The organism is Polynucleobacter sp. MWH-Loch1C5 (assembly GCF_018881775.1).
In the GTDB taxonomy this organism is placed as follows: Bacteria; Pseudomonadota; Gammaproteobacteria; order Burkholderiales; family Burkholderiaceae; genus Polynucleobacter.
Genome location: NZ_JACVPR010000001.1, coordinates 1 through 230,686 on the forward strand (window position 1 = coordinate 1; position 230,686 = coordinate 230,686).

Here is a 230,686-nt window from a genome sequence, read left to right on the forward strand (position 1 = left end):
GTGGTGGCTCTGGTGGTGGTAATACCGGCGGCGGATCTGGTGGCGGCCAAGGTGGATCAGGTTCTGGTGGTAACACTGGAGGTTCTGGTTCTGGCGGCTCCGGTGGTGGCGGTGGTGCCAACACAGGCGGTGGCGCTAATACGCAATCTGGTACTGGTCAAGGCGCCGGTGGTCCTGGTGATGGACAAGGTCCAGGCCAAGGCGCTGGTCAAGGTTTAGGCCCACAAGGTGGTGGCTCTGGTGGTGGTAATACCGGCGGCGGATCTGGTGGCGGCCAAGGTGGATCAGGTTCTGGTGGTAACACTGGAGGTTCTGGTTCTGGCTCTGGTTCATCAGGTGGCGGTTCTACCTCTGGTAGCGGGTCATCAACTGGTGGCGGTTCTACATCCGGTTCTGGTTCAACATCATCTGGTGGTTCAACTTCTGGCTCTGGTTCATCAGGTGGCGGTTCTACCTCTGGTAGCGGGTCATCAACTGGTGGCGGTTCTACATCCGGTTCTGGTTCAACATCATCTGGTGGTTCAACTTCTGGATCTAGTTCAACAGGTGGTGGTTCAACTTCTGGATCTAGTTCAACAGGTGGTGGTTCAACTTCTGGCTCTGGTTCATCAGGTGGCGGTTCTACCTCTGGTAGCGGATCATCAACAGGCGGTAGCTCAACCTCTGGTTCTGGTTCAACATCATCTGGTGGTTCAACCTCTGGATCTGGTTCATCAGGTGGCGGTTCTACCTCTGGTAGCGGGTCATCAACTGGTGGCGGTTCTACATCCGGTTCTGGTTCAACATCATCTGGTGGTTCAACTTCTGGATCTAGTTCAACAGGTGGTGGTTCAACTTCTGGATCTAGTTCAACAGGTGGTGGTTCAACTTCTGGCTCTGGTTCATCAGGTGGCGGTTCTACCTCTGGTAGCGGATCATCAACAGGCGGTAGCTCAACCTCTGGTTCTGGTTCAACATCATCTGGTGGTTCAACTTCTGGCTCTGGTTCATCAGGTGGCGGTTCTACCTCTGGTAGCGGGTCATCAACTGGTGGCGGTTCTACATCCGGTTCTGGTTCAACATCATCTGGTGGTTCAACTTCTGGATCTAGTTCAACAGGTGGTGGTTCAACATCATCTGGTGGTTCAACTTCTGGCTCTGGTTCATCAGGTGGCGGTTCTACATCCGGTTCTGGTTCAACATCATCTGGTGGTTCAACTTCTGGATCTGGTTCATCAGGTGGCGGTTCTACCTCTGGTAGCGGATCATCAACAGGCGGTAGCTCAACCTCTGGTTCTGGTTCAACATCATCTGGTGGTTCAACTTCTGGATCTAGTTCAACAGGTGGTGGTTCAACATCATCTGGTGGTTCAACTTCTGGATCTAGTTCAACAGGTGGTGGTTCAACATCATCTGGTGGTTCAACTTCTGGCTCTGGTTCATCAGGTGGCGGTTCTACCTCTGGTAGCGGGTCATCAACTGGTGGCGGTTCTACATCCGGTTCTGGTTCAACATCATCTGGTGGTTCAACCTCTGGATCTGGTTCATCAGGTGGTGGGGCTAGCCCAAGTGGCAACACATCCACACCATCTCTGACACAAGGCAGATCTGATGACAGCCGAGGGGGTGTTGCCCCATCTGAAACGGTGACGAACGATGCTCAGTTAGTTGTTCTAAGACCTGATCGACCACCGACAGTTGAGCGTGGTTATGAGATTAGATTGAAAGATGATCAAGTCAATATCCGACCCATTGATAAGATTGATCAGAATTATCAAGGTTTAGGTAATGTAATTGATCGAGTCTCAATTAGTCTCGATGGTGGTGGAACTCGAGTCGGTTATCAAGTGTCATTGCATGACGGTGGTTTGCATTTCAAACCTGATAATGCTACGTCAGCAAGTTACATTGAAGATAACCGTGCTACTGTGATTAAAGAGGGTATTAATCAGATGTATAGAAGAGTCAATGATTCTATCGATCGTATTAGGACCATCTTTATTGATTTTCAATAACTGAATCTCTCCCAGTAGACTGAATCGACCCTTATTGATTAAGGGTCGATTCATTTAGAATGAAAGAAATGTTGAAGTATCTAATCACCGTATACACGCTACTTACACTCTCTTTTTCAGCATGGGCTGCAAGAGAAGAGGTAATTCGTGTTCCTTATGATTGGAACTGGACATTAGAGACAACGATCTTCAAGCCCTATGGAGAAGGTCCATTCCCATTGGTGATCTTGAATCACGGTAAAGAATTTGGTGATGCAAGGTTGCAAAAACGCTATCGCGGTTATCCCATAGCCCGAGAATTTACTAAGCGTGGCTATATGGTTGCGATGCCCATGCGTTTAGGATTTAGTAAATCGGATGGTGTCTATAAGCAATATGGTTGTGACATGGTTAAAGATGGTTACATTCAGGCTGAATCAGTCGCACCTGCCGTTGATTTTTTTAAAAAAAGAGCTGACGTTGATCCCAATCGTGTAGTGATGATTGGTTACTCGTATGGCGGAGTCGTGAGTGTTGCTTATGCTGCCGCGTATCCGAATACAGTTAGAGGTGTGATTAGTTTTGCAGGAGGCTTTAAGAAAATTAGTGGGGGTTGTATTTGGGACATTGAACTCAGTAAAGCGTATGCTGAATTTGGTTCTAAAAATAAAACCCCACAGTTGTGGATCTATGCCAATAATGATTCATTATTTAGTCCAGCGATGGTAGAGCGTATGTATCGCTCATTTAGGCAGCCCAATATACCCACACGTGCGGTAATCCTGGATGATTTTGAAGATGATGGGCATAAACTATTTGAAGATCCTGATGGTGTTAGTCTGTGGTTACCAGAAGTAGAAAACTTTTTTAAGACGTTAAACTTACCGTTCTCAATTACTCAATGAAGGTTGTATGAAAAAAAATTATTGCCTAGTATTAGCCGCAACGTTCTTCTCAATTTCACTGCACGCCCAGTCTCTTCCTAAAGGTAGCGTGGCTGTTGTCAATGGCAAGAATTTAACGGAGGCATTGCTTGAGCAAAATGTAAAGGCCAATCTGGCTCAAGGTTTAGCAGATAGTCCTGAATTGAGAAAAGCTCTGACAGAAGAATTGGTTAATCGCGAATTATTAGCTCAAGATGCAACCAAGAAAAACCTACACAATACTGCTGATGTTCAATTACAGTTAGAGCAAGTCAGACGTAACCTATTGGCTGAATTGGCGCTCAATGAGTTTTTAAAGAATAAAACAATTACTGATGAGCAACTCAAAAAGGAATATGAGGCTCAGATCAAAGCTTTGGGGGACACCAGTAATTTGCAGCAGTATAAGATTCGTCAAATCTTAAGTCGCACGGAGGCTGATGCAAGAACGGCGATGAATCGTCTCAAAAAAGAAGCATTTGAGAAAGTGGCTCAAGAAGTTTCTATCGATAGCAGTCGTGAGCGCGGTGGAGATTTGGGTTGGGTCTTACCTAACCAAATCATTCCGGTGATCTCGAATGTGATGGTTAATCTGAATAAGGGATCCACCTCGATTGCTCCGATTCAATCGCCCAACGGTTGGCATATCATTAAAGTCGAAGATAAGCGTGCATTTAAGGTACCTAGTTTCGAGGACAGTAAAGAGCGCTTGCGCGCGAGCATGATGCAACAAATGCGTATTGAGTATGTTCAGCAATTACGCAAAGATGCCAAGATTCAACAATAGGAATGGATATGACCAAAGATACAACTAAAAATACATCTACTGAAAAGAATTCAACAGAGAGTACGGCTCAAGAGCAACCCGTCAAAGGCCGCAGTGTTTTCATAGTTGAAACAACACCCGCTGGCGTTGCAGTGCAAACAGCATTACTGACTGAGCAGAATCAGTTAATTCCAATGCCGGCTATTTTTCCTGATGTGCAATATGCCTTTGAGCAAATTGATGAGCTCAAGCGTTTGGTCTCACAAAAGTTTTCTCAAGCAGCAGCTGTTGGTGCACAAGTGATTGCACAACAAAATCAAGACACCAAACCCCAATAAATTCTGAATACTAGCGACTCACTGAGGCAGTCGCTAGTTATTCTGTTGCTCACTCATGAGCAGCAAAGCGCTGCTCCATCTCTTGACGCAAGCGATAGGCAAGCGTTTTTGTATCTAGCTCGACATCATCCCAAGTCAGACATTGGCCTTCAGAGATAGGGCGCTTGAGTTTCACATCATGCGCCAGACCTAAGGGTAGACCACCGATAGAGAGTGACTTCTTAGCGGGCAGCAATTTACCCCATACGGTATAGCCACCTTCGCCATCGAGTATTTCGCCGGCTTTGAGATCACGTTTGGCAGTTGCCACTACATCCGCTTGCCAAGTGGTGGCGGCTCCAGTAGCTTCGCCACGTAGAGCAACACTAGCGACTGACTGTCCCACTTCTAGACCAATTAAGTGCCAACGCTTATAGAGTGTGAAATAACGACCGCTTGGATCGGTGTGAGCGTTGTATTCTTCAAAACAATTTTTGATGTATTCCGTCTCCGCTTCAACAGTGACCCATACACCCATCCGAATGTCATAAGGAATAACGCGCCCATCTTTTTCTAATGAAGAGATGACTTCCACCATGCCTTTGTGTTCTAGTACACCGCCTTCTGAAATAGGACGTGTCACATAAGGAATATCGGCAATACTGGCAGGCGGATAGAGTAGGCCATTACTGGGTACAGAGAGTCCTGTAGCATTCGCTACCGCTGAACTTTCAATCGATGGTTTAGAGCCATCTAAAAAACTATTGAACATCTTCGGGTTGAGCCCACCCCGACTCGCTTGTTCTGGAGTGAGCCCATAATAGCCCCAGACGGTTTCAGGGGTAGAACGACTGAAGTGGGGTAGCCACTTATGACCACGACCGGCGGCAACAACTGGAAAACCACAGGTTCTTGCCCAATCGACCAAATCACAAATTAAAGCTGGCTGATCGCCAAAGGCGAGCGAGTAAACCACACCTGCTTCTTGAGCACGCAAGGCTAGCATGGGTCCGCAAAAAGCATCTGCCTCAACGGTTACATTGACAACATGTTTATGGTGTGCAAAAGCAGTCAGACAATGTTCAACTGCAGCAATCGGATGGCCCGTACATTCGACAATCACATCAATCTCAGGATGTTTGACTAAAGAGACCCAGTCATCTGAAATATGCGTACGCCCATCGCGCAGAGCTTCATCCAGTGTTGCAGCAGTAGTTTGCTCTCTTGGCCATCCCACCCGCACCAAATTTTGACGTGCCTGATCTGGTGAGAGATCAGCAATGCCGACCAAGTGAATCCCAGGAGTTCTTGGGATTTGCGATAGATACATCGAGCCAAATTTACCTGCGCCAATCAGGCCCACACGAATCATTTGACCATTGGCTTGACGGGCTTGAAGTTGCTGATACAAACTCATCTTGTCTTCCTTTATTGAATTTTCACCCAGTGTAATGACTTTCAAACACTTATAAAAAAACCGCTCTATCGATGAAGAGCGGTTTTTCTTTTGAATTACTACAAGACCAATTACTGAATCTTAGCCTTAGATTTCAGTTTAGCAATCATGTCATTGAATTTCGCACGCTGCCAATTTTGATCTTGGCTGAGCATTTGAATCAATTGTGGCTTGAGTTCTGCCAAAGTAGGGACCTTGGCATCACGCACATCATCGACACGGATAATATGCCAGCCAAACTGAGACTTGACTGGCTTATCAGTCATCTGACCCTTTTGTAGGGCTTGCATGGCTTTTGAGAACTCAGGCACCAGCGCTTGAGGGCTCATCCAGTCCAAGTCACCACCATTGGCACCTGATCCGGGATCTTTAGAGTTAGCCTTGGCCAAGTCTTCGAACTTCTCGCCCCCCTTGATCTTGGCAATTAAGGCTTTAGCATCGGCTTCTTTTTCAACCAAGATATGACGGACCTTATATTCACGGCCTTCAAATTGGGTCTTGATTTGGTCATAGGTTTGCTTGAGTTCTGCATCCGAGACACCATCACGCATGATGTAATCATCAAAGAGAGCGCCCACGAGCACATTGAGACGCGCCTGTTCTAATTGCTCTTGGACAGCTTCGTTGGCAATTAAACCGCGGTTGACTGCTTCTTGATTGATCAGTTCACGGGTAATCAGCATATCCCTGGCACGATCACGCATCTCAGGGCTATTGGGTTGACCAGAGCCAGCCATCAATTTATCGAGCTTTGCCTTCGGGATAGATTTGCCATTGACCACAGCGGCGTTTTGGGCATGAACCCAGCTAGTCGATAAAGCGCCAGCCAGAATCAAAGCAGTAGTAATGCGAGCCAAAGATTTCATAATGTCATCAGTTCGTTATAAAAAAGTGTGAACCCTTATTTTAAATCACCACAATCGCTAGGGCGTGGATTTCTTGTGGAATCCAAGGGGCTAGGGCATCATACACCAGCCGGTGCTGAGCCACACGACTTAAGCCCTCCAACTTGGGCGAGGCGATATAGACCCGATAATGTCCAGCGCTACCCGCACTGGTATGCCCGGCATGTAGATGGCTTTCATCATCAATTTGCAGTTCGGTCGGCGCAAGCTGAGCGCGCAGTGCGGCCTCAAAGCAAGCTAGTCTTTCTGCTGGGCTCATCATTCCTCTTGCACGATGTAGCGATTCAGCCACACCCCTTGGGCGATGATGAAGACCAACATCAGCCCCATACTGCCAAAGAGCTTGAAGTTGACCCAAGCATCTTCACTGAATTGATAGGCTACGTATAGATTCAAAAGTCCCATCACAATAAAAAAGAGGATCCAGGCGTTATTCAAGGTTTTCCATACGTAAGCATCCCAGTGGGGCTCTATGCGTATTTGAGAGCCCATCGCGATCTGAATCAGATTCTTTTTAAAGAATGCGGCGCTCACCCACAAGCCAATGGCAAAGAAGCCATACAAAATGGTCGGCTTCCATTGAATAAAGGTCTTATCCTGAAAAGCGATGGTCATACCACCAAAGACCAAAATCAGCACCAAGCTCGCCCATTGTGTGGGCTCTACTTTTTTGTATTTCAGACCCACCCAGGCAATTTGGGCGATGGTAGCGACCATCGCTACGGCTGTCGCCACATAAATATCAGCGACCTTAAAGGCCACAAAAAACAGGATGACGGGCAGTAGATCAAATAAAAATTTCATCAAAGTCTTTCGAAAGAGTAGCCTGTATTAAAACACTATTTATTGACTCACTTGGCTTTGAACTTGATGGCCGCAGAATTAATGCAATAGCGCAGACCTGTGGGGGCTGGACCATCATCAAACACATGACCCAGATGCGCATCACAGCTCTGACAGCGTACTTCAGTGCGTATCATGCCGTGACTAGTATCCCGAACTTCTTTGATCCGTTCAAGATCTAGCGCTTGGCTGTAGCTTGGCCAGCCACAGCCTGCATCGAATTTCTGCTCACTAGAAAAGAGGGGGGTGTCACAACAAACACACAGATATTCACCGGCATCCCAATGATCCCAATAGCGGCCCGAGAACGGATATTCGGTGGCGGCTTCCCGAGTGACACGATATTCGATATCACTGAGTAATTGACGATACTGGGCATCTGTTTTTTGTTTCATGATGAGCAACTCACACAAATGGGTGGGTGGTCAGCCGGTGGTGGTAAGGCGTAGTCCTTGGCACCTGACTGTTCTTCATAAGGATTTTCTAATATCTTCAATAAGCGTGCTACTTCTCTAAAGTCCTTGGCTTGGGCACGCTCAATAGCGTTCTGTGCAAGGTGATTACGCAAGACATATTTAGGGTTGATGGTTTGCATTTGGGCTAGGCGCTGATCTTGTGCCATATTTTCGAGCTCGATGCGCTTTTGATAAAGCGCTAACCACGCCAAGAGTGCCTCTGATGGCTGGGCATCATACTGCCGGCCTTCTGATAGCTCTCTAAAAAATAAGGTATAGTCCAGCCGCTCGTGATGCATGAGTTGTAATAATTGCTCAATCAATGCAAGATCTTCTGGATGTGCCGTCTGAAAACCTAATTTTTGTCGATACAAGTCTATAAAAGCACTGCGATAGGTCTTAGCGTATACATCTAGACTAGACTTGATTCGTTCTATAGCGGCTTCTTCATCAAGTTGTAATTGTTTTTTTAAAGGCAGCAGCATAGCGCTTGCTAAACAATATAAATTCCACTGCAAAATGTCGGGCTGACGATGGTAGCTATAGCGGCCCTGTTCGTCAGAATGATTGCAAATATGTTCTCGATCAAACTGATCTAAAAAGCCAAAGGGTCCATAGTCGAGCGTCAACCCCAATAGACTGGTGTTGTCCGTATTGAGTACACCATGACAAAAACCTACAGCTTGCCACTGCGCAGCGAGCTGACCAGTGCGCATCGCGATAGCCTCTAAAAGAGCTAAATAGGGATAGGGTTTTGTAGCCACCTCGGGATAATGATGAGCAATCAAATAATCTAAGGTGTTTTCTAGTTCTTTTTGCATATCGTTGTGCCCGTAATGTTCGATATGCCCGATTCTTAAAAAACTAGGGGCTACTCTGGTACACACTGCAGCGGTTTCTATGGTTTCGCGTCTAACAGGTAAATCAGAACCTACCACGGCTAAAGCACGACTGGTAGGAATACCAAGGTGATACATGGCTTCACTACAGAGAAATTCACGAATCGATGAGCGCAATACTGCACGGCCATCACCGCGCCGTGAGTAATCAGTCGGGCCTGCCCCTTTGAGTTGAACTTCATACTGCCGCCAGTCACCCAGATAAATGGCACGGCCGTCGCCTAATTGTCCTGCCCAGACCCCAAATTGATGACCGCTATAAGCCATTGCATAGGTTTGCCACTGCTTGTTCTGATAATGCGTTTGATTACCTGCCAGTAAAGATAGTAATTCTGGATGCGATAAATCGTCTTGTATACCGAGTTGCTTGGCACAATCCTTTGAAAAAGCAACGGCATACGGTGCGGGAACCGGGGTGGGAGACAGATATTGAATGAGGCCCGCGCTGGCTGCTTGTAGATGGATTGGCATAGTTTGATTTTAGAGATAAGGTCCTGTTTTTGCTCACCTAGCTGTAAACCTTGTATAAGATAGGGACTATGAAAACCATGACAGATGCCGATTTAGGCCATGAACTCGAATTAGAGTTAGAAGCGCCTTTTTTAAAACTATTAGGGGTGCGCTGTACTCAAGCGGATATCAATGGCGGATATGTGAACCTAGAATTGCGTCCCGAGCATCAAAACGCCTGGCAGGTTGCTCACGGTGGTGTTTTGCTAACACTCATGGATGTGGGTATGGCTGTGGCTGCGCGAGCCGCCGATCCCGCAGGGCGTGGTGTATTAACTCTAGAACTTAAAAATCAGTTCTTGCACACGGCCAAAGGAACTATTCGAGTCTCAGCTCAGACTGTGCACCATAGCGCGTCTTTAGCTTTTGTCGAAGCTAAATTATGGGATAACGATGATCGACTCTGCTGTATGGGAACAGCGACCTTTAAATACTTTAATAAAGCAGCGCTAGAGCGTAGCTTTAAAAAAGATCGTTAAGACTGCAGGTTTAAGGCTTGGCTGATTCGGTAAAGCTTTTGAGCTGACCAAAAAATGATTCTTCTTGACTCTTACCCTGAGCGTCAAAATGACGCTCAATAAATTCAAAATGGCCCAGGCGATTGACTCTCAGAAGTGCTGTGGAGCGTGTGCCATAGTGTTCCGTTTTGATAAAGGCTGCTGAGAGAGCTTTCTCCCATTCCAAACTCACGCCTGTGGCGGGAAGTTGGTGCTCAGGAGCGATTTGAGTATCTTGCATCAACTGTAAATAGCGCTGGGGTTTACTAAAAGATCCAGTGTCCATCGCTAAACTTTGGGCAAAAGCAGCCAAACGATGTTGTACTTTAGGCCATGGGGTATCTAACATAGCATTCGACAGACCATATAAACCTGGCTTGAGTTTTTGGGGCTGGATAGATTTACGGGGACGTATTTGTGAACCCATCAAAATGCGATTGCTGCACCAATACAAACTTTGCTCTTGCTGGTTCAGTTGCGCCATCAGCAAATTAAAGCCGTTATAGCGACCCATTCTCATCTTAGATTCCGCAAGAAACTGTTCCGGATGATGGGTAGTCTTGAGGTATTGCGTGACTATTTCACCGCGTGAGCGGGCAGTTGGATTCTTTTCTGAAGGGGCCCGCACATTGGTCAGCGCTGCAAACTTACCTGAGCGATGAATGCCTAACCAAGTTCCAGGATCTGAACCTGTATCCGCTAGATCCTTGCCTGCAAGCAATTCTTCATCCCACCAATGGAGTGGGGCAGTGGGACGTTCGTAAAATTCATCACGATTAGCTAAGACCACCAGAGGGTAGTCTGGATGGGATTGCCAAGCGGTCAGAATAAGACACATTAGATTTCAATTAAGGGGTAAGGCAAACTCAGAAACTCAAGCTGAGTACCTGTAGAAGAGCCTAAATGAATGGCTTGAGTTGCAAGTTCCGTTTTGCACTCGATCTGTAAATACACCCAATCGCTTTGCCCTGGATCAAGGCTAGCGAGTACCACTAAACCGCAAGGTTGCTCAGGGTCATTGGCAGCAAAGATTTCGGTACCCGGCAGTGGTAAGTCGCTAGTTCTCGCTTTTGCTAAATAGAGACGTCGCTTAATGGTGCCACGGTACTGACTACGCGCAACGATTTCTTGCCCCGGATAACAACCTTTTTGAAAGTCGATGCCTTGAATGGATTCCATATTGACCATTTGCGGGACAAATGCTTCATAAGTCGCGTGTACGATGCGTGGATAAGCACTGATTACTTCCAAATAATGCCAATGTAGGGTATTCACGGCATCTGACTGAGCTTGGGGACAATTGCCAGCAATCAAATAGCGCTGGTAGTTCTGGCTACCGTCTTTGACATCTGGCAAACGAATCGCGCTGGAATCGGGATTGTGATGAAGATATTCATTTAGAGCAGTGATGTCGCCATCAGAGGTGCAAAAAGCAGATATCTGCATCTGAGTCTGTGCTTGGACTTTGGCTTTTTGGCGCAAAACAAACATGGATAAACGTTTAGCAACGACTTCAGTGATGTCCTTAGAGAGTAATAATTGAATGCGCTCTGTCGGCTGCGAATCTTGCATGATCATCCAACGCGAGAACCAGAAATTGGCCATTAGACGACCTTTGGGATTGCAATAGCCTGCAAACTTCACTTGATTACCTGCGGCGATAGCCCCAGGCGCTGCTTTAGCGCAAGGCTTCACACTATTGGTAATTTGATTTTGTAAAAACTCAACAGCCTCCGGACCGTCGATCGTGATGCAAGACCAGTCTGGTAGCGCAACAAAATAACTCATAGCTTCCTCAATCTATTTGTAGCTTTATCATACTGATATATGAAACTTCTATCATTAAGCCCCGGTTGGCGTAAGTTCATTCTAAGTCTGACCACTGTTATCTTGGTCGTCTTATTGGGGATTATCCTCCTTAGTTCACAAACCGCTATACCACCTAGTTCTGGCGAAGTTTTACGCGTGAAGATAGCGCCAGGCTCGAATGTGGCCGCGATTGGCCGTCAACTGCAAGATCAAGGAGCATCTGTGAACTCTGTGAGCTTACAGATTGTTTTTAGAACTCTATTTATTGGCAAAAAGCTCAAAGCGGGAGTTTATGACTTTCCCAAAGAGGCCACACTCTATCAGCTCATTAGGCAGATGGCTCAGGGAGATACGGTTCGTTTTCAGATCACTTTAATTGAGGGTTGGACATTCAAACAATTCAGAAGCCTGATTGAGTCACAAAAAGAACTCAAAGTGACCCTGAAAGGGCAGAGTGCTCAAAGAATTTTGGCTGCCTTGGGAAGCCCCCATCAACATCCAGAAGGACTTTTTTTCCCCAATACGTATACCTACGAGCCCGGTGATACTGACTTTTCGATCTATACAAAAGCCTATCGTGCGATGGAAAAAAAATTAAGCGAGGCTTGGGAGAAAAATCAGCGCCCCGTGCACCTCAAAAATCCATATGAGTTGCTGATATTGGCCTCAATTATTGAAAAAGAAACCGGTAGTCGAGCCGAAAGAGCTCAGATATCGGGAGTGTTTCATAATCGTTTGAAGATAGGCATGATGTTGCAAACGGATCCGACTGTTATTTATGGTCTCGGTGATCAATTTGATGGAAATTTAAGAAAGAAGGATTTACTTCGAGACGGCCCATACAATACCTATAGGCGTAGAGGTTTACCGCCAACGCCGATTGCGATGCCAGGCATGGAGTCCTTGGTGGCAGCTGCCCAGCCATCTGCTACCGAGGCTTTGTATTTTGTTGCAGATGGGCAGGGCCGTAGTGTCTTTTCCAGGACACTCGCTGAGCACGAGGCAGCAGTTAGAAAGTATCAATTAAAACAATAATTTGAGGGTTTAGCTTTTGATCACATTTGCACAATCTAAGAATCGACCCGGGTTTTTCATTAGTTTCGAAGGGATTGATGGTGCTGGAAAAAGTACGCATATAGAGCGCACCGCTGAGCTTTTGCAATCGCGTCATCCCGAGCGTCAAGTTGTTTTAACTCGTGAGCCAGGTGGCACAGCCCTTGGAGAGTCACTGCGTGAAATGCTCTTGCACCATAAGATGCATCTTGAAACGGAGGCTCTATTGATGTTTGCGGCTAGACGGGAGCATTTGGCGACTGTCATTGAACCAGCCCTTGCTGCAGGTCATATCGTCATTTCAGATCGTTTTACCGATGCCACCTTTGCTTACCAGGGGGGTGGACGAGGGCTTGATTTAGCTAAGCTATACGAGCTCGAAGTTTGGGTACAAATGCGCCTCAAAGAAGGGCAGCGTTATTTAGTGCAGCCAGACATGACCTTTCTCTTTGATCTACCCAGTGAGGTTGCCCAGGGTCGCCGCAGTTTGGCCAGAAATCCAGATAAGTTCGAAAGCCTCGATGACGTATTCTTTGATCGTGTCAGGCAGGAGTATCGTCGTCGCGCCATAGAAGATACTGATCGTTTTGTTCTGATTGATGCAAATCAGTCCGTAGAATCAATTGCCAAAACACTTGAAGAATATATATTAAATATATGATTAATATATACTTTATTTATATTCGACTGCAGTAAGGTAAGCAAAAAAATGACACCAATAACGGCTTGGCAAAAAACACTATGGGCTCAATTAACAAGCCAAGGGATGAGTCACGCCACCATCTTTCATGGCCAGGAGGGCTTGGGCCATTTAGATTTTGCCTTAAATATGGCTAAGGCCAAGCTGTGTGAGAGCCAGACAGAATCAAAACCATGTCACCAATGTGAGGCATGTCGGTGGTTTGATACCGGTAGTCACCCCGATTTTCAGGGTCTTCTACCCGAGGATTTGCAAAGCCTTCTTCCGCATGACAACCTCATCGATGACGTAGGTGAAGAAGTTGTTATTAAAAACATTAGTACAGATGATGACAAGGCAGACAAAAAGCTTAGCCAGGTCATTAAAGTAGCCCATATTCGAAGCATGATCGACTCTCTGGGAACTGCTAGCTATCGTTCAGGGCAAAGGGTAGTCCTGCTTGGTCCGTTAGAGTCTTTAGAGCCTATCTCTGCCAACACATTACTGAAAACCTTAGAAGAGCCCCCTGAAAATACTATCTTCTTATTATTTACCTATCGCTTAGATCGAATCCTGCCAACAATTAAATCTCGCTGTAGATTAATTGCTATGCCTAAGCCATCAGAGGAGGATGCTTTGGCATGGCTGAGCTCCCAAGTGGCCTCTGCTAACCTAGAAATAGACTCCCAAAATCTCCTAGCCATCTTAAGAGAAGAGGGTGGAGCACCGGCACGTGCATGGCAGAGAATTTTTGATCTTAAAGAGCAAAGCTATCAAGAAAGTCTTCAGCAATTACTTCATGGGCTTGGGCAGGGACGGCAGGTCGAATGGATCAAGCTTTCTGAATCCATTAACAAAGTACCTCTGCGTGAAATTTTAATACTGCTGCAAAAGTGGTTATATGACTTGCTATTATTTCGCACTGTTGGATATGCAAAGTTTTATCCACAAACTCAAGTGCTTATTTCAGCATGTGCTGCCAAGGCAAATACAGCCAAGCTACGCGAGTTTTTAAAGGCGGTCAGTGATTCACGTAAAAGCGAGAATCACCCACTGGCTAATCGAGTACAAATCGAATCGTTATTAATTAGATACAAAAATATATTTGAGGCATAAGTCATGTTTGTTGATTCACATTGTCATCTAGATTTTCCTGAGTACCAGGGGCAGTTGGATGATTTATTGGCTCGTATGAAAACAGCTAAGGTGACTCACGCACTCTGTATATCTGTTGATATGCCTAATTTTCCTAATGTCTTAGAAATTGCAAAAAGCCATGAAAATCTTTTTGCCAGTGTGGGTACACATCCTGACTACAAAGATACCCCTGAGCCGAGTGTTGAGCAGTTAGTTCAGTTAGGTCAAGATTCAAAAGTGGTCGCCGTCGGTGAGACGGGTCTTGATTATTATCGTATTGGAGATGATTCGATTGAAAGCATGGAGTGGCAAAGAGATCGATTCAGAAGACATATACAGGCAGCCAAACAACTGAATAAGCCTTTAATTATTCATACACGTAGCGCCTCGGCTGACACTATTCGTATTATGAAAGAAGAGGGTGCAGACCAAATCGGCGGCGTTATGCATTGCTTCACAGAATCATGGGATGTTGCACAAGCTGCCATGGACCTCAATTTCTATATATCTTTCTCTGGGATTGTGACTTTTAAGAACGCTAAAGACTTGCAAGAGACTTGTAAAAAAATTCCTTTAGATCGGCTTCTGATTGAGACAGATTCACCATTCCTGGCGCCAGTGCCACACCGTGGCAAAACTAATGAACCAGCATGGGTGTCCCACGTAGGGGAATTTGTCGCTCATCTTCGCGGTGATGATTTGGCTTTATTAGCTCAGGCGACTAGCCAGAACTTCTCAAGACTTTTTAGAGTGAACCTACATTAAACTCTCAATGAAGTTACCTGTTTTCAGATATTGTTTTGCGATAGGCCTTACCTTTTTTCAGGGGCTAGTATTTGCCTCGCAAGCCATTGACGACTTTGTGATTCATGCCAAGATGAATGACCAGCCTGCCATTATCAAAGCCCTTAATGCTGGTCATAATCCAAATCTGATTGACTCTAAAGGTCATCTTGCGATCGTCGCAGCAATTTCAGAGGGCTCCTGGGATGTGGCTAATTTATTGATCAATTATTCAAAGACCGAGATTAATCAACAAAATGCGTTTGGTGAGTCTGCATTAATGATGGCTGCATTTATGGGTCGTCTTGATCTTGTAAAGCGCCTCATTAATGATAAAAAGGCAGAATTTAGCCACCCTGGTTGGACGCCACTGCATTATGCGGCAACCAATGGTCATCTAGATATCGTTCGTTTTCTCTTGGATAAGGGGGCTTATGTCGATCCAGAAAGCCCCAACCAAACCACTGCCTTGATGATGGCCGTTCGTGGTGGCCATATACACGTCGTCAAGGAACTTCTCGATCGCGGGGCCAGTCTCAGCCAAATGAATCAACTTCAGATGACTGCGATTGATTTCGCCGATCAATTCAACCAAGTTGAAATAGCCAAAGGTTTGCGTTCTAGATGGTTAAAGGTATATGGAAGCCCATATATTTCGACATCTAAGCTAGCTCACTGATTAGCAACTTTCGCATAATCTTTATTATGTTAAATTATGGATATACGAACAAAATACGAAAAACTATACAAAGCTGCAATATACAAAATTCACTCCGTACCCCCTATCCCGCTCAAGATTGATGAGCGAAACCCAGAGCTAGTCAAGCTCATGAAAAAGCACCAATTAAAGAATGCCGCGATTATTACGCCATGTAATCCCGGTAGTTGCAAAATGCCGATGGATTACAACGAAAGGCGCATAGAGTTCTTCAAAGAAATACTCGAGCAAAGGAAATATTTCTACCTCCCTGCCGATAATTGCGACAAAGAGACAGGTCATTGGCATGAACCTAGCTTTTGGATCACAGATATTCGACTGCCAGAGGCCAAACAGTTGGCCATAGACTTTGGACAAAATGCATTTGTCTATACAACTAGCTATGCTGCACCAAGACTAATATGGCTGATAAAGGAGAAAAGATGAACTTATTACACACCATGTTAAGAGTAGGTAATCTAGAACAATCTGTAGATTTCTATACTCGTGTCCTGGGCATGAATCTACTAAGAACTACAGACCGTCCTGACCAAGGCTATTCCCTAGCCTTTGTAGGTTATGGTGATGGGAATAAAAGTGGCCATGCCGAGATTGAATTGACATATAACTATGATGTTCATGAGTATGAGATGGGAACGGCATATGGTCATATTGCAATTGGTACCGAAGATATTTACGCGCAATGTGAAAGCATTCGATCCAATGGCGGAAATATCACGCGAGAACCAGGACCTGTGAAGGGTGGAAATACGATTATCGCCTTCGTACAAGACCCCAACGGGTACAAAATTGAGTTGATACAAAAAGGGTAACTCAATCAACTCTTACTCATGTGCGGTGCGCCCTAGCACACCGCTCTTTTGATTTCTCTATCCTTTTCTTTTCGAGCTTGCTCTTCCTCGGGGCTTAAGGCGCTCTCAATCGATACCCCAACCTCCTCCATGCGAATGTTGTCCCTTGGACATATTGGCGCACCCATAGATTCCCACTTCTTGAGTAGGCTAACTTCATAGCCGCACTGACCACAGCGGGCTTTGGAACGCTGTTGGTTACTTGCGCGCGGTGGCGGAAACACGATTGCCTTATGAGGATAGTTACCTAAACGCTCTGCAATCATCATCAGTCGAACTTTGAGCTCTTCAGTAGCATGAGCGCTTTTCGCAGGGCCTTCCAAACCGACACAATGGGCAATATCTTTGAAGTCTTGACCGTGTCCACTGTGACAATCATCTATCGCATGACATAATTCATGCACTAGGGTATCCAAGACCTCAACTGGATCTTCTAATCGCGGTGAAATAAAAATTTCGTTAACCATATCCCCTGACCGCTCCCGTGGCCAACATTGACCTAGAGTACTTCTTGGGCTACTTGAAGCGGGCCAGCCACACGAGAGCTTAACGGGGGGTATGGCAAACCCAGCCTTGCTAAAGACAGGTTCTAAGGCATGTACTGCAGCCTGTAACCATGACTCTCGTGTAGTATGAATTTGAGCTATATTGTCATTCATGAGAAGAGTTTACTTATTGTTATTAGGTGTTAGCTTATTAGGCTGTTCAAGGCATGACTACGTTACTTGGCAATGCACTTCACCAGAACAGATTAATGCGAGTGAAAAACCTCTGACCATGATTTTAGACCGTACTGAAATGCGGATACAAAAAGATATTTACTACTTCTGCGGTAGCTTAGGGCACCAAAGCTTTTTTTCTAAACAATGTCCTGCAGTCAATGCAGAGTCACCAATTAGATTCACCCCCAAAACTGGAGATTTAGAAATTCGCCAAGGATCCATAACAAATACAATGAAATGCGAATCACTATGACGGAATCGAATAAACAAAATAACTCTTTATCTGTTGGCGACAGTGACTCTGACTCTCCTTGCATTGGGATTTGCTCAACCTTATTTGATGAGGTATGTCAGGGTTGCGGTCGAACAGCTGAAGAGGTATGTAATTGGGTATTTCTAAGCCCAGATGAAAAAAAGAAGGTTTGGGAACGCATTACTGCTGAAGGAACAGCAATGCGCTTTAAGAGAACCAACCCAACTTAACTCTAACCGTCTAGATTCTGGCTTTTAAGGTAGTCTTCGTAGTTACCTTCAAAATCAGTCACCGTTCCATCGCCTTTAACTTCGAGGATTCTCGTGGCGAGTCCCGAAATAAATTCACGGTCATGCGAAACAAAAATGACGGTGCCATCATATTTTTCTAATGCAACCTGCAAACTTTCGATGGATTCCATATCCATGTGATTGGTTGGCTCATCCATTGCAAGGACATTGTGTTTTTGGAGCATCAAGCGCCCCCAAATCATTCTCCCCTTCTCACCACCAGAGATGACCTTAACAGACTTACCAATGTCATTACCAGAGAATAGTAGTCGCCCCAGAGTACCGCGAATCACTTGATCATCATCGCCAGGCTTACCCCACTGCTGCATCCAGTCAAATAAACTCAACTCTTCAGGGAAGTACTCATTGGTATCCTGTGGCATGTAGCCCACATTTGCATTTTCAGACCATTTAACATCGCCCTTATCAACTTGAATACCACCAAATCTTTTGCTCAAAATGCTCTTCAATAAGGTGGTTTTACCTGCGCCATTTTGACCAATAATGGCTACTTTCTCTCCAGGACGAATGGTCAGCTTGAGGTTCTTGAAAATAGGACGGTCATATTCTTGAGTAAGACTCGTACATTCAACCGCCATATTATGTAGTTTTTTCTCATACTCAAAACGAATGAATGGGTTTTGACGTGAAGACGGTTTGATTTCGACAATCTCAATTTTTTCAAGTTGTTTTTGTCTTGATGTAGCCTGTCGCGCTTTAGATGCATTTGCAGAAAAGCGTCTAACGAAGGCCTGTAATTCCTCGACCCTCTCTTTAGCCTTAGCATTGGCTGCCATTTGACGCTCACGAGCTTGCATAGAAGCCAGCATGTAAGAATCGTAATTACCCGGATAAACAGTCAGAGTCCCATAGTCCATATCAGCCATATGTGAGCAGACTGAATTTAAAAAATGACGATCGTGAGAAATAATGATCATCGTACTATTTCGACTATTAAGAACTTCCTCTAACCAATGAATAGAATGAATATCTAGGTTATTGGTTGGCTCATCCAATAATAGAACATCTGGATCTGCAAATAATGCCTGAGCTAAGAGAACACGTAACTTCCAGCCAGGGGCCACCTCACTCATTGGACCATTATGTTGATCAATAGGGATGCCGATACCCAACAATAACTCCCCTGCTCTTGCTTCAGCTGTATAGCCACCATATTCTGCAAATTTAGCTTCTAATTCAGCAGCCTTCATGTAATCTTCATCTGTGGCATCAGGTTTTGCATAAAGAGCGTCACGCTCTGCAGCGGCCTCCCACATTTCTTGATGTCCCATCATGACAACATCGAGTACGCGTACCTCTTCATAAGCAAATTGATCTTGGCGTAACTTACCCAGACGGATGTTGGGTTCAAGAGAAATATTCCCAGCACTTGGCTCTAGATCACCGCCTAAAATTTTCATGAATGTGGACTTGCCACAACCATTAGCGCCAATCAAACCGTAGCGATTCCCACCGCCAAATTTAACTGAGATATTTTCAAATAGGGGTTTAGCCCCGAACTGCATTGTGATATTTGCTGCTGTAAGCACAATTGGCCTTAAAAAATAGTAGTAAACATGAGATTTTAACTAATCTCTTTATGAGCGATTGATCTATCTACGAATGATTAACTCGTAACCAGAGCGAGTTGCTTGGAGAGAGGCTTCTGCCCCAACGGGTAAAGTTAATTTATCCCGACAATGTCCGAAGGGTAAATTCGTGAGTACGGGGCAAGGAATCAGCCTTCTAAGCGTATCCAATGCAGACTGTAGGTCATAGCCATTGTCAGTTGCAGATAATTTATATCCACTGATATCACCTACAAGAATCGCCTGTTGACTACTAAGATAGCCGGCGTGTAAGAGTTGTAAAAGCATTCTCTCAATCCGATACGGATGTTCGTTAATATCTTCAATAAAAAGAATGCCTTGACTCACCTGCTTTACTGTAGGCATGTAAGCAGTACCTAGCAAACTGACCAAGATTGATAAGTTACCCCCCCACAAAAGACCAGGTCGATTGCTGCTGATATTGAGCTCCTGACTAAGTATTTGTGAGCTCTCTACAGAGTAATGGATGGTCTTATTAGCCATGGCATCCATAAAATACTTATAAGTAAATTCAGATACCGTAGCGGTAAAATCAGGGTTAAACATGGGCCCTGCAAAGGAAATCCGAGATGTTTTAGCCAGAAGGGCTAGATTAAATGCCGTAAAGTCACTATGCCCGACTATACGCAAGCCCCGATCAACTTGTTGAGCAAGCGAATCCCAGTCAATATCTGGGAGCAATCTATGCATTCCATAGCCACCACGCGCGGCCATGACAACAAAGCTTGGGTCAATACTAGACAAATGATTCAAATCATCAAGACGCTCAGCGTCTGTTCCAGAAAAACGTTGGCTTTGACGCGCCAAACACGCCAGGTTGGATAAATTAAACCCCTGCTCTCTACAAATCTGGATACCTTGCTCAGCGATTGAAGCATCTTGCAAGGCACCCGATGGAGCAATGAGATGAATATTCATTAACGGCGATCTTTAAAAAAATTTTTGAGTAAATTTGCACATGAGTCTGATAGTACCCCACCTACGCATTCCGTATGATGATTTAACTTTTTTTCATCAAACAAACTCAGAACACTATGCACACACCCCGTCTTTAAATCAGCTGCTCCATAAACCAAACGTGAAATCCTTGCATTCATAATGGCCCCTGAGCACATCATGCATGGTTCTAGAGTCACGTAGAGAGTGGTCTCAGGAAGACGATAGTTATTCATAACTCGACCGGCGTTACGTATAGCCATCATTTCAGCATGAGAACTGGGATCATTTTGACTAATTGGCATATTGTGCCCACTACCAATAACAAGCCCATTTTTTACCAAAACAGCTCCAACGGGTACCTCGCCCAAGCGAGCTGCTAACTCAGCCTGTCTTATGGCCATACCCATAAAGTACTCGTCAACTTGGCTTGCCATAAGCGTCTGCCCAACAATTGGGAGTTTCATATAAGCGAACTCTATGCAAAGAGAGTCGGCCGCTATAGTTTTTCTGAAAAAGTGGTTCCAGCGTTTCGAAGGCAATTTTTGCTAGGTTCTCGATCGTTGGAATCAAGTCAATCACAACAGTTTTATGCCCCGGTATTGCATTTAAGAAGTTAACAAGTACCAGATCATCTTTAGCGACAATAAAGGAATGATCCCAACGATCAACGATATGTTCGTTAGTGATTTTTTTTATATCACCAAAATCTAAAACCATACCCTCGTCGGCATCACCGTGCTTTTCTTGAACGGCACCCCGAAGAGTAACCTCAATGACATAACGGTGACCATGTAAATGTTTACATTGGCCACCATGATGTGGAATTCGGTGCCCTGCATCAAATTCAAGGCGGCGTGTGATATCGATTGAAGAGTTCAACATGCTTTAACGTATTCCTATCCACTTGTGATTTTGCATACTCAAACGCCATTTAGGTCGCATCTGGCAAATTCGTACAGCCTCCTGTATATGCTGCGATTGCTGAGCATCATCTAGAGGTTGAATGAAAAAATGCTTGAATGACATTTTTTCATAACGAGCTAAAACCTTATCTATATCTTCAGAGTAGCCTAATTGAGGCCAAACTAGTTTAATCTCATCGGCCTGAAGAATACGCAGATCTGATCCAGATTTAGGGCTGAGACAAACCCAATCTACGCCTTTAGGAAGCTCTAGAGTCCCATTGGTTTCAATAGCAACCTCAAAACCCCTTAACTTGACAGCTTTGATTAATGGCTCATCGAGCTGCAAAAGAGGTTCTCCACCCGTAAAAACAACATATTTATGTTTGGGGTCAGCATCGCCCCAAAACTGATCTATGTGCTTTGCCAGTGAATCTGCATCTGCAAACTTGCCTCCACCTAAGCCATCTGTACCAACAAAATCTGTGTCACAAAATTTACAAATGGCACCTGCCCGATCCTCTTCTCTCCCCGACCAGAGATTACAACCTGAAAAGCGACAAAAAACTGCCACTCGCCCAGCATGGGCCCCCTCTCCTTGGAGGGTGAAGAAAACTTCTTTAACGCTATAGGTCATAATGATCGATTAGAACTTACTCTGAGATAGCTAGGTATTTGATTTTACTAGCATTTGTATTTATCAATAAAAATCTTTTGCTTAAGTTGCAATGACATATAAAGGTAATATCGATGACACAAGTTTTTGGCATTAAAAATTGCGACACAATGAAAAAAGCATGCGCTTGGCTCGATCAACATGGCATTCAATATGAGTTCATCGACTACAAAAAAAGTGGCGTTGTAGCAGGTCAAATTCAGCTATGGTGCAGCTTGTCTGACTGGAAAATCCTCGTGAATCAACGTGGTACAACCTGGAAGAAGATACCTGATCTAGAAAAAACCCCTCTTGATGAAACCCGGGCTAAGCAATTAATGATCACTTACCCGAGCCTGATTAAACGACCGATCGTTCTACATAAGGGGAAAATGATTATTGGCTTTAACGAAGACCTCTTTGAAAATTTTTTTAAAGAGTAGCCAATCTTACTCCCACTCAATCGTTGCAGGTGGCTTTCCGCTAATGTCATACACCACACGGTTAATCCCGCGTACCTCATTAATGATGCGATTGGAAACACGACCCAAGAGATCATGTGGTAGATGAGCCCAATGGGCCGTCATAAAGTCTTGCGTTTGGACAGCGCGTAATGCCACAACGTACTCGTAGGTTCTACCATCTCCCATGACACCCACTGATTTAACAGGTAAAAATACTGCGAATGCCTGACTAGTCAATTCATACCATGATTTACCACTGTTCTCTTCAATAGTCGAACGTAGCTCTTCAATAAAGATTGCATCTGCTTTACGTAACAAATCAGCAAAATCTTTTTTCACTTCTCCAAGAATTCTCACGCCTAAGCCAGGCCCTGGGAAAGGATGACGATAAACCATTTCATGAGGCAACCCTAATGCAACCCCCAGCTCTCTAACCTCATCTTTAAATAACTCTCTAAGAGGCTCTAGCAACTGCAAATGCATATCGTCAGGTAAACCACCCACATTGTGATGACTCTTGATTGTGTGGGCACCTTTTTTGCCTTTGCCTGCAGACTCAATCACGTCAGGGTAAATGGTTCCTTGTGCCAACCATTTAGCATTTTTAATTTTGGCAGACTCTCGCTGAAAGACCTCCACAAACTCTTTCCCAATTATTTTTCTCTTTTGCTCAGGATCTGATACCCCTGCGAGTTCACCCATAAATTGTTGGGTAGCGTCAACATGAATTACCTTGACACCTAAATTTTTAGCAAACATATCCATGACCATTTGCCCTTCGTTTAAGCGCAAAAGACCATGATCCACGAATACACAGGTTAACTGAGAGCCAATCGCTCGATGTATCAATGCTGCCGCAACACTAGAATCCACTCCGCCCGACAAACCGAGAATCACCTCGTCTTGCCCAACCTGATCTCTAATTTTGGCTACTGCCTCACTAATGTAATCCCCCATTACCCAATCAGTGCGACATTGGCAAATACCATGAACAAATCTTTCTAGAATGGCTCTGCCTTGCAAAGTATGAGTGACTTCTGGGTGAAACTGAACAGCATAAAACTGTCTAGCCTCATCAGCCATACCAGCAATAGGACACGACTCCGTCGATGCCATCAGCTTAAAGCCGGGCGGTAATTCAGTCACTGAATCACCATGACTCATCCATACTTTTAGAATACCGTGGCCTTCAGGTGTCGAGTGATCTTGAATGCCATTGAACAGCGGAGTATGGCCCCTGGCACGAACCTCTGCATATCCAAACTCCCTGGACTTACCTAAGGATTCGGCAGTAGCTACACAACCCCCTAATTGAGCTGCCATGGTTTGCATGCCATAACAGATACCAAGAACTGGAACACCTAACTGGAACACAATCTCAGGAGCTCGTGGCGTGTCCCCCTCTGTGACGGAGCTAGGACCGCCGGACAAGATAATTCCCTTACAACCCTGTTCTTTTACAAATGCCTCTATCCAAGCCGAATCGACATCGTAGGGATGAATCTCTGAGTAAACACGGGCCTCTCTAACGCGTCTAGCAATTAACTGAGTAACCTGAGACCCGAAGTCTAATATTAGTATTTTGTCGTGCACGAAAAATCCGATTAATCGATATGGTAATTGGGTGCTTCTTTAGTAATTTGTACATCGTGAACGTGAGATTCACGCATTCCGGCCGATGTAATTTCGACAAAGGTTGCTTTTTGATGTAATTCATCAATCGTCTGACAACCACAATACCCCATGGATGAGCGAATGCCACCTGTCAATTGATGGATGATGGTTAACACACTACCCTTGTAAGGAACTCTGCCTTCGATACCTTCTGGTACCAACTTATCGACATTAGCACTGTTGTCTTCTTGGAAGTAACGATCTGCGGCTCCATCCTTCATCGCTCCCACCGAGCCCATACCTCGATAGCTCTTATAAGAGCGACCCTGATATAGAAAAACTTCCCCTGGTGACTCTTCGGTACCGGCAAACATACCACCCATCATTACGCAATGTGCACCTGCCGCTAGAGCTTTAGAAATATCTCCAGAATAACGCACACCACCATCTGCAATTAATGGTACCCCTGTACCCTCTAGAGCTTTTGCAACATTCACAACTGCGCTAATCTGAGGTACACCCACACCTGCAACGATACGTGTAGTACAGATAGATCCTGGGCCAATACCGACCTTGACACCATCAGCGCCATGATCAACTAGTGCACGTGCGGCATCAGCGGTTGCTATATTGCCGCCAATCACTTGAATGTGTGGGTAGTTAGACTTCACCCATTTGACTCGATCTAGGACGCCCTGTGAGTGACCGTGAGCCGTATCAACCACAATAACGTCGACACCGGCTTTGACCAATAACTCTACTCGTTCATCATTATCCGGGCCTACGCCAACAGCGGCGCCAGCCAATAATTGGCCACGACTATCCTTGCTTGCATTAGGATGTTCTTTTGCCTTAAGAATATCTTTAACAGTAATCAGGCCTTTAAGTTCAAAGGCGTCATTTACAACTAACACACGTTCGAGGCGGTGCTTATTCATTAAGCGTTTAGCTTCTTCAGGGCTCGCCCCCTCACGTACAGTCACGAGACGCTCTTGAGGCGTCATCTTTTCTCTGACTTTTGCGTCTAAATCTTCTTCAAAGCGTAAATCTCGATTCGTAATTATTCCAACAACTGTTTTACCTTCTAGAACTGGAAAACCAGAAAATCCATGCTCACGTGACAGTTGGAGCACATGCCTTACTGTCATTTCTGGAGTAATGGTGATGGGATCTCTTAATACGCCCGATTCATAACGCTTAACCTTAGCGACTTCTCTGGCCTGTTCGCTCGGTTTTAAATTTTTATGAATAATACCGATACCACCCTCTTGAGCCATGACGATCGCAAGACGACCTTCGGTAACGGTATCCATGGCAGCAGACACCAGTGGAATATTGATGGAAATATCGCGTGTTAACTTGGTACCCAAGCGGGTATCACGCGGCAAAACAGCCGAATAGGCTGGAACCAGTAGCACATCATCAAAAGTAAGTGCTTTTTGTATGAGTCTCATGCAAAACCCCTATGCGCAAAAGCGAATTATAGAGGTTTTTAGCTCCGACTCAAAAAACGGCCTTTTCTACCTGCAGCTTTAGCCTGTAAACGTGCATCTTTGTTTTTATTTGCTTTTTTACGCCGCGCTTCCATTGGGTCAATCAATAAGGGACTATAGATTTCAAGGCGATCACCATCATAAAACGGACTATCCCAATCCTTTCTCTTACCAAAAACGCCAAACATACCTTTGCGATTAACCCGAGGGTCTGCAGGACCATCAAATATACCTAGGGCTTTTAAAACAGCCCCTACAGTCAATGGTTCGTTTAGAGGAAGCTCATAAGAAACTAATTGAAGCGGTTCCTGACGTGCATCACAGACGGTTAATTTAATTTTTTTCACCATACACCTGATCAGCTCGCTTAACAAAACCATCCACAAATGTAGAGGCAATCACATTGAATACTGGCCCAATGATCTTTTCAAGTAGAAGACTTGAAAACTCGTAATGAAGTTTAAATTCGACCTTACACGCATCTTCTCTCAAACCGGTAAATCGCCAATGTCCATGAAACTTCTTAAATGGCCCATCCACAAAGCTCATATCGATAGATTCAGGCCTACGGTTGCTATTGCGAGTATGAAAAAATTGCTCAAGGCCCTTAAATCGAATATGAATCTTTGCATCTAGAACCTCCTCCGATTGTTCATAGATCTCTACGCCACCACACCACGGCAAAAAATCAGGGTACTTGGCAACATCGATTACCAAGTTATACATGCTCTCTGCGGAATGCCTAATTAGTACGGTCTTAAATACGTCTGCCATAATTGCTATTCTAACGAGTTATTTATGAGCATTATTGACAACAAAAAAGCCCTCTTTGATTATTTCATCGAAGAACGTTTTGAAGCCGGCCTTGTATTACAGGGGTGGGAGGTCAAAGCGATTCGAGAGGGTCGAGTACAAATTAAAGAAGCTTATGTGGTTGTCAGGGATGCGGAATTATTTCTGATCGGTTGCCATATCAGCCCTCTAATCTCAGCCTCTACTCATGTTCATACAGATCCAGTACGCACACGTAAATTGTTACTCAATGCCGCTGAAATCAGAAAATTAATTGGCAAAGTGGAGCAACGTGGCTACACGCTAGTTCCCTTAAACCTTCATTACAGCAAGGGTCGCGTTAAGTGTGATGTTGGTCTTGCTCGAGGAAAAAAACTACACGACAAAAGAGATGCTAGCAAAGATCGTGACTGGCAAATAGAAAAAGCCCGATTGATGAAATCGGGCTCGAGAATCAAAGACTAGCCTAACTCTAGCTGCTAGATAAGACTGTCCAAGTATCTATAACGCTGTCCGGGTTTAAAGAGATTGAACTAATCCCTTGTGCCATCAACCATTTGGCAAAATCTGGATGATCTGACGGCCCCTGGCCACAGATACCAATATATTTACCCTTGGCACGACATGTCTGAATGGCACGCGCTATTAAAAACTGTACCGCAGGATCGCGCTCATCAAAGTCTATGGCAAGCAGCTCCATTCCAGAATCACGGTCTAATCCCAGACTTAGCTGGGTCAGATCATTTGATCCAATTGAGAAACCATCAAAATGCTCTAAAAATTCCTCAGCCAAAATAGCGTTCGATGGGATCTCACACATCATAATGACACGCAAACCATTTTCACCACGCTTAAGGCCTTGTGATGCCAATAAGTTGATGACTTTTTCAGCTTGAGCAACTGTTCGCACAAATGGGATCATGATTTCTACATTAGTTAGCCCCATATCGTTACGTACACGTTTCATGGCCTCACATTCCATTGCAAAAGCATCTGCAAAATCTTCAGATATGTAGCGTGAAGCCCCTCTGAAACCAAGCATAGGATTTTCTTCATCAGGCTCATAACGTGAGCCGCCGATCAATTTCTTATACTCATTAGACTTAAAGTCTGACAAACGAACAATAACTGGCTTAGGATAAAACGCGGCAGCTATCGTGGCCACACCTTCTGCTAATTTATCCACATAAAACGCTCTAGGACTCGCATGCCCTCTAGCAACACTCTCAACAGCTTTTTTCAAATCTAGATCAATATTGGGGTATTCCAATATGGCTTTAGGATGTACTCCAATATTGTTATTGATAATGAATTCGAGTCGTGCTAAGCCAACGCCACCATTTGGAATTTGACAGAAATCAAACGCTAACTGTGGATTACCCACGTTCATCATAATTTTTACGGGGATCTCAGGCAAATTGCCACGCACCAGCTCTGTCACTTCGGTTTCGATAGGACCATCATAGATACGTCCCTCATCACCTTCAGCACAAGATACTGTGACAACTGCACCATCTTTGAGAACATCAGTTGCATCACCACAACCTACCACTGCTGGCACGCCCAATTCTCTGGCAATGATTGCCGCATGGCATGTACGGCCACCGCGATTTGTAACAATCGCAGATGCACGTTTCATTACTGGCTCCCAGTTAGGGTCTGTCATATCAGCTACAAGCACATCACCCTCTTGCACACGATCCATCTCAGAGGCGTCTTTAATGACACGCACGGTGCCGGTGCCAATTTTTTGCCCAATCGCCCGGCCTTTAGTCAGAACAGTCGAATGTCCTTTGAGCTTATAACGCATCTCGACTTTGCCATGCGCTTGACTTTTAACCGTCTCAGGACGTGCTTGAAGAATATAAATTTTCCCATCCACACCATCCTTACCCCACTCTATATCCATGGGACGACCGTAGTGTTTTTCAATAATGACAGCGTATTTAGCTAATTCAATCACATCGTCATCTTGGATGGAATAGCGATTTCTCAATTCAGGAACGACATCTACGGTTTTAACGCGCCCCACCTCGCCCGGCTCAGTAAATTGCATTTGAATTAACTTAGAACCCAAACTCTTACGAATGATCGGGTACTTTCCTAGGTCCAGAGTCGGCTTAAATACATAGAATTCATCGGGATTAACCGCACCCTGAACTACGGTCTCACCAAGACCATAGCTTGACGTAATAAAGACTGCATCTTGAAAGCCAGACTCAGTATCGAGAGTAAACATAACGCCTGAAGCAGCCTTGTCTGAGCGAACCATCCGCTGAATACCTGCTGAAAGAGCGACCTCAGCATGCTCAAAACCCTTGTGAACGCGATATGAGATAGCACGATCGTTATATAAAGAAGCAAACACTTCTTTAATACGTTTGAGAATATCTTCTATACCGACGACATTCAAAAAAGTTTCTTGTTGACCAGCAAAAGAAGCATCAGGTAAATCCTCTGCAGTTGCAGACGAACGTACGGCAAAGGAGCCATTACCAGTCGCATCGAGAGTTTTAAATGCAGTACGTATTTCAAGCTCGAGACGCTCTTGAAAAGGAGCGTTCTCAACCCAAGAACGAATTTCACTTCCAGCTTCTGCAAGTGCTTTCACATCATCCACATTTAACTGCGCAAGACGTTCATTAATACGTGTTGTGAGATTGTTATGATTTAAAAAATCTCGAAAAGCTAATGCAGTGGTGGCAAATCCAGTTGGGACTCTGACTCCAGTCGCATTGAGTTGAGAAATCATCTCACCTAGTGATGCATTTTTACCTCCGACTGATTCGACATCAGTCATACGGAGTTCTTCAAAGGGTAAGACATAGGCTTGTGCATGTTGAGGGTTAGTCATAGTGCTCTCTCATTTAATATAAAACTGGTATGCATCCCAATGCCTTGTATGATGGCAGTGAGATTAAATTATTAGCCTATTGTATCTGTTGACTAACCATTAAAGTAGATTCATGAGCACGAAACCTAGAACTGTATTTATTGTCTCCGACGGGACTGGCATTACCGCTGAAACTTTCAGCCAATCTATCTTGGCCCAATTTGAAATACCTTTTAAGCTATCCCGCAAACCCTTTATCGATACCGTTGATAAGGCCCATCAAGTTAGTAGAGAAATCAAGGATTACGCTAAACAATCGGGGATTGAACCCATTGTGTTTACTACCTTAGTGAACCCAGAAGTGAATCAAGTACTTAGACAAACCCAGGGTTTAGTCCTAGACATGTTTCAAACATTTATTGTCCCCTTAGAAAAAGCATTAGGACAACCTTCCAACCATGCCATTGGACGTTTTCACAATAATGCGGATACGCAGTCTTATAAAAATCGTATTGAGGCAATTAATTTTTCACTGGCGCATGATGACGGCCAATCCAATCAAAATCTAGCAGATGCTGACGTGATCTTAGTCGGTGTATCTAGAAGCGGTAAAACACCAACAAGCTTATATCTTGCTATGCAATACGGCTTAAAGTCAGCCAATTACCCACTGATACCGGATGACTTTGAGAGATCTCAGCTACCCCCCGATCTGCATCCCTATAAGAAAAAATTATTTGGTCTAACGATTGATCCTATGCGCCTATCTGAAATCAGGAATGAACGTCGCCCTGGTAGTAATTATGCCAAGCTGGAAAATTGTCGCTACGAGGTTAGCGAAGCAGAGGCTATGATGCGCAAAAATAATATTTCTTGGTTATCAACGACAAACAAGTCAATCGAGGAAATCGCAACAACCATCTTGCAGCATATTAATCCAGATCGTAATACTTATTAGAAGCGCTTAAGAGTCTGAATGATGCTTAATGCGGACCGTCTCAAATAAGCAAATAGCAACCGCACTTGCCACGTTCAAGGACTCAATACAGGATTCTTGTGGGATATAGATACCTCTTGAGATTGCCATGAGCTCCGGGCTAACACCCTGCCCCTCATTGCCAAAGACCCATGCTTTAGGCTGAAGTAATTCAGCACCTAAATCGTATAGATTCATCTCTGCCTCAAGATGGGTGGCATAAAAAGGAATTCGGACCTTTTCTCTCAAGTCATTTAGAGTCCAGGCTTCATGAATACAAAGATGACGGTGCGCTCCCATAGCAGCCCTAAGCACTTTGACAGACCAAGCCTGAGCCGTCCCCTTCATACAAATAATGTGCTTAATTCCTGCGGCGGCAGCCGTCCGCATAATAGATCCAACATTACCCGCATCCTGCAGACCATCTAGAACAACCAAGTCGTCCGTGTATTGAAGTGGAAATTGAGGCTGATTAATTTTGATTGCCGCCATGACTGGTGGCGCATTCACTAATTCAGTCACTTTTTTCCATAGACTATCTTCAAGTAGATAAAGGACAGTTTGCGGCTGCACAGCTAACTGAGTATTGATAGCAGCCAAGACTTCAGGCATTGCAAGGCCAGCTTCAGTTGTATAGATTTCATGAAGATCCGAACTGCCAAGCCAAGCTTGTAATAAGTGAATACCTTCTGCGATGGCTAGTGATGACTCCTGTCTCACTTTCTGTGCTTTATGACCACCCTCTAGGTTGGCGCGAATCCTTTTAACCACAGGATTATCGATTGAACTGATATGTTTCGCTGACTTCATACTAAATACTCTGCAAAAGCTGTTTGACCGGACCAAATGAGCGACGATGCTCAGGTGATGGACCATATTGATTCAGCAATTGAATATGCAGCGCAGTCGGATAAGCCATATGTTTGGCAAACTGATACTGCGGATAAATTTCATCTAACTTCAACATATGTCGATCACGACTGACCTTAGCCAGAATTGATGCAGCTGATATTTCTGCCACTAGAGCATCACCTTGAACGATTGCTTCCATCTCTATATCAAGATTTGGGCAGCGATTACCGTCAATCAAAGCTTTATCGGGCAGGCGACCCAAACTACTCGCCAAACCATGAACCGCTCTTTGCATGGCTAGCATCGTAGCCCATAAAATATTTAACTCATCAATCTCATGCACACTAGCAACAGCTACTGAATACGCCTTAGCATTAAGCAATATCTGTTCATATAAGCTATCTCTTTTCTTAGCACTTAATTTTTTTGAATCCTTCAAGCCGTCAATAGGCTTATCAGGATCAAGTACAACCGCTGCGGCAAAGACGGGGCCAGCTAAAGGTCCTCTTCCAGCCTCATCAACGCCACATATCCATTGTTCAACGGCTCTCAATGATGTCTCCAATCAAATCAGCAACCATAGAATTAGTGGGTCGTTGTAGTTGCTCGTGTATCAGAGTAAAACGTTCTTTTAATTGAGACACTCTGGCAGGATCATCTAACCAAGACAATACCGCTGCTGCCAAATTGGCAGGCTGCGCTTCTTCCTGCAAAATTTCCGGAACCAGAAACTCACCCGCCAAAATATTCGGTAAGCCAATATAAGGCAGATATCCTTGACGACGCATTATCCAGGCTGTGAGCGCAGGTACTGTATAGGAAATCACCATCGGCTTTTTCCATAAAGCGGCTTCTAAAGTTGCAGTACCGCTAGCAATCAAAACCACGTCAGCCGCCTCTAAGACTAGACTAGACTGTCCATCCAACAACTGTATGAACACATTAGCCGAATCTGACAGGTATCTATTCAATAGCTGCTCTAAAGGCCCTCTGAGGCTAGGCATTGCTACCGGAATAAGAACATTCAAAGCACCTTGATACTCGCGAGCCATGTGTGCAATAGCTTGAATAAAACCAGGTCCTACTAGATCAATCTCTGAGGCACGACTACCTGGCAAAACTGCGATGACTGGCGCTCCATTCTTAATTCCAAGACTGGATTTGGCAGCCTCCGGGTTGGGGACTAATGGTATCGAAGACGCCAAAGGATGACCGACATAGTGGGCTTTTACCTCCGTATTGCGATACAACTCAGGCTCAAACGGAAAAATGCAAAATAGATGTTCAACCGCTTCTTCAATTTTACGAATACGTTCCTTACGCCAAGCCCAAATAGAAGGGCTTATAAAGTGCGCCGTCTTGACTCCCCTGGACTTCAGATGCTTTTCTACGCCTAAGTTAAAGTCAGGCGCATCAATACCTAAAAATAAATTCGGGGGCTGCTTATCCAAGCTACGTATCAACTCTCTTCGAATCCCCAGTATTTGTGGCAACTGTTTGAGTGCCTCGACATAGCCTCTGACGGCCAATTTTTCCATAGGCCACTCTACATCAAAGCCCGAAGCGGCCATCTTGGGGCCACCAATGCCATGCATACAACTATTTGGATAACGTTGTGATAATTCTGCAATAACACCCGCGGCTAGCATATCGCCAGACGGCTCGCCAGCCACACAAGCAATATCGATTATTGAACTAGCGGGCAATTCCACGCTGAGATGCTGCAATGAAATCGTGGAATATCGTTAGCTTCTCGGAAGCCTCAACCGATTCTGATTTTTTTTCAGAGGATAGTTGCATGATGGCCCGTTTAGCATCCTCAAAACTTAAATCTTGCTTATATAAAAGTTTATAAGCCTGCCTGAGTGCAGCAATTGATTCAGCGGAGAAGCCGCGACGTTTGAGTCCTTCAGCATTTAAACCATGAGGACTTGCATTGTCACCCGAGGCCATAACAAAAGGTGGTAAATCTTGTACCAATTTGGAAGCTCCACCCAACATGGCATGCTGACCTATACGAACAAATTGGTGAACCCCTGACATGCCCCCCAAAATAGCCCAATCCTCCACATGAACATGGCCTGCAATCTGAGCATTATTGGAAAAAATAGTATGGTTACCCACCACACAATCATGAGCTATGTGCACATAGGCCATGATCCAGTTGTCATGACCAATCCTAGTGATTCCCTGATCTTGTACAGTTCCAGTGTGCAAGGTAGTGAACTCGCGAATCATATTACGATCGCCAATAATTAACTGGGTCGGCTCATCACGGTACTTCATATCCTGCGGAGCACCCCCTACCGATGCAAAATGCCCGATTCGATTATCAGAACCAATGGTGGTGTGCCCCTCTACCACTGTATGAGCGCCAATCTGAGTATTAGGACCAATTTGTACATGAGGGCCAATGACTGCATAGGGCCCAATCTTAACTGTTGAATCTATCTGAGCCTTACCATCAACAATAGCTGTAGCATGAATCAGACTCATTACGCTTCCTTCTTACGAATCGTACACATTAAATCTGCCTCAGTCACAACCTGATCATTCACCGTAGCAAAGGTCTTAAATTTCCAGATTCCGCCTTTAAATCTCTCAATGCTAGCGTTAAGTATTAATTGATCACCTGGTAATACTGGTTTTTTGAAGCGCGCAGCATCTATACCCACAAAGAAATATACCGAGTCATCCACGGAATCTTGGCCAAAGGTAAGCAATGCAGCGGTTTGAGCTAAGGCCTCCAAAATGAGAACACCTGGCATCACCGGAAAATCTGGAAAATGCCCTTGGAACTGAGGCTCATTCATTGTGACGTTTTTTAGTGCCTTAACTCGCTGACCTTGCTCTAATTCCAACACACGATCCACTAAGAGAAAAGGATAACGGTGTGGCAGCATCTTTAAGATCTGGTTAATATCAAAATTCACGACCTCACTCATGCTGGCTCCCTGATGGCAGTTGATTCAATTTCTTCTCTAATTCTTTGATTTGTTTACGCATTTTATCTAAACTTCTGAGTATTGCAGCATTTTTCTCCCAATCACGATGGGGCATCATAGGGAAAATGCTCGTAATCTGCTGTCCAGATTCCTGAATCGAACCAATCACCGTAGTGCCTCCAGAAATAGTGGTTCTGTCTGCGATCTTTAGATGGCCCGCAATGCTACTCGCTCCACCAATCATGCAGAAACTGCCAATTTCTGTACTACCTGCGATTGCAGTCAAACCTGCAATCACGGTGAGTCGCCCTATTTGTACATTGTGAGCAATTTGAACCAAATTATCTATCTTGCAACCATCGCCAATCACCGTATCGGCCATGGCGCCTCTATCAATACAGGTATTCGCACCAATTTCAACATCATCACCCAAGCGAACACCACCTACTTGGGGGATTTTCACCCATTCCTCATGAGCCAAATCCGGAGCGAAGCCAAAGCCATCGGCCCCGATCACGGCTCCCGAATGAATAATATTTCGTTGTCCGATATGACAAGCAGAATAAATCGACACATTAGGGTAAAGGTAGCTATGGGCACCGATTGTGACATCATCCCCTACAGAAACTCCCGAGACTAGAGTTACACCCGGGCCAATTTTGACATTAGCGCCGATTCGACATAAAGGGCCAATGTGGGCCGAGGGATCAATTTGAGCTGTAACAGATACGACAGAGCTAGTGTCTACAGTGGGCTTTAAATTTTCACGTGGATAAAAAATCTGAGCGACACGGGCGAAAACAGCATAAGGATTTTTTGCGATCAATAAGCACGTTGAGGTTTTAAGCCCCTCAGCTCTGAGCCATTGAGCATCACTCTCGCTAACCAGTAATGCGCCAGCCCCGGTTTGAAGAGCCTGCTGTCGATAAATAGCATTAGAAAGAAAAGCCAAGTCAGTCGACTTGGCTAGATTTAGAGGGGCTAGATTATCTATGCTTAAAGTCGTGTTGCCATCGACAACTAGCTCAAAGCGTTTGACCAGATCCCCTACGGTCAGCTTCATTACTTACTTTAAATTATTTAAAGCCTTGATGACTTCGTCAGTTACATCAATGCGAGGATTAACGTATGCAGCTTCTTGAACGATGAGGTCCAATTTTCTTGCTTCAGCAACAATCTTCAGAGCTTGATTAGCCTTCTGAGCAATTTTCGAGCGCTCTTCAAAACTTCTCTGATTGACATCCTCAGTAAATTCACGTTGCTTACGTTGCAATTCACGATCGGCATCCGCTAATTCACGTTGACGGCGGACCCGCTCAGTATCAGTCATGACCGCAGCTTCCTTATCTAGCTTTTCTGCCGCAGTTTTAATTTTCTGAGCATCATCACGTAATTCTTTTTCACGCTTAGCAAATTCGTTCTGTAAACGAGTTTGGCTAGCTTTCGCCATATTGGAGTCTTTGAAAATACGCTCTGAATTAACCACACCAATTCTGCCGATGTCTTCTGCAAACACAGGAGCGCTAAGCATTGCTGCAGCAAGAGCCAAGGCCATTAAAAAACTGTTTTTAGATTTCATATTATCCAATCTCACTATATTAGAACGCTGTACCAATTTGGAACTGGAAGCGCTGCAAACGATCTTCAGGCTTTTTGCTCACCGGAATACCATAACTGAATTTTAACGGACCCAAGGGAGATATCCAAGATAGTCCAAAACCATAAGAACTTCTTAAGCCTGAAAAGCTGGGGGCGTTCTCATAAACGTTACCTGCATCCATGAAGCCAAAAAGTCTTAATGTTCGATCCACGCCAGACCCAGGGATTGGGAAGGTATATTCAACGTTACCCACCAACTTAGAGGCACCACCGATAGGTCTTCGAATTCCATTGGCGGCGACATCATATGGGCCTAGAGAACCAGGCTGAAAACCCCTCACAGAGCCAATACCACCGACATAGTAGTTCTTGGTAATCGGAAAAGGTTTACCCGTGTAAGTGTCACCATAACCTACCTCGCCATTGAACGAGAGAATATTACCCTTCGTTAATGGATAAAAATATTGTTGTTGATAAAAGACACGGTAGTACTCTAAATCACCCAAAGCAGTACCCAACTCAAAGTTAGCCTGCTGATATGTACCTCGAGAAGGAATCAAAGCACTATCACGACGATCTCTAGCCCAACCAATCGTAAATGGGATATTGAGGTTTTGATTACCGTAGGTATTGACATATCTCTGATAACTAGCCGGTGTATTTACTGTGGTATTAATTTGCAGTTGCTCAAGGCCCAAACCAAAGAAGACACGATCCACTTCAGAATAAGGAACGCCTAAGCGGAAGTTACCCCCTGTAGCATCAATTTTGTACTCTGAGTCACCCGTATAGAAGAGTGGTCGACTACTCCTTGTATAAACCTCAGTGAATCGGCTAATCCCGTCCTCAGTAAAGTATGGGTCAAAGTTGGACAGTGAGATAACTTGATTAATACGGCCTGTATTGACGTTAAGACCAATACTAGTGCCTGTACCAAAAGCATTATCTTGAGTGATACCCGCTGTCAAAATCAGTTTGTCTGTGGACGAAAAACCCGCGCCTAAACTCAAAGCTCCAGTGGGCTTTTCTTTAACTTTGATGCCTACGTCTACCTGGTCTGGTGTGCCAGGAACATCTTCTGTATTGACATCAACCTCAGTAAAGAAACCCAAACGATTAATGCGATCCTTGGACAGCTTTAATTTCTCGCTATCAAACCACGCGCTTTCTAGCTGACGCATCTCGCGGCGAATCACTTCATCACGTGTTTTATTGTTCCCTGAAACATTGATATTTCTTACGTAAGTTCTGCGACCGGGGTCAACATTCAAAACCAAATCAACCGTTCTTTTATCTTTATTCAAATTCGGCTGAGGATTGATTGCAGCAAAGGCATAACCATACACACCCAATTTATCAGCAATAGCTTTGGTGCTCTGAGTTAACTGGGCTGATGAGAACACATCACCATTTTTGAGTTTGACTAACTTAGTTAACTCATCCTCTTTACCAAGCAATTCACCCGTTAACTTGACCGAAGAAAGCTTATATTGCTCACCTTCTTTGATATTGATATTGAGATAGATGCCTTTTTTATCAGGCGAGATGGAAACTTGCGCTGACTCAATTAAAAATTCAAGATATCCTCGATTGAGATAAAAAGAACGAATTGACTCTAAGTCTGCAGTCAATTTTTGCTTAGAGTACAAATCGTTTTTGGTATACCAAGATAGCCAATTAGGCGTCGACAAACTCATCTCATCGCGTAACACGCTCTCTTTGAATGCTTTGTTACCGATGATGTTGATTTGGACAATTTTTGAGACTTGTCCTTCATCGACGTTAAAGACAATCGCTACACGATTGCGTTCAATGGGGGTGACTGTAGTGATCACTTCAGCAGCGTAGAAACCTCTAGACACATACTGGCGCTTTAATTCTTGTTCAGCTTTATCAATTAAGGCTTTATCGTAATAACGAGCCTCTGCAACACCGACGGCTTTGAGTGACTTTCTAAGAGCATCCTTGTCAAACTCTTTAATGCCAGTAAATTCGATTTGGGAGACTGCTGGACGCTCTTCTACAATCACTACTAGAACAGCTCCCTCGGATTGAATCTTAACGTCTTTAAAGAATCCCGTGTTGTAGAGCGAGCGAATCGCATCCGCACCCTTATCATCGGTAAAAGTTTCCCCGACACGCACTGGCAAATAACTAAAGACAGTACCGGGTTCAACACGCTGCAAACCTTCCACACGGATATCTTTAACTACGAATGGATCAGCCGCGACAGCAACACCGTTCATTAAGCAGGCGGCAACGACCGCCAGAGGGGATAAATATCGTTTTTTATTGAGCTTTTTCAACGTAAAAATAGCCTAGTTATATCGTTAAACACCGCTAGTAATGTCAGAAACATGATACTAGCCATTCCAATTCTCTGAAAGATTGCCTGCACTGCCTCAGGAATACGTTTACCAGTCAGCAACTCCCATGCATCATACATGAGCTGACCGCCATCTAGCATGGGTAAAGGAATTAAATTCAAAATCCCTAGGCTGATGGAAATAAGTGCCAAAAATCCAAGATATGACTGGATACTCGTTTGCGCAGTTTTTCCAGCCATCTCAGCAATACTAATGGGCCCCCCAATCTGTTTTACAGAAGATTCACCCGTAAATATACCCGCTAGCATTCTCACAGAAATAATCGATATATCCCAGACGCGTTGAGTCGCTAGTTGAATAGATTCCCCGAGCCCAAAACGTAGCTCAAATAAATCGCTTGTGTCTGGGACCTGTATTTGTATGCCAAGCCCAGAGATAGGGTCAATGTCTGGACTTAGCGGGGGTAATTGAGCAGTTTTAAAATGGACCTCTTCCATTCGACCTTCACTCGTTTTGACTTGAAGTACAAAACCTTCTTTATCCGTAATGGAATCGAGCAATCTCCAGCGCAATTGATTCCAGCTTTTTATCTCTTGAAAGCCGGCTGCATTCTCTTCCCTAAAACCGACCACCTCATCACCCTGGTAAATACCAACTTGGTAGGCCAATGATTCTTTCACCGGCTCCGATAAGCGCGCCGGAACTTGCGTCACGCCACTTGAAAATAAAACCACAAAGAGCGCGATCGCCAAAATAAAATTGGCAAGAGGGCCAGCCGCAACAATCAAAGAGCGGCGCCACAGGGCTTTTTCTTTAAACGACTCCTCGTCCAACTTGACATATCCACCCAGTGGCAAGGCACTCAATGCCCACTGTGTAGACGATGGATTTTTTTGATAACTGAACAACACCTTACCAAAACCAACTGAAAATCGCTCTACCCTGACCCCGGTCATGCGAGCGGCCAAATAATGGCCATATTCATGAAAACTGACCAGTAGACCAACTGCAACTAGGAACGCGAGCAAACTCCAAATGGCTGTCATCTGTAATACTTCCTCAATATTTGTGTGGCACTCTGGCGCACTATCAGGTCTTCCTCTTGTAGCTGTTCAATGCTCTGCATAGCTTGTGCGATGTAATTATTGAGCACATCTAAATTGACATGATAAATGTCACTAAAAGAGATCTGATGATTCAAGAAAGCATCGACAGCAATTTCATTGGCTGCATTCAAAGCCACAGAACTTGTCCCGCCATTGGCTATGGCTTGATACGCTAAGTTTAAGCATGGGAATCTTTTGGCATCGACAGCAGAAAAATCTAATTGAGCCATGCTCTGTAAATCTAGCGCCTTGACACCACTCGGCATTCTATTCGGCCAAGCTAAACCATAGGCAATTGGAATCCTCATATCTGGATTGCCCATTTGAGCAATCACGGACCCATCACTGTATCGAACCATAGAATGCACAATACTTTGTGGATGAATAACAACCTGAATTTTATCGGCTGACATACCAAATAGATGATGAGCTTCTATTACTTCCAAACCTTTATTCATCATCGTTGCAGAATCAACCGATATCTTTCTGCCCATCACCCAATTAGGATGAGCGCAGGCTTGCTCCGGAGTGACCTCTTTCAGATCCGCAATGGGCCAGTTTCTAAATGGCCCTCCGGATGCAGTCAATACCAACTCATCGACGCCTAACTGATGATAATTTCCTCTAGCACTACTCGTCTGATTGGCATCAGGTAAGCACTGATAAATTGCGTTGTGTTCACTATCGATCGGTAATAGCTCTGCAGAGCCAGCCTGAATCGTTTTCATAAACAGATCGCCAGCAACTACCAACGCCTCTTTATTGGCTAGGAGAATACGTTTACCAGCTCGCGCCGCAGCCAAAGTGGGCGCCAAACCTGCCGCACCGACAATCGCCGCCATAACGATATCCACAGTGGGTGAGCTGGCAATACTCGCTAAACCATCAGATCCACAAAGAACTTCTGGCTGATAAGCACATGCCTTAATCTTATTCTGATAATCAGCGAAGTAGCTTTTATCAGCTAACCCAACTACTTTAGGTTTATGAATTTGAATCTGTTGCACTAGCAGATCTATGTTGCGATTAGCTGTAATTGCATAAACCCCAAACCGATCCGGGTCACTAGCAATCACATCTAGTGTATTGACTCCAATTGAGCCTGTTGACCCTAGGATTGCCACCTGCTTCATGTACGGCTCCAGTAATAAACCAACAGGGCGCAGGCTGGCAGAAACGGCAATAAAGCGTCAATACGATCTAAGACACCCCCATGACCAGGTAACAAAGAGCTACTATCTTTAACCCCGGACAAACGTTTTATTTGTGACTCAAATAAATCACCTTGAATGCTCAAAGCAACAAAAACTATCAGCAATATCAAGGTTCCTGAGATTCCGCTCGTGCTCAGTAACCAAGTATAAAAATTAGCATTACTGAAATCATTTAGCCCATAAGCCATGCCAAAACCCAGAATGATTACAAGCACCAAACCCCCTAAGGCTCCCTCCACGGATTTGCCTGGACTTAAACGTACTGCAAGCTTGTTCTTGCCCCACTTCTTGCCTGTGAAATAGGCACCCACATCCGCAATCCAAACCAAGATTAATGCACTTAATAAAAATAAAGTACCGTTGGATCGGAGAATCATCAGTGCAAACCAACATGCCGGAAGTATGAGTAGGCCCGCTAAGGCTAAGGGCCAAGACCATCGGGACAGTGACAAATCTAAAGATTGACGCATAAGAAAAGGAACTACGAGCAACCAAAATAATGTTGCCAGCCAAAGAATCCCCAAAATGACAACATTAGAGCCTAAGACTAAAAAAATGAGCAAGCTAAGCAGTACCAGAGCTGCATAGAAATAAGCTCTTGAATGATGCGCCGGAAATAACAGGCGCCACCACTCCCAAGCTGCCAAAACAATGATCACTCCAAATAAAACTGCGAGCGCCTCAATATAGCCCCAAATTAATATTGGTAAAAAGATTCCTAAAAGCACCAAAGCAGTAATGACGCGTTGTTTTAACATCAAAAGCCTTATGGAGAGTCTGGTGCGTCGGATTCGAGTTGCGCACTGGTTCGCCCAAATCGACGCTCGCGTTGGCGGTACCATGCAAAAGCTTGTTCAAGAGCTTGATCATCAAAATCAGGCCATAAAGTATCTGTGAAGTACAACTCTGTATAAGCCAATTGCCAAAGCAAGAAATTACTCATTCTTTGCTCACCACCAGTGCGAATAAATAAATCAGGCTCTGGTGCAAATGGCATAGATAAATACTGTGTAATATGATCTTCGGTCAGGCCCTCCTGACTCCATTCAGGATGAGCCACAAGCGCCTGATTCACGGCATTCAATAGATCCCAACGGCCACCGTAGTTAGCAGCAATTGTCAGTTGTAAACCCGTATTACCGGCTGTGCGAATCTCCGCTTCCTTAATCTTCTCCTGAATCACAGGATCAAAAGCACTGAGATGTCCTATAACCCGCAGTCGAACTTGATTTCTATCTAGCCGAACAATTTCTTTCTCTAAGGCAGTTAAAAACAACTTCATCAGGAAACCGACCTCTTCAGGAGGTCGGCGCCAATTTTCTGAACTAAAAGCGAATAGAGTTAAAAATTCAACGCCTTTTTCCGCGCAGGATTTCACCACCTGCCGGACCACCTCTAAACCCTGTGAATGACCAGCAACGCGCGGTAAAAAACGTTTATTTGCCCAACGACCGTTACCATCCATAATGATGGCAACATGCCTTGGAATGTCTCCAACTTCAGGTATTGCCTGAGTTGAACTGCGATGTGTAAAAAGTCTTTTGACCATAAATCACTGTCTAAGCCAAGCTTAAACAGTCATGATCTCTTTCTCTTTTTCAGCAATGACTTTATCAATATCAGCCACGAAACGATCAGTCATTTTCTGCACATCATCTTGTGAACGACGCTCATCATCCTCAGATATTTCTTTATCTTTGGCTAATTTTTTTAGAGCCTCATTAGCATCGCGCCTCAGATTTCTGACTGCAATCTTGGCATCCTCACCTTCAGCTTTGACCACCTTAGTTAATTCCTTACGACGCTCTTCAGTTAAGGGTGGCATCGGTACGCGAATCACATTCCCTTGCGTTGCTGGATTTAAGCCTAAATCTGAATCTCTAATTGCTTTCTCACAGACCGAAACCATATTCTTTTCCCACGGTGTAACGGTCAAAGTTCTTGCATCAGCTAAGCCTAGATTAGCCACCTGACTAAGAGGTGTTGGATTGCCGTAATAGTCCACATTAATATGCTCTAGCAACCCTGGGTGAGCTCTACCGGTTCTGATTTTGGCTAAGTTGGCACGCAAAGCGTCCAATGACTTTGCCATTTTTTGTTCTGTGTTTTTCTTAATATCACCTGCTGACATAACTGACTCCTCTTAAACATGCACCAAAGTACCTTCAGCCTCACCCATCACAACTCGCTTTAGGGCACCGGGCTTGAGTATTGAAAAGACCTTAATGGGTAATTTACGATCACGACATAAAGCAAATGCAGTCGCATCCATCACTTGTAAATTTTTAATGATTGCCTCGTCAAAACTAATCGTGTCGTAACGAGTAGCGCTAGGGTCTTTTTTAGGATCACTGGTATAAATTCCGTCAACTTTAGTCGCCTTGAGAACCACTTCGACATTCATTTCTGCGCCACGCAAAGCGGCTGCAGTATCGGTCGTGAAAAATGGGTTTCCAGTACCCGCGGCAAATATAACGACTTTACCCTCTTCCATGTGACGAATTGCCCGGGGGCGAATATAGGGTTCAACCACCTGATCCATGCGCAAAGCAGATTGAACGCGCGCTTCTACGTTTTTTTGACGCAAGGCATCTTGCAGTGCAAGTGAATTCATCATCGTGGCCAGCATACCCATATAGTCGGCAGTAGCTCGATCCATACCAGCCGCACCGCCAGCAACGCCCCTAAAAATATTACCGCCCCCAATGACAATGGCAATTTGCACGCCACTTTGCACTACCTCAGCGATATCTCGAACCATGGCATCAATGGTCGTTGGATTAATACCGAAAGCATCATCGCCCATGAGGGCTTCACCGGACAACTTTAGGAGAACTCTTTTGTAGGCAGGCATTTAGATCTCTTTTTTAATTTAAATATGCCAAATTATAAAGGGCGCGAAGCATGACTCCGCGCCCTTTTTTTAGATCAAGAAAAAATGCTTAAGCAGTCGCTTTTGCAGCAGCTACTTGAGCCGCCACTTCAGCAGCGAAATCGTCCTGACGCTTTTCAATACCCTCACCTACCACGTACATAGTGAATGACTTCACTGTTGTATTGGCTGCTTTGAGCATTTGCTCAACAGTTTGCTTGTCGTTTTTCACAAACGGTTGATTGAGCAAAGATACTTCTTTCAAATATTTTTGCACTGCACCATCGACCATTTTGGCGACAATCTCAGCAGGCTTACCAGATTCAGCAGCCTTTTGCTCCGCAACACTCTTTTCCGCGGCAATCTTATCTGCTGGGACATCAGCGGTAGATAAAGCGATTGGCTTCATCGCAGCGATGTGCATGGCAACATCTTTTGCAGCCACCTCATCACCAGTGAACTCAACCATCACACCAATACGTGTGCCATGTAGATAAGAAACTAATTTGCTATCGCCAGAGAAGCGCTTAAAGCGACGGATCGACATGTTTTCACCAATACGACCAATCAATTCAGAACGAACTTCTTCAACAGTTTTGCCAGCATGGGGTAAAGCAGACAAAGCTGCTACATCAGCTGGGTTCTTCTCAGCCACTAATTGGGCGCAAGCCTGACTCAAGGCGAGGAAATCATCATTCTTAGAAACGAAATCAGTTTCACAATTGACCTCAATCAAAGCACCTGTACCGCCGCTAATGAACGCGGCAATAACACCCTCTGCCGTCACACGAGAAGCAGCCTTACTCGCCTTACTACCTAGTTTGACGCGCAAAATTTCTTCAGCCTTAGCCATGTCACCATTAGCCTCAGTGAGTGCTTTTTTACACTCCATCATAGGTGCGTCGGTTTTCGCACGTAGCTCACCAACCATTGCTGCAGTAATAGCGGCCATTACTCGTCCTTTCCTTCTTCTACAAACTCATCGGCATTTTCTTTAACGGCGTCAAGTACTTGCTGAACGGCATTTGCTTTGCCATCCAAAATGGCATCTGCCATACCGCGCACGTAGAGAGCAACCGCTTTGCTAGAGTCATCATTACCAGGGATGACATAATCTACGCCTTCTGGTGAGTGGTTAGTATCAACCACTGCAATCACTGGAATACCTAATTTTTTAGCTTCTGTAATCGCAATCTTGTGATAGCCAACATCCACCACAAAGATGGCATCAGGCGTGCCATTCATATCTTGGATACCGCCCAATGACTTTTCTAACTTCTCGATCTCACGTGACATGGTCAACGCTTCTTTCTTAGAAAGACGTTCCCAATCGCCATTATCACGGGCAGCCGTCATGTCTTTGAGACGCTTGATTGAACCTTTAACTGTTTTAAAGTTAGTTAAAGTACCACCCAACCAACGTGCGTCAACGTAAGGCATACCTGCACGTTTTGCTTCATCCGCAATGATTTCTTTAGATTGGCGCTTTGTGCCGACAAAAAGAATCGTGCCACGATTGGCAGCCACTTGACGAACAAACTTTTGCGCCTCCAAATACATAGGCAAAGTTTTTTCTAGATTGATGATGTGGATTTTATTTCTTTGGCCGAAAATATAAGGGGCCATTTTGGGGGACCAGAAGCGAGTTTGATGGCCAAAGTGGCAACCAGCTTCTAGCATTTCACGCATGCTAACTGACATAATTTCTCCTAAGGGTTAAAACTTGAATCAAATCCAGACTGCACTAAAAAATGCCACCCTTAAGGATTTGATTCGCGATTCTGGCAAGTAAAGCTTGACCAGTGGCCGAAATTGTAACCGAAATATCGACATAAAGCCATGAAAATCTTGAACATATAGGCGATAATGGGGTATGTTGACAGAAACCAAAAAGCCCACCACCGCAGAGTTCATTGCTGGCATGCGTGAAGCAGGACGACTTGCAAGCGAAGTCCTTGATTACATTACACCTTTTGTCAAACCCGGGGTCACAACGGGCGAGCTGGATCGTTTATGCCATGAATACATGGTTCAGGAGCAAAAAACCATCCCAGCACCACTCAACTATCAGCCACCTGGATATCCACCCTTTCCCAAGTCCATCTGTACATCAGTCAATGACGTCATTTGCCATGGTATTCCTGGGGACCGGATCTTAAAAGATGGGGACTCTGTCAATCTGGATATTACTGTTATCACCCCTAGCGGTTACTACGGAGATACCAGCAGAATGTTTCTCGTTGGCGATGCTTCAATCATGGCCAAGCGTCTTTCACAAATTACTTATGAGGCAATGTGGCTAGGTATTGCCCAAGTTAAACCTGGAGCCACACTGGGCGACATAGGACACGCTATTCAAACCCATGCAGAGCAAGCCGGCTACTCTATCGTTCGTGAATACTGCGGTCATGGCATTGGTCAAGTCTTTCATGATGAACCTCAAATTGTTCACTACGGCAAGCCAGGCATAGGGCAAGCCTTGGTCGAAGGTATGACATTTACTATTGAGCCCATGGTCAATGCAGGCAAAAGAGATATACGCACCATGCCTGACCAGTGGACGGTTAAAACCAAGGATCGCAGTCTATCTGCACAATGGGAGCATACCTGCTTAGTAACAGCCACTGGCGTAGAAGTTCTAACCTTATCAGCAGGAAGTCCTCCGCCGCCAGAATGTATTGGAAGCCTTAAATTTAGTGCCTGATGGATACAGTAACTCACCTCAAAACTGAGCGAGAAGACTTATTTGCGCAATTTAAGCAAGATTGCAATGTACAAAAATTAGCACGTCAACTCTGTGATATTACAGATACTCGCTTAATTCAGGCGTGGGATAAACACAATATCGGCATTTCAGCCAGCTTGCTCGCTGTGGGCGGCTTTGGGCGTAAAGAACTTTTTCCTTATTCCGATATCGATATCCTCGTTTTGCTAGATGACACCCTTCCTGAAGAGGAAAAAGCCTCCTTACTTAAAAAAATTGAGAGATTTATTACCGAGTGCTGGGATTTAGGTCTTGAGATTGGTTCATCGGTCAGAAGCGTGCATGAATGTTTACATGAAGCCGACCTCGATATCACCGTGCGCACTGCAATGCTCGAGTCACGATTGATTCATGGCAACAAAAAGCTTTATCGTGAATTTCAAAATCAATTCAATGCCTCCATCGATGCAAAAAGTTTCTTTCAAGCAAAACTTCTCGAACTCAGGCAACGTCACCATAAATTTAACGATACACCCTACGCTTTAGAACCTAACTGCAAAGAAAGTCCGGGCGGCCTGAGAGATCTACAAGTGATTTTGTGGATGACAAAAGCAGCAAAACTCGGTGATAGCTTTGCTGCTTTACATAAAAAAGGCTTACTAACCAAAAGAGAATCTCTTGAGATTAACCGTAACCTGCGTTTTTTACAAACCCTCAGAACACATTTACATCTCGTTGCAAAACGTCGCCAAGATGTCTTGGTGTTTGATTTACAAACACAGCTAGCTGAGAGCTTTGGTTTAAGCAATCTTCCCGGTAAGCGTGCGAGCGAGCAAATCATGAAACGCTATTATTGGGCTGCGAAAGCTGTTAGCCAGCTCAATGAAATTCTTCTACAAAATATTGAAGCGCTACTCTTTCCACGTGAATCAAGTACCACAAGAGTTCTCAATGATCACTTTGTCGAGCGACAGGGATTATTGGAATTAGTAGATCCCCAATTATTTGAAAAAGATCCCTTACAGATCCTGCAGGCTTTTCTAATTTTTACCAAAAACCCATCCATTACGGGCCTCTCAACGGATGTCTTAAGAGGCCTCTATAACGCAAGACATTTGATGGATGCCAAATGGCGCAATCATCCTGCCAATAAATCTTGCTTCATGGAAATCATTGCCCAGCCACAAGGTATTACCCAAGTATTTCGTTTAATGAATGAAACGAGTGTTTTAGGTCGATATCTCCCAGCCTTTAGAAGAATCGTCGGGCAAATGCAGCATGATCTATTTCACGTATATACCGTCGATCAACACATTTTGATGGTACTCAGAAATGTGCGGCGCTTTTGGATCGTCGAGCATACGCATGAATTTCCTTTCTGCAGCCAACTAGCCGCCAACTACGATAAACCTTGGTTATTAATACTTGCAGCCCTCTTTCATGATATCGCTAAGGGCCGCGGTGGCGACCACTCTGAACTTGGCAAAAAAGATGCAAAAGCCTTTGCCAAGCAGCATGGCTTGAGTAAAGAAGATACTGAGACGTTAGTTTGGTTGGTTGCCGAGCACCTCACGATGAGTCAAGTTGCTCAAAAACAAGATATTAGCGATCCAGAAGTCATCAAATCATTTGCGAAACGAGTTAAAAATGAAAGGCGTCTCACAGCGCTCTATCTACTGACAGTGGCAGATATTCGCGGTACCAGCCCTAAGGTTTGGAATGCTTGGAAAGGTAAATTGCTAGAAGATTTATATCGCATGACCCTCAGAGTTTTAGGCGGCGCTAAACCAGATCTGAACTCTGAGCTAGATCGCAACCAACAGGAAGCTAGACAACTATTAAGACTCTACGGCTTAGTGCCTGATGCGCACCTTGAACTGTGGAAACAACTAGACATACCCTTTTTCCTTCGTCACGAAGCCAGTGATATTGCATGGCTTACCAAACATCTCTATCACAGAGTCTCAACTCCTGACCCCGTGGTTAAAGCGCGCTTATCGCCTGCAGGAGAGGGCTTACAAGTTGCGGTTTATGTCAAGGATCAGCCTGATTTGTTTGCTCGTATATGTTCTTACTTTGAGCAACGTGGCTTCTCCATTTTAGATGCGAAGATTCATACCACCCACCATGGTTACGGACTTGATACTTTTGAGATTGCAGGCACAAATCTGCTCCGCGATGGCGGACATTACCGTGACATTATCCAGTTAGTGGAACATGAGCTTGCACAAACCTTGATGAATCCAAGCCCACTACCAACACCTAATAAAGGTCGCTTATCCAGACAGTCGCGTAGCTTCCCAATTCAGCCCAGAGTGAGTTTGAGGCCCGATGAAAAGGGTCAATACTATGTGTTGACTATCACCGCAAACGACCGCACCGGACTACTTTTTAATATTGCCAAAATTCTCGCAGAACAAGATATCTCTTTACACACCGCAAGAATTAACACCTTAGGTGAACGTGTAGAAGACGTCTTTCTTTTAGCTGGAAAAAATCTGTCTCAAGACGCGAAAATACAGATTGCGCTAGAGACAAAGATTCTTGAAATGCTATCCGAGTAAACGATCAATAATTCTCCTCAATCTCACATTTTTTATATCAGTAAAAGATAGCCATTCAGCGCAATATTCAGCCTCACCAACCTTACCTGTGATTTCTAAAACATAGGCAAAATCAAGGTGCCAATGAGACGGCTCATTTTTGTGAATATTTTCGGGTATGAAATGTAAATCAATATCTATAGGCTTTAACCATCTTGAATCAGCAACTGTGCTGTACCCTGTCTCCTCATAAACCTCTCTAATCGCACACTCTAATGGAGTCTCGTTAGGCTCAAGGTGACCACCCGGTTGTAAATACTCGTTCAAATACTTATGCCTAATAACTAGAATTTTTTCATTACTTAAGAGTATTCCGCTACCGGTAATATGCCAGTTTTTACCCGTCAAATCTAAGCTTATCTGATTGGATATCAACATTTGATTCAAATTATTATAAGAATGATTTATGGTTGGGTTATTGAGATGGAAAGACATAAGAATAAGTCCTAAAAATTATCAACAATACTGAGGCGCTTAAGGCCACTCCAATTTTTTATCGATTGACTCACCAAGTAAAAAATGTGAGATAACAATAGATAAAAAAGTAGTACAACTTAAAATTGAGAAACCAATTATTGGAAAGTAACTTGTTGAGACCAGAATAAAACTAAATATTAGTTTCTATAAAGAAAATTGATAGCTGTAAAGTAAGTAGGAAATTACTTATTTTTATGTAGGACTTAACGACCAACTAAAGCAAGTAAGGTCAGTTCATCAATTACCTCGATGCCTAACTGTTCGGCTTTTTCAAGTTTACTTCCCGCATCTGCACCTGCAACGACATAATCTGTTTTCGCTGAGACAGAGCCTGCTACTTTTGCACCCGCTTTTTCCAGCATGTCCTTGGCTTGCTCTCTGGATAAAGTTGGTAAAGTTCCAGTTAAAACAAAAGTTTTACCGGCAACCGCATCTACTATTTGCTTTTTATCTACTTGGCACTCAATACCACTTGCCATCAAAGCCTCAATCACTTCGCGATTATGAGACTCTGCCATGAATTCAATAATTGACTGTGCCACAGTAGGTCCAACATCTTTAACCTCCAATAATTGCTCATAACTGGCAGTGATTAATGCATCTATGGATTGAAAGTGTTGAGCCAAGTCTTTGCCCGTAGTTTCACCAACATGGCGGATACCTAAAGCAAAAATAAACCGCGCCAAAGTTGTTTTCTTTGATTTTTCGATGGAGGCCAAGAGATTCTGCGCTGACTTCTCCCCCATTCTTTCTAGCTGCACTAGAGACATAAAGCCGAGTCGGTAGAGATCAGCAGGCGTTTTGATGATTTGTTGATCAACCAATTGATCAACCAACTTATCGCCTAAGCCTTCAATATCCATCGCTTTTCTTTGGGCAAAATGCAGCAGCGCTTGTTTTCTTTGTGCCTGACAAAATAAGCCCCCCGTACAACGAGCGATAGCCTCATCTACTGGTCTTTCTATGTGAGAACCACAGATAGGACATTGGCTAGGCATAACAAAAGCTGTTAACTCACTAGAACGCTGCTCTTTAACAACTGAAACAACCTCGGGAATCACATCGCCTGCACGACGCACAATAACGATGTCACCAATTCTGACATCCTTCCTACGTATCTCATCTTCATTATGTAAAGTGGCATTCGTTACGGTCACACCCCCCACCACAACTGGCTCCAATCTTGCCACAGGCGTAATTGCTCCTGTGCGACCCACCTGGACATCAATACCAAGAAGTCGCGTTAGAGCCTCTTGAGCAGGAAACTTATGCGCGACTGCAAAGCGTGGCGCGCGAGACACAAAGCCCAACTCATCCTGCTCAGTGCGTGAATTAACTTTGTATACGACCCCATCAATATCGTAAGGAAGCTGATCTCTAATTTTTCCAATCTGATCATAAAAAGCTAGTAAACCATCAAAGCCACGCACAACCTGTCGATATTCACAAACCGGCAAACCCCAGCTCATGTATGTTTCCATTAATTCTGCGTGTGATTTGGGCACAACCCAACCTTGCACAGCACCTACTCCGTAGGAAAAAAATGAAAGGGGTCGCGTTGCCGTCACTAGTGGATCTAATTGACGCAAACTACCAGCCGCGGCATTCCTTGGATTGGCAAATGTCTTATCGCCTCTTGCGATGGCTTGTTGATTCAGCTGCTTAAATGCATGGTGGGACATGAACACCTCACCACGCACCTCAATAAACTGGGGTGGTCTAGGCGTATTCAAGCGCAGAGGAATTGATTTGATGGTTAAAACATTAGCCGTGACATCTTCACCTGTATAGCCGTCACCGCGGGTCGCTGCCTTTTTGAGCACACCCTCTTCATACCATAAGGAAATAGCCAAGCCATCGAATTTCAGCTCTACTGCATACTCAACACAGTCACGTTCCAGCCCTTCTGCACAACGTTTATCAAAGGCCTGTGCTTCATCTTGTGTCAGAGCATTATTGAGTGAAAGCATAGGGGTGTAGTGCTTCACCTCCGTAAATAAAGCCGAAGCATTACCACCTACTCTTTGACTCGGAGAATCAAGCTGAACCCAATCAGGATGTTGAGCCTCAATCTCGAGCAATTCCCTAAACAATTTATCGTACTCAATATCAGGCAATAAAGGTTGATCTTGCACGTAATAGGCATGATCTAAGCGCGCTAGCTCAGCAATTAAATACTGATAGCGACTGCGCTCTGCCATATTTAAGAAAATAAACGCTGTGCTGTCGGAGTACCAGCTGCAATGCCATGCTCATGCATAAGATGATAAAGACTTTGTAATTGATCGGCAATCGCTCTTATAGCTTCTTCTAATAGAGGGCGACCTGCATCATCAACGACGGTGCCACCGAGTTGCGACGCCATCGTTTGGGCATCACGTAAGATGGCCTGAAAAACATGACTATCTGATGAAACCTGAGGCAAATCCATGATGAAGGTGATGTAACTAATGCCTGCTTCATCGCTTGAAGAATCTATGTCCTGACTATGGACTTCAAATAACTTCTTTTCCCCCTCATACTTGAAATAGCAAGCATGACGATTTGATTTTTTTAAGCCTAAATTAGCAAAACATTGCATCACAGAACTCTGTTGCCAACGACCGCTTAGAGGAACTACTGTTACTCCAAGCTGCACATCTACTTGTGAGGCAAATTGATCGAGTTCCTTGGCTTGATCCAAGATTTGTTGTACCGGAGGCAAATCAATTTCCGCATCTAATTGTTCAGCCAACTCCTGCGCTTTAGCAAAAAAGTCAGAGAGTTCAACAACACCAATAGGCCCTTTTCGACTTGCCATTTGGACCGCCAACTGAAGCTCTAGATAAGTCTCAGTTGGGTTGATTTTTTCCCAACGATCGGACTCGGTTAGACCTTCAAGAATGACCTGGGATGCCGAAAAGTTTTGTATCGGTGCTGACAATATTTGAATCTCTTGACCTGATATAGCCTCAGGTAAACGCAGCGCAACTACACAATCAATCAGAGAGTCAATCTTGTGATCAGGTTTAATTTCTGGAGCACGCGCTTCATCAGTAGGCTCGTTAAAAGTAGGCTCTTGAATTTTATCTAGATGAGGCTCTAATTGAACATCTTCTATCTGCTCTGTCTTGCGCAAACGTACCGCGTTATAAATCATAACAATGATCAATAACAATAGACCAATCAAACCAAGCAATAGCTGCAACTCGGACAAGCCGATTGATGCGGCAAACTCAGCAAATTGGGGCATTAAGCGGCCTCCACCATAGAAGCAGCAGACTCCAAATCAACAGCCACAATTCTGGAAACGCCCTGCTCTTGCATGGTCACACCGATTAATTGGTGAGCGATTTCCATGGTGATCTTGTTATGCGAGATAAAGACAAATTGGGTATTTTGTGACATACGAGCAACCATATCAGCATAGCGACCCGTATTGGCATCATCTAAGGGAGCATCCACCTCATCTAGCAAACAGAATGGTGCAGGATTGAGTTGGAACATTGAGAAAACTAGCGCAATCGCAGTCAAGGCCTTCTCTCCACCTGAGAGCAAATGAATCGTGGAATTCTTTTTGCCAGGAGGTTGCGCCATAACCTGGACACCCGAATCTAAAATCTCCTCACCTGTCATGACAAGCTTAGCGTTACCGCCACCGAATAGCTCTGGGAACAACTTACCGAAGTGCTCATTGACTTGATCGAAAGTGCCCTGCAATAAATCACGTGTTTCGGCATCAATTTTCGAAATAGCATCCGTTAGGGTATTAATCGCTTCATTCAAATCTGCAGATTGAGCATCCAAGAATGTTTTACGTTCTTGAGCACTTGCTAATTCTTCTAGGGCTGCCATATTTACAGGACCTAGAGCGTTAATCTCTTGATTTAAACGATTAACATCAGATTGCAAGGAACTGACCTTCATATCCGGCGTCAACTTCTCCCGGAGTGAGTCAATAGCCGCACCTGCATCAGAAAGCATAGTGGCAAATTGCTCCACATTGAGTCTTGCAGCTTGTTCTTTGAGTTGCAACTCCATGGCTTTATCACGTAATGGTTGCAAACTGCGCTCAAGACTTAATCTTGCCTCATCACCCTCACGCAGACGGTGTGAAATACCATCCATTTCTGTTCTAGCGTTCGCCAATCCAGCTTCTTTGGCACTGCGTTGAATAAGCAAACCTTGCAATTTATCCTGAGCCGCCTCATCTGAAAGTTCATTCAATTGGCTTTCAGTATTTTGTAAAGACTGTTTGATTTGGGCTACTTGTTCCTGGGCCGACTCCTGGTCACGGCTTAAATCTGTCACTCTTTGAGCCAAAGATCGAGAGGTAAATGACGCTTCATTAGCATCTCTTTCTGCATGACGTAATTGCTCACGGGCCTGCTCCAAGGCATGTTGAGCAGCTTGATAAGTATCCTGCGCTTGAGTCAAACTTGCACCGTGCACACCCTTTTCGTTTTGTGCAATATCTAATTCCGCCTGACTCTGATCACGAACTTGTTGTAACTCTTGAATTTGCCCCTTGAGTTCAGCAATTTCAGCATTTAACTGCGTTGCTCTTGTTCGATACTTTTCCTCTGCCTGAGCCAACTGCAAGCGCTCCACTTCAAGCTGATGAGCCTCACGAACATTATGTTCAGCCTGGCTACGAGCCTGTTGTGCTTGCTCCAATGTATTTTGAAAAACAGCCTGAGTACGGTTGGCCTCACTCTGAGACTCATCAAAAATTAATTGCTGGGCTTTAGCCTGTTTATCTAAATTTTCAATTTCTTGAGCACGGGCTAATAAACCAGCCTGTTCAGAATCTGGTGAATACAGCTGTACGCCCACACGAGTAACAACATGACCCTCTTTCACAACCAAGTAGGCACCCTGAGGTAATTGCTCTTTGCGACGCAAAGCATCTTCTAAGTTATCAGCTATGTAGGTGTGAGATAACCACTCTTGTAGTACCGCACGGATACCTGCGTCTTTAATTTGGACACGAGAAATCAGCGAAGTGAGACCCTGGGCATTAGAGTCCTGTTGCGCCAATTGAACATTCGAATAAAAAGCTAGGCGCGATGGCGGCGCATCTTGCGCTAACTGGATAGCTTCCTTTAAATCACCAGCCTGAAGCGCAGTAACACGCTCACGCAAGACTGCTTCAAGAGCAGTTTCCCAACCTTTTTCAACATTTAACTCTTGCCAAAAACGCTGTTTTTTATTTAAGCCCTTCGACTCGAGCCATGGGCCCACCTTGGCTTGTGACTGTACTTTTTCCTGGAGGGCTTGCAGAGCTTCAAATCTTGCACGGGTTTGGCTAAGTGCGGCACTAGCCTCTTGAAAAGCTAATTGAGCTGATAAACGCTGCGCATCCGCTTCAGGTACTTTTAACTGCAAATCCTGAGCACTCTGTTGAGCCTCATCAGCTTTACGCTGAGCCATTTGTTGACGATCTGTGGCCAACTGCAGAGCTTGCATGTCTGGCTCAACCAATCCGCCTAACTCTTGCTGCAGACGCAATTCTTTTTGTTGAATTTGATCTAGCTGTTTGCCACTGGCGAGAACTCGTTCAGCCAAGCTAGCCAAACGCTGATCAGCGCTTGATACAGCAGCACGAGCGAGGTCTAGATTTTTTTGTGCTTCTAGGTAAGCGACCTCAAACGCGGGTAACTTTTCTTGGACTTGTTGCAAGACTCCGGCAAAATGTTCTTCTTGCCCTCGTGCTTGAGTTAACTCTTCATTAGTTTGAACAATCGCTTGCGCAGCTGTAGTTTCTTGAGATAACCAGCGCTGTAATTGCGCCTGCAAATCAGCCACCTGTTGAGATAGGCGGCCACGTGTTTCTTGTACATACCGGATTTCATTTTCCAGCTTAGATACTTCAGCATTCACCTCATACAGCTCACCCTGAGCTTGTGAGACATGATCTTGTGAGGTGTATAAGGCCGTACGCAACTCCTCCAACTCAGCTTCTGCATGTCTTAACTTTGCAGTTTGCTCTTCAAGTTGGACCTGCGCATCACGAATGGCATTTGCAAATTTTTCCTGCTCTTTACCTGCTTCAGTCTGACGCAGCAGCCAAAGGAGATGCTGCTGATCAGTCATCTGAGCGTTTAATTGCTTAAATTTTTCAGCAACTTCAGCTTGGCCTTCCAACTTCACCAAGTTTTGAGTTAACTCACGTAGGATATCCTCGACACGAGTCAAATTCTCACGGGTATCCTCTAAACGAGCTTCAGTCTCTTTACGACGCTCTTTGTATTTTGAAACTCCAGCAGCCTCTTCCAGGAAAATGCGCAAATCCTCGGGTTTTGCCTCAATAATTCTTGAAATCATGCCCTGCCCAATAATGGCGTAAGCACGTGGGCCCAAACCGGTCCCTAGGAACATATCGTAAATATCTTTACGACGTACCGATTGATTATTGATGTAATAACTAGAGGCTCCATCGCGAGTCAGGACACGTTTGACCGATAACTCAGCAAAAGCACTCCACTGACCAGCTGCACGACCATCAGTATTGTCAAAAATTAACTCGACGCTGGCTCGACCCGCTGGTTTTCTTTGACCTGAGCCATTAAAAATCACGTCTTGCATGGATTCGCCACGTAATTCACTGGCCCGCGACTCACCGAGCACCCAGCGCACCGCATCAATAATGTTGGATTTACCGCAACCATTAGGGCCTACTACACCAATTAACTGGCCCGGCAGCTCAAAATGAGTTGGATCGACAAAGGATTTAAAGCCTGAAAGCTTGATGGATTTGAGTCTCACGATTAACTTCTTTTAAAGGAATTACGAAATGATACCAATAGCCTGACCAGACTCAACAGTTCTGATGACACATCGATATAATCCCATATATTACAAAGCTTTTTTTAAGGAAAAATCAAAAATGTCACAAACCCTACAGACCATCATTGATCAAGCTTGGGATAACCGCGCCAATTTATCCCCCAGCTCAGCCCCTCAGGATGTCAGAGATGCCGTTAGCCAGGTGCTAGCAGGTCTTAATGATGGTTCAATTCGTGTCGCTGAGCGTCAATCAGTAGGCCAATGGCATGTCAATCAATGGGTTAAAAAGGCGGTTTTGATTTCATTTCGCTTAGAAGATAATCAAGTAATGTCTAGCGGTCCGGGATACCCCCAGTTCTATGACAAAGTCCCTACTAAATTTGCTAATTACAGTGCTGCTGACTTCGCCAAAGGAGGTTTCCGCGTGGTACCGCCTGCCGTGGCCCGTCGTGGCTCATTCATTGGCAAAAATGTCGTATTGATGCCTTCTTACGTCAATATCGGCGCCTATGTAGATGAAGGCACTATGGTCGACACTTGGGCAACTGTGGGTTCATGTGCGCAAATTGGCAAGAATGTCCATTTATCAGGTGGGGTTGGCATCGGTGGCGTCCTAGAGCCTGTTCAAGCCGGTCCTGTGATTATTGAGGATAACTGCTTTATCGGCGCACGCTCAGAAGTGGTCGAAGGTGTTGTTATTGAAGAAAACGCCGTGCTATCCATGGGTGTGTATATCGGCCAAAGTACGAAAATATACGATCGCGAGACTGGCGAAGTTCACTATGGACGTGTACCCGCTGGCTCAGTAGTTGTTCCTGGCTCACTGCCATCTGCATGCGGCAAATATAGCCTCTATGCTGCCATCATTGTCAAAAAGGTCGATGCGCAGACGCGCGCAAAAACGGCTATTAACGATTTGTTACGCGACTAAAAATGAGCCTGAACTCAACTCGAGCCCTGACAGAGGAACTTATTTCTCAAGAATCAGTCACGCCTTCAGATGGTGGCTGCCAGAAATTAATTGCGAAGCGATTAAGTGCCTTAGGTTTTAGCTGCGAGTCTATCGAAAGTGGTCCTGATGATTTCAGAGTCACCAATCTTTGGGCTGTTAAAAAAGGCGCTTCTGCAGGACCTCTCCTTGCCTTCGCTGGTCATACAGATGTGGTTCCAACCGGACCCCTAGAACAATGGCACTCCAATCCTTTCATACCTACAGAAAGAGATGGCAAGCTCTTTGGGCGCGGCGCGGCAGACATGAAAACTTCTTTAGCAGCGTTTGTTGTAGCCACCGAAGAATTCTTATCGCAACACCCCAACCATGCCGGTTCAATTGCTTTCTTGCTCACCAGCGATGAAGAAGGTCCTGCACATGATGGCACTGTAGTTGTTTGCAACCAACTGCGCGAACGTGGTATCAAAATGGATTACTGTGTGGTGGGCGAGCCTACTTCTGTTGACCAACTGGGTGATACGATAAAAAACGGTAGACGCGGCTCATTATCCGGAAAATTAAAGGTGATCGGGGTTCAAGGTCATATTGCTTATCCTCATTTGGCAAAAAATCCAATCCACCTTGCGGCGCCAGCCCTTGCTGAGCTCTCTAGCATGGTTTGGGATCAAGGTAATGCTCACTTTCCGCCGACCACCTGGCAGATTTCAAACATTCATGGCGGAACCGGCGCTAGCAACGTGATTCCATGTGAGGTAGTAATCGATTTCAATTTCCGCTTCAGTACCGCAAGTACGGCAGAAGAGCTGAAGACTAGACTCGAGAATGTATTAGTCAAGCATCAACTTCAATATGATCTGAAGTGGACTTTAGGTGGAGAGCCCTTTTTAACTGAACCTGCAGAACTATCTCAGGCTGCACAAAAAGCCATTACCAAGGTCACAGGTATACAAGCACAACTATCAACTACCGGTGGCACTAGTGATGGTCGATTTATTGCCAAAATTTGCCCGCAAGTGATTGAGTTTGGACCACGCAATGCGAGCATTCACAAGATTGATGAACATATCGAAGTTAAAGATATCGAACCGCTCAAAGATGTTTATAAAAATATCTTGATTGAATTAATCGCACAATGAAGACCAGCACACAAATCAATGATTTGTGGTCTCAGGTCACAGAATATCTAGAGGCCGCCGGCTTAAATTATGGCCATGGAGCTAGCGATGCAAAGAGCGAGGCTTTATGGTTAATCTCATCAGCATTAGGCTTCCCCCCAGAAGATGTTCTAGAGGAATTAGAGTCTGACATAGACCCCACCGCTATTGAAAAAGCTTGGGAATATGCTCAACAACGCGCCCATACACGACAACCTCTAGCCTATATTTTGGGCGAGGCCTGGCTGATGGGTGTGCCTTTTTATTGCGATGAACGCAGTATCGTGCCTCGCTCTTATATCGCTGAACTAATCGTTGATGGGCATTTAGAGGAGTGGCTCCCACCGGGCGCCAAGGTACTCGATTTATGCACCGGCAATGGATCTCTTGCCATACTCCTGGCGCTCGCCTGTCCTGATGTGAACGTCAGTGGAGCTGATATTAGTCTTCCAGCGCTATCACTGGCTGCTAAAAATATCGATCGACATGGTCTGACAGAGCAATTAGAACTCTATCAAGGCGATCTTTGGGATGCACTTCCCGAACTTGCATCTGAAGAGCGTTTCGATTTAATCATTTGTAATCCTCCTTATGTGAATGCCCAATCGATGGCCAACTTGCCCAAGGAATACCTAGCAGAACCAGAGCTTGCATTAGCTGGCGGTAACGATGGCATGGATCTGATTCGGAGAATCCTCAGAGACGCCTCTGCTTACCTCAAAGAAGAAGGTAGCCTGGTATTAGAAATTGGCAATGAAAAACTCAATTTTGAAGCTGCCTTCCCTGACATCCCCGTGACTTGGTTGGAAGTATCGGCTGGCTCAGACCAGGTATTACTCATACGCGCACAAGATCTGAGCTAATCAAGAAATCGATAAGCTCTGTGCAGCGTTAATAGCTTCGTCAATTCTTTCTACCGCGATAATTTGCATGTCCGCCAACTTGTTTTTAGGTAAATTGGCTCGCGGGATGATGGCTTGCCTAAAGCCCAATTTAGCCGCCTCCTTCAAGCGCTCCTGACCTTTAGGCGAGGGTCTAATTTCGCCAGCTAAACCAACTTCGCCAAAAACCACTAGGGATTTCGGTAGGGCCTTATTCCTCATTGAAGAATAAATGGCCAGCAATACCGCTAAATCAGCAGCGGGTTCTGAAATTTTTACCCCACCCACCGCATTGAGGAAGACATCTTGATCAAAACAAGCAATGCCCGCATGGCGATGCAGTACAGCTAAAAGCATCGCCAATCGATGTTGCTCCAAACCTAAAGCAAGCCGCCTTGGATTAGGTACATGCGCCATATCTACTAAAGCCTGTATTTCTACCAAGATAGGCCGACTACCCTCCTGGGTTACTAAAACACAAGAGCCCGGCACAGTTTGCCCATGCTGAGATAAAAATAAGGCAGAGGGATTAGAAACCCCCTTCAAACCCTTGTCAGTCATTGCAAAAACACCGAGCTCATTGACTGCACCAAAACGATTTTTAAATGCCCGTATCAAGCGAAAGGAGGATTGCGTATCCCCTTCAAAATATAAAACTGTATCGACAATGTGCTCTAAGACTCGCGGACCAGCCAAATGGCCATCTTTGGTGACATGCCCAACCATAATTAAGGCAATCCCCCGCGCTTTCGCTAGACGTGTTAAATGAGCAGCACATTCTTTAACTTGCGCCACAGATCCAGGTGCCGAAGTCAACTCCTCAGAATATACCGTTTGAATAGAATCGATAACCACCACAGCAGGACCAGTTTGCTCTACGGCCTGAATGATTTTTTGCAACTGAATTTCAGCAAGCACTTGTAAATCAGGCGCATCTATCCCTAAGCGCTGCGCCCTTAAAGCGATTTGGGCGCCGGACTCCTCTCCGCTAATGTACAAAACAGATAAACCCTGTTGATGAATGAGCGCAAGCGACTGCAACAATAAGGTGGATTTACCAATCCCTGGATCACCACCAATGAGACATACACCACCCGGTACGATTCCGCCACCGAGTACTCGATCTAATTCATCAAGACCGGAACTCATTCGTGGCACTTGTTCAGCCTCAATGTCTGCTAAACGCTGGCGATTAGCAGCCTGGGCCAAACCTTGAAAACGATTTTCACTCTGTTTTTCAATCAGAGATTCTTCAAGGGTGTTCCACTCATCACATGCTGGACATTGACCTTGCCATTTAGCACTCACTCCACCACAAGATTGGCAGACATATTGGGTCTTCGCTTTGGCCATTAGAAAGGAGTGGCTTTCTTATTTTCGTTGGCGCGCTTTTCAGAATCTTGACGACGTTTCTCTACATCCTGTTGACGTGCCTGCATATCGATTTGTTTTTGTTCAAATGTCTCTACATTTTTTTGCCGCTCACGGGCCTTTTCCTCACTCAGGCGTTCAGCTTCGCGCTGCTGATCTCGCTCATCTTTCTGAATGGCTTTCAGAACACGTTGACGTTCCTTTAATGGAGTTTCTTGCGCACGAATCGCTTTAATTTCTTCACGATAGACAAGTCGAGCCTCATCAAGACAACGATTCACAAAAAATCGTGAATAACAATCATGCTGTTTTTTATCCCAGCGATACTTGGCCCAATCTTTTTGTAAATTTAGATTCTCTTGACGTGTTTCAAGATCCGCTAACTCAGCCTCTTCAGCTGGCCCTGCTAGAGCTGCCAAAGGCAGGAAGAGTAAGACTAAGAATTTATGTTTCATAGGTGTAAGAGACTAAATCTCTATCTTAGCACCGAGTTCAACCACACGATTAGCAGGAATTTGGAAGAAATCTGAAGGCTTTGCAGCATTTTGTAACATCCATGCGAACAAACGTTCACGCCATAGCGCCATACCCGGTAATTTTGCGGGCACTACCGTGTCGCGGGCCAGGAAGAAAGAAGTTTCCATCAAATCAAACTTAAATCCATGCTCTTGCTCCAAGAGTGCGAGTACTTTATTAATGTCTGGTGTTTCTTTGAAACCGTGCACAGAACGAACTAAGTAAATATCGCCACCCAAGTCTTTGACTGTGACACGCTCTTGATCAGTGACATAGGGTACATCCCAAATACTGAGCTTTAAAAAAATGATTCGCTGATGTAAGACACGATTATGTTTAAGGTTGTGCAACATCGCAACAGGTACATAATCAATATGTGCTGTCAAGAAAATAGCAGTACCTTCTACGCGATGAGGTGGATGAGCTAATAACCCCGCCACAAATGGCTCTAGTGGAATTGAGTCACTCACAATACGATCGCGTAATAGCTTGCGACCCTTGTACCAAGTCATCAGACAGGTAAAACATAAAATACCTAACATTAATGGATACCAACCACCATCTTTCACTTTGATGAGGTTAGCTGTCCAAAAAGAGATATCAATAGCCAAGAAACTAGCAATTAATAGTCCAATCAACAATGGATTGATATGCCATTCACGGCGCATCACAATGCTCAAAAGAATCGTAGTAATAAGCATGGTGGTTGTGACAGATATGCCGTAAGCAGCAGCTAAATTACCTGACTCACGAAATTCAATAACGGTAAAAATCACCATCACCAGCAAAGACCAGTTCACCACCGGAATATAAATTTGCCCCTGCTCACTATCAGATGTGTGTTTAATCGCCATCCGCGGCAAGAAACCCAGTAATATCGCTTGATTCGCTAATGAATAAGCGCCTGAGATCACTGCCTGAGAGGCAATCACAGTGGCTAAAGTTGCCAAGATGACCATGGGCAATAGACCCCATTCAGGGACCATCAGATAAAAGGGATTTTTTATGAAGTCAGGGTTCGATAATAAAAGCGCCCCTTGACCAAAATAATTCAACAGAAGACTGGGCAAAACAACAACTAGCCAAGCATAGCGAACAGGCTTTTTGCCAAAATGCCCCATATCCAAATACAAAGCTTCAACACCAGTCACGACCAAAACCACAGAGCCCATCACGATGTATGCCATCAAAGTATGTTCTGCGATAAAACGAACTGCATAGATAGGATTCATTGCCCAGAAAATTTGAGGATTCTGAACAATATTCAATACACCTAAAGCTGCTAGAGATACAAACCACAGTAAAGTGATGGGGCCAAAAAAGCGGCCAACCGCAGCGGTTCCGTATTTTTGTATCACAAACAAAGCAATCAAGATGGTCAATGTAATCGGAATCACAGAGCGCTTTAATTCTGGGGTGATGATCTCCAAGCCCTCAACTGCGGATAGAACAGAAATAGCTGGAGTAATGACTGATTCTCCATAAAGCATGCATGCACCGAACATGCCCAGCATCATGACTGCCAGGTAGGATTTGGTACCAGTTTTCATACTTCGCAAAGCAAGCGCCATGAGGGATAGAACACCGCCCTCACCTTTATTGTCAGCACGCATCACGAAAATGACATACTTGAAGGTCACGACCAAGAGAATGGCCCAGAACATCAGAGAAATAATGCCAAAAACCGCATCTTCACTAAAGGGTATGCCATGCTGAGGACTAAAACATTCTTTGAGAGCATACAAAGGGCTTGTACCGATATCACCAAATACAACGCCAATGGCAGCGAGCATGAGGGCAGACAAACTCCCCTTATGGACATGATGTCCATGTTGGCCGACTTCAACCGGTTTCAATAGCGATGACTGTGAATATTCTGGATTACTAATCGACATCCAGCGCTCCTATACATGCAATGTTGGCATTATAGACCTCGAGTTTTGCAACGCAACATTTATGTTTTTTGATTTAACCAAACACCAATGCCCTGAGCATTTAATTCCAAGTCTATATCTAAAAACTCTTTAATTTCATCAGCTTGCATTTTGACCCCATGTTGTTTTAGATGGCTTAAATAAATCTTAAATAAGCCTTCTTTGATCCTATTGTGACGATCATCTGTGTATTGGAGATGAAGTGCAAGCTCCACCATTTCATCGAGAATAGTCAAAAACATAGTCTTCAAACGCGGTACACCATCAATGCGACTGTAGTGTGTAGGAAATAGAGATTGAGGTTTTAAGGAACAAATCCGATCGATGGATTTTTTTAGGGCCTCTGGATCAAACTGAATAGGCGTTGTTGTTGGCATCACAAAAGGTCCTTGATCAGTATCAAATTCTCGATAAGATAAGCCGAATGTGTCGCCAGTGAAAACACCTTGCGAGTGTGAATCCCAAATAGAAATATGGTGCTTCGCGTGACCCGGAGTATCTATACAAATTAATTCACGCTGCCCTACTTTCAAACTAGATTGATCCTGAGCTTCTAAGATTCTAGAAGCCTCAATGGGGAGAAGTTCTCCGTAGGTTTGCTGAACCTTATCTTCACCATAGACACCCACCGCCCCCGCTCTTAAAGCAGCAGGATCAATCATGTGCCTGACTCCGCGTGGATGAACAATCAAAAGAGCCTTAGAGCACTCTTGCATCATTTTTCCAGCACCCCCTGCATGATCCAGATGGATGTGAGTCAAGATAATGTACTTCACATTCTCTTCAGTAAGGCCCAACTCATGCAAGGTATGAAGGAGATAATCACTCGAATAATTAGTACCCACATCTATAAATGCAGCCTCACCAGCATCAATGAGTAAGTAACTGGCATCAAAGTGCGGCCTTTCAAAGCCAGTATCAATAGCATAAATTCCAGCGGAGACTTCAGCCGCATATTTCAAAGTTTGCATTGATGTTGTCCTCATTTTTTATATACTTGACCCATGCATAAAGCGATAGAGCAACTTCTACATGAATATAACCTGTCTGGCCTGACTCGCTGGTTAGATATAGCTTGGCCTATTATCCAAATAATCTTGGTTGTTGTGGCAGCGCTGATTGTTAAATCTATCTTCATTCGCGCAACTCATTTAATTGCCATGGAAGTACAAAAACGTGGCGCCAGCATTGAAGAGCAAAAACGCATCAACACTCTTTTACGAGTCAGCAATTACTCGCTCACAGTCCTTATTTGGGTCATTGCAATCATGTTCATACTGGGCGCTTTGGGATTCTCGATTGCCCCTATTCTCGCAACAGCTGGTGTGGCCGGTATTGCAGTTGGCTTTGGTGCTCAAAGCTTAGTCAAAGATTACTTTACTGGCTTTGTCATGCTCATCGAAAATCAAATACGTCAGGGTGATAGTGTAGAAATTGCTGGAAAAACAGGCATAGTGGAAGAAATCACTTTGCGCTATGTTCGTTTACGAGATTATGAAGGTGCAGTTCATTTTGTTCCTAATAGCAACATCACCGTAGTCACTAATAGAAGTCGAGAATACGCCTACGCAGTTTGTGATGTGGGCATATCTTATGAAGCAGATATTGAACAAGTGAAGTCACTCATCAGCAAGATTGGCGAAGAGTTGCGACAAGATTACCAATTCAAAGACCGGATCTTAGACAATATAGAAATTGCTGGCGTAGATCAGCTTGGCGACTTTACGGTACTCATCAAAATACGCATGAAAGTGCGCGCTCATGAACAGGCCCCTGTACGTCGCGAACTGCTAGCAAGAATCAAAACAAGCTTTGCTAAGCATGGCATAGAAATCCCTGATTCAAGAGATCGCTCCCCAAGCAAGCACTAGCCTTAGCCATGTCCCCGGCTAGGTACGAGGAGCCCCGGACCACCCCAAACACCATTTACCTTGCTATTTAGGGTTAATCCTGATATAGTTTCAGATTCAGACGCGGGGTGGAGCAGTCTGGCAGCTCGTCGGGCTCATAACCCGAAGGTCGTAGGTTCAAATCCTGCCCCCGCAACCAAATATCGAAGCCCTTCAATCCTAGAAGGGCTTTTTTTATTACTATGTTCATATAATCCATTCATTATGGAGATGACTATGAAAAAAATATTAAGCCTTATTTTTGGTTTGTTGATGACCTATCAGGTCCAAGCACAACAGGTTGAATTCAAAACATCGCTCGGTGATTTTGTCGTCGAACTTCAGGCTAGCAAAGCCCCAAAAACGGTAGAAAATTTTCTTCAGTATGTTGAGTCAGGTTTTTATCAAGGCACAATTTTTCATCGAGTGATAGATGGCTTCATGGTTCAAGGGGGTGGCTTTAATGAAAAAATGGAGCAAAAACTCACACGAGCACCGATTCCAATCGAGTCCAATAATGGCTTAAAAAATCAAATCTATACGATTGCCATGGCCAGAACTGCGAACCCTAACTCGGCGACCGCTCAATTTTTTATTAATATTGTCGACAACCCCAATCTTGACTACCCTCGCCCAGACGGACATGGTTATACAGTCTTTGGTAAGGTCATTAAGGGCACAGCCACTATAGATAAGATTAAATCAGTCGGTACTGGTCGATTCGGACCTCACTCAGACGTTCCTTTGCGCCCTATCCTCATCCAACAAGTGAAGGTGATTGGCCGCTAAAGATGCATGCTGCACCTACTCGAATTATCTTAGATGACGCCCAAAGTCATGCGCAGTTAGCAAGATGCCGCATTTATGAGAACCCAATTCGAACATATTTAGCTCATACACTTACAGAAGTTAGCGAAGTTTGTGATGCTATTGAAGCAGCATCTAAAGAGGGTTTTTATATTGTTTTTTTGGGCAGTTACAAACTAGGTGAGGCATTCCAAGGTATTACTCAACAAGATCTAGAAACCCCACTGTTGAAAGCCTGGGTATTTAAAGACCTCAAGCAAATCAACTATGACGAGATGACTGCATGGCTCGACGCACAGAAAGAGTTAGAGCCAGCTCATATAGTTCCGGAAAATAGAGAGCTAGATTTTCAAAAGTTTAAAAGTCAAATAGAAAAAATCCAAAACTACATTCGCACAGGTGACACTTACCAGGTGAACTTTACCTTCAGAGAGTTTGGGCACATCTACGGGTCACCATTACAGCTGTTCAAAAATCTCAGGGCCAGACAACCAGTACCATTTGGCGCCTATGTTGAAGATCAAGATGGCTATTTAATTTCCTGCTCTCCTGAATGGTTTATCAAAAAAACTGGAGCTCAGTTGGTCACAAAGCCCATGAAAGGAACAGCGAACCGATCATCCCCTCTCGCCAATCATTTAGCCGATGATCCCAAAAATCGTGCAGAAAATCTGATGATTGTCGATTTATTACGTAATGATTTAAGCAAAATCGCCCTTCCCGGCACCGTTCATGTGCCGAAACTGTTTGATATCGAAGAATACGGTTCTGTTTTACAAATGACATCGACGATTACTGCTGAAATAGCTCCGAAAACATCTCTATTGAAGTTACTCGATGCTATTTTTCCTTGTGGATCAGTGACGGGTGCACCTAAAAAACGCACCATGGAAATTATTCAAGAATTAGAAAATCATCCCAGAAAGTATTACTGTGGTGGTCTCGGATACTTAGATCCAAGCACCGACACCATGGGTGATCTATGCATGAGCGTACTCATTCGCACCCTCGAAGTCAGCCCTAATCAAGATTATGAGTTTGGCGTAGGCTCTGGCATCACTATTGACTCTGATCCGCTAGAAGAGTGGCAAGAGTGTCAACTCAAGAGAAAATTTCTTGGGTCACCACCGCCATGGGGCGTTTTTGAAACGATGCGTTATGAAAATGGTGAAATACTGCGTCTGAGCTCCCACCTCATCCGATTGAAAAATGCTTGTGAAAAACTTGGTATTCCTATTGATCTAGAGAATGTCAAAGATCAAATCAATAAAACTAAAGCGCATTGGCCTCATCAAACTATGCGGATTAAGTTATCTATCAGCCCTAACGCAGATGTATTAATTACTCATGGCGATCTGTCTGATCTAGACGGTCAGCAATACTATGCTTGGGCATCCGAGCACCTTAAACAACATACTTTAGATTTTAGAATTCACCCTCTGCAATACAAAACCACGCATCGTGATTTCTATGATTTAGCTTGGCAAAAGGCGGAAAAAATAGGTGCGTTTGACCTACTCTTTACCAATCACTTAGGCTACGTTACAGAAGGTGGACGAAGCAACTTGTTTGTTCAAAAAAATAATGAGTGGCTGACGCCCCCTATCTCGGCCGGTTGCCTACCTGGAATCATGAGAGAACATCTAATTAAAGAGCTAAATGCAAAAGAGCTTCTTTTTAAGAAAGATGCGGTAGAACAAGCCGATCAAGTCATCCTATGTAATTCACTTCGTGGCATCATTCCAGTCAAGCTCCTCAATACTCAATTATGAAATTCTGCTCGCGCTGCGCCGCTCCCATCCAACTAATTATTCCGACCGGTGATACACGTGAGCGGCATGTATGCACGTCATGTGACTCTATTTTTTATCAGAACCCAAGAAACGTCGTAGGAACTATCCCTATTTGGCAAGACAAGGTACTCCTATGCAAACGAGCCATTCATCCTCGCCTAGGTTTCTGGACATTACCCGCCGGCTTTCTAGAAGTGGGTGAGACAACCGAGGCAGGCGCCATCAGAGAGACACTCGAAGAGGCAGGCGCCATGGTGACGATTGGTCCATTATTTTCACTTCTAAATGTGGTGCATGTTGAGCAAGTTCATTTGTTTTATATAGCATCCATGCAGTCAGAAGAATTTTCAGCTGGTATCGAAAGTCTCGAGGTGCAGCTTTTTAGTGAAGATGAAATTCCTTGGAATGAAATTGCATTTCCCACTGTCAAACATACCTTGGAATGGTTTTTTGCTGACCGTGCAGCGGGCAAGCTTAGCCATCAGGTACATACTCATCTTCATACCGTCGAGTTTGACCCCAAAATTGATCGCTCCTATCGATCAGCATGAAATTGACTTGGTTGCGTCCGAGTGATGCGTTTCCCTCTTTGAATGAACAAACTTATTACGACACTGAGGTACCAGGTCTAGTAGCAGCTAGCGACACAATCTCAGTCGATCAACTGATTCGAGCATATCAAGGTGGCATCTTTCCTTGGTACTCTGAAGAACAACCTGTTCTATGGTGGTCACCGGACCCACGCATGGTTCTGATTCCTTCTGAATTAAAAATATCGAAGAATCTAGCCAAAAAAATCCGGCAAATTCTACGAGATCCGGACTGGGAAATTCGAGTCAACACAGATTTCATTAACACCATTATGTCCTGTGCAAACCAAAACAGAGCCGGCCAAAATGGTACTTGGATTACGCATGCAGTACTGCAGGCTTACTCGGAATTACATCAGCAAGGTCTTGCTCATAGCGTAGAAACTTATTACCAAAATCAATGCGTTGGAGGACTCTATTGCGTCAACTTGGGGAAAATGGTTTATGGAGAATCCATGTTTGCCAAGGTCACAGATGCATCTAAATTAGCCTTAGCAGCATTGTGCGCATGGTGTATTGCACAAGACATCGGCATGATTGACTGTCAGCAAGAAACTGAGCACCTAAAATCTTTGGGCGGTCGCCCCATACCAAGACATGACTTTTTAAGTCATTTAGCTCAAAATTGCGGTAAAGATCGAATTCACTGGGATTTTAATAAAGCAATATTGAAGCACTGGGGCTAGGATGAGTAAACTAAAAGAGTTGCCGTTTACCGCGTTGCAGTTTTACGCGACAGCGCCCTATCCGTGCAGTTATCTGGATAAACACTTGGCTCGCTCCCAAGTAGCAACCCCGTCACACCTCATACACGCTGACTTATACGGTGAGTTGGTGGCAAGGGGATTCCGTCGAAGCGGCATGTATACCTATCGCCCCTACTGCGATAACTGTCAAGCCTGTATACCCTGTCGCGTTGATGTAAGCAATTTCAAACCTAATCGATCACAGAAGCGTGCTTGGCAACAACATCAGCATCTGGTGAGCCATGTCGGTCATTTGGGATATTTCGAGGAACATTATCAGTTGTATCAAGATTACCAACGTGACCGCCATAGCGGTGGCGGAATGGATCATGATGATCAAGACCAATACAAACAATTTTTACTGCAAAGTAAAGTTAACTCAAGACTCATCGAATTTAGAGATGGCCCTGCATCGAAAGATCCCGGGAAATTAAGAATCGTCAGCATTATTGACGTCATTCAAGATGGGCTCTCATCTGTCTATACATTTTTTGATCCATCATTGAAAAATGCAAGTCTTGGTACCTACAGCGTTATGTGGCAAATAGAGCAAGCTAAATTATTGCAACTTCCCTATGTTTATTTAGGCTATTACATTAAAGAAAGTCCTAAAATGTCGTACAAAGCTAATTTTCAACCCCTGCAGGTTTACATTGATAACCTGTGGCAAGCGTACGACACCATTAAATAATGAACCTGTACCCACTGATCAGACCATGGCTGTTTTCCATGGACGCTGAAACGGCCCATCATTTCACCCTCAATAGCCTTAAGAGAACTCATGATTGGGGTCTAAGCTCTCTGATTCGCCCTTCAGTCATCAATAAAACAAGTAATCTATGCGGTATAGCTATTCCCAATCGAGTTGGACTCGCTGCCGGACTAGACAAGGACGGCAAGTATATTGATGCATTAGCAGATTTAGGTTTTGGATTTATAGAAATTGGTACCGTGACACCTCTAGCACAGCCTGGCAATCCACTACCACGCATGTTCCGCTTACCCCATGCGCAGGCACTGATTAATCGGATGGGCTTTAATAACGATGGCGTCTTAGCCTGTGTTGATCGCGTCAAACAATCGCGCTTCTATAAAAATGGCGGTGTTATTGGTTTGAATATTGGAAAAAATGCTCAAACTCCCATTGAAGAAGCTGTCAATGACTATCTGATTGGTTTAAGAACAGTCTATCCAGTGGCATCCTACATCACCGTTAACATCTCTTCACCCAACACAAAAAATTTACGTGCCTTACAAAGTGGTGACGATCTAGATCACTTGCTTGCCAGCTTAGCTAAAGAAAAACAAATCTTGAGACAACAGTACCAAAAGTCCTGTCCATTGCTCCTCAAAATTGCACCAGACCTTGATGATGAACAAATTGATCATATCTCCAAGTTACTCATACGCTACGAGATCGATGGTGTGATTGCTACCAACACGACCATTTCACGTGAAAAAGTAGCGGGGCTTAAATACAGTGAGGAAACAGGAGGTCTATCCGGACAGCCCGTTTTTGAAGCATCTAACCGTGTGATAAGGGTCTTAAATCAGCATTTACGTCAACAAATTCCAATCATTGGAGTCGGGGGCATTCTAAATGGGGCAGATGCAAAGGCAAAAATTAACGCGGGTGCCCACTGCGTTCAGGTTTATACGGGTCTGATTTATAAAGGACCCCAGTTAATAGCTGACTGCACTCTTGCCCTAAGCCAAGCATAATCTCATTTCACAATGTGCAATTTGAGGCATTTATAGCTACAATAGGGCCATGACGACACGCACCGCCATACAGGTTCTCGATCGAATGATGAGCTTGCTCGATGCACTGGCTCAAAGTGATGATCCTGTCAGCCTCAAAAAGTTATCTGAGCTAACTGATCTTCACCCATCAACCGCTCACCGCATCCTCAATGATATGGTTGCATGTCGTCTTGTAGAGCGTGCCGATAGCGGCACCTACCGTCTTGGCCTCAAACTCTTAGAGCTTGGCAATTTAGTCAAAGCGAGAATCTCCATCAGAGACGCTGCTCATCTACCTATGCGAGCACTGCATAAATTAACCGGGCAAACGGTTAATTTATCTGTTCGCCAAGGAGATGAAATTGTGTATATCGACCGAGCTTATTCCGAGCGTTCAGGAATGCAGGTAGTCCGAGCGATTGGGGGGCGTGCCCCATTACATCTGACATCGGTAGGAAAACTATTCTTGGCCGACGATGATGCTCCTAAGCTGAAAAGCTATATACAAAAAACGGGTCTACAAGGACATACCAAAAATAGCATCCAAGACGCTAGCGACTTAGAAAAAGAATTAGATAAGGTAAGACAACTCGGTCATGCACGTGATGATGAAGAATTAGAGATTGGGGTCAGTTGTATGGCTGCGTCTATTCTTGACGATGCAGGCAAACTGGTTGCTGGTTTATCTTTATCTGCACCGACGGATCGTCTTCAGGAAGAATGGTTAAAAGCTCTGAAAGATACGGCAGTACAAATTTCAAAGAGCTTAGGCTACAAACCAACTAAAGCCTAGCAGGACGTTATCAAAGACGTCTAACAGGCTCAAGCTCAGGATGGGATTCAAGCCATTCACGAACCCTAACCGCATCGGCAAAACGCGAGAGCTTACCCACAGAGTCCAGAAATACCATGACCACATCTCTGTTTTGTACGCGCGCTTGCATCACCAAACAACGACCAGCTGCTGAAATATACCCTGTTTTCTGCAAACCAATTTCCATATCATTGGCACGAACTAAACGATTGGTATTTACAAACACCTGCTCACGATTCCCAATCATGATTCTGTAATCATTGCGGGTAGAGAACTCTCTTACTAATTTATATTGATAAGAAGCCTCAACTAAGCGAGTCAAATCCTCAGGGCTAGAGACATTTTCACTGGATAAACCTGTGGGATCTGCAAATTTCGATTGACTCATACCCAAAGCCTTAGCTTTCGTATTCATGGCCTCAACAAAAGCACTCACACCACCAGGATAATTCGCTGCCAAGGCATGGGAAGTACGATTCTCAGAAGACATAAGTGCTAATAAAAGAGCCTCCTCACGCGTCATTTTTGCACCTGCAGTCACGCGTGAGCGAGTTCTACCAGGATAAGCATTCACATCGGCTTGCGAAATAGTAATAACTTCATCCAAAGGCAAATTAGCATCCATGACCACTAATGAGGTCATTAACTTAGTAATAGATGCAATCGGTAATACAGCATGTGCATTTTTCTCAAAAAGCACTTCGTGAGTTTGACGATCAACAATAAGTGCCACACTTGACTTTAAATTGAGATCGTCTTGATTGCCACGCAAACCCATTGCAGAAGCAAATGATGGGCGAGCCACTTCTTCAGCTGCTTTTTTACGGGTAGTAGCTGTTCGAACCGCTTTTTTAGGTTTATTTTGATTCGCTTGCTGACTGGGCGTCGCTTTTTTCTGCGTTGTTTTCTTAGGTGCCTGATGATTTTGCGCTTGCACCAAATTAACCGCCAACATTGAAGATGCGAGGGTCACTACACAAGCAATATTCAAAATTTTTCCAAGAGACCGCGCTAGAAAACCTCTACCCATTAATCGCTCTAAACCTTGCATGCTTCTTACTTCTTGATGTTTGATGAATCTGCTAATGATACGTTAATTACAACTCCAATTCATGATTTTTGGGCGCGATTTACCAAGAGAACAGCAAGCATAGTCAGAACAATTCCAAAAGCTATAAAAAGAGTAAATGGTTCATCAAACAAGAACCACGCCATCACCGCTGTGGTCGGTGGTGTTAGGTACATCAGGCTCGTGACTCGGGTAGCCTCCCCCTTACGAATCATGATAAATAGGAGCGATATGGCACCTATCGATAACCCCAAAATAGCCCAAACCAAGGACCCAATCAATTCAGGATGCCAAACAATTTCTCTTGTTTCAAAAAGGAACATAAAGGGTAGACATAAGAGTGCCGAACTCGCAAACTGAATGACTGATCCTGTTCTGAGATCAAACTGCGGACAAAACTTTTTTTGATACAAGGTGCCCGCTGTAATCGAAAATAAAGCTATCACAATAAAGATCAGACTCCAACTATCCAATCCAGTCAATGTGAGCTTTTGCCAAACCACAAGACCTACCCCTGCTATACCTAAAGCAAGACCCAGCCACTGTATAGGGTAGACTCTTTCTCTCAGCCATGATGCAAATAAAGCTGTAAGGATGGGTTGCAAACCAACAATCAAAGCGGTCAGTCCAGCAGACATACCAAATCGCACAGCAGCCCAAACACCACCTAAATAACCAGCTTGAAGTAAGAGCCCTGCAATCGCGATGTGAAATGTATTAGAGCTCGATGGCCATGGTGCTTTCAGCAACCAGACTAGCGGTAGCATCAAAAGCAAAACCCCAATAAATCTCATGAACAGAAATGTCATTGGTTCCGCATATGGCATCCCATACTTGGCGATAATGAAACCAGTACTCCAGATAATCACGAAACTCGGAGCAATCCATGCAGCCCAACGCTGATTCCAATGCTTCATGCTGGAATCTCCATACAACGAAGATAATGTTGATACGCTAAGTTGATTGTTTGTGCATGAACCTCAACCGTTGTTTCTATATTAAGACCGTAGCCACCCGCCATAGCAATCACGCAGGGTGTTCGCCAATGATGACAAAAATCAAAAACCATTTGATCTCTTTTTGCCATACCGGTCATGCTCAGCTTCAGACGTCCGAGCCGATCACCTTCATGAGGATCGGCTCCCGCTAAATAAATCACAAAATCAGGAATCCACAATTCCTCAATCTGAGACAATGAATCAGCCAGAAGTCTCAAATAGGTCTCATCGTCACAGGCATCAGGTAGACCAAGGTCTAGAGAGCTCGCTTCTTTTCTAAATGGAAAATTTTTCTCTCCATGCATAGAAAACGTAAAGATTTCAGGATGTTCTTGCAGTATTGAAGCTGTCCCATTCCCCTGGTGAACATCCAAATCAATGACGAGTACCTGCTTATACCCCTGAGATTTAAGTCGCAGTGCAGTAATCGCTGCATCATTAAAAACACAAAAGCCACTTCCTTTGTTCGCGTATGCATGGTGGGTGCCACCCGCTAAATTGGCTGAAACAAAATCTTTTTTTGCCATTTGAGCGGCAGCTAAAGTCGCACCAGACGACCTTCTTGAACGCTCTACCATTGCCGCAGACCACGGAAATCCAATCTCCCTGATCTCTGCATCGCTAAGACGTCCTTCACTCACCGCTTGTACATAAGACTGTGTATGGGCAAGACACAGGTCATCATCTGTAGCTCTGGGGGCCTCGCATAACTCAATCCCCATCATTTGAGCTACCCTGTCCCTCAATAAACGGTATTTCTGCATTGGAAAACGGTGTCCAACAGGCAGTGGCAGAACAAAGTGATCGGTATAAAAGGCTTTCACATCAAGATTTTGCCTGTTTTTCACAATGTGGTCTTGACTTTGGCTTGTTTGCACCTATACTTTCATTGTGCAGTGCAACATTATTGAATTAAATTCTTTAGGAGAGAAGTATGACTTTGACACCAGAACAAATTGCAGCAGCGAATAAAGCCAACTTAGAAACCCTACTCAACCTCACAAATAAAGCGTTTGAAGGCGTTGAAAAGCTGGTTGAACTCAATATGCAAGTTGCAAAAACAGCGATGAGCGAAAACGTTGAGAACGCAAAGCGCGCCCTGAGCGTCCGTGATGCCCAGCAATTAATGGCAATGCAAGCCGGCATGGTTCAGCCTTTGGCTGAAAAAATCATGGCTTACAGCCGTCATTTGTACAACATTGCCAATGAGACACAAGCTACATTCGCGACGGTCGCAGAGGCTCAAATGAAGGCCAATAACAGCAAACTACACAGCATGGTTGAAGATCTCACCAAGAACGCCCCTGCGGGCTCTGAAGCTGCTGTTCAAGCTGTTAAACAAGCCATGGCTGCAGCTAACAATGCCTACGAAACAACGCAAAAATCAATCAAACAGGCGGTTGATTTAGCCCAAAACAACTTCAACGCTGTTGCCAGTACCGCTACTAAAGCAACTCGTGGTCGTAAGTAAGCTCTGAGCAAGGCATTTGCGCCAAGATAGCGCTAACGAATTGAAGTAGTACAGATTGTCTCCTCGGTACCCAGTCAGATTTATCTGCAAGTACCATTTCAACCCCCGCCTCGGCGGGGGTTTTTTTCAACTACTTTTTCTTTTGTGGTGGTAAATCAGTGCAGCTACCATGCGCTACCTCAGCGGCCATCCCCACCGACTCACCTAAGGTCGGATGAGGGTGAATTGTTTTACCAATATCTACAGCATCTGCACCCATCTCTATAGCAAGACAAACTTCACCAATCAGATCTCCCGCATGGGTGCCGACAATACCGCCCCCAATAATTCGATGAGTCTTCTTATCAAAGATGAGTTTTGTAAAGCCTTCGCTTCGACCGTTTGCAATCGCCCTACCACTGGCTGCCCAAGGAAATAAACCTTTTTCGTATTCAATACCTTGTGCTTTACATTGCTCTTCAGTCAAACCAGCCCATGCGACTTCAGGATCTGTATAAGCGACTGACGGAATTTGTTTTGCATCCATATAAGCTTTGTGACCGGCTGCAACTTCAGCTGCCACATGCCCCTCATGAACTGCTTTATGAGCCAGCATCGGTTGACCGACCACATCACCAATCGCAAATATATGAGGCACGTTCGTTCTTTGTTGTTGATCAACAGGGATAAAACCTCGCTCATTGACAAGCACTCCAGCATGCTGTGCGCCAATGACTTTACCGTTCGGGGATCTACCCACAGCAACCAAGACCAAATCATATAACTGTGGCTGATCAGGAGCATTGGCACCCTCAAAGGTCACTAGTACCCCCTCTTTTTGGGGCTTTACCTGGGTGGCTTTGGTTTGCAACATCACTTTATCAAAACGATGCGCATTGATTTTTTCCCAAACCTTAACCAAATCACGATCGGCTCCAGCCATCAAACCGTCCATCATTTCAGCAATATCAATACGTGCACCCAAGGTGCTGTAGACGGTGGCCATTTCCAAACCAATAATGCCCCCACCAATGACCAGCATACGCTTCGGAATCTGTTGTAGCGCTAAGGCACCCGTGCTATCAACTATTCTGGGATCATCTGGCAGAAATGGTAATTTCACCGACTGACTACCCGCTGCAATAATGGCTTTCTCAAAACGAATCACCTGAGTTTGACCGGTTAAATCGCGCCCCTCACCACTGGTTAATTGAACCTTGAGATGATGCGAATCGATAAATTCTCCCAGTCCGCGAACCGTTGTCACTTTGCGAGCTTTCGCCATACCAGCTAAACCCGTGGTGAGCTGATTAATGACACCTTCTTTATGCTTACGTAACTGGCTTAAATCAATTTTAGGCTCGCCAAAACTAATACCATGATGAGCCATTGCTTTGACTTCATCCATGACCGCGGCAGTATGCAATAAAGCTTTTGAGGGTATGCAACCCACATTGAGACAAACTCCACCTAAAGTCGCGTAACGTTCAACAATGACGGTTTTCTGACCCAAATCAGCAGCACGGAATGCAGCACTATAGCCGCCTGGGCCAGCCCCCAGCACCAAAACCTCACACTCGTGATCTACAGGTCCCTGATAACTACCTACAGGAATAGATACAGGGGTGGATGCTTCATTTTTCGTGCTTGGCGCTACTGGAGAAGGTGAAATGACAGGGCTTGCCATCGAAGGCTCCAGACTAGCAATAACCATTCCTTGGCTAACCTTATCACCTACTTTAATATGAACGGCGACAATTTTTCCAGCCTGATCAGCAGGTACTTCCATCGTTGCTTTGTCAGACTCGAGCACCAATAAAGTTTGCTCTTTCTCTACGCTATCACCAGGTTTAACCAACACCTCAATAACAGGCACGTCTTTAAAGTCGCCTATGTCTGGTACTTTGATTTCAATAGCCATTATTTCTCCTACAAGACCACACGGCGGAAATCAGCTAGCAACTCTGACAAATAAACATTGAAACGGGTCGCAAGTGCGCCATCAATCACACGATGATCAGCAGTTAATGAGAGTGGGCAAATTAAGCGTGGTACAAATTGTTTGCCATCCCAAACTGGCTTCATGGATGCTTTATTCACGCCCAAAATGGCGACTTCAGGAGCATTAATAATCGGTGCAAAGTAAGTACCACCGATGCCCCCTAAAGATGAAATCGTGAATGATGCTCCTTGCATCTGATCAGGTTTTAGCTTGCCCTCACGAGCGAGCTTAGCAAGCTCACCCGTTTCTTTTGCAATCTCAACAATCCCTTTTTGATCAGCATTTTTAACCACAGGAACCACCAGTCCACCAGGCGTATCAGCAGCGAAACCAATATGGAAATACTTCTTAAGTACCAAATTATCCCCATCTAAAGAGCTATTGAACTCTGGGTACTTCTTCAGCGCATTGACAGCAGCCTTGATCAAGAAAGCTAACATAGTAATTTTGATGCCTTCTTTCTCATTGGCTTTATTCGTTTGCACACGGAAAGCTTCTAAATCAGTAATGTCAGCGTCTTCGTGATAAGTCACCGCTGGAATCATTACCCAATTACGGGATAGATTAGCAGCTGATAGCTTCTTAATGCGTGATAAAGGCTGAACTTCTGTTTCGCCAAATTTACTGAAATCAATCTTCGGCCATGGTAAGAGATTTAAACCACCGGCTGAAACCTGAGCTCCTGCCGGAGATGCGGCTTGACCTGTCATGATATTTTTTACATAGGCCTGGACGTCTTCCTGAGTGATTCTGCCTTTAGGACCAGAACCATTGACCTTAGCGACATCAACTCCCAGTTCGCGAGCAAATTTTCTAACTGAAGGGCTCGCATGACTCGTCCCTGAAGAACTCATTACTGGACTTGTTGCGGCAGTAGCAGGAGTGGCAAGCGAAGTCGTTTTTGTCACTGATTGTGAGACAGGTGCAGAAGTATTCGATGCGGTCGAAGATGGTGCTTTATCTACTGGTTGACTGACTGGTGCTTGTGCTGAAGATTCCAATACAACCACTAAATCGCCTTGCGAAACAGCATCACCTACTTTGACTTTCACTTCTTTAACTAAACCATCATGTGAAGAAGGAACATCCATGGTGGCCTTATCGGATTCGAGGGTGACCAGGGACTGTTCTTTAGTCACTGTGTCACCAGGCTTTACATGCACTTCTATGACAGGAACATTTTTATAATCTCCGATATCAGGCACAGAAACACTAATCGATTGAGCGGTGGTATTAGCAGCACCAGTCGCCTGTGTGGGCGCAGCAGTTGCATTAGCTACAGGGGCCGCAGGCATGCCCACAGACTCCAGCAATAGAACGAGGCCACCTTCAGAAATGGAGTCGCCCACCTTGACTTTGACTTCTTTAACAATACCGTCATGAGAAGACGGCACATCCATAGTCGCCTTATCTGACTCTAGCGTAATAAGTGACTGTTCCTTGCTGACAGTATCACCAGGTTTTACATGCACCTCAATGACAGGCACATCTTTGTAGTCACCAATGTCAGGTACTTTGACTTCAATTAATTGACTCATATCCGACCTCACACAGTCATAGGGTTAGGTTTATTAGGATCTAAGCCATACTTCTTCATCGCATCAGCAACTACTTGATGCTTGATTTGACCCTCATCTGCCAAAGTTTTCAGAGCGGCTACCGTGACCCAACGACGATCAACCTCAAAGAAGTGGCGTAAGCGTTCGCGCGTATCAGAACGACCAAAGCCGTCCGTACCCAGGACTGTGTAACGTTTACCTAAATTATGAATCGCAGGACGAATTTGTTCTGCAAATAAACGAACATAGTCAGTCGCTGCAACCACCGGGCCGACTTGACTTACTAACATTTTTTCTACATGCGACAAGACAGGCTTATCAGTGGGATGTAAGAGATTATGGCGATTGACCGCATTCCAATCACGAGCTAACTCTGTAAAGCTTGGACAACCCCAAATATCGGAAGCCACACCCCAATCATCACGCAACATATCAGCTGCTGCGATCACTTCACGGAAGATGGTGCCGCTACCTAATAACTGAACACGCTGTTTAGCTTTGCTATCACCAACAGAAGTAAGGCGATACATTCCTTTAAGGATATCTTGCTCAGAACCTTTAGGCATTGCAGGATGCGCGTAGTTCTCATTCATCAGAGTAATGTAGTAATAGACATCCTCTTGATCGGTCATCATACGACGCATACCATCTTGAATAATGACCGCTAACTCAAAGGCAAAACAGGGGTCATAACTGATACAGTTAGGTACTGCACCACTCCAGAGATGGCTATGACCATCTTCGTGTTGCAAGCCCTCGCCATTCAAGGTGGTTCGACCTGCAGTACCGCCGAGTAAGAAGCCACGACTTCTCATGTCACCCGCTGCCCATGCCAAGTCACCAATACGCTGGAAACCAAACATTGAATAGAAAATATAGAACGGCAACATGGGGACGCCATGTGTTGAATAAGAAGTAGCAGCAGCAATCCAGTCACACATAGCACCGGCTTCATTGATACCCTCTTGTAGGATTTGACCGTGTTTGTCTTCCTTGTAGAACATCAATTGATCATGGTCTTGCGGTGTATACAACTGTCCTACCTGACTCCAAATACCCAATTGACGGAACATGCCCTCCATACCAAAAGTTCTAGACTCATCGGGCACGATAGGCACCACGCGCTTGCCGAGAACTTTGTCTTTGATCACAATGTTTAGAAGGCGCACAAATGCCATCGTGGTTGAAATTTCACGACCTTCACTAGTAGCCTCTAGTAATGGCGCAAAAGTATCTAGTTTTGGCACTTCAAGAGACTCCGCCTTAGAGCGACGCTGCGGCAGATAGCCCCCTAACTCCATACGTCTAGAGCGCATGTACTCTAATTCTTTACTACCTTCTGGGAATTTCACATAAGGCAACTGAGCTAATTGATCATCTGGCACAGGAATATCAAAACGATCCCTGAAAGCACGAATATCATCATCACTCATTTTCTTAGCTTGGTGGGCAATATTCATCGCCTCACCAGAGCTACCCATACCGTAGCCTTTAATGGTCTTCGCTAAGATCACAGTCGGCTGACCCTTATGGTGAGTTGCTGCATGGAATGCTGCATAAACTTTATGAGGATCATGACCACCACGATTAAGGTTCCAAACATCCTCATCGCTCCAGTCAGCAACTAAGGCCTTCAGCTCTGGAGTATTAAATACATGCTCACGAACATAAGCACCGTTTTTCGCCTTCAGAGTTTGATATTCGCCATCGACAATCTCGCCGAGGCGTTTCATCAAAATTCCTTTTTTATCTCGCGCAAAGAGTGCATCCCAATGGGTGCCCCAAACAACCTTGATCACATTCCAGCCGGCACCGCGAAACTCGCTTTCGAGTTCTTGAATAATTTTGCCGTTTCCGCGAACAGGACCATCTAAGCGCTGCAAATTACAGTTAATGACAAAGCACAGGTTATCTAGATGCTCACGACCAGCCATACCAATCGCACCCAAGGACTCCGGCTCATCGGTTTCTCCGTCCCCCAAGAAAGCCCAGACTTTGCGACCCTCAGTCTTAGCCAAACCACGATCTTCCAAATAACGCATAAAACGCGCTTGATAAATCGCCATGATCGGACCGAGTCCCATTGAGACTGTCGGGAATTGCCAAAAATCTGGCATCAGCCAAGGATGCGGATAACTCGATATACCCTTACCGTCTACCTCTTGTCGGAAATTATCCAGGTGCTCGTCTGTCAATCGTCCTAGCATGTAAGCGCGCGCATAGACTCCTGGCGCTGAGTGTCCCTGAACGAAGACCAAGTCTCCACCATGTTGCGCTGATGGAGCGTGCCAAAAATGGTTATAACCCACATCGTAGAGAGTCGCTGCGGACTGGAAAGATGAAATGTGTCCACCCACATTGGTATCTTTATTGGCGCGCAAAACCATCGCCATGGCATTCCAACGTGTATAAGAACGAATTCTGTGTTCAATTTCAGGGTCACCTGGCAACTTAGCCTGGCGCTCCACTGGAATCGTATTGATATAGGGTGTTTCTGCATGAAACGGCTGAACAACACCGTTGACACGAGCATATGAAATTTGCTCATCGATGAGATATGCAGCGCGATCAACACCCTCATGAGTAATGACGCCTTGTAATGCATCTAGCCACTCTTTGGTTTCAATAGGGTCTTGGTCATTTACAGCTTGATTTTGGATCACTTGCTCGGGTACAGCAGCCATCTTTGTCTCCTTTGGGCTAATCAATACTCAGGGATTTTTGACCCCTGCCATATTTGTTATTTGGATTCTATGTATGCTTCAAAAGCCTAACAAGAAATTTTTCATATAACGAATACATTTCTCATAATATGAAAATATGTTGCTAAGCAATAGAAAGGTACACTGTCATAACTTTCATGATGCGAAAGAATTAAACTTCCTAGTACTGCTGTTAACCCTAAAGAACCTTGGCTAGATCTATTCCTGAAACTATCAATTTGTATATCGATCGCATACTGCCGCGAGCGATCAAGTACAAATCGTCGAGCTATTCCCTATTGTTCACCCCAATTTTGGCCATCGTGTTATTTACGCTGGCTATGACCTTAATTCTTTGGACACTCAATTACCAAAATAAAAGCCAACAGGAATACACGCTCTATCGCGAGACTGCTTACGCAAAACAACGCATTCAAAATCGCTTTTTGAATAATGAAGAAAAGTTATTAGAGCTCAGCCGCGAAATTAGCAACTCAGTAAATCAAATGCGCTATCCAGATGCCATGCTGAAATCAGCCACGCGCTTGATTCAGGATAGCCCTGAAATACTGCACATTCGCTGGATTGACCGTGAACAGAATAGACTTTGGAGTATTCCTGTCAATGCTAGCGGTCGAGAATGGTTCGACCGAAGTGGTTCTAAAAAAATCATTGACGAAGAGTTAAATCGACTCTTTACCGAGGCTGTAGAAACGAATAAGCCTGACTACGGTCGCATACTCAAACTCAAACTAGACACACAAAATAATCACAGCGCTGAAAGAGAAGCCATCTTTTGGCACATCACACCGATTATTCAATTTGGTAATGTCATCGGCGCGGTCGCTGTTCTTTATTCAGTTAAGGGCATTGTTAAACACACCATACCCAGTGAACTGAACGGCATCTATCGATTTAAGTTACTCGATGCGTACGGTCAGGAGGTAGCCATCTCCAATCCAAGACGCACCCCCGAAAAATCTCTGGAACATACAGTCACCCTAGATCGACCTTCGGTAGGTCTGAGCTTACATGTAGACAGCTATCCACCACCCACTAACCTCACCTATCGTACATTACTGTGGCTAGTCATTGGTTTGTCGGCGTTTGTTTTGTGGAGTCTATGGTCAGTTTGGAGTGAAAGTAGACGTCGCTATATTGTGCAACGGGAACTTCAGACGGAAACCAATTTCCGTAAGGCCATGGAAGAATCCATGACGATTGGTATACGAGCACACGATATGACTGGCCGCATTACCTATGTGAATCCAGCCTTCTCCAAAATGACAGGTTGGAGCAAAGATGAATTAGTGGGTATGGAAGCCCCTTTCCCCTTCTGGCCAAAAGAATATCAAGCTGAACTCATCAAAAAGATGCAAATTGCCCTGCAGGGTAAAGCCCCCAGCACAGGTTTCGAGGCTGTCATGGAGCGTAAAGATCACACACGGATCAATACCCGGACTTTTGTGTCACCGCTAATCAATGAAAAAGGTGAGCAATCAGGCTGGATCAGTTCCATCGTCGATATTTCTGAGCCAATCAAAGCTCGTCAGGAACTAGCTCTTGCCCATGAGCGTTTTACAACCGTGCTTGAAAGTCTAGATGCTGCGGTCTCAGTGATATCACTGCAAAGCGGTCAATTACTTTTTGCCAATAAATATTACCGAGAGAACTTCGGCAACCACCCTAAAACTCACTTAGACCTTGCTGGACATGAAATCGAACCATCCGATGTAGATGCTCTCGATATGGATGGAGTTGATGGCTTTGCAGGGCTACCCGCATCCGCCCTCACCCCGATTAACTCAGACTCACGCGAAGTCTTCATCGACAAGACTAAACAGTGGTTTGAAGTTCGTCGTCGTTACATTTCCTGGATTGATGGCCACCTCGCCCAGTTAATTGTGGCCACCGATATCAGCACTCGCAAAAAAGCTGAGGAAATGGCAAGGCAACAAGAAGAAAAAATGCAGTTTTCAAGTCGCTTGACGACGATGGGTGAAATGGCCTCCTCATTGGCTCACGAACTTAATCAACCATTAGCTGCCATTAGCAACTACTGCACTGGGATTGCCAATCGTCTGAAGTCAAGAAATGACTACGATATTGAAAAGGATATCTTACCGGCGATTGAAAAGGCCACCAATCAAGCCCACCGAGCAGGAACGATCATTTCCAGAATTAAAGGATTTGTTAAACGTAGCCAGCCACAAAGTAAATTAGTCAACATTCAAGAAATCATTGATGACTCCATTGGCTTAGCAGAAATCGAAGCTCAAAGATACGGTGTTAGGTTTCAGAGTATTTATGAAACGAATTTACCCCAGATCTTCGCAGATCCCATTTTGCTACAACAAGTAGTGGTGAATTTACTTAAAAATGGCACCGATGCAGTTAAGACTATTGAATCTAATTTAAGGAAGCTGATTCGAATTGAAGTTCGTGTGATTGAAACTCCTGAAGGAGACATGTTACGCATACAAGTCAGTGATCAAGGCCCTGGAATTCCTTTAGAAATCATAGAGCGCCTCTATGAACCATTCTTTAGCACCAAGACTGACGGCATGGGTATGGGGCTGAATATCTGTCGTTCTATTATTGAATCCCACCACGGTCGCTTGTGGGTGGAAAATAACGCGACCGAAAAAGATCCAAGTCGACCCGGCTGCACCTTTACAATACTACTTCCTATTAGAAATTAACGGCTATGAACAATAAAACTGAAATCGTTTATGTTGTAGATGATGATGAGGCTGTCAGAGACTCATTAACTTGGTTACTAGAAAGTAATGGCTACACAGTCAAATGCCAACCTAGTGCCGAAAAATTTCTGCAATCCCTGCAAAACGATAATAGAGACACCGTCGCTTGTTTAATTCTTGATGTTCGTATGCCTGGAATGTCAGGACTTGAACTTCAAGAACGTCTATTAGCAGAAGGCATCCCAATGCCCATCGCTTTCATTACTGGCCATGGCGACGTATCTATGGCGGTCTCTACGATGAAAAAGGGAGCGGTAGACTTTATTGAAAAACCCTTTAAAGAGAGTGAACTCAAAACACTGGTAGAAAAAATGTTGACGCGTGCTCGCGTAGATTATGCGAAGGCTGACCAACAGAAAAATACTCAAAGTTTGCTAGGCAAGTTAACTGGCCGAGAAAAACAAGTATTAGAGAGAATCGTTGCCGGTCGCCTGAATAAGCAGATTGCTGACGATCTCAATATCTCCATAAAAACAGTCGAAGCTCATCGTGCCAATATTATGGAAAAACTTAATGTCAATACGGTCGCAGACCTATTGCGTCTAGCACTCTCGGAGACCAATCAATAATGCCTGCCCAACTGCTTGACGGCAATCAACTGGCCAAAAAGATTCGACTCGAGATTGCAACGCGTACAGCACTGTTAATTGCCAAAGGCAAAAAACCAGGTCTCGCGGTATTACTCGTCGGGGAAGATCCTGCTAGCCAAGTCTACGTTCGCAACAAAGTGAAAGCGTGCGAAGAAGTTGGTATGTATTCAATTTTGGAACGTCATCCAGCCGAGCTCAGTGAAACCGCTCTTCTAAAGAGAATTCATGAGCTCAATCTCGACCCTCAGATTAACGGTATTTTGGTGCAACTACCTCTGCCTGCTCATATTGATAGTCACCGCGTCATTGAAGCGATTGCACCCGAGAAAGATGTGGATGGTTTTCACGTTGCCAATGCCGGTGCACTCATGATTGGAGCTCCGCTCTTTAAACCCTGTACGCCCTATGGTTGTATGAAGATGCTAGAGAGCATTGACTACCCTATTAAAGGCGCACGTGCAGTCGTGGTTGGTGCATCTAATATCGTGGGAAAACCCATGGCTATGCTTTTACTAGCAGCTGGCGCCACAGTCACGATTTGTAACAGTAAAACTAAAGACCTAGCAGCGCATACCAAAGAAGCCGATATCTTAGTGGTGGCTACAGGTAAGCCTAAGATGATTACCGGCCAGATGGTTAAATCGGGAGCTGTAGTTATCGATGTGGGTATTAATCGTCTACCCGATGGCAAGCTGTGCGGCGATGTTGACTTTGACGAAGTGAAATACAAAGCGGGCGCCATCACTCCCGTACCCGGAGGCGTTGGGCCGATGACCATCACCATGTTATTACTCAACACCTTGGAGGCTGCTGAGCGCAGCTAAATCCATCTTGGGCTTGTGGTTCAATTCTTAGATTGAACTGATTTTTTTTGCACTTAGATGCATAATTTAGTCATGAACCCACTACTAGCCATCGGTCATGGTCTGCCGAACTATCAGGCCATTTGCGCGCAGGATATTCAACCCGCCATTAGCGAGCTATTATCCAAAGCAGAAGCTGCGGTCGCCAAATCAACCGCTTCTGATACGGCAAACACCTGGGATGACTTAGTAGAACCGCTTGAAGAAGCGACCGAGGCATTAGGCCGTGCCTGGGGCGTCATTGGCCATCTGAATAGTGTCAAGGATAGTCCTGAGTTACGGGATGCCTACGGCGCGATGCTGCCCGAAGTGACTGCATTTTGGAGTCGCTTGGGACAAAACTTAGAGCTTTATAAAAAATATAAAGCCCTGAAAGAAAGTGCTTCATTTTCAAGCTTGAATACCGCGCAAAAAAAGGTGATTGAAAATGCCTTGCGTGATTTTCGTTTAGGGGGCGCTGAACTGAGCGATACTGAAAAACCGAGGTTTTCAGAAATTCAAGAACGTCAAGCCACACTAGCAAAAGAATTTTCTGATCATGTGCTCGATGCCACAGATCAATTCGTCTACGCAACAGATAAGCCTGAGGATGTCGCAGGAATACCAGAAGATGCTCTAGCGAGCGCAGCACAATTAGCCCAAGAAAAAGGACTGCGTGGCTGGGCATTTAGTCTTCACTTCCCATCGTATTTTCCAGTCCAGCAGTACGCAAACAATCGTACCCTGCGTCAAAAAATGTATGAGGCCTACGTAACCCGTGCCTCCGAATTGGGTCCTCAGTATGGTCAAGGTCAAGCTGAGTGGAATAACCAAGCGAATGTTTTAGAACAACTACGTCTCAGAGATGAGGAAGCAAAAATGTTGGGCTACGCTAACTATGCCGCGCTAAGCCTCGCTCCCAAGATGGCCAAAACAGTTCAGCAGGTTGATCAATTCTTAACTGACTTTGCCAAACGAGCACAAACATTTGCACGTCAAGACTGGTCTGAGTTAACGGCTTTTGCCAAAGAACATTTACAACTAAGTAAGCTCGAGCCTTGGGATGTGGCATATGCATCAGAAAAATTAAAAGAAGCTAAATACTCTTTTTCAGAACATGAAGTTAAGCAGTATTTCCCGCTACCCCAAGTACTTAAGGGTTTATTCATGGTAGTACAAACGCTATTTGGCGTTCGTATTGAAAAAGATGCCTTACCCGTATGGCATGACACCGTAGAGTCCTTCAAAGTTATCAATCAGCAAGAGGAAGTTGTAGCCCATTTTTATATAGACCCCTACGCCCGACCTGGTAAAAGAGGTGGGGCTTGGATGGATGACGCAAGAGGCCGTCGTTTGTTGCCTGATGGAAAAATTCAAACACCTGTTGCTTACTTGGTTTGCAACTTCCCTGCTCCCGTCACTATCAATGGCGTGACTAAACAACCTACGATCAGCCATGACGATGTCATCACCATGTTCCATGAATGCGGCCATGGTCTACATCACATGTTGACTCAGGTGAATACCTTGGGCGTATCTGGTATCAATGGCGTTGAATGGGATGCGGTTGAGTTACCCAGTCAATTCATGGAAAACTTTTGCTGGGAATGGGAAGTCTTACAAAAAATGACCGCTCATATTGATAGCGGTGAAAGTCTGCCACGTCATTTATTTGAGAAGATGATTGCGGCAAAAAATTTCCAAAACGGGCTAGGTACGCTCAGACAACTTGTCTTCTCACTGACTGACTGGCGCCTGCACTCTAGCTTTAATCCCCATGAAGCAGATCAAAGTGCTGTTTTGCAATTATCGAGGGCAATCAATGACGAGTTTCACGTCATTCCTCAATCTGATATCTCACGTTGGCCCTACACTTTCAGCCATATATTTGCTGGTGGCTACGCAGCAGGCTACTATAGCTACAAATGGGCAGAGGTTCTATCAGCAGATGCCTATGCAGCCTTCGAAGAAGCTGCAGAAAAGACCGGTTCAATCTTAAATGCTGAAGTCGGCCAGCGCTATCAAAGAGAGATATTGGCAGTGGGCGGTAGTCGCAGTGCTGCTGAATCCTTTGTGGCATTCAGAGGTCGAGAGCCAGAAATAGACGCACTGCTACGCCACGGTGGTTTAGCTTAATGTAGCAATGATGGGCGTATGATCTGATGGCTGCTCCCAAGTGCGTGGCAGCTTATCTACCTCACAGGCCAGGCAGTCTTTAGCTAGTTGTGCACTCAGTAAAATGTGGTCAATGCGTAAACCTGCATTGCGTCTAAACGCCATCATTCGATAATCCCACCACGTGAATGTCTTCGGCGCTTGCTCAAACAGTCGAAATGCGTCCTGAAAGCCCAGTTCAAGCAAGCGTTTAAAGGCCTCTCTCTCGGGTGGCGATACTAAATTTTGTCCAAGCCAAGCTGTTGGATCATGAACATCAGCATCCTCCGGAGCAATGTTGTAATCCCCCAGTAAAGCTATGTTTTCATGCTTTTGTAATTCAGCTTTTAGCCACTCCTCAAGTGCTGACAACCACAACAACTTGTAATTAAATTTATCGCTACCTGGGGCCTGACCGTTCGGGAAATAAGCAGAAATGAGTCGTACTGGCGCACGTCCCTTAAATGCTATGGTGGCGGCAATAATGCGTTGCTGCTCATCTGCAAATACAGGGTTATTTTTCTGCAAACTCAGAAATGTCGTTTGAGGATCCGTCGCTGTTGCAGCCAAAGCAGCTCGACGAACCACCAAGGCTACCCCGTTATATGTTTTTTGACCAGCAGTGACAGCCCAATACCCCGCTTCTTCCAAGTCTTGATGAGGGAACTTATCATCGGTCAGCTTCAACTCCTGCAAGCAAACAGCGTCAATCGGCTTTTGCTCTTTTTCGCAATGCTTTAGCCACTGCACAAGATGCGGCATGCGCACCTTAATTGAATTTACGTTCCAACTAGCAATACGAATCAAGGTCGTCGCACCCGTCGAGTCAAAATCATATTATCAACTAATTCTTGAATTAGTTATCAATACCGAGCTCTTGTAGTTTCCTAGTAATCGTATTCCTACCGATACCCAATCGCTCTGCAGCTTCAACCCGTCGGCCACGTGTAATTTCAAGTGCAGCAGTCAATACCGCCCTTTCGAACTTCTTTTCAAGCAGATCAAAAACAGATGCATCGCCCGCTTGGAGTAAGTTTTTCGCCGCCAATGCCAAACCTTGTTCCCAATCTCCCGCAGATAGAGTAGCCAAAGGAATACCACTTCCCAAATCAGTAACCTTACTCTCATGCCCCATGATTAATACATCGGGTGGCAAGTCCTGTGGTCCTATCACTTGAGCAGGAGCCATAACCGTTAGCCAATGACATAAATTTTCTAACTGACGCACATTGCCTGGGAATGGCAACTGAGTAATCAGAGTCATAGCTTCATCAGATAAGCGCTTGACCTCCATACCTAAAGATTTCGCCGAAACTTGTAAGAAGTGACGTGCCAAGAGTGGAATATCCTCTTTGCGTTCACGTAAAGAAGGTAAACGTAAGCGTATGACATTCAAACGATGAAAGAGGTCTTCCCTAAACAGTCCTTGGGCAACTCGTTCTTCTAGATTTTGATGAGTGGCAGCTATCACGCGAACATTAGCTCGCAATGAATCATGACCACCCACACGATAAAAGTGTCCATCAGACAAGACTCGTAACAGACGAGTCTGCAAATCAAAGGGCATATCACCGATTTCGTCTAAAAATAGAGTCCCTCCCTCAGCCTGCTCAAAGCGGCCACGACGCATGGTCTGTGCGCCCGTAAACGCCCCTCGTTCATGTCCAAATAACTCAGACTCTAATAAATCTTTGGGAATGGCCGCGGTATTCAGCGCAATAAATGGTCCACCCGCCCGCGGACTATGTTTATGTAACGCTCGAGCCACTAATTCTTTACCACTTCCAGACTCGCCGGTGATGAGGACAGTTACATTAGACTGAGATAAGCGACCAATTGCACGGAATACATCCTGCATTGCGGGTGCCTGACCCAACATCTCCGTGTTATCTTTCATACGCTCGACAACTTCTTTACTTTGCGTTTGCAAACGTAAACTTTCATCAACAGCGCGTCGAATCAATTCCACAGATTTACTGACATCAAAAGGCTTAGTGAGGTACTCAAACGCACCGGATTGGAATGAAGATACTGCCGAATCCAGGTCTGAATAGGCCGTCATAATGATGACAGGAACATTAGGGTGCTCTGCCTTCACCTGTTGTAATAAATCGATACCATTGCCTCTTGGCATACGAATATCAGAAATTAGGACCTGAGGCTCTTCTTCACGATCAAAAGCATCCAAGACATCCTGGGGATTACTAAAGCTCTTATAAGGCATATTTTCGCGTTGCAGTGCTTTTTCTAGCACCCAGCGGATCGACTGATCATCGTCTACTATCCATACTGGTTTCATGATAAGAACCTCATTGTTATTCGTTTATTTTTTTCTAAATGGCATTTGTATCTGAAAATCAGTACAACCCGGTTTACTTTCACATGCAATAAAACCCTGATGCTGCTGGACATAAGTCTGAGCGAGAGTTAAACCCAAACCACTACCACCTTCTTTTCCGGATACCAGAGGGAAAAAGATCTTGTCTTTAATTTCTTCGGGTACACCCGGTCCGTTATCAATTACATGCAAATCTAATGCCAGTTTGTGCCTATTTTTTGCAATCGTGACATTTCTGGCTACACGCGTTCTTAACTCAATGACCGCATCACCCTGCTCTATTTGAACTCTTAAGGCTTGGGCCGCGTTATGCACAATATTTAGAACCGCTTGAATAAGGGCTTCCTTATCGCCTAAAAAATCAGGTAAAGAAATATCGTAGTTACGTTTAATCACAAGACCGTGCGAAAACTCCGCCAAAACTAAACTGCGAATTCTTTCGAGAACCTCGTGAATATTGAAGTATTCATCGACATGAGCCTTACGGTGCGGAGCCAGGAGTCGATCGACTAATGACTGCAAGCGATCTGACTCTGAAATAATGACTTGCGTATATTCATGTAAGGCTTTGTCGGGCAATTCCATTTCCAACAACTGGGCTGCGCCACGAATACCGCCCAGGGGATTTTTAATTTCATGCGCCAGATTGCGCATTAATGTTTTATTGGCTTCGACTTGCTGCTTCAAACGGCTATCGCGCTCACTTTGAAGTTGTTGATCTAAAGGTAACCACTCAATCAATACAACCTGAGGTTGATTTAACTTCGCAACGACAACATGTGCATGAAAAGCATCATGATCAGGCCGAGCCGGACCTGGCCCCAAAAGCAAATCCTGACGACGCACCTCTGAGTGGTCTGGGTCAAGCTTTTCAAGCATTTCAGAGAGTTCAGGTATGTGACCAAATAAGTCATACAAACTTAAACCTTCTAATACCTTGATAGAAAGATCAAGGCTGACCTCAGCCGCAGGATTGGCATAAATAACTAATTGCTGAGATTGATCAATCAAAAGAACTGCATTAGGCAATTGATCCCATGCAGCGTAGGGAGAAAAAAGGGCAGCCTGAGCTGCCCCTTTCACAGGGTGGCCTAGTGTTTCAGGCGCCCCCTTCATATGACTCAATTAGAGTGAGTAATACATATCAAACTCGATTGGGTGTGCAGCCATACGGAAACGTGTGACTTCTTCCATCTTCAAGTCGATATATGCATCAATCATTGAGTTTGTAAATACACCACCACGTGTTAAGAACTCACGGTCCTTATCCAAGTTCTCAAGAGCTTGGTCTAGGCTGTTACAAACTGTTGGGATCTTTGCATCTTCCTCTGGTGGCAAATCATACAAGTTCTTGTCAGCTGCTTCTCCAGGATGAATCTTATTTTGAATACCATCCAAACCAGCCATCATCAATGCTGAGAAAGCCAAGTATGGGTTAGCCAAAGGATCTGGGAAACGTGTCTCAATACGGCGGCCCTTAGGATTTGCAACATAAGGGATACGAATAGAGGCAGAACGGTTACGTGCTGAGTATGCCAACTTCACTGGCGCCTCAAAACCTGGAACCAAACGCTTATATGAGTTGGTACCTGGGTTTGTGATCGCATTTAATGCACGGGCGTGCTTGATAATACCGCCGATGTAATAGAGAGCTAATTCAGACAAACCTGCGTAGCCGTTACCAGCAAACAAGTTCTGACCATCTTTCCAAATAGACTGGTGGACGTGCATACCAGAACCATTGTCACCAACAACAGGCTTCGGCATGAATGTGGCAGTCTTACCATAAGCATGCGCTACGTTTTGAATCACATACTTTTGCAAAATTGTCCAATCAGCGCGCTGAACGAGTGTGCTGAACTTCGTACCTAACTCGTTCTGGCCTTGACCAGCCACTTCATGGTGATGAACTTCAACTGGAATGCCGAGTGATTCAAGAATCAAACACATTTCAGAACGCATATCTTGGAATGTATCTACTGGAGCCACTGGGAAATAACCACCCTTCTTACCTGGACGGTGGCCTGTGTTGCCGTGCTCAAACTCAGTCGCTGATGACCATGGTGCCTCTTCAGATTGAATCTTGAAGAAACAGCCCTGCATATCATTACCCCATGTCACGCCATCAAAAACAAAGAACTCTGGCTCTGGACCGAAGTAAGCCGTATCACCAATACCTGTAGACTTCAAATAGGCTTCAGCGCGCTTCGCAATTGAACGTGGGTCACGATCGTAACCTTTACCATCTGATGGCTCGATCACATCACAAGTCAACACCAATGTTGGCTCTTCATAAAATGGATCGATATAAGCTGTATTCGCATCTGGCATCAAGAGCATGTCAGACGCTTCGATACCCTTCCAACCAGCAATTGAAGAACCATCAAAAGCTTGACCGCTTTCAAACTTGTCTTCATCAAACGCTGAAATAGGCACGGATACGTGCTGCTCTTTACCTTTGGTATCAGTAAAACGGAAATCAATGAAAGTAACTTCCTTTTCCTTCACCAGCTTCATTACATCTGCGACGCTCTTGGTCATGCAATTCTCCTGTTAAACAAACCTATATGACTCACAATTCAATTTACATTGAACTACCTGATTCCACATATGCACGAACTATGCCAATCTCATATATCGTGATGCTCACGATTGTATGGCATCTCAATAGGCTAGCTACGATTATATGCTTTATTTTGGTGCATATTTGCACCAAAATAGGAATAAATGGTGAAAATTCACCTTATTTGTGCACTTCATGAACTTCGTTGCCCGAGGAAATAACTCCTGCCTTGAGCTCATCGTAGGCCAAGCGCACTTCTTCGGGGGATCCTTTAACGCCTAATTCAATATGGCGCTTTGCAAATATACCTGAACGTGCGGGATCGCCCACCGAGGGCAAGCTAAATACTTTGACACTAGCATGCCGAGATTCGATCTCTTGCATCAGTGGCGTTAACTGAGCCTCCATAGCCAGTGGAACGATAAAACTTTTCTCCGCAAACTCTTGGCGATGACATAAATCTGGATAGATCGTATCTAAAACCCAAATCATCATCGGCTCAGCCATCACTGGAAAACCGGGGGTAAAGTAATGTTCGTGAATACTGAATCCTGGAATCTGGTTATAGCTATTGGGGATGATGGCACTACCGACAGGAAATTCACCCATTTGTAGACGTAATTTATTTTCAACAAGGTCTAAGCTAGCTTTGGCAGGATCATCTGCTGCCAAGGTACGAATTCGATTCAAAATAAGGTCTCTAGCCTCTGAATGCAAGTGAAGGGGTAGACCCAAAGCCTGTGCGGCACACTGTCGCGTATGGTCATCTGGAGTCGATCCAATCCCACCCGTACAAAACACAATATCGCCCGAAGCAAAGCTTCTTTTTAGAGTCGCCGTGATTTGCTCAGGATCGTCACCCACATACTCAGTTCCACTGAGTTGCAATCCCCGCTCAGATAAGAGCTCAATCAACTTGGCCATATGCTTATCTTGACGACGTCCAGAGAGAATTTCATCACCAATCACAATGAGGCGAAAACGACGCATATTAGGCATGTATCTGAATTCCTTGAGATAGTCTTAAGTCTTGTAACTCTTGTAATAAATAATAAGCGAACCAGAGTGACGAGAATATGAAAACGCAAGAATAGATCCACAAGACAAAAATAGAGACTATCGGGAAAAAGACGAAAGTCAATACTGAACCAGCCCAGAAGAAAGTCGGCAAAGCGCCCATCAATCCGCACAAGATACCCATCACCCATAAAGACTTTCTACAGCGCGACATTAACACTAATCTCTCTGAATGACTGGCATGGTCAGCTAATACATCAAATGACATCAAGCGCATGGTCAACCAGCCCCAGATGAGTGGAGGAATGACAGCAACCATCGGAGGGAACCACCATAAGGGGAAGCTCAGCACCAATAAAATCAGGGCAATCAGCGTCACTTTCACCGTCTCCCAGAGACTTTTAACCAAGCCACCTTCTTCATGGGATAAGAGGTGCTGAAAACGACTGCGCCGGGATAAATGGTCAATCACATGCGGTACTGTGGTGATTGATATGTAAATTAGAAGCGAGATACCAATTAGGGGGATCAAGCAGACCATTAACAGTAATGGCGCCATAACAGCTCGCCATTCTTGAAGGCTGGTTTGACTCACAGCATCATTAAGCCATGTACCTAAAGTGGATTCCGTCATCAGTTGGAGAATAAAAAGGAGTGCCGCTTCCCAAATAAAGAAAATCACCACAGCCCAAATCACACCAATGAGTAATATTGGTTTTAGAGTTAACCACATCATGCGTGGCGTAAAAAATGTACCTAGGGCTAAAAAAAGACTACGAATCAAGACTGCCACACCCTTTTCAGTGCTAGCCAAGCATGCCGCATTCCCTGCCATTGGTGCACGATAGGATTGGCAGCGGCCTCAAATTGCCGCACACCTGTCGGATATGGCCTATTGTCAAAAATAGCTGTCTTAAAGAGCATATCCCACCAAGGGAATAAGACACCAAAATTACATCCCCCCAGCACACCGGGTTTGCCTGGTACCTCATAACCCAAATCAATTGCATGGTGATAACGGTGGAAACGAGGTGAAATAATCATGTACTTCAATATGCCGTGATCAAAATCCAAATTACCATGCTGCCAACTCTGAATCAATTGGCTTAGAGCTACCAATGCAATATATTGAATCGGTTCGACCCCGATCGCTAAGGCGATGAAAGCAAAAAAGGCGGAGTGCCCCAAATCATCGAGCACATGGTTACGATTATCAGACCAAACAGTCATATGTCTTTGACTGTGATGCAAAGCATGTAATTGCCACCACCAATTCCAGCGATGGGATGCGCGGTGATACCAGTATTCAAAAAAATCAATGATGACAAGATAAATTAAAAAGCTTACCCAGGGAATAGACGTGACACCAGGTATCCAGTTTTCAACATTCATCGTCTGAATGCGCGCATCATGCAAATAAGCCTCCAAGGCAAAAAACCAAGAGGAAAATAAAACAAATAAGACCAACTTAAACAAACCCAAACGATGAATCAAGGTGTAAAAAATATCGATAGCCACAGCTATACGACGAGCACTTGTGTGCTCAGCAGAAATTTTTTCTGCAGGAAATATTTTTTCAAGTGGCGCTATCAAACACGCGATGATGAGTACTTGAATCAAACCCAATACAAACCAGTCCACCCCACCAACCGCATCATCGGCATAACCCATTCCACCCGTCCAATACAAGACAGGCATCACAATCTCTTGAAGTAAGAACTCTTCAAAACGAGCGTAGTACAGATTGAATAAATCCCACATCACTACATTATTCTAGAAATCTTTGGATGTTGCTGTTGAGGACTCAACAATTCAAAACAAAAACCTTTTTGTTTCAAACCCACAATGAGGGGCTCCAGAACAGCCGGTGCCCAGGGATCTTTTCTGGACCAAATACCGAGGTGGGCCATCAAAATGTCACCTTGGCGAATGTTCTTGAGCGCGCGCTCAAGTAGCCCATGATTGGGGTATTTATCTGAGGGCAACTCATCTCCTAAAAAACCGGCAGCGGACCATGCCACATGGGCAAAACCACACTGCAAACCCATTTGCAATAACTGTGGCGAGGTTTTGCCACCGGGCGCACGCCACATTGGGCTCACATTCTGCCCCGTCATTTTTTTGAAGCGTTCGTCGACCGCCTTAATATCACGACAGACCTGCTCTTGCGATACAAGCCGAACTTTGCCGGCGAACTCACCAAATTGCGACTTCACTCGAACTTGTGAACCAACATCGGATTGCCAATAGGTGTGATCGAAAGTGTGACTGGCAAAGACATGTCCTTCTTTTACTCGCTCACGCCAGTATGCTGCCCAGCTATCATCTAAAGAAAAGTCGCCTCGCGGAGTCTTTTCATTGGCTAAGAAAAAAGTAGCTTTGACTTGATGTTTTTTGAGAACCTCTGCAACATGGTCTGCTACAGCCATATTACCGGTGTCAAATGTTAAATAAATAGGCTTCTGACAGGTCCCAGAATGGGCCACAGTGGCATACGCAAAAAGAATGGCGGCCAGCGCTTGCTTAAGCATTCGTGCGACTACTCCCAAGGGGCGCTGGGATGAAAGAAGATACCGTGCGGGCTTTTTCCGACGGGAATGGTACTGATCAGCTTTCTGGACGCAATATCAATGATCCCGACCTTTTTACTAAAGCGAAAAGTGACCCACAACTCCTTACCATCAGCGGTGACATCCATACAGTCAGGTCCTGCTGGTAAACCTTTAATATCTCCAACTTTCTCCAACTTATCCATATCAAGAATACTGATCGTTGCATCAACACGATTGGTCAAAAAGATATGTTTTTTATCGCCTAGGGGTCGGAAGTTATGTGCACCCCGCCCTGTTTTAATTTCTTTAATGATTTTTTGCTGGCGCCAGTCAACGACCTGTACCGCATCAGACCCTGTTAAGCCAATGAGTAAATATTTTTCATTAGGGGTCATCCATACACCGGCTGGCATCTTACCAATAGGCATCTTCCATAAGGTTTCTTGTTTCGCTAAATCAATCGCAATGAGCTCATTAGAATCTTGTAATGTGATAAAGGTAATTTTGCTATCGAATGTAAAAGCAATATGGCTAGGGGTTTTAGCCGCCTTCACAATTTTCGCCAACTTTAATTCTTGGCCCTGTACAGAGTAAATATCGACACGATCTAAACGATTACCTGCGGCAACAAACCATTTCTTATCAGGTGAGTAACCAATATGGTAAGGATCAATAATATTTGGTACACGGCGTTGCATCGCCCCCGTGACTGGATCTAAATAAACAATATCATCACCCGCCGCGTTGGCCACTAGCACTGACTTCTGATCAGGCGTGATCATCAAATGATGAGGTTCTTTGCCTACATAGAAGGTCTTCGTAACCTGACGGCTTGACATATCAATCAGGCTGACCGTTGCCTCACCAGAATTTAAAACAATCGCGGTCTTTGCTTGGGTAGCAAAGACAGTCGTAGAAGTGAGAGCCAAAATCAGACAAAGGATGTGATGAGTCATTTTCATAAAAGTGCCAGTAATCATTAAGTCCTTGAAATTGTACGGCTTATTGTTAGCAAAACCTCAGTTTCCACAACAGGAATATTGATTTAGATCAGATATGTTGGCAATCTTGACAACAACCGCAGATGTTGGCACAATTGACAACATGAGCGCCACTCTAATCATGAAATTTAAAAACGTGAATCAAGATGGAAGCATCATAGAAATGGTAGTGTGGAAGGTGTCAAAATCAGTGGCTCCTAGTGAACATATGTATAAATATCGTTTGGTGTTCATTAAAGATGGGCTAAGAGTAATAGGATTTGATAACGAACGCGGTAAAGGCGATCACTACCATCTCCTAGATCAAGAATTTTCTTACTCATTTATCAACCTAGATACACTCATAGATGACTTTATAGCTTTAGTAAAAGAACGAGGTAAGCCATGAACCGAAAGCTACTCATTACTTTAGACTCAAATTGGGAACATAGCCTCAAACAGGCAGCCCGTATTGCTCAAAATGGCATGAAAAAAAATCGCTACCAAGGTGAGATTCTCAACTTCGTTAATGCACAAGACTTTTTTTCTAAGCTTAGTGAAAAAAAATGGCAAATTATTCACCAAATGATTAATAACAAGGTCTATGGGGTCAGGGAATTAGCTAGACAGATGCAGCGTGACGTCAAACGCGTGCACGAGGACTTAAAAGTTTTAGAAGAGCTAGGCATCATCGAAAAAAATGAGGATGGCTCTATTTTTTGTCCCTACACTGAAATTCATATTGACATGCATATTCAGCAGGCAGCCTGAATATCGTAGGGTAATCTACTGAATGGACTCGAGGACTTTTTGTAGGCGTTTGACTGAGATGGGTGTTGGTGTTCTCAACTCTTGAGCGTACAACGCCACTCTGAGCTCTTCTAACTGCCATCTAAACTCTAATAAACGTGGGTCCACTTGCCCCCCATAAGCTTTTTGTCCTTGTAGCTTTTTTTGCCAAGGCTGAAAGAGGCTTAACCAATCTTTTTGTAATTGAGCATCACGCACCAGATTATTACGTAGCTTATCTATGCGTATATTCATTCCCTTGAGATAGCGTGGTAAATGAACTAGAGATTCATAAGGGGTATTTATCAAGAATTGCGGGTAAATCAATCCTTGAAGTTGATGAGTCATATCAGCATGCGCATTCGGGGAAATCGCTTTAATCTGGCTTAGACGTTTTTGCACATCAGCATGCGCTTGTAATGACAATAAAACATGCTTAGCAATCTCCTGCGCAATCAGACCGAGCTTAGCGCGCCCTTGCATAGCACGCTCATTAAAACTGACCTGGTTCTTAGGCATCGGGTCTTGCATGCATGAACGCTCGATCGCCATGTTTAATATTTCTTGCGCCAATTGTTCAACAGAGCCGATTTGCATAAACAACAGGCCCATTTCTCGAGAACCAGCGAGCTGCTTTTGTAGTGCTTTGACAGAATCCTTCATCTGCAGTGCAAAAAGGCGGCGCAGGCCCTTAAAGTGCTCTACACGAGCGAGTTCAGGATCATCAAATACTTCTAAATCACAGTGAGACTGAGCATCTTTGAGAGCCGGATAACCATATAAGCGCTTTTGACCTTTTTTAATCTCCAATAACTCTGGTAGCTCGCCAAAAGACCACGTCGTGATCGGTTCAGAAACATCTAGACTTACCGTCTGCTCGCTAGTTACATGTACCGTATTCTGCGTTGGCTGGCTGACGACACCTTGTTCGGCCAGCCCCTGAAATTCTGCCCTAGCCTGCTGACTATATTGCGAACGTAATTGAGCTAAGTTTCGCTCTAACTCAATTTGCCGACCATATTCATCTACTAAGCGAAAGTTCATATGAGTGTAAGGTGGCAAATTTTCGGGTCTAAAGTCAGTACGCTGGACTTGAACTTGAGTTCTTTGACGAATATATTGAATCAATGCATCTAGAAAATCCCCCTGACCAAAGGTATTTTTATCAAGATGCTCATTTAAAAAATCCTTCGCAAATTGTGGCAAAGGAACACAATGTCGTCTGATTTTTTGCGGTAAGGACTTCAGCAATAGTTGGGATTTTTCTTCAGATAAACCCGGGACCAACCACTCACAGCGTCGCGCGTCCACCTGATTTAAAAATGCTAGCGGCACAATTAAAGTCACACCATCTTTCGGACTACCTGGCTCAAAGTGATAAGTCAGATCAAAGCGGTTACCCGACATTTCCAAACTCTTAGGGTAACGGTCAATAGTCACCCCAGCTGCTTCATGACGCATTAGGTCATCTTTACTCAAACGCAGTAGCTTTGTGCGATCTTTGTCTGTTCTTAACCAACTTTGTAGATCAACTCGGCCAAAAACATCATGCGGTATGTGCTGATCATAAAAGGCGTAAATCAATTCATCATGAACCAAGACATCCTGACGTCTTGAGCGATGCTCTAGCGCTTCGATTTCTTTTATCAGCTGTTTGTTATGCCAATAAAAACTAAATTCTGCACCTAGCTTTTTTTGTAAGTCTATGGCTTCTTGCTCAGGAAATAAATTCTGTTCTAACAAAGCTTGACGGATAAAAATTTCCCGAGCTAATGCTGGATCTCTCGGACCAAAGCGCACCTTACGACCATGATAAATACTCAAGCCATAGAGATTGCCTCGCTCATGAGCCATCACTTCGCCGTGCTTAGGATCCCAATAAGGCTCACTCCACTGCTTTTGTATACGGTGAGCTGCTACTTTCTCTATCCATTGAGGCTCAATTTTTGCAATCTTTCGCGCAAATAAACGACTCGTCTCCACCAACTCTGCTGCCAATAACCAATGGCCTGTTTTTTTACCTAAAGTTTGGCCAGGCCACAGATGCAGCTTGACACCTCGAGCGCCTTCAAAAGGAGCTATTGCTGCTTTATCCTCATCGGCACGCTTGAGCACATGCCCTAATAAACCACTGAGTAATGACAAATGAATTTGCTCATAGGTCGCAGGGGTTTGATTTTCCTTCCAGCCCATATCAGACAACAGTCTATGTAATTGGCCGTGGACATCACGCCATTCACGCATGCGCCGGGGTGAAATGAAGTGCGTCTTGCAAAGTTGCTCAAGCTGCCGATGACTCTGCTTGTGCTCCAATGCCTCTTGATACCAATCCCATAGTTTGACCTCACCCAAAAACTCAGACTTTTCATCGATAAAAAGTCGATGCGCACGATCAGCTTGCTCCTGACGATCCATGGGTCGATCCCTGGGATCCTGGCTAGAGAGTGCAGAGGCAATGATCAACACTTCACGTAAAGCCTGATGTTCCTTAGCGGCTAATAAAATCCGTCCCAAACGAGGATCCAAAGGCAGTCGGGCCAACTGTTTGCCCAAGGGCGTCAAAGCACCTTGACGAGGCCCCTGAGACTCCATAGCACCAAGCTCTTCTAGTAATTGCACCCCATCGGCGATGGCCTTACCTTGGGGTGGGTCAATGAAAGGGAAGTCTTGAATACGTGCGAGTTTTAAAGCTCGCATCCTCAAAATTACAGCGGCTAATGAACTGCGTAATATCTCGGGGTCTGTATAGGCAGCTCTTGCCTGAAAATCTGCCTCATCATACAGACGAATACAAATACCATCAGCGACTCGACCACAACGACCGGCACGTTGATTGGCGGCAGCTTGCGAGATGGGCTCTACTTGGAGTTGCTCTACTTTATTCCGATACGAATACCGCTTCACACGTGCTAGACCCGTATCAATCACGTAGCGAATACCCGGTACAGTCAAAGAGGTTTCAGCCACGTTCGTAGCCAAGACAATACGACGGCCCGAACCTAGGCGGAAAACTCGCTCTTGCTCAGCAATCGATTGACGAGCAAATAAACTCAAAATCTCAGCTTGATAGCGCTGATTCAAGATAGGATCTTTACGCAAAGCTTCTGCACAATCCCTGATTTCTCGCTCACCAGGTAAAAACACCAACACATCCCCCAAACCATGGGCGCCTGCTGACCATAGTTCATGAATCGCGGCCACAACGGCCTCAGGGATTTCTTGGGCTTCTTTTTTACCCGGTTCAAGCAAGGGACGATAACGAAGCTCCACTGGAAACAAACGACCACTCACCTCAATCACAGGCGCTGGCTGCCCCTGATGAGCAAAATGCTCACTGAAACGGCGTGCATCAATCGTCGCTGAGGTAATAATGACTTTGAGATCAGGGCGTCTTGGCAATAGCTGTTTGAGATAGCCAAGTAAGAAATCAATATTTAGACTGCGCTCATGAGCCTCATCAATAATCAGAGTGTCGTATTGTTTGAGTAATGGATCCTTTTGGGTTTCAGCCAAGAGGATACCGTCAGTCATCAATTTGATCGAAGCCGTCTGACTCGTTTGATCACTAAAACGAACTTGATAACCGACATCCTCACCCAAAGGACTACCTAACTCTTGCGCAATACGCTTTGCAGTGGCAGTTGCTGCAATACGGCGTGGTTGCGTATGGCCTATCAGGCAACCCGTGCCATTAGCACGCCCTCGACCCATGGTCAGACAAATCTTAGCTAATTGGGTGGTCTTTCCCGAGCCCGTTTCACCACAGACAATCACTACAGGATGCTCCCTCAATGCTTGGCTAATAGCCTCACGTTCTCGGCTAACGGGTAGATTTTCGGGAAAATCTATTTTTAAAAGTTTGGTATTTTTATCCGGTTGCACCCTATAATTTTCCACTATGCCAAACAATCCAGCTCAAAATAATTTTCCCTTTGTCGCCTGGCTACGCGATGTAGCCCCCTACATCCATAGTTTCCGAGGAAAAACCTTTGTGATTGGCTTTGCCGGAGAGTTGGTGCAAAAAGGCGGTCTTGAAGCCCTCATCCAAGATGTGGCCATGCTTCATGCCATGGGCATGCGTATTGTCTTGATTCACGGCTCACGCCCTCAGGTCCAAGAACAACTGGATTTACGTAAAGTTCCAAGTCACTATGGCACAGGTGCGATGAGTGGCTATCGTATTACTGACCCCGCAGCCCTCGAGTGTGCCAAAGAAGCCTCCGGGGAAATTCGTTTGGATATCGAAGCCGCATTTAGCCAAGGCTTACCGAATACCCCCATGGCCGGGTCTCGTATTTCTGTTATTTCGGGTAACTTCATCATTGCAAGACCCGTCGGCATCGTCGATGGTACTGACTTTATGCATACCGGTTTAGTACGTAAAGTAGATTCCGAATCCATCGCCCACTCTTTACTGAATAACAAGATCGTGCTGATGTCCCCCTTGGGCTTTTCGCCCACAGGGCAAGCCTTCAACTTAGCCTATGAAGATGTAGCTACAGCTACAGCGATTGCCCTACGTGCCGATAAGTTGATTTTCTTGACGGAATATAACGGTCTGTATGAACTAAATAACGATGGCCAAAAAGAACTCATCACCGAGTTGTCTTTACCGCAACTAGAACAACATATGCAGGCTTTAAAGCCTGAGGATGCCGATCTAAAAGTTCTACTACAACATACTAATCGTGCCATTAAGGCAGGTGTGGGTCGCGTTCACCTACTGCCCCACGATCGCGATGGTGCACTTTTAGAAGAACTCTTCACCCATGATGGAATCAGCACCATGATTGCTGCTTCGGATATTGAGCACCTGCGTGAAGCCACCCTCGATGATGTCGGCGGCATCTTGCAACTCATAGAACCCCTGGAGGAAGAAGGTATCTTAGTCGCACGTGGTCGCGATGTGATTGAACGTGACATCATGCACTTCTCAGTCATCGAGCACGACCGAGTACTGTTCGGTTGTGCCGCCCTATTCCCTTATCCAAATGGCATTGGCGAGCTCTCCTGCTTGGCAGTTGACCCAGAGTCGCAAGGAGCCGGTGACGGTGAGCGCCTCTTAAAACGTATTGAAGCACGCGCGAAATCAAGTGGCTTAAAGAAAATTTTCGTACTCACAACTCGTACCGAACACTGGTTCTTAAAACGTGGCTTTGTCAGAGCCAGCGTAGACGATCTCCCAGAAGAGCGTCAGGCACTCTATAACTGGGAACGCAAGTCAATGGTCCTCATGAAAACACTCTGAGCCTTCATCAGCAAGCACTTATAGAACTTAATACAATACACACGTCAATGATTTAAAGGAAACAGCATGGCACGCATGATTCAATGTATCAAATTGAAAAAAGAAGCAGTGGGCCTAGATTTTGCCCCCTTACCAGGCGAGCTCGGTAAGCGTATTTGGAATGAAGTTTCGAAAGAGGCATGGGCTGGCTGGATTAAGCACCAAACGATGCTAATCAATGAGAATCGCCTCAATATGGCTGATGCTCGTGCGCGCCAATACCTACTCAAGCAGGTAGAAAAGTATTTCTACGGTGACGGCGCTGATGTGGCAGCCGGTTATGTGCCTGAAAACAAGTAATTCATTTGAAGTTTCATAAAAACGCCCGAACCCATCGGGCGTTTTTATTTATGTGAACCATTGAACTCAGTAGGCAACTTTTTGTACGCCCGCATGGGTGCTGACCAAAAGTAGGTCTGCCTTACGCCTAGCGAATAAGCCATTAGCAATCACACCCGGTAATTGATTAATTTGCGACTCCAAAGTCACAGGGTTGGCGATCGTAAGATGGCTTGCATCCAAGATCCAGCCCTGGTTATCAGTCACAAAAACCCCACCACCCTCTTTTTTCTGCCGAAGGCTGACTGTTGCGCCCAAGCTCTCTAACTCGCGTTTGACTTGCTCACTGGCCATCGGCAAAACTTCGACGGGTAAAGGAAACTGACCAAGTACTTGGACCTGTTTAGAGGCATCACAAATACAAATAAATTTTGTTGCCAATTGTGCGACGATCTTTTCTCGTGTCAAGGCACCACCGCCACCCTTGAGCATATGCCCTTGCGGATCAATTTCATCAGCCCCATCAACATAAATGGGTATCTCTTTGACTTGATTGCAATCCAAGATTTGAAAACCATGCGCTTTAAGGCGTGCGGTACTCGCCTCAGAACTAGAAACCGCTCCCCTGAAGTGTTTCGCATGAGGCGCAATTGCATCAATAAATAAATTAGCAGTCGAGCCCGTACCCACACCTAAAACAGAGCCAGGGGCCAGTTGCATAACTTCCTGTGCCGCAGCATTTGCCACCATCGCTTTTAACTGGTCTTGCGTATACATGAAGGCCGCCCCTTTAAATAGAATCTGCTACATTCTTATTGATGAATATCTAGCATTCTAAAATAAACCTATGAGCTCACTTCTAGACCAATTAAAAAAATATACAACCGTGGTTGCTGATACAGGCGACTTCGAAAAAATGAAGGCATTTCAACCTCAAGATGCCACCACCAACCCATCCTTAATACTCAAGGCTGCACAACTGCCTCAATATCAAAATCTGATCTCCCAGGTAAAAAAAGAGCACTCTTTAGCCCAACTATCTGAGCTGATTGACGCCCTACTGGTAGAGTTTGGCTATGAAATTTTGCGCATTGTGCCAGGACGCGTATCCACAGAAGTCGATGCACGCCTGTCTTTTGACTCAGCGGCAACTATAGAAAAAGCACGCTCGATTATTGCGCTCTACGAGAAAAAAGGGATTTCTCGCTCTCGGGTTTTGATCAAAATAGCATCCACCTGGGAAGGCATACAGGCTGCCCGCAGCCTACAAGCAGAAGGAATCGCTTGCAATATGACCCTCTTGTTTAACCTGAGTCAGGCGATCGCTTGTGCCGACGCAAAAGCACAACTTATCTCTCCGTTTGTGGGCCGCATCACTGACTGGCACAAGAAAAACAACCCCAACTGGCAAGACAATATGAGTGGTACTGCAATGGATCCCGGTGTTCAATCTGTGAAAAGCATTTATCAGTACTACAAGAAGTTTGGCATCAGCACTGAAGTGATGGGGGCTAGCTTCAGAAATATCGGGCAAATTCAAGAGCTATCGGGCTGCGATCTTTTAACTATCAGCCCAGAGTTACTGGCAAAACTCCAAGAGACTCAAGGAGATCTCAGTCCAAGTTTGACCGTAGCTGAGGCTCAATCTTGCTCTTTAGAAGAAATCAAGCTCAATGAAGCAGACTTTCGCTATGCTCTGAATGCCGATGCCATGGCCAACGACAAGCTCAGCGAAGGTATCCGCTTATTTTGTGCCGATATCGTCAAACTTGAGGATTTACTCAACAACTAATGCCCTAGGCTTAGCTCTTTTTTAGTCGCTGCCTTCTGGCCTCATATAAACAGACGCCGCTAGCAACTGAAACATTGAGACTTTCAACGCCCCCCATCATGGGGATGCTAACTAATTGATCGCATGTTTCCTTAGTCAAGCGGCGCATTCCCTCTCCTTCTGCACCCATGACTAAGGCTACAGGGCCCGTTAAATCGACATCATAAAGAGAGTGTGTGGTTTGATCATCTGTACCAATGAGCCAAACTCCAGCATCTTGAAGTTCACGCATGGCGCGCGCTAAATTGGTTACAGCAATCAGAGGCATCGTTTCTGCAGCACCACTCGCCACCTTACTCACAGTCGCATTGAGGTGAGCAGAGCGATCTTTGGGAACAATCACAGCATCAACACCCGCGCCATCAGCAACTCTTAAACAGGCTCCCAAATTATGCGGATCAGTGACACCATCAAGAATCAATAGCAAAGCAGGACCTGTAAGCGTATCTATCAATTCAGCTAAGGTTTGTATCTTGGCGCTGGGTTCGACAAAAGCCACCACACCTTGATGGCGATCGCTCCCCGCCAATACTCTTAAACGTTCGGTATCGGCTTGGTGTAAACGACGCCCTAGAGGTCCCTCAGCCGTTTTTAAAAAGTCCTGCATACGACGATCCCGCCGTGCTGGATCAACATAAACAGTCTTAATCGATTCAGGATCCTGGCGTAGTCGCGCTATGACAGCATGAAAACCTAAGAGCATTTGTTGTTTACTGCTATCTTTCATGAACGACGTCCCCGTTTAGCGCCTGTATCGTGCCCTCTTGATTTAGCATTACTTGCTTTTTTGGGCTTTTTACCAGCCTTAGCCGCAGCTGTTTTTTTCGCTCCCCTCATCGCATTTGAAGATGCTAATTCAGCACTAGATTTGGGAAGTTTTTTACTGACTGATTTCTTGGTCGACGGCTTGGCTTGTCGTGATCCATGACGCTCTTTCTCGAACACACGACTAGTCGCATAAGGATTGTTGCGCTCTTGATTGGGCTTGACCAGGGTAAATTCAATACGTCTTGCATCTAAATCCACTCGACTGACCTGAACGTGTACACGGTCCGTTAAACGATAGCGAATGCCTGTACGTTCACCTCTGAGCTCTTGTCGCGCCTCATCGTATTGGAAGTAATCACCCCCTAGTTCACTAATATGGATCATCCCCTCGACAAATAAGCTCTCTAACTGCACAAAGAGTCCGAAGGTAGCAACGCCAGTAATCGTGCCCGCATATTCTTGGCCTAGGTGATCGCGCATGTAATAACACTTCAACCATGCCTCGACATCACGAGAGGCCTCATCTGCGCGCCTTTCGTTCGAAGAACAGTGCACTCCTAACTGAGCCCAGGCAGCTACGGCAGCACCCGCCTCACGTTTTGCTTTAGAAGACTTAGCCGATGTAGTCTTTTGTTCGTCTTGAGTCTTTTTGGCATTAGCGGCATTCACTCGTCCTGGGCCACTCTTAGGCATGGCTAGATTCAGAACAACTTCCTGTGGAATACTCGGGACGTAGTTTTTCTTCTGCAATATCGCTTTAATCGCTCGATGCACCAAAAGATCAGGGTAACGCCGAATCGGACTTGTAAAATGAGCATAGGCCGCATAAGACAGCCCAAAATGTCCTAGGTTTTCGGGTTGATAAACCGCTTGCTGCATCGAACGTAAGACGACGGACTGCAACATGCTGGCATCAGGTCGGGGTTTAATCTCAAGAATTAACTTAGCAAAATCTTTGGGTTTGGGTTTTTCACCACCACCCAGCGTTAAGCCTGCGGTTCTCAATACTTGGCGCAAGGTCATCAGTTTTTCAACGGATGGCTCCGCATGCACTCTAAATAAAGCTAAATGTTGATTTCTTTCTAAAAAGTCAGCTGCGCAGACGTTAGCTGCCAACATACATTCTTCAATCAAGCGATGAGCGTCATTACGAATTCTAGGTTCAATACGCTCTATCTTTCCTAAATCATTACTAATAATCTGGGTCTCAGTCGTCTCAAAATCAATCGCACCACGCTTATCACGCGCCGTCTTGAGAACTTTAAATAAAGCATACAGACGATCCAAGTGAATTTTTAAGTGCTTAAAGCGCGCCGCTTCAGGTCCGTTAGAGTTACTTAGAATTTCCCAAACTGTGTTGTAGGTAAAACGTTGGGCCGAGTGCATCACCGCAGGGTAAAACTGATAAGCCTTCACCTCACCCGTTTGATCAATGACTGCATCGCAAACCATACACAGACGATCGACCTCAGGCTTGAGTGAGCAAAGCCCATTGGAAATCTTCTCGGGCAACATGGGGATGACACGTCGGGGAAAATAAACAGACGTGGCCCGGGTGATAGCATCAGCATCGAGAGGATGCCCGGGCTTGACGTAATGAGACACGTCAGCAATCGCCACAATTAGACGCCAGGCCTTGGCCTTACCATACTGAATCGGTTCACAATAGACCGCATCATCAAAGTCGCGCGCATCTTCACCGTCAATGGTTACCAAAGGTACATCACGCAAATCTACCCGTCCCTCAAGGTCTTCTTCACGAATCTCATTCGGTAAGGCGGCAGCCTCTTTCTCAGTCGCTTTGGAAAATTCATGTGGGACGCCATATTTACGGACAGCTATCTCAATTTCCATGCCTGGATCATCGATTTCACCTAATACTTCAACGACCCGACCTACCGCCTGACGATAACTGTCGGGGTAATCAATAATCTCTACAGATACAACTTGTCCTAAACGTGCATTAGCTTGACCACGCGGTGGGATCAAAATATCGTGGCCAATTCGCTTATCTTCAGGCGCACAAATCAATACCCCATTTTCATTGAGCAATCGGCCAATCACAAATTGATTAGCATGGGTCAGAACTTCGAGAATTTGACCTTCTGGGCGACCACGACGGTCTACACCAGAAATCTTGATAGAGACACGATCGTTATGCATCACGCGCGACATCTCGCGTTCATTTAAGAAAATATCTTCACCACCATCATCGGGAATCACAAAGCCAAAACCATCACGATGACCTTGTACGGTACCAATCTTTTCTGGAACTTTCCGGGATTTTGCTTCGGTCAGAGATAGCGTGGTTTTTGTCGTTTTTCTAGTCATGCCTGATTGTCTAATAAGTATATGAAATCTGCCATCTTTTCAGATGACTATACCTGATTCATCAGTAAATCAGATACAATTTCTGCATAGTAAGCCTCTGGGCTTCATGCCCAGGTGGCGGAATTGGTAGACGCACATGGTTCAGGTCCATGCGCCGCAAGGTGTGGGGGTTCGAGTCCCTTCCTGGGCACCACTATTGATCAATCAAGCTTTGACAACACGTGGTCCGGTAAGCTTTTCTGTGTGAAGACTTGGTCAACGGATCAGTAACAATGCGTACATAAAAAATAGCGCCCTTGAGCGCTATTTTTTCCCCATGAGATTAATTCTCAAAGGGATGCTGTAGCAGGATGGTTTCGTTTCTATCAGGGCCAGTAGAGACCATCGCAATCGGCACACCCGCGACCTCTTCAACACGCTTGAGGTAACTTTGAGCAGATTTAGGTAAATCTTCCCAGCGCTGCACGCCCATGGTGCTTTCGCTCCAACCTGCAAAAGTCTCATAAATTGGCTCACAGCGGGCAACCGCATCTGAGCCTCTTGGCAATACATCTAGACGCTGGCCATCGAGTTCATAACCGACACATAAACGAATTTGTTCTAGACCGTCTAAAACATCTAGCTTTGTCATGCACAGTCCAGTAACACCACTGATCTGAATAGAGCGACGTAATGCAGCAGCATCCAACCAGCCGGTACGACGCGGACGACCCGTCACGGAACCAAACTCTTTACCGATTTCCGCCAAACGCTTGCCAATAGGGTCTTGACGCGTTGGATTGTCATGATCATATAACTCACTAGGAAAAGGACCTGCACCCACTCGTGTGCAATACGCCTTCGTAATACCTAATACATAGTGCAAACTGCCTGGCCCTACCCCAGCACCCGCAGCGGCATTACCAGCCACACAGTTCGAGGAAGTCACAAATGGATAGGTACCATGATCGATATCGAGCAAGGCGCCTTGGGCTCCCTCAAATAACAAACTTTTACCCGCTTTTTGAGCTTGATCTAATTCATTAGACACATCTGCAACGAGAGGCTTTAACTGCGCTGCATAGCCTAACATTTGATCTCTGACTTGAGCAAAATCCAAAGCAGGTGCTTTGAAGTATTGCGTCAATACAAAGTTATGGTATTCCAAGTTTTCTTGTAACTTTTGCGAGAACAGCTCTGGAAAGAATAAATCTTGAACGCGTAATGCGCGACGCGCCACTTTGTCTTCATAAGCGGGGCCAATACCACGCCCTGTAGTACCAATCTTAGCCTGGCCACGTTTGGCTTCACGAGCATGATCAATAGCCACGTGATAAGGCAGGATCAAAGTAGTTGCTTCAGAAATACGCAAACGTGAGCGCACATCAACGCCAGCCGCTTCAAGTTCACCGATTTCTTTGAACAAGGCCTCGGGCGATAAAACCACGCCATTACCGATGTAGCAAATCACACCGGGGCGCATAATGCCTGATGGAATGAGTCGCAAAATGGTCTTCTGACCATTAATAATGAGTGTGTGACCTGCGTTATGTCCGCCCTGGAAACGAACCACTGCACTTGCATGATCGGTCAACCAGTCAACAATCTTGCCCTTACCTTCATCACCCCACTGGGTTCCAATCACAACAACATTACGGCCGGTTTGACCGGCATTTTTTTGAACAGACATAAACGCTTAAATTTAAGATTAATTGAAAAAATCACAAAAGGTGCATTTTACGCTCTTGGACGGACTACCCAAGCACCTTTTTCGAGAACCAAAGTTCGATCGCAGACAAACTCCTCGGCATCTACCAAACGATCAGGAGCCATTTGGATAACAATTTCCCCAGCAACTCGTAGTTTTTGTATGGCGTCTTGTAATGTTTGATCACCAGACAAAGGTGCCTGAATCGCATTTTTCTTAGAATTCAATTTAGATAATGAAGCTAATGTAATGATATCTAAGGAAAAACCAGTTGCTGGTCTGGAGCGGCCAAATGCTTGGCCCACATGGTCATAACGACCGCCTCGAGCGATAGCCGAAGGTGAGCCAGCCACATAGCAAGCAAACATGACCCCGCTGTGGTACTGGTAGCCACGCATATCCGCCAGGTCAATATTGACCTGCGGTGCATCACTTAGGGACCCTAGAGCCTCACTCATGCGCAATAACTCATCCAACGCGGCGACACAGCGCTGAGGTAAGCGCTTTTTAGCCTCAGCCAAAACTGACTTAGCCTCACCACTCAATTCATTAAGAGCTAGGATAGCCTGGGCGATCTCTTTAGGCAGTTTTGCGATGGCCAATTGAAGCGCACTAATATCCTTACTCTGCAGTGATTCATAAATTGCCTCTAGCTCATCAACAGTCAAAGACTGCCCCTGTAATAAGCTAGGTAATATATCGGCATGACCCAAATCAAAGGTGACTGAGCCAACTTGAGCCCACCCTAACAACTCATTGAGCAAACGCTGAACTTCGAGATCAGCTTCCCAGGCAGGGTAACCATAAATCTCGGCACCAAACTGTAATTGTTCGCGCGAGGCATTACCGGGAGAAGCTTTGGTATGTAATACAGGGCCCGCATAGCAGAGACGTGTAATACCGTCACGATTCAGAATGTGTGCGTCGATACGGGCTACTTGGGGAGTGATGTCGGCTCTCAGACCTAGAGTTCGGCCAGATAACTGATCGACTAACTTAAATGTTTTGAGATTGAGATCTTGTCCGGTTCCAGTGATCAAAGAATCCAGATACTCCAACATCGGGGGCATCACGAGCTCGTACCCATAGGCACGAGCACGATCTAACATGCCACGACGTAAGTCTTCAATTTTACGAGCTTGCGCAGGCAGAATGTCTGCAATCTGCTCGGGTAATAGCCAACGATTCATTCATTTTTCAGCCCCACTATTGTGGACGACTGCTTCTTAAAAACTTCAAAAATTCAGAATTTGGCTCCATCACCATCAAATCTTGCTTGGTCTTAAAGCTTGCACGATAAGCCTCTAGGCTTCGATAAAACTGAGCAAATTGCGGGTCACGGCCAAACGACTCTCCATACAGAGCAGTAGCGCGGGCATCACCTTGACCTTTAATCTTTTGTGCGTCGCGATACGCTCTAGACAATATGATATCGCGTTGGCGCTCGGCATCGGCACGAATTTTTTCAGACTCAGCAGAACCCGTTGAGCGCAACTCATTCGCCACGCGTTTACGCTCGGCCTCCATACGACGGAACACTGAATCACTAATTTCTGGCAAGAGGTCGATGCGCTTTAGACGTACGTCGACAATTTCAATGCCTATGTCAGCAGATTCTTCGGCAACCTTCTTGCGAATATTCTGCATCACCTGCTCACGCTGCAAAGAAATGACTTCACGAATTGTTCGCTTGGTGAACTCCTCGTTCAAGGCTGACTTCACCAGTTGATTGAGTCGATCCTGAGCCATGCGCTCATCACCACGGAAACTAATAAAGAATTTACGTGGCTCCACAATCCGCCACTTCACATAAGAATCCACCAGGAGATTTTTCTTTTCCGCAGTAATGAAACGCTCAGCATCTGGCGTATCAATCGTCAAAATACGTCTCTCAAAGAACTGAACACTTTGAAATGGGGGCGGCAACTTAAACTGTAAACCAGGCTCCTCGATGACTCGCTTGAGCTCGCCAAAGGCAAAGACTGCCGCATATTGGCGCTGATCCACTACAAAAATAGTAGACGAAGCAAGACCTAGAAATATAAAAAAGCCAATGATGAGAGGAAAAATTCTATTCGGCATATGGTCTCCTAACGCTCACGATCACGACTTCTTAGACCGCTATCTCTAACTGTCGTCGAACTTGAGTTCGCGGAATTATTATTGTTTACTGAACCGGTGCTGATAGGGTTAGTTGAGTTCAATGGTGGATTAATCACTGGACTTGTACCCGTCACCTGGGAAGTTGCGCCCGGGGTGACTTGCTGAATCAATTTATCAAGTGGTAAGTAAAGCAAATTACCTGTGCCTGACTTAGAGTCGACCATCACCTTGGTGACATTGTTATAGATTTCCTGCATCGCATCGATATACATGCGCTCACGTGTGACCTGAGGAGCCTTAGCATATTCGGCTTGAATGAGCTTAAATCGAGTCGCATCACCTTCAGCTGTGGCAACAACTTTCGCTTTATAACCTTCGGCTTCTTGCATCAGACGATCGGCAGCACCCTTGGCCTTTGGAATAATGTCATTGGCATAAGCTTGGCCTTCATTCTTCAGACGCTCGCGGTCCTGACCTGCTTTGACAGCATCATCAAATGCAGCCTGAACTTGCTCAGGTGGCTGTACGTTTTGCACGGTCACACTGGTAACAAAAATACCTGCTTTGTAGGTATCCAAAATCGCTTGAATAGACAAACTCAAATCAATTGCAAGCTTTTCGCGATTTTCATAGAGTACGTCATCCATACGACTCTTACCCACGATTTCACGCACAGCGGTTTCAGCAGCTTGAATCACTGCACCATCGGGATCACGATTATTAAAGAGATACTCAGTCGCATCTTTCAGACGATATTGAACCGCAAAGCGAACATCAATAATGTTCTCGTCTTCTGTGAGCATCGATGAATCTTTTAAATTAGACGCCTTAATCACAGCAGCACGTCCGACTTCCACAGAACGAATAGAGGAAATATTGACAACTTCATGCGATTGAATCGGCCAAGGTAAGCGCCAGTTAATTCCAGGATTGGTTGAATAGCTGTATTTACCAAATTGGAGCACAACCCCTGTTTGACCTTCTTGAATCATGAAAAACCCACTGAAGAGCCAAACCGCAAACGCAACCCCAACAATGACACCGGCACCAATGCCGGGTTTCATCATCTCGCCACCAGAACCTTTTCTGGGGGGTTGATTACCGCCACCCCCATTTTTACCCTTAAAGATTTGATTGAGACGCTGATTAAAATCACGCCACAATTCATCTAAATCAGGTGGGCCGTCGGCGCGCTGCGGTCTGCGTCGCTGATCGTCAGCAGGCTTTTGCTCATTATTATTTTCAGGACGTTTTGGATCAGACTGGTGATTATTACCCCAGCCCGGATCATTCACGGAAAAGATTTCAATTAGTTTACGCATCATGTGGCGAATATACCCCTGTACGGGAATGATAAAAATCAAGAGACTCCCAGCGTTTCACTGGCACTTCCTGCTCAAAATCAGCCACGCTACTTGTCTCCTCACTTGGCTTCATTCTAGCAGTGTTCTTTGCAATCTCTGCGAGGGTCTCACGCAGAAGATCTAAACCAATCCCATCTTTTGCAGATACATAGATGGCGGCTGGCCGACCGTCCCTGTGGTAGCGTAAAACTGGGCCGCGCGCCATCAAAGCAGGCACGCGATCAATCTTATTAACCACAATTAATTGCGGGGATTGATCAGCTTGTATTTCAGCCAAGACTTTATCTACCTCGAGCATTTGTTGTTGTCGATCAAAACTCGAGGCATCAACAACATGTAACAGCAAATCAGCACGCACGGTCTCATCAAGAGTGGCACGAAAGGCTTCCACCAACTGGTGCGGCAAATCACGAATAAAACCGACGGTATCGGACAGTACCGCCTGACCCGCTTCTGGTAAATAAATTTTGCGCGAGGTAGTATCTAGGGTCGCAAAAAGCTGATCAGCCGCATAGGTACCGGCTTTAGTCAAGGCATTAAAAAGCGTAGACTTGCCTGCATTGGTATAACCGACCAATGAAACTGAAAAAACATCACGACGTTCGCGCGCCCTTCTCTGAGTCGCCTGTTGTTTTTGTAACTTAGCCAATTCAGCTTGCAAGCGCTTCGCCTTATTCTCTAGCATACGTCGGTCCAACTCCATTTGAGTCTCACCTGGACCCCCACGCATACCAATACCACCCTTTTGCCGCTCAAGGTGACTCCAAGCCTTCACGAGACGTGAAACTTGATAGCGCACATTCGCTAATTCAACTTGAGTTTTACCCACATGACTCTTCGCACGCTGCGCAAAGATGTCCAAGATCAAGCCCGTACGATCAATAACGTGGCGCTTTAAATGTCTTTCTAAATTTCTTTGCTGAACTGGACTTAAGGCATGATTGAATATAGCAATATCGGCCTGATGGGCGTCCATTTGTTCGCGTAACTCGGTCGCTTTACCTGAGCCCATGTAATACGCAGGGTCTGGTTTTGCACGCTTTCCGATAAGCGTCATCACCGGTTCTGAACCAGCACTGCTGGCTAACAGACCGAGTTCAGCCATACTTTCAGCGAAGTCTGGTTTACCGCCGGGATCTATACCGACCAACGCGGCTCTTGCAGGCTGCATAGGCTTAGGAAGCTGGGGTTTCCTCGTCTACACGAAATCCAACAGCTCGTGCTGGGACTACCGTCGAAATCGCGTGTTTATAGACCATTTGAGTCACTGTATTACGCAACAAAATGACGTACTGGTCGAATGACTCGATATTGCCCTGTAGTTTGATACCGTTGACGAGATAAATAGAAACGGGAATGTGCTCCTTGCGTAGCGCATTCAGAAACGGATCTTGCAACAATTGGCCTTTATTACTATTCATGCCTGCTCCTTCTTTGTTGTTAATGGTGTGGAGTCTTGCTATTAAAAAAATATTACCCCTAAAGTGTACCCAAACCACTCAAAAATTTATCGGCGGCGCTTTTTCTGCGATTTATCAGGGTCAGCGTAAGGGTTATGGCTCGTTCTGAACTCAAGGCGCAGCGGTGTACCCCTGAGCTTAAAGGCATCCCTAAAACGCCCTTCCAAGTAACGCTTGTAACTATCAGTCACGGCGTCTAATGAATTGCCGTGAATCACCACAATCGGTGGATTAGAGCCACCCTGATGGGCATATCGCATCTTAGGTCGGGACATGCCTGAACGCTTAGGCTGTTGAAACTCTACCGCCTCACCCAAAATACGGGTCAATTTAGGCGTAGGTAATTTAGCCATAGCCGCAGCATAGGCAGAGTCTATATCTTTAAATAATTCTTTAAGACCAAATGCTTTCTTGGCAGAAATCGGATGCACATTGGCAAAATCCAAAAATCTCAACTTTCGAGCGATTTCGAGCCTGGCCCGTTCTTTCGCATAATCATCAAGACCATCCCACTTATTCACCGCGATAACAAGCGCACGACCTGCGTCGACAATAAATCCTGCAATGTGGGCATCTTGCTCAGAGATATCCTGCTGAGCATCTAACATTAAAACAACCACATTGGCATCAGCGATCGCTTGCAAAGTCTTAACCACTGAAAACTTCTCAATCGCCTCAAAAACTTTACCCTTGCGACGTAAACCCGCCGTATCAATCAAGACGTAAGGCTTACCACCCCGTGTAAAAGGTACCTCAATAGCATCCCGTGTCGTACCTGGCATATCGAAGGCAATCACACGTTCTTCACCAATTAAAGTATTAATCAGAGTTGATTTACCGACGTTAGGTCTACCTACCACGGCAATGCGCATGGCCTTTTCTTGAGCTTCATCTTCATCTTCTTCTGGGAGATTCAAACTATCCAAGGCCTCATCAATCATGGCGCGAACACCATCACCATGCGCTGAAGAGATAGAAATAGGCTCACCAAGACCTAACTCATAAAAATCTGCTGCAACCACCGCATGGGTCATGCCCTCTGCTTTGTTCACAGCTAGAATGACAGGGCGACCCGTTTTACGTAAAAAATCGGCAATCACACGATCTTGTGGCGCCATCCCCAGACGAGCATCCACCAAAAAAATCACAATATCTGCTTCAACGACCGCTTGCTTGGTTTGCTTAGCCATCTCAGCTAAGATGCCAGTTTTAGCAACAGGCTCAAAGCCACCCGTATCAATACAGATAAATTCACGATCACCCATGCGGCCATTACCGTAATGTCGATCGCGTGTCAGACCTGCAAAATCAGCCACTAAGGCATCACGACTCTTGGTTAAACGATTAAAGAGTGTCGATTTGCCGACGTTAGGACGGCCAACTATGGCAATGACAGGTTTCATGAAACGTAGGCCAGTCTATTAATTTATTTGATTTGATAAGCAGCTAGACTGCCACCACGAGATTGCACAATCAGAAGACCTCCGGCCACCACAGGTCTAGCACCGACACCACTGCTATCCACACGTGTCCGTGCCACAGTCTGACCATTCAATTGATCTAAGAGATGAATATAGCCCTGCTGATCTCCCATGATCAATAAACGTCCCACGGCTAGTGGCGCACCCACATCTCTAAAGGTCATATTTTCATTACGCCAGACTTCCACACCGTCATTGGCTCGGAAAGCGACCACATGAGACTTTTCATCGGCAGCAAAGACAAAATCCTGCGATTGAGCGGTACCGGAATAGCTAGAAAAATCTTTCGCCCAGAGCAAGTTACCTGTATTTAAATCACCGCAAGTGATTCTTCCCTGAAAAGCCACTGCACAGAGTCGACGACCGACCAGAGTCGGTGCAGCAACCACATCAGTCATGCGTTCGATTTCAGAAAAGCCTTTGGGGAAAGAGACTGAGGTTTCCCATAGCAAACCACCTGAGGCAGCGGCTATGACTCCCATCTTGCCACCTGAAAAACCGGTCACAAAGGCGTCTGCAGCAACAGGCACCATGGCGAAGCTGGCTCTAATGGATAAAGGTGACTGTGTTCTTACATAAGTCCAACGACGTTTACCAGATTTGACATCATAAGCAATGAAACGGTTATCTGTCGTGCGAATGATGGCGAGTCCCATCATCAAAAGTGGCTCTGTGAGAACCTCAGCACCGACCTTATCTTGCCAGATCAACTTACCATCCACATCAAAAGCGTATACATCACCCTTGTTAGAGCCGACCACAGTCACTGAGCCATCACTTCCTGGTCCAGCCGATAACTCTCCAGGGGCCTTCACTTCCCATGCCACCTTACCAGTGAGCACTTCCAGTTTTGAGACGGTTCCATTACCCGCGCTTGTGTAAACATAATCACCAACAACGACAGGCTGCATCATGTGTCGCTCAGATTTACCGACACTCTTAGACCACACCTGGCTGATGGTGACTTTTTCTTCAAACTTGACCAAGTCTGCTGGTACACGTTTTTTAGGACTAGAACAGCCTAATAAAAGACTCGTCAGCGTCACAGCCCATAAAGCTGATGTGAGTTTTTTCATGAACGGCCCCCTACAGCCTCTAATTTGATTCTCAATAAACGTTTAGCCTCGTCGGCAGCGTCTGCGTTTTTACTCAGCAAGTCCCAAGCTTTTTGATATTGTTCACGAGCTTGATCTTGACGATCCTGAGCTAAATAAACATCCCCTTTGCGTTCCAACATGAGTGGTGCAAAAGCTTTAGAGGCAGACTGATCAGCTAACTTTTCGGCATTCGCAAAATCACCCTGGTCAATCAAAATAGAAATCAAACGACTTCTCGCTAAATCACGATGCGCATCTGATTGAGCTGTTTCCATAGTCCAACGCAATTGTTTTTGAGCAGCGCCTAAATCACCAGCAGCATTTGCAAGTTGCGCTGTCACAAGGCCAGCCATACCTGCATAAGCTGTTCCCGAATACCCTTTTTGCAAGTCCTCTGCAGCTCTCAAAGTACCCGGTAAATCCTGTTTGACAGCTGACTGCAACAATGTTTCATACAACTTACTTGCCGCCACAGCCTGACGGTTTTGCCACCAGTTCCAAGATACATAGCCACTATAGGACAGAGCCAAAATTACTGCTATCGCAAGCAACCATTTACCATACTGCTTCCACCAAGCCTTCAGCTCTGCTAACTGTTCTTGTTCTTCTAAATTAAAGTGCATAAGGTATCCAATAAGTACTCTTTTGATGAACTACTCGTCTAATGAAACTAAACGCTCAATGACCACATCAACCAACTGATCGATTGCAATGGCTTCCTGTGGCGCTTGCGCTCTTAAATTCTTCAGCTGCACTACATTCTGAGCCAGCTCATCGGGCCCAATAATAAGTGCCAAGGCTGCACCGCTATTATCCGCCTTCTTCATTTGCGACTTAAAACTGGCTGCCTGACCATCAGGCGCACAATGTAAAACAACATCAATACCCACTGAGCGCAACCGCTCAGCAGACACCATGGCCGTAGTGAGTGTCTCCCCACCCTGGTGTAAGACATAAACATCGCATGTAGCTTCCACCTCAGGCAATACCTGCTGCTCTTTCATGAGCTCCAATACTCTTTCCATCCCCATGGCCCAACCACAAGCAGGGGCACTCTTACCCCCGATTTGCTCAATCAATGGGTCATAGCGCCCGCCACCAGCGATGGTTCCTTGAGCTCCCAATTGATCGGTCACCCATTCAAATACGGTCAAGTTGTAATAGTCCAAACCGCGAACCAAGCGATGATTAATCTTAAATGGCACATTATTGGCTTTCAGCAAGGATTGCACTGCCTCAAAATGTGCCAAAGACTCTGCACCTAAATAGTCAATCAGTTTTGGCGCGTCCTCAACCAAAGTTTTGAGGGCAGGATTTTTGGTATCCAAAATTCTCAAAGGATTGGTATGTAGACGTCTTTGCGAATCTTCATCCAATTGATCTTTATGATTTTCAAAGTAAGCCACCAGCGCTTGGCGATGAGCGTGTCGCTCCGCAGCTTGTCCCAAGCTGTTGAGCTCAAGCCGCACACCCACAAGACCCAAGTCATCCCATAAACGCTGACACATCAAGATAATCTCAGCATCAATATCAGGCCCAGCAAAGCCTAAGGCCTCAATCCCCAATTGATGAAATTGACGATAACGACCGCGCTGCGGGCGTTCATGTCGAAACATAGGCCCGGTGTACCAAAGACGCTTAGGGCCATCGTAAAGAAGATTATGCTCAATCACAGCACGTACTGCAGCGGCGGTACCCTCAGGACGTAAGGTCAACTGCTCACCATTCAAACTATCCTCAAAGGAATACATTTCTTTTTCAACAATATCAGTCACTTCACCAATACCACGCTTAAATAGCGCGGTTTGCTCGAGTATCGGTGTCCGAATTTGAGTGTAGCCATAGGCACGCACCAAACCTTCGATCGCAGCTTCCAAATGCTGCCAAAGATGTGCGTCAGTGGGCAAGACATCATTCATGCCACGCAAGCCAACAATTTTGTTATTTTTATCTTGACTCATATGTCTTTTATTTCTTCGGATAGGTTTTTTTCACGTAGTCATCAACGATGGCTTGAAAATCTTCAGCAATTGTCTCACCCCTTAAGGTTTTAACTTTGACGCCATCTACAAATACTGGGGCTGCTGGAGATTCTCCAGTGCCTGGTAGAGAAATACCAATATTGGCGTGCTTACTTTCACCTGGGCCATTCACAATACAGCCCATGACTGCCACATTCATCGCTTCAACACCTGGATGCTCAGATTTCCAGATAGGCATCTGATGACGTAAATAACTCTGTATCTTCGCAGCTAATTCTTGGAAGTACGTGCTCGTCGTCCGACCACAGCCAGGACAGGCAATAACCATGGGCGTGAAGTTACGCAAACCCATAGTCTGCAAGATTTCCTGAGCTACGATGACCTCATTTTCGCGAGGGGCCCCTGGTTCAGGAGTCAAAGAAACACGAATCGTATCGCCAATGCCTTCTTGTAATAACACAGCTAAAGCCGCTGTTGAAGCCACAATCCCTTTACTTCCCATCCCGGCCTCAGTGAGCCCCAGGTGTAAAGGATAGTCACAACGCTTGGCAAGATCTCGATAAACACGAATCAGATCTTGCACAGCGCTGACCTTACATGACAAAGTAATCTGATGAGCTGGCATGCCTAATTCCTGGGCACGACTAGCAGAATCTAATGCCGAACGAATTAAAGCTTCAGCCATCACTTCATTCAACTGTTGAGGGGCAGCTTGAAGCGCGTTTTCGTCCAACAATTTAGCTAATAAATCTTGGTCTAAGCTACCCCAGTTGACCCCAATACGGATCGGCTTCTCATAGCGACAAGCCAATTCAATCATTTGACCAAACTGCAGGTCTCGCTTAGCCCCCTGCCCGACATTACCTGGATTAATTCGGTACTTAGAGAGAGTCTGCGCGCAAGCTGGGTAGTCTTTTAATAGCGTGTGACCGTTGTAATGAAAGTCGCCCACGAGCGGTACATAAACCCCCATCTTATCGAGCTGTTCACGAATTTCTGGAACAGCCTTGGCAGCCTCTGGCGTGTTGACGGTAATACGAACAATCTCCGAACCTGCTTTTGCCAGTTCCTTGACTTGAATGGCAGTACCAATCACATCAGCGGTATCAGTGTTGGTCATCGACTGCACTCGAATAGGCGCATCGCCACCTACGGTGACGACCTGATCTTGCCAACGAATCACGGCTTGTAAAGAGCGACGACGGACAATCTCTTGACTCATAAACCTCTACCAATGTCTCCAACTTTGATGCTTTGCATTCTGCCACGTAAATTAGTTCTATCTTTGACATCCCCCGCCAACTGACCACAGGCGGCAGCGATATCATCACCACGCGTCTTTCTAACGGTAGTGACAATGCCAGCATCTAAAAGACGCTTAGCAAATGTTTGAACTCGCTCTGGTTTTGACTTTAATAAACCCGAATCAGGAAATGGATTAAAGGGGATTAAATTTAATTTACAAGGAATACTTTTAACGAGCGCGATGAGTTGCTTAGCATGCTCATCAGTGTCATTCACACCATCGAGCATGCAATACTCAAAGGTCAGAAAGTCGCGTGGCGCATAAGGCAAATAATCGACACACGCAGCCATTAATTCTTTGAGTGGATATTTTTTATTCAGAGGCACCAACTCATCTCTCAATTGATCATTCGGCGCATGCAAAGAAACGGCTAGCGCAACTGGCAAATCCTTGGCCAAACGAGCCATCATAGGTACTACACCTGAGGTCGACAAGGTGACACGACGACGCGAGAGACCATAAGCATTGTCATCGAGCATCAAGCGCATTGCCCCAACCACAGGTCCATAATTGAGTAAGGGCTCGCCCATACCCATCATCACCACATTGGAAATGATGCGCCCCTCATGCTCAGACTGATTATCCAAATCGATCCGTTTAACAGCATCAGGGTCGCGACGCATGCTATGTTCGGCAAGCCATAACTGACCGATGATTTCCGCCAGACTTAAATTTCTGGAAAAACCTTGGCGACCTGTTGAGCAAAATTTACAGTTCACCGCACACCCTGCCTGAGACGAAATACACAAAGTACCTCGATCATCCTCAGGGATGTAAACCATCTCCACCGCATTACCCTGACCGACATCTAAGAGCCATTTGCGCGTGCCATCACTAGCGCGCTGATCAGACACAATGGGTAAAGCTTGGATTTGGGCTTTCTCTGCTAAAGACTCGCGAAAAGCCTTCGCTAAGTCACTCATTTGAGAAATTTCGGACTCACCCCTTTGATGAATCCAACGCATCAACTGTTTTGCTCGGAAAGGTTTCTCTTGAAGGCCTGCTATGTATTGAGTCAGGCCCTCAGAATCAAAATCCAATAAGTTGATGCGTGGCTGAGTCAAGAGTAATTAACGGGCAAAAATTTCCATGCCAGGGAAGAAGAATGCTACTTCCACTGCTGCAGTTTCAGGTGCATCTGAACCATGAACAGCATTCGCATCGATACTGTCAGCGAAATCTGCACGAATCGTACCCTTATCAGCCTTCTTAGGATCAGTAGCCCCCATGAGCTCACGATTCTTAGCAATCGCACCTTCACCCTGTAAAACTTGAATCATGACTGGACCTGAAATCATGAAATCAACCAAGTCTTTAAAGAAAGGACGCTCTTTGTGCACAGCGTAGAACTGCTCTGCTTCAGCGCGAGAAAGATGAGCCATCTTAGCGGCCACCACCTTCAAACCCGCTGCTTCAAAACGCGCATAAATCTGACCAATCACGTTCTTCGCGACTGCATCCGGTTTAATGATTGATAAGGTGCGCTCAATTGCCATGTTAAAACTCCAAGATAGATAGGTTTAAAACCCATGATTATACAGTTTTAAGGGTTTCTACTCTAAAATTTGAGTTCCTAAAATCGTTGATTTACAAAGGAAATTTAAGGGCACAAGGGTGCATCAGCGTCTCTTTTCAGTTTTTAGCCACTAAAGAATCCCACAATCGGCTATCAACTATCAAAAAGACTTGAAATTCATAGGAAATGTCTATACTTAGAGCATACCCATGGTGGGTTTTATTAAGGAGTAAACATGAGCGATTTAAACACTTATGGTTTTGGGCACGGCAGCGCGACTACTAGCGTTCAAGTCCGTAACCGGGTGTTACGTAACACCTATGCCCTTTTGGCTTTGTCTATGGTTCCAACCGTATTAGGAGCATGGATTGGTGTTGCAACAGGATTTTCATTCTTTGGAAACAATCCATTTATAGGCTTTATCGTCTTCATGGCGGTCGCATTTGGCTTCTTCTGGGCCATTGAGCGCAACAAAGATAGCGGTCTTGGTGTAGCTCTTCTATTGGGCTTCACATTCTTTATGGGCTTGATGCTCTCACGTCTAGTGGGATCCATCCTAGGATTTAGTAATGGCGCCAGCCTCATCATGACGGCATTTGGTGGTACAGCCATCATCTTTGCTGGTATGGCAAGCTTAGCCGGCACGATCAAAAAGGATCTTTCCGCAGGCCTAGGTAAATGGTTGTTTGCTGGAGTCATTCTGCTCATCATCGCCGCAGTTGCCAATATTTGGTTACAGATGCCCGCCTTGATGATCACAATCAGCGTTCTGGCTATCGCGATCTTCTCAGCCTTTATCTTGGTTGATATTCAACGCATCATCAACGGTGGCGAGACCAACTATGTGATTGCTACATTGAGCGTCTACTTGAGCGTTTACAACGTATTCAGCAACTTGTTGGCACTCTTGGGTATTTTTGGCGGAGACCGCGAGTAATTAACAATCAGACAGAGTAGTTTGTCTATACAAGAAAAGCCAGGGAAACCTGGCTTTTTATTTATGAACGCTCATTGCGTTCGAAAATAGCTATAGACTCAATGTGCGAAGTGTGAGGGAACATATTGACCACCCCAGCCTGCTTTAACTGATATCCAGCCGTGTGCACCAAAATACCCACATCTCTAGCTAGGGTTGCTGGATTACACGACACATATACGATTCTTTGCGGCAAATAAGCTCGATCACTTGGATTCTCCGATTGGTGCAAACTAGCCAATGCCTGAGCCAGCGCTACCGCACCATCTCGTGGTGGATCAATCAACCATTTAGATGCCAGCCCCCAGGATTTGACTATCTCCGGTGTCACCTCGAATAAATTAGCGCAAGAAAAATGCACGCGATCACCCAAGCCATTGGCTATTGCGTTTTCTTTGGCTCTTTGAGTTAACAACTCACTCCCCTCGATACCGTAAACCTCATGAGCCAGAGTGGCTATTGGTAATGTGAAATTGCCAATACCACAGAACAAATCAAGTACACGCTCGTTCTTTTGAGGATTAAGTAAGCGTACAGCCTTACCAACTAAGACACGATTAATTTGATGATTTACCTGCGTGAAATCAGTCGGCTTAAATGGCATCTCAATACCAAACTCGGGCATGCGATAGCAGAGCTTGTCATAGTGCCCATCAAGCGGCTTGACCGTATCCGGCCCCTTTGCCTGCGACCACAGACGGACACCGTGTTTTTCTTGAAAACCCTTCAAATGAATTAGATCAAGATCTGAAAAAGCTTCTAGATGTCTTAAAACCAAAATAATGAGTAATTCACCAGAATCGGACTCCCCGACAGCCATCTCTAGCTGAGGAATACGATCAGAAATAGAAAGTTGAGCAATCAGCTCGCGCAAGGCAGGCAACAAGTCAGACACCTTTTTAGGCAATATCTGACAAGACGTCATATCAGCGATGAAGCTTTTCTTCTTTTCATGAAACCCAATCAGCACGCCTTTTTTATCGAGATGTCGAATCGACATGCGCGCACGATAACGATATTGCCATGCGGGGCCGGCTATGGGTCGCAAGAGAACTTCTGGTTTTGCTTTGGCAAGATGCCAAAGATTATCCTCAAGCACGCGCTGTTTGATCGCTAATTGCGCTCGAGGATCAAGATGCTGCATAGAACAACCCCCACAGCGGCCGAAAAATGAGCAAGCAGGTTGCGCTCTTAAAGCGCTCGGTTTGTGTACCTCTACAAGATTGGCCTGCTCATAACTTTTTTTACTACGATAGCTACGATAAGTGACCCATTCACCTGGTAATGCGCCGTCAATAAAAATGACCTTACCTGGCGAACCATCCTCGTTGACAAGGCGTGCAACGCCTTGTGCATCTAAATCAATGGATTCAACAAAAACAGGTTTCAAGATGATCTGTATGATGGAAAAATTAGAGTTTAATGACTTTGAAAGCCTGCCAAGTATTCTGTCCAGAAGCCACCGGCCGGCGTCTTGGACTCTTTACTTAACTCAGCTTGTATAAATTTGATTTCTTCTTCATATTCCAAATCAGAAAATCCGCCACGCATTTTTTGAAAACGAGCGTATAACAAATAGGTATTCACAACATCAGTCTCACAATAGTTTCTGATTTCTTTAATTTTTCCATCTAAAAAGCCCTGCCATACCTGTGAACCATCCATACCCATCTTGCCCGGGAACCCACATAATTTGGCTAATGCGTCTAAGGGTGCGTTGGCTCTACCGGAGAATTTAGCTAGTAAATCCATGAGATCAATGTGTCGCATGTGATATCGACTGATATAGTTGTTCCACTTAAAGTCACGACTATCAACCTCACCACTCTCGCCCATCTCCCAATATCTTGAGGCATTGATTCCATGAATGAGGGCGCGATAATGCAAGACTGGTAAATCAAAACCACTGCCATTCCACGACACAAGTTGTGGCGTATATTTTTCAATCAAATCAAAAAAAGCTTGCACCAACTCTTTTTCAGTACTCTGCTCATTGCCTAGGCTACCCACTTTAAACTGGGGCTGCCCTTCTCGTGTGGTGCGACGAATCACACACGAGATGGCGACAATCTGCTGTAAATGTAGAGGCATAAAGTCAGTACCTGATTTCTCCAAGCGCTGTGCCTGAGCTTTTTGAATCACTTCAAGATCAGACATACTTGCAGGCCAATCCTCTAGACGACGTATACCATGGGCATCAGGAATTGTCTCAATGTCAAACACCAATACAGTCGTCATAAATATCTCTCTGTTTTATTCCAATATTTGTCCACGGTCTAATCCGTGACTATCCAAATGGCGTCGTAACTTCACCAGGGCTTCCATCTGAATTTGGCGAATACGCTCTTTAGTAATGCCTAGTTCACCTGACAACTCTTCGAGAGTCGCTGATTCTTTCTGATCCAAGCCATATCGGCGTGTCACGATATATCGCTGATTCTCCTTCAAACCTTTTAACCAATCATGAATTAATTGTTCAATTTGTTGACGCTCCACCTCATGCTCAGGAGCCAAGGCACGATCATCTGACAAAAGATCCAATAAGGAACTATGCGCCTCTATATCTCGTGGCGCATCCAAGGATGTGGCATGCTCTGCCGTTAGCAAAATATCAGTGACCTCATCACTCGTTTTGCCTGTCAAACTGGCAATATCACTCACATCCGGTAAGCGACCTTCGCCCGCCAAGACCTGCTCTAGGTAACGACGAGCGCGCAATACTTGGTTAATTTCTCGGATCACATGCACAGGTAAACGAACTGTGCGCACCTGGCTCATGATAGCTTTTTCAATATTTTGACGTATCCACCATGTGGCATAAGTTGAAAACCTAAAACCCCGCTCTGGCTCAAACTTCTCCAAGGCATGAATTAAACCTAAATTACCTTCTTCAATCAGGTCGGGTAATGGCAAACCGCGATTCATATACGCTTTAGCGATACTCACCACCAAGCGTAGGTTATGCTCAATCATGATTTGCCGCGCAGCAAACTCCCCTTGCTTTGCTGCAGTTGAGTAGTGCAGCTCTTGCTCGGGCGTCAACAGGGGTTTGCTGGCGATTTGATTGAGGTAAAACTGAACTAGATCAGCCGATAACTCTGCTTGAAGTATTTCCTTGAGAGCTTCTTGTGGCAAATCCTCTGAAGCCAGTGACAAATCGTCTAGCTCAGAATCATTTCCAGGAAACTCTTCTGCTTTGTGGCTAGGCATCCAAGCTCCTATTGAAGGTAAGCAGTGGGGTCGACAGGTTTACCGTTTTTACGTAACTCAAAGTGCAACTTCGTACGATTCGCATCGGTTGCACCCATCTCAGCGATTCTTTGTGAACGCTTGACCATTTCACCCTCTTTAACAAGCAGGGTTTTATTGTGAGCATAGGCAGTCAGATAAGTATTGTCATGTTTGACAATCACCAAATTACCATACCCCCTCAAGCTATTACCAGCATAGACTACCTTACCATCAGCAGCCGCTAGAATAGGATCACCCTCTTTGCCTGCAATCCCTATCCCTTTATTTTTACCCTCATCAAATCTTTCAACCACCTCGCCCTTAGATGGCCAAGTTAAACGTAAACTACTCGAAGGTAGCGTATCGGCTTTAGGGGCTGTGTCTGCCACCGTGGGTGCTTTAGCTTCTGGCTTAGGCTCAGACTTCAGCTCAGGCTTTGTTCTAGCGAGGTCTTTGTTGGCATCAGCAATAGGCTTAACGGGCTCTTTACGTGGCTCAGGTTTATCTTTACGTATTTCTAACCTGGCGCTTGATTTAGGTGGTACTACACGTATTAATTGATCCACCTCAATCAGATTAGGATCGTTCAAATTATTCCACTCAGCAATATCTCGATAAGATTGTCCATGATCCAGGGCAATTCGTAATAGCGTATCGCCACGCTTGACACGATAAAAACCAGGGGGCGCAGGCTCGACTGAGCTTGCTCTAGAAGAGGTGCGATCAACCACCGGCGCAGGAGACATACGTGTGCTAGAGCAGGCTACAAGAGTGCCCAACATGAAAACTAGCGCTAGCTGTTTAGGTAAATTCATCGCTGCATTCGACATACTGTTTAGATAGTTCCTGATTGTAATGGTACGAAAAACACTTCTTCAAGCACGGTTCTTTGATAACGTTGCGAACTGACTCTCTCAACCACTACCAACTGTTGCTCTTCTTCACTCTTGGCAACAGGGGCAACCAAGCGTCCTCCAATCGCCAATTGATCAAGCAACGGATCAGGAATACCTAAACCGGCTGCCGCCAGGATAATCCCATCAAAAGGTGCAGCTTGCGCTAAACCTCGAATGCCATCCCCATAAATGAGGCGTAAGTTAGGAATACGAAAAGGTCGTAACTTAGCACGTGCAAGATCATGCAATGGCCGGATACGCTCAATGGAATAGACTTCTTGCGCTAGCAAGCTCAATAAAGCGGCTTGATAACCACAACCCGTGCCTATTTCGAGAATTTTACCGAGATCTTTTTTCGGTTTATAGAGCAACTCAATCATGCGCGCCACGACAGATGGCTTAGAAATCGTTTGCTGATGGCCAATTGGCAAAGCAGAATCCTCATAAGCTCGAGAATCCAGAGCCTCATCAATAAATGCGTGTCTAGGGACAGTGGCTATCGCACCCAAAATCTGTGGGTGTCGCACACCCGCATTAGCTACTTTCTCAGCAAGCTGAAGGCGGGCTTTGTCTAGACGGGGGTCCTTTTTAACCAAGACGACTCCTAGAGCTGGCCAGGATGCCAGCGACGCTCAATCAGTTCCGCTTGCTTATTCAGATGCGAAAGATCTAATTGCAAAGGTGTCATGGATACGCAATTCTCAGCAATCGCATGAAAATCAGTCCCTGGTGTGTTATCTCTAACCTCTCCAGGTGGCCCAATCCAGTAAATAGGTTCACCGCGAGGGTTCTGCTGAATGATGACACTTTGTGAATGATGGCGATTACCTAAGCGGGTAATTCGATATCTCTCACGCAATTGTTCATAGGGTAAATTAGGAATATTGACATTAAGAAGTGTCGGCTTTTGAGTAGCACTTAAAGTCGCATCCATGGGCTGCTTGATTTGTTGCAAAACAATGTCACGCGCCACTTTTGCGGCATCACTCAAATTGTTCCAACCCTTATCCACTTGAGAAAAAGCAATCGCCGGAATACCAAACATGATGCCTTCAGTAGCAGCCGCTACAGTGCCAGAGTACAGCACATCTTCACCCATATTCTCGCCCTGATTAATGCCAGAAACCACCAAGTCAGGCTTTGTTTTTAGCAAACCTGTCAGAGCAATATGAACACAATCAGTCGGCGTACCGTTGATATAAATGAAACCATCACGCTCCCCTCCTGTCACAGAATGTACAGATAGAGGACGCGACAAAGTTAGGGAGTTCGATGCACCACTATGATTTTGCTCAGGAGCAACGATGGTGAGCTGCGCATGAGGACGCAAGACATCGACAAGCGCTAACAAGCCAGGTGCTAAATAACCATCATCGTTAGCAATGAGTATGTGCATCAAACGCTCTGAATAACCTTAGATTGACTCTGCTTATTACTATCTTGTCCGATCTGACCACCACCAAACATGAAGTAGCCCGCTAAAAATAAAGCCAAACCAATTAATAATTGTTTCCACCATGGTTGCTGCATAGTTTCCCTCTCTAAAGTTAAATTATCCCACTGAGCGACGATCCATGAATGCTCGAGCAAGCGTACTCGCATCCACGTACTCTAACTCACCGCCCACAGGCACGCCCCTAGCTATGCGTGAGACTTTAATACCACGCGCCTTCATCATCTCACCGATGTAATGGGCAGTGGCCTCACCTTCACTTGTAAAGTTGGTCGCTAAAACCACTTCCTGAATCACGCCTTGTGATTGATCAATGCGTGCCAAAAGACGATGTAAATGAATTTCATCAGGACCTAGACCATCCAAAGGTGATAGTCGTCCCATGAGAACAAAATAAAGGCCTTTGTAAGTTAAGGTTTGCTCAACCATCAATTGATCAGCGGGAGTCTCAACGACACACAAAATACTCGGGTCACGACGCCCATCGGCGCAGGTAGTACAAACCGGAGTCTCTGAAAACGTATTACATTGTTGACAATGTTGCATGGTCTGGACGGCATCCAGTAGACTTTGTCCAAGCAACTGAGCCCCAGAGCGATCATGCTGCAAAAGGTGAAAGGCAATACGTTGGGCTGACTTGGGACCAACGCCTGGTAGCACTTTTAATGCTTGTATCAAGCGAGCGAGCGCATCTTGAGGATCGTTGACCATGAGGCGTATCGAATCAATTAGAAGGGTAATTTAAACCCCGGGGGCATTGGCATACCTGCAGTAGCCCCCGATAGTTTTTCATTCGCCACCGCTTCAGCTTGCTTAAAAGCTTCTGCACAGGCCGTTACCAATAAGTCTTCTAGCATTTCACGATCATCCATCGCTGCTTCGGAGATTTCAATCCTTTTAATTTCGTGCTTGCCCGTCATCGTGACCTTCACAGCTCCTGCGCCAGCTTGACCAACCACCTCCAGTTGAGATAATTGCTCCTGAGCTCGTTTCATATTTTCTTGCATTTGTTGGGCTTGCTTCATAAGCCCTGCAATATTTCCCTTAAACATATTCAATCTCCAAATTTATTGTAGGGGTCGAATGGAACCAGGAATCACTTTGGCTCCCAATTCCGCCTCTAGAGTTTTCACGAAATCATCACTCTGAATAGTTTGTTCAGCGTCTTCCTGCTTTTCTTGTTTAATTTTTGCCTCAACAGCAGCAATAGATTGACTGACTTTACCTGTCTCCACTTGAATTTTGACAGTCTTATTCAAATGAATACCCAATGCATCCTGTAAACGATTAACGTTTTCAGTACTCGCCAGTTGCGGCATCGCCACTTTCACGAGAGCCTTAGCCGATGCACCCTGATCTTGCCATGACTGTAATTCAGTCTGAAATGCCAACTGCTGCACCAAGCCCCTCACAGGTAAAGCCCGCATCCAGCTTTGCCAGTCGACATCCTGACTCGCCACACTGACTTGATTCTGGTTCTGCGATGACCTTTGTGCTGGCTGCTGAACGCCTTTTGTGGCAGCAGACTCCTGAGGCACTGCTTGCCCCTGCTTAGCTTGAATCGCTCCTGGTGTGGAGCCAGAATGTTTGCCTGCCCCTAAACTAGGTCGCTGCGACTGATCACCACCACCCGGCTTAAAAGTCAACATTCTCAGAAGAGCTATTGAAAAACCAGTCTCCTCATCAGGTGCCAAGGATAAATCTGCACGACTAGTAATCGCAATTTGATAATAGAGCTGCGCATCCTCTTTTTTGAGAATTGCAGCAATGCGGCGGATTTCATTAGCCTCAGGCCATTCATCTAAAACTGCCGAAGGGACCAGTTGTGCAGTCGCAATTTTTTGTAATAAGCTCGCCAAATCTGCCAAGGCCAAAGAAAAAGAGAGGCTACGCTGCCCCATCTCCTGAGTAACAGTCAACAAAGTCGCCCCATCACCGATTGCTAGCGCATCCAAAATCTTGAAAAGAAAGCTTTCATCCAGGGTACCCAACATGTTGCGTACCGCAGACTCTGTCACTGGGCCGGCAGCATAAGCAATGGCCTGATCGGTCAAAGAAAGTGCATCACGCATAGAGCCTTGCGCACCTTTTGCCAAAATGCGCAAAGCCGGTAGCTCATAAGTCACTTGCTCGGCTTTCAATATTTTTTCAAGATGCTCAACAATCGCCGGGACAGGCATCTGCTTTAAATTAAATTGCAAACAACGTGACAAAACTGTCACAGGAATTTTTTGTGGATCGGTGGTTGCCAAAATAAATTTGACGTGCTCAGGAGGCTCCTCGAGCGTTTTAAGCATGGCATTAAATGCATGCCCCGTCAGCATATGAACCTCGTCGATCATGTACACCTTAAAGCGCGCACTGCTCGGGGCATACATCGCTTTTTCAAGTAATTGCGCCATGTCTTCCACGCCACGATTACTCGCCGCATCCATCTCAATGTAATCAACAAATCGTCCGGCATCAATTTCCAGACAAGCTTGACATTGTCCGCAAGGTTGTGAGGTCATCGAACCCTGACCATCGACCCCGGTGCAGTTAAGGGCTTTAGCCAATATCCGAGAAATAGTTGTCTTACCCACACCTCGTGTACCTGTAAATAGCCAGGCGTGATGCAAGCGTTGCTGATCCAAGGCATGACTTAAGGCTTTGACGACGTGGTCTTGGCCAACCAAGGTTGAAAAATCTTTTGGACGCCACTTACGGGCTAATGCGAGAGCTGACATATTTAGCATTCTACAAGCTAAAGGCAGTAGAATGGCAATGGACGGGCCTCCTCGCATGGCGGCTTGGCAACCTGGTCAGGTCGGGAACGAAGCAGCCAAACCCAATTACCTCCAGTGCCGAGGGTTTGGCTCGTCCCTCTCCCCTAGCAATAGAGTATTGATCTTTATGTATGAGCATCTGGCCGCCACTCATAAGACTGCTGATCAGCCCCTAGTAGATAGACAAAAATAGGTTTATTCGACAAATCTCGGGTAATCACATCGTAATAACGACCCAACTGTTTCTCATACGTCTGCAACTCTGGACTACCCAGCGCAGGCACCGTCAACTTATAGTCTAGTAAATAGTAAGAATCCGAAAACTCAATCAAACGATCAATTCGGATTAACTGCCCCTGAGCATCGACAAAATCCCACTCTTCCCAAGAACGCAGATCATCATCACGACTCATGATTTTTTGCGCCATTGAGCCTTGTAAAAGTCGTCGCATAGCCTGATAGGCAGGCTCTCCATACTTTTTATCAATCGACAACCATGCCAAAAGAGACTCTAATTCTGGGATCTTGTCAGAACTTAACAACTTATAGCGCGCCAAATACTCAAGCATACGATGCATATGCGTACCAATCATCTGCTGTTGTCGTTGTAACTGAAAATCAAGCACTATCGGTGCTGGATCGATGATCCGCACTGGGCTCTGCGCTTTGAGCAAAATTGTGAAATCTTCAATACTCTGTGGTGCTTTGATTTCATCAGAGATTTCTATCTGACTACCCTGATTAGCCACGGGTAATTCATCTATACCCACAGCCGAGGCAATTTGATACCAACTACCATCTGTTAAACCGACTTCACCTTTATTGGCACAAGCACTCAAATAAAAACTACGCTTAGCCCGGGTCATTGCCACGTAGAGCAAATTCCAGCGCTCAAATTCAGCGATACGCTCCTCTTCAGATCTTAGTTGATCACGTAATGGGTCTTTACGCGCACTGGAATAGAAGGGAGTTAGATGCCGCGGGCCCAAATCCTGAGGGTACCATTGCATCAGTGTTCCAGTGTGGTCTTGATGGGTACGCTTCGTATTAGTATCGAGTAAAAACACGTAATCTGCCTCCAAACCCTTGGCTGCATGAATAGTCATGATTCTCACGCGTGAAGGTAACTCTAGTGGCTCATCGACATCTTCGGCAAAATCCTCATGAGCATCACCTTCATCAGGACTCTCCTGCTCAGCCCCACGCTTGATGATTCTTAACTCTTGTATGAATCGAGCCAAACTGGGATAACGACCCCCATCAATATCTAGAGCGAGTGACAAAAAGGCATCAAGGTTAGCCAACACTTTAGCCCGCAGTAGAGGACTACAAGCCTGTGCATATTTTTGCCTCAATTGAGCCTCAAAGTAGATGCGATCGAGCAGATCATGTACCGGCAGGAACTGAGCTAGATGACGCCAAGCTGTTAATTGCTCGTAAATAGGACCTTGGTGCGCTTCTAAATAGCTCCATAAATGATCTATATCAGCTTGGCGCATCTCAAGATGAGCAGCAGTCAACTGTTCTGTAGACCACGCATAAATCGGGGAGCGTAAAACCTGCGCCAGAGCCAAATTATTTTTCGGGCTGAGCAATACAGTCAGTAAAGCGATTAAATCGTCAGCCTCTAGGGTTTTTAATAAGCCCCCTTGATTAGCCCCATCATGAGGAATTTTTAACTCACGAAAAGCTTGTTGAATCCTAGCAAGATGTGTACGGCTACGAACTAAAACTAGGACATCTTCCCATGCAACACCCTCATTACGCCGCAAGCCGAGAATGACCTGACCTACTTGAAAAGCTTCTTCATACGTCTGCATAAGACGGATCTGATTCGGTCGGCTACAAGCTTCTAGTAGAACCTGGCGATGCTCGAGAGTCTCTAATTCTGGATAGGGAATCAAAGGTAAACGAAGGAATTTCCCATCTACTGCATGAGCATCCGGATGCCTTGACTGGGCCTGGAACGGATATCCCTCAGGCAAGACACTCGCTTGAAAAATTTGATTTACTCCCGCAAGGACAGCATCACTATTGCGGCGCGTAACATTCAAAGGTAAATAGCTAGCTTCGTAGTGCTCACAGAGATACTCTTTGGCCGCCTGGAAAAGCCGGACATCAGCCCGCCTAAATCGATAAATAGACTGCTTAGGATCTCCCACCAAAAATACTTTAGGTCGATTCTGTTCAGCCCCTTCATAAGCATCTAGCCAAGCAAGCAAGATTTGCCATTGCAAGGGGTTGGTATCCTGAAATTCATCGATCAAAAGATGCCGATAATGTGCATCCAAGCGCGCTTGGATATAGGGCCCCACGTCTGCTCGTAACATCATTTCTGCAGCATAGGCCTCTAAATCAGAAAACTCCTGCACACGCAATGCCTCTTTTTGAGCTTGGTAGTGTCTTAACAAATCCTGACCAACGATGCTCCAAGACTTCGTCACTTCAATGAGATTTTGTGCGGCATACCAAGAATGGTAAAACTGCAAAACCTCACCCCAACCCTGCCTAGCATCTTTTATCGCCGCAATCATGGCAGCGCCATCAGTTCTGGCCTGCAAGACCTTCTCTAACTCTTTGGTGACTTTATTTTGCTTAGGCTCAAAAGTCTTGGCGTCTAAAAACGCAAAGTGCAGAGCCTTCGCTATCACGGGACTAGGAGCTCCATCCTTAAATAATCGGATACCTTCACTGATCGCTGCAGCAAATTCTCTTTCTCGCACACTACCCTGTGCAAAGAACTTTTCTAACTGAATTAAATTTTGCAATTCCTGCGGGTCTGAGAGATGCTTGATCAATGGATCTAATTTATTTAACCAAACCGAGTCCGCCCCATCAAATAAAAACTCTTCAAGATCTCTAGCCTGGCTCTGCGCCATCTTGAGCAAACGGCGCCACTCGGCCTTCATCGATAAAAAACCACCCTTACCGAACAGCAATTGATTCGCCTGACCATCATTGAGGCGCATAACCAAATCTTCATAAGCCAGGCGCACAGCGGCTTTATCCTCAGTCATCAATAATGACCACCAATCCTCTGTACACTCTTGCTGCAAGCGCTGTGCATCTTGTCTTAAACGTAAGCCTTGGACCACCCCGGCGCTCAAAGGCGCGCCTGAAATCAACTTAGCAAACCAACCATGGAATGTATCAATCGTCACACCACGCGGATCTGATAAGACCACTTCAAATAATTCACGTGCTCGAGGCATTGCCATGAAAGCCTCTTCAGAAGACATACCTCGAGAGACCAACTCACGCACCAAAGACGCATCATCCATCACAGCAAATTCGCGCAACCATTGATTAAGACGCGCACGCATCTCTTCAGCTGCTTTACGCGTAAAAGTGATGGCCAAGATTTCACTAGGGGATATGCCCGCCAGTAATAAACGAACAATCCTAGAAACTAAGAGCCAAGTTTTACCGCTACCGGCGCAGGCCTCAACCACCACCGAACACAGTGGATCACAAGCTCGCTGCGTCATCGCTTGCGTTGATAAGTGGGTCGTAGAGCTCATGACCACATTCCCTTGCGACATACCCCACGCGCCTCACAATACTGACAAATCGAATCGGGTGCATGGGCGAGTAACTGGCCCCCTTCGACTACAGCGTTAATATCAGCCTGTAACTGCATATAGGTTTCATCCATAGCACTGCGCCACTCTGCTACAGGTATAGCACCAGTCGCCTCTTTCAGAGACACCCAGGCTGCCTCATGCACAGGCTTTTCTGACAGAGAGGGGTCGCAAGCCAAAGCTAAACCGTAGATAGCTAGCTGAGGATCATCTCTGAAATATTTTTGACGGTTTTTAATATTTCCAGACTTGCTAAATTTGTAGTCGAGGACGGATAACTCGTGCGCCTGGTTTTCATCGATACGATCAATAAATCCGTGCACACGAATGCTGCCTTTGCTATGAGGTAATGAGAATTCCACATAACGTTCAGCATCTAAAAATTGCCAACCCTCAGCCTCTCGCGCCAGTTGCCAACTGATCCACGATGGAATTTGGTTACGCCAAGCAATCCATGTCGCTAGCCAACGGCCATCGGCGCTCAACAAGGGCGCAAATGCATCTTCCGAAAATTGTTTTAAACGCTCAATCAATAGTGACTGGCGATCTACCCTCTGAATAGGTTGGGTCTTCAGACTATGATAGAAGTCACGTAATATTTGATGTAAAACTTGTCCTACAACGCTCAAATCTACTTCTTGATCTAGATCGCCACGGTTTTTTAGCCGCAATATTTTTTCAACAAAATATCGATAGGGACACTCACGTAACAAACGATAGGCACTCGGACTAATCGATTCAGGAATCAAAGCATCATTGACCATATGGGCACTTGCCATGCCTTGAGGCATAGGCGAGATTGGAACCCACTCTAGACTGGCGGATCGGTCTAACTCTGCCAGGCGCTCTTTGTATAGGCGTTGCAACCAAGGCGCAGGCTGCCAATCCTCGCCTGCAGCACCTTTGGCTTGCCATAACATGGTCCATGTGGGATGAGAAATCATCAGTTCATTCAGGTCTCGCGCCTGTTGAGCAAACTCATCTTCGATGGTTTTTGCACCAATCAACTGTCGCAAACGATTCGAAAAAAACATCGGCGCCTCATTGATCGATGGCAGATGGCTTTGATCACACCCGACCATCACCCAAGCATCAAAACGTCTCAAACGTGCCGCACTCAGCGGGATCATCCTCACGGTAAATTCCGCGATGCCGGGTTCTTCAACATAACTACCCTCTTCGCAGCGATTGGATACCAAGCCCAAAAATTCGGCTAAGGACAGAGGCTGAGTCAGCAAGTCGCCTAACTCACTGAGCTGATCTAATAACTGATGTCCAGCAGCATCTTTTTCATAGGCTTGTAGTAAACCCATCTGCTGCCATTGCTCATGCCAGAGGGCATACCATTGAGCACCCGTACGTCGGGGGGCAGCACACCAATTTTTTAAATACTTTTCTATACCTTGTAAGATTTTCCAGATGGGCTGATCTTGATCTACCTGAGCACGCATCAAGGCAGCAAACATAGGCGCCCAACCCAGCTTGACATCCTGACGTAAACATTCATCTTCAAAAAACTCAAGAGCTAGTTGAGCCTCTTCAACACTCAAACCCCATAATGACCAGTCGATATAGGGGTTGTTTAAAAAATCAATCAGGTCAATGGTTTTGGGCCCTTGTTGTGCCATACGCGCCATGTTCAGCCAGGCCATCAAAGTAGCAGCACTGCGCGTTGTCGATAACTTCCAACCCGTTTCATCTTCCACCCTGACCGTCGAGCCCAAACGCGCCAACAAGGCGCGGGCACGACGTGCAACCAAGCGGTCTTGCGCAACCAGGGCTAATTCATGATGCCCCGCCAGCATGTACTCTTGCAAGCGTTGCACGGCTAGCCCCGCGGCCTGTTCGAAGTTCCTTGCCTTGACGATTTGACGCTGGGCGGTCTCTTTAAAAAATTGCTCACGGTTATGTTGCACGTTCTGAGCATGATGCCCCTGAGTCAAACCGTCCTGATCACGATCCCTTAAACACTCCTCCCATAAAGCTATGGCTGAATAGTCATAAACCACTTCCATGACGGGGTGACGTTGAGCGATCGATTCCAACATGCTGCGATAGCTCTGCATGAATCCTTTAGATCCAAGACCACTCCTAATAAAGATCGTGGAGCCGGCATGATGATTAGCTCGATATCGCATTGCATAACGTAAGCGAACCGGCCAATCACTCGGCGTGGTCATAAACCGCCAAAATGACAGCAAAAGATCAACCTCTAAACCAAGTGCTTGCTTGGCCAAACCACTATAAACCTCATCAATAACCAGACGTAGCGAATCTTCTGATGGCTCTAAGGCTTCATTCAGACATGCATCGCTTAATAGATCACAGCTAGTCACTATGCTCTGCGCTAATTGCCACCGCGCGGCCTCCGATTGCCCGACTAGCATCTTTCTTAAATCCGCTCGTTCTGCGAGCATTTGATAAACATCAATAATGCGTTGTAAATCTGTTTTGGTCGCAGGCAGGTCCCTTAACTGTGGAGTCTCTAAGAGCCACTCGGTTAAGCCTTGCACACGAGGCATAAAAAGTAAGTCAGGCTGCAAAGTAGCTGGTCTTTGTCTAGCCAAAGCCTGCCTCAGGCCCATGGCCGGCCCAGAAGTCCAAAGCACCACCTCGGGTGTGGATTCAGTTTCCTGAATGACCCCCCAAATCTCACTGGCTAGCGCATCCAAAGCCTGTGCGGACGGGTTAAGTAGAGATTGGCGTATCAAGTTCATGACTTATTCAATGCAGAAGGTCTAGCTTATTGATAATATATTGCTTATTGGTACATATATTTGATAACCAATAAAAATAAGGTTTAAACCTACAGGACAACATCATAAGGATTAAAACGCTATGAGCGAAGCAATTAAATACGTATCTGATGCATCTTTTGAGCAAGATGTTTTGAAATCAGACAAACCAGTTCTAGTCGACTTTTGGGCTGAATGGTGTGGTCCTTGCAAAATGATTGCCCCGATCTTAGATGAGGTGGCCAAAGAATATGGCGACAAGGTACAAATTGCCAAGATGAATGTGGATGAAAACCAAGCCATCCCTGCACAATTTGGTATTCGCGGCATTCCCACACTCATCCTCTTCAAAAACGGCACCGTAGCAGCACAAAAAGTCGGTGCTTTGGCCAAATCACAATTAACAGCATTTCTAGATAGCAATATCTAAACCCAATAAAGGCTCACTAGGTGAGCCTTTATTTTTTTCTAATTTCTATATTCATTGAATACTTGACGCACAATCTGTAATCAGGTGTAGAATTCAGTTTCAAATCAACCCAACGTTCTGTTGAGTTCTCTTCCAGTCAATTTCTTTCATTAGGCACTCGCCCCAAAAAATATGCATCTAACCGAACTTAAAGCACTTCATGTATCCGCCCTCCTCGAAATGGCTGCGGGTTTAGAAATCGAAAACACCCAACGTATGCGCAAACAAGAATTGATGTTTGCCATCCTTAAAAAACGCGCCAAAGGTGGCGAAACCATCTTCGGTGACGGTGTATTAGAAGTTCTGCCTGATGGCTTTGGCTTTTTGAGATCGCCAGAATCATCGTATTTGGCATCACCTGACGATATCTATATCTCTCCTGCACAAATCAGACGCTTTAATCTTCATACCGGGGACGCCATTGAGGGTGAAGTCAGAACGCCTAAAGAGGGAGAGCGTTACTTTGCTTTAGTCAAAGTAGACAAAATTAATGGTATTCCTCCTGATGCGATCAAAAACCGCATCATGTTTGATAACCTAACGCCTTTACACCCTGATCGCCCCATGCTTTTGGAGCGCGATATTAAGGCCGAAGAAAATCTAACCGGCCGCATTATTGACATGATTTCACCTATTGGTTTTGGCCAACGCGCCTTGATTGTGGCGTCGCCCAAATCAGGTAAAACAGTCATGATGCAGCATATTGCTCATGCAATTTCTGCCAACCATCCAGATGCAATTTTGATTGTTCTTCTCGTCGATGAGCGTCCAGAAGAAGTGACCGAGATGCAACGTTCTGTTCGTGGCGAAGTGGTCGCATCCACATTTGATGAGCCCGCAGTCCGTCACGTCCAAGTCGCGGAGATGGTGATTGAAAAGGCAAAACGTCTTGTTGAAATGAAAAAAGATGTAATTATTCTTCTGGACTCCATCACCCGCTTAGCACGTGCATACAACACCGTCGTGCCTTCATCAGGTAAGGTTTTATCGGGTGGTGTGGATGCGAACGCTCTACAAAGACCGAAGCGCTTCTTTGGTGCCGCACGTAATATCGAAGAAGGCGGTTCACTCACCATTATCGCTACTGCCCTGATTGAAACCGGTAGTCGTATGGATGACTTGATCTATGAAGAATTCAAGGGCACCGGCAATATGGAAGTTCACTTAGAACGTCGCTTAGCCGAACGTCGCGTCTATCCTGCGATCAACCTCAATAAATCAGGTACGCGCCGTGAAGAGTTGCTGATCAAACCCGATTTACTCCAAAAGATCTGGGTATTGCGCAAGCTGATCTCCGACATGGATGAAATCGAAGCGATGAACTTCATTGTGGATAAGCTCAAGAGTACCAAAAATAATGCTGAGTTCTTTGAACTCATGCGCCGCGGCGGATAAACTCCTCTAGCCCAGCCATCACTTATAAGCCTATATTTTTATAGACTTTTTTTTGCGGGCTGGGTGGTCTATCTGCCTTAGGCTCAGAATTGGACTTTGGGAGAGGGTTTTTGCTATAATCCCCTTTTTAATCAGGCAAGTACTATCTTATTGAATCGATAGATAGCGGCTACCTCCAGCGAGGAAATTATGAAACCAGGCATTCATCCAGATTACCGTGAAGTTGTTTTTGTTGATGTATCGAACAACTTCAGCTTTAAAACACGCTCAACCATTTTGACCAAAGAAACTATTAAGTGGGAAGATGGTCAAGAGTACCCATTGGCTAAGATTGAAACTTCTTCTGAATCACACCCCTTCTACACAGGTACACAGAAGATCATGGATACGGCTGGTCGCGTTGAAAAATTCCGCCAAAAGTTTGGTACCAAAGCGGGCGCAAAAAAGACAGCTTAATTACCAAGAGGTTTTGGATCAAAAGGCAGCCTTCGCTGCCTTTTTTTCTTGAAAGATTACACTTATCCCTATGCCGGCAATACGACTGACCGCTGCTGCGACATCTACCATGCCTCGCTACCTCTTGGTAGCCATCACCGCTATCTATGGGCTGATTGGTTTATTTGGTCGCGACCCATGGAAAACTGATGATGCGGTTGGCTTTGGCATGATGTGGCATCTAGTCAACAGCCCACTAGAACAGTGGGTCTTACCCCATCTTGAGGGTCGCTACGAAATCGTCACCGGCCCCCTACCTTACTGGCTAGGCGCCTTATTCATCGAATTATTCGGTGGCTTATTGGGCGCTCACCCTGCATCTGGTTTGTATTCAGCGTTTTGCTTCTTCTTAAGTTGCGCTGCACTTTGGCACGCCAGCTATCTTTTAGGTCGCCGCAAAGAGGTACAACCTGTCGCCTTTGCCTTGGGCGGTCAACCAGAGCCGAAAGATTATGGCCGCACACTCGCTGATAGCGCACTGATGATCTTTTTGGCATGCGTGGGCCTCACTCTCAAAGTACATGAAACCACACCGGCCTTAGCGCAATTATTGGGCATTTCCATGGTTTTATACGGAACTGTCCGTGGCCTGGATATGCCATCACAAGGGGGCTTTTGGACTGGTCTCGGATTAGCCGTTATCGGCTTATCAGGTCCACTTTGGCTTCTGTTTTTTGTCTTATTAGGTCTTTTAGTATCTGTCCTATTGTGCGAAATAAAATCACACCAGCGCTGGCTGTTGATGACATGCCTGATTGCCTTGGGTGGCTTAAGTGTTTGGCCTCTCAGTTGGCTTATGGCTGGTTTATCCTCAGAGCAAATGAGCCTCATCATGCAAGCTTGGTGGGGCTCTGAAAATTTTCAATCGCTACCCTCACAGAGTTCTTTGGGCTTTGTGGCTCGAAATTTAATTCTCTTTAGCTGGCCAGTTTGGCCCCTAGCCATTTGGAGTTTGGGCTACTGGCGTCAAGGTGCCAATTATCCGTTGGGTGGAATTCGCAACCCTCACATGGCTTTAACGCTGGGTCTACTTGTCTTTTTATTTTTTTACCAAATCTTCCAAGTCGTCCCCAGCGACCAAAGTTTTTCTTTAGTCATTCCACCTATGGTGATTTTGGCTTGCTTTAGTCTACCTATCATCAAGCGTAGTGTGATTAGCTTTATCGATTGGTTTGCCCTACTAACATTTACGATTGTGGGCGTTTTTATTTGGGTCATGTGGTTTGCAATGATGACTCAAACCCCAGCCTCTCTGGCAAGAAATATCGCTAAAAAGGTACCGGGTTTTGTTCCTGAATTGAGTTGGCTTGGACTCCTCGTAGCAATTATTGCGACCTTACTTTGGCTTGCTATTGTTCGTTGGCGCACCTCTCGTGCCCCCAAAGCAATCTGGCGTGCAGTAGTTATCTCAGCTGCTGGCACTACTTTGACTTGGGTATTACTGATGACTCTGTGGTTACCAACAATTAACTACGCTAAAACTTATCGACAGGTTGCAGAGCGTCTAGTGAAAGCGACTCCTCATGACTATCGCTGCATCAATACGACTCATCTTGGAGACGGTCAGTTAGCCTCATTTAACTACTTTACCGATCTACGTTTAAAAGATGATGCGAACTGTGATCTCTGGTTGGGCAATCGCCCAGGAGCATCAAAGGCACGTGCCGAACAGTTAGGTTTAAGAATTGAATTAATCTGGGAAGATCGGCGCGTCAGCGATCGCAGTGAACGCCTCAGGTTGTATCGAGTCGTTGGCTATGATCGCTAGACTTCAACGTGATGTACCACGCATATTTTCATTAGCTGGGCCACTGCTGATCGGTCAGCTAGCTGTGATTGCTTTTGGCGTCATCGATACGGCCATGGTCGCACGTTATTCCGCAGATGACTTAGCTGCCCTAGCCATGGGTACCTCCATTTTTATCAGTATCTACGTGGGCTTAACCGGCGTTGTATCGGCCTTAGCCCCGATTGCAGGACAGTTATTTGGTGCCAAGCGCCATAGTGAAATTGGTGAGGAAATACGCCAAGCTTGGTGGCTGTCAATGCTACTCAGTGCATTAGGTATTTTGGTCTTCCTAAATCCTGGATGGCTACTAGCCATCGCCAATACGAGCCCTGAAGTAGAAGCAAAAGCGCGCCTGTATTTACAAATCATTGCCTGGGGGCTGCCCGCTAGTATGGCAATGCGAGTCTTAGTTGCCTTTCATAATGCCATCTCAAAACCAGCCGTGATTACTTGGCTACAAATCGGTGGTTTAGTCCTCAAAATCCCGCTCAACGCACTCTTCATCTATGGAGCTTGGGGTATAGATAGCATGGGCGGGCCCGGTTGTGCTCTAGCGACCGTGATTGTGAATTGGTTATGGTTCATTGCTGCCGCCTTGATCGTCTATCGGGGTCAGCATTACAGAATTTTTGGCGTATATGCCCATTGGAGCGCCCCGAATGGTCACCGCATTTGGACTTTGCTGAAATTAGGTACACCGATTGGTCTGAGCTATTTGATCGAGGTGACCTCATTTGCATTTATGGCGCTCTTCATTGCACGCCTAGGCACAGAAACATTGGCAGCCCACCAAATTGTTGCGAATTTGGGTACGGTGCTCTACATGCTGCCACTCTCACTATCTATTGCCACCTCGACCTTAGTTGCTCAGTCAATTGGGGCTGATCAACCTCGCCTGGCCAAGGAAATTGGCTACTCATCCTTGGTTTTTACAACGGGTTTATGCGTTTCAGTAGGTATTGGCATATGGTTCTTGCGTTATCTTTTATTGGATTTGTATTCGCCGCCTGAGGACGTAAAAACTGTAGCATTACCGCTCTTTTTATTTATTGCTTTTTACCAGGTCTTTGATGCCTTACAAGTGACAGCTGCATTTATTTTGCGAGGCTATCGGGTGGCATTTTGGCCGATGTGGATTTACGCCATCTCATTATGGGGTGTCGGTTTAGGCGGTGGCTATATGCTTGGCTTTAATGTCTTAGGTCATGTACCCGAGATGATCCAAGGTGCTCAAGGTTTTTGGCTAGCCAATAGTATGAGCTTAGGGCTTGCGGCGATTTGCCTGATTGTCTTATTTCGAAAAACAGCTCAGCGCTTCGAAAAAGAACATCCTCCGGTCACAACCTAAAGCCAGATGATCATTAGATTAAAAAGGCTGTTGCAAAACAGCCTTTTTCTTGATGGTTATTTACTTGGTTTTGGTGGCGTTGGTTCAGTAGATTTCTGAATGGCATAACCAGGGACTTGGTTCCCTTTGCTATACATACATTGCTGATAAGCAATATCATAGCGACGCTGTAATTCTGCTGCTGTCTCATTACCCTTCATCGCACCAACTGCTGCACCACCGACCATACCCACAGCAGCACCTGTGCCTGCATCTTTAGAACTACCCCCTTGCGCAATCGAACCGGCAATCGCGCCCAAGGCAGCGCCCACAACCGCAGTTTTGGCAGCATTAGCCGCAGTCACTTGATCAGTCGTCGTGCCCACTGCGTTTTGAGCATAGCTACGACATTCTTGATCATCCTTTTGAAAGACATCAAAAGGCTTCCCTGGAGCTGGCATAACAGCAATACTGGGCGTCAACGGTGTCGAGGCACAGCCTACTAGACCCATCATCAAGCTAGCCGCGGTCAATAAAGAGATTTTTTGCTTTAAGGAATGAATTTTCATAGCTTCTCCAATGTTTACTAAGCATACAACGCTCAACACAACAAAATGCTGACAAAAAATAAAAAAGCCCTTGTGGTTTAAACAAGGGCTTTTTGTTGGCGGAGCGGACGGGGCTCGAACCCGCGACCCCCGGCGTGACAGGCCGGTATTCTAACCAACTGAACTACCGCTCCAGTTGACTTTGGCGTCCCCACGGGGATTCGAACCCCGGTACCCACCGTGAAAGGGTGGTGTCCTAGGCCTCTAGACGATGGGGACCCTGGACTTTACTGCGTTTGATGCTTTAGCAACTGGTGGAGCTAAGCGGGATCGAACCGCTGACCTCTTGCATGCCATGCAAGCGCTCTCCCAGCTGAGCTATAGCCCCTTAATGTTTGATCTTACAAGAAGCTCAAGCAATCAAGACTGCTATTCTACCCTATTTTTAGGCAATTTTGCAATCTGGCCAAGGTCTCTTTTTTACCCATCAAAGCCATCACCGCATCAATTGCAGGGGTCTGTGTCGTGGCAAACAACGCATACCGAATCGGCATGGCTAGAGCTGGCATTTTAAGACCGTGCTGACTTAAGGTTTCTTTCATGGCTGCTGCAATCGCTGGCTGAGTCCCATCAGAGGCTTCGAACCTTTGCATAAATTCCTGTAGAGCAGGAATCACTTCAGGCTTCAGATGGGTCGCTAATTGAGCAGCATCATGAGAAATGTTTTTTTGATAAAAAAGCTGCGCACCCTCAGCAATTTCAATCAAAGTATTCGCGCGGTCTTTGAGTAATTTGACCACCCCAACCCAATCAGGTCCCTGGTGATACTCAATGCCCAATTGCTTGGCAAACGGTTCTACACGCTGAGCTAAGTCCACGGGATCAGCATGCTGAATATAGTGGTGATTCAACCATAGTAATTTTTCAGGGTTATGTTGCGCAGGTGATTTGCCTAGATGATCAAGATCAAACCAAGCAACAAACTGTTCCTGTGTAAATACCTCAGCATCCCCGTGTGACCAACCCAAGCGCGCTAGATAATTGAGAACTGCCTCAGGCATATATCCACCACGCTCATAATCACGCACACTCATGGCGCCGTTACGCTTACTCATTTTTTCACCTTGCTCATTCAGCACCGTGGGCAAGTGCGCATATACCGGCGGTATACCTCCGAGCGCTTTAAGAATATTGATTTGGCGTGGGGTATTGTTGACATGATCATCACCCCGAATCACATGGGTAATCTTCATATCCAAATCATCAACCACAACACAAAAGTTGTAAGTCGGTGTACCGTCAGGTCGGGCAATCACTAGATCATCGAGCTCTTCATTAGAAATCTCAATACGACCTTTTACGGCATCATCCCAAACCACACTGCCTGAGAGCGGATTTTTAAAACGAATTACTGGCTGAATATCTGCGGGGATGGGTGGCAGAGTTTTCCCTGCCTCAGGACGCCATAGACCGTTGTATCTGGGCTTCTCTTTATTAGCCATCTGCGCCTCACGCAGAGCATTAAGTTCAACCTCACTCATATAACAAGGGTACGCCAAACCCTCCTGCAGCATTTGGGCAATCACAGTACGGTAGCGCTCCATGCGCTGCATTTGATAGAACGGCCCCTCATCAATATCCAACCCCAACCAGCGCATACCTTCAATAATGACATCAACCGCTTCCTGGCTGGAACGCTCTTGATCTGTATCCTCAATCCTGAGAATAAATTGGCCACCCATTTTGCGAGCGAACGCCCAAGGGTATAAGGCACTACGAAGATTTCCCAAATGAATAAAGCCCGTGGGACTGGGGGCAAAACGTGTTCTAACTGTCATAGCTCGTATTATCGCATTACCTAAAGGGCAAGCCTGAATGCCATCAGTTCACGAGTGATGCGGCAAAAGACTTTTTTGCAAGATGGCAATAGCCCCGCCAATTAATAAGGCGATGCTTGATAAAAGTAAGCCGAACTCTAGACCGCCTTGACCATCTGAAATCCAGCCTACTACAGTGGGGCCTAAGACTTGACCGATGGCAAAAATACTCGTGAAAGCAGTGATGCCAGCAACCCACTCGCTTGCCGGTAAGTTATGCTTAACAAAGGCAGTCGTAGAGGCAACCGCTGAGAGAAAGACTGCTCCGAATATGATGCCTGATAAAAAGATGAGTCCTAGCACTAGTGAATTTAATGACAGCTCCTGCATAGCAATCACCGCTGGAATTAATGATGCACAGCCTAATAAGGTATTCAATATGGCCAGTGATTGACCACCGCGGTAGCGATCAAGTAAACCCGCCCAAATACGAGAAGAAAACATCACGGCTAAGCCAAGCACTCCATAAAACACATACAAAGTTAGCTCATCGATACCCAGTTGTTTGAGTAAGGCAACCACAAAAGTCATATAACCGATATACCCGACACCAAACATGAAATATCCCATCAACATAAAAACATAACTCATCAAGGGCGCATGCGCTTGACCAGCAGCTTTAGCAGGCACAGTGGGGATTGAAGCAACAGGACGGGTAACAAATATGGTTAAAACAAAACATAACAAACCTAGGGCATACCAGGAACCTTGCCATATATGAGACCACTGATGCACCTGACCATAAGCTTGTACCCCTGGCACCAAAACACTCGATAACAAAATACCTAAGCCCGGTCCACCATAAAAAATACCCAATATGAGTCCTGATTGTTGGCTATGTAGTTGTCCTAACTGAGCAGCTAGAACACCTCCAGAGACAAAAATCCAAGCACTAGCTATTCCGGCAAGAACCCGATATGTAAAGAGTAAGGTCGCATCATCGGTCGTACCTGATAAAAAGATAAAAAATCCCGTAATAAGACAGGCTACGATAAAAAATCGTGATGCAGACATACGTCTCATCATGGCTGGTGAACTCATTGCGCCAATAAAATAGCCTAAGGCATTTGCGGTATTCATGGTGCCCGCAATGAGATAAGACCAATTCAGATCATCTCGCATGAGTGGCAGTAATAAGGCATAAGAAAAACGTGCCAAACCTAAGGCAATGGCGGAGCCTAGCGCTAATGCTATAGCTGTTAAATAAGGATGCTGTTTAGCAAACACGATGGTTTTCAAAAACTTTCTACAATAGCGCTATGACAAATACCACGACTCAAGATCAACTGCAGGTCTTTATTTTTGACAGCTGCCCCGTACGAGGCGAAATTGTGAGCATTTCAGAAAGCTGGCAAACCATTTTAGCCCGTAAAAGCTACCCTGCTCCAGTCAGACAATTACTAGGAGACTTAGTCGCTGCCGGAGTTCTATTAAGCGGCACCCTAAAATTTAATGGCAGCTTAATCATTCAAGCACAAGGACATGGCCCCATCCAACTTCTAGTGATGGAATGTAATGCTGATCTGAGTATGCGCGCTACTGCTAAGTTTGACGAGAATTACAACTGGGCATCCCAGAGTGATTATTCTTTGAAGGAGCTTCTCAACCCACAGGGTGGCGGTCAACTAGTGATCACGCTCGACCCCGCAGACCGACAGCCCGGTCAGCAACCCTATCAAGGTATTGTGGCATTGCACGATGGTCATGAAGCAGTAAAGAGTATCGCGCAAGCCATCATGCTTTACATGAAGAACTCAGAACAATTAGATACACGTATCTGGCTAGCCAGTGATGAGCGTAGCTGTGGGGGCTTGCTCATACAGCGACTCCCCGACCATGGCGGTCAGCAACAGATAGATGCCAACCTAACAGAAGAATCCTGGCAACGTCTTCAAGCCCTCTCTGATACCGTGAGCCATGCTGAACTACTGACGATCGCACCCAAAGATCTGATGAGACGCTTGTTCTTGGAAGAATCCCACCATCACGGTGTCAGAAGTTTTGATCCTCGCAACATTCGGTTTGCGTGTCGCTGCTCACGCCTGAAGGTCGCTGATATGTTGAAGATGCTAGGCGAATTGGAAATTAACTCAATCCTCGATGAACAAGGTCAAGTGGAATCACGTTGCGAGTTTTGTGGTCAAAACTACTTATTTGATGCAGTCGATTGCAAGCAAGTATTTAGCGCTGCCAATTTGACTGATGGTATTGCTCGCCCACCAGAAGCAAAACAATAATTTTGAGTTAGCGAGCTGTTGTTGGATTTCCGCCAGCATTACCAGAGGTCGAGTCTGTACTAGGATTCGCCTTCTTGTTGGGAACCACTTGAATAAAGATTTCTTTATCTTTAATCATGCCGTGCTCCATACGGGCACGCTCCTCGATCGCTTTTGTACCCTCTTTGAGATCTTTAACCTCACCGGCAAGCTTTGCATTACGTGCAGCCAGGGCATCATTCTTATCTAATTGCTTATTCACTTGCTGGTCAAGCTCATAGACTCTCAACCAACCCCCTTTACCCAACCAAAGAGGATATTGAATCAAAGCTAGGAGAATCAACATGCCATATACAAAGATACGCACTCGATTCTCCCCAGATCTTCTGAATGTTTATTTACGTAAGTTATAGAAAGTTGACTTACCCGGATAACTTGCCACATCACCCAGATCTTCTTCAATACGAATCAACTGATTGTATTTGGCAATACGATCCGAGCGTGACAAGGAACCGGTCTTAATTTGACCCGCATTCGTGCCCACAGCAATATCAGCAATGGTGCTATCTTCAGTCTCGCCAGAACGATGTGAGATGACAGCGGTGTAATTGGCACGCTTAGCCATTTCAATTGCTGCAAAGGTTTCGGTCAAAGTACCAATCTGATTGATCTTAATGAGGATAGAGTTAGCAATACCCTTATCAATCCCTTCTCTGAGAATCTTTGTATTGGTCACAAATAAATCATCGCCAACCAACTGAATCTTCTGTCCCAATTTCTGTGTCAAAGTAGCCCAGCCATCCCAGTCGCCCTCATGCATACCATCTTCGATAGAAACGATCGGATACTTATCCGCTAAATTAGCTAGATAGTCAGCAAACTCGCTAGAACTCAATTGCAAACCTTCACCAGAGAGTTGGTATTTTCCGTCTTTGTAGAATTCGCTGGCAGCACAATCAAGCGCCAATAAAACATCTTCACCAGGACGGTAACCCGCCTTTTCAATTGCTTGCAATATGGTGTTTAGACACTCTTCATTGCTCTTAAAGTTAGGAGCAAAACCACCCTCATCACCAACCGAAGTTGGCATATTTTGATCATGAATAATCTTCTTTAGTGCGTGGAAAATTTCGGCTCCACAACGCAAGGCTTCACGGAAACTGTTCATGCTCACTGGCATGATCATAAATTCTTGAATATCTAAACTGTTATTCGCATGTGCGCCGCCATTGACGATATTCATCATCGGTACGGGTAACTGCATAGCCCCTGAGCCGCCAAAATAACGATATAGAGGTAAACCTGCCTCTTCAGCAGCGGCACGTGCAACAGCCATAGAGACCGCCAATGTGGCATTGGCTCCTAAGCGTGCTTTGTTATCTGTGCCATCTAAATCAATCAGGGTGCGGTCTAAAAACGCTTGCTCACTGGCATCAAGACCCATCACCGCTTCAGCAATCTCAGTATTGATATTTTCTACAGCCTTCAGAACACCTTTACCTAGATAGCGATTCGCCTCGCCATCACGCAACTCAATGGCCTCACGTGAGCCAGTCGATGCACCGGATGGCACTGCGGCACGACCCATCACACCGGACTCTAACAATACATCACACTCTACTGTCGGATTGCCACGTGAATCTAGCACCTCACGACCAATAATATCTACGATTGCACTCATGAATACTCCCTCAATTACTTAAAATCTTGTTCGAGATAAGCTTGGCCTTGCTTAATGATGTCATCAATAGCAACCAGACTAGTCAATAACTCTTTCATACGACTTAATGGCACAGCATTCGGACCATCAGACATCGCCTTACTTGGATTAGGATGTGTTTCCATAAATAGGCCACTGACACCCACGGCGACAGCTGCACGAGACAAAACAGGTACAAACTCTCTTTGCCCGCCACTACTTGTGCCTTGCCCACCGGGTAACTGTACGGAATGAGTTGCATCAAATACCACCGGCGCATTGGTTTCACGCATGATGGCCAAACTACGCATATCGGATACGAGATTGTTGTAACCAAACGATGCACCTCGCTCACAAGCCATAAAGTTATCTTCGGGCAAGCCCACCTCTTTGGCTGCTGCTCTTGCCTTATCAATCACGTTTTTCATATCACCCGGGGCTAGAAATTGCCCCTTCTTAATATTCACTGGCTTACCGCTTTGTGCACAGGCTCTGATGAAGTCCGTTTGACGACATAAAAAAGCTGGGGTTTGAATGACATCAACCACTGCGCAGACTGGTTTAATTTCATCGATCTCGTGCACATCAGTCAATACAGGAACGCCAATTTGCTTTTTCACTGTAGCCAAAATTTCCAGGCCCTTTTCCATACCCAAGCCACGGAATGAAGAGCCTGATGAACGATTTGCCTTATCAAAGGATGACTTATATATAAAAGGAATACCCAAAGCGTGAGTGATTTCCTTGAGTTGACCTGCTGTATCTAATGCCATTTGCTCAGACTCAATGACACAGGTTCCAGCAATCAAAAAGAATCGATGATTGAGACCAATTTCAAAATCACATAGCTTCATACTATCCTCCTCATTTAAGCCAAGGCCGAGGCTTTAGTAGCTACACCTTTGTGAGCTAAGGCTGCACGGATATAGGCAGAAAATAATGGGTGGCCATCTCTTGGGGTCGATGTGAATTCAGGATGAAACTGAACCCCAAAAAACCAAGGATGTACTGTCTGCGGCAACTCCATCATTTCCGGTAAAGATTCATTCGGTGTGCGCGCAGAAATCACTAAACCCGCCTGCTCTAATTTAGGTACGTAGACATTATTGACTTCGTATCGATGGCGATGACGCTCATTGACTTCGGCACCGTAAATGGCAGATGCCAAGGTATCTTGCTTAATTGGGCAACGCTGCGAACCTAAACGCATGGTGCCACCGAGGTCAGACGCAGCATCGCGTCGCTCAACCTGACCTTCACGATCCATCCACTCAGTAATCAGCGCTACTACAGGATGAGGGCCATCAGGTTCAAATTCAGTACTATTAGCACCGCTTAAGCCCGCTACATGACGAGCAAACTCAATCACTGCGAGCTGCATACCGAGGCATATACCTAGGTAAGGAATCTTATTCTCTCGGGCATAGCGAATGGCAGCGATCTTACCTTCTGTGCCACGCTTACCAAAACCCCCAGGAACCAAAATAGCGTCGAGTTTTTGCAAACTACTGAGGTCACCATTCTCAAGATTTTCAGAATCTATATAGCGAATAGTCACTTGAGTTTGGTTGTGTATACCCGCATGACGCAAGGCTTCGATCAAAGATTTATACGATTCAGTTAAATCAACGTATTTACCGACCATACCAATAACAACTTCATGGCTCGGATTCTCAAGACGATGGACCAAATCATCCCAAACTGCTAAGTTGGCTGGCTTGGGTTGAATGCGTAACTCTTGGCAAATTAAATCATCCAAACCTTGCTCATGAAGCATTTTGGGAATCTTGTAAATCGTATCAACATCCCATACAGAAATAACGGCTTGTTCACGAACATTTGCAAAAAGCGAAATCTTGGCGCGCTCATCATCCGGAATAGGACGATCAGCACGGCACAATAAAGCCGTAGGCAGAATACCAATCTCTCTGAGTTTCTGTACGGAGTGTTGGGTTGGCTTCGTTTTGAGTTCACCGGCACTAGCGATATAGGGCACCAGGGTTAAATGTACAAAAGCACAGTCTCCAGCAGGCAAGCGCAAGCTCATCTGTCGGGCAGCTTCCAAGAACGGTAAAGACTCAATATCACCAACCGTACCACCGATTTCGCAAATCGCAATATCTGCCTGACCATCATGACTGGCTTTGGCACCCCGCTCCACAAAAGCTTGGATTTCATTAGTGATATGCGGAATTACCTGCACGGTTTTGCCTAAATACTCACCTCGACGCTCTTTACGAATCACAGACTCATAAATTTGGCCCGTCGTAAAGTTATTGCTCTTGCGCATTTTGGCGCTAACAAAGCGCTCATAATGACCGAGGTCAAGATCCGTTTCGGCACCATCCTCAGTAACAAAGACTTCACCATGTTGAAACGGGCTCATCGTGCCTGGATCAACGTTGATGTATGGGTCTAATTTTAAGAGGGTGACTTTGAGGCCGCGCGATTCGAGAATGGCGGCTAATGAGGCGGCTGCGATACCCTTCCCTAAGGAAGAAACCACACCACCAGTGACAAAGATGAATTTGGTCATCGCATCTACTAAGTGGGTAATACTGAATTATACCGATACCCAAAAAGTTTGCGCAAAAAATGCGATTTTCGCTATAAAACCAAGTACTTACCAGACTGGGTCGTCAATCTCAGCAAAGATCTGACGCAAACGCTTGCCCCAGATCTCGTGAATCATTTTGAAGTATTCGTTTTTTTCATCAATCACCATCAAATGACTCGCTGCTAACTCATCTTTGGGATAAATCAGCATATCCAAGGGCAAACCGACTGAAATATTGGATTTAATCGTGGAGTCCATTGAAATTAATGCGCACTTAGCGGCCTCCTTTAAGGGGGTACTGCGTGTGATAACGCGATCTAAGATAGGTTTACCGTATTTCGCCTCACCAATCTGAAAGTATGGAGTTTCAGCAGTCACCTCAATGAAATTACCTGCTGAATAAATCTGATAGATCGTAGGCGCTTGTCCTTGAATCTGGCCACCAAAAATCAAACTAATATTGAATTCAATACCTGACTTCTTGAGCTCTTCAGCATCTCGGTCTCGCACCTTGCGTACCGCATCCCCTACCACTTGAGCAGCGTCAAATAAGTTATCAACATTCCAAATGCTAGGCGAATCAGGCTCCGGATGATTCAGATAATGCTTGACTGCCTGAGTAATCGCCAGATTACCTGCTGACATGAGCGCCATCATGCGCTCACCTGGCTTTTGAAAGATAGTCATCTTACGATAATTGGACACGGCATCTACACCGGCATTGGTGCGACTATCTGCTAAAAAAACAAGCCCTTCATCTAGGCTAATGGCAACACAATATGTCATAGTGGGCTCGATTATGCGGCTATTTCTAAGGGAAGCAAGAAATCTCGACTAATACCACCGCCAACCGCGTTAATTCTTTCCAGAAAATGCGTTAAGAAACGATGCAAATTCTGCTCAAGGATTTCGTCAATATTGGTGTCACGTAATTCTGCTAGCAGATTACGAGCCTGTGTAATTGTCTTTGCCGACTGCGCATTCCTCACCTTAACCAATAAATCGACCACTTCATTGACACAAGCCACTAGAGATCTTGGCATATCTGAGCGCAGAATCAGTAACTCAGCAACACGCTCCGGTGTAATGACGTCTCGATATACCTTACGGTAAGTTTCAAAGGCAGAGACTGAACGTAAGATGGCTGCCCAATAATAAAAGTCATCCACAGGGTCATTGCCCTGTTCACGTAAGTGCTCGGCGGTTAATGACTTCACATCCAGTAAGCGCGCAGTGTTATCAGCACGCTCCAAAAAAGTCCCCAAACGAATGAAGTAATACACCTCATCTCGCACCATCGTGCCATGTTGCACCCCACGCGTCTGATGCGAACGGAATTTAACCCATTCGAAAAATTCTGCAGGGGCCGTCTCTAATATGCCGGCACGAATCTTCTTTTGCGCTTCAAGCCAAGTGGTATTAATCGTCTCCCATAATTCTGTCGTCATGGAGCCTCGAACCGCACGAGCATTCTCGCGCGCAGCCTGAAGACAACACATGATGGATGAGGGATTTTGCATATCATCCACCATAAAATGAATCACATCGGCCGGCGTCATCAGAGTGTACTTAGCATCAAAGACCTGCGCTAATTCAGAAATCTCTAATAGTGAACGCCACGCTTGCTGTGCGACATCCGCAGACTGAGGTAACAATGACATCTGATAGTTCACATCAAGCATACGGGCTGTGTTTTCAGCACGCTCGGTATAACGCGACATCCAATAAAGATGATCGGCCGTTCTTGATAACATCTTGCTCTCCTCTATCTATTTTTATTAATGTTCTAAAACCCAGGTGTCTTTAGTGCCACCACCCTGGGATGAATTAACAACCAATGAACCTTCTTTTAGCGCGACCCGGGTTAAGCCTCCTGGCGCCATGCGTACATCCTTACCCGATAGAACAAACGGTCGTAAATCGATATGGCGCGGTGCCACTCCCGACTCTACAAAGGTTGGACAAGTTGATAAGGCTAAGGTCGGCTGAGCAATATAGCCCTGCGGATTAGCCTTCACACGTTCTTTAAAGTCAGCGATTTCAGCTTGAGTTGCAGCAGGTCCCACCAACATGCCATAACCACCAGCACCATGAACCTCTTTGACCACGAGCTCAGCCATATTGGCTAATACATAGGACAAGTCATTAGGCTTGCGACACATGTATGTCGGGACGTTAGCGATCATAGGATCTTCGTCAAGATAGAAGCGAATCATATCGGGCACATAGGGGTAAATCGATTTGTCATCTGCCACCCCTGTACCAATCGCGTTACATATCGCCACATTTCCGGCACGATAGGCCCTTAAAAGACCATAAGCACCCAATACTGAGTCACTACGAAATGCTTCGGGATCTAAAAAGTCATCATCAACGCGGCGATAAATGACATCTACACGACTCGGTCCTTGCGTAGTGCGCATATAGACAAGATCATCTTGTATGAAGAGGTCCTTGCCTTCGACTAATTCAACTCCCATCTGCTGAGCTAAAAAGGCGTGCTCAAAATAAGCAGAGTTATACATACCCGGGGTTAAGACGACGACCTTAGGGTTGATTCGCCCCGCTGGTGCAGCCTGCCTGAGTGTCTCTAGTAGCAAATCAGGGTAATGGGTCACTGGAGCGACCCGGTACTGGGCAAATAGTTCTGGGAAAAGACGCATCATCATTTTGCGGTTTTCCAACATATAGGAGACCCCTGAGGGGACTCGTAAGTTATCCTCTAAAACAAAAAACTCACCCTCTTGCTCACCATGCGTGGCACGCACAATGTCAATCCCAGCGATATGCGCATAAATATTCATGGGGATATTGACCCCCAACATCTCTGGGCGAAACTGCGCATTTTTTAGAACTTGGTCTGCAGGGATCACCCCTGCCTTCAAGATATGCTGCTCATGATAGACATCATGCAAAAACATATTGAGTGCCGTAACTCGCTGACGCAGCCCTTTTTCTAGGCGACTCCACTCGGCAGCCTGAAAAATACGCGGCACGATATCAAATGGAATGGTGCGCTCGGTTCCCCCACCATCACCGTACACAGCGAAGGTAATGCCCACACGACGAAAAACTAAATCAGCTTCTTCACGGCGCGCATGCAGATAGGCATCTCCTTGCTGACTTAACCATTGAGAAAATTGTTTGTAATGGGGCCGCGCTATTGCTTGATTTTTAAAGTCCCTTGAGTATTCATCATGAATCATCTCATCAAAAGGTAAGGCTCTTTCAGCAACCATCATCATTTACTCCCGCAGCTATTTTTTTATTAGCGATGCCAGATACGACGAACTTCCTCTCGCCAATCAGTTCGGTATCCCTTCTCTTTACCCAAATGCCAGATCTGCGCTCCTGTATGAATGGTTTGCAAAACCGGAATATCTCGCTCGATATAGCGCCCCATAACTTGTGTATTAGGGTGCCGATAACGATTTCTATATCCCGCCTGCACAATCGCCCAGCTCGGAGATAGAGCATCCAAAAAGTGAGATGTGGAAGAAGTAGCACTGCCATGGTGCGGTACAAGCAATATTGATGCCAGTTGCTTTGAATCCTTATATTCATTAGAGATAATTGCTTCACCTCCTCGCTCTACATCACCTGTTAGCCAAACAGAAAAACTCTGATTACTCACTTCAATGACACAACTCAGTGCATTGGGCTTACCAAAATGGTGCATGCTATTGAATCTCATATCAGCATAGGGATGCCAGACCTTAAACCGAATACCATCCCAAAACCATTCTTGACCTGCTTGGCATGTCAAGGCAGGTATCGATAGGCCTTGTGCTCTTTGCAAAACATAATGATGTGCCGGTAAAGTGCCATGTAAATCAGCGAATCGAATACTATCCATCAAGCTGAGTGCACCACCAACATGATCCGTGTCTTTATGGCTAATTGCCAAACGGTCAATTTCCTTAATACCTCGAGCCCTCAGGTATGGCAGGATATGACGCTCACCTGCATTATTGCTCGGTGATGTCTTAGGCCCTGTGTCATATAAAAGACGATGCTTGGCAGTCTCAATGAGCACAGCGGTACCTTGACCAATATCAAAAACAATCATGCGAAATTCACCCGGTACGATGAGATCATCTGCAGGAATGCAAATACAAGACAGTAGAACCATGCCTACAGCACGGGGGCGCCATGTGCTGAGTAATCTTCCCGGCGCAACCAAGAAATAAACCCCGACCAGAGATAGACCCATACCCCATAAACTCGGAGCAAAACTATAAAAAAGAGCTCCGGGCAGATTGGCCATCGGTTTTAAACACCATGCCACCCACTCCATGACAGTATGAGCTAACCATAGACAGGGTCTTGCTAATAACTCTGGCAAGATAGCTCCTAACATCGCGAATGGTGTGACTAGATAACTGATTAATGGAATGGCTACAGCGTTGGCTAAGGGTGAAATCAAAGACACCTGATAAAACCAATACAAGGTCGTTGGAATCAAAGCCAAGGTCACCACTGCCTGAACACGCGTAGCGTCCCTGCAAGAGTCTTTCAATTTCTGCCAAGTCCCTAGCTTGATTTGTCCATATTCTGAAGTGGCGTCAACATTTGGCATCGCGTACAAAATGGCTGCAACCGCACCAAAAGATAACCAAAAGCCTGGGGTATACACCGCCCATGGATCTTGCAGTAGAACTAAGAATAAGGCCCACCACCAAATATCAAAAGCGCGCGTTATTCTGCCAAACCATGCCGCGTAAGCGACCACTCCGACCATATAGGTGGTGCGTTGTGCTGGAATCTGAAAACCTGCCAAAAATGTATAAAACAAGGCGAAACCTAAACCTGCCAAGGCAGCTACTCGGGGTGTGGCACACAGAAGAGGTAAATTTCCGCGGCTCCATAATCTTTTTGCAAAGCCTGAGGCCAAACCGGCCAACATAGTCACATGCAAACCTGAAATAGAAATTAAATGACCAATCCCTGTTGCATTAAAGATGCGCCAGTCTTCCTGTGCAATGGCGTTTTGCTCACCCATCACTAAAGCAATCAACACACCTACATAAGCAGCTCCTTCTGGCGCAAGATTGCGAATCCGGTCTCTTAACCACCAGCGCATGTATTCAATCACTGATGTAAAACTCCAAATAAAGTCTTGCTCTAATTTTGGCTTCCAAGATAAATCTAACCCCTTGGCGTAAGCCTTCACAGAACCTTGAGCCCCCAAATGATTGGCAAACATCCAGCGTTCAAAATCAAAACCGTAGGGATTCATTAAGCCATGAGGACGCTTGAGCTGAACAGGCAACTGCCATAATTGACCAGGAATAATGTCGGGAGGCGACTCGTGGCCTCGCCAAGGTGGATGCCAAGCTAGAGCTAGCTGGTCTGGAAAATGCTGAAACGCTTCTGGCGGACAATCAAGTACGCTAGGTAACTCGATCTGATGGACTCGCAAGACAAATCGGGTCGATCGATCTTTTTCACTGGGTAGTGAATTTACATGCCCTCTGAGCAAGAGATCTTGCCCCTCCAAACAAGGGTGCAAAACCTGCTCAACTCGAGCGACACTGAGACTCCATACCCACACAAAACCCAGGCCAAGCAAGAAAGTGACTCTCAGGAATTTACGAAGATAAGGATGTCGTCTTAATAAGATCCACTCAACAATCAGTAGAAGCAAGATGCCTAAGAAAAATAAACTCAGCAACACAGGCTGAGTCCAGCGAGTCGGTAACTCACTTAAAAATAAAAAAAGTAACTCCCCGGCAATAAATGCCGCAAATATCAAACGCAAATAATCTAGAGTCCTAAAGAATGAATCAATTGCGCCCAACGCGGGATCACACGCAGGGCATTCTGTGCACAACGATGTTGCGTTTGACTGATTAAGCTGCCTCTTAACTCAGCTAACACTGCTGCTATTTCTGGTAGGTGCGAAGAATCATTGCGACGATTGTTACTCTGCGCCAACCAGACTGGGGGAATATCGGGCGCGTCCGTCTCTAAAACGATCGCATCATCAGGCAAATCTTTGGCCAACCGCCGAATCTGTAGAGCACGAGGATGAGTCATAGCCCCGCCAAAACCCAATACGAAATTGAGCTTCAGAAAATGATTGGCCTGGACAAAACTACCATTGAATGCATGAGCAATCCCACCTGTGATTTTTTTCTTACGCAAAGCACTGACAATCGCATCCTGCGAGCGTCTGACATGCAGAATCACTGGCAACTCAAATTCCTGAGCCAATTGCAATTGCCCCTCGAAAAACTGAGCTTGGTGATGGGTATCAAGCTCAGGTAAAAAATAATCTAAACCAATTTCACCAATACCAACAAAACGTGGGTCATCAAGAGCATCTCTAATCGCTTCTCTTAGAGTTTTCAAATCACTAAGTTCTGATTGAGGTGTAAAGATGGGGTGGATACCCAGCGTGTAACAAGTAGCTGGTAGCTCACTAGATACCTGATGAGCCAACTCTTTCACTGCTTGAAAGTCACTCACACTCACTGCCGGAATTAATACACCGTGCACACCAACTGCTTTTGCATGAGCCACAACCTCCTGTAGATCAGATTGAAACTCAGGTGCATCGAGATGGCAATGTGTATCTAGCAACAATGCCATCGTCTCTATGACTCCTCTAAAACGCCATGATTTAGCTTCAGAACACGATCACAACGCGCAGCACGCAAAGGATCATGCGTCACAATCACAAATGCGGTCTTATATTTTTCCGCTAAATTCATCATCAAGTCAAACACTCGATCTGCCGAATCCGCATCCAAATTACCCGTAGGCTCATCTGCTAAAACGCATGAAGGTCTGGTCACCAAGGCGCGTGCCACAGCAACGCGCTGACGTTCCCCTCCCGATAGAGCCGCGGGGCGATGATCTGCGCGCGACGATAGACCGACTGCATCTAATATTTCACGCGCACACTCTTGAGCTAAGGGCTTAGCCATGCCGCGGATCCGTAAAGGCATAGCCACATTATCTAAAGCCGAAAATTCCGCTAACAGATGATGAAATTGGTAAATAAACCCCAACTGCTGATTACGTAACTCATTGAGTTGTTGAGGGCTTGCATGACTTAAGCAAACATCACCAACATAAACCTCACCTGCACTCGCTGGGTCAAGCCCCGCCAATATGTGTAATAGAGTACTCTTACCCGAACCCGATGCCCCTATGATGGCTAATTTCTCCGCGGGCTTGACAGCAATCGAGACATCATTGAGGACTTGAACAGTATGAGCTCCCTCACCATACACCTTAGAAAGATGGTGAGCCTGAAGAACCGCTGCTTGTGCCATATTTGAATTACTCATAACGCAAAGCCGTCGCCGGATCCATTCGTGCAGCTCGCCAACTAGGATATAAAGTCGCAAGCAATGCCAAAATAAAAGCCATCACCCCAACCTGAATTACATCGTTAGTACGCACATCCGATGGTAAAGATGAGATGAAATAAATATCTCGGGGAATGAACTGAACTTTAAAGATACCCTCAATAGTCGGTACGATGACATCAATATTCAAACCAATCAATAGACCAAGAAGAACTCCACCTAGGGTACCTAAGGCTCCGATCAAGAATCCTTGAAAAAGAAAGATTCTTTGAATAAGGCCCGCACTCGCTCCCATTGTCCTCAAAATAGCTATATCACCCCGCTTATCAGTCACGGTCATGACTAGGGTTGAAACTAAATTAAAAGCGGCAACTGCAATAATCAGCGTCAAAATAATAAACATCATGCGCTTTTCGGTTTGCACAGCGGCAAACCAGTTTTTATTTTGGCGCGTCCAATCTTTGACCCATAAACCTGGGAGCTTTTGACTTAACTGGTCAGCCACTTGAGGCGCCTTTTGCATATCGTCCAACTTGATCCTCAAGCCTGAGGGACCATCCAATCGCAAAAGGACTGCAGCGTCACGAAAATGGACTAAAGCCAAGGTGCTATCAAACTCATAATGTCCACTGTCAATAATGCCGATTAATTTGAATGCACGCATCCGCGGCGTAGCCCCCGCAGGATTGATATCCCCTTCAGGAACCATCACTGTGATCTTGTCACCTAAGCGAACTCCCAAAATAGCGGCCATCTCAGCGCCGATGACCATCCCAAATTCACCCGGACGTAAATCTTCTATCTGGCCTTGAATGAAATGTTGGGGGATATCTGATACCTGAGCCTCACTTTGCGGGTCAACACCTCTGAGCATCACGCCGCGCATCGAATCTGCGTAGGTGATCAGTGACTGAGACATCACCATGGGGGCCACACCTGTGACGTGCTTTTCTTTTTTTAAAGTCTGGGCTAGCGGTTGCCAATCCCCCAAACCCGCTGGTGCATGAATCTCAACATGAGAAAGGACCGACAGCATCCGATCGCGCACTTCTTTCTGAAAACCATTCATGACTGACAGCACCACAATCAGTGCAGCCACACCCAAGGCGATACCCACCATAGAAACAGAGGAAATGAAAGATAAGAATCCATCTTTAGAGCCTGCTTCACGGCGTTTAGCACCCTTGCGACGCGCTACTGTATAGCGCCACGCGATTTCAAATTCAATAGGCCAATTACGCATATACTGAAGTTTAGTCTGAACCCTAGCAGTACCGCAAAACTGCCCATAAAATCATTCCTTATGTTTTACACGCTCGCCCTTCTACCCGACAGTCACTCAGAAGAGTTAATGCGTGGGTTACCCTTGGAATTCTTTCTCTACGGGCCCAAACGTTGCCATGCGGTGAGCGAGGTTTTTAGCATCCTCCCCGACTGCTCTCAAGAAAAAACTTATGCGCGTCTAGATTGGGTCCACATCCACGCTGCCAGGGATCATTTGGTGCTGACCGATCCGAAGTTATTGGACATCCAAGACCATGAAAGTACGGCTCTCCTATCCAGCGTACAAGATATCTTGTCTGAAATAGGTCCCTGTGTATTCCAGGATAGCCATCACGCTCTCATAGAGACTCCTGCATTACGCACGCTGGATACGGTCACAATCGCTCAAGCACAGGATCGCAATATTGATTTTTGGATGCCCCAAGACACGAGCGAGCCAGGGGTTGCACGCCTATGGCGCAGATGGCAAAACGAGATTCAAATGATCTGGTTTAACCATCCTGTCAACCTTAAAAGACAGAGTGAAGGCTTATTACCCATTAATTCAGTGTGGATCAGCGGCATTGGCCAACACAGTGATCTAAAACCCCATCCTAGTCTATTAAGAGCGCAAACCCTACACGATCCTCACCGCCCTTTCGATGAACTTCTCTTACCTCCCATCAATCAGCGCCCCTTGGTCAAGGATGTTTTACTCAGCCCCACTGAATTAGCTCAATCGATAAGTTTGCTCAATCCCGCCGAGGCAGATACTGAAAAGCAATGGCAAATTGCATGCCAGGCTCTCCAAGACGGATTAATTGAATCGATTCAGATTATCGATTTAAGTCAGCAAGATTTACCTGAAAAAATGATTCAATGGTCTGATCTACCGCAGCGTAAGTCCTGGGCCTTCTGGCAGAAAAAAAACTTATCACTGCATGATGTCATCCATGGAGGCGAGGCATGAAATTCGTGGCCCGAGAACCTCACGAAGCATCGCTGCTTGAACTCTGTCGGGCGGGAGTTCATCCGGTATTAGCCCGCTTATGGAGTGCACGCGGTATTCGGTCTGCCCAAGAGACTGAACTCGATCTCAAACATCTACTACCACCGAACACGCTACTCAATTGCAATCGTGGAGCTAGCTACTTACTGAAAGCACTGCGTGAGCAGAAAAAACTACTCATCGTTGCGGATTACGATTGTGATGGCGCCACAGCCTGTGCAGTTGGAATAAGAGGACTTAAAGAATTAGGCGCACCATTGAATGTTCATGTCGATTACCTAGTTCCCAATCGTTTTACGATGGGCTATGGTCTCACCCCTGAAGTGGTAGAACAGGCAGCAGGACTGGCTATTCGACCAGACATCTTAATCACAGTCGATAACGGCATCGCTAGCCACAGTGGCATTGAATATGCCCATCAATTGGGTATGGAAGTACTTGTGACCGATCATCACCTGCCGGGTGATAGCCTACCTCCTGCTTTGATTATCAATCCCAATCAACCCGAGTGCCCCTTTGCTAGTAAAGCTTTAGCAGGTGTAGGCGTCATGTTTTATTTATTAATTGCACTGCGTAGCTTGATGCGCGAGGAAGGTTTTTTCACAAAAGAAAATCAGCCGCGCCTAGAAAAATTACTCGACTTAGTAGCTCTAGGAACCGTGGCCGATGTCGCCAGCCTTGATCGAAACAATAGAATTTTTGTGCATCACGGCATTAAACGAATTCGTGAGCATCAAATGCAATCAGGAATCAAAGCCCTTTATCAAGTAGCGGGTCGCGACCCCAGTCAAGCGACTGCATTTGATTTAGGCTTTACATTGGGCCCTAGACTGAATGCAGCAGGACGATTGGCAGATATGTCTTTGGGTATTCGTTGCCTACTCAGTGATGACCCCCAAGAATCACTCGCCCTGGCTCAAGAATTAGATCGCATGAATCGTGAGCGGCGTCATATTGAAGCCGATATGCAAAATGATGCATGGGAAGACCTACAAAGCATCGATGCAACACGAAACAGTATCTCTTTAATGAATGAATCTTGGCATCAAGGGGTGATTGGTATTGTTGCCTCACGTATCAAAGAACGCTTCTACCGCCCCACCATTATTTTTGCCCCCGGTGAAGATCAGGGCCAGCCTATTCTGAAAGGCTCAGGCCGCTCGATCGTAGGCTTTCATCTACGTGATGCACTCGATATGGTTGCTAAACGCCACCCCCATTTGATTCTTAAATTTGGTGGTCATGCTATGGCTGCAGGTCTGAGTATTCCCACACATGCCTGGGAAGATTTTCAGACGGCCTTTGAAAAGGTGGCCCAGGAGCTTCTTAACGAGGACTTACTCGCCAGGCAATTACATCATGATGGTTGTTTACAAGATGACGAAATAAGCCCAGCCTTGGCCGACTTATTGAGACAACAGGTATGGGGGCAAGGTTTCGCACAACCTGTATTCATCGGTGACTTTGAGGTCATTAGTCAAAGCCTAGTACAAGATAAACACCTCAGAGTTCAAGTTAGATCACTGACTGAGCCCCATGCAAAAGTATGGGGCGGCATCTGGTTTGGCCGAACTCAAAGCCTTGAGCGTGAATCCCGCCTGGCTTACCGTCTTGCCTATGATGAATTTGGCGGAACCCCTCGCGCACAATTACATATCGAAGCCTGTGAGGAGGTCGTATAATGTGCCCCCATGGAAGCCGAACAACTCAATCTCATCTCTAAGACCCTCGAAGACCTGCAATCCCGCACGCAAGAACTTCGGAGGTATCTTTGACGTCGACAATAAAGCAGAACGCCTTGTCGAAGTGAATCAAACCCTAGAAGATCCGAAAATTTGGGATGACCCCAAACAAGCTCAAGCTCTAGGTAAAGAAAAAAAATTATTAGATGGTGTCGTCGGCAGCATCAATGCTCTAACTGACAATTTGGCCGCTAGCATTGAACTGCTGGAGATGGCTAAAGAAGAAGCAGACGTCGATACGATCTTATCGATTGAAGCCGACACTGCTAGCATGCGCGAACAGGTTGAAGGCCTCGAGTTCCGTCGCATGTTTAGCAATGAAATGGATCCCTGTTCATGCTTTTTAGATATACAGGCAGGTGCCGGCGGTACAGAAGCTTGCGATTGGGCGAGCATGCTATTACGTCAATATCTACGCTATTGCGAACGTAAGGGTTTTAAAGCTGAAGTCTTAGAAGTCTCAGATGGTGATGTAGCAGGTATTAAAAGCGCAACCTTAAAAATTGACGGTGAATACGCTTATGGCCATTTACGTACAGAAACTGGCGTTCACCGCCTTGTACGCAAATCACCTTTTGACTCAGCCAATGGTCGCCACACCTCATTCACCAGCGTATTTGTCTACCCAGAGGTCGATGACTCCATTGAAATTGATATCAATCCAGCGGATATTCGCACCGATACCTATCGCGCTTCAGGTGCGGGTGGTCAGCATATCAATAAGACAGACTCTGCGGTACGACTGACTCATATCCCAACAGGAATCGTCGTGCAATGCCAAAACGATCGCAGCCAACACCGTAACCGTGCTGAAGCGATGTCGATGCTGAAGTCTCGTTTATACGAACATGAACTTCGCAAGCGCCAAGCAGAACAGGATAAATTAGAGGCGAGCAAAACCGATGTGGGCTGGGGTCATCAGATTCGCTCATATGTTCTAGACCAAAGTCGCATTAAAGATTTACGTACGAACGTCGAGATTTCCAATACGCAAAAAGTATTGGATGGCGATCTTGATGCATTTATTGAAGCCAGCCTGAAACAAGGCGTATAAACTGAGTAAACCATGAGCCAAGATTCTTCCCTACCGATTGATGAAAATCACATCATTGCTGAACGTCGCGAAAAATTAGCCCAACTCCGTTCACACGGTGTTCCTTACCCTAACGACTTTGTACCTAGCCATCATGCGGCTGATCTTCATGCGCATTATGGAGAGCTCAGCAAAGAGCAACTTGCTGAAAAGAATATCCAAGTCAAAATGGCGGGTCGCATGATGCTCAAACGCGTCATGGGTAAGGCGAGCTTTGCTACCATCCAAGATCACAGCGGTCAGATTCAGTTTTACATTAATGACGAAGGTGTTGGCGATCAAACTCACCAAGCTTTTAAACATTGGGACATGGGCGACTTCATTGCTGCTGAAGGTGTTTTATTCAAGACTAATAAAGGTGAACTTTCGGTCCAATGTCGCAATTTACGTCTGCTCGCTAAATCTCTGCGTCCCCTACCTGATAAATTTCACGGCCTGACCGATCATGAATTGAAATATCGTCAACGCTATGTTGATTTGATTGTGTCACCCGATACACGTCAAACCTTTTTGGCGCGTAGCAAAGCCATGGCATCGATTCGCCGTCATATGCAAGATGCGGGTTTTATGGAAGTAGAAACCCCCATGCTACATCCGATTCCCGGTGGCGCAGCAGCTAAACCTTTCATTACCCACCATAATGCTCTTGATATGCAAATGTTCTTGCGTATTGCGCCAGAACTGTACTTGAAGCGCCTGATTGTCGGTGGTTTCGAACGTGTCTTTGAAATCAACCGCAACTTCCGTAACGAAGGGGTGAGCCCACGTCACAATCCAGAATTTACGATGATGGAATTCTATGCCGCTTATACCAATTATCAGTGGTTGATGAATTTCACAGAAGAAATCATTCGCGCAGCCGCCATCGATGCTCAAGGAACGGCGGTTCTTACTTACCAAGGTAAAGCACTGGATTTGTCGAAACCTTTCCAGCGCTTAACCATCGCCCAAGCGATTCTGAAATACGCACCACTCTCTAAAAAGAACTACGATGCAGCGCAATTAGAAGATGCTGCGTTTATTCGTGCGGAGTTAAAAAAAGCTGGTGAAAATATTGAGGGTCCCACTCTCAAGAATGCAGGCCTAGGGGCATTGCAACTAGCGCTGTTTGAGGTATGCGCTGAGGAACATCTTTGGGAACCCACCTACATTATTGATTACCCAATCGAGGTTTCTCCACTGGCGCGTGAATCCGATACTCGCCCAGGCATCACAGAACGATTTGAACTATTCATTACCGGGCGAGAAATTGCTAATGGTTTCTCAGAGCTAAATGACCCTGAAGATCAGGCCTCGCGTTTTAAGAAACAGGTTGAACAAAAGGAAGCGGGCGATGAAGAGGCTATGTACTACGATGCTGACTTTATCCGTGCACTGGAGTATGGCATGCCTCCTACTGGCGGTTGCGGTATCGGCATAGACCGCCTCATGATGCTCATTACCGACTCACCGAATATCCGCGATGTGATTCTTTTCCCACATATGCGTAAAGAAGACTAATCTCGATGATTGCGGTAGAACGCTCAATAAAAAAGGCACTCCCATGAGTGCCTTTTTTATATACGAATGCGCTTAATGGTTTTCTTTTGCATGGTTAATGGAATACTTAGGTATTTCCACCACCAAATTAGTTTTAGCAACAATTGCTTGGCAGGATAAACGTGACTGTGGTGTCAAACCCCATGCACGGTCGAGCAAGTCATCCTCATCCTCATCAGCAGGGTTCAAGCTTGCACCACCTTCACGCACAATCACGTGACAAGTAGTACACGCGCATGACATATCGCAGGCATGCTCAATCTCAATATCATTCTCTAACAGAGCTTCGCAAATAGATGTGCCCGGTGTAGCCTCAATAACCGCGCCTTCAGGGCAATATTCTGCATGCGGCAATATCACAATCTGTGTCATAGTTGTCCTTTAAATTTCTTCTACTTTTTTACCAGCGAGGGCTTTTTTAATACTTTCATTCATGCGTCGCGCCGCAAAATCATCCGTGGCTTTCGATAAAGACTCCACTGATTTACGCACCACCTGAGCATCCTTAGCCGTTTGCACAAGTTCATGTAATGCCTGTGCTTTTCTCTGAATGACTTCTCTTTCATCGTCTTGTAAAAGATGACCGTCTTCCAGAATCGCCGCCTCAATCGCCTCAAGCAGTCGCTGAGCATCGACCAACTCTTCTCTTAGAGCGCGCGCTTGCATATCGTTGGCTGCGTGGCTGAAGCTATCTTGCAGCATTTGCGTAATATCTTGATCTGATAAACCATAGGAAGGCTTCACTGCAATCTGTGCCTCAACACCACTACCCTGCTCTCTAGCAGTCACGGATAGCAAGCCGTCGGCATCGACCTGGTAGGTCACTCGAATTCTGGCTGCGCCTGCCACCATCGGTGGAATACCTCTTAACTCAAACTTAGCCAAGGAACGGCAGTCATCGACTACCTCACGCTCTCCTTGAAGCACATGAATGACCATAGCCGTTTGGCCATCCTTAAATGTCGTGAAATCTTGAGCTCTAGCGACTGGAATCGGGGTATTGCGAGGAATAATTTTCTCAACCAAGCCTCCCATAGTCTCAACCCCTAATGACAGAGGAATAACATCTAGCAGCAACCATTCATCACCACTTACCTTATTGCCAGCTAGGAGATCGGCCTGCATGGCTGCCCCCATAGCCACAACTTGATCAGGATCTAAATTAGTCAAAGGTGTTTGGCCAAAAAGTTCACCCACTGAACGTTGTACATGTGGCATGCGCGTGGCACCGCCCACCATTACAACCCCCTTGACTTCATCAACCGTTAAAGCGGCGTCACGCAAGGCTTTTTTTGCCGCTAAGAGCGTTTTATTGACTAAATGTTGAGTCAACTCAAAAAATTGAGCCTGACTAACGCCAATATTAATCACTTGACCATCGCTTAAGGTCGCATGAATCCGCGCGAGCGGCTTCTTACTGAGCTGTTCTTTTGCTTCTTTTGCAGCCATCAACAATGCACGATTATCTTTATCAGAGAGTAACTGCAGTTTGGCTTGCTCCAAAACCCAACAATACAAACGATGGTCAAAATCATCGCCACCTAAGGCTGAGTCACCGCCAGTTGCCAAGACTTCAAAGACACCTTTAGATAAACGCAAAATTGAAATATCAAAAGTACCACCACCCAAGTCATACACTGCATAAATACCCTCGGCGGCCTGATCAAGCCCATAGGCAATCGCAGCCGCAGTAGGCTCATTCAGAAGTCTTAATACTTCAATACCCGCTAGCTTGGCAGCATCTTTAGTAGCTTGGCGTTGCGCATCATCAAAATAGGCAGGTACCGTAATGACCGCACCGACAATGTCATCATTAAAGCTATCTTCAGCACGCTGCCTTAAGCGCGCGAGAATTTCTGCTGACACCTCTACAGGACTTTTGTCACCGCAGACAGTTTTGATCTTCAGCATGCCTGGCGTATCAATAAACTCATACGGCAAAGACTCAAAATGCGCTACATCTTTCAAGCCCCTTCCCATGAAGCGCTTGGCCGAAATAATCGTATTCTTAGGATCCCCACTGGCATTACGCAAAGCCTCATAACCGGCCTGTGTCGCACCTCCCTTGAGATAACGGACCACCGAAGGAAGCAATTGACGACCTTGCTCATCAGGCAAGACCTCGGGCAGCGCATTACGCATCGCGGCAACCAGTGAGTTGGTTGTACCTAAATCTATTCCGATAGCAATCCTTCTTTGATGAGGCGCTAAGGATTGGCCTGGTTCTGCAATTTGTAATAAAGCCATATTAAGCTGCCATCGCTTCTTCTAGTTCTTCTGTGAACTTTTCAACGAACAAGAGTGCTCTGAGGTGTTTTGCGGCTTCTGTATAGTTGTGCGCCACATCCATGGTCTCCTCCACCTGATGCAATAGTCTTGTGCGTGCTTCATTCACCTCTTTATAAAGTATCTCTAGTTGTGTGGTATCGCTACCAGCTTCTTCTAAGGCCTCTCGCCAGGCCATCTGTTGCATCAAAAACTCTGTAGGCATCGCAGTATTTGTCTCCAACTGAGGATCAATACCATGCAAATCACACAGATACAGACCACGACTGATCGGCTGCTTCAGAGTCCGGTATGCAGTGTTCACTAAGGTAGCCATCTGCATGGATGCTCTCTTTTGCGCATCACTAGCACTTGCATGCTTATCAGGATGCACCTCTTTTTGAACCGCTAAATAAGCGGCTTCTAAAGCCTCACGTTGAATCTTGAACGCTGGCGTTAAATCAAACAGGGCAAAGTAATTATCAAACCCTGAAAGATTCGCCACAGCCACACTCGTCTTTCACATTCGGGTTTTGGAATTTAAAGCCTTCATTTAAACCCTCACGTGCATAATCCAACTCAGTACCATCTAGATAAGCCAAACTCTTGGGGTCAACAAAAATTTTGACTCCTGAAGATTCAAACATGACATCTTCAGCTGCAGCCTCATCGACATACTCGAGCTGATAAGCTAAACCCGAACAACCGGTAGTGCGCACTCCTAAGCGTAAACCCAAGCCCTTGCCGCGCTTTTCAAGATTACGCAAAACATGGCGGGCCGCTTTTTCGGTAACTGTGATGGCCATAATTATTTTGCGTGCTTTTCTTTGTAATCCTGCACTGCGGCTTTAATTGCATCTTCAGCCAAAATTGAACAGTGAATTTTCACAGGTGGCAAAGCCAGCTCTTCGGCAATTTGTGCATTTTTGATTTCAAGAGCTTGATCTAAAGTTTTACCCTTGACCCACTCAGTCACCAAAGATGAGGAGGCAATCGCAGAGCCACAACCATAGGTCTTAAATTTTGCATCTTCGATCACACCTTGATCGTTGACACGAATCTGCAATTTCATCACATCACCGCAGGCGGGTGCACCCACCATACCTGTGCCTACATGATCATCACCTTTATCAAATGAGCCCACATTACGTGGATTTTCATAATGATCAATTACTTTATCGCTATATGCCATGACTCACTCCTTCATTCACTTAGTGGGCAGCCCACTGAATCGTATTTAAATCGATACCGTCTTTGTACATCTCCCAAAGCGGCGATAGTTCTCTTAATTTGGCAATCTTGCCTTTGACTAATTCAATTGTGAAATCGACTTCAGCCTCGGTCGTAAAACGGCCGATACTAAAACGAATCGAGCTATGCGCTAACTCATCATTACGTCCTAAAGAACGCAAGACATACGATGGCTCTAAAGAGGCTGAAGTACAGGCAGAACCCGATGAAATCGCCACATCTTTTAATGCCATGATCATGGATTCGCCCTCAACATAATTAAAACTCACATTGAGGTTGTGCGGTACGCGATCGTCCATGTCGCCATTGAGGTAAACCTCTTCTATTTCACTTAAACCCTTCCAAAGGCGGTCGCGCAGCATGCGGATCCGCTCGTTCTCTGTTGCCATCTCCTCACGGGCAATTCTGAAACATTCGCCCATACCCACAATTTGATGCGTCGCCAGGGTTCCTGAACGCATGCCACGCTCATGACCACCACCGTGCATTTGCGCTTCAATACGTACGCGTGGTTTACGACGTACAAATAAAGCACCGATACCTTTTGGCCCATACGTTTTATGGGCTGAAAAACTCATCAAATCCACCTTGAGTTTTTCCAAATCAATGACTACCTTACCCGTTGCCTGTGCTGCATCTACGTGGAAGATGATGCCCTTTTCACGACAAAATTCACCGATTCTAGGAATGTCCTGAATCACACCAATTTCATTGTTCACAAACATGACAGAAACAACAATCGTGTCTGGGCGTACGCTTTGCTTAAAGACTTCAAAGTCAATCAAACCGTTTGGCAAAACATCTAAATAGGTCACCTCATAACCTTCGCGCTCTAGCTCACGGCAGGTGTCTAAGGTGGCTTTATGCTCTGTCTTCACAGTAATGATGTGGCGACCTTTCTCTTTATAAAAATGAGCCGCACCCTTAATCGCTAAATTATTACTTTCTGTGGCACCACTAGTCCAAACGATTTCGCGAGGATCTGCATTGACCAATTTCGCAACCTCAGCGCGGGCGTTTTCCACAGCCTCTTCCGCACTCCAACCATAGGCATGGCTTCGTGATGCGGGATTACCAAACTGCTCGCGCAAATAGGGAATCATGACATCCACAACTCGTGGATCAACTGGCGTGGTGGCCGAATAGTCCATATAAATAGGAAAGTGCTTCGGACTAAACATAGGAACTGGTTTTACTGCTGACATAACTATCCTTCGAATTAATTCAATTGCTGGGCAAATGTAAATACTGAGTTAGCAAGTGGCTTTTTCGGCTCTTCTTTTTTGCTTGCAACAGTTGTGTTTGTTTTTTGATTTTTACTCTGCTCTGACTTAGTACGCATTTCACGTAAATCTGTCAGCACGACTCGACCTTCTTGCTGCTTGACCAAATCAGCCACTGTGACTGAACTCAAATACTCGACCATTTTTTGATTCAAGCTAGCCCACAGATCATGGGTCATACAACGACCGCCATCCTCACCATGACAATTCCCTTTTCCACCACATTGAGTCGCATCTAAGGGTTCATCAACAGCAATAATGATGTCGGCGACAGTAATCTGATCGGCCTTTCTGGCTAAGGTGTAACCACCCCCAGGACCGCGTGTGCTCTCGACAATATCAAAGCGTCGCAACTTACCAAAAAGTTGCTCTAGATATGACAAGGAAATATGTTGGCGTTGGCTAATACCGGCCAATGTGACTGGTCCATGGGCTTCGCGCAATGCCAAATCAATCATGGCAGTGACTGCAAAACGACCTTTAGTTGTGAGTCTCATGTCTACCCTTTCGGTTGGTTGGACTATTTAATACCCGACTACTTTATTCAACTATACAACTATCCTGAGTTTTTTGCTCAGGTACTAGACACAAATAAAGGGGGTAACTTCTACCCCCATTTCCCGGCATAACTTTATTAGACTAATAAATTCAATTACTTAGAAGGGATAAACAGACTTCTTGGTTGAGTCTTAACCCTCTTCCAAACAGCAGTATAAAGCCGCTTTCTGTCTAAGGCAGGAAGGTCTCTTGAACGTAGAGCCATCTGAAAAGCAAACCAAAAACTGACAATCACATTAATGAAGCCGATCAGGAAAATACCCAAAATACCTAACCAAAAAGCCCCCATGGCGAACACTTTCCAACCCAAAGCAATACTTGCAGCCGCAAAGGCGCCTGCTGATAGAGTGACATGTCGAATTTCCATACCAATCCCTAAAAATCCGAGGAAGGTTGGACCATAAATCAATAAGAAAGCCAAAGACACGTTGGCGGCAACAACCGCTACATTTTCCTTCCACCATAGCGCCCAACGCTCGGCTCTGAAGCTGCCAAAAACAATCCCTAAGCGTCGGTTATAACGAATCACATCTTGGATACGATGCAGCACAAACCAGTTATCCACTAAGCCTGCAATCAAACTAGATAACCAGAGTAATAGGCCTGTAAAGGCTGCATAAATCCAAATCCCACTAAAAGGCGAGACCGTGGCTAAAACTGACATCGCTTTCGTATCAGATATCGATGGCTTTTGTATCAACAAAATAATCGCCACTTGAATCACGATCGCAACGGGCACGACCATGAGGACGTTACCTAAGATCGACGCTGTTTGAGAACGCACCAAGGCGATAGTCCGATCGACAAAGCGCTCCAATCCTGGGTCTTGGTCTACATCATCGAGTAACTGTGCAAGTGCTGGAGCAGTCATAGCTGGCTGCTTAGTGGCTAAGGTAAAGCTCGCAAATTGAATAATCAAGAAGCTAGTCGCGTAGTTGAGCGCTAAGAATAAATTCTCAAAGAAGCGCACCATACCCAGGCTGGCAATCAAAAACTTCAGGTAAACCGTACCGCCAATAACAGCACCACCCCCCAAAGATTTTTTAAACATGGCCAGATAGGTTCGGCGCGTATCTGCAATGTAGTGCTCACCTGTTTCTGCGCTACGTTCAACGACTTTTCTAGATAACAAAGCCAAAGATTGCTCAGCTAAACGTCGCACACTTCGGCGACCTTGTACGGTGAGAATCAAATCAGCACTCAAGTGACTATAATTTTGCGCCTGATCTCGATACATCCAAGTATTCAACAGGAGCTCAATACGCGCCAAACGTAAACGCATCGTTTCAACTTGGAAAACGGTATCAACTGCAACACCATTCTCATCCAGATGCGCATAGACATCATCACAAGCGATATAACAACGATCAATCACCGCTTTCAGCTCTGCCAAAGTACTATTGAAGCTCGGGCTAGCAATACGTGAGGCATCACTCAATAAGTCCTTTGCCAAATCTCGCAAAAGATAAAAGGCAGAACCCTGCCCACTCGCCTCACGAATACGTGTTCGCACTGAGTAACTTAATCCAGCCGCCTCCACATAACTAATTAAGATATGAATGGCATCGGCAATATCTTGATAAATACGATACTGCCCCTGGGGCTCTTCCTGATAGTGAAACAGGGCTTGCAAATTGAGCAATGTCTGCTGGTCTAAGGTATAGACCCAATCCGCATCCTTAGACCCCACAAAACCTAGAGAAAAAAGAACAGATAGTTCAGGCTGATTCGGCGGTGCGGCAATAAAACGTTGACGTATGCGCTCAAACATCTCTGACCAAAAGGTGGGCTTACTCACCACACCGGTATCACACAATAATGAGAGCGCATCGTTATCACGCAAAACACTGCGTAGTAATTTTGCAATGGCCAACTTTGCATCTGGCTTTTGCTCTAGTAACTGCAACAAACCTTTGAGGCGTACATGCTCAGGATGGCTTAATGAGTCATTATTGATGCCCTTTTTGTCTTTGCTACGCAGCCAATAGAGCAACTCTATAACCCACTGATTACGCTCGACTAGAGGAGCATCTTCGGCCGGGATTTGCAAGAGCGCATCCAATGCTAATGAAGCATCACGCGACGCCTGCCAACGCGTTACTAAACGTCGTATATCTTTAATACCTAACATATTCCCTACCCTAAACCACTGACCGAATCATGCAAATTGGCACCGAAGGCTAACTCCCTCAGCTTGAGCAATTGATCACGCATCGCTGCCGCTTTTTCAAACTCAAGATTCTTTGCATGCTCATTCATGGCTTTTTCAAGTTGTTTGAGTTCTTTGGCCAATTGCTTCTCACTCATATCTTCATAACGAGCTTTTTCTTGCTCCAACTGAAGCTCTTGGCGCTTATCGTTGACATCATAAACCCCATCGATGATGTCTTTAATACGTTTTTGTACACCTTTTGGCGTGATACCATGAATCTGATTGAATTCTAACTGCTTAGCTCGTCTGCGCTCGGTCTCACTAATAGCGCGCTTCATGGAGTCCGTCATCTTATCCGCATACAAAATAGCAGTGCCGTTGACGTTTCTTGCGGCTCGGCCAATGGTCTGAATCAAACTGCGCTCGGCACGCAAAAATCCCTCTTTATCAGCGTCCAAAATTGCAACGAGAGAGACTTCTGGAATATCTAAACCTTCACGTAATAAATTGATGCCAATTAAGACATCAAAAACACCTAAACGTAAATCACGAATAATTTCCACGCGCTCAACCGTATCGATATCGGAGTGCAAATAGCGCACTTTAACGCCATGATCAGACATAAATTCACTGAGTTGTTCAGCCATACGTTTTGTCAAAGTGGTAACTAATACTCGCTCACCGACCTGAATACGCTCACGGACCTCAGACATTAAATCATCGACCTGAGTAGTGGCAGGTTTAATCACAATGATCGGGTCTACCAATCCGGTGGGTCTAACCACTTGCTCAACGACCTGATCCGCTTTCTTATTTTCATAATCCGCAGGAGTTGCTGAAACAAATACTACTTGCCTCATCTTCTTTTCAAACTCAGCAAACTTCAAGGGTCGGTTATCCATCGCTGAAGGTAAACGGAACCCATACTCAACCAGCGTTTCTTTACGAGCACGATCGCCGTTATACATCCCATTGAGCTGCCCAATCAAAACATGACTCTCATCCAAAAACATCAGGGCATCCGGGGGTAAATAGTCGACCAAGGTCGGTGGAGCCTCTCCAGGCTTAGCTCCCGATAAATGTCGAGAATAGTTTTCGATACCCTTGCAAAACCCTAACTCCGAGAGCATCTCTAAATCAAAGCGAGTTCGCTGTTCTAAGCGCTGAGCCTCTACTAACTTCCCGCCCTTCACAAAGTAATCAAGACGTTCTCGCAACTCGAGCTTAATGGACTCAATCGCTTTCAGCACAGTCTCGCGAGGGGTGACGTAATGCGAGCCTGGATAAATCGTGAATCTCGGAATACGCTGCCTAATCTTGCCTGTCAGGGGATCAAAAAACTGCAGGCTATCGACCTCATCATCAAATAACTCCACACGGACAGCTAATTCGTTGTGTTCGGCAGGAAAGATATCAATCACATCACCCCGCACACGAAATGTACCTCGCGTAAAGTCAATCTCATTACGCTCATACTGCATCGCAATCAGACGCGCGACGATATCTCTTTGTGCAAGTCGATCACCCTGCCGAAGTGTCAGCACCATTTGATGATAGTCACCCGGATTACCAATACCGTAAATAGCAGACACGGTGGCAACAATAATGGTATCTCTGCGCTCTAACAGACTCTTTGTGGCTGATAGGCGCATTTGTTCTATGTGCTCGTTAATTGAAGAATCTTTTTCAATGAATAAGTCGCGCGTCGGCACATAAGCTTCTGGCTGATAGTAATCGTAGTAACTGACGAAATACTCCACAGCATTTTGTGGAAAGAACTCCCTGAATTCACTATACAGCTGGGCCGCGAGTGTTTTGTTAGGTGCAAACACAATTGCAGGACGACCCAAGCGGGCAATCGTGTTCGCCATGGTGTAGGTCTTACCAGACCCCGTCACTCCCAAGAGGGTTTGATACATCAAACCGGATTCAATACCCTCAACCAAACCTTCAATCGCTTGGGGTTGATCGCCGGCCGGTGGAAAAGGTTGATGCAACAAAAATGGTGAGCCAGGAAATTGCAATAAATTTGCAGGCTTTTCTTCTGTTGTTGATTTTGTCGTTTTTGGGGTATTTTTTGCCATCTCAGCTATCATTCTAGGCTTGCTAGTATTTTCTTACATATTTCTATCCTATGAGCCTATTTGCAAACGTTGAATTAGCCCCTCGCGATCCTATTTTGGGTCTGAATGAAGCCTTTAATGCCGATACACGCGCCACGAAAGTTAATCTTGGTGTGGGTGTGTATTTCACAGACGAAGGAAAAATCCCTTTACTTCGTGCTGTAGCCGCTGCTGAGAAAAGCATGATGGAAAAACCCAGTCCTCGTGGTTACTTAGCCATTGAAGGTATTGCTGCCTATAACCAAGGCGTACAAAATCTGCTCTTTGGCAAAGATTCTGAAATCATTCAAGCTGGACGTGTCGTCACTGCTCAAGCAGTTGGTGGTACGGGTGCATTGAAGATTGGTGCTGATTTTATTAAGCGTCTCGAAGCGAATGCTGTCGTGGCCATCAGCGATCCTAGTTGGGAAAATCATCGCGCCCTATTTGAGTCTGCCGGCTTTAAAGTCGTGAACTACACCTACTATGATCCACAAACCCGTGGCGTCAACTTTGCTGGAATGGTAGCGTCTCTTGAGGCACTGCCAGCACGATCCGTTGTTGTTTTACATGCCTGTTGCCACAATCCTACCGGAGCTGATTTAACTGCTGCCCAATGGCAAGAGATTGTTGCCCTATGCCAAAAGAAAGATCTGATTCCCTTCTTAGATATGGCTTACCAAGGTTTTGCCGATGGGATTGATCCTGATGGTGCGGCAGTCAGACGCTTTGCTCAATCAGGCTTGTCCTTCTTTGTCTCAAGTTCTTTCTCTAAGTCATTCTCCTTATATGGGGAGCGTGTCGGCGCCTTGTCTATCATCACAGGCAATAAAGATGAGTCCACACGCGTATTGTCACAACTCAAGCGTGTGATTCGCACCAACTACTCTAATCCAGCCACCCATGGCGGTACCGTAGTGGCCACAGTATTGAATAACCCTGAGCTGCGTGCGATGTGGGAGACTGAATTAGGCGAAATGCGCGATCGCATCAAATTAATGCGCAATACTTTGGTGAAAAAGTTAGCCGAGGCAGGTGCCAAGCGCGACTTTGAGTTTGTCAATCAACAGCGTGGCATGTTCTCTTATTCAGGCCTCAATGCTGATCAAGTCGAGAAACTGAAAACAGATTACGGCATCTATGCAGTCTCAACCGGTCGTATCTGCGTGGCAGCCCTCAATAGCAAAAATATTGATGCTGTAGCCAAAGCGATAGCTGCAGTTCTCTAAGCGGTGTCATCAAATTGAAACAAAGCCCCTGCGGGGGCTTTTTTCATGTAAAAGTGAGGCCTTATAAGAGGGGCTGAACTATTTTGTTGCATTGCACAAAAAAATCTCCGCAAATCCTTCCAATCGACATATAATGTCTAATCAGTTGTTTTTTATAACTATTAAGTTATTGATTTATAAAGTAATTTAATTATTCATTGGTTTGGAGAGTAAAGGATGTTGTATCAAATTCAGGAGTTTCAACGAGCCCTGCTGCAACCTCTCACCGCTTGGGCACAAGCCACTGCCAAAACCTTCGTTAATCCTAGCAACCCCCTCTCCCTACTCCCGAATGCGCCACGTATCGCCGCAGGCTACGAGTTGCTCTATCGCTTGGGAAAAGAATACGAAAAGCCAGAATTCGGCATTAAGACCGTAAAAGCACATGGCAAGGATGTCGCCATCAACGAGTTCACCGTGGTGGAAAAGCCCTTCTGTAAATTGATTCGCTTCAAGCGTTTTTCAGATGATGTTGAGGTCATCAAAAAGTTAAAAGCAGACCCGGTTGTTCTGATCGTAGCGCCACTGTCTGGTCACTACGCGACCCTATTACGCGATACCGTGCGTACGATGTTGCAAAACCATAAGGTCTATATCACCGACTGGACTGATGCTCGCGTAGTCCCCATGGAAGATGGCATCTTCCATCTCGATGACTATGTTCATTACGTACAAGATTTCATTCGCGAAATTGGTGCAGACAATTTACATTTAATTTCTGTTTGCCAACCCACCGTTCCTGTACTAGGGGCTGTTTCGCTGATGGCATCTAATGGAGAAAAAACACCGCGCTCTATGACCATGATGGGAGGACCCATTGATGCCCGTAAGAGCCCAACTATGGTGAACTCGACAGCGACGAATAAGTCCTATGAGTGGTTTGAAAATAATGTGATCTATACCGTGCCACCACCCCATCCAGGGGCCGGCCGTAAGGTTTATCCAGGTTTTCTACAACATGCTGGCTTTGTCGCCATGAATCCCGACCGACACCTTCAGTCTCACTGGGATTACTTCTTGAACTTAGTTCAAGGCGATAAAGAAGATGCCCAAGCTCATATTGAGTTTTATGATGAATACAACGCCGTGCTTGATATGGATGCGGCCTATTATCTAGAAACCATCAAGACGGTATTCCAAGAGTTTGCTCTACCTACTGGCAAGTGGGTGGTTGGCGGACAACTGGTTAAACCACAGGATATTAAAACTACAGCATTACTCACTGTCGAAGGTGAACTTGACGATATATCTGGCTCAGGACAAACACGAGCCGCTCACCAGCTCTGTAAAAATATTCCTGAAAGTAAAAAAATGCACTTCGAGGCCAAAGGTGCAGGTCACTACGGTATTTTTTCAGGGCGTCGCTGGCGTGAAATGGTTTACCCACAAATCAGCGCATTCATCCGCTCACAAGATGGTGCTAAGACAGCCGGTAAAACAAGCACACGTCAGACCAGCAAAAAGACTGTGGCTCGCAAAACCCGTCGTGCATAAATGAGCGAAGGTCAAAAACTCGTTGACCTTCTACATCGTGCACTACCCCAAACACAGTGCACGAAGTGTGGCTATCCTGACTGTCGAGCTTACGCGCAAGCCTTAGCTGATCATGAAGCTCTTCATAATCAATGTCCACCTGGTGGTGCTGAAGGTATTACTCGCTTAGCAAAGATTTTGGGTCGGGAAGACCTGAGCCTCAATCCTGCGAATGGCATAGAACGACCCCGTCCTGTTGCTTGGATTAATCCCAAAGAATGTATTGGTTGCACACTCTGTATTCAGGCATGTCCTGTAGATGCCATTATTGGGGCTTCTAAACAAATGCATGTAGTGTTAGAAGATTGGTGTACAGGCTGTGATTTATGTGTACCTCCCTGCCCCGTTGATTGCATCACCATGAAACCCATCACGGGTGAGCAGACGGGTTGGGATGCATGGACAAATACTCAAGCAGACGCTTCATTAGAACGTTATGAGCTACGTAAAAAACGCTTACTGCGTGAGGAAGCCGATAATCAAGCACGCCTAGCGAAGAAAGCTCAAGCCAAACTCAAAGAACTCTCTGTCGATCAAGAAGATCCTATCGCTCAAGCTGACGCTGAGCGTAAACGAGCAATCATTGCTGCTGCGATTGCAAGAGCACAAGCACAACTCAAAAAAGACCCACCAAACTAGAACCTTGGATTACAAGAGACGCCTAAGCGCTTCTTGATAGGCCATCAAGTCAGGTGGCGTCCCTTGCCGCTGGGCCTGCCATAGAATTTGACCCAGGCATTCCATGATTTGATGTTGCGCTTGATGCTCTGAATCGAGTCGAGCTGCTAGCTCATGAGCAATCCCGCGTATCCCTGAGGGCTGATCAATCTGAATTTGTTCCGAGATCGATAAATGCATAGCCAAATGTAAAAAAGGATTTGTTTGACCCTGCTCAGGAGAAAATTCACTCGACTTGGCGAGCTCCACATCCCCTAATAAAGCGTGATATTCAGGGTGCTCTATCATCCAACGTGCAGCAATCGACTCCAATGGAGTCAAAATGTCGTGTTGCAGATGCTTTCTCCAAGCCTGACAAAAAAAATCACGAACCTCATCTTTACTCGGATTGAACATCAAGTCCCCTGCCTATTTTTTTGCTTATACCGACATAATGGCTCGACAATACACTGATAGCAAAGCGGTTGTCGGGCCTTGCAAATGTAACGTCCGTGAAGAATTAACCAATGATGAGCATCCACTAAATACTCTGTAGGCACCCTTTTTAATAATGCTTTTTCAACTGCCAAGACAGTTTTACCAGGAGCTAAGCCGGTTCGATTAGATACTCTAAAGATATGCGTATCTACAGCCATAGTCGCTTGTCCAAAGGCGGTATTCAGTATCACATTAGCGGTCTTACGGCCCACTCCCGGTAAAGCCTCTAAGGCTTCTCGCTCTTGAGGAACAACACCCTGATATTGTTCTAAAAGAATGCGGCAGGTAGCAATCAAATGCTTGGCCTTTGTTTTAAATAAGCCAATATGGCGAATATAAGGAATCAACCCCTCTTCACCCAAAGCAAGAATTTGCTCAGGTGTATTAGCAACAGGAAACAATTGTCGTGTCGCTTTATTAACTGAAATATCTGTAGCCTGAGCTGATAAAAGTACCGCCGCTAGCAACTCAAAAGGAGTGCTGTACTCTAATTCAGTACTTGGCTTGGGATTATTGCTTTTTAATGCGGCAAAAAAAGCGCGGCGTTGACTTTCATTCATGATGCCAAAATAGTTTGTAAGCGCTTTTTAAGTTGGGGTAAGCGCTCCTGAAGTAATTGCAAATGCTTTGAATCACTAGCGCGTTGCGGGGCACTCCATGGAGAGCCTGGAAAATAAATATCTGCCTGATAACGAGGTACAACATGCCAATGCAAATGGGGCACCATATTGCCTAAGCTCGCCAAATTGATTTTCTCCGGCTGCATGACCTCACGAATCACCTCTTCAACCTGATGCAGAACTGTCCAAAGCATATTTCGTTCTTCTTGGCTTAAATCTGACATCTCAGCAATATGCTTTTGCCAAATGATTCGACAAAATCCTGGCAACTCTGGCTCATCAGAAAAAATGATACGCAGCCATTCATTCTGAGCAACCAACTCACCGCCGACTTCAAGGCATAAAGGACAAGGTTTATTCATAGTCATATTGTCTAACAATTTGAACGTATCCATGAAAAAGCCCGGCTTGTGGCCGGGCTCTTAACTTCTGGTGGATAACCAGAATGATGATCTTAGTGGAACTGCTCTTCTTCTGTAGAACCAGTCAAAGCAGTCACCGATGAGTTACCACCTTGGATGACTGTTGTAACGTCGTCAAAGTAACCTGTACCCACTTCTTGCTGGTGAGATACGAATGTATAACCACGATCACGGGCAGCAAACTCAGGCTCTTGAACTTTCTCAACATAGGCAGACATACCACGTGCAACATAGTCTTGAGCCAAGTCAAACATGTTGTACCACATAGAGTGAATACCGGCCAAAGTGATGAACTGGTATTTGTAACCCATAGCACCCAACTCACGCTGGAACTTGGCGATGGTTGCATCGTCCAAGTTTTTCTTCCAGTTAAAGGATGGTGAACAGTTATAGGCCAACATCTTACCGGGGTGCTTCTTATGAACGGCTTCAGCGAACTTGCGAGCGAACTCTAAGTCAGGTGTGCCTGTCTCACACCAGACCAAGTCAGCGTACTCAGCATAGGCCACCGCACGAGAAATTGCCTGCTCAAGACCTTTCTTAGTCTTATAGAAACCTTCTGCAGTGCGCTCACCCGTCAAAAATGGCTTGTCGTTTTCATCATAGTCTGAGGTCAACAAATCAGCTGCTTCAGCATCCGTACGTGCAATCACCAAAGTAGGAACACCACAGACGTCAGCTGCCATGCGGGCTGCCACTAATTTCTGCACCGCTTCTTGAGTGGGCACCAAAACCTTACCACCCATGTGACCACACTTCTTCACAGAAGCCAATTGATCTTCCCAGTGAACACCTGCCGCACCTGAACGAATCATCGCTTTCATTAATTCAAAAGCATTCAACACGCCACCAAAACCAGCTTCAGCGTCAGCCACAATCGGAGCAAAGTAATCAATGTAACCTTTATCACCCTTTTCGATACCCTTAGAGTGTTGAATCTCGTCGGCACGACGGAAAGAGTTATTGATACGCTCAACGACTGTCGGTACAGAATTCACTGGATATAAAGATTGATCAGGGTACATCGCTGCATAACTATTGTTATCAGCGGCAACCTGCCAACCTGATAAATAAATAGCCTTGATACCTGCTTTAACCTGTTGCATCGCTTGGCCACCAGTCAATGCACCCAAACAGTTAACATAAGGTTCATTGTTAACCAAGTTCCAGAGCTTCTCTGCACCGCGACGCGCTACTGTGTGCTCGATCGGAAAAGAGCCACGCAAACGCACCACATCAGCGGCGGTATAGCCACGCTTAATACCTTTCCAGCGTGGGTTGGTGTCCCAATCCTTTTGTAATGCGTCGATTTCTTGTTGACGTGTTGACATATTTCTCTCCCTTTCATGACAAATTAAAACTCTTAAACAAGACCTTTATTTCTATTTCCTTAGTCTTGTGTCTTATATAAGAGTTTATGTATTTGTGATGGACTATGCAAGAAAAATATAGAAAAGCTATCTTGTATTTTTATTTAATAAAATCAATGGTTAATAAAATATATTTCACATTACGGTAAGGAAATTCATCAGCCGCAATGCGATGCAACATTTAAGAAAATACATTAAACGAGTGGCTTTCTAGCAACCAAGACGCCATCCTCATCCGCATAGATCATCTCGCCTGGTCGCACCATCACCCCTGCAATATCGACTTGTAAATCACGCTCCCCGACATTGCGCTTCACGCTCTTTTGAGGGTGCGCCGCCAAAGCACGAATACCTACTTGTGCTTGAGCCAACTCTAGGGTGTCTCTAACACAGCCATACACCAGAATCCCAGCCCATCCATTCTTTTGCGCTAAGACCCCTAAATTGCCACCCACGAGGGCGCAGCGCGTTGAGCCACCGCCATCAATGACCAAGACTCGTCCTTGACCCGCTTCGTCTAATATGGTTCTTACCCAGGTGTTATCTTCAAACACCTTGAGTGTTACAGCAGGGCCTGAGAATTGGCTCAAACCACCGTAAGCTTTAAATATCGGCGGCAAAACACGTAACTCGCCACGCGCAATGAAGTCTTCGTTTGCGTCACAAATATCTGTTGTTGCAAAAGTCATTTTCCACATCCCTCTTCGATTGATTTTTATCGAGGTGTATTTTCGCCGACTTGATACGCTGTGAGCAATGAGGCCAGTAAAAAAGCTGCAATCACAAAAAATAGCGTTGAGGTCAATTGCCAATCCATCAAGAGACCAAAGAGCCAGGGGCCCAAAGCTAAACCTGAGTCTAAACCTGAATACACAATGCCAAAAACACGACCCGAGGCTTCTTTAGGTGTGGCCGCGCGAATCATTAAGTCACGCGAAGGTCCAGCAATCCCGACACAAAAACCCATTAAGGTAAATAGCGTCAGAATCATGGCGCTCGGTATTAATAAACTCCCAATCAAAATCGATATGGCGCCACCGGTAGCAAAGCCATAGCCAATGATACGGTCAGGACGTTTATAACGAGTCACAACATAGCCCCCAAGCACCATTCCCAGGGCGCTAGCGAGCATATACGTAGAATACGCTGTGGTTGTAATAGCTAGAGGTAATTCATAAAGTAACTGCATGGCCGTAGGCACAAAGCTCTGCACCCCACTCAAAGCCATCGCATTCAAAAAAAAGAAGGCCCAACAAAACCAAACCGCTGGCAACTTCAAGAAACTAAATGATAGGCGGGTATTTTGTTTTTTGATCTCTGCTTCTTCAATTCTTTGTTCTTGCGTACCTCGCAAGGTGTCACGTCGCCAAATAAGAAGCAGAAGAATGAATGTAGCTAGAGCAGCTGCCACCCATAAGGCAGTACGCCAATCAGCCAAGGTGGTGATACTAACTAATAGAGCGGGCGATGCTGCCCAACCGAGAGCTCCTGACACTCCATGCATCGAGTAGGCATAAGCAATTCGAGTAGAACTCACGCGCCGATTAATGAGTGTGTAATCGGCCGGGTGAAATACACCATTACCTAAACCAGCAAGGCTAGCTCCCATAAGCAAAGTCCAATAGCCTTGAGCTTGAGATAAGAGTACTGCAGATACTGCTAAAGTCCCCACACCAAAAAAAAGAACTCTTAAGGGACCAGATCGATCAACCCAAAAACCCGCTAAAGCCTGCATGACGGTTGAAACAATAAAAAAAACAGTCATCAGCAAGCCAAGCTCTGCATAGCTCAAATTGAATTCAACTTTGAGCCAGGGAAATAGCGGGGCAAGGATTAAATGATAAAAATGCGAAGTGCCGTGTGCAACACTAATTAAAGATATAACTTCGGCATCACGACGTAAGGACATCGCACGATATTACTACTACTTCGATCCAAGTGACAAATTGCCTATCTGAGGGTGCTAGGCACCCTCAGCCAATCACTAGTGAACCACTCGCTCAAAGCTAAATTGACCCTTTTTGTCTACATCCACAGGAATAATATCTTTCGGGCCAAAACGTCCTTCCAAAATTAATTTAGCAATGGGGTTCTCAATATGCTGCTGAATCGCACGCTTGAGGGGGCGAGCACCAAACACAGGGTCATAGCCCGCTTCCGCTACACGCTTTAAGGCTGCGTCACTCACATCGAGTTGCATATCCATTTTGGCTAATCGATCCGTTAAGCGTTGTAGTTGAATTTTTGCAATCGCAGAAATATTCTTCTGATCCAAACCGTGGAAAACAACGACCTCATCAATACGATTGAGGAATTCAGGTCGGAAATGCTCCTTCACCTCATCCCAAACGGCTTCTTTGATCCGCTCTTGAGCCTGACCGGTCATACTCTGAATTTTTTGCGAGCCCAAATTGCTCGTCATAACAATCACTGTATTCTTAAAGTCAACGGTTCGACCTTGACCATCCGTCATGCGCCCATCATCCAAGACCTGTAGAAGGACATTAAAGACATCGGGATGCGCCTTCTCCACTTCATCGAGCAAAACAACGCTATAGGGTTTACGACGTACTAACTCCGTGAGGTAACCTCCCTCTTCATAACCGACATAGCCTGGAGGAGCCCCAATGAGGCGGGCGACACTATGCTTTTCCATGAACTCACTCATATCAATACGAATTAAGTGCTCATCACTATCAAATAGGAATTCAGCTAAGGCCTTACATAACTCGGTTTTACCAACCCCTGTAGGACCTAAGAATAAAAATGAGCCATAAGGTCTACCTTCATCTGAAAGTCCAGCGCGTGAGCGTCGGATGGCATCCGAGACCGCAGTAATCGCTTCATCTTGACCCACGACGCGCTGATGTAAACGATCTTCCATTTTGAGTAACTTATCGCGCTCACCTTGTAGCATCTTCGCAACCGGAATACCAGTGGCCCTAGAAACGACTTCAGCAATTTCGTCAGCACCCACTTGAGTACGTAATAATTTATGTGGCTTTTGCGCTCCCTTCGCTTCAGCCGCCGCAGCACTTTTTAATTTACCCTCTAGCTCTGGTAACTTGCCATACTGAAGTTCCGCAACCTTATCTAATTTGCCTTCTCTTTGAAACTTCGCTAGCTCGGCTTTGACGCGGTCAATCTCTTCTTTAATCGAAGCAGCACCTTGCGCAGCGCCCTTTTCCGCCTTCCAAATTTCCTCCAAGTCAGCATACTCTTTACCCAAACGAGTAATTTCATCCTCTAGTAAAGCCAGGCGCTTTTGCGAGGCTTCATCTTTTTCTTTTTTAACAGCTTCGCGTTCAATCTTTAGTTGAATTAAACGACGATCTAATTTATCCATGACCTCAGGCTTAGAATCTATCTCCATTTTGATGCGAGAAGCTGCCTCATCAATCAAATCAATAGCCTTATCCGGTAAAAAACGATCGGTAATATAACGCTGTGATAACTCTGCAGCAGCCACAATCGCTGGATCAGTGATTTCCACACCGTGATGTAACTCATATTTTTCTTGTAAGCCGCGCAAGATAGCAATGGTGTCCTCAACACTAGGCTCACCCACTAATACTTTTTGAAAGCGTCGCTCAAGAGCCGCATCTTTTTCAATGTACTTACGATATTCATCGAGCGTGGTGGCACCTATACAGTGGAGCTCACCACGCGCTAAGGCAGGCTTAAGCATATTGCCAGCATCCATTGCGCCATCAGCCTTACCCGCGCCAACCATCGTATGAATTTCATCAATGAAGACGATGGTTTGACCTTCGTCTTTGGCCACATCTTGCAATACTGCTTTCAGACGCTCTTCAAATTCCCCACGGTACTTAGCGCCCGCCAATAACAAAGCCATATCTAACACCAAGACACGTTTATTTTTTAAGGTCTCAGGCACTTCACCATCGACAATACGTTGTGCCAAACCCTCGACGATGGCGGTCTTACCCACACCGGGCTCGCCAATCAGGACCGGGTTATTTTTTGTACGCCTTTGAAGAATTTGTATCGCCCGACGGATTTCATCATCTCGCCCAATCACTGGATCAAGCTTGCCCATCCTCGCCCGCTCTGTGAGGTCTAAGGTGTATTTTTTAAGCGCTTCTCTTTGGTTCTCTGCATCTGCTGTATTCACAGTTTGTCCTCCACGAACAGCCTCTATGGCCGCTTCCAATGTTTGCTTATTGAGCCCTGCCTTTTTTAATAAATCAGTGATGGGCTTCTTTTCAGCCAGTAAAGCTACTAGAAATAATTCACCCGCAATAAATTCATCACCACGGCGTTTTGCTTCCTTTTCAGCAGCATGCAAAATAGCTAATAACTGGCGGCCAATTTGAACTTCATGATCTCCCTGTACTTGGGGTAAATCAGCAATCAGCTGTTTTAGACTTTGCTTAATTTCAGCGACGCGAACCCCGGAACGCTCCAATAGCGATTTCACTGGGCTATCACTTTGTTCAAGCATGGCCCATAAAACATGCTCGGGCTCTATATAAGCATGCTGATGATCAAGCGCCAAACTCTGCGCATCAGCCAATGCCTCTTGAAATTTGCTGGTTAATTTATCGAGTCTCATCCTGAAACCTCCTATATATGAGCAATATGAGCTCATTTTTAGCTTTTTCAAGTGATTTAGATCAAAAAAACAGCGGTATCATGCCGCATGACTTGGATTGTTTACCTTCTTGAGTGCTCAGATCAAACGTATTACACCGGTATTACGAATCGTCTTGATCACCGAATTGAGATGCACAATAAAGGTCAAGGAGCAAAATATACGCGTGGGCGTGGACCCGTTATTTTGCTCGGGCAACGTGCATATCCAGATAGAGCCAGCGCTAGTCGTGCTGAAGCCCAAGTAAAACGATTAAAAAAAGTAGAGAAATTGGCCTTTTTTCAAGATGATCAGTCGATCACCTAACTCTGCCATTTTTTGAGCGCTTCATCATCACTCAACCGTGCATCAACCCAACGAGAGCCATTTGGAGTATCTTCTTTTTTCCAAAATGGCGCTTGGGTTTTTAGATAGTCCATCACGAATTCGCAGGCGGCGAAAGCTTCACCCCGATGCGCGCTGGTGACCGCTGTTAAAACGATTTGATCTTCAATGTGCAAAGGACCGATTCGATGAATAATCAATACTTCATAGATATCCCAGCGCGCTTTTGCCTGAGCAATAATATCTTCTAAAGCTTTCTCAGTCATACCCGGATAATGCTCTAGCGTCATCGCAGAGACTTCGGCACCATCATTACGATCTCTCACTGTACCAATGAAAGCGGCAACGGCACCCACGCGCGCATCATTGGCTCGCAATGCCGCCAACTCCTGACTGACATCAAAATCTTGGGTTTGAACGCGCACTGGCATGACTAACCTCCCGTCACCGGAGGAAAGAAGGCCAACTCAGCCCCCTCTGTAAGAACCTGATCCACATGAATCATTTCATGATTAAGGGCTATACGAACAGCCTGCCCCTCTGCCAAGGCGCTCGCCCAAGGTTCACCACGTTGAATTAATAATTGACGCACGCCATATGCAGTCGTACCACTCGGACAATCTATTGTGTCATTAGCGGTATGAAGAGCTTCGCGCAAAGAGGCAAAAAACTTCAACTGTATTTTCATGATCTCACTATCTCAGTCTTAATTAAAAAAACTGGAGTAAGGAATATATTTCACCATATCTCCACGTTGAATGACTTGCTCTGGAGGATTATCCAATAAGCCATCAGCCCATGCTGCACCGGTCAGAACGCCAGAGCTCTGATTAGGGAAAAGATCTAAACCACCTTGTTCATTGACTTTCACTCTTAGAAATTCATTACGGCGATCAGGCCTAGGCCAATCAAAATCAGCTCGCAATACATAGCTGCGCAAAGGAGTCGGGGTGCGTCCTTGTAAACCATGAATAAACGGTCTGGCAAAGATTAAAAATGTAACGAAACTGGCCACAGGATTGCCTGGCAAACCCATAAACCAAGCATGACCGTCCTGCCCGCGTCGCTGAACTTGACCAAATGCAAAGGGCTTACCCGGTTTCATAGCAATCTGCCAAAGATTCAATTGACCTTCTGCCTCAACAGCAGGCTTGATATGGTCTTCCTCGCCTACTGAGACACCACCAGAAGTGACTATCAAATCATGATCTTGCGCTGCCTGACGGAGAGTTTGACGCGTTGCCTCAAGTGAGTCTGGAACAATGCCTAAATCAGTGACCTCACAACCGAACGAGCGAATCAAGGCTAACAAGGTATCGCGATTAGAGTTGTAGATACCGCCTGGTTGAAGAGACTGGCCCGGCATGACCAATTCGTCTCCCGTGAAAAAAGCGGCGACACGAACTTTACGAAACACTGGAAGATGAGTGAGACCCATTGCAGCAGCGACACCTAAATGTTGAGCATCAAGGCGCGTTCCACTTTGAAGCGCAATGCGGTCTATTTGCAAGTCCTCCCCTTGGCGGCGAATATAGTCCCCTACCTTAGGTTTCACTTTAATACGCACACCCTCACCCATTACTTCACAATCCTCTTGCATTACGACCGCATCGGCACCCTCAGGGATCACTGCACCAGTAAAAATCCTGGCAACAGTCCCTATCGCTAAAGGATGGCCTGGGTGGCCAGCAGGAATACGCTGGCTAATCGGTAAGATGAGCTCATCTTGAACATCAGCCACACGGACTGCATAGCCGTCCATCTGACTGTTATCTTGGGTGGGAACGTTCACAGCACTGACTAGATCTTCTGCCAAGATATGGCCCAAAGCCTGTTGAGTGGGTAACTGTTGAGAACTAGCACAACGCTTAGCATGCTCCATCAAGAATGCCAAAGTTTCTTGGGTCGTTTTCATAGGAGGCTTAGCGGGTGAATTCATAAAGTCTTCAGCCCAAAGTAATCAAGTACAAACTGCGCCACGGTCTCATGCGAATTGAGGTCCAAGAGTGGCAATGAGCGTTGTAGCTGTTGATTTAATACCTCTTGATCCTGAGTCGGACACGCTAAGGCGACTATGTAAGGATCTTGATTCGCTCTCAAAGGCTCTGTTTGACAGGCCGGATGAGCCGCTCGCCATAATTCAATCTTAGGAATGGGCGCTAGACGAAAGCCCTCTACGATCACCAGATCACAGGGTGAAATACGTTCCAATTGCTCTTCGATTTTCGGATTACGCTCAGCACGCAATTCATGCATTAAAAACCAACGCTGATCGGAAACCAATAAGACTTCATGCGCCCCAGCTTCACGATGACGATAGGAATCTTTGCCTGGGCGATCCATATCAAAATCATGATGCGTGTGCTTGATGACAGTGACTTTGAGCCCACGCTCTGTGAGATATGACAAGAGCTTTTCAATGAGCGTGGTTTTACCCGTACCCGAGTACGCCATAAAGCCCATGACCGGATACCGATAACTCGGAATATGGGTCATTTGTCTCCTCTTATATTTTTATATGATGGGTATAGTCCTAGATAAGACTATACCGTTTTTTACAAACCCGTATGCTCTTCAATTAAAGACTTGACAGCTTGGACATCAGCTGCCATGACCATCACACGTTGTGGCTGATCCTCAATACCCACAAAGCTCGCTGGCCTATCCGGTAGGCGACCAATCGCCTCAGCAATGGTTTCGGCAAATTTGATCGGCAAGGCGGTCTCCAGCACCAACATCGGAATATTGCTTTGCAAATAATCACGTGCCACACGAACCCCATCAGCAGTGTGTGTATCGATAAGCACTGAATACTTTCCGTGCACATCGCGAATCGTCTCTAAACGATTTTGATGGGTACTACGTCCAGATACAAATCCGTAAGATGCCACTTTTTTAAATACCGGATCCGCCGCTAGGTCAAAGCCCCCGAGCGTGTCGACATCTTTAAACATTTGCTTCACACGTGCACCATCATGATCGAGTAAATCATAGATGAAACGCTCGAAATTACTGGCTTTGGAAATATCCATCGATGGGCTTGATGTATGAAATGTCTCTGCTGATTTACGCGCACGGTAAACTCCTGTTTTGAAAAACTCATCCAAAACATCATTTTCATTGGTGGCCACGACTAATTTTTCAATCGGTAAACCCATCATCCGCGCGATGTGGCCCGCGCAAACATTACCGAAGTTACCTGAAGGCACACAAAAAGATACTTTTTGCTCACTGCTAGTAGTTGCCGCCAAGTATCCTTTGAAGTAGTACACCACTTGCGCTACAACCCGCGCCCAATTGATAGAGTTCACTGTGCCAATCTTCTGACGCGCCTTGAATGTCAAATCATTACTGACCGCCTTGACAATGTCTTGCGCATCATCAAAAACACCTTCAATAGCAATATTGATGATGTTGGGGTCTTGCAAAGAATACATCTGCGCCACTTGGAAGGGACTCATCTTGCCATGTGGCGATAACATAAAGACGCGTACCCCTTTTTTACCGCGCATCGCATATTCCGCAGCACTACCGGTATCTCCCGATGTTGCGCCCAAAATATTTAACTCTTGACCGCGCTTAGCTAAGGTGTACTCAAATAGATGGCCTAGAAGCTGCATCGCCATATCTTTAAAGGCGAGCGTGGGGCCATTCGATAAGCTCAAAAGACCGACGCGCGTACCTTGCTCATCGCCTAGCCAATGGATAGGTGTAATGTCATTGGCATTATCTGCACTCCGTCCATTGCAATAAACTTCTGCGGTATAAGTCTTTCTAAGAATTTGACGTAAATCATCACTCGGAATGTCATCGCAATACAGGCTCAACACTTCATATGCCAAATCAGCATAAGAGAGATGACGCCACTGATCGAGTTGTTCACGAGTGACTTTTGGATAGCTTTCTGGCATGTAGAGGCCACCATCAGCAGCCAAGCCTTCTAACAAAATTTCCGAAAAGCCGAGCTTAGCTTCATGACCGCGCGTTGAAACGTATTTCATAAAAAATCTCTTAACTCAGGTTTTCCAAGCGGATTTTGGTGACTGAGCCCTCCACCGTCTTGAGTGTTTCAATTTTTGTGATAGCAGCCAAGATATGCTTTTCCTTGGTTTCGTGAGTGAGCATAATGAGATCTGTTTGGTTCTCGCCATCTCCAGCTTCACGCTGCAACATCGCATCAATAGAAATGCCGTGATCTGCCATGACGCGCGTGATGTCAGCCAAAACGCCAGCCACATCAGCAACGCGCATACGCAAGTAATAGCTAGTAGTGACCTCGCCCATAGGCATGACCGTTGTATTCACTACAGAACCTGGCTGGAAAGCCAGATGCGGCACACGCTGCTCAGGGTCCGCCGTTTGCAAGCGCGTCACATCCACTAGATCTGCAATGACGGCTGAAGCAGTCGGCTCAGCACCAGCACCTTTACCGTAGTACAAAGTGGTACCGACTGCATCACCTTGAACTTGGACGGCATTCATGGCGCCCTCGACGTTAGCGATCAAACGCTTACTTGGAATTAAAGTAGGATGCACACGCAACTCAACTCCGTCTTGAGTTTTTTTAGTGATGCCCAATAATTTAATGCGGTATCCCAATTGCTCCGCATAACGAATATCAACAGCAGATAATTTTGTAATGCCTTCAATATGTGCTTTATCAAATTGCATCGGTATACCAAAGGCAATCGCACTCATAATGGTAGCCTTGTGAGCAGCATCAACGCCCTCGATATCAAATGTTGGGTCGGCTTCTGCATAACCTAAGCGTTGAGCCTCTTTGAGCACCACGTCAAAATCTAGACCTTTGTCACGCATCTCGGACAAGATGAAATTGGTGGTGCCATTGATGATGCCGGCAATCCATTCGATACGGTTGGCAGTCAAACCTTCACGCAAGGCCTTGATAATCGGAATGCCACCCGCAACCGCAGCCTCAAAGGCCACTGTGACACCTTTGGCTTGAGCCGCAGCAAAAATTTCATTACCGTGCACTGCCAATAAGGCCTTATTAGCAGTGACTACATGTTTGCCTTGAGCAATCGCTGCTAAGACTAAGTCCTTCGCAATGCCATAGCCACCAATCAGCTCCACGACAACATCAATCTCAGGATTATTCACGACCAACTTAGCATCATTAACGACTTTGGCACGTCCTTTAACTAACGCTTCTGCACGAGCCGTATCCAAATCAGCAACAGTATGAATCTGAATGCCCCGTCCAGCACGACGCTGAATCTCTTCTTGATTACGCTCAAGAACGGTGAAAACACCACCGCCTACAGTACCAATGCCCAATAAGCCAACTTGAATAGGTTTCATAAAAACTCGACGACTCTCTAATAAATGAATTAAAAAAGTTATTGACCGTATTTTTGACGATAGCGTTCCAAAAATCTCGCTAAACGACCAATGGCCTCACGCAGAACATCTTCATGAGGTAAGAAAACAATTCGGAAGTGATCCGCTTGTGGCCAGTTAAAACCGCTACCTTGGACCAGGAGCACCTTCTCTTCCTTAAGCAATTGCGCAACAAAAGCCTGATCATCTTCGATGGGGTACATCTTAGGATCGAGCTTAGGGAACAAATACAAAGCTGCTTTGGGCTTAACACAAGTAACACCAGGGATCTGAGTCACCAGTTCATAAGCCAAGTCACGCTGACGACGCAATCGACCGCCTTCTGCCACTAAATCGTTAATACTCTGATAGCCACCTAGAGCGGTCTGAATCGCATATTGACCAGGGACATTGGCACAAAGACGCATAGAGGAGAGCATATTCAATCCCTCAATGTAATCTTTAGCAGCACTCTTGTCCCCTGAAACCACCATCCAACCGGCGCGATATCCACAAGAACGATAGTTTTTAGATAAACCATTAAAACTGACCGTGAGGACATCCGTCGACAATGCCGCAATCGAATGATGTTTGACACCATCAAACAAGGTTTTATCGTAGATTTCATCAGCAAAGATAATCAGGCCGTGCTCACGTGCCACGGCGATGATGGCCTTGAGCGTCTCAGGACTGTAGACAGCTCCGGTGGGATTGTTGGGGTTAATAACAACAATCGCCTTGGTCTTGGGTGATATTTTTTTACGAATATCATCTAGATCAGGGTTCCAGTCTTTGCTCTCATCACAGAGATAATGAACAGGTGTGCCACCGGATAATGAGACAGCCGCCGTCCACAATGGGTAATCTGGGGCCGGTACCAAAACTTCATCTTGGGCGTTGAGCAAGGCATTCATTGCCAAAACAATGAGCTCAGACACGCCATTACCGGTATAGATATCTTCTAGCATCACACCCTGAATTTCTTTTTCTTGGCAGTAATGCATGATGGCTTTACGTGCGGAGAAAATACCCTTTGAATCTGAGTAAGGTGCGGCATTCGCTAAATTACGAATCATGTCCAACTGTATTTCTTCAGGCGGATCAAAACCAAAAACGCCGACATTACCAATATTCAATTTGATAATCTTTTGACCCTCTTCCTCCATCTGTTGAGCAAGCTCTAAGACGGGGCCGCGAATGTCGTAGCAAACGTTATTGAGTTTGTTCGATTTTTTAATTTCTTTCACAATAGCCAGCCCAGAAATGACCCTAAAGTCTTAATTTATCTATAATTTTGTAATTATGACAGAGCTTGAAGGCCTACCCCTTGAAACTACAGCCTGATGCAGCCCAAAATCTCAATACTGTGACCCGTTATGGGCCAGGCTTTATTGAAATCAACCATCTCAGCCACCCCACTTCTATCTGGGTCATGCCTGAAGGCCCTATTACTCCGTGGCCTGTGAGTCGGTTTGAGGATCTTACCAGCGCCGATTTCGCCCAAATGGCGAGCTTACAACCGCAAGTCATCATATTTGGCAGCGGTCACCGTATCCGCTTCCCAAAACCAGAACTATTGGCTCCTTTATTCGCTGCCAAAATCGGCATAGAAACCATGGATTTACAGGCGGCTTGTCGAACCTACAATATATTGATGGCAGAAGGTCGCCAAGTTCTAGGGGCTTTTCTGATTGATTGACCTTGAAAATCGGTCTTTTAGGACATAAGTCTGCTATAAATACGTAAAACATAATATAAAAGGAGACTCCATGTCAGTTGCTCTTGGCAAAGCGGTGCCCCATTTTGAAATTCCCGCAACTAGCGGTCTGACATTTAGCCCATCAGCCTGCTTGGGTAAAAATATTGTCATGTATTTCTATCCCAAGGATGCCACCCCAGGTTGCACCGTAGAAGCGATGGATTTCAGAGACCACATTGATGCTTTTACGCAAGCCAATACGGTGATCGTTGGCATTTCTAGAGACAGTCTTAAGTCCCATGAGAACTTCAAACGAAAGATTGAATTGCCCTTCGAACTACTCAGCGATGAAGATGAGATTGCCTGCCAGCTTTTCGGCGTCATTAAAATGAAAAATATGTATGGCAAGCAGGTTCGCGGTATTGAACGCAGCACCTTTTTAATTGATGCCCAAGGCATCTTACGACATGAGTGGCGCGGCCTGAAAGTTCCTGGGCATGTTCAAGATGTACTTCAAGCAGCACAAAAAATTTAATTTATTTAAATTGTTTGCAATGTCATAAAAATTAGGATAAGTTATCACTCAGATGCACACAATAACTTCACCCTCAATAACCGCCACCCCACCCGGTAGGCGGTTTTTTCTTTATTAGGAGACCTCCGGAATGCCTCTGCCACCAGTACCTTCCCAAATTGCAGACCAAGTCAATATCCGTCGCCAACCTAAAGCAGAGTTAAAAAAACGTCCCAAACGCATCGAAGCCACTATCACTGAGATGGATGAGCCTGCAGAAGTCATTGCAGAGCCGGTGGATAGTAGTGCTATGACACTCGCTACCCTAGAGCGCATGAGAGCTCCTGAAAAAGGCAAGAAAGCAGCTAGCAAACTCAACACGCCCAAGGCCAGCCCTAAGGTTAGAAAAACACCAGATGATGGCATCACTCGTTTGTTTGTGCTCGACACGAATGTATTAATGCACGATCCTACAGCGCTCTTTCGTTTCGAGGAGCATGATGTCTATCTACCCATGATGACACTCGAAGAACTCGATAACCATAAAAAAGGGATGAGTGAAGTCGCACGTAATGCTCGTACTGTGAGTCGCTCTCTCGACAATTTAGTGGCGGGCACCAGTGGCATACTCGAAGAAGGTATTCCTCTGAATAAATTGGGTAATAAAGACGCTACGGGTCGACTGTTTTTCCAAGTCTCACTCAATCAAATCAATCTTCCCGATGGCTTACCCACAGGCAAGGCTGACAACATGATTTTGGGCGTCGTGCGTGACCTACAGCAGGCGCGCAAAGATCGTCAGGTTGTTCTAGTCTCTAAAGACATCAATATGCGTATTAAAGCGCGCGCATTGGGTCTGCCCGCTGAGGATTACTTTAACGATCAGGTCTTAGAAGACCGTGACTTAATGTACTCCGGCGTACTCCAACTGCCGATTGACTTCTGGCCAAAACACGGTAAAGACATGGAAAGCTGGAGCGACACCAAGTCAGGCACGATGTTTTACCGCGTCACAGGCCCGAGTGTTGCCCATATGATGGTGAACCAGTTCGTCTATCAAGAAAATCCCGACGGCAGCACACCTTTTTATGCTCAAGTCAAAGAGATTCAAGGTAAAACCGCACTACTGCAAACACTCCGTGATTTTTCACATCAGAAAAATAATGTTTGGAGCATCACGGCTAGAAATCGTGAACAAAACTTTGCGATGAATTTACTCATGAACCCTGAGATAGATTTTGTCACTCTCTTAGGTCAAGCAGGTACCGGAAAAACCTTACTAGCGCTTGCTGCAGGACTTGAGCAAGTCTTAGATAGTAAACGCTATAACGAGATCATCATTACCCGTGCCACGGTTCCTGTGGGCGAAGATATCGGCTTTTTACCAGGGACTGAAGAAGAAAAAATGCAACCTTGGATGGGCGCTTTTGATGACAACCTCGAAGTCTTACATCGTAGCGATGATGGCGCTGGCGAATGGGGTCGTGCCGCAACTCAAGAACTCATCCGCTCACGCATCAAAGTTAAAAGTATGAACTTTATGCGTGGCCGTACTTTCGTGAGTAAGTTTGTGATCATTGATGAAGCACAAAACTTAACGCCTAAACAAATGAAAACCTTAGTGACGCGTGCAGGTCCGGGCACCAAGATTATTTGCTTAGGCAATATTGCACAGATTGATACGCCGTATTTGACTGAAGGCTCTTCGGGTCTTACCTATGTGGTCGATCGATTCAAAGGATGGCGTCACAGCGGTCACGTGACTTTGGCACGCGGTGAGCGCTCGCGCTTAGCCGATCATGCAGCTGACGCACTCTAAAACTCAATCAGATCATGGCCGAGCTACACCGACCCCCAAGGGTCGGCGTAGCGTTTTGCGATGCGGTTTACTCATTATGAGTTGCGGTGTTTTATCTGCTTGCTCATCGCTACCTTTTCGAACTTCCTCCTTACCTGATTTTTCTCAAGTGGTCAGCGCCGGTCTAGAGGACTATTCCATCGCGGCCATTGGCCTCGTGGGGGTTCCTTATCGATATGGGGGTAACACGCCTAAAGGTGGCTTTGACTGTAGTGGCTTGATTGGCTACGTTTATCAAAAGGTAGGACAAATCAAACTACCAAGAACCGTAGAAGGGATTGGTCAAGTGGGCCAATCCCTGGGCAATCAAACCCCTGCTCCAGGAGATTTAGTATTTTTTAACACCCAAGGCCATAAACACTCTCATGTGGGTATTTATGTAGGTCAAGGACGCTTCGTCCATGCCCCCTCTAAAGGGGGCACAGTACGTCTAGAGAAAATCTCTTCACCGTATTGGTCGAGTCGCTTTACCGAATCACGCCGGATTGCGACAAGCACTGCATCACGTTCTAAAAACTAACTGCGTCTTTATAAAAAGAAGCGTCCGAGCCACCAGGCTGCAGCTGCCATGAGTGCAGACGCGGGGATGGTTAAGACCCAAGCCCAGACAATGCTACCTGCTAGACCCCAACGTACCGACGAAGCACGTCGTGCAGAACCGACTCCAACAATCGCTCCGGTGATGGTATGCGTCGTTGACACCGGAATACCCAAGGCACCCGCCAAGAATAAAGTCATTGCACCACCCGTTTCAGCACAAAAACCGCCAAAGGGTTTGAGCTTAGTGATCTTCTGCCCCATGGTCTTGACAATGCGCCAGCCACCGAAGAGCGTTCCTAAACCAATCGCCACATAACAAGACACAATCACCCACATTGGCGGTGCTGTATCTGTAGTCGATATGTAGCCCCCTGTGATTAACAAGAGCCAAATAATCCCGATCGTCTTTTGCGCATCATTACCACCATGGCCCAAGCTATACATCGACGCAGAGACTAACTGTAAACGTCTAAACCAACGATCCACATAAGCGGGAGACATTCTGAAACATAACCAAGAAAATAAGAGTGTTAACAAAGCTCCCAATGTGAAACCTAAGAGAGGAGACACCAAAATGAACAAGATGGTCTTAATGACACCCGAGCTAATAAGGGCAACTGGCCCTGCTTTGGCTAAACCAGCTCCCACCAAACCACCAATCAAGGCATGAGAAGAGCTTGATGGAATGCCGAACCACCAAGTGATGACATTCCACACAATAGCACCTGATAGAGCACCAAAAATGACTACGTGATCCACCACCGCTGGATCAATGGTGCCTTTGCCAACGGTCGCAGCCACCTTGAGCTGAAATACCAAAATAGCAATGAAGTTAAAGAAAGCAGCCAAAGCGACAGCCTGTTGGGGCTTGAGAACTCCCGTAGAGACTACCGTAGCAATTGAGTTCGCGGCATCATGAAAACCATTCATGAAGTCAAATAAGAGTGCTAAGCCCACTAAGAGGACCATCACCCACATACTAATTTCTAATGTTGACATCAGGCGTTTTCCAGAACAATACCTTCGAGAATGTTCGCGACATCTTCACACTTATCTGTAATAGTCTCGAGTAACTCATAAACCGCTTTGAGCTTCATCAAACGCTTGAAATCGTTTTCTTCTCTGAATAAAACCGAGATGGCTGAACGCATGACACGGTCAGCATCAGACTCCAGCATGTCGATTTCTGTGGCAATACGTAAAATATCTTTGGCATTTTTCATATCATGCAATTTGCCAACCGCAACACTCACACGCTCACAGCAAGCTACACAAATACGTGCTAACTCGACGGCCTCAGGAGTCACTTGAGTCACATCGTATAACTGAATGACTTCAGCCACATCTTCCATCAAGTCCAAAATATCATCCATGGTAGTGATGAGCTTATGAATCTCATCACGATCTAAGGGTGTAATAAATGTCTTGTGGAGCAAATCAATTGTCTCGTGAGTGATTTTGTCTGCTTTTTTCTCAGAAGATTGAATCGCCTGAGTATGATCAGCGGCATTGGGCAAATCGTTGACTAGTTTGTATAGCTCTTCTGCCCCAGTGACACACAAATGAGCATGCTGATTGAATAATTCGAAGAAGTTTTCTTCTTTAGGCATGAAGCGACCGAGCATAGACGTCCTTTTTTATGACATGACACAAAACTGTCATCATTTTAGTCTATGCGCGTCACTGGCCCAAAAAAAAGCAGCCGAAATGTCTAGGGTAGGAATTAGATTAGAACGGCTCGTAGTTGGCGGACATGCCACCACCGCCATAGCTTTGGGCTAAATTATCGAACTTCGTAAATTGACCTTGCCAACTTAATTTAACGGTGCCAATGGGACCGTTACGCTGTTTGGCGACGATGATCTCAGCAATACCCTTGTCTGTGGTGGTATCGGGGTGATAAACCTCGTCACGGTAGATAAACAAGATCAAGTCGGCATCTTGTTCAATGGCGCCCGACTCACGCAAATCTGACATCACCGGACGTTTGTTAGGTCGTTGCTCTAAACCACGGTTGAGCTGCGACAAAGCAATCACGGGGCACTGTAACTCTTTGGCGAGGGATTTTAAAGAACGTGAAATTTCTGAAATTTCTGTGGCTCGGTTTTCGCTACTACCGCCACCACTACCACTCATTAACTGCAAGTAGTCCACCACGATTAAACCTAGAGCCCCACATTTACGAGCTACACGACGTGCTCTGGCTCTGAGTTCTAAACTACTTAAAGCCCCCGTCTCATCAATCATGATGGTCGTTTCATTTAAACGCGCAATCGCCTCAGTGATCTTAGGCCACTCATCTTCTTGCAACTTGCCTGTGCGCATGCGCGATTGGTCAATACGACCGACCGAACCCAAGATACGCGAGGCCAATTGAGACGCGCCCATCTCCATCGAGAACACTAAAACAGGTAAACCCTCTTTGAGAGCCACATTCTCAGCAATATTGACTGAAAATGCAGTTTTACCCATGGATGGACGACCGGCAACAATAATTAAGTCGCCTTTTTGTAAACCACTGGTCTGACGATCCAAGTCAATAAAGCCTGTCGCCACACCCGTAACATCACTTCCGCCCTGACGATGATAAAGCTCATCAATACGAGTCACGACATCAGTTAGAAGGTTGCTGATTTCAAAGTAATCCGTCTTACCACGATTACCCTCTTCACCAATAGCCAAAATACGAGACTCGGCTTCATCCAAAATTGTGCGCACATGTCGGCCTTCGGGCGTAAAGGCAGAGCTAGCAATCGTGTCTGATACTTGAATTAAACGACGCAGCACACTGCGATCGCGCACAATTTCAGCATAACCACGAATATTGGCTGCGCTAGGCGTAGCTTGCGCTAAAGAATTGAGGTAATCAATACCAATCGCTTGACCATCGCTCTGGCTCTTCATGGCTTCTGCGACAGTAATCACATCAGCCGGCATACCATCAGATACTAATCGTCCAATCACTCGATAAATGAGCGCATGATCAGGGCGATAAAAATCTTGCTCAGTGAGAACATCACCGACACGATCCCAAGAAGCATTGTCCAAAAGCAAACCGCCGAGCACCGATTGCTCGGCCTCGACGGAATGCGGAGGTACTTTTAATGCTTGGATTGCAGAATCAGCCATGTCTTGATGATATCAGAGGTGATATCAGACAAATGCTAATTAAACCTGCTCACCAATCACTTGCACAGTGATGTCGACAACAACATCCGTATGCACGGCAACAGATAGAGCGTGATCACCGACCATCTTCAATGGACCGGTTGGCATACGCACATTGGCCTTCTCAATCTGGAAACCTTTTTGCTGTAACGCTTCTGCCACATCATGGTTAGTTACAGAACCAAATAAACGACCATCCACACCGGCCTTTTGTTTGATTTGTACAACAACACCGTTGAGCTTCTCACCGACAGCTTTAGCGGCTGCTAATTTTTCGGCAGCTGCTTTTTCAAGTTCAGCACGCTTGGCTTCAAACTCAGCAATCGCTGTTTCTGTAGCACGACGAGCCATGCGTTGTGGGATCAAGAAGTTACGTGCATAACCATCTTTAACTTTAACGATATCGCCCAAATTACCGAGGTTGGCGACTTTCTCGAGGAGAATAACTTGCATCGAATGACTCCCTGATTATTTCTTATGTTGATCGGTGAAAGGCATCAATGCCAAGAAACGTGCGCGCTTAATCGCTGTTTCCAACTGACGCTGATACAAGGCTTTGGTGCCGGTTAAACGGGCAGGAATAATCTTGCCGTTTTCAGCAATGAAGTCACGTAGAGTGTCTACATCTTTGTAGTCAATCTGGTCTACGCCAGCTGCCGTGAAACGACAAAAACGCTTGCGCTTGAATAATGGGTTTTGTTGGGCAGGACGCTTATTTTTGCGATCCTCGTTATTACCGTATGCCATGTTTAAATCCTTTACGTATTTAGATTCGTGATATGAAAGACGAGCCGCTGGCTGCGCTGACTTTGCGGGGCCATGAAACCTTCACACTGCCTTTGCTCACCTAGGGGCCATTGTTCTAATTGCTGGGCAATTGTTCCAATCGCTATTGCTGTCAAACTCATTTGTATACGCCGAACTTGTTGATCTTCTATCACTTCACCGCAATGCTCTAATTGACATTGCACAACAGGAAGACCGGCCGGTGTATAACGCAGAGCCTCTTTAGCAATTAAGGTGGCAGTGAGGATGAAGTGATTCAACCCTAGCCAGCTCAGTGCCTATTAGGCAGCAGGCGCCTCCGTAGCTTGTTGAGCTTTACGTGCTTCTTCACGCTCAACTTGCTTCATCATGATGGATGGCTCTGTTTCAGCCTTCTTCATCTTGATTACCAAGTGACGCAAAACCGCATCGTTAAACTTAAATGAATGCTCGAGTTCTTCGAGTGTGTTCAAACCACATTCGATATTCATGCAAACATAGTGAGCTTTGGCGAGCTTGTCGATCATGTAAGCCATCTGACGACGACCCCAATCTTCTACGCGATGTACCTTACCACCTTGTGTCGCGACAGTACTCTTGTACTTCTCGATCATGGCAGGCACTTGCTCGCTTTGGTCCGGATGGACGATAAAAACGATTTCATAGTGACGCATATCTACTCCTTATGGATAAAAGCCACCTGGGCGTCTGATGAACCACTGTTTAGGCACATCACCAGTGTGACAAGGCTTAAAAAAACTACAGCACTAAATTGTAGCAAAAATAGTGCGCCAATCGCGATTTTGGGTGGTTTTTTCCTCTAAAAGAGCCAACTGTAGGGCAATTCTGGCTTTGGGTGGGTTCAAATCACGGGCTGAAACCCAATTCCACTGCGTATCTGGCTCGGGAATTTCAGAAAAAACGACCCCAGCCCCAACCCTTGAAGAGCGCACCACAGCCACCCCTAACTCGGCAGCCATCAAAAGCGCCTCAGACATCTCTTTATGAACGCTACCCTGCCCTGTGCCAGCAATCACAATGCCCTTAACGCCTTCTTTAACAAGTAAATCAACCGCTTTGGCAGACGCTCCTGCATGACTAGTCACAATCTCTACCCACGGCCAATCAATCGTTGTGGGTAACATCACATCAGCTTGACGCTTATGAATCGGGCCATCTAGCTCACGGGCACTCATCACGAGAGCATCTAAGGCATGGGTATGCTGTTTGGATAACTCTCTGGCTAAACATGGCTTACCCGCCATCACAGCCAAAACCCCAAACTGTTGGTTCTGCTTAGCCTCCTTAGCCAACATTAAAGCGGCTCGCAGATTCGCTGGGCCATCGGCATGGTCAGCATTAGCAGGCAACATAGCACCGGTTAAGACAACCGCTTTCTTATGGTGACTGGCCAACTTACCCAAGGTCGCATGTAAAAAAATAGCGGTTTCCTCAAGAGTATCCGTCCCATGGGTAATGACGATCCCCGAGATATCATCACGCTCTAACCCCGCTTCAACTGCATGGGCTAAATCGATCATTAAAGCCTCATGCATATGACGGCTATCTATATTGGCCACCTGAATACATTCCAACTCACCAAAATCACTGGCCGCCTCACGAATCAAATCGGTAATTGCCAAAGCCCCCGCTTGGTAAGCCATGGGCTTAGACGGATCATGAGCCAAGCCGGCAATCGTGCCGCCCATGCCTAAAACCATTAAATGTGCAGAATTCATAAAAACATTATCGAGGGGTCTTGCGTGGAATGAAATCACTGTATAGAATCACAGCATGGATACAAATACAGTCAAACCCAAATTGACCGCTCGGCAAGAAGAAATCTTGGAGCTCATCCAAGACAGTATCGCTAAAAGCGGTATGCCACCAACACGCGCTGAAATTGCCAAACAACTGGGGTTTGCCTCCGCGAACGCTGCTGAAGAACATTTACGCGCCCTATCCCGAAAAGGTTACTTAGAACTGAGTCCAGGCACTTCACGCGGTATTAAATTAGCCCATCAAATGACTCTACCCATTGCCGCTTTACAGCAATTGAGTTTGCCTTTGATTGGGCGTGTGGCAGCAGGCTCACCCATCCTAGCTGTAGAACATGTTGAGAAACAAATCCCAGTAGATCCTTGCCTCTTTGACCGAGGAGCTGACTACCTACTCAAAGTACGTGGCATGAGTATGCGTGACGCCGGTATTTTGGAAGGTGACTACCTCGCTGTGAAAAAAACAAGTGATGTACGCAGCGGTGATATTGTGGTTGCACGACTTGAAGATGAAGTCACCGTGAAACGTTGGTCACAAAAGAAGACCAACCATGGTTTGATGATTGAGCTAGTGGCTGAAAATCCAGATTTTGAAAATATTCTGATTGATCCACGTCGTGAAGAAATTGTTGTTGAAGGTCTTGCTGTGGGGCTGATTCGACCTGGTGGTCTCTAAACTAAGATAGTCTTCTTAGTAAATCGATTTTTCACCATCAGGACGATTTTTAAAGCGCTTGTGTATCCAATAGTACTCCGGAATGCGCGGACGAATCACTGTTTCGAAAAAAGCATTCATGCGCGCTGTATCTGCGATGGCATCTTCACTCGGAAAACCTGGCCAAGCCTCACCCACATGACAAACATAACCTGACCCATCCTCTTTGAGTACGGTGTAGATGGGGCATACCTCAGCACCTGCCAACTGGGCCATCTTAGACACAGATAAAACAGTATTAGTAGCCACCCCAAAAAATGGCACAAAGGCAGAGTCTTTACGGCCCAAATCCATATCAGGTGATAAGCACACAAAGGTACCCTGCTTTATCTCACGAATCAACTCGCGACCGTGATGCTCACGCAATAGCATACGTGCGCCAAAACGCTCACGCCAAGCCTTAATGCGTGGCTCAAAATAATCATTGGTCATGTGAATATAGAGCGTAATACCGGGTTTAACACCGAGCTTTTTTAGATGTAAAGATATTGCGATTAAACCAGCCTCGATACCGACCATATGCATGCCAACGTAAAGCCGTGGCTTACCATCTGCCAAATTCACAGCCGATTGCACCTCGACTAATTCTGTAATTTGTTGCTCACTACCTAACCACAAAATACCTCGTTCAGCAAAGCTTCGACCGAGTAAGCGCCAGTGTTCTTTTTGAATTTGCTCACGCTCTGACTCACTCATTTGCGGAAAACACGCGCGCAAATTAGCGGCAATCACCTTCACACGTGACTTAGAAAAACGTGGCGCTAAGCGTGCCAGAAAATAGCCCACATGGACAGTCCAGCGATAAGGAATGTGCGCGAGGAGCCATAAAAAGGCGTGCGCTAGACAATTAAAAAAAAACTTCATGCCTGAGATTTTCGCATGAAGTTTTTTAGACGAAGCGGATCAACTTATTTCTTTTTAAGTTGCTTCTCGCGCTTTTCAATCTCTTTGTGAATAGCCTGTAAAAGATTAGCATCAGGCTCCTTCCACTGCCCACCACTTTGATTCGCCATATAGACTACGGCACTAGCAAAACCTTCAACACTCAGATCGGGTTGACCCCCTTTGGGCGGCATGCCACGCACACCCACATACCCGTGGGCAGTTAATACAGCCTGACCTTCCTTAATCAAGGGGGCCCACTTAGCCTTATCCCCTGTTTTGGGAGCACCCGCTACACCCGCACCATGACAGGCCATGCAGGCCTGCTTATAAATCGCTTCTCCGGAAGCCCAAACACTAGAAGCGGCTGAAAGCGTGAGTGCTGAAATTAGATAAGTAATTGTTTTCATTGATTTTTAATGCTTGGGTTAAACATATAGTTATCTTAGTCTAAATCCAAATTAGGGGTACCCATTTTTGCGATAGGGTCAGCAATGATTTAATTCTTACTATAAGCTTACAAATATCCATCACCCGGCTAGGGAGTCTATATGTTCATGTTCAGTGAGCGTTTTAATCAGCAGTTCTGGAAACTGTTTTCTTCCCACGGGTTTCTAGTCATTCATATTCTGCTAGTCGATCTGTACTTGGGTGCGAATCTGCTTTTTTACATGTTCGAATCCGAATCACTAAGCCATCTAAGCTTTATTGCCCTCATCGCCGGTCTCTACCTACTTGTGTCTTGGGAGTCTGGTCGAACCTACACGGTAACTTTTGTATGCGCCTTATGGTGGATACTCGGGCACAGCCTTGATTGGCGCATCGGCCTAGTGATTGCAGCATCCGCTGCGTTCTCGCATTGGTGGGTATTTTTGAAAGGTCAAACTCAAACAGTGGAGCAAAGTGACGACAGCAGTTTGCAAAAAATCCGTATTAAAGACTGATTGATGTGTGCTCACAATGAAGCGATTTTCACAAGCGCTTAGGAGGGCTTGATAGTAAATAAGCGAAAATGAGATAAACAGTAGATGGGGTGGCTGATGGGACTCGAACCCACGACAACAGGAATCACAATCCTGGACTCTACCAACTGAGCTACAGCCACCGCAGAGAAATGAGATTATACCCTGTCAGCGTCTTCTTCTTCAACCACGATACGCAGCTGTTGGTTCGCACGAACAAAGAATTCGCGAATTTGTTCATCACTTTGAACCTCTGCCAACTGCGCATAATCCGATAATTGCCTACGCCAGTAGCGCGATCCTCCCTTGCCATGCGCTAGACCTAAGATATGTCGGGTAATCGCTGCCAAGTGAAAAGGTCGCCCAGCTTTCATGCAATGCTCGCGCCAATCAATAGCCTGAGCAATTAATGCCTCAGTGATACGTAACCAATCCTCTGCACCGAAAAAATGGCCCATCTCGGTCGCATCCGAAGTGATCAAACGATCCCAGTCCAACAACATAGCAGGCGTGTGATAGGCAGCACGTCCCACCATAAAACCATCAAAGTCATGCCAATAACGCACGATATCGTGATTGCTGGCTAAACCACCATTGAGCAAAATGCGGACGTGCGGAAAATGTCGCTGCACATCCTGCCGTAAACGTTTAGCAATGTCATATCGCAGCGGGGGCACCTCACGATTTTCTTTAGGCGACAAACCTTTGAGTACGGCATTGCGGGCATGGATCGTTAACTGTGTAGCGCCCGCCTGCGCAACCTGACACATAAAATCGAGAACCCATTGATAATCAGCAACCTGTCCTTGCGCATCCATCTCATTCAAACCAAGACGATGCTTCACAGTAATGGGTCGATTGGCGACGTCCACCATCGCTTTCACGCAATCTGCGACCAATTGAGGCTCGGCCATTAAACAGGCTCCAAAAGAGCCGCGTTGTACGCGCTCTGATGGACAACCACAATTGAGGTCAACCTCATCGTAGCCCCACTGCTCAGCCAATTTGACACACGCCGCTAAATCATGAGGCTCACTACCTCCCAACTGCAGAACAACGGGGTGTTCACAGGCACTGTAATCTAAATGACGCGCCTGATCCCCGTAGATGAGGGCTCCAGTAGTGACCATTTCTGAATATAAAACTGCATGACGACTGAGACCTCGATGAAAAGTACGGCAATGACGATCCGTCCAATCCATCATCGGTGCCACAGCAAGTCTCTTGGGAGAAGTCATATCTTTATTGTAGGCGCAGTACTTGTCGACTATGGAATTCATACGACTGCGAATCGATAGGATCGATAAAACTCAGAGACTTTGCTAGCAATTGCAAAGGTCGATCAAAGGGTAAATCTGTTCCAGCAAAGGGAGTCAAAGTAGGATAAATCGCATCATTTTTGATAGGTATGTCTAAAGCATTCATGTGCACACGTAGCTGATGTTTTTTTCCTGTGGTGGGTATTAAACGATAACGTGCCCACATACCCTGATGCTCAAGATATTCAATCAAAGTATGGGTGTTAGGGCTTCCGCCCACCTCTATCATTTGTAAAAAATGGGCACCAGGCTCTAAACGACTCTCACGCACTCTAGGATTACGAAAATGGGCTTGGTACGGGGCGATCGCCTCATAGATTTTTTGTATGTGACGATCACGAAATAAATTTTGATACAAGGCGCGATCACCTGCACGTTTTGCAAAAACGACCAAGCCGGCCGTATCGCGATCAATGCGATGCAATGGCGACAACTCAGTATTGCCAGTTTTGACTCTTAAACGATTTAAGAGCGTCTGCATGAGATATTGTCCTGACGGTGTCACAGGTAAAAAATGAGGTTTATCTGCCACCAAAAGACGCTCATTTTCAAAGATGATCTCTTCTTCAAAGGGAATCTGTGGCTCTTGATTGACTCGCTTGAAATAACGCAGATGTACGCCCGGACAATACGGGTCGTCAGCCGCAAGAGTCTGTTGATTCTCATCTTGCACCAAACCCAAACAGAATCTTTCCTGCCACTCTGCAGACGGGATATGCGGGAAATGAGCGCAGAAAAAGGAGAGTAAATCAGGGTAAGACTGATCAGCGGGTAGATAAACTCTGGAAGAAAACTGCGCATGAGCAGAGTTCATCTAACCCCCTTTAAGTGCAAAGGCTTAAACAACCGCCTCGCGAGACGCCTTTTTACGCTCATGCTCTTTGAGATAACGCTTACGAATACGAATACTCTTGGGCGTGACCTCTACCAATTCATCATCAGCAATGAACTCAACAGCGTACTCAAGATTGAGTTGTACAGGTGGGACCAAACGCACTGCTTCATCAGTACCTGAGGCGCGCACGTTAGTTAACTGCTTACCTTTAATGGGGTTGACGACCAAGTCATTATCACGACTATGAATACCAATCACCATGCCCTCATAAAGCGGCTCACCAGGAGACACAAACATGCGACCACGATCTTGCAGTTTCCATAAAGCATAAGCGACTGCATCACCATCATCTTGAGAAATCAGAACACCATTATGACGCTCACCTAAAACACCATCTTTCACAGGTCCATAGGCATCAAAGGTGTGACTCATCAGACCCGTACCACGCGTCATAGTCAGAAAGTCCCCCTGAAAACCAATCAAGCCACGCGCAGGAATACGATATTCCAAACGGGTTCTACCCTTACCATCAGAAACCATATCCAAAAGCTCACCCTTGCGTTTGCCTAATTCTTCCATGACAGAACCTTGGGTGTTATCTTCTACGTCTACAGTGAGATTTTCATAAGGCTCTAATTTGACGCCATTTTCTTCTTTAAACACCACGCGCGGTCTTGAAACTGCTAACTCATAACCTTCACGACGCATGTTTTCAATGAGAATGGTGAGATGTAATTCACCACGACCCGATACTTCGAAGACAGTATCATCATCTGTGTCATTCACACGCAACGCCATATTGTGTTTTAACTCTTTATTCAGTCGATCACGAATCTGACGGCTAGTCACAAACTTACCCTCGCGACCAGCTAAAGGACTGGTGTTCACCATAAAGTTCATAGTCAGTGTCGGCTCGTCTACTTTCAGCATCGGCAATGGCTCTAATGCATCTGCTGCACAAACAGTAGTACCAATACCCAACTCTTCAATCCCGTTGATCAAAACGATATCGCCAGCAATCGCTTGATCGACCAACTCACGCTCCAAACCGCGGAACTTCAGTACCTGATTGATTCTGCCATTAAATGCTTGGCCGTCTGGGCCATTGGCACAAACTACGTTCTGCCCAGGCTTGACTGTGCCACGTTTAATACGACCCACACCAATCTTACCGACATAACTGTTGTAATCAATCGATGAAATCTGCAACTGCAATGGTCCATTAGGATCATCATCACGCACCGGCACGTACTTCAAAATCGTTTCAAAGAGCGGCTTCATATCACCACTGCGTACATCATCTGTGAGGCCTGCATAACCACTCAAGCCAGAGGCATAAACGACTGGGAAGTCCAACTGCTCTTCTGTAGCACCCAATTTATCAAAGAGCTCAAAGGTTGCATTCACTACGTAGTCAGTACGTGCACCCGGACGATCTACTTTATTAACCACCACAATTGGCTTTAATCCTAATGCAAGCGCTTTTTTAGTCACAAAGCGAGTCTGCGGCATAGGGCCCTCAACCGCATCAACCAGCAATAGCACACCGTCGACCATCGATAAGACACGCTCGACCTCTCCACCAAAGTCGGCGTGCCCCGGGGTGTCGACGATATTAATATGTGTGCCTTCATATTCCACAGCACAATTCTTGGCTAAGATCGTGATACCACGCTCTTTTTCAATGTCGTTAGAATCCATGACGCGTTCAGCGACCTGTTGGTTTTCACGGAAAGTACCTGATTGACGCAATAACTGGTCAACCAACGTGGTCTTACCGTGGTCCACGTGGGCAATAATCGCAATATTTCTTAAGGCGCGGTTTGTAGTCATACTTGGCTCTCTTTTCTATCAATTAGGCGGCGACTTGTGCCATCAAACGCTTAGGGTGCAATACCCCCTTACGAAAGTTAGCCGTCCCCAAAAAATTATCTGAAGCGATAGAACCACGATAAATTCGTAGTACTTGCTCCTCCTCATCACTGGTCCGTACTGCGTGACCCGTGCTCTGATCTGTATTCGACACCACAGGCACTCGCTGGCCTAAACAAAAACGTTCGGCTTGACTCTGCCCTAGGCCTAAACTGCTTAAATTCTGAACCAAGGCATCGACTGGCAACAAAACTCGATTTAATCGGTCAGCGTCCATGGCGCGTAACTCCTCTAAGGTGTGCGCTTTGTCTAGTTGTAAATGGCCCACCGCTTCGCGACGCAAAGCGCTTAAGTGCGCACCGCAACCCAGAGCATGCCCCATATCTTCAGCCAAAGTACGTATATAAGTACCCTTACTACACGCGACCCTAAGACTCGATTTAGGCCAGGCCATCACCAACCAATCTAATGAATGAATTTCTACAGTTCGTGCGACTCGTTCAATTTCTTGACCAGCCCGCGCATATTCATACAAAGGCTTCCCATCCTTTTTTAAAGCAGAGTACATAGGCGGTACTTGCTCGATAGTCCCAAGAAAACGACTTTGTAATGCGCAAAGCCGCTCTCTCAATAGATCAGCATCCTCTATATCAAAATCAGGGTGCGCCTGAGCCACAATCTCACCTTCAGCATCACCTGTATTGGTGGATTGACCCCAACGAATTTCCGCTAAATAGGTCTTATCAGCATCCAACAAATCCTGAGAATATTTTGTTGCCTCACCCAAACAAACAGGGAGCAAACCGCTCGCCATCGGATCTAAGGTACCCGTATGACCAGCCTTTTGCGCACCAAAGATACGCTTGACGATGGTGACGGCAGTTTGCGAGGTAATGCCTGCAGGTTTATCCAGCAAGACCACCCCATGAATAGCTGGGGAAATCATGATGGTTTGTGGCGGTCGCCCAGAGCTTGATCAATCAGACGTGACATCTCAATACCACGCTCAATCGATGCATCATGAAAAAAATGTAATGTCGGTACAGTGTGAATATGCAGACGCTTAAATAAAAGTGAATGCAAATAACCAGCTTTTTCCTTGAGCGCCTGTAAGGCTAACGCCTCATCACCACCTAATACCGTAAAAAAAACCTTCGCATGCGCTAAGTCAGGGCTGAGCTCCACCGATTGCAAGGTGATTAATCCTACCTTAGGATCACGCACCTCTTTCGGGATCAGCTCAGCCAAGTCCCTCTGAATTTGATCAGCGACTCGTTGATGACGATGGTTTTTACCGCTCATACTTTATAAAGTTCTTGCTACTTCAGTGACTTCATAAATCTCAAGCTGGTCACCGACTTCAATATCGTTATAACCGCGCAATGAAAGGCCACACTCAAAACCGCCCTTCACCTCTTTAACGTCATCTTTGAAACGCTTCAATGAATCGAGCTCACCACTCCAAATAACTACGTTATTACGTAATAAACGAGCTCTTGATGAACGTTTGACGAGACCCTCTAAGACCATACAACCGGCGATAGAACCGACCTTAGAAACGTGGAATACCTGACGAATCTCAACGAGGCCCGTGACTTCTTCTTTCTTCTCAGGTGCCAACATACCACCCATAGCAGCCTTCACCTCATCCACCGCATCATAGATGATGTTGTAGTAACGAATATCCACGCCATTGGCTTCTGCCAGCTTTCTGGCCGTTGCGTCAGCTCGTGAATTAAAGCCGATCACGACTGCCTTAGAAGCCACCGCCAAGTTAATGTCGGTTTCAGTAATGCCACCAACAGCCGCATGAATAATCTGTACACGTACTTCCGGAGTAGAGAGCTTCATCAAAGATTGAGAAAGTGCTTCTTGAGAACCTTGTACATCGGCCTTGATGATGATCGGCAAAGTCTTTGCCTCAACACTACCCTCACCCATGTTCTCAAACATGCTTTCTAATTTGACGGCCTGCTGTTTAGCTAACTTCACATCACGGAACTTACCCTGACGGAACAAAGCAATTTCACGAGCCTTACGCTCATCTGCAACCACAATAACTTCTTCACCAGCTGCCGGCACTTCTGATAAACCTTGAATCTCTACTGGAATAGAGGGTCCAGCTTCCTGACATGGCTTACCGTTTTCGTCCAACATGGCACGCACGCGACCAAATGATTGGCCAGCCAAAAGCATGTCACCACGCTTTAAGGTACCCGATTGAACCAAAATGGTCGCTACCGGGCCTTTACCTTTATCTAACTTGGCTTCAATCACTAAGCCTTTTGCTGCCGCATCACGTGGCGCAGTTAACTCTAAAACTTCAGCTTGTAACAAAACGTTTTCGAGTAACTCATCAATACCTGCACCGGTCTTAGCAGATACAGGAATAAATGGCGAGTCACCACCGTATTCTTCTGGAACCACTTCCTCAGCGACCAACTCTTGCTTGACACGCTCAGGATTAGCTTCTGGTTTATCAATTTTGTTGACTGCCACGACTAAAGGCACACCCGCTGCTTTAGCATGGGCAATCGCCTCCTTAGTTTGCGGCATCACACCATCATCTGCTGCCACAACCAAAATAACAATATCAGTCGCTTGTGCACCGCGAGCACGCATGGCCGTAAAGGCCTCGTGACCTGGCGTATCCAAGAAAGTAATCATGCCGCGTTGTGTCTCAACGTGATAAGCACCGATGTGCTGCGTAATACCACCGGCTTCGCCAGAGGCTACTTTGGTTGCACGAATCTTATCTAGCAAAGAAGTCTTACCGTGATCCACGTGACCCATCACAGTAACGACTGGAGGTCTTGGAAATAGCTCAGACTCATGCGCTTCAGTGTTGAGATCAGACTCAGGATCGTCTAATTTCGCTGCAAAAGCACGATGACCCATTTCTTCAACGATGATCATGGCCGTGTCTTGATCCAAGACTTGGTTGATTGTCACCATTTGCCCCATGCCCATGAGCAACTTAATGACCTCAGCGCCTTTAACAGACATCTTATGCGCTAACTCAGAGACAGTAATCGTTTCTGGAATATGAACATCACGCACCACAGGCTCAGTAGGTGCGACAAAATTAGTCGCTTGTTCGGCTTGATGGGATTTCTTCTTACCACCCCCTGTGCGCCAACCACCGCCTGTACCACCTGTAGCATCACCACGAACTTTCAAGCCACCCGGACGCTTTTTAGCACCCTCTTCTTGCCAAGTCGATGAGGACTCAGAAGACTTGATGGTCTTACCTGGCTTAGCTTTATCTTTTTTCTTATCTGCATCGGCACCTTCTGCCTTCACTGGCTTGTGTAATGTGCCTTTTTTCTCTTCCTCAGGTGGCTTAGGTGCTTTGAGAACGCGCGCTGGCGCATTCATCATTTCTCGAATCGCTAATGCTTCAGCCTCAGCTTTCGCACGACGCACACGTAACTGCTCTAACTCTTCATCCTTGGCTTGTGCACTCGCTTTAGCCTTCGCTGTTTCTTGTGCTTCTTCTTGCACATCTGCAGCGCTCGGCTCAATCGCTTGCTCGGCAGCTTTCTGAGCTTTAGCAGCTTGGCGCTCAGCCTCTTCTTTGGCTTTGCGCTCTAACTCAGCCTTCATATCTGCTTCTTGACGGGCCAACAACTCAGCTTGACGCTTGGCTTCAGCCTCACGCTTCGCTAATTCAGCATCATCGAGCACATGCTGCACAGGAGCTGCAACACTCTCAGGCTCAGCACTCGCGGCTTCATCACGCTTCACGAGTACGCGTTTTTTACGAACCTCTACCTGAACAGTCCGTGTGCGACCTGCAGAATCCGCTTGACGAATTTCTGTAGTTTCACGCTTCGTTAAGGTAATTTTCTTACGCGCTGTTGGTTCAGCTGAACCATGAGCAGTACGCAGATAATCCAAAAGTTTGGTTTTATCTTTTTCTGTTAATTTATCTTCCACAGATGTCTTACTAATACCTGCGGCCTGAAGCTGCTCCAATAATGCCTCTGGAGTGCGCTTCAGTTCTTTTGCCAAATCTTGTACGGTCGTGGTCGCCATGCGAACCCCTTATGAATCAGTTAAACCAGTGCTCACGCGCTTTCATGATCATGCCCTTAGCAGACTCCTCGTTGATACCAGTCATTTCTACCAACTCATCAACTGCTAACTCAGCCAAATCATCACGGGTATGCACTTGGTTATCCGCTAATTTAGCGATTAAAGAAGTAGTCATACCATCCAAAGAACGTAAGTCTTGAGATACCTCTTCAACACGCTCTTCTTTGGCTAATTCCATGGTGAGTAATGAATCACGCGCACGATTACGTAATTCATTGACTGTATCTTCATCAAAGGCTTCAATCTGTAACATCTCAGAAAGCGGCACATAAGCAACTTCCTCAAGACTATTAAAGCCCTCTTCAATCAAAATATCAGCCACCTCTTGATCAACATCGAGCTTATCCATGAATAGTGCACGCACCTTACCAGCCTCTTCCTCAGTCTTCTGTGCAGATTCTTCTGGTGTCATGATGTTGATATGCCAGTCAGTCAACTCACTCGCTAAACGAACGTTTTGACCACTGCGACCGATCGCAATCGCTAAATTCTCCTCATCGACCACCACATCCATGGCATGCTTTTCTTCATCGACCACGATGGATTGCACTTGCGCTGGCGCTAGAGCACCAATCACAAACTGTGCTGGATCTTCAGACCACAAAACAATGTCCACCGCCTCACCCGCGACTTCATTACGTACCGCAGTCACTCGTGTGCCACGCACACCTACACATGTACCGATAGGATCAATGCGCTTATCGTGGGCTACCACCGCAATCTTGGCGCGAATACCAGGGTCGCGCGCAGCACCTTTAATTTCTAATAAACCTTGCTCGATTTCAGGCACTTCGTTTTCAAATAATTTCATCAAGAAATCAGGCGCGGTTCTTGATAACTCAATCTGAGGGCCGCGTGCTTCACGGTCTACCTTGACAATAAAACCGCGGACACGATCGCCACTACGCAAATTCTCCTTAGGAATCATTTGGTCACGACGCAATAAAGCTTCAACACGACCTGATTCAATAATGAGACCATTTTTGTCAGCACGTTTGACAGTGCCTGTCATGATTTTTTCGCCACGCTCCAAATAATCATTCAAGATCTGTTCACGCTCAGCGTCGCGAATCTTTTGCAAAATCACTTGCTTAGCTGTTTGAGCGCCAATACGGCCAAACGCGACAGACTCCACCTGCTCTTCAATGTAGTCGCCAATCTCAATATCTTCAATCTGTTCTTTGGCTTCGAAATGCAGAATCTCTTTGTCTGGCTCTTGCAAACCCGCCTCATCCGGAACGACTAACCAGCGACGGAAAGTCTCGTACTCGCCACTATTGCGATCAATCGCAACGCGAATATCCACATCTTCCTCATAACGCTTTTTGCTCGCTGAGGCCAAGGCCATCTCGAGGGCCTCAAAGACCACTTCACGTTCCACATTTTTTTCACGCGCCAGTGCATCAACTAGCATGAGAACTTCACGACTCATGATTTTCTTCCTTTGAAATCAACGACGGGAACTAGCCTAGTTTTATCAACTTCAGCTAGCGTAAATTCAAGCATGGCTTCTTCACCATTCGCGGCCTCAAATAAGAGACCTAATTTGGCATCCACCGACTCAGGATCCCCTGAAACCAAACCCTGCAAAATACCTGTGTAATTTTTTCGTCCTGCATGAGCAACACGCAATTTCACATTCGCTTGAAGACCAGCAAAACGAATGTAATCAGCCACAGTCTTCACAGGACGATCGAGTCCAGGAGATGACACTTCTAAACGTTCGTAATTAATGTTTTCAATGGGCAAGCTGTAATTCAAATGACGCGTCACCTTTTCACAATCGGTCAAGGTGATGGGCTGTTCATAATTCGTGTTCTCAATGGTGACGCGCAGCAAACCCCGGCCTTCGCGCTCGATATCTACGAGTGCGTAACCCAGAGTTGTCACTGCATCAGCAATAAAAACTTGCTCGTTAGCCATACATCAATACGTTCTTTAAACACCAAAAAAAAGTGGGCATATAGCCCACATTCTTAACATCACTAGAATATGCCCGACTTACGTTCACCGAACTTTGGCCGGATTTACTAAACAATTGAATTATATAGGAACTTTGCCTTTCTGCAAAGCAATAATCCTGATAAAAAACGCTAACTAGTTAAATTTCTTAGGAAATTTTTGACCAGAACGCCCTTTGGGGCCGCCTTTAGAGCCCCTCGCACCCCCAGGACCTCCCTTGGAAGGCGACTTTTTACCGTTTTTATTCCCAGAGCTCGATCCTGAACCGAATGCACTACCGTAGTGCACCCCTTGTTGACTGTCATCGTCATAACGACGTTGGCCACCCTGGCGCCCACCATGATGTGATTTGGTTTTGTTTTGCTGTCCGTAATTGGCATGCCCCTGACTTAAAGCATCCTTAGAGCCCCAATAGGAGACGGAGGTTTGCATCGGATCAGGCGCAGCATCCATACGGTGCCCTCCTTTTTGATCTTTGGCACCCTTTTGTCCTGCCTGTGGCACTTTGAGTCCAGCCATCTTCATCAGCTGTACTACTTGCTCGCTTGGCACCTCTTCCCAACGACCCCGACGTAAGCGTGGAGGCAAAACAAATAAACCATAACGAGTACGAATCAAGCGTGAGACCACGTGGCCTACCGCCTCAAACATACGTCTTACCTCACGATTGCGTCCTTCCGTCAAAGCGACGTGATACCAGCGGTTTGCACCTTCTCCACCGCCGCTGACCAAACGTAAAAAACGTGCCTGACCATCATTGAGATTAATACCTGTTTTTAAAAGCTTCTCTTGCTCGCCATCAAGCTCACCCAAGATACGAGCCGCATACTCACGCTCGACCCCGTAACGCGGGTGCATTAAACGATTGGCTAGTTCGCCTGAGGTTGTAAACAATAAAAGGCCTTCGGTATTAAAGTCCAAACGCCCAACGGCAATCCAACGGCCTTGTTTTGGCTTAGGTAAGCGATCAAATACTGTAGGGCGTCCCTCAGGATCGGCCTGACTCACGATTTCACCGGCAGGTTTGTGATAGATCAGAACACGCGGCGGTTTAGTTGGAATCTTGCGATGAACCATCTTGCCATTAATACGAACCTGATCCGTCGGACCCACACGTTGTCCGATGTGCGCAGGCATACCATTGACTGATACACGACCTGAAATAATCAAATCTTCCATATCGCGTCGCGAGCCCATGCCTGCGTCCGCTAGAACTTTATGTAGCTTGACAGTATCTTCATCAAAAGCTTCATCATCTAGGTCATCTAAATCCGACCAGACTTCATCACGCAAACTCAGAGGTAACTCATCCACACTTGCAAACTGCAAACCTTCAGGCACACCAACATCAGATTCATCATCTTCATCATCAGCATTTGTAAGGCCAGTGCTAGGCACTTGAGTCGCTGGATCAATCACTGGTTGAGCGTTCAAATCAAGCGGCGCTGCAGCTTCTGCAAGCTCTGGTGCATCCAAAACAGTGTCAAACTCACCGGATACCACTTTGGCAAATAGCGCTTGGCTCTCTTCAGCCAAAGCCGCATTTTTTGGCTTGTTGGGTGAACCCTCCCCTGAGTGACCTGCTGCAGACTCAGCCGTATTCTCGCCCTCGTTTTTTTTCTGGAATTTGCGGTGACGACCTTTGCCCGAGCCACCATAAGGATTGCGATGAAAGCGTTTTTTTGTAGCTTGACCGTCTTCTGCAGACCCCCCCGCATCTGAGGGCTGAGCATCCGTTATCGGTTTTTCAAACTGATCAGTACTCATGATTGAGGTTTCTCGCCAGCCACATCAGCATCGCTAGAGCTTGAGTCGACAGACTCTGTCGCACTCGCTTGTTCAGCTTGCACTTGCTCTTGGTTCTCAAAATCAATCACATGCTGCGCTAGACTATCCGCTTGTTCTTGGGCACTTTCGAGCATCGGTAACTCTTGCAAAGATTGCAAGCTGAGATCTTCTAAGAACTGTTTCGTAGTGGCGTATAAACCTGGACGACCCACTGTGTCTTTGTGACCTACCACCTCGATCCAACCACGATCTTCAAGCTGCTTGACTACATTAGAGCTGACAGTCACACCTCGAATTTCTTCAATCTCACCCCGCGTGACGGGTTGACGATAAGCGATGATGGCCAAGGTTTCCATCACAGCGCGCGAATATTTTGGAGGTTTCTCAGGCGTTAAGCGGTCTAAATACTCACGCATCGCTAAGCGACTTTGAAAACGCCAGCCCGTTGCCAAATGACATAACTCCATGCCCTTCTCAGACCAGGCTGCCTGAATATCGGCCAAGGCAGCTTCGATATCAGCCACAGGGACTTCTTCCAAAAATAAACGAGTGAGTTCATTGGCCGACATAGGCTCATTAGCGCATAAGAGCGCTGTTTCAAGCACCAGCTTGAGCTGTTCTGAATTCATAAATGGTCTTAATTGGGGATCTATATATATTTAGGTTAAGAAACCGGTGATTCCGGATTATGTTTATTTCTTATTAACCGTCATGGCATTGTAAATCAAACTTTACGCAATGCAAAAACCACCACGAATCAGGTCTAGTGGCAAGGTCCAAGCCCGGTATAAACCCAAAACACCGGTCAAGATCATCAAAGCCGCGACGGCATAACGTAACCCAACCCAATGAGCCCAGCTCGCTAGACGAGCTGTCAAACCGGAAATCAATAATAAATTAGGAAGCGTTCCTAGACCAAAGGCGAGCATTAATAAGGCCCCTGAAGCAGCATCGCCTGATAAGAATGCTAAGGGCAAGACACCGTAAATCAAACCACAAGGAACCAAACCCCAGAGCATGCCGGATAGAAAGCGCCCGAAATGACTATGCCTGTCTTGTAACTTGGCTAAGCGCACCCAGACTCTGGCCGCTACTTGATTAAGCCAGTGCTCAAAACGAGATAAACGAGCTTGATTCTGACGCAGGATCCTAATACCCTGCAAAATAAATATGAGCGCTGCAAGGGCAAATAAGCCACGCTGAATGGGGAGAATATCTTGCTGCCAAATCAAAAACCCGAGAGCACCAGACACTGACCCCAAAATCACATAAGTCAAAATACGACCGCCATGCATCCATAACTGTTCGACAAATAGAGATTTTTTTGTTATTTGTCTAAGACGATGAGTTGAAGGACTCTCAATGGATGCGGCAATACCCCCGCACATCAAGGCGCAATGCCAACCGCTCAATAAACTAGCAAGGAATATCGTTAGAAAAAGACTGCTCGTCACCATTATTAATTGATTTTCATAACTAGAAAAGTCATAAGCATGGGGATAGAATACAAGTAATTGCTGTCACATTGATTGATTTAAAACAAAACGCATGAACCACATACCCGTCAGCGCCTCACCTAACAAATGCTCAACCTGCGTGCTAGGACAATTCTGTTTGCCGGTAGGCTTGTCTTCTGACGATATACAAAAGGTGGATTCTTTAGTCACAGAACGTGTACGTCTCAAAAAAGGTGAACCCTTGTATCGCCAAGGTGATGCCCTAACAGCCATTTACGGTATTCGTTTTGGCACTCTAAAAACTGAATACGCTTTGCCCGATGGTCGCGAACAAATTACTGGTTTTCATTTGCCCGGCGAAATGCTCGGTCTCGATGGTATCGGTGAGAACACCTACCAATCAAATGCTATTGCGCTAGAGGATAGTGAAGCCTGTGTAGTTCGTTTTAATGATTTTGAACAACTTGCACGCCAACTCCCTTCTTTGCAAAATCAGTTTCATAAAATTCTCAGCCGCGAACTCACACAAGATCAAAGACACTTACTGTCTCTTGGCACACTGAGAGCCGAAGAACGTTTAGCGAGTTTCTTACTCAATCTGTCTGATCGTCTATCGGCTCGAGGTTATTCACCTCATGAATTTCATTTGCGTATGAGTCGTGAAGAAATCGGCTCTTATTTAGGAATTCAACTAGAAACAGTCAGCCGACTCTTCTCACGCTTTACTGAGTCAGGACTGATACAAATTAAGCAAAGACATATCAAACTTGTCGATACAGATGGCTTATTGGAGCTAGCAGGAAAGTCCCGAGCGATTCACTGTACGCACGTGCAATAAGCGCTGAGCACTGCGTGCTGCGTGCTGATGAGGCTCCAATTAAAAACCGCCCGAAGGCGGTTGTTTGTCTTATAAGAGACCGCCGTCGGCACGCTCTTCTAAATCAGATAAGCTGCCCGGCAATATATATATGGTCAAAGCACTCGATAGCGCACACAAGAGCCAAAGAACAAAAAAACCTAAGGTGTAGACCGCCTCCACTGAGGCTGTTACAGGCTCACCAAAAAAAACGAGGTCTTCAGGATGAACCAGAGTAAATAACAAACCTTCTGCCAAGCCGGCAATCATGAAAGAGGGCCACAGAATCCAGATCCAAATTCGGGCTTTCATTTGTTCACCTGCTCTACTTTAAGACCTTGTTTAATCACGCCATCCCGAATCGGCTGGTCCACATGTTGCGTAAATGCCAACCAGATAGTGACAATGGCACCTAAAAACCCAATTAAAGGCCCACTAATAATGATCCAAGGCCACAACTGTTTCCACCAGGGCTTATTCAGTTCTTGCTCAGACATGATGACTCCTATCTTCCAATATTCAATTAGCGGGGCACTATAAAACTAGATTTCTCAACACGCTCACGCATAGCTCCGCTCGCATGAGCACCCACCTCTTCTGCTCTAATTTCAAAGTGAATAGGGTGTGTCCCCTTTTGCACGTCTTCGATACCAACCCTCACCTTAACGGGTAATAACAAATTACTAGCTGGGCCCACGCTTAACTGGTTCACCAATTGCCCCTGAGAATCCAATACCTGAATATCAGGCAATCCTTTGGCGACCACTTTAACCTGCATCACATTTTCAGAGGCATTCATTATTTGAAGACGATAAATGTTTTCTATCTTCGTCCCTTCAATCTCACGAGCTAAAGCACCACGATCTCTCATTACATCCACGCGTAATGGGTTACGTAAAATCAATGAGGCAACAAATGCCGTCATCAAGACGGTCATGATGCTGATATAGATTAATACTCGCGGTCTAAAGATGTAATGGCGCGCTTTCTTGTTATCCATCTTTTCTAACATCGCCCGCTCTGAGGTATAACGCACCAAACCGCGCTCATACCCGACCTTATCCATGACTTGATTACAAGCATCGATACAAGCACCACAACCAATACACATGTACTGTAAACCGTCACGAATATCGATACCTGTTGGGCAAACCTGCACACAAATACTACAGTCCACACAATCCCCTAGCCCCATTTGCTTGTGATCCGCACTCTTTGAACGCGAACCACGAGGCTCACCCCGGGTCTTGTCATAAGTCACTACAAAAGTATCTTTATCGACCATAACACTCTGAAAACGAGCATAAGGACACATGTACTTACATACTTGTTCGCGCATAAAACCAGCGTTACCCCAAGTGGCAAACGCGTAGAACAAAAGCCAAAAGGCTTGCCAGGGGCCCAAAGTCATCTCTAAGACTTCTTTTGCCAGCACTTGAATAGGCGTGAAGTAGCCCACAAACGTAAAGCCTGTCCAAAGAGCTAAGAGGATCCAAAGACTGTGCTTGGTTAATTTAATACGCCACTTTTTAAAACTCCAAGGCCACTCTTCTCCATCTAGGCGAATACGGGCAAAACGATCCCCCTCGACCTTACGCTCAATCCACATAAAGATTTCTGTATAAACCGTTTGTGGACAGGCATAACCACAAAATAAGCGCCCAGCGACTGCAGTAAATAAAAATAATGCCAACGCTGAAAGAATCAGAATAATCGTGAGGTAAATGATGTCCTGGGGCCACAGCACCAAGCCAAAGATATAAAACTTACGACTAACTAAATCAAATAAAACCGCTTGACGGTCATTCCAACTAATCCATGGCAGACCGTAATAAAGAATTTGCGTGGCCAATATCAAAATCACGCGCCACTTGGCAAAAACCCCGCTAACGGCGCGGGGGTATATTTTGCGTCTAACTTCGTAGAGTGCCTGCTCAACTACATTACTTGAGCCAGGCTCATTCGAGATGGTATCGGACATTATTTCTGACTATCAGCACTTACTTTTTGATTGGATAAACCCCAAACATAAGCCGTCAACAAATGAACTTTTTCTGGGGTCAAGATTTCTTGGTGCGCTGGCATCATGCCATTACGACCTTTAGCAATCGTTTCAATAATGGATGCTTCCGAACCACCATAAAGCCATACTTTATCGGTCAAATTAGGTGCACCCATCGCTGGATTGCCTTTGCCATCACCACCATGACAAGCTGCACAATTGGCTTTAAATACTTCGGCACCCCGAGCAGACTTTAATTGATCAGCTGCTAAGCCAGCCATATTACGTACATAGTTGGCCACATCACTTTGCTCAACTCCTGAGAGATGCGCAAAAGCAGGCATGACTCCAGCACGTCCTTGCAGAATCGTCGTGCGAATATCCGCAGGCTCACCACCATATAGCCAATCACGGTCGCTCAAATTAGGAAAACCTTTCGAGCCACCTGCATCAGAACCATGACACTGTGCACAGTAATTTAAGAAAAGGCGTTGACCCATTTCTTTGGCTTTAGGATCTGCGGCCACCAACTTGACATCCATTTCCATGTACTTGGCATAAATGGGCTTGAGTTGTTGATTGGCTTGCTGAACAGAAGCCTCATGGGCTCCGGTCGTAGAGTAGCCTAAAGTACCCTGATAATTACCTAAACCTGGATATAAGACTAGGTAGGCAATACCAAACACACAAGATAACAAAAACATCCACATCCACCAACGTGGTAATGGATTATTGAGCTCACGTAAATCATCATCCCAAACATGACCAGTATCAGCTACTGAACCATCTGGCTTATAGGTCACCTGGGTTTTGCGCTGTGAGAACAATAGCCATAGACACCAGACGATGCCTACTATTGTTACAAGCGCAATATAAACACCCCAACCGCTATTAAAAAAATCACTCATGATTAATCCTTCTTGTATTCGTCAGGAAGCGCAAATGGCAAATTAGCTGATTGCTGATTGGCCGACTTGCGACCATCCGACCATGCCCACATGGCAATACCAACAAAAAATAACAACCCCAAGATGGTTGATAGTGCTGACAAATAAGGTGCGATGAATTGCATCTAATCTCTCCCTGTTATTAGTTACTTGCTGTCGTTTTAGCTGGACTCACGGCACGACGGTTCGTGCCAAGACCTTGTAAATAAGCAATCAGAGCATCTTCTTCAGTTTTACCTTCTAGCTCTTTGAGTGCTCCAGCAATTTGTTCGTCGGTATAGGGCACGCCTAATTTACGCAAAGCCTTCATATGCGCCTGAATGTCACCCACATTAGTTGCAGGTTTATGTTGCAACCATGGATAACCAGGCATATTGGACTCAGGCACCACATCACGTGGATTACGTAAATGAATACGATGCCAATCATCGGAATAACGTTGACCTACGCGTGCTAAATCAGGACCTGTTCGCTTTGAACCCCACAGAAATGGATGTTCAAAAACAGATTCACCTGCAGTCGAATATGGGCCATAACGCTCAGTTTCAGAACGTAAAGTACGAATATGCTGTGAGTGACAACCCAAGCACCCTTCACGTTGATACACATCACGACCCGCCAAGCGTAAGGCTGAAGGAGGAGTCACACCTTCCGCTGGCGCAGTAGTAGAGTGTTGGAAAAAGAGCGGCACAATTTGCACCAAGCCCGCAATCGCAACGACCAAGATCGTCGTAATAATCAACCAGCCAGCATTTTTTTCAATGGTGGCATGAGAAAAGAATTTATTGTTTTCAGACATGATGACCTCTTAATGAGCAGCCTGGAGTGCAGGAATAGGCGCATCAACGAAGCGCTTTTGCTGCACAGTCTTAAATACGTTGTATGCCATAACAAACATACCGCTCAGGTAACACACACCCCCTAATAGACGGATAGCGTAGAAAGGATATGTTGCTTTGACTGACTCAACAAAGCTATAAGTCAAGGTACCGTCTGGCTGGAATGCGCGCCACATCAAACCTTGCATGACACCTGCAATCCACATAGCAGCGATGTAGAGCACGACACCAATCGTAGAAATCCAGAAATGCAACTCAATGAGTCGGGTGCTGTACATCTCTTTTTCGCCCACTAAACGTGGAATCAAGTAATACAAAGAGCCAATCGTAATCATCGCCACCCAACCCAAGGCACCAGAGTGCACGTGACCAATGGTCCAATCGGTGTAATGCGACAAGCTATTGACCGTCTTGATTGACATCATCGAACCCTCAAAGGTCGACATGCCGTAGAAAGATAGGGCCACGATCAAGAATTTCAGGATAGGGTCACGACGCAATTTGTACCAGGCACCTGAGAGTGTCATGATGCCGTTGATCATGCCACCCCATGAAGGCGCCAACAAAATGAGTGAGAAAACCATACCCAATGACTGAGTCCAATCAGGCAAGGCCGTGTGTTGTAAATGATGTGGACCTGCCCACATATAGGTAAAGTTCAAGGCCCAGAAGTGAACGATCGATAAACGATAAGAATAAATAGGACGTTCGGCTTGCTTAGGAATGAAGTAATACATCATGCCCAAGAAGCTGGTGGTCAAGAAGAAACCCACAGCATTGTGGCCATACCACCATTGAATCATGGCATCCTGAGTACCTGCATACGCTGAATAAGACTTCAAAAAGCTTGCAGGCATTTCGATATTATTGACGATGTGCAACATCGCAATCGTGAGGATGTAGGCGCCAAAGAACCAATTCGATACATAGATATGTTTAGTCTTACGCTTGATTACGGTACCAAAGAACACCACCGCATAGGCAACCCATACTAATGTGATCAAAATATCAATCGGCCACTCGAGCTCAGCATATTCTTTTGATGTGGTGTAACCCAAAGGGAGCGTAATTGCCGCAGACACGATGACAGCCTGCCAACCCCAGAAAGTGAAGGCTGCTAATTTATCGCTAAAGAGGCGAACCTGACAGGTTCTTTGAACGATATAGTAGGAAGTCGCGAATAAAGCACTGCCACCGAAAGCAAAAATCACTGCATTGGTATGCAATGGGCGCAGACGTCCATAGCTTAACCACGGAATATTGAACGTGATATCTGGCCAAATTAATTGTGCAGCCAAAATCACACCCACCAACATGCCCACAATACCCCAAAGTACTGTTACTAGAGCAAATTGGCGCACCACCTTATAGTTAAAGGTGCTTGAATTATCCACGGCAAATCCCATGGTCTCTCCTTACTAGCCAAAAGGCCGATTTATCCCATAGGAATTATCAAACTGGACCTAAGAAATCAATTTGACATAGGTCAAGTTCAGTAAGAGATTACATATAAATTACAAAATCAAGAGAACGCTTAATGTTTAAAACTAAGTTTTAGAGGCGCAACCCTCTCCATCTTTATCGGTGTTTGCCGACACTGATTCAGGCTGATTTTTTTTGGGTGTATCGTCATCCATCAAGATGGCATGGCCTGGCCCCTCAAGATCCTCAAACTGGCCATTTTTCACGGACCAGTACAGTAGCACCACCACCAAAGCGATAACCAACAAAGAGAGTGGGATCAGAAGATAGAGGCTTTCCATGGACTTAAGTGATTTTTCGTAGGCGCCAGGCGTTGAGCGTTACAGCTAAGGATGACAAAGACATACCAATCCCAGCAATCCAAGGATTGATCCAGCCCAACATGGCCACCGGAATAGCAATCACATTGTAAATGAAGGCCCAAACCAAATTTTGTTGCATGATAGTTTTGCCACGCTGCGCTACAGACATGGCCTGACTGATCACTTTTAAAGACGTTTGCGTCAAGATAGCATCAGCTCCTGCTTGCGCCAAAGGAGCACCACTGCCTACCGCAATTGAAATATTGGCTTTTGCCAAGAGCGGCGCATCATTCACACCATCCCCGATGGCGGCCACCACAGCTCCTGTGGATTGCAAACGATTTAAATACTGATATTTCTCTTCAGGAAGTGCCGCCCCTTGATAAGCCGCTATGCCTAAATACTGAGCCCACCACGCCACTGTTGCAGGATGATCCCCTGAGACCAAATGAACAGTGATCCCTTGATTTTTTAGTGTCTTTATTAAGTCTAGAGCACCTTCACGTACGGTATCTGAGAGCATAAAAATAGCTAATAAACCCGACTCATCTGCTAAACATACCGGGCTGTAATGCTCAGGTATAGCCCAGTCATGTAAATCGACGCCTATCCATTGCGGACTACCCAAACGATAATGCCCAGCCATCACACCCTTACCCACTTCGGCCACTGGCAGATAACCTAGAGCTAAGGGTTCAATATTTTTTTCCTGCGCTGCACGCAAGATCGCTAACGCTAGGGGATGATTGTGACCTTCTTCAAGTGCTGCAGCTATTTGCAGTGCAGTCGTTTCATTGATGCTTGTTCTGACAATTTTTATATCTGCTAAATGAGGGATACCCGTCGTTAAAGTACCTGTCTTATCAAAAACACAATCCGTGATCTTAGCGAGAGTTTCCATGGCATGACCACGAACAACTAATAAACCGAGGCGCGTGACTGCTCCTTGAGCAGCGGCCATCGCCGCAGGAGTCGCCAGCGACAAAGCGCATGGGCAACTAGCGACCAAAACAGCGACCGCAATCTCCCACGCCCGTGATGAGTCTACATAAAACCAAATAACTCCGGTCATCAATGCAGCTAACATCAGGAACACAACAAAATAACCTGCCCATTTTTCTGCTAGTCCCAATAACTGTGGTTTAGACGCTAAGGCCTGATCGAGTAACTGAGCGATACCCGCAATTCTAGTGGCCTGACCCACCGCAATGACACGCAGCGTAATCGGACTTTGGATGTTATGACTGCCGGCATACACATGGTCACCGATACTTTTCGCTACCGGCCTTGACTCACCAGTCAGTAAAGATTCATCCACCTGGCTTTGCCCCGCAAGAATCTCTCCATCGAGAGCTATCAACTCGCCAGGGGCGACACGAATGACATCACCAATCTGGCACTTAACGACGGGCACAATGACACCCTGCCCTGAACTTGGAAAATTCTCTAAACGTTCACAAGTCGCAGGCAACTGCTTCGCCAAGGCCTCCGCTCCACCTTGAGCATCTTGCCTAGCGAGTAACTCAACATAGCGCGCTGTGAGTAAAAAAGCGACAAACATCGTGATCGAGTCAAAGTAACTATCGCCACTTTGCGTGACCAATGTCATCGTGCCAGCTAAAAATGCGAGGCCGATGGCTAATGTCACGGGAACATCCATGCCGAGCATTTTGGTTTGCGGAAACAAACGCAAACTATGCCACGCCGCTTTAAACATCGGACCGGCCGAATAAACGACAACTGGCACAGTTAACAACCAACTCGTCCAACTCAATAAGAGTGCATGTTCAGCAATTAAATCTTCCGCATTGGTATACGTTGGCCAGGCATACATCATGACTTGCATCATGCCCAATACCGCCACACCCAAACGCATCAGTAATTGGCGACGCTCTTTCTTAGCAGTTTCTGCCGCAAGACTTGGCTCAAAAGGCCAAGCCTCATAACCAATCATTTCTACGGCATACAGAATTTCCGAGATTCTGATCTTCCCTGGCTGATACTTAATCTGTGCCCTCTGAGTCACGTAATTCATTTGCACGTCAAGCACACCGGGTTGACGGCGCAAATGTTGCTCATTCAACCAAACACAGGCGGCACAACGAATCTTTTCTAAACGCAGTGTGATGATGCGACTCTCAGAATCGAGCGGTCTTGAAAAGCGAGCTACCAAACTAGGGTCATCGTAGGCTAGTAAAGACTCAGGGACTTGTCCGACCTGCCCTTCCCCAGGATCTTTAGGGCGAGAACCCAATGGTATCCGTCTTGCGTAAAAGGCGTCTAAACCCTGACCATGGATAGTTTGCGCAATCGCTAAGCAACCTGCACAGCAAAATTGACGAGCCTGCCCACCCAAAACTTCTGTAAATAGATGCCCCGGCTCTAGATCGCTACCACAGTGATAACACAGGCCGAGCGAGCGTGTGCCTGGGTCTAGGTCAGAGGTCTTCTTGGGCAAATCAATCATTTGCCCAAGATTCTATGCCCTAAATTACTTGTAGGAAACCTTATCGAGTATTTTTTGCGCGTATATTTGATTTTTACCAATTGCGCCAATACTCACATTTTCCATTTTGAAATCGCCCAGCTTGTTTAGCGCAGGATTATTGGTTTTCACAGATTTGACGGTGGGCCATTCATTATTACCATCGGCAAAATACTGTTGCGCCTGATCACTGGCTAAGTACTCTAAAAATTGAATAGCGGCTGCTTTATTCGGAGCATGCTTCGCAACCCCACCACCAGAGACGTTCATATGAGTTCCAGAAGTCGCCTGATTAGGCCAGATATAACCTACTTTAGATACCACTTCTTGATCGGCTGGCTTATCAGAACGCATTAAACGAGCAAAGTAATAGGAGTTCGTCAGAGCCACACCACATTCGCCAGATGCCACCGCTCTAATTTGATCCGTGTCACCACCCTTGGGAGCACGAGCCATATTGGTCACCATACCTTTTGCCCACGCCTCAGTTTTAGCCTCACCTTGACGCTCATACATAGCACCAATGAGAGATAGCATATAAGGATGAGATCCCGAGCGAGTACAAACCTTACCTTTATTGATCGGCTCAGCTAGTTTTTCATAAGTATCGACATCACTCGGTTTGATACTTGCTTTGTTGTAAACAATCACTCGTGCACGACTTGAAAAGCCAAACCATTGACTGCCGTCGCCACCGTCGGTAGAACGGAAATTTTTTGGAATACGTTGCTCTAGAGTTTTTGACTTCACCGGCTGAAACAGGCCCTCAATTTCAGCACGCCATAGGCGCGCTGCGTCGACTAACAGAATCACGTCTGCAGGGCTATTTTTACCTTCACTTTTGAGCCTCTCAATGATGACATTATCATCAGCCTCAATACGGTTAATCTTGATACCTGTTTGCTTGGTGAAGTTCGCATACAAAGCCTCGTCGGTTTGATAATGACGAGCCGAATAGAGGTTGAGCACTTGATTGGACTGGGCAAACACACCATGGGCGATAAGAGATGCGAAAATACCAACAAATGTCGAACGCTTTAGACAACCAGAAAACATTTAATAATGCTCCTATGAAAAATAAGATTGAGAATAATTCTCATATAGATTACCACATCTCCAGAAGAGGACTACTGACCCTGACCGGAATGGGTCTACTGAGCATGACCTTATCTGCTTGTTCTAGCCTCAGTCGAAAAAAACCAGTCATCGGCTTAGCCTTAGGTGGTGGGGCTGCGCGTGGTTTTGCTCATATAGGCGCCATCAAAGCACTGGAATCACAAGGCATCAAACCGGATCTTGTGGTGGGTACGAGCGCTGGCAGTGTCATTGCCGCACTTTATGCCGCAGGCAATAATGGCAGCGACCTCAATCGTTTAGGCATTAGCCTAGATGAGGCCAGTATTGCTGACTGGGCGCTACCCTTCTCTGGAAAATTCGGTGGACTCATCAAAGGCGATGCCTTGCAAAATACAGTCAATCGTCTGATTAAGAATCGCTTGATTGAAAATATGAGTATTCCCTTGGGTATCGTGGCAACTGATTTGCAAACGGGTAATGGCATCCTCTTTCAGCGTGGGGATACAGGTCAGGCCGTGCGCGCCTCTTGCAGCGTACCAGGAGTCTTTCAACCGACGATGATTGGAGGGCGTGAATACGTAGACGGCGGCTTAGTGTCCCCTGTCCCTGTGAGCTACGCCCATCAGATGGGGGCTAGTTTTGTCATTGGCATCAATATCTCTACTGATCCCACTACCCAAGACACCAGCGGCACTCTAGGCGTTCTATTACAAACCACGTCCATCATGGGCAAATCCATCAATCGCTATGAATTAGAAAAAGCCGATATTGTGATTCGTCCTGAACTAGGCGGCATGAAAGGGACAGACTTCCGCTCTAGGAACTCTGCAATCCTTGCAGGCGAAGAAGCCACCATGACTCAAATGAGTCTGATTAAACAAAAACTCGGAATGCGTTAATTAGGAAGGAAGTTGTAGAGACGTTTAGAGACGATTACCGCGCTCAAGACGCTCTTGATACTCAAGCAATAATTTCTGGCGCTGATCTTCATTCATGGACTCGGCACCATCCATGCGACGCGCACCGTTGTAGCGCTTATCCCAATAAGTCTTGGTCATATCGTCCACACGAATCGCTTTACCCTTGGAGGGGGCATGAATAAATTTATTGTCACCCACATAGATACCAACATGAGAGAAGGCATGGCGCATGGTGTTAAAGAAGACTAGATCACCAGGTCTTAACTCATCACGTTTGACTTCCATGCCGACTTTACTCATCTGCGCAGACTTGCGCGGCAACAGGAAGCCAAAAGTATCCTTAAAGACATATCGTACGAAACCACTGCAGTCCAAACCGCTCTGAGGGGTATTGCCTCCCCAACGGTAACGCACACCAATGAGTTGCATCGCGTTATTGATGAGCTGCTCAGTACCGTCTGCCACAGAAGTGGTTACAGTGGTTGCCAATTGCGAGGCAACACCTGTAATTTTGGCAGCCGTTGTTTCGCGACCTGATTCGCGACCGATAGCCGCTTCTTCAGGTAAGTTCTGAGCGTGCACAGGACTTACAGCCAGCAATAATGCCGCTGCAATCCAAGTAAAACGAGTAGCGAAAGCTAATTGCTTGAATTTACGCATGAATTTCTATTGTAACGGATGACAAAAGCCCTGACTAGCCCTCCACTGCTAGCTCTTCCTCTTTGATTTTCTTACCTTTTTTAAGAGTAATGACGCGGTGCGACATAGCCTGAATGACGTCCATGTCATGGCTAATCAATAAATAAGCCAAGTTATATTTGCTCTGTAATTGAGTCAATAACTCCAGAACTTGCTTTTGAATCGTGACATCCAAAGCCGAAGTGGGTTCATCCAAGACCAAAATAGCCGGCTTTAAAACTAAAGCCCGTGCGATGGCAATTCTTTGCCGTTGACCTCCAGAAAATTCATGTGGGTAGCGTGATAAGGCCGTGCGATCTAAACCGACCTCTTTGAGCGCTTCTACGACTCGTGCACGAACTATTTCTTCTGATAATTCCGGGTGGTGTAAACGTAGACCCTCAGCCACGATATCCATCACCGTCATGCGCGGCGAGAGTGACCCAAATGGATCTTGAAAAATAACTTGGAAACTTTTACGCACCGTGCGTCTTTGGCTTGCACTTAAATCGCGCCAGACCTGCCCCATCACCTCGACGCGCCCTTCAACTCTCGCCCCAGATTGAGCTAATAAGTCTAATAAGGCTAAAGCCAAGGTCGATTTACCGCTCCCTGATTCACCAATCACACCGACTGTCTCACCTTGCTTGAGCTCTAAAGCCATATCTTTAAGCACTACCAGACTGTCTTGCTCAAGTAAGGGCTTCAATGACAAGGCACGCACACAATCGGCTAAGCGACTGAATAAAGCGACAGGTTTTGGGTAACTGACTTGTAAATGATCAGCCTTCAATAAAACAGGCGCGATCGGTACCAGAGGAATGACTTGACGCTGAGGTCGACTGTGAACCAGTTGCTGTGTATAGGCATGCTCTGGCTCTGTAAAGACCTTATGAGTTGAACCCGTCTCTAGAATTTTGCCTTGATGCATCACGACAACCCGCTGGGCAAAGCTTTGCACGGAAGTGAGATCGTGGGTAATCAGAATGACAGCCATCTCTGAGCTAGATGTCTCTTGTAA

The 230,686-nt window shown here is 45.8% G+C and carries 219 protein-coding genes, 6 tRNA genes, 1 other RNA gene and 2 pseudogenes (1 of these 228 cut by a window edge); 67 read left to right on the plus strand and 161 right to left on the minus strand.

Going from position 1 to position 230,686, the window contains the following annotated elements; genetic code table 11:
* The 6 genes from ICE94_RS00005 to ICE94_RS00030 all read left to right on the plus strand — a co-directional run.
* Positions 1–219, plus strand: a 219-nt coding sequence (locus tag ICE94_RS00005; protein ID WP_216147048.1) for a hypothetical protein, incomplete at its 5' end; no start/stop codon positions are given.
* 21 nt (positions 220–240) lie between these two features.
* Positions 241–1,575: a hypothetical protein gene (locus ICE94_RS00010; RefSeq protein WP_216147050.1), complete on the plus strand. Its 1,335-nt coding sequence runs from the start codon at positions 241–243 to the stop codon at positions 1,573–1,575.
* A gap of 50 nt (positions 1,576–1,625) precedes the next feature.
* On the plus strand, positions 1,626–1,994 hold the full coding sequence (locus ICE94_RS00015) for a hypothetical protein (RefSeq protein ID WP_216147052.1): 369 nt from the start codon (positions 1,626–1,628) through the stop codon (positions 1,992–1,994).
* A gap of 68 nt (positions 1,995–2,062) precedes the next feature.
* On the plus strand, positions 2,063–2,878 hold the full coding sequence (locus ICE94_RS00020) for a S9 family peptidase (protein WP_216147054.1): 816 nt from the start codon (positions 2,063–2,065) through the stop codon (positions 2,876–2,878).
* Positions 2,879–2,885: 7 nt separating this feature from the next.
* Positions 2,886–3,683: a peptidylprolyl isomerase gene (locus tag ICE94_RS00025; protein ID WP_216147055.1), complete on the plus strand. Its 798-nt coding sequence runs from the start codon at positions 2,886–2,888 to the stop codon at positions 3,681–3,683.
* A gap of 8 nt (positions 3,684–3,691) precedes the next feature.
* The gene (locus ICE94_RS00030; RefSeq protein WP_216147057.1) at positions 3,692–4,000 is read left to right on the plus strand and encodes a hypothetical protein; all 309 of its coding nucleotides are present in this window, start codon (positions 3,692–3,694) and stop codon (positions 3,998–4,000) included.
* Positions 4,001–4,049: 49 nt separating this feature from the next.
* Here the strand turns inward: ICE94_RS00030 and ICE94_RS00035 are convergent, their stop codons facing one another.
* The 6 genes from ICE94_RS00035 to ICE94_RS00060 form a co-directional block, all read right to left on the minus strand.
* Complete coding sequence (locus tag ICE94_RS00035; protein ID WP_216147059.1) at positions 4,050–5,396, minus strand: NAD(P)H-dependent oxidoreductase; 1,347 nt, start codon at positions 5,394–5,396, stop codon at positions 4,050–4,052.
* A 110-nt stretch (positions 5,397–5,506) separates the two neighbouring features.
* Positions 5,507–6,301, minus strand: coding sequence for a peptidylprolyl isomerase (locus tag ICE94_RS00040; RefSeq protein WP_216147061.1), 795 nt, complete (start codon positions 6,299–6,301; stop codon positions 5,507–5,509).
* A 40-nt stretch (positions 6,302–6,341) separates the two neighbouring features.
* A complete protein-coding gene (locus tag ICE94_RS00045; protein ID WP_370623759.1) occupies positions 6,342–6,599 on the minus strand; it encodes a BolA family protein in 258 nt (85 codons plus the stop codon).
* Complete coding sequence (locus tag ICE94_RS00050; protein ID WP_216147065.1) at positions 6,599–7,144, minus strand: septation protein A; 546 nt, start codon at positions 7,142–7,144, stop codon at positions 6,599–6,601. Before ICE94_RS00050 ends, ICE94_RS00045 begins: the two co-directional genes overlap by 1 nt.
* Before the next feature lie 47 nt (positions 7,145–7,191).
* Positions 7,192–7,578 (minus strand): peptide-methionine (R)-S-oxide reductase MsrB, encoded by a 387-nt coding sequence (msrB, locus tag ICE94_RS00055; protein WP_216859805.1) that lies wholly within the window; start codon positions 7,576–7,578, stop codon positions 7,192–7,194.
* Entirely contained in the window at positions 7,575–9,008 is a 1,434-nt protein-coding gene (locus ICE94_RS00060) for a YdiU family protein (RefSeq protein WP_216147068.1), read from the minus strand. The genes msrB and ICE94_RS00060 overlap by 4 nt, the downstream gene beginning before the upstream one ends.
* A 68-nt stretch (positions 9,009–9,076) precedes the next feature.
* Between ICE94_RS00060 and ICE94_RS00065 the strand changes: the two genes are divergently transcribed.
* Positions 9,077–9,526, plus strand: a complete 450-nt coding sequence (locus ICE94_RS00065; RefSeq protein WP_216147071.1) for a PaaI family thioesterase — start codon at positions 9,077–9,079, stop codon at positions 9,524–9,526.
* Positions 9,527–9,536: 10 nt separating this feature from the next.
* Here ICE94_RS00065 and ICE94_RS00070 read toward each other — a convergent pair whose 3' ends face one another.
* Both ICE94_RS00070 and ICE94_RS00075 read right to left on the minus strand, forming a co-directional pair.
* The gene (locus tag ICE94_RS00070) at positions 9,537–10,382 is read right to left on the minus strand and encodes an NRDE family protein (protein WP_216147074.1); all 846 of its coding nucleotides are present in this window, start codon (positions 10,380–10,382) and stop codon (positions 9,537–9,539) included.
* Positions 10,382–11,332: a folate-binding protein YgfZ gene (locus ICE94_RS00075; protein ID WP_216147077.1), complete on the minus strand. Its 951-nt coding sequence runs from the start codon at positions 11,330–11,332 to the stop codon at positions 10,382–10,384. The genes ICE94_RS00070 and ICE94_RS00075 overlap by 1 nt, the downstream gene beginning before the upstream one ends.
* A gap of 39 nt (positions 11,333–11,371) precedes the next feature.
* Between ICE94_RS00075 and mltG the strand changes: the two genes are divergently transcribed.
* From mltG to gloA, 7 genes are read left to right on the plus strand one after another with little or no spacing between them, the layout of a single operon-like run.
* Positions 11,372–12,388, plus strand: a complete 1,017-nt coding sequence (mltG, locus tag ICE94_RS00080; RefSeq protein ID WP_216147080.1) for an endolytic transglycosylase MltG — start codon at positions 11,372–11,374, stop codon at positions 12,386–12,388.
* A gap of 16 nt (positions 12,389–12,404) precedes the next feature.
* Entirely contained in the window at positions 12,405–13,067 is a 663-nt protein-coding gene (gene tmk / locus ICE94_RS00085; protein WP_216859806.1) for a dTMP kinase, read from the plus strand.
* 48 nt (positions 13,068–13,115) lie between these two features.
* Positions 13,116–14,201, plus strand: a complete 1,086-nt coding sequence (locus ICE94_RS00090) for a hypothetical protein (protein ID WP_216147083.1) — start codon at positions 13,116–13,118, stop codon at positions 14,199–14,201.
* 3 nt (positions 14,202–14,204) lie between these two features.
* Positions 14,205–14,987, plus strand: a complete 783-nt coding sequence (locus ICE94_RS00095; RefSeq protein ID WP_216147086.1) for a TatD family hydrolase — start codon at positions 14,205–14,207, stop codon at positions 14,985–14,987.
* A gap of 7 nt (positions 14,988–14,994) precedes the next feature.
* Entirely contained in the window at positions 14,995–15,684 is a 690-nt protein-coding gene (locus ICE94_RS00100) for an ankyrin repeat domain-containing protein (protein ID WP_216147089.1), read from the plus strand.
* A gap of 36 nt (positions 15,685–15,720) precedes the next feature.
* A complete protein-coding gene (locus ICE94_RS00105; RefSeq protein WP_216147092.1) occupies positions 15,721–16,149 on the plus strand; it encodes a DUF3293 domain-containing protein in 429 nt (142 codons plus the stop codon).
* On the plus strand, positions 16,146–16,535 hold the full coding sequence (gloA, locus tag ICE94_RS00110) for a lactoylglutathione lyase (RefSeq protein WP_216147095.1): 390 nt from the start codon (positions 16,146–16,148) through the stop codon (positions 16,533–16,535). Before ICE94_RS00105 ends, gloA begins: the two co-directional genes overlap by 4 nt.
* 32 nt (positions 16,536–16,567) lie before the next feature.
* Here the strand turns inward: gloA and ICE94_RS00115 are convergent, their stop codons facing one another.
* A complete protein-coding gene (locus tag ICE94_RS00115; RefSeq protein ID WP_216147098.1) occupies positions 16,568–17,233 on the minus strand; it encodes a SprT-like domain-containing protein in 666 nt (221 codons plus the stop codon).
* A 312-nt stretch (positions 17,234–17,545) separates the two neighbouring features.
* Between ICE94_RS00115 and ICE94_RS00120 the strand changes: the two genes are divergently transcribed.
* On the plus strand, positions 17,546–17,779 hold the full coding sequence (locus ICE94_RS00120; RefSeq protein WP_216147100.1) for a DUF1289 domain-containing protein: 234 nt from the start codon (positions 17,546–17,548) through the stop codon (positions 17,777–17,779).
* A gap of 2 nt (positions 17,780–17,781) precedes the next feature.
* Here ICE94_RS00120 and ICE94_RS00125 read toward each other — a convergent pair whose 3' ends face one another.
* The 5 genes from ICE94_RS00125 to queE form a co-directional block, all read right to left on the minus strand.
* Positions 17,782–19,389, minus strand: a complete 1,608-nt coding sequence (locus ICE94_RS00125; protein WP_216147103.1) for an ABC-F family ATPase — start codon at positions 19,387–19,389, stop codon at positions 17,782–17,784.
* Positions 19,390–19,452: 63 nt separating this feature from the next.
* Complete coding sequence (locus ICE94_RS00130) at positions 19,453–20,367, minus strand: LD-carboxypeptidase (protein ID WP_216147106.1); 915 nt, start codon at positions 20,365–20,367, stop codon at positions 19,453–19,455.
* A complete protein-coding gene (tadA, locus tag ICE94_RS00135; RefSeq protein ID WP_216147109.1) occupies positions 20,367–20,822 on the minus strand; it encodes a tRNA adenosine(34) deaminase TadA in 456 nt (151 codons plus the stop codon). The genes ICE94_RS00130 and tadA overlap by 1 nt, the downstream gene beginning before the upstream one ends.
* Complete coding sequence (gene queD / locus ICE94_RS00140; protein ID WP_216147112.1) at positions 20,806–21,270, minus strand: 6-carboxytetrahydropterin synthase QueD; 465 nt, start codon at positions 21,268–21,270, stop codon at positions 20,806–20,808. Before queD ends, tadA begins: the two co-directional genes overlap by 17 nt.
* Before the next feature lie 3 nt (positions 21,271–21,273).
* Positions 21,274–21,927 (minus strand): 7-carboxy-7-deazaguanine synthase, encoded by a 654-nt coding sequence (gene queE / locus ICE94_RS00145; protein WP_216147115.1) that lies wholly within the window; start codon positions 21,925–21,927, stop codon positions 21,274–21,276.
* Between the two features lie 113 nt (positions 21,928–22,040).
* Between queE and ICE94_RS00150 the strand changes: the two genes are divergently transcribed.
* Positions 22,041–22,388, plus strand: a complete 348-nt coding sequence (locus ICE94_RS00150; RefSeq protein ID WP_216147118.1) for an arsenate reductase — start codon at positions 22,041–22,043, stop codon at positions 22,386–22,388.
* A 6-nt stretch (positions 22,389–22,394) separates the two neighbouring features.
* Here the strand turns inward: ICE94_RS00150 and guaA are convergent, their stop codons facing one another.
* The 4 genes from guaA to ICE94_RS00170 are packed head-to-tail and all read right to left on the minus strand — an operon-like array spanning position 22,395 to position 26,290.
* Positions 22,395–24,002: a glutamine-hydrolyzing GMP synthase gene (guaA, locus tag ICE94_RS00155; RefSeq protein WP_216147121.1), complete on the minus strand. Its 1,608-nt coding sequence runs from the start codon at positions 24,000–24,002 to the stop codon at positions 22,395–22,397.
* A gap of 11 nt (positions 24,003–24,013) precedes the next feature.
* The gene (gene guaB / locus ICE94_RS00160) at positions 24,014–25,477 is read right to left on the minus strand and encodes an IMP dehydrogenase (protein WP_216147124.1); all 1,464 of its coding nucleotides are present in this window, start codon (positions 25,475–25,477) and stop codon (positions 24,014–24,016) included.
* Between the two features lie 38 nt (positions 25,478–25,515).
* On the minus strand, positions 25,516–25,866 hold the full coding sequence (locus tag ICE94_RS00165) for an RnfH family protein (protein WP_216147127.1): 351 nt from the start codon (positions 25,864–25,866) through the stop codon (positions 25,516–25,518).
* Positions 25,850–26,290, minus strand: coding sequence for a type II toxin-antitoxin system RatA family toxin (locus ICE94_RS00170; RefSeq protein WP_216147129.1), 441 nt, complete (start codon positions 26,288–26,290; stop codon positions 25,850–25,852). The genes ICE94_RS00165 and ICE94_RS00170 overlap by 17 nt, the downstream gene beginning before the upstream one ends.
* A 24-nt stretch (positions 26,291–26,314) precedes the next feature.
* Here ICE94_RS00170 and smpB point away from each other — a divergent pair, with 24 nt between their 5' ends.
* Entirely contained in the window at positions 26,315–26,773 is a 459-nt protein-coding gene (gene smpB / locus ICE94_RS00175) for an SsrA-binding protein SmpB (RefSeq protein ID WP_216147132.1), read from the plus strand.
* 7 nt (positions 26,774–26,780) lie between these two features.
* Here smpB and ppsA read toward each other — a convergent pair whose 3' ends face one another.
* A complete protein-coding gene (ppsA, locus tag ICE94_RS00180) occupies positions 26,781–29,162 on the minus strand; it encodes a phosphoenolpyruvate synthase (RefSeq protein WP_216147135.1) in 2,382 nt (793 codons plus the stop codon).
* A gap of 112 nt (positions 29,163–29,274) precedes the next feature.
* On the opposite strand from ppsA, the gene ICE94_RS00185 reads away from it, so the two are divergent.
* A complete protein-coding gene (locus ICE94_RS00185) occupies positions 29,275–30,099 on the plus strand; it encodes a pyruvate, water dikinase regulatory protein (RefSeq protein WP_216147138.1) in 825 nt (274 codons plus the stop codon).
* A gap of 6 nt (positions 30,100–30,105) precedes the next feature.
* Here ICE94_RS00185 and ICE94_RS00190 read toward each other — a convergent pair whose 3' ends face one another.
* From ICE94_RS00190 to rpsB, 16 genes are all read right to left on the minus strand, one after another.
* Positions 30,106–30,927, minus strand: coding sequence for an RNA methyltransferase (locus tag ICE94_RS00190; RefSeq protein WP_216147141.1), 822 nt, complete (start codon positions 30,925–30,927; stop codon positions 30,106–30,108).
* Between the two features lies 1 nt (position 30,928).
* Positions 30,929–31,522 (minus strand): ribonuclease HII, encoded by a 594-nt coding sequence (gene rnhB, locus ICE94_RS00195; protein WP_255539030.1) that lies wholly within the window; start codon positions 31,520–31,522, stop codon positions 30,929–30,931.
* Positions 31,509–32,681 (minus strand): lipid-A-disaccharide synthase, encoded by a 1,173-nt coding sequence (lpxB, locus tag ICE94_RS00200; RefSeq protein WP_370623760.1) that lies wholly within the window; start codon positions 32,679–32,681, stop codon positions 31,509–31,511. The genes rnhB and lpxB overlap by 14 nt, the downstream gene beginning before the upstream one ends.
* A complete protein-coding gene (lpxA, locus tag ICE94_RS00205) occupies positions 32,665–33,465 on the minus strand; it encodes an acyl-ACP--UDP-N-acetylglucosamine O-acyltransferase (RefSeq protein ID WP_216147147.1) in 801 nt (266 codons plus the stop codon). The genes lpxB and lpxA overlap by 17 nt, the downstream gene beginning before the upstream one ends.
* Positions 33,465–33,914, minus strand: a complete 450-nt coding sequence (gene fabZ, locus ICE94_RS00210) for a 3-hydroxyacyl-ACP dehydratase FabZ (protein ID WP_216147150.1) — start codon at positions 33,912–33,914, stop codon at positions 33,465–33,467. Before fabZ ends, lpxA begins: the two co-directional genes overlap by 1 nt.
* Positions 33,907–34,977 carry a UDP-3-O-(3-hydroxymyristoyl)glucosamine N-acyltransferase gene (gene lpxD, locus ICE94_RS00215; protein ID WP_216147153.1) on the minus strand — a complete coding sequence of 357 codons (1,071 nt, stop codon included), beginning with the start codon at positions 34,975–34,977 and terminating at the stop codon, positions 33,907–33,909. The genes fabZ and lpxD overlap by 8 nt, the downstream gene beginning before the upstream one ends.
* Positions 34,978–34,980: 3 nt before the next feature.
* Positions 34,981–35,493: an OmpH family outer membrane protein gene (locus ICE94_RS00220; protein ID WP_216147156.1), complete on the minus strand. Its 513-nt coding sequence runs from the start codon at positions 35,491–35,493 to the stop codon at positions 34,981–34,983.
* Between the two features lie 19 nt (positions 35,494–35,512).
* Positions 35,513–37,759, minus strand: coding sequence for an outer membrane protein assembly factor BamA (gene bamA / locus ICE94_RS00225; RefSeq protein ID WP_216150794.1), 2,247 nt, complete (start codon positions 37,757–37,759; stop codon positions 35,513–35,515).
* Between the two features lie 56 nt (positions 37,760–37,815).
* A complete protein-coding gene (locus ICE94_RS00230; RefSeq protein ID WP_216147159.1) occupies positions 37,816–38,886 on the minus strand; it encodes an RIP metalloprotease in 1,071 nt (356 codons plus the stop codon).
* The gene (gene ispC, locus ICE94_RS00235; RefSeq protein ID WP_216147162.1) at positions 38,883–40,079 is read right to left on the minus strand and encodes a 1-deoxy-D-xylulose-5-phosphate reductoisomerase; all 1,197 of its coding nucleotides are present in this window, start codon (positions 40,077–40,079) and stop codon (positions 38,883–38,885) included. The genes ICE94_RS00230 and ispC overlap by 4 nt, the downstream gene beginning before the upstream one ends.
* Positions 40,076–40,918 (minus strand): phosphatidate cytidylyltransferase, encoded by an 843-nt coding sequence (locus ICE94_RS00240; protein WP_216147165.1) that lies wholly within the window; start codon positions 40,916–40,918, stop codon positions 40,076–40,078. Before ICE94_RS00240 ends, ispC begins: the two co-directional genes overlap by 4 nt.
* Positions 40,919–40,926: 8 nt before the next feature.
* The gene (gene uppS / locus ICE94_RS00245) at positions 40,927–41,709 is read right to left on the minus strand and encodes a polyprenyl diphosphate synthase (RefSeq protein ID WP_216147168.1); all 783 of its coding nucleotides are present in this window, start codon (positions 41,707–41,709) and stop codon (positions 40,927–40,929) included.
* Positions 41,710–41,730: 21 nt separating this feature from the next.
* On the minus strand, positions 41,731–42,291 hold the full coding sequence (frr, locus tag ICE94_RS00250; RefSeq protein ID WP_216147171.1) for a ribosome recycling factor: 561 nt from the start codon (positions 42,289–42,291) through the stop codon (positions 41,731–41,733).
* A gap of 12 nt (positions 42,292–42,303) precedes the next feature.
* Complete coding sequence (pyrH, locus tag ICE94_RS00255) at positions 42,304–43,014, minus strand: UMP kinase (RefSeq protein WP_216147174.1); 711 nt, start codon at positions 43,012–43,014, stop codon at positions 42,304–42,306.
* Positions 43,015–43,102: 88 nt separating this feature from the next.
* On the minus strand, positions 43,103–43,984 hold the full coding sequence (gene tsf / locus ICE94_RS00260) for a translation elongation factor Ts (RefSeq protein ID WP_216147177.1): 882 nt from the start codon (positions 43,982–43,984) through the stop codon (positions 43,103–43,105).
* A complete protein-coding gene (gene rpsB / locus ICE94_RS00265) occupies positions 43,984–44,733 on the minus strand; it encodes a 30S ribosomal protein S2 (protein ID WP_216147180.1) in 750 nt (249 codons plus the stop codon). Before rpsB ends, tsf begins: the two co-directional genes overlap by 1 nt.
* Before the next feature lie 172 nt (positions 44,734–44,905).
* Between rpsB and map the strand changes: the two genes are divergently transcribed.
* Together map and ICE94_RS00275 are read left to right on the plus strand one after the other, a co-directional pair.
* Positions 44,906–45,736 carry a type I methionyl aminopeptidase gene (gene map / locus ICE94_RS00270; RefSeq protein WP_216147185.1) on the plus strand — a complete coding sequence of 277 codons (831 nt, stop codon included), beginning with the start codon at positions 44,906–44,908 and terminating at the stop codon, positions 45,734–45,736.
* The gene (locus ICE94_RS00275; RefSeq protein ID WP_216147187.1) at positions 45,736–48,300 is read left to right on the plus strand and encodes a [protein-PII] uridylyltransferase; all 2,565 of its coding nucleotides are present in this window, start codon (positions 45,736–45,738) and stop codon (positions 48,298–48,300) included. Before map ends, ICE94_RS00275 begins: the two co-directional genes overlap by 1 nt.
* Here the strand turns inward: ICE94_RS00275 and ICE94_RS00280 are convergent.
* The 4 genes from ICE94_RS00280 to smc all read right to left on the minus strand — a co-directional run bounded on the left by ICE94_RS00280 (position 48,289) and on the right by smc (position 55,563).
* The gene (locus tag ICE94_RS00280; protein WP_216147190.1) at positions 48,289–48,774 is read right to left on the minus strand and encodes an NUDIX hydrolase; all 486 of its coding nucleotides are present in this window, start codon (positions 48,772–48,774) and stop codon (positions 48,289–48,291) included. The genes ICE94_RS00275 and ICE94_RS00280 overlap by 12 nt on opposite strands.
* Positions 48,775–49,019: 245 nt before the next feature.
* Positions 49,020–51,017 carry an NAD-dependent DNA ligase LigA gene (gene ligA / locus ICE94_RS00285; protein WP_216147194.1) on the minus strand — a complete coding sequence of 666 codons (1,998 nt, stop codon included), beginning with the start codon at positions 51,015–51,017 and terminating at the stop codon, positions 49,020–49,022.
* Between the two features lie 2 nt (positions 51,018–51,019).
* Positions 51,020–52,048: a cell division protein ZipA C-terminal FtsZ-binding domain-containing protein gene (locus tag ICE94_RS00290; RefSeq protein WP_216147197.1), complete on the minus strand. Its 1,029-nt coding sequence runs from the start codon at positions 52,046–52,048 to the stop codon at positions 51,020–51,022.
* Positions 52,048–55,563, minus strand: coding sequence for a chromosome segregation protein SMC (smc, locus tag ICE94_RS00295; RefSeq protein WP_216147199.1), 3,516 nt, complete (start codon positions 55,561–55,563; stop codon positions 52,048–52,050). Before smc ends, ICE94_RS00290 begins: the two co-directional genes overlap by 1 nt.
* A gap of 121 nt (positions 55,564–55,684) precedes the next feature.
* Between smc and dapD the strand changes: the two genes are divergently transcribed.
* Genes dapD through prmB form a run of 3 tightly spaced genes read left to right on the plus strand, consistent with a single transcriptional unit; the run spans position 55,685 to position 58,553 of the window.
* Entirely contained in the window at positions 55,685–56,515 is an 831-nt protein-coding gene (gene dapD, locus ICE94_RS00300) for a 2,3,4,5-tetrahydropyridine-2,6-dicarboxylate N-succinyltransferase (protein WP_216147201.1), read from the plus strand.
* Positions 56,516–56,517: 2 nt separating this feature from the next.
* Positions 56,518–57,672, plus strand: a complete 1,155-nt coding sequence (gene dapE / locus ICE94_RS00305; protein ID WP_216147202.1) for a succinyl-diaminopimelate desuccinylase — start codon at positions 56,518–56,520, stop codon at positions 57,670–57,672.
* Entirely contained in the window at positions 57,669–58,553 is an 885-nt protein-coding gene (gene prmB, locus ICE94_RS00310; protein WP_216147205.1) for a 50S ribosomal protein L3 N(5)-glutamine methyltransferase, read from the plus strand. The genes dapE and prmB overlap by 4 nt, the downstream gene beginning before the upstream one ends.
* Here the strand turns inward: prmB and radA are convergent, their stop codons facing one another.
* The 4 genes from radA to ICE94_RS00330 form a co-directional block, all read right to left on the minus strand.
* The gene (gene radA / locus ICE94_RS00315; protein ID WP_216147208.1) at positions 58,554–59,924 is read right to left on the minus strand and encodes a DNA repair protein RadA; all 1,371 of its coding nucleotides are present in this window, start codon (positions 59,922–59,924) and stop codon (positions 58,554–58,556) included.
* Complete coding sequence (locus ICE94_RS00320) at positions 59,924–60,397, minus strand: hypothetical protein (RefSeq protein WP_216147211.1); 474 nt, start codon at positions 60,395–60,397, stop codon at positions 59,924–59,926. Before ICE94_RS00320 ends, radA begins: the two co-directional genes overlap by 1 nt.
* Before the next feature lie 12 nt (positions 60,398–60,409).
* Entirely contained in the window at positions 60,410–62,251 is a 1,842-nt protein-coding gene (locus tag ICE94_RS00325; RefSeq protein WP_255539122.1) for a potassium transporter Kup, read from the minus strand.
* Between the two features lie 161 nt (positions 62,252–62,412).
* Complete coding sequence (locus tag ICE94_RS00330) at positions 62,413–63,363, minus strand: MBL fold metallo-hydrolase (RefSeq protein WP_216147217.1); 951 nt, start codon at positions 63,361–63,363, stop codon at positions 62,413–62,415.
* A gap of 33 nt (positions 63,364–63,396) precedes the next feature.
* Between ICE94_RS00330 and ICE94_RS00335 the strand changes: the two genes are divergently transcribed.
* The 9 genes from ICE94_RS00335 (at position 63,397) to ICE94_RS00375 (ending at position 70,753) form a co-directional block, all read left to right on the plus strand.
* Entirely contained in the window at positions 63,397–64,263 is an 867-nt protein-coding gene (locus ICE94_RS00335) for a mechanosensitive ion channel family protein (RefSeq protein WP_216147220.1), read from the plus strand.
* 101 nt (positions 64,264–64,364) lie between these two features.
* Positions 64,365–64,441 (plus strand) — tRNA-Met (locus ICE94_RS00340).
* A 77-nt stretch (positions 64,442–64,518) separates the two neighbouring features.
* A complete protein-coding gene (locus tag ICE94_RS00345; protein ID WP_216147223.1) occupies positions 64,519–65,070 on the plus strand; it encodes a peptidylprolyl isomerase in 552 nt (183 codons plus the stop codon).
* Between the two features lie 2 nt (positions 65,071–65,072).
* Positions 65,073–66,860 (plus strand): bifunctional chorismate-binding protein/class IV aminotransferase, encoded by a 1,788-nt coding sequence (locus ICE94_RS00350; RefSeq protein ID WP_216147226.1) that lies wholly within the window; start codon positions 65,073–65,075, stop codon positions 66,858–66,860.
* Positions 66,857–67,432, plus strand: coding sequence for an NUDIX hydrolase (locus ICE94_RS00355; protein ID WP_216147229.1), 576 nt, complete (start codon positions 66,857–66,859; stop codon positions 67,430–67,432). Before ICE94_RS00350 ends, ICE94_RS00355 begins: the two co-directional genes overlap by 4 nt.
* On the plus strand, positions 67,429–68,157 hold the full coding sequence (gene aat / locus ICE94_RS00360) for a leucyl/phenylalanyl-tRNA--protein transferase (RefSeq protein WP_216147232.1): 729 nt from the start codon (positions 67,429–67,431) through the stop codon (positions 68,155–68,157). The genes ICE94_RS00355 and aat overlap by 4 nt, the downstream gene beginning before the upstream one ends.
* Before the next feature lies 1 nt (position 68,158).
* Positions 68,159–68,908, plus strand: coding sequence for an arginyltransferase (locus tag ICE94_RS00365; protein ID WP_216147235.1), 750 nt, complete (start codon positions 68,159–68,161; stop codon positions 68,906–68,908).
* Positions 68,905–69,939: a quinone-dependent dihydroorotate dehydrogenase gene (locus tag ICE94_RS00370; RefSeq protein WP_216150796.1), complete on the plus strand. Its 1,035-nt coding sequence runs from the start codon at positions 68,905–68,907 to the stop codon at positions 69,937–69,939. The genes ICE94_RS00365 and ICE94_RS00370 overlap by 4 nt, the downstream gene beginning before the upstream one ends.
* A gap of 49 nt (positions 69,940–69,988) precedes the next feature.
* Positions 69,989–70,753 (plus strand): IclR family transcriptional regulator, encoded by a 765-nt coding sequence (locus tag ICE94_RS00375; RefSeq protein ID WP_216147238.1) that lies wholly within the window; start codon positions 69,989–69,991, stop codon positions 70,751–70,753.
* Between the two features lie 10 nt (positions 70,754–70,763).
* On the opposite strand, the gene ICE94_RS00380 is transcribed toward ICE94_RS00375, so the two are convergent.
* Genes ICE94_RS00380 through ICE94_RS00390 form a run of 3 tightly spaced genes read right to left on the minus strand, consistent with a single transcriptional unit; the run spans position 70,764 to position 73,605 of the window.
* Positions 70,764–71,825: a serine hydrolase gene (locus ICE94_RS00380; RefSeq protein ID WP_216147241.1), complete on the minus strand. Its 1,062-nt coding sequence runs from the start codon at positions 71,823–71,825 to the stop codon at positions 70,764–70,766.
* Between the two features lie 59 nt (positions 71,826–71,884).
* On the minus strand, positions 71,885–72,760 hold the full coding sequence (locus tag ICE94_RS00385; protein WP_216147244.1) for a DMT family transporter: 876 nt from the start codon (positions 72,758–72,760) through the stop codon (positions 71,885–71,887).
* Entirely contained in the window at positions 72,757–73,605 is an 849-nt protein-coding gene (locus tag ICE94_RS00390; protein WP_216150798.1) for a histone deacetylase, read from the minus strand. Before ICE94_RS00390 ends, ICE94_RS00385 begins: the two co-directional genes overlap by 4 nt.
* Positions 73,606–73,775: 170 nt before the next feature.
* Between ICE94_RS00390 and ICE94_RS00395 the strand changes: the two genes are divergently transcribed.
* On the plus strand, positions 73,776–74,312 hold the full coding sequence (locus ICE94_RS00395) for a phasin family protein (protein ID WP_216147247.1): 537 nt from the start codon (positions 73,776–73,778) through the stop codon (positions 74,310–74,312).
* A 130-nt stretch (positions 74,313–74,442) separates the two neighbouring features.
* On the opposite strand, the gene lpdA is transcribed toward ICE94_RS00395, so the two are convergent.
* Genes lpdA through aceE form a run of 3 tightly spaced genes read right to left on the minus strand, consistent with a single transcriptional unit; the run spans position 74,443 to position 80,536 of the window.
* Positions 74,443–76,215: a dihydrolipoyl dehydrogenase gene (lpdA, locus tag ICE94_RS00400; RefSeq protein ID WP_216150800.1), complete on the minus strand. Its 1,773-nt coding sequence runs from the start codon at positions 76,213–76,215 to the stop codon at positions 74,443–74,445.
* 5 nt (positions 76,216–76,220) lie between these two features.
* Positions 76,221–77,831 carry a dihydrolipoyllysine-residue acetyltransferase gene (gene aceF, locus ICE94_RS00405; RefSeq protein WP_216147250.1) on the minus strand — a complete coding sequence of 537 codons (1,611 nt, stop codon included), beginning with the start codon at positions 77,829–77,831 and terminating at the stop codon, positions 76,221–76,223.
* Positions 77,832–77,839: 8 nt separating this feature from the next.
* Positions 77,840–80,536: a pyruvate dehydrogenase (acetyl-transferring), homodimeric type gene (aceE, locus tag ICE94_RS00410; RefSeq protein WP_216147253.1), complete on the minus strand. Its 2,697-nt coding sequence runs from the start codon at positions 80,534–80,536 to the stop codon at positions 77,840–77,842.
* 317 nt (positions 80,537–80,853) lie between these two features.
* On the opposite strand from aceE, the gene ICE94_RS00415 reads away from it, so the two are divergent.
* The 4 genes from ICE94_RS00415 to ICE94_RS00430 all read left to right on the plus strand — a co-directional run bounded on the left by ICE94_RS00415 (position 80,854) and on the right by ICE94_RS00430 (position 86,884).
* Positions 80,854–83,256, plus strand: a complete 2,403-nt coding sequence (locus ICE94_RS00415; RefSeq protein ID WP_216147256.1) for a PAS domain S-box protein — start codon at positions 80,854–80,856, stop codon at positions 83,254–83,256.
* 5 nt (positions 83,257–83,261) lie between these two features.
* A complete protein-coding gene (locus ICE94_RS00420; RefSeq protein ID WP_216147259.1) occupies positions 83,262–83,885 on the plus strand; it encodes a response regulator transcription factor in 624 nt (207 codons plus the stop codon).
* Positions 83,885–84,730, plus strand: coding sequence for a bifunctional methylenetetrahydrofolate dehydrogenase/methenyltetrahydrofolate cyclohydrolase FolD (folD, locus tag ICE94_RS00425; protein WP_216147262.1), 846 nt, complete (start codon positions 83,885–83,887; stop codon positions 84,728–84,730). The genes ICE94_RS00420 and folD overlap by 1 nt, the downstream gene beginning before the upstream one ends.
* 72 nt (positions 84,731–84,802) lie before the next feature.
* The gene (locus ICE94_RS00430; protein WP_255539031.1) at positions 84,803–86,884 is read left to right on the plus strand and encodes a M3 family metallopeptidase; all 2,082 of its coding nucleotides are present in this window, start codon (positions 84,803–84,805) and stop codon (positions 86,882–86,884) included.
* Here ICE94_RS00430 and xth read toward each other — a convergent pair.
* From xth to ICE94_RS00475, 9 genes are all read right to left on the minus strand, one after another.
* On the minus strand, positions 86,876–87,664 hold the full coding sequence (gene xth / locus ICE94_RS00435; protein WP_216859810.1) for an exodeoxyribonuclease III: 789 nt from the start codon (positions 87,662–87,664) through the stop codon (positions 86,876–86,878). The genes ICE94_RS00430 and xth overlap by 9 nt on opposite strands.
* A 94-nt stretch (positions 87,665–87,758) precedes the next feature.
* Positions 87,759–89,201, minus strand: coding sequence for a nitrogen regulation protein NR(I) (ntrC, locus tag ICE94_RS00440; RefSeq protein WP_216147268.1), 1,443 nt, complete (start codon positions 89,199–89,201; stop codon positions 87,759–87,761).
* Positions 89,202–89,225: 24 nt separating this feature from the next.
* Entirely contained in the window at positions 89,226–90,356 is a 1,131-nt protein-coding gene (gene glnL, locus ICE94_RS00445) for a nitrogen regulation protein NR(II) (protein WP_216147270.1), read from the minus strand.
* Between the two features lie 9 nt (positions 90,357–90,365).
* Positions 90,366–91,781, minus strand: coding sequence for a type I glutamate--ammonia ligase (gene glnA, locus ICE94_RS00450; protein ID WP_216147273.1), 1,416 nt, complete (start codon positions 91,779–91,781; stop codon positions 90,366–90,368).
* Positions 91,782–91,983: 202 nt separating this feature from the next.
* The gene (locus ICE94_RS00455) at positions 91,984–92,802 is read right to left on the minus strand and encodes a molybdopterin-binding protein (protein ID WP_255539034.1); all 819 of its coding nucleotides are present in this window, start codon (positions 92,800–92,802) and stop codon (positions 91,984–91,986) included.
* Entirely contained in the window at positions 92,795–93,634 is an 840-nt protein-coding gene (locus tag ICE94_RS00460; RefSeq protein ID WP_216147276.1) for an EI24 domain-containing protein, read from the minus strand. Before ICE94_RS00460 ends, ICE94_RS00455 begins: the two co-directional genes overlap by 8 nt.
* Positions 93,601–94,581: a sterol desaturase family protein gene (locus ICE94_RS00465; RefSeq protein ID WP_216150805.1), complete on the minus strand. Its 981-nt coding sequence runs from the start codon at positions 94,579–94,581 to the stop codon at positions 93,601–93,603. Before ICE94_RS00465 ends, ICE94_RS00460 begins: the two co-directional genes overlap by 34 nt.
* A 2-nt stretch (positions 94,582–94,583) precedes the next feature.
* Positions 94,584–95,351, minus strand: a complete 768-nt coding sequence (locus ICE94_RS00470; protein ID WP_216147279.1) for a polysaccharide deacetylase family protein — start codon at positions 95,349–95,351, stop codon at positions 94,584–94,586.
* 8 nt (positions 95,352–95,359) lie between these two features.
* Complete coding sequence (locus tag ICE94_RS00475) at positions 95,360–96,334, minus strand: cytochrome D1 domain-containing protein (protein WP_216147282.1); 975 nt, start codon at positions 96,332–96,334, stop codon at positions 95,360–95,362.
* 142 nt (positions 96,335–96,476) lie between these two features.
* On the opposite strand from ICE94_RS00475, the gene ICE94_RS00480 reads away from it, so the two are divergent.
* A complete protein-coding gene (locus ICE94_RS00480) occupies positions 96,477–96,761 on the plus strand; it encodes a DUF6516 family protein (protein WP_216147285.1) in 285 nt (94 codons plus the stop codon).
* Entirely contained in the window at positions 96,758–97,123 is a 366-nt protein-coding gene (locus ICE94_RS00485) for a hypothetical protein (RefSeq protein WP_216147288.1), read from the plus strand. The genes ICE94_RS00480 and ICE94_RS00485 overlap by 4 nt, the downstream gene beginning before the upstream one ends.
* 15 nt (positions 97,124–97,138) lie before the next feature.
* Here the strand turns inward: ICE94_RS00485 and hrpA are convergent, their stop codons facing one another.
* On the minus strand, positions 97,139–101,023 hold the full coding sequence (gene hrpA, locus ICE94_RS00490) for an ATP-dependent RNA helicase HrpA (RefSeq protein WP_370623761.1): 3,885 nt from the start codon (positions 101,021–101,023) through the stop codon (positions 97,139–97,141).
* 16 nt (positions 101,024–101,039) lie between these two features.
* Here hrpA and argA point away from each other — a divergent pair, with 16 nt between their 5' ends.
* Positions 101,040–102,389: an amino-acid N-acetyltransferase gene (argA, locus tag ICE94_RS00495; RefSeq protein ID WP_216147293.1), complete on the plus strand. Its 1,350-nt coding sequence runs from the start codon at positions 101,040–101,042 to the stop codon at positions 102,387–102,389.
* Positions 102,390–102,455: 66 nt separating this feature from the next.
* A complete protein-coding gene (locus tag ICE94_RS00500) occupies positions 102,456–102,728 on the plus strand; it encodes an oxidative damage protection protein (protein ID WP_216147296.1) in 273 nt (90 codons plus the stop codon).
* 66 nt (positions 102,729–102,794) lie between these two features.
* On the opposite strand, the gene rpiA is transcribed toward ICE94_RS00500, so the two are convergent.
* Positions 102,795–103,484 (minus strand): ribose-5-phosphate isomerase RpiA, encoded by a 690-nt coding sequence (gene rpiA / locus ICE94_RS00505; RefSeq protein WP_216147299.1) that lies wholly within the window; start codon positions 103,482–103,484, stop codon positions 102,795–102,797.
* Between the two features lie 70 nt (positions 103,485–103,554).
* Here rpiA and tal point away from each other — a divergent pair, with 70 nt between their 5' ends.
* Positions 103,555–104,499 (plus strand): transaldolase, encoded by a 945-nt coding sequence (gene tal, locus ICE94_RS00510; RefSeq protein ID WP_216147302.1) that lies wholly within the window; start codon positions 103,555–103,557, stop codon positions 104,497–104,499.
* A gap of 10 nt (positions 104,500–104,509) precedes the next feature.
* On the opposite strand, the gene rlmB is transcribed toward tal, so the two are convergent.
* Positions 104,510–105,265: a 23S rRNA (guanosine(2251)-2'-O)-methyltransferase RlmB gene (rlmB, locus tag ICE94_RS00515; protein WP_216147306.1), complete on the minus strand. Its 756-nt coding sequence runs from the start codon at positions 105,263–105,265 to the stop codon at positions 104,510–104,512.
* On the minus strand, positions 105,262–107,637 hold the full coding sequence (gene rnr / locus ICE94_RS00520; protein ID WP_216147309.1) for a ribonuclease R: 2,376 nt from the start codon (positions 107,635–107,637) through the stop codon (positions 105,262–105,264). The genes rlmB and rnr overlap by 4 nt, the downstream gene beginning before the upstream one ends.
* A gap of 108 nt (positions 107,638–107,745) precedes the next feature.
* Here rnr and ICE94_RS00525 point away from each other — a divergent pair.
* Positions 107,746–107,830, plus strand: a tRNA-Leu gene (locus ICE94_RS00525).
* A gap of 129 nt (positions 107,831–107,959) precedes the next feature.
* On the opposite strand, the gene ICE94_RS00530 is transcribed toward ICE94_RS00525, so the two are convergent.
* The 13 genes from ICE94_RS00530 to ndk form a co-directional block, all read right to left on the minus strand.
* Complete coding sequence (locus tag ICE94_RS00530; RefSeq protein ID WP_216147312.1) at positions 107,960–109,306, minus strand: adenylosuccinate synthase; 1,347 nt, start codon at positions 109,304–109,306, stop codon at positions 107,960–107,962.
* 47 nt (positions 109,307–109,353) lie between these two features.
* On the minus strand, positions 109,354–110,514 hold the full coding sequence (locus tag ICE94_RS00535) for an ATP phosphoribosyltransferase regulatory subunit (protein ID WP_216147314.1): 1,161 nt from the start codon (positions 110,512–110,514) through the stop codon (positions 109,354–109,356).
* A gap of 16 nt (positions 110,515–110,530) precedes the next feature.
* Positions 110,531–111,406 carry a protease modulator HflC gene (gene hflC, locus ICE94_RS00540; protein ID WP_216147317.1) on the minus strand — a complete coding sequence of 292 codons (876 nt, stop codon included), beginning with the start codon at positions 111,404–111,406 and terminating at the stop codon, positions 110,531–110,533.
* A gap of 8 nt (positions 111,407–111,414) precedes the next feature.
* Positions 111,415–112,752 (minus strand): FtsH protease activity modulator HflK, encoded by a 1,338-nt coding sequence (gene hflK / locus ICE94_RS00545; RefSeq protein WP_216147320.1) that lies wholly within the window; start codon positions 112,750–112,752, stop codon positions 111,415–111,417.
* Positions 112,742–113,962 (minus strand): GTPase HflX, encoded by a 1,221-nt coding sequence (gene hflX, locus ICE94_RS00550; RefSeq protein WP_216147323.1) that lies wholly within the window; start codon positions 113,960–113,962, stop codon positions 112,742–112,744. Before hflX ends, hflK begins: the two co-directional genes overlap by 11 nt.
* A gap of 4 nt (positions 113,963–113,966) precedes the next feature.
* A complete protein-coding gene (gene hfq / locus ICE94_RS00555) occupies positions 113,967–114,212 on the minus strand; it encodes an RNA chaperone Hfq (RefSeq protein WP_216147326.1) in 246 nt (81 codons plus the stop codon).
* 86 nt (positions 114,213–114,298) lie between these two features.
* Positions 114,299–115,654, minus strand: coding sequence for a ribosome biogenesis GTPase Der (gene der / locus ICE94_RS00560; protein WP_216147329.1), 1,356 nt, complete (start codon positions 115,652–115,654; stop codon positions 114,299–114,301).
* A 23-nt stretch (positions 115,655–115,677) separates the two neighbouring features.
* Positions 115,678–116,808 carry an outer membrane protein assembly factor BamB gene (gene bamB / locus ICE94_RS00565; protein ID WP_216147332.1) on the minus strand — a complete coding sequence of 377 codons (1,131 nt, stop codon included), beginning with the start codon at positions 116,806–116,808 and terminating at the stop codon, positions 115,678–115,680.
* Positions 116,805–117,452, minus strand: coding sequence for a tetratricopeptide repeat protein (locus tag ICE94_RS00570; RefSeq protein WP_216147335.1), 648 nt, complete (start codon positions 117,450–117,452; stop codon positions 116,805–116,807). Before ICE94_RS00570 ends, bamB begins: the two co-directional genes overlap by 4 nt.
* Before the next feature lie 30 nt (positions 117,453–117,482).
* On the minus strand, positions 117,483–118,790 hold the full coding sequence (gene hisS / locus ICE94_RS00575; RefSeq protein ID WP_216147338.1) for a histidine--tRNA ligase: 1,308 nt from the start codon (positions 118,788–118,790) through the stop codon (positions 117,483–117,485).
* 7 nt (positions 118,791–118,797) lie between these two features.
* On the minus strand, positions 118,798–120,033 hold the full coding sequence (gene ispG, locus ICE94_RS00580; protein ID WP_216147341.1) for a flavodoxin-dependent (E)-4-hydroxy-3-methylbut-2-enyl-diphosphate synthase: 1,236 nt from the start codon (positions 120,031–120,033) through the stop codon (positions 118,798–118,800).
* On the minus strand, positions 120,030–121,181 hold the full coding sequence (rlmN, locus tag ICE94_RS00585) for a 23S rRNA (adenine(2503)-C(2))-methyltransferase RlmN (RefSeq protein WP_216147344.1): 1,152 nt from the start codon (positions 121,179–121,181) through the stop codon (positions 120,030–120,032). Before rlmN ends, ispG begins: the two co-directional genes overlap by 4 nt.
* A 6-nt stretch (positions 121,182–121,187) precedes the next feature.
* Positions 121,188–121,613, minus strand: a complete 426-nt coding sequence (gene ndk / locus ICE94_RS00590) for a nucleoside-diphosphate kinase (RefSeq protein ID WP_216147347.1) — start codon at positions 121,611–121,613, stop codon at positions 121,188–121,190.
* A gap of 255 nt (positions 121,614–121,868) precedes the next feature.
* Between ndk and ICE94_RS00595 the strand changes: the two genes are divergently transcribed.
* A complete protein-coding gene (locus tag ICE94_RS00595; RefSeq protein ID WP_216147351.1) occupies positions 121,869–122,570 on the plus strand; it encodes a Bax inhibitor-1/YccA family protein in 702 nt (233 codons plus the stop codon).
* 61 nt (positions 122,571–122,631) lie between these two features.
* Here the strand turns inward: ICE94_RS00595 and rlmD are convergent, their stop codons facing one another.
* From rlmD to dnaX, 10 genes and pseudogenes are all read right to left on the minus strand, one after another.
* On the minus strand, positions 122,632–123,999 hold the full coding sequence (rlmD, locus tag ICE94_RS00600; RefSeq protein WP_255539037.1) for a 23S rRNA (uracil(1939)-C(5))-methyltransferase RlmD: 1,368 nt from the start codon (positions 123,997–123,999) through the stop codon (positions 122,632–122,634).
* Positions 124,000–124,028: 29 nt separating this feature from the next.
* Entirely contained in the window at positions 124,029–124,847 is an 819-nt protein-coding gene (locus tag ICE94_RS00605) for a 3'-5' exonuclease (RefSeq protein WP_216147354.1), read from the minus strand.
* 15 nt (positions 124,848–124,862) lie between these two features.
* Positions 124,863–125,819: an RNA polymerase sigma factor RpoS gene (gene rpoS / locus ICE94_RS00610; protein WP_216147357.1), complete on the minus strand. Its 957-nt coding sequence runs from the start codon at positions 125,817–125,819 to the stop codon at positions 124,863–124,865.
* 8 nt (positions 125,820–125,827) lie between these two features.
* A complete protein-coding gene (locus tag ICE94_RS00615) occupies positions 125,828–126,655 on the minus strand; it encodes a peptidoglycan DD-metalloendopeptidase family protein (protein ID WP_216147360.1) in 828 nt (275 codons plus the stop codon).
* Between the two features lie 20 nt (positions 126,656–126,675).
* Positions 126,676–127,308, minus strand: a pseudogene (locus ICE94_RS00620) (protein-L-isoaspartate(D-aspartate) O-methyltransferase); the annotation flags it as partial.
* Positions 127,309–127,340: 32 nt separating this feature from the next.
* Positions 127,341–128,132, minus strand: a complete 792-nt coding sequence (surE, locus tag ICE94_RS00625; RefSeq protein ID WP_216147363.1) for a 5'/3'-nucleotidase SurE — start codon at positions 128,130–128,132, stop codon at positions 127,341–127,343.
* Complete coding sequence (locus tag ICE94_RS08465; protein ID WP_255539038.1) at positions 128,132–128,266, minus strand: hypothetical protein; 135 nt, start codon at positions 128,264–128,266, stop codon at positions 128,132–128,134. Before ICE94_RS08465 ends, surE begins: the two co-directional genes overlap by 1 nt.
* Positions 128,267–128,288: 22 nt before the next feature.
* Positions 128,289–128,900, minus strand: a complete 612-nt coding sequence (gene recR / locus ICE94_RS00630; RefSeq protein ID WP_216147366.1) for a recombination mediator RecR — start codon at positions 128,898–128,900, stop codon at positions 128,289–128,291.
* Positions 128,901–128,917: 17 nt separating this feature from the next.
* Complete coding sequence (locus ICE94_RS00635; protein WP_216147369.1) at positions 128,918–129,241, minus strand: YbaB/EbfC family nucleoid-associated protein; 324 nt, start codon at positions 129,239–129,241, stop codon at positions 128,918–128,920.
* Between the two features lie 15 nt (positions 129,242–129,256).
* The gene (gene dnaX, locus ICE94_RS00640; protein ID WP_216147374.1) at positions 129,257–130,915 is read right to left on the minus strand and encodes a DNA polymerase III subunit gamma/tau; all 1,659 of its coding nucleotides are present in this window, start codon (positions 130,913–130,915) and stop codon (positions 129,257–129,259) included.
* Positions 130,916–130,955: 40 nt separating this feature from the next.
* Here dnaX and ffs point away from each other — a divergent pair.
* An RNA gene (ffs, locus tag ICE94_RS00645) (signal recognition particle sRNA small type) lies at positions 130,956–131,053 on the plus strand.
* Positions 131,054–131,079: 26 nt separating this feature from the next.
* Here the strand turns inward: ffs and ICE94_RS00650 are convergent.
* Both ICE94_RS00650 and ICE94_RS00655 read right to left on the minus strand, forming a co-directional pair.
* Complete coding sequence (locus tag ICE94_RS00650; RefSeq protein ID WP_216147377.1) at positions 131,080–134,475, minus strand: exodeoxyribonuclease V subunit beta; 3,396 nt, start codon at positions 134,473–134,475, stop codon at positions 131,080–131,082.
* A complete protein-coding gene (locus ICE94_RS00655) occupies positions 134,472–137,252 on the minus strand; it encodes a PD-(D/E)XK nuclease family protein (RefSeq protein WP_216147380.1) in 2,781 nt (926 codons plus the stop codon). The genes ICE94_RS00650 and ICE94_RS00655 overlap by 4 nt, the downstream gene beginning before the upstream one ends.
* 121 nt (positions 137,253–137,373) lie before the next feature.
* Between ICE94_RS00655 and trxA the strand changes: the two genes are divergently transcribed.
* The 5 genes from trxA to ICE94_RS00680 all read left to right on the plus strand — a co-directional run bounded on the left by trxA (position 137,374) and on the right by ICE94_RS00680 (position 142,766).
* A complete protein-coding gene (gene trxA, locus ICE94_RS00660; protein ID WP_216147383.1) occupies positions 137,374–137,700 on the plus strand; it encodes a thioredoxin TrxA in 327 nt (108 codons plus the stop codon).
* Between the two features lie 171 nt (positions 137,701–137,871).
* Positions 137,872–139,134 carry a transcription termination factor Rho gene (rho, locus tag ICE94_RS00665; protein WP_216147386.1) on the plus strand — a complete coding sequence of 421 codons (1,263 nt, stop codon included), beginning with the start codon at positions 137,872–137,874 and terminating at the stop codon, positions 139,132–139,134.
* 189 nt (positions 139,135–139,323) lie between these two features.
* Positions 139,324–139,590 carry a type B 50S ribosomal protein L31 gene (locus ICE94_RS00670; protein ID WP_216147389.1) on the plus strand — a complete coding sequence of 89 codons (267 nt, stop codon included), beginning with the start codon at positions 139,324–139,326 and terminating at the stop codon, positions 139,588–139,590.
* Positions 139,591–139,660: 70 nt separating this feature from the next.
* The gene (locus ICE94_RS00675; protein WP_216147392.1) at positions 139,661–141,397 is read left to right on the plus strand and encodes a glycosyltransferase family 39 protein; all 1,737 of its coding nucleotides are present in this window, start codon (positions 139,661–139,663) and stop codon (positions 141,395–141,397) included.
* Entirely contained in the window at positions 141,387–142,766 is a 1,380-nt protein-coding gene (locus tag ICE94_RS00680; protein WP_216147395.1) for an MATE family efflux transporter, read from the plus strand. The genes ICE94_RS00675 and ICE94_RS00680 overlap by 11 nt, the downstream gene beginning before the upstream one ends.
* Positions 142,767–142,822: 56 nt before the next feature.
* Here the strand turns inward: ICE94_RS00680 and ICE94_RS00685 are convergent, their stop codons facing one another.
* From ICE94_RS00685 to ICE94_RS00710, 6 genes are all read right to left on the minus strand, one after another.
* On the minus strand, positions 142,823–143,314 hold the full coding sequence (locus ICE94_RS00685; protein WP_216147398.1) for a glycine zipper family protein: 492 nt from the start codon (positions 143,312–143,314) through the stop codon (positions 142,823–142,825).
* 96 nt (positions 143,315–143,410) lie between these two features.
* A tRNA-Asp gene (locus tag ICE94_RS00690) sits at positions 143,411–143,487 on the minus strand.
* A gap of 9 nt (positions 143,488–143,496) precedes the next feature.
* Positions 143,497–143,572, minus strand: a tRNA-Glu gene (locus ICE94_RS00695).
* A 33-nt stretch (positions 143,573–143,605) separates the two neighbouring features.
* Positions 143,606–143,681 (minus strand) — tRNA-Ala (locus ICE94_RS00700).
* Between the two features lie 46 nt (positions 143,682–143,727).
* Positions 143,728–145,131 carry a glutamate--tRNA ligase gene (gene gltX / locus ICE94_RS00705; protein ID WP_216147400.1) on the minus strand — a complete coding sequence of 468 codons (1,404 nt, stop codon included), beginning with the start codon at positions 145,129–145,131 and terminating at the stop codon, positions 143,728–143,730.
* A 48-nt stretch (positions 145,132–145,179) separates the two neighbouring features.
* Positions 145,180–146,397, minus strand: a complete 1,218-nt coding sequence (locus ICE94_RS00710; protein WP_370623762.1) for a YbfB/YjiJ family MFS transporter — start codon at positions 146,395–146,397, stop codon at positions 145,180–145,182.
* 32 nt (positions 146,398–146,429) lie between these two features.
* On the opposite strand from ICE94_RS00710, the gene ICE94_RS00715 reads away from it, so the two are divergent.
* On the plus strand, positions 146,430–147,407 hold the full coding sequence (locus tag ICE94_RS00715; protein ID WP_216147406.1) for an Hsp33 family molecular chaperone HslO: 978 nt from the start codon (positions 146,430–146,432) through the stop codon (positions 147,405–147,407).
* A gap of 7 nt (positions 147,408–147,414) precedes the next feature.
* Here ICE94_RS00715 and ftsB read toward each other — a convergent pair whose 3' ends face one another.
* From ftsB to ICE94_RS00770, 11 genes and pseudogenes are all read right to left on the minus strand, one after another.
* On the minus strand, positions 147,415–147,732 hold the full coding sequence (gene ftsB / locus ICE94_RS00720) for a cell division protein FtsB (RefSeq protein ID WP_216859839.1): 318 nt from the start codon (positions 147,730–147,732) through the stop codon (positions 147,415–147,417).
* A gap of 48 nt (positions 147,733–147,780) precedes the next feature.
* Positions 147,781–149,067, minus strand: coding sequence for a phosphopyruvate hydratase (eno, locus tag ICE94_RS00725; RefSeq protein ID WP_216147412.1), 1,287 nt, complete (start codon positions 149,065–149,067; stop codon positions 147,781–147,783).
* A gap of 14 nt (positions 149,068–149,081) precedes the next feature.
* The gene (kdsA, locus tag ICE94_RS00730; RefSeq protein WP_216147415.1) at positions 149,082–149,939 is read right to left on the minus strand and encodes a 3-deoxy-8-phosphooctulonate synthase; all 858 of its coding nucleotides are present in this window, start codon (positions 149,937–149,939) and stop codon (positions 149,082–149,084) included.
* Between the two features lie 14 nt (positions 149,940–149,953).
* A complete protein-coding gene (locus ICE94_RS00735) occupies positions 149,954–151,621 on the minus strand; it encodes a CTP synthase (protein ID WP_216147418.1) in 1,668 nt (555 codons plus the stop codon).
* A 90-nt stretch (positions 151,622–151,711) separates the two neighbouring features.
* Positions 151,712–152,428, minus strand: a pseudogene (locus ICE94_RS00740) (peptidase); the annotation flags it as partial.
* An 11-nt stretch (positions 152,429–152,439) separates the two neighbouring features.
* Positions 152,440–153,396: an alpha-E domain-containing protein gene (locus tag ICE94_RS00745; protein ID WP_216147424.1), complete on the minus strand. Its 957-nt coding sequence runs from the start codon at positions 153,394–153,396 to the stop codon at positions 152,440–152,442.
* 24 nt (positions 153,397–153,420) lie between these two features.
* The gene (locus ICE94_RS00750) at positions 153,421–154,848 is read right to left on the minus strand and encodes a circularly permuted type 2 ATP-grasp protein (RefSeq protein WP_255539125.1); all 1,428 of its coding nucleotides are present in this window, start codon (positions 154,846–154,848) and stop codon (positions 153,421–153,423) included.
* 62 nt (positions 154,849–154,910) lie between these two features.
* Entirely contained in the window at positions 154,911–157,403 is a 2,493-nt protein-coding gene (locus ICE94_RS00755; RefSeq protein WP_216147430.1) for a DNA internalization-related competence protein ComEC/Rec2, read from the minus strand.
* A 5-nt stretch (positions 157,404–157,408) separates the two neighbouring features.
* Positions 157,409–158,230: a TatD family hydrolase gene (locus ICE94_RS00760; protein ID WP_216150811.1), complete on the minus strand. Its 822-nt coding sequence runs from the start codon at positions 158,228–158,230 to the stop codon at positions 157,409–157,411.
* 11 nt (positions 158,231–158,241) lie between these two features.
* Positions 158,242–158,940: an ABC transporter ATP-binding protein gene (locus ICE94_RS00765; protein WP_216147433.1), complete on the minus strand. Its 699-nt coding sequence runs from the start codon at positions 158,938–158,940 to the stop codon at positions 158,242–158,244.
* Positions 158,933–160,204 (minus strand): lipoprotein-releasing ABC transporter permease subunit, encoded by a 1,272-nt coding sequence (locus ICE94_RS00770; protein ID WP_216147436.1) that lies wholly within the window; start codon positions 160,202–160,204, stop codon positions 158,933–158,935. The genes ICE94_RS00765 and ICE94_RS00770 overlap by 8 nt, the downstream gene beginning before the upstream one ends.
* A 60-nt stretch (positions 160,205–160,264) precedes the next feature.
* On the opposite strand from ICE94_RS00770, the gene ICE94_RS00775 reads away from it, so the two are divergent.
* The 4 genes from ICE94_RS00775 (at position 160,265) to lysS (ending at position 165,568) form a co-directional block, all read left to right on the plus strand.
* Complete coding sequence (locus ICE94_RS00775) at positions 160,265–161,194, plus strand: hypothetical protein (protein ID WP_216147438.1); 930 nt, start codon at positions 160,265–160,267, stop codon at positions 161,192–161,194.
* Positions 161,191–162,915 carry a single-stranded-DNA-specific exonuclease RecJ gene (gene recJ / locus ICE94_RS00780; protein ID WP_216147441.1) on the plus strand — a complete coding sequence of 575 codons (1,725 nt, stop codon included), beginning with the start codon at positions 161,191–161,193 and terminating at the stop codon, positions 162,913–162,915. The genes ICE94_RS00775 and recJ overlap by 4 nt, the downstream gene beginning before the upstream one ends.
* Before the next feature lie 9 nt (positions 162,916–162,924).
* A protein-coding gene (gene prfB / locus ICE94_RS00785; RefSeq protein ID WP_216147444.1) for a peptide chain release factor 2 occupies positions 162,925–164,029 on the plus strand; the annotation gives its coding sequence in 2 pieces (ribosomal slippage) (positions 162,925–163,005 and positions 163,007–164,029; 1,104 coding nt in all).
* Between the two features lie 12 nt (positions 164,030–164,041).
* Positions 164,042–165,568, plus strand: coding sequence for a lysine--tRNA ligase (gene lysS / locus ICE94_RS00790; RefSeq protein ID WP_216147447.1), 1,527 nt, complete (start codon positions 164,042–164,044; stop codon positions 165,566–165,568).
* A gap of 72 nt (positions 165,569–165,640) precedes the next feature.
* Here lysS and fdx read toward each other — a convergent pair whose 3' ends face one another.
* The 9 genes from fdx to uvrB all read right to left on the minus strand — a co-directional run bounded on the left by fdx (position 165,641) and on the right by uvrB (position 175,200).
* Positions 165,641–165,979, minus strand: a complete 339-nt coding sequence (fdx, locus tag ICE94_RS00795; protein WP_216147449.1) for an ISC system 2Fe-2S type ferredoxin — start codon at positions 165,977–165,979, stop codon at positions 165,641–165,643.
* Positions 165,980–165,988: 9 nt separating this feature from the next.
* Entirely contained in the window at positions 165,989–167,854 is a 1,866-nt protein-coding gene (gene hscA, locus ICE94_RS00800) for a Fe-S protein assembly chaperone HscA (RefSeq protein WP_216147452.1), read from the minus strand.
* 1 nt (position 167,855) lies between these two features.
* On the minus strand, positions 167,856–168,377 hold the full coding sequence (gene hscB, locus ICE94_RS00805; protein WP_370623763.1) for a Fe-S protein assembly co-chaperone HscB: 522 nt from the start codon (positions 168,375–168,377) through the stop codon (positions 167,856–167,858).
* The gene (gene iscA, locus ICE94_RS00810; protein ID WP_216147455.1) at positions 168,355–168,678 is read right to left on the minus strand and encodes an iron-sulfur cluster assembly protein IscA; all 324 of its coding nucleotides are present in this window, start codon (positions 168,676–168,678) and stop codon (positions 168,355–168,357) included. Before iscA ends, hscB begins: the two co-directional genes overlap by 23 nt.
* A 2-nt stretch (positions 168,679–168,680) precedes the next feature.
* Positions 168,681–169,064: a Fe-S cluster assembly scaffold IscU gene (gene iscU / locus ICE94_RS00815; protein ID WP_216147458.1), complete on the minus strand. Its 384-nt coding sequence runs from the start codon at positions 169,062–169,064 to the stop codon at positions 168,681–168,683.
* Positions 169,065–169,083: 19 nt separating this feature from the next.
* On the minus strand, positions 169,084–170,304 hold the full coding sequence (locus tag ICE94_RS00820) for an IscS subfamily cysteine desulfurase (protein ID WP_216150815.1): 1,221 nt from the start codon (positions 170,302–170,304) through the stop codon (positions 169,084–169,086).
* 38 nt (positions 170,305–170,342) lie between these two features.
* A complete protein-coding gene (iscR, locus tag ICE94_RS00825; RefSeq protein WP_216147461.1) occupies positions 170,343–170,903 on the minus strand; it encodes a Fe-S cluster assembly transcriptional regulator IscR in 561 nt (186 codons plus the stop codon).
* Positions 170,904–171,058: 155 nt separating this feature from the next.
* Entirely contained in the window at positions 171,059–173,095 is a 2,037-nt protein-coding gene (locus ICE94_RS00830; protein WP_216147464.1) for a site-specific recombinase, read from the minus strand.
* A 5-nt stretch (positions 173,096–173,100) separates the two neighbouring features.
* Positions 173,101–175,200 (minus strand): excinuclease ABC subunit UvrB, encoded by a 2,100-nt coding sequence (gene uvrB / locus ICE94_RS00835; protein WP_255539043.1) that lies wholly within the window; start codon positions 175,198–175,200, stop codon positions 173,101–173,103.
* Positions 175,201–175,250: 50 nt separating this feature from the next.
* On the opposite strand from uvrB, the gene ICE94_RS00840 reads away from it, so the two are divergent.
* From ICE94_RS00840 to rsxB, 3 genes are all read left to right on the plus strand, one after another.
* Positions 175,251–176,447 carry an amino acid aminotransferase gene (locus ICE94_RS00840; RefSeq protein WP_216147470.1) on the plus strand — a complete coding sequence of 399 codons (1,197 nt, stop codon included), beginning with the start codon at positions 175,251–175,253 and terminating at the stop codon, positions 176,445–176,447.
* Positions 176,448–176,663: 216 nt separating this feature from the next.
* On the plus strand, positions 176,664–177,980 hold the full coding sequence (locus tag ICE94_RS00845) for a polyhydroxyalkanoate depolymerase (protein ID WP_216147472.1): 1,317 nt from the start codon (positions 176,664–176,666) through the stop codon (positions 177,978–177,980).
* A complete protein-coding gene (rsxB, locus tag ICE94_RS00850; RefSeq protein WP_216147475.1) occupies positions 177,981–178,658 on the plus strand; it encodes an electron transport complex subunit RsxB in 678 nt (225 codons plus the stop codon).
* 9 nt (positions 178,659–178,667) lie between these two features.
* Here rsxB and ICE94_RS00855 read toward each other — a convergent pair whose 3' ends face one another.
* The 7 genes from ICE94_RS00855 to clpB form a co-directional block, all read right to left on the minus strand.
* The gene (locus tag ICE94_RS00855) at positions 178,668–179,093 is read right to left on the minus strand and encodes a DUF1841 family protein (RefSeq protein WP_216147477.1); all 426 of its coding nucleotides are present in this window, start codon (positions 179,091–179,093) and stop codon (positions 178,668–178,670) included.
* A complete protein-coding gene (gene nth / locus ICE94_RS00860) occupies positions 179,093–179,734 on the minus strand; it encodes an endonuclease III (RefSeq protein WP_216147480.1) in 642 nt (213 codons plus the stop codon). Before nth ends, ICE94_RS00855 begins: the two co-directional genes overlap by 1 nt.
* Positions 179,731–180,156 (minus strand): HIT family protein, encoded by a 426-nt coding sequence (locus ICE94_RS00865; RefSeq protein ID WP_216147483.1) that lies wholly within the window; start codon positions 180,154–180,156, stop codon positions 179,731–179,733. Before ICE94_RS00865 ends, nth begins: the two co-directional genes overlap by 4 nt.
* Before the next feature lie 92 nt (positions 180,157–180,248).
* Positions 180,249–181,547, minus strand: coding sequence for an isocitrate lyase (gene aceA, locus ICE94_RS00870; protein WP_216147486.1), 1,299 nt, complete (start codon positions 181,545–181,547; stop codon positions 180,249–180,251).
* A gap of 233 nt (positions 181,548–181,780) precedes the next feature.
* A complete protein-coding gene (gene rraA, locus ICE94_RS00875) occupies positions 181,781–182,275 on the minus strand; it encodes a ribonuclease E activity regulator RraA (protein WP_216147489.1) in 495 nt (164 codons plus the stop codon).
* A gap of 26 nt (positions 182,276–182,301) precedes the next feature.
* The gene (locus ICE94_RS00880) at positions 182,302–183,495 is read right to left on the minus strand and encodes an MFS transporter (protein WP_216147493.1); all 1,194 of its coding nucleotides are present in this window, start codon (positions 183,493–183,495) and stop codon (positions 182,302–182,304) included.
* A 75-nt stretch (positions 183,496–183,570) separates the two neighbouring features.
* Positions 183,571–186,162: an ATP-dependent chaperone ClpB gene (clpB, locus tag ICE94_RS00885; protein ID WP_216147496.1), complete on the minus strand. Its 2,592-nt coding sequence runs from the start codon at positions 186,160–186,162 to the stop codon at positions 183,571–183,573.
* Positions 186,163–186,249: 87 nt separating this feature from the next.
* Here clpB and ICE94_RS00890 point away from each other — a divergent pair, with 87 nt between their 5' ends.
* A complete protein-coding gene (locus ICE94_RS00890) occupies positions 186,250–186,507 on the plus strand; it encodes a GIY-YIG nuclease family protein (RefSeq protein WP_216147499.1) in 258 nt (85 codons plus the stop codon).
* Here the strand turns inward: ICE94_RS00890 and moaE are convergent.
* The 7 genes from moaE to ICE94_RS00925 are packed head-to-tail and all read right to left on the minus strand — an operon-like array spanning position 186,504 to position 193,112.
* Entirely contained in the window at positions 186,504–186,956 is a 453-nt protein-coding gene (moaE, locus tag ICE94_RS00895) for a molybdopterin synthase catalytic subunit MoaE (RefSeq protein ID WP_216147502.1), read from the minus strand. The genes ICE94_RS00890 and moaE overlap by 4 nt on opposite strands.
* 2 nt (positions 186,957–186,958) lie before the next feature.
* Complete coding sequence (moaD, locus tag ICE94_RS00900) at positions 186,959–187,213, minus strand: molybdopterin converting factor subunit 1 (protein WP_216147505.1); 255 nt, start codon at positions 187,211–187,213, stop codon at positions 186,959–186,961.
* A gap of 18 nt (positions 187,214–187,231) precedes the next feature.
* The gene (glp, locus tag ICE94_RS00905; protein ID WP_255539044.1) at positions 187,232–188,464 is read right to left on the minus strand and encodes a gephyrin-like molybdotransferase Glp; all 1,233 of its coding nucleotides are present in this window, start codon (positions 188,462–188,464) and stop codon (positions 187,232–187,234) included.
* Entirely contained in the window at positions 188,461–189,021 is a 561-nt protein-coding gene (gene mobB, locus ICE94_RS00910) for a molybdopterin-guanine dinucleotide biosynthesis protein B (protein WP_216147508.1), read from the minus strand. The genes glp and mobB overlap by 4 nt, the downstream gene beginning before the upstream one ends.
* 59 nt (positions 189,022–189,080) lie before the next feature.
* Entirely contained in the window at positions 189,081–190,526 is a 1,446-nt protein-coding gene (gene thrC, locus ICE94_RS00915) for a threonine synthase (protein WP_216147511.1), read from the minus strand.
* Positions 190,527–190,536: 10 nt separating this feature from the next.
* Positions 190,537–191,847, minus strand: a complete 1,311-nt coding sequence (locus tag ICE94_RS00920; protein WP_216147514.1) for a homoserine dehydrogenase — start codon at positions 191,845–191,847, stop codon at positions 190,537–190,539.
* Between the two features lie 38 nt (positions 191,848–191,885).
* On the minus strand, positions 191,886–193,112 hold the full coding sequence (locus tag ICE94_RS00925) for an aminotransferase class I/II-fold pyridoxal phosphate-dependent enzyme (protein ID WP_216147517.1): 1,227 nt from the start codon (positions 193,110–193,112) through the stop codon (positions 191,886–191,888).
* Between the two features lie 80 nt (positions 193,113–193,192).
* Here ICE94_RS00925 and ICE94_RS00930 point away from each other — a divergent pair, with 80 nt between their 5' ends.
* The 4 genes from ICE94_RS00930 (at position 193,193) to ICE94_RS00945 (ending at position 196,456) form a co-directional block, all read left to right on the plus strand.
* The gene (locus ICE94_RS00930; protein WP_216147520.1) at positions 193,193–193,564 is read left to right on the plus strand and encodes an Mth938-like domain-containing protein; all 372 of its coding nucleotides are present in this window, start codon (positions 193,193–193,195) and stop codon (positions 193,562–193,564) included.
* Between the two features lie 70 nt (positions 193,565–193,634).
* On the plus strand, positions 193,635–194,099 hold the full coding sequence (locus tag ICE94_RS00935; protein WP_216147523.1) for a peroxiredoxin: 465 nt from the start codon (positions 193,635–193,637) through the stop codon (positions 194,097–194,099).
* A 130-nt stretch (positions 194,100–194,229) separates the two neighbouring features.
* Positions 194,230–195,897 (plus strand): PhoH family protein, encoded by a 1,668-nt coding sequence (locus ICE94_RS00940; RefSeq protein WP_216147526.1) that lies wholly within the window; start codon positions 194,230–194,232, stop codon positions 195,895–195,897.
* The gene (locus ICE94_RS00945) at positions 195,878–196,456 is read left to right on the plus strand and encodes a C40 family peptidase (protein ID WP_255539045.1); all 579 of its coding nucleotides are present in this window, start codon (positions 195,878–195,880) and stop codon (positions 196,454–196,456) included. Before ICE94_RS00940 ends, ICE94_RS00945 begins: the two co-directional genes overlap by 20 nt.
* Before the next feature lie 8 nt (positions 196,457–196,464).
* Here ICE94_RS00945 and ICE94_RS00950 read toward each other — a convergent pair whose 3' ends face one another.
* The 8 genes from ICE94_RS00950 to ICE94_RS00985 all read right to left on the minus strand — a co-directional run bounded on the left by ICE94_RS00950 (position 196,465) and on the right by ICE94_RS00985 (position 202,148).
* Entirely contained in the window at positions 196,465–197,475 is a 1,011-nt protein-coding gene (locus tag ICE94_RS00950) for an inorganic phosphate transporter (protein WP_216147529.1), read from the minus strand.
* Positions 197,475–198,101 (minus strand): DUF47 domain-containing protein, encoded by a 627-nt coding sequence (locus ICE94_RS00955; RefSeq protein ID WP_216147531.1) that lies wholly within the window; start codon positions 198,099–198,101, stop codon positions 197,475–197,477. Before ICE94_RS00955 ends, ICE94_RS00950 begins: the two co-directional genes overlap by 1 nt.
* 103 nt (positions 198,102–198,204) lie before the next feature.
* Entirely contained in the window at positions 198,205–199,605 is a 1,401-nt protein-coding gene (dnaB, locus tag ICE94_RS00960; protein ID WP_216147533.1) for a replicative DNA helicase, read from the minus strand.
* A gap of 39 nt (positions 199,606–199,644) precedes the next feature.
* Positions 199,645–200,097: a 50S ribosomal protein L9 gene (rplI, locus tag ICE94_RS00965; RefSeq protein ID WP_216147536.1), complete on the minus strand. Its 453-nt coding sequence runs from the start codon at positions 200,095–200,097 to the stop codon at positions 199,645–199,647.
* Between the two features lie 15 nt (positions 200,098–200,112).
* Entirely contained in the window at positions 200,113–200,391 is a 279-nt protein-coding gene (gene rpsR, locus ICE94_RS00970) for a 30S ribosomal protein S18 (RefSeq protein WP_216147539.1), read from the minus strand.
* An 11-nt stretch (positions 200,392–200,402) separates the two neighbouring features.
* A complete protein-coding gene (priB, locus tag ICE94_RS00975) occupies positions 200,403–200,690 on the minus strand; it encodes a primosomal replication protein N (RefSeq protein ID WP_216147542.1) in 288 nt (95 codons plus the stop codon).
* A gap of 21 nt (positions 200,691–200,711) precedes the next feature.
* Positions 200,712–201,083, minus strand: coding sequence for a 30S ribosomal protein S6 (rpsF, locus tag ICE94_RS00980; protein WP_216147546.1), 372 nt, complete (start codon positions 201,081–201,083; stop codon positions 200,712–200,714).
* A 93-nt stretch (positions 201,084–201,176) separates the two neighbouring features.
* Positions 201,177–202,148 (minus strand): asparaginase, encoded by a 972-nt coding sequence (locus tag ICE94_RS00985; RefSeq protein WP_216147548.1) that lies wholly within the window; start codon positions 202,146–202,148, stop codon positions 201,177–201,179.
* A gap of 55 nt (positions 202,149–202,203) precedes the next feature.
* On the opposite strand from ICE94_RS00985, the gene lexA reads away from it, so the two are divergent.
* Positions 202,204–202,863 (plus strand): transcriptional repressor LexA, encoded by a 660-nt coding sequence (gene lexA / locus ICE94_RS00990; protein ID WP_216147551.1) that lies wholly within the window; start codon positions 202,204–202,206, stop codon positions 202,861–202,863.
* Positions 202,864–202,878: 15 nt separating this feature from the next.
* Here lexA and ICE94_RS00995 read toward each other — a convergent pair whose 3' ends face one another.
* Both ICE94_RS00995 and ICE94_RS01000 read right to left on the minus strand, forming a co-directional pair.
* Entirely contained in the window at positions 202,879–203,766 is an 888-nt protein-coding gene (locus tag ICE94_RS00995) for a lipid A biosynthesis acyltransferase (RefSeq protein WP_216147554.1), read from the minus strand.
* A gap of 44 nt (positions 203,767–203,810) precedes the next feature.
* Complete coding sequence (locus ICE94_RS01000; protein ID WP_216147557.1) at positions 203,811–204,194, minus strand: cytochrome c5 family protein; 384 nt, start codon at positions 204,192–204,194, stop codon at positions 203,811–203,813.
* A gap of 141 nt (positions 204,195–204,335) precedes the next feature.
* Between ICE94_RS01000 and ICE94_RS01005 the strand changes: the two genes are divergently transcribed.
* A complete protein-coding gene (locus tag ICE94_RS01005; protein WP_216147558.1) occupies positions 204,336–204,728 on the plus strand; it encodes a hypothetical protein in 393 nt (130 codons plus the stop codon).
* Between the two features lie 85 nt (positions 204,729–204,813).
* Here the strand turns inward: ICE94_RS01005 and ICE94_RS01010 are convergent.
* From ICE94_RS01010 to ICE94_RS01065, 12 genes are all read right to left on the minus strand, one after another.
* Positions 204,814–204,889 (minus strand) — tRNA-His (locus tag ICE94_RS01010).
* A 15-nt stretch (positions 204,890–204,904) separates the two neighbouring features.
* Entirely contained in the window at positions 204,905–205,984 is a 1,080-nt protein-coding gene (gene dusA, locus ICE94_RS01015) for a tRNA dihydrouridine(20/20a) synthase DusA (protein ID WP_216147560.1), read from the minus strand.
* Positions 205,985–205,988: 4 nt separating this feature from the next.
* On the minus strand, positions 205,989–206,879 hold the full coding sequence (locus ICE94_RS01020) for a pseudouridine synthase (RefSeq protein ID WP_216147569.1): 891 nt from the start codon (positions 206,877–206,879) through the stop codon (positions 205,989–205,991).
* 24 nt (positions 206,880–206,903) lie between these two features.
* Positions 206,904–208,733 carry a translational GTPase TypA gene (typA, locus tag ICE94_RS01025; protein ID WP_216147571.1) on the minus strand — a complete coding sequence of 610 codons (1,830 nt, stop codon included), beginning with the start codon at positions 208,731–208,733 and terminating at the stop codon, positions 206,904–206,906.
* A 22-nt stretch (positions 208,734–208,755) separates the two neighbouring features.
* Positions 208,756–209,718: a tRNA pseudouridine(55) synthase TruB gene (truB, locus tag ICE94_RS01030; RefSeq protein WP_216147573.1), complete on the minus strand. Its 963-nt coding sequence runs from the start codon at positions 209,716–209,718 to the stop codon at positions 208,756–208,758.
* A complete protein-coding gene (gene rbfA, locus ICE94_RS01035) occupies positions 209,715–210,074 on the minus strand; it encodes a 30S ribosome-binding factor RbfA (protein ID WP_216147575.1) in 360 nt (119 codons plus the stop codon). Before rbfA ends, truB begins: the two co-directional genes overlap by 4 nt.
* Positions 210,075–210,077: 3 nt before the next feature.
* Positions 210,078–212,810, minus strand: a complete 2,733-nt coding sequence (gene infB, locus ICE94_RS01040) for a translation initiation factor IF-2 (protein ID WP_216147577.1) — start codon at positions 212,808–212,810, stop codon at positions 210,078–210,080.
* Between the two features lie 16 nt (positions 212,811–212,826).
* Positions 212,827–214,302, minus strand: a complete 1,476-nt coding sequence (gene nusA / locus ICE94_RS01045; protein ID WP_216147580.1) for a transcription termination factor NusA — start codon at positions 214,300–214,302, stop codon at positions 212,827–212,829.
* Complete coding sequence (rimP, locus tag ICE94_RS01050) at positions 214,299–214,793, minus strand: ribosome maturation factor RimP (RefSeq protein WP_216147582.1); 495 nt, start codon at positions 214,791–214,793, stop codon at positions 214,299–214,301. The genes nusA and rimP overlap by 4 nt, the downstream gene beginning before the upstream one ends.
* Before the next feature lie 174 nt (positions 214,794–214,967).
* Positions 214,968–216,599 (minus strand): 23S rRNA pseudouridine(2605) synthase RluB, encoded by a 1,632-nt coding sequence (gene rluB / locus ICE94_RS01055; protein WP_216147584.1) that lies wholly within the window; start codon positions 216,597–216,599, stop codon positions 214,968–214,970.
* On the minus strand, positions 216,596–217,249 hold the full coding sequence (scpB, locus tag ICE94_RS01060) for an SMC-Scp complex subunit ScpB (protein ID WP_216147586.1): 654 nt from the start codon (positions 217,247–217,249) through the stop codon (positions 216,596–216,598). The genes rluB and scpB overlap by 4 nt, the downstream gene beginning before the upstream one ends.
* A gap of 102 nt (positions 217,250–217,351) precedes the next feature.
* Entirely contained in the window at positions 217,352–218,077 is a 726-nt protein-coding gene (locus tag ICE94_RS01065) for a sulfite exporter TauE/SafE family protein (RefSeq protein WP_216147589.1), read from the minus strand.
* A gap of 91 nt (positions 218,078–218,168) precedes the next feature.
* Here ICE94_RS01065 and fnr point away from each other — a divergent pair, with 91 nt between their 5' ends.
* Positions 218,169–218,915 (plus strand): fumarate/nitrate reduction transcriptional regulator Fnr, encoded by a 747-nt coding sequence (gene fnr, locus ICE94_RS01070; RefSeq protein ID WP_216147592.1) that lies wholly within the window; start codon positions 218,169–218,171, stop codon positions 218,913–218,915.
* A 69-nt stretch (positions 218,916–218,984) separates the two neighbouring features.
* On the opposite strand, the gene ICE94_RS01075 is transcribed toward fnr, so the two are convergent.
* The 10 genes from ICE94_RS01075 to ICE94_RS01120 all read right to left on the minus strand — a co-directional run bounded on the left by ICE94_RS01075 (position 218,985) and on the right by ICE94_RS01120 (position 228,046).
* The gene (locus ICE94_RS01075; RefSeq protein ID WP_216147595.1) at positions 218,985–219,245 is read right to left on the minus strand and encodes a hypothetical protein; all 261 of its coding nucleotides are present in this window, start codon (positions 219,243–219,245) and stop codon (positions 218,985–218,987) included.
* Positions 219,242–219,430 carry a hypothetical protein gene (locus tag ICE94_RS01080; RefSeq protein WP_216147598.1) on the minus strand — a complete coding sequence of 63 codons (189 nt, stop codon included), beginning with the start codon at positions 219,428–219,430 and terminating at the stop codon, positions 219,242–219,244. Before ICE94_RS01080 ends, ICE94_RS01075 begins: the two co-directional genes overlap by 4 nt.
* 26 nt (positions 219,431–219,456) lie before the next feature.
* A complete protein-coding gene (gene ccoG, locus ICE94_RS01085; protein ID WP_216147601.1) occupies positions 219,457–220,914 on the minus strand; it encodes a cytochrome c oxidase accessory protein CcoG in 1,458 nt (485 codons plus the stop codon).
* Positions 220,914–221,843: a cytochrome-c oxidase, cbb3-type subunit III gene (gene ccoP / locus ICE94_RS01090; RefSeq protein WP_216147604.1), complete on the minus strand. Its 930-nt coding sequence runs from the start codon at positions 221,841–221,843 to the stop codon at positions 220,914–220,916. Before ccoP ends, ccoG begins: the two co-directional genes overlap by 1 nt.
* 2 nt (positions 221,844–221,845) lie before the next feature.
* The gene (locus tag ICE94_RS01095; protein WP_216859811.1) at positions 221,846–222,007 is read right to left on the minus strand and encodes a CcoQ/FixQ family Cbb3-type cytochrome c oxidase assembly chaperone; all 162 of its coding nucleotides are present in this window, start codon (positions 222,005–222,007) and stop codon (positions 221,846–221,848) included.
* A gap of 17 nt (positions 222,008–222,024) precedes the next feature.
* The gene (ccoO, locus tag ICE94_RS01100) at positions 222,025–222,681 is read right to left on the minus strand and encodes a cytochrome-c oxidase, cbb3-type subunit II (protein WP_216147607.1); all 657 of its coding nucleotides are present in this window, start codon (positions 222,679–222,681) and stop codon (positions 222,025–222,027) included.
* A 9-nt stretch (positions 222,682–222,690) separates the two neighbouring features.
* Positions 222,691–224,127 carry a cytochrome-c oxidase, cbb3-type subunit I gene (gene ccoN / locus ICE94_RS01105; RefSeq protein ID WP_216147610.1) on the minus strand — a complete coding sequence of 479 codons (1,437 nt, stop codon included), beginning with the start codon at positions 224,125–224,127 and terminating at the stop codon, positions 222,691–222,693.
* A gap of 141 nt (positions 224,128–224,268) precedes the next feature.
* Positions 224,269–224,484, minus strand: a complete 216-nt coding sequence (gene ccoS / locus ICE94_RS01110) for a cbb3-type cytochrome oxidase assembly protein CcoS (RefSeq protein ID WP_216147613.1) — start codon at positions 224,482–224,484, stop codon at positions 224,269–224,271.
* A gap of 4 nt (positions 224,485–224,488) precedes the next feature.
* Positions 224,489–226,972 carry a heavy metal translocating P-type ATPase gene (locus tag ICE94_RS01115; protein ID WP_216147616.1) on the minus strand — a complete coding sequence of 828 codons (2,484 nt, stop codon included), beginning with the start codon at positions 226,970–226,972 and terminating at the stop codon, positions 224,489–224,491.
* A 24-nt stretch (positions 226,973–226,996) separates the two neighbouring features.
* Positions 226,997–228,046: an extracellular solute-binding protein gene (locus tag ICE94_RS01120; protein WP_216147619.1), complete on the minus strand. Its 1,050-nt coding sequence runs from the start codon at positions 228,044–228,046 to the stop codon at positions 226,997–226,999.
* An 89-nt stretch (positions 228,047–228,135) separates the two neighbouring features.
* Between ICE94_RS01120 and ICE94_RS01125 the strand changes: the two genes are divergently transcribed.
* Positions 228,136–228,966, plus strand: coding sequence for a patatin-like phospholipase family protein (locus ICE94_RS01125; protein ID WP_216150823.1), 831 nt, complete (start codon positions 228,136–228,138; stop codon positions 228,964–228,966).
* A gap of 24 nt (positions 228,967–228,990) precedes the next feature.
* On the opposite strand, the gene ICE94_RS01130 is transcribed toward ICE94_RS01125, so the two are convergent.
* Entirely contained in the window at positions 228,991–229,647 is a 657-nt protein-coding gene (locus tag ICE94_RS01130) for a C40 family peptidase (protein WP_216147622.1), read from the minus strand.
* A 34-nt stretch (positions 229,648–229,681) separates the two neighbouring features.
* Positions 229,682–230,686, minus strand: partial view of an ATP-binding cassette domain-containing protein gene (locus ICE94_RS01135; protein ID WP_216147625.1) — the 3' portion only. The gene runs 591 nt beyond the window's last position; the window shows 1,005 of its 1,596 coding nt (coding positions 592–1,596); its start codon lies off the right edge, out of view; its stop codon occupies positions 229,682–229,684.

What these genes read in the sequence shown, in the direction of transcription:
- glnA (WP_216147273.1), bottom strand. Translation starts at nt 91,781, where the DNA reads ATGACCAAGAGCGTCGCAGATGTAATGAAGCTGGTGAAGGAAAAGGAA.
- lysS (WP_216147447.1), top strand. Translation starts at nt 164,042, where the DNA reads ATGAGCCAAGATTCTTCCCTACCGATTGATGAAAATCACATCATTGCT.
- hscA (WP_216147452.1), bottom strand. Translation starts at nt 167,854, where the DNA reads ATGGCTTTATTACAAATTGCAGAACCAGGCCAATCCTTAGCGCCTCAT.
- rbfA (WP_216147575.1), bottom strand. Translation starts at nt 210,074, where the DNA reads ATGAGCGGTAAAAACCATCGTCATCAACGAGTCGCTGATCAAATTCAG.
- ICE94_RS00765 (WP_216147433.1), bottom strand. Translation starts at nt 158,940, where the DNA reads ATGAGTAATTCAAATATGGCACAAGCAGCGGTTCTTCAGGCTCACCAT.
- ICE94_RS00120 (WP_216147100.1), top strand. Translation starts at nt 17,546, where the DNA reads ATGACGGAATCGAATAAACAAAATAACTCTTTATCTGTTGGCGACAGT.
- typA (WP_216147571.1), bottom strand. Translation starts at nt 208,733, where the DNA reads ATGACTACAAACCGCGCCTTAAGAAATATTGCGATTATTGCCCACGTG.
- ICE94_RS00950 (WP_216147529.1), bottom strand. Translation starts at nt 197,475, where the DNA reads ATGTCAACATTAGAAATTAGTATGTGGGTGATGGTCCTCTTAGTGGGC.
- ICE94_RS00075 (WP_216147077.1), bottom strand. Translation starts at nt 11,332, where the DNA reads ATGAGTTATTTTGTTGCGCTACCAGACTGGTCTTGCATCACGATCGAC.
- rpsB (WP_216147180.1), bottom strand. Translation starts at nt 44,733, where the DNA reads ATGTCAGTTAGCATGCGTGAAATGCTAGAAGCTGGTTGCCACTTTGGC.
- mltG (WP_216147080.1), top strand. Translation starts at nt 11,372, where the DNA reads ATGAAACTTCTATCATTAAGCCCCGGTTGGCGTAAGTTCATTCTAAGT.
- ICE94_RS00280 (WP_216147190.1), bottom strand. Translation starts at nt 48,774, where the DNA reads ATGTCTTTCCATCTCAATAACCCAACCATAAATCATTCTTATAATAAT.
- ICE94_RS00025 (WP_216147055.1), top strand. Translation starts at nt 2,886, where the DNA reads ATGAAAAAAAATTATTGCCTAGTATTAGCCGCAACGTTCTTCTCAATT.
- xth (WP_216859810.1), bottom strand. Translation starts at nt 87,664, where the DNA reads ATGCCGCATCTTGTGCAGTGGCTAAAGCATTGCGAAAAAGAGCAAAAG.
- fdx (WP_216147449.1), bottom strand. Translation starts at nt 165,979, where the DNA reads ATGACACAGATTGTGATATTGCCGCATGCAGAATATTGCCCTGAAGGC.
- ICE94_RS00955 (WP_216147531.1), bottom strand. Translation starts at nt 198,101, where the DNA reads ATGCTCGGTCGCTTCATGCCTAAAGAAGAAAACTTCTTCGAATTATTC.
- ICE94_RS00170 (WP_216147129.1), bottom strand. Translation starts at nt 26,290, where the DNA reads ATGGCAGACGTATTTAAGACCGTACTAATTAGGCATTCCGCAGAGAGC.
- ICE94_RS00500 (WP_216147296.1), top strand. Translation starts at nt 102,456, where the DNA reads ATGGCACGCATGATTCAATGTATCAAATTGAAAAAAGAAGCAGTGGGC.
- ICE94_RS00430 (WP_255539031.1), top strand. Translation starts at nt 84,803, where the DNA reads ATGAACCCACTACTAGCCATCGGTCATGGTCTGCCGAACTATCAGGCC.
- ICE94_RS00830 (WP_216147464.1), bottom strand. Translation starts at nt 173,095, where the DNA reads ATGTTAGGTATTAAAGATATACGACGTTTAGTAACGCGTTGGCAGGCG.
- moaD (WP_216147505.1), bottom strand. Translation starts at nt 187,213, where the DNA reads ATGAAAATACAGTTGAAGTTTTTTGCCTCTTTGCGCGAAGCTCTTCAT.
- kdsA (WP_216147415.1), bottom strand. Translation starts at nt 149,939, where the DNA reads ATGAAGCTATGTGATTTTGAAATTGGTCTCAATCATCGATTCTTTTTG.
- ICE94_RS01130 (WP_216147622.1), bottom strand. Translation starts at nt 229,647, where the DNA reads ATGCGTAAATTCAAGCAATTAGCTTTCGCTACTCGTTTTACTTGGATT.
- ICE94_RS00395 (WP_216147247.1), top strand. Translation starts at nt 73,776, where the DNA reads ATGACTTTGACACCAGAACAAATTGCAGCAGCGAATAAAGCCAACTTA.
- aceA (WP_216147486.1), bottom strand. Translation starts at nt 181,547, where the DNA reads ATGTCAACACGTCAACAAGAAATCGACGCATTACAAAAGGATTGGGAC.
- dusA (WP_216147560.1), bottom strand. Translation starts at nt 205,984, where the DNA reads ATGACTTCTCCCAAGAGACTTGCTGTGGCACCGATGATGGATTGGACG.
- bamB (WP_216147332.1), bottom strand. Translation starts at nt 116,808, where the DNA reads ATGAAAAAACTCACATCAGCTTTATGGGCTGTGACGCTGACGAGTCTT.
- aceE (WP_216147253.1), bottom strand. Translation starts at nt 80,536, where the DNA reads ATGGCTGCTGTACCCGAGCAAGTGATCCAAAATCAAGCTGTAAATGAC.
- moaE (WP_216147502.1), bottom strand. Translation starts at nt 186,956, where the DNA reads ATGCCAGTGCGCGTTCAAACCCAAGATTTTGATGTCAGTCAGGAGTTG.
- tadA (WP_216147109.1), bottom strand. Translation starts at nt 20,822, where the DNA reads ATGGCAAGCCAAGTTGACGAGTACTTTATGGGTATGGCCATAAGACAG.
- ccoS (WP_216147613.1), bottom strand. Translation starts at nt 224,484, where the DNA reads ATGGAAAGCCTCTATCTTCTGATCCCACTCTCTTTGTTGGTTATCGCT.
- nth (WP_216147480.1), bottom strand. Translation starts at nt 179,734, where the DNA reads ATGAATGAAAGTCAACGCCGCGCTTTTTTTGCCGCATTAAAAAGCAAT.
- infB (WP_216147577.1), bottom strand. Translation starts at nt 212,810, where the DNA reads ATGGCGACCACGACCGTACAAGATTTGGCAAAAGAACTGAAGCGCACT.
- ICE94_RS01080 (WP_216147598.1), bottom strand. Translation starts at nt 219,430, where the DNA reads ATGTCTGAGCAAGAACTGAATAAGCCCTGGTGGAAACAGTTGTGGCCT.
- dapD (WP_216147201.1), top strand. Translation starts at nt 55,685, where the DNA reads ATGTCACAAACCCTACAGACCATCATTGATCAAGCTTGGGATAACCGC.
- dnaB (WP_216147533.1), bottom strand. Translation starts at nt 199,605, where the DNA reads ATGGCTGATTCTGCAATCCAAGCATTAAAAGTACCTCCGCATTCCGTC.
- glnL (WP_216147270.1), bottom strand. Translation starts at nt 90,356, where the DNA reads ATGAAGGGGGCGCCTGAAACACTAGGCCACCCTGTGAAAGGGGCAGCT.
- ICE94_RS00635 (WP_216147369.1), bottom strand. Translation starts at nt 129,241, where the DNA reads ATGTTTAAGGGAAATATTGCAGGGCTTATGAAGCAAGCCCAACAAATG.
- ccoO (WP_216147607.1), bottom strand. Translation starts at nt 222,681, where the DNA reads ATGTCTGAAAACAATAAATTCTTTTCTCATGCCACCATTGAAAAAAAT.
- ICE94_RS00995 (WP_216147554.1), bottom strand. Translation starts at nt 203,766, where the DNA reads ATGAAGTTTTTTTTTAATTGTCTAGCGCACGCCTTTTTATGGCTCCTC.
- ICE94_RS00420 (WP_216147259.1), top strand. Translation starts at nt 83,262, where the DNA reads ATGAACAATAAAACTGAAATCGTTTATGTTGTAGATGATGATGAGGCT.
- ICE94_RS00465 (WP_216150805.1), bottom strand. Translation starts at nt 94,581, where the DNA reads ATGTGGGATTTATTCAATCTGTACTACGCTCGTTTTGAAGAGTTCTTA.
- ICE94_RS00030 (WP_216147057.1), top strand. Translation starts at nt 3,692, where the DNA reads ATGACCAAAGATACAACTAAAAATACATCTACTGAAAAGAATTCAACA.
- radA (WP_216147208.1), bottom strand. Translation starts at nt 59,924, where the DNA reads ATGGCCAAAGCGAAGACCCAATATGTCTGCCAATCTTGTGGTGGAGTG.
- gltX (WP_216147400.1), bottom strand. Translation starts at nt 145,131, where the DNA reads ATGACAGTTAGAACACGTTTTGCCCCCAGTCCCACGGGCTTTATTCAT.
- ICE94_RS00845 (WP_216147472.1), top strand. Translation starts at nt 176,664, where the DNA reads ATGTTGTATCAAATTCAGGAGTTTCAACGAGCCCTGCTGCAACCTCTC.
- ICE94_RS00595 (WP_216147351.1), top strand. Translation starts at nt 121,869, where the DNA reads ATGAGCGATTTAAACACTTATGGTTTTGGGCACGGCAGCGCGACTACT.
- lpxD (WP_216147153.1), bottom strand. Translation starts at nt 34,977, where the DNA reads ATGAAGCTGACCGTAGGGGATCTGGTCAAACGCTTTGAGCTAGTTGTC.
- ICE94_RS00745 (WP_216147424.1), bottom strand. Translation starts at nt 153,396, where the DNA reads ATGTTATCAAGAACGGCCGATCATCTTTATTGGATGTCGCGTTATACC.
- ICE94_RS00715 (WP_216147406.1), top strand. Translation starts at nt 146,430, where the DNA reads ATGACAAATACCACGACTCAAGATCAACTGCAGGTCTTTATTTTTGAC.
- ICE94_RS00670 (WP_216147389.1), top strand. Translation starts at nt 139,324, where the DNA reads ATGAAACCAGGCATTCATCCAGATTACCGTGAAGTTGTTTTTGTTGAT.
- rnr (WP_216147309.1), bottom strand. Translation starts at nt 107,637, where the DNA reads ATGACTAGAAAAACGACAAAAACCACGCTATCTCTGACCGAAGCAAAA.
- ICE94_RS00040 (WP_216147061.1), bottom strand. Translation starts at nt 6,301, where the DNA reads ATGAAATCTTTGGCTCGCATTACTACTGCTTTGATTCTGGCTGGCGCT.
- tal (WP_216147302.1), top strand. Translation starts at nt 103,555, where the DNA reads ATGAGCTCACTTCTAGACCAATTAAAAAAATATACAACCGTGGTTGCT.
- ICE94_RS00855 (WP_216147477.1), bottom strand. Translation starts at nt 179,093, where the DNA reads ATGTTCAATCCGAGTAAAGATGAGGTTCGTGATTTTTTTTGTCAGGCT.
- ICE94_RS00035 (WP_216147059.1), bottom strand. Translation starts at nt 5,396, where the DNA reads ATGAGTTTGTATCAGCAACTTCAAGCCCGTCAAGCCAATGGTCAAATG.
- recJ (WP_216147441.1), top strand. Translation starts at nt 161,191, where the DNA reads ATGAAATTCGTGGCCCGAGAACCTCACGAAGCATCGCTGCTTGAACTC.
- ispG (WP_216147341.1), bottom strand. Translation starts at nt 120,033, where the DNA reads ATGAGTCAAGAGATTGTCCGTCGTCGCTCTTTACAAGCCGTGATTCGT.
- ICE94_RS00945 (WP_255539045.1), top strand. Translation starts at nt 195,878, where the DNA reads ATGCAGCTGACGCACTCTAAAACTCAATCAGATCATGGCCGAGCTACA.
- ICE94_RS00375 (WP_216147238.1), top strand. Translation starts at nt 69,989, where the DNA reads ATGACGACACGCACCGCCATACAGGTTCTCGATCGAATGATGAGCTTG.
- rplI (WP_216147536.1), bottom strand. Translation starts at nt 200,097, where the DNA reads ATGCAAGTTATTCTCCTCGAGAAAGTCGCCAACCTCGGTAATTTGGGC.
- ICE94_RS00335 (WP_216147220.1), top strand. Translation starts at nt 63,397, where the DNA reads ATGCATAAAGCGATAGAGCAACTTCTACATGAATATAACCTGTCTGGC.
- mobB (WP_216147508.1), bottom strand. Translation starts at nt 189,021, where the DNA reads ATGACCCATATTCCGAGTTATCGGTATCCGGTCATGGGCTTTATGGCG.
- eno (WP_216147412.1), bottom strand. Translation starts at nt 149,067, where the DNA reads ATGAGTGCAATCGTAGATATTATTGGTCGTGAGGTGCTAGATTCACGT.
- ligA (WP_216147194.1), bottom strand. Translation starts at nt 51,017, where the DNA reads ATGGCAGAGCGCAGTCGCTATCAGTATTTAATTGCTGAGCTAGCGCGC.
- smpB (WP_216147132.1), top strand. Translation starts at nt 26,315, where the DNA reads ATGAGCATTATTGACAACAAAAAAGCCCTCTTTGATTATTTCATCGAA.
- ICE94_RS00750 (WP_255539125.1), bottom strand. Translation starts at nt 154,848, where the DNA reads ATGATTCATGATGAATACTCAAGGGACTTTAAAAATCAAGCAATAGCG.
- queD (WP_216147112.1), bottom strand. Translation starts at nt 21,270, where the DNA reads ATGTTGAACTCTTCAATCGATATCACACGCCGCCTTGAATTTGATGCA.
- gloA (WP_216147095.1), top strand. Translation starts at nt 16,146, where the DNA reads ATGAACTTATTACACACCATGTTAAGAGTAGGTAATCTAGAACAATCT.
- ICE94_RS00985 (WP_216147548.1), bottom strand. Translation starts at nt 202,148, where the DNA reads ATGAATTCTGCACATTTAATGGTTTTAGGCATGGGCGGCACGATTGCC.
- ftsB (WP_216859839.1), bottom strand. Translation starts at nt 147,732, where the DNA reads ATGTTGATTCTCCTAGCTTTGATTCAATATCCTCTTTGGTTGGGTAAA.
- hflK (WP_216147320.1), bottom strand. Translation starts at nt 112,752, where the DNA reads ATGATGCGTAAACTAATTGAAATCTTTTCCGTGAATGATCCGGGCTGG.
- glp (WP_255539044.1), bottom strand. Translation starts at nt 188,464, where the DNA reads ATGAATTCACCCGCTAAGCCTCCTATGAAAACGACCCAAGAAACTTTG.
- ICE94_RS00185 (WP_216147138.1), top strand. Translation starts at nt 29,275, where the DNA reads ATGAGCACGAAACCTAGAACTGTATTTATTGTCTCCGACGGGACTGGC.
- ICE94_RS00070 (WP_216147074.1), bottom strand. Translation starts at nt 10,382, where the DNA reads ATGTGTCTTATTCTGACCGCTTGGCAATCCCATCCAGACTACCCTCTG.
- msrB (WP_216859805.1), bottom strand. Translation starts at nt 7,578, where the DNA reads ATGAAACAAAAAACAGATGCCCAGTATCGTCAATTACTCAGTGATATC.
- rraA (WP_216147489.1), bottom strand. Translation starts at nt 182,275, where the DNA reads ATGACTTTTGCAACAACAGATATTTGTGACGCAAACGAAGACTTCATT.
- ppsA (WP_216147135.1), bottom strand. Translation starts at nt 29,162, where the DNA reads ATGACTAACCCTCAACATGCACAAGCCTATGTCTTACCCTTTGAAGAA.
- rpsR (WP_216147539.1), bottom strand. Translation starts at nt 200,391, where the DNA reads ATGGCATACGGTAATAACGAGGATCGCAAAAATAAGCGTCCTGCCCAA.
- ICE94_RS00890 (WP_216147499.1), top strand. Translation starts at nt 186,250, where the DNA reads ATGACTTGGATTGTTTACCTTCTTGAGTGCTCAGATCAAACGTATTAC.
- ICE94_RS00345 (WP_216147223.1), top strand. Translation starts at nt 64,519, where the DNA reads ATGAAAAAAATATTAAGCCTTATTTTTGGTTTGTTGATGACCTATCAG.
- ICE94_RS00775 (WP_216147438.1), top strand. Translation starts at nt 160,265, where the DNA reads ATGTTTTACACGCTCGCCCTTCTACCCGACAGTCACTCAGAAGAGTTA.
- thrC (WP_216147511.1), bottom strand. Translation starts at nt 190,526, where the DNA reads ATGAAATACGTTTCAACGCGCGGTCATGAAGCTAAGCTCGGCTTTTCG.
- ICE94_RS00115 (WP_216147098.1), bottom strand. Translation starts at nt 17,233, where the DNA reads ATGAATGACAATATAGCTCAAATTCATACTACACGAGAGTCATGGTTA.
- ICE94_RS00065 (WP_216147071.1), top strand. Translation starts at nt 9,077, where the DNA reads ATGAAAACCATGACAGATGCCGATTTAGGCCATGAACTCGAATTAGAG.
- ICE94_RS00380 (WP_216147241.1), bottom strand. Translation starts at nt 71,825, where the DNA reads ATGCAAGGTTTAGAGCGATTAATGGGTAGAGGTTTTCTAGCGCGGTCT.
- ccoG (WP_216147601.1), bottom strand. Translation starts at nt 220,914, where the DNA reads ATGTCCGATACCATCTCGAATGAGCCTGGCTCAAGTAATGTAGTTGAG.
- hflX (WP_216147323.1), bottom strand. Translation starts at nt 113,962, where the DNA reads ATGCAGCCTGCAAGAGCCGCGTTGGTCGGTATAGATCCCGGCGGTAAA.
- aceF (WP_216147250.1), bottom strand. Translation starts at nt 77,831, where the DNA reads ATGAGTCAATTAATTGAAGTCAAAGTACCTGACATTGGTGACTACAAA.
- ICE94_RS00655 (WP_216147380.1), bottom strand. Translation starts at nt 137,252, where the DNA reads ATGAACTTGATACGCCAATCTCTACTTAACCCGTCCGCACAGGCTTTG.
- ICE94_RS01000 (WP_216147557.1), bottom strand. Translation starts at nt 204,194, where the DNA reads ATGAAAACAATTACTTATCTAATTTCAGCACTCACGCTTTCAGCCGCT.
- ICE94_RS00220 (WP_216147156.1), bottom strand. Translation starts at nt 35,493, where the DNA reads ATGAAATCTAAAAACAGTTTTTTAATGGCCTTGGCTCTTGCTGCAGCA.
- ICE94_RS00455 (WP_255539034.1), bottom strand. Translation starts at nt 92,802, where the DNA reads ATGCCTAATATGCGTCGTTTTCGCCTCATTGTGATTGGTGATGAAATT.
- ICE94_RS00150 (WP_216147118.1), top strand. Translation starts at nt 22,041, where the DNA reads ATGACACAAGTTTTTGGCATTAAAAATTGCGACACAATGAAAAAAGCA.
- ICE94_RS00570 (WP_216147335.1), bottom strand. Translation starts at nt 117,452, where the DNA reads ATGCACTTTAATTTAGAAGAACAAGAACAGTTAGCAGAGCTGAAGGCT.
- ICE94_RS00240 (WP_216147165.1), bottom strand. Translation starts at nt 40,918, where the DNA reads ATGTTAAAACAACGCGTCATTACTGCTTTGGTGCTTTTAGGAATCTTT.
- fabZ (WP_216147150.1), bottom strand. Translation starts at nt 33,914, where the DNA reads ATGAGTGAGGTCGTGAATTTTGATATTAACCAGATCTTAAAGATGCTG.
- ICE94_RS00090 (WP_216147083.1), top strand. Translation starts at nt 13,116, where the DNA reads ATGACACCAATAACGGCTTGGCAAAAAACACTATGGGCTCAATTAACA.
- hflC (WP_216147317.1), bottom strand. Translation starts at nt 111,406, where the DNA reads ATGCCGAATAGAATTTTTCCTCTCATCATTGGCTTTTTTATATTTCTA.
- ICE94_RS00770 (WP_216147436.1), bottom strand. Translation starts at nt 160,204, where the DNA reads ATGCGTAATTGGCCTATTGAATTTGAAATCGCGTGGCGCTATACAGTA.
- queE (WP_216147115.1), bottom strand. Translation starts at nt 21,927, where the DNA reads ATGACCTATAGCGTTAAAGAAGTTTTCTTCACCCTCCAAGGAGAGGGG.
- pyrH (WP_216147174.1), bottom strand. Translation starts at nt 43,014, where the DNA reads ATGCCTGCCTACAAAAGAGTTCTCCTAAAGTTGTCCGGTGAAGCCCTC.
- lpxA (WP_216147147.1), bottom strand. Translation starts at nt 33,465, where the DNA reads ATGAGTCTGATTCATGCTACAGCTATTGTTGATGGTAAGGCTCAGATA.
- ndk (WP_216147347.1), bottom strand. Translation starts at nt 121,613, where the DNA reads ATGGCAATTGAGCGCACCTTATCAATCATTAAACCGGATGCAGTCGCG.
- ICE94_RS00190 (WP_216147141.1), bottom strand. Translation starts at nt 30,927, where the DNA reads ATGAAGTCAGCGAAACATATCAGTTCAATCGATAATCCTGTGGTTAAA.
- map (WP_216147185.1), top strand. Translation starts at nt 44,906, where the DNA reads ATGTTGACAGAAACCAAAAAGCCCACCACCGCAGAGTTCATTGCTGGC.
- ICE94_RS08465 (WP_255539038.1), bottom strand. Translation starts at nt 128,266, where the DNA reads ATGCAGCAACCATGGTGGAAACAATTATTAATTGGTTTGGCTTTATTT.
- scpB (WP_216147586.1), bottom strand. Translation starts at nt 217,249, where the DNA reads ATGAATTCAGAACAGCTCAAGCTGGTGCTTGAAACAGCGCTCTTATGC.
- ICE94_RS00290 (WP_216147197.1), bottom strand. Translation starts at nt 52,048, where the DNA reads ATGCCCCAATTTGCTGAGTTTGCCGCATCAATCGGCTTGTCCGAGTTG.
- ICE94_RS00045 (WP_370623759.1), bottom strand. Translation starts at nt 6,599, where the DNA reads ATGAGCCCAGCAGAAAGACTAGCTTGCTTTGAGGCCGCACTGCGCGCT.
- ICE94_RS00535 (WP_216147314.1), bottom strand. Translation starts at nt 110,514, where the DNA reads ATGAATCGTTGGCTATTACCCGAGCAGATTGCAGACATTCTGCCTGCG.
- ICE94_RS00330 (WP_216147217.1), bottom strand. Translation starts at nt 63,363, where the DNA reads ATGCAAACTTTGAAATATGCGGCTGAAGTCTCCGCTGGAATTTATGCT.
- ICE94_RS01075 (WP_216147595.1), bottom strand. Translation starts at nt 219,245, where the DNA reads ATGAAAGCCCGAATTTGGATCTGGATTCTGTGGCCCTCTTTCATGATT.
- fnr (WP_216147592.1), top strand. Translation starts at nt 218,169, where the DNA reads ATGAACCACATACCCGTCAGCGCCTCACCTAACAAATGCTCAACCTGC.
- ICE94_RS00165 (WP_216147127.1), bottom strand. Translation starts at nt 25,866, where the DNA reads ATGGTGAAAAAAATTAAATTAACCGTCTGTGATGCACGTCAGGAACCG.
- dapE (WP_216147202.1), top strand. Translation starts at nt 56,518, where the DNA reads ATGAGCCTGAACTCAACTCGAGCCCTGACAGAGGAACTTATTTCTCAA.
- ICE94_RS01125 (WP_216150823.1), top strand. Translation starts at nt 228,136, where the DNA reads ATGGGTCTACTGAGCATGACCTTATCTGCTTGTTCTAGCCTCAGTCGA.
- ICE94_RS00920 (WP_216147514.1), bottom strand. Translation starts at nt 191,847, where the DNA reads ATGAAACCTATTCAAGTTGGCTTATTGGGCATTGGTACTGTAGGCGGT.
- ICE94_RS00355 (WP_216147229.1), top strand. Translation starts at nt 66,857, where the DNA reads ATGAAATTCTGCTCGCGCTGCGCCGCTCCCATCCAACTAATTATTCCG.
- ICE94_RS01120 (WP_216147619.1), bottom strand. Translation starts at nt 228,046, where the DNA reads ATGTTTTCTGGTTGTCTAAAGCGTTCGACATTTGTTGGTATTTTCGCA.
- ICE94_RS00680 (WP_216147395.1), top strand. Translation starts at nt 141,387, where the DNA reads ATGATCGCTAGACTTCAACGTGATGTACCACGCATATTTTCATTAGCT.
- truB (WP_216147573.1), bottom strand. Translation starts at nt 209,718, where the DNA reads ATGATTTCCCCAGCTATTCATGGGGTGGTCTTGCTGGATAAACCTGCA.
- ICE94_RS00485 (WP_216147288.1), top strand. Translation starts at nt 96,758, where the DNA reads ATGAACCGAAAGCTACTCATTACTTTAGACTCAAATTGGGAACATAGC.
- surE (WP_216147363.1), bottom strand. Translation starts at nt 128,132, where the DNA reads ATGCACATACTCATTGCTAACGATGATGGTTATTTAGCACCTGGCTTG.
- aat (WP_216147232.1), top strand. Translation starts at nt 67,429, where the DNA reads ATGAAATTGACTTGGTTGCGTCCGAGTGATGCGTTTCCCTCTTTGAAT.
- ICE94_RS00735 (WP_216147418.1), bottom strand. Translation starts at nt 151,621, where the DNA reads ATGACCAAATTCATCTTTGTCACTGGTGGTGTGGTTTCTTCCTTAGGG.
- ICE94_RS00840 (WP_216147470.1), top strand. Translation starts at nt 175,251, where the DNA reads ATGAGCCTATTTGCAAACGTTGAATTAGCCCCTCGCGATCCTATTTTG.
- ICE94_RS00685 (WP_216147398.1), bottom strand. Translation starts at nt 143,314, where the DNA reads ATGAAAATTCATTCCTTAAAGCAAAAAATCTCTTTATTGACCGCGGCT.
- ICE94_RS00365 (WP_216147235.1), top strand. Translation starts at nt 68,159, where the DNA reads ATGAGTAAACTAAAAGAGTTGCCGTTTACCGCGTTGCAGTTTTACGCG.
- ICE94_RS01005 (WP_216147558.1), top strand. Translation starts at nt 204,336, where the DNA reads ATGTTCATGTTCAGTGAGCGTTTTAATCAGCAGTTCTGGAAACTGTTT.
- ICE94_RS00060 (WP_216147068.1), bottom strand. Translation starts at nt 9,008, where the DNA reads ATGCCAATCCATCTACAAGCAGCCAGCGCGGGCCTCATTCAATATCTG.
- hisS (WP_216147338.1), bottom strand. Translation starts at nt 118,790, where the DNA reads ATGAGTCAAGATAAAAATAACAAAATTGTTGGCTTGCGTGGCATGAAT.
- clpB (WP_216147496.1), bottom strand. Translation starts at nt 186,162, where the DNA reads ATGAGACTCGATAAATTAACCAGCAAATTTCAAGAGGCATTGGCTGAT.
- ICE94_RS00020 (WP_216147054.1), top strand. Translation starts at nt 2,063, where the DNA reads ATGTTGAAGTATCTAATCACCGTATACACGCTACTTACACTCTCTTTT.
- bamA (WP_216150794.1), bottom strand. Translation starts at nt 37,759, where the DNA reads ATGAACGGTGTTGCTGTCGCGGCTGATCCATTCGTAGTTAAAGATATC.
- ICE94_RS01065 (WP_216147589.1), bottom strand. Translation starts at nt 218,077, where the DNA reads ATGGTGACGAGCAGTCTTTTTCTAACGATATTCCTTGCTAGTTTATTG.
- ICE94_RS00475 (WP_216147282.1), bottom strand. Translation starts at nt 96,334, where the DNA reads ATGAAAATGACTCATCACATCCTTTGTCTGATTTTGGCTCTCACTTCT.
- der (WP_216147329.1), bottom strand. Translation starts at nt 115,654, where the DNA reads ATGAAACCTGTCATTGCCATAGTTGGCCGTCCTAACGTCGGCAAATCG.
- ICE94_RS00865 (WP_216147483.1), bottom strand. Translation starts at nt 180,156, where the DNA reads ATGAATAAACCTTGTCCTTTATGCCTTGAAGTCGGCGGTGAGTTGGTT.
- ICE94_RS00130 (WP_216147106.1), bottom strand. Translation starts at nt 20,367, where the DNA reads ATGAATATTCATCTCATTGCTCCATCGGGTGCCTTGCAAGATGCTTCA.
- ICE94_RS00050 (WP_216147065.1), bottom strand. Translation starts at nt 7,144, where the DNA reads ATGAAATTTTTATTTGATCTACTGCCCGTCATCCTGTTTTTTGTGGCC.
- ccoP (WP_216147604.1), bottom strand. Translation starts at nt 221,843, where the DNA reads ATGAGTGATTTTTTTAATAGCGGTTGGGGTGTTTATATTGCGCTTGTA.
- iscU (WP_216147458.1), bottom strand. Translation starts at nt 169,064, where the DNA reads ATGGCATATAGCGATAAAGTAATTGATCATTATGAAAATCCACGTAAT.
- rpiA (WP_216147299.1), bottom strand. Translation starts at nt 103,484, where the DNA reads ATGTATACGCAAGACCAGTTAAAAGCGATGGTGGCAAATGCTGCGGCA.
- ispC (WP_216147162.1), bottom strand. Translation starts at nt 40,079, where the DNA reads ATGAAGCAGGTGGCAATCCTAGGGTCAACAGGCTCAATTGGAGTCAAT.
- ICE94_RS01115 (WP_216147616.1), bottom strand. Translation starts at nt 226,972, where the DNA reads ATGATTGATTTGCCCAAGAAGACCTCTGACCTAGACCCAGGCACACGC.
- ICE94_RS00390 (WP_216150798.1), bottom strand. Translation starts at nt 73,605, where the DNA reads ATGCAGAAATACCGTTTATTGAGGGACAGGGTAGCTCAAATGATGGGG.
- ICE94_RS00935 (WP_216147523.1), top strand. Translation starts at nt 193,635, where the DNA reads ATGTCAGTTGCTCTTGGCAAAGCGGTGCCCCATTTTGAAATTCCCGCA.
- ICE94_RS00230 (WP_216147159.1), bottom strand. Translation starts at nt 38,886, where the DNA reads ATGACAGCCATTTGGAGTTTGCTCGCGTTCCTAGTTGCAGTTGGTCTA.
- ICE94_RS00605 (WP_216147354.1), bottom strand. Translation starts at nt 124,847, where the DNA reads ATGACGACTGTATTGGTGTTTGACATTGAGACAATTCCTGATGCCCAT.
- nusA (WP_216147580.1), bottom strand. Translation starts at nt 214,302, where the DNA reads ATGAGTCGTGAAGTTCTCATGCTAGTTGATGCACTGGCGCGTGAAAAA.
- lexA (WP_216147551.1), top strand. Translation starts at nt 202,204, where the DNA reads ATGGATACAAATACAGTCAAACCCAAATTGACCGCTCGGCAAGAAGAA.
- iscR (WP_216147461.1), bottom strand. Translation starts at nt 170,903, where the DNA reads ATGAGACTCACAACTAAAGGTCGTTTTGCAGTCACTGCCATGATTGAT.
- ccoN (WP_216147610.1), bottom strand. Translation starts at nt 224,127, where the DNA reads ATGGGATTTGCCGTGGATAATTCAAGCACCTTTAACTATAAGGTGGTG.
- ICE94_RS00320 (WP_216147211.1), bottom strand. Translation starts at nt 60,397, where the DNA reads ATGAAACATAAATTCTTAGTCTTACTCTTCCTGCCTTTGGCAGCTCTA.
- ICE94_RS01095 (WP_216859811.1), bottom strand. Translation starts at nt 222,007, where the DNA reads ATGCAATTCATCGCACCTTATTTGTCAGCACTATCAACCATCTTGGGG.
- argA (WP_216147293.1), top strand. Translation starts at nt 101,040, where the DNA reads ATGCCAAACAATCCAGCTCAAAATAATTTTCCCTTTGTCGCCTGGCTA.
- guaB (WP_216147124.1), bottom strand. Translation starts at nt 25,477, where the DNA reads ATGAGACTCATACAAAAAGCACTTACTTTTGATGATGTGCTACTGGTT.
- rsxB (WP_216147475.1), top strand. Translation starts at nt 177,981, where the DNA reads ATGAGCGAAGGTCAAAAACTCGTTGACCTTCTACATCGTGCACTACCC.
- recR (WP_216147366.1), bottom strand. Translation starts at nt 128,900, where the DNA reads ATGGTCAACGATCCTCAAGATGCGCTCGCTCGCTTGATACAAGCATTA.
- ICE94_RS00530 (WP_216147312.1), bottom strand. Translation starts at nt 109,306, where the DNA reads ATGTCTGTTCAAAAAAATGCCGGTCAAACCGGCCGTAATGTTGTTGTG.
- ICE94_RS00820 (WP_216150815.1), bottom strand. Translation starts at nt 170,304, where the DNA reads ATGTTTAGTCCGAAGCACTTTCCTATTTATATGGACTATTCGGCCACC.
- trxA (WP_216147383.1), top strand. Translation starts at nt 137,374, where the DNA reads ATGAGCGAAGCAATTAAATACGTATCTGATGCATCTTTTGAGCAAGAT.
- ICE94_RS00940 (WP_216147526.1), top strand. Translation starts at nt 194,230, where the DNA reads ATGCCTCTGCCACCAGTACCTTCCCAAATTGCAGACCAAGTCAATATC.
- uvrB (WP_255539043.1), bottom strand. Translation starts at nt 175,200, where the DNA reads ATGGCAAAAAATACCCCAAAAACGACAAAATCAACAACAGAAGAAAAG.
- ntrC (WP_216147268.1), bottom strand. Translation starts at nt 89,201, where the DNA reads ATGAAACCAGTATGGATAGTAGACGATGATCAGTCGATCCGCTGGGTG.
- ICE94_RS00615 (WP_216147360.1), bottom strand. Translation starts at nt 126,655, where the DNA reads ATGAATTTACCTAAACAGCTAGCGCTAGTTTTCATGTTGGGCACTCTT.
- hfq (WP_216147326.1), bottom strand. Translation starts at nt 114,212, where the DNA reads ATGAATAGTAATAAAGGCCAATTGTTGCAAGATCCGTTTCTGAATGCG.
- ICE94_RS00275 (WP_216147187.1), top strand. Translation starts at nt 45,736, where the DNA reads ATGGATACAGTAACTCACCTCAAAACTGAGCGAGAAGACTTATTTGCG.
- rpoS (WP_216147357.1), bottom strand. Translation starts at nt 125,819, where the DNA reads ATGCCTAGCCACAAAGCAGAAGAGTTTCCTGGAAATGATTCTGAGCTA.
- ICE94_RS00650 (WP_216147377.1), bottom strand. Translation starts at nt 134,475, where the DNA reads ATGAGCTCTACGACCCACTTATCAACGCAAGCGATGACGCAGCGAGCT.
- folD (WP_216147262.1), top strand. Translation starts at nt 83,885, where the DNA reads ATGCCTGCCCAACTGCTTGACGGCAATCAACTGGCCAAAAAGATTCGA.
- ICE94_RS00675 (WP_216147392.1), top strand. Translation starts at nt 139,661, where the DNA reads ATGCCGGCAATACGACTGACCGCTGCTGCGACATCTACCATGCCTCGC.
- rlmB (WP_216147306.1), bottom strand. Translation starts at nt 105,265, where the DNA reads ATGAAAGATAGCAGTAAACAACAAATGCTCTTAGGTTTTCATGCTGTC.
- ICE94_RS00105 (WP_216147092.1), top strand. Translation starts at nt 15,721, where the DNA reads ATGGATATACGAACAAAATACGAAAAACTATACAAAGCTGCAATATAC.
- ICE94_RS00100 (WP_216147089.1), top strand. Translation starts at nt 14,995, where the DNA reads ATGAAGTTACCTGTTTTCAGATATTGTTTTGCGATAGGCCTTACCTTT.
- ICE94_RS00385 (WP_216147244.1), bottom strand. Translation starts at nt 72,760, where the DNA reads ATGAAGCATTGGAATCAGCGTTGGGCTGCATGGATTGCTCCGAGTTTC.
- prmB (WP_216147205.1), top strand. Translation starts at nt 57,669, where the DNA reads ATGAAGACCAGCACACAAATCAATGATTTGTGGTCTCAGGTCACAGAA.
- rpsF (WP_216147546.1), bottom strand. Translation starts at nt 201,083, where the DNA reads ATGCGTCACTATGAAATCGTTTTTATCGTCCATCCGGACCAAAGCGAG.
- rho (WP_216147386.1), top strand. Translation starts at nt 137,872, where the DNA reads ATGCATCTAACCGAACTTAAAGCACTTCATGTATCCGCCCTCCTCGAA.
- ICE94_RS00325 (WP_255539122.1), bottom strand. Translation starts at nt 62,251, where the DNA reads ATGCTCGCTGCCATTGGCGTTGTATTTGGTGATATCGGTACAAGCCCT.
- ICE94_RS00480 (WP_216147285.1), top strand. Translation starts at nt 96,477, where the DNA reads ATGAGCGCCACTCTAATCATGAAATTTAAAAACGTGAATCAAGATGGA.
- dnaX (WP_216147374.1), bottom strand. Translation starts at nt 130,915, where the DNA reads ATGTCAGCTCTCGCATTAGCCCGTAAGTGGCGTCCAAAAGATTTTTCA.
- rluB (WP_216147584.1), bottom strand. Translation starts at nt 216,599, where the DNA reads ATGAGTACTGATCAGTTTGAAAAACCGATAACGGATGCTCAGCCCTCA.
- ICE94_RS00350 (WP_216147226.1), top strand. Translation starts at nt 65,073, where the DNA reads ATGCATGCTGCACCTACTCGAATTATCTTAGATGACGCCCAAAGTCAT.
- frr (WP_216147171.1), bottom strand. Translation starts at nt 42,291, where the DNA reads ATGTCAGCAGGTGATATTAAGAAAAACACAGAACAAAAAATGGCAAAG.
- uppS (WP_216147168.1), bottom strand. Translation starts at nt 41,709, where the DNA reads ATGGTCAAAAGACTTTTTACACATCGCAGTTCAACTCAGGCAATACCT.
- rimP (WP_216147582.1), bottom strand. Translation starts at nt 214,793, where the DNA reads ATGGCTAACGAGCAAGTTTTTATTGCTGATGCAGTGACAACTCTGGGT.
- ICE94_RS00470 (WP_216147279.1), bottom strand. Translation starts at nt 95,351, where the DNA reads ATGCTTAAGCAAGCGCTGGCCGCCATTCTTTTTGCGTATGCCACTGTG.
- tsf (WP_216147177.1), bottom strand. Translation starts at nt 43,984, where the DNA reads ATGGCCGCTATTACTGCAGCAATGGTTGGTGAGCTACGTGCGAAAACC.
- ICE94_RS01020 (WP_216147569.1), bottom strand. Translation starts at nt 206,879, where the DNA reads ATGAACTCTGCTCATGCGCAGTTTTCTTCCAGAGTTTATCTACCCGCT.
- iscA (WP_216147455.1), bottom strand. Translation starts at nt 168,678, where the DNA reads ATGGCCATCACAGTTACCGAAAAAGCGGCCCGCCATGTTTTGCGTAAT.
- ICE94_RS00880 (WP_216147493.1), bottom strand. Translation starts at nt 183,495, where the DNA reads ATGTCCTTACGTCGTGATGCCGAAGTTATATCTTTAATTAGTGTTGCA.
- ICE94_RS00095 (WP_216147086.1), top strand. Translation starts at nt 14,205, where the DNA reads ATGTTTGTTGATTCACATTGTCATCTAGATTTTCCTGAGTACCAGGGG.